We start from the raw sequence: 230,686 nt of genomic DNA on the forward strand, positions 1-230,686 counted from the left end.
CGGGCCACCGAGTACTCCGCCGATCGGGCCGCGATGCGCGACTACGGCCGCACGGTGGCCCGTCGGCTCCCGGTCCTGTGGACCCCCAACCCCGCCTACCAGGTCTCCGCCATCCGCAACGACCTACGAGGGGTCGACCAGAACCCGACGCTCTCCCTCGCACCGCAGAACTGGTACTTCGTGAGGAAGGGCGGTGCCGCCGGATGACCGCCTTCCTCATCAAGCGCCTCGGGCAGGCACTGGTCGTACTGCTGCTGGTCTCGGTCATCGTCTTCGTCCTGCTGCATCTGCTGCCCGGCGGACCGGCCCGCGCCATCCTCGGTGTGCAGGCCACCCCGGAGGCCGTCGCGCACTTCAACCACCAGCAGGGGTACGACCGTTCGCTGCCCGAGCAGTATGTGAGCTACCTCGGCCGGCTGCTCAGCGGCGACCTCGGCGAGTCCTACAAGCTCAACCAGAGCGTCGCCTCGCTGCTGGGCGAGCGGCTCCCCAAGACCGCCCTGCTGGCGGGGCTCTCGCTCGCCCTGGCCGCCGTCCTCGCCGTCCCCCTCGGCATCCTGCAGGCCGTACGGCGCGGTAGGGCCGCCGACTACGTCCTGACCGGCGCGGCCTTCCTCGCCTACGCCACCCCCGTGTTCTTCCTCGGCCTGGTGCTCATCCTCGTCTTCAGCCAGCAGCTGCAACTGCTGCCCGCCGAGGCGCCGCAGGCCGACACCGTCGGCGGCGTCCTGGCCGACGCACCGGCCCTGGTGCTCCCCGTCGTGACCACCGCGCTGGGCATCATCGCGGCCTTCAGCCGCTATATGCGCTCCGCCGTCCTGGACAACCTCGCCGAGGAGTACGTACGCACCGCACGCGCCAAGGGCCAGTCCGGCGCCCGCATCATGGCCCGGCACGTGCTGCGCAACGCGCTCATCCCGCTGGCCACCCTGCTCGGCCTATACCTCCCCACCCTCTTCAGCGGCACCCTCGTCGTCGAGTCGATGTTCAACTACCCGGGAATGGGGCTGCTGTTCTGGAGCGCCGCCCAGAGCTCGGACTTCCCCGTACTGCTCGGCGTCACCCTCGTCGTCGGTGTCGCCACCGTCCTCGGCTCGCTGCTCGCCGATATCGCCTACGCCGTCCTCGACCCGCGCATCAGGAGCGTGCCATGACGATGACCGCCCTCGACGCCCGGTCGGACGCCGACCTGGCCACCCCCGGCCTCGCCCGCCGCACGCTCGGCGTCTTCGCCCGCAACAGGCTCGCCCTCACCGGTGCCCTGATCCTCCTCGCCCTGCTCGCCTTCTGCTTCCTCGGGCCGCTGATCCACCCCACCGACCAGATCCACACCGACCTCTCCCAGGCCAACCGCGCCCCCGGCGCCGGACACCCGCTGGGCACCACCGACCTGGGCTACGACCTGCTCGGCCGGCTGATGTACGGCGGCCGCACCTCCCTCGAAGTCGGCCTGGCGGCAGGGTTGCTGGCCACCCTCTTCGGCACGGTCTACGGCGCGGTCGCCGGCTACTGCGGCGGCTGGGTGGACGCCGCGATGATGCGGATCACCGACGCCGCGCTCGCCATTCCGGCGCTCTTCCTGCTCGTCGTGGTCGCGGCGATCGTCACCCCCAGCAAGCCCGTCCTCATCGTGATCATCGCCGCCGTCGCCTGGCTCTCCCCGGCCCGCCTCATCCGCGGCGAGGCGCTGGCGCTGCGCGGCCGCGACTATGTCCACGCCATGCGGCTGATGGGCGGCGGCGGAGGCCGGGCCGTCTTCCGGCACATCCTCCCCAACGCCGTCGGCACCGTCATCGTCAACGCCACCTTCCAGGTGGCCGACGCCCTCCTCTACGTCGCCTACCTCTCCTTCCTCGGCCTGTCCATTCCACCGCCCGCCGCCGACTGGGGCTCGCTGCTCTCCGCCGGCATCACCTACACCCAGGTCGGCTACTGGTGGCTGATCTTCCCGCCGGGCATCGCGATCGTGCTGGTCGTCGCCGCCTTCAACTTCATCGGGGACGGTCTGCGCGACGCCTTCGACGTACGCCTGAAGGAGAGTTGACGTGCCGTCAGAAGGAAGGACCGCACCATGACCGAGCCGCTCCTGCGGATCGAGGACCTGCGCGTCGAGATCGCCGGCCGCGGCCGCACCGTGCACGCCCTCGACGGTGTCGACCTCGACCTCGCGCCCGGCGAATCGCTCGGCATCGTCGGCGAATCCGGCTGCGGCAAGACCATGACCGCGCTGTCCGTCCTCGGCCTGCTGCCGCCCGGCGGCCGGATCACCGGCGGGCGGATCCTGCTCGACGGCACCGACCTCGCCGCCGCCCCCGAACCCGTCCTGCGGGACCTCCGCGGCAACACCGTCGGCATGGTCTTCCAGGACCCGATGACCTCGCTCAACCCCACCCTCACCATCGGCGCTCAGGTCGCCGAACCGCTGCTGCTGCACCGGAGGCTGAGCCGGGCCGCGGCCTGGGCGAAGGCCGAGGAGATGCTGTGGCTGGTCGGGATGCCGCGGCCCGCCGAGCGGCTGAAGAGCTATCCGCACCAGCTCAGCGGCGGGATGCGGCAGCGCGTCGCGATCGCCATGGCACTGGTCTGCGAACCCCGGCTGCTGATCGCCGACGAGCCGACCACCGCCCTCGACGTCACCACCCAGCACCAGATCCTCGAACTCGTCGACGAGCTGCGCGCCCGCCTCGGCATGGCGATGATCCTGGTCACCCACGACCTGGGAGTGGTCGCCCGCCGGGTCGACCGGGTCGCGGTGATGTACGGCGGCCGGATCGCCGAACGCGCCCCGGTACGGCCGCTGTTCGCCACCCCGCGGCACCGCTACACCCAGGCCCTCCTCGCCGCGCTCCCCGAACGCGCCCTCGCCGCCGCCCGGCCGCCGGCCGGTATACCCGGCCGGCCGCCGTCCCTGCTCACCCGCCCCACCGGCTGCCGCTTCGCCCCCCGCTGCGCACACGCCACCGACCTGTGCCGCGCCGCCGAGCCGGAACTCACCGACGACCTGCACACCACCGCGCCCGCCGCCACCGCCCACGCCTTCGCCTGCTTCCACCCCGCCGCACCGGCCCCCGACACCGGCCCGGCCGCCGAGGCGCCCGCCCGCCCTCCGGCCACGGCCACCCTCCGCGCACCGGCCGCGCCCCCGGTGCGTACGGCGGAACCCCTGCTGCGGCTCGCCGACGTCAGCAAGAGCTACCCGCTGCACGGCGGCCCCTTCGCCCGCCGCGGACCGGGCACGCGGCAGGCCGCCGAGGTCAGCGCGGTGGCCGGCGTCTCGCTCACCGTCCGGCGCGGTGAGACCTTCGGCATCGTGGGGGAGTCCGGCTGCGGAAAGTCCACCCTCGGCCGGATGGCCGTCGGCCTGGAGGCGCCCAGCGGCGGCGCGGTCCACTTCGCCGGCCGCGACCTCTCCGGCCTCACCAAGCGGGAGCTGCGCGCCCACCGGCGCGATGTCCAGCTGATGTTCCAGGACTCCTCCACCTCCATGGACCCGCGGATGCGGGTGGGCGCCGTACTGCGCGAACCGCTGGTCATCCAGCGCATCGGCGACCGCGCGGAGCAGCGGCGGCGGATCGCCGGGCTGCTGGACGACGTCGGGCTGCCGCGCGGCGCGGTGGACCGCTATCCGCACGAGTTCTCCGGCGGCCAGCGCCAGCGCCTCGGCCTGGCCCGTGCCCTCGCCCTGGCCCCCTCGCTGGTGGTCGCCGACGAGCCGGTCTCCGCGCTCGACGTCTCCGTCCAGGCGCAGATCCTCCAGCTCATGCGGGAGCTGCAGCGCGAGAAGGGCCTGAGCTACCTGTTCATCTCGCACGACCTGGCGGTGGTGCGGCACCTCGCGGACTCGGTCGGCGTGATGTACCTCGGCAAACTCGTCGAGACGGGTCCCGCGGAGCGGGTCTTCACCCGTCCGCTGCATCCGTATACCCGCTCCCTGCTACTCGCCGACGAGACTCCGCTCGCCGGCGAGATCCCCTCGGCCGCCGCGCCGCCCTCCGGCTGCCGGTTCCGTACGCGCTGCCCCCTCGCGAAGGCCGTCTGCGCGACCACGGAGCCGCCCCCGGCCGAACCGGATTCGGCCGGGCATCGGGTGGCCTGTCACTTTCTGTAGTAGCTCGGCTGCGGCGCCGTGGTGGTTTCTCGCCGTTGCTCCCCCACTGCCTAAAGGGCGTGGGAGGTACCCCCAGCGGCGGGCGGTTGTTTGTCGGGTGCGGTGACAGCCCTACGGACTCCGTCCTACGGTCTGTCCCCTCCCGTCACCGGCAGCCGAACAGCCCCGCGCAGCGGCACCGCCCGCCGCAGGCGAACCCAGAGAAACCCCCACGGCGGGACAGCCGACAACGTGGGAAGCACCCCCAAGCGCAGCGGGATCGCGTTGAGGCCATACACAAGCCAAACTCGGGTACGGGGGCATATGTGCCACCAGCCGTCGTTTGGAGGCCCGCCGTGCAGCGGCACTCGCATACGCAGCCACCGACTCGCGGTGAGCGCACGCTCGACCGCGATCCGCAGCCAACGCCGCCGGACCCGGGAGGGCCGTCGCCGAGCCCCGTTCCGGAGCCCCTGCCAGGCCCGCCGGTTCCGCCTGCGCCACCTGAACCGATACCGCCGGAGCCGGAGCCGATCCCCCGTCCGCCCGGACCGGACCCCGTACCGGACCCCTCTCCGGCCCCCTCACCGCTCTCCTAGGAGGTGCTGAACATGGCGATCGCCACGGTCAACCCGGCCACCGGCGAGACCCTGAAGACCTTTGACGCGCTCAACGCGGGCGAGATCGAAGACCACCTGGTCAGGGCGGAACAGGCATTCCAGGAGCATCGCGCCACGAGCTTCGCGCGCCGGGCGGAGCTGCTGCTCAAGGCCGCCGAACTGCTCGACGCGGACCAGGACGGCATCGCCCGCACCATGACCACCGAGATGGGCAAACCGCTGGTCCAGGCCCGCGCGGAGGCCGCGAAGTGCGCCAAGACCATGCGGTGGTACGCCCACAACGCCGAGCGGCTGCTGGCCGACGAGGATCCCGACCCGGCCGACGTGCGTGATTCCGGCGCGGTGCGCGCGGTGGTCCGCTACCGCCCGCTGGGCACCGTCCTCGCGGTGATGCCCTGGAACTTCCCGCTCTGGCAGGTCGTACGGTTCGCCGCGCCGGCGCTGATGGCGGGCAACACCGGACTGCTCAAGCACGCCTCGAACGTCCCGCAGACCGCGCTGTACATCGAGGAGCTGTTCCGCCGCGCCGGCTACCCGGAGGGCTGTTTCCAGACCCTGCTGATCGGATCCGGCGCCGTCGAGGACGTACTGCGCGATCCGCGGGTCGCGGCGGCGACGCTGACCGGCAGCGAGCCCGCCGGCCGCTCGGTCGCCTCGATCGCGGGTGACGAGGTCAAGAAGACCGTCCTCGAACTCGGCGGCAGTGACCCGTTCGTCGTACTGCCCTCCGCCGACCTCGACAAGGCCGTCCGCGTCGGGGTGACCGCGCGGGTGCAGAACAACGGGCAGTCCTGTATCGCGGCCAAGCGGTTCATCGTGCACGACGAGGTCTACGACGCCTTCGCCGAGCGGTTCACCGACCGCATGGCGGCGCTGACCGTCGGCGATCCGATGGACGAGAACACCGAGGTCGGGCCGCTCTCCAGCGAGCAGGGCCGCTCCGACCTGGAGGAGCTGGTCGACGACGCGGTCCACCAGGGAGCGAGGGCGCTGTGCGGCGGCCGCCGGCCGCCCGAGCACCGCACCGGATGGTTCTACGAGCCGACCGTGCTCGCCGGTATCACCCCCACCATGCGCATCCACCGCGAGGAGGCGTTCGGCCCGGTCGCCACGCTCTACCGCGTCGCCGATCTGGAGGAGGCGGTGTCGCTCGCCAACGACGTGCCGTTCGGCCTGAGTTCCAACGCCTGGACCCGTGACCCCCGTGAACAGGAGAGGCTGGCAAGGGACTTGCAGGCGGGCGGCGTCTTCTTCAACGGTATGACCGCCTCCCACCCGGGACTTCCCTTCGGCGGGGCCAAGCGCTCCGGCTACGGCCGGGAGCTCTCCGGGCACGGCATACGGGAGTTCTGCAATATGACCACGCTGTGGTACGGGCCGGAGGACTGAGCCGGCCGGAGGACCGGTGGGCCGCGCCCGCGGTCGGGGCGCCCCGGCGGTGCGGGTCTACCGCGCCGCGTCCGGCTCCGGCGGCACGGCGAACTCGCACCACAGCGCCTTGCCCGCGCCCCGCGGCTCCGCGCCCCAGCGGTCCGCCAGGGCCTCGACCAGCATCAGCCCGCGGCCGGAGGTCGCGGTCTCGCCGGGGCTGCGGCGGCGCGGCCAGCGGCTGGAGCGGTCCTCGACCTCCAGCCGGATCCGCCGCGGGGCGCCGGGCAGCAGCTCCACGGTGACCAGGGCGCCGCTCTCGGTGTGGGTCAGGGCGTTGGCGACCAGCTCGGAGGCGGTGACCTCGACGTTGTGCAGGACGCCGGCCGCCCGCCACTGGTCCAGCGTGCGGCGCAGCGCCGAGCGGACCTCAGCGGCGCCCTGCGGGTCGGCCTGATGCACCTGCAGCCGGAGCCGCGGGGTGGCGTCGGCGCCGCCGGGGCCGGGCAGCCGGTGCAGCAGCAGGAGGGCCATATCGTCCTCGGAGCCGGGGTCGGCCCACAGGCGGTCCGAGATCCGGTCGGCGAGGGCCTCCAGGTCCGCGGGGCCGTCGCGGACCGCCGCGGCGAGCGCGTCGAGGCCCGCGCAGATGTCCTGGCCGGGCTGTTCGACCAGGCCGTCGGTGCACAGCAGCAGCGTCGACCCCGGCTCCAGGAACAGCTGGGTCTCGGGGAAGTGGTCGTGCCCGAAGGCGGTGGCCAGGCCCAGTGGCAGCCCGCCGCAGACCTCGGGCCAGTCGATGTGCCGGGAGCTGTTGCTGATCAGCGGTCCGAGATGGCCGGCCCGCGCCGCGTGCAGCGACCCGGACTGCAGGTCGGCCTGGACGTAGGTACAGGTCGCGAAGCGCTCGGTGTCCAGCTCGGCGAGGAAGCGGGAGGCCCGCACCAGCACGGTCTCCGGGGTGTGCCCCTCACCGGCGTACGCCCGCAGCGCGATCCGCAGCTGGCCCATCACCGCGGCCGCATGCGTGTCATGGCCCTGCACATCGCCGATCACCAGGCCGATCCTCCCCTGGGGCAGCGCGATCACGTCGTACCAGTCGCCGCCCACGTCCCGACCGACGCTCGCCGGGTGGTAGCGCACGGTGACCGCGCCGCCCGCGATGGCCGGCAGCCGGCGCGGCAGCATCGTCTCCTGAAGTCCGGTGGCGAACTCGCGCTCCTGGTCGAAGAGCGTGGCCCGCTGCACCGACTGCGCCACGACACCGGCCAGCGCCAGTGCCAGGTTCCTGGCCTCCTGCGACTGCACGGCGGGCTCGGCGTTGAACAGCCCCAGCGCCCCGATCACGGTGTCCTGCGCGACCAGCGGCAGGAACGCCGCGCTGCCCGTCGGCAGCAGGCCGGTGTACGGGCGCAGCCGCGGATAGCGGGCGATCAGCTCGCCGCGGCTGCTGAGGAAGGCGGGCCGCCGCGAGCACGCCGCATCGGCCAGCGGGAGGGTGTCGTCCAGCCGTGAGGTCCTCATCTCCTCGGGTACCTCGCCCTCCAGCCCGGCCGTGGCGATGACCTTGAACCGGTCGTTCTCGACGAGCCCGAGCACCAGCCCGTCGGCGCCGAACCGCCGCGCTCCGCCGGTCCCGCCGAGCACCCGTGTGACGTCCCGGACGGACAGCGCACGGGCCAGCGCGGCGGTGGTCTGCTGCACCATCACGGTCTGCCGCCGCCGGTCCTGCTGGAGCGAGCGCAGCAGCGCGGAGTCCGCCAGTTCGCTGGTCGCCTCCCGGACGATGCCGACGACCCGGTACGGCCTCCCGTCGGCGTCGTGCAGGATCCGCCCCTGGGAGTGCGTCCAGCGCCGGCTTCCGTCGCGGCAGTGGACGCGGAAGTACGCGCCGTACGACGGGTGGCCGTCCTCCAGGGCCTGGGAGAGCGCCCCGTCCAGCCGCAGGCCCTCCTCCGGCGGCACCCGCGAGATCAGGGACATCGGCGCGCCGTCGTACTCGTCCGGGCGCAGATCGAAGACCTCCATGGCGCCGGGGTCCAGGGCCATGCGCCCGCGGTCCAGATCCCAGTCGAAGGTGCCCGTCCGGTTGAGCGAGAGCCGCTCGCGCAGTCCGATGGGCTCGTGGTCCGACACCCCGGGCACGTCCTCCTCGACCGGATGCCGGTCCCGGCCGGAGCGGGGGTCGTAGCCCTGGCCGGAGGGGTCGGGGGGCGGTTCCGCGGCGGGTCGGCCGGTCACGGGGTGCCGCGCCGCGGAGTCCTGGAGCTCGGACACGGCGGGCTCACACGTGGAAGGCGGCGGCGCGTCCGGGCGCGGGCCAGCGGCGGCGCGGCGGACACCTCCCGCGCCCTCGGCCGCGGGCCGTCCTCGACCGGGGCCGATACCCACCGGAACGCGGCCATGCGAACACCTTAGGCGCGGGTCGGGGAGGCCGCATGTCGCGGTGCGCCATCGGCCGGGCGGCGGTGTACAGACGTGGAAGCCCAGGTGGGCGAGCCGTCCTGGACGTGCACCGACCAGGACGGCTCCTCTCGTCAGGCGTGCGCCCGCGCCGCGGCGACCGGGGTGGTCTGCCGCGTCCGGTGCCGCAGCGTCGCCGTGCGCGTCGCCACGTCGACGGTGTACGCGTCGATGGTCAGCCGCGCGCCGGACACCTTCAGCACCATGAACCCGTTGTCGGAGAAGTTCTGCCAGGCGGCCGGGTGCCCGAAGTGCGCCTTGCCGTCCTCCGTCTTGGCCGACGCCCCGCAGACCACCTGCCGGGTGCCGCCGGTCCGCGCCGTCGGCTCCAGGATCTGCAGGGTGTGGTCGTGGCCGGAGAGGATCAGATCGGCCCGCCCGCACACCACCTGCTCGTACATCTCCTTGAGGTGGACGCCGCTGGTGTAGTTCCCGATCTCGAACCCGTCGTACGAACCGGCGCTGCCGTGCTTGCCGTTGTTGAGGTACGGGTGGTGGCCGATGACGACCTTCCAACGGGCCCGCGACGCCTTCAGCGCACGGTCCAGCCAGCTCCGCTGCTCGCGCATGTACGGCCCGTCCCAGTGGTAGTACGGGTCGAGCTGGGCCACGTACGACGACCAGGGGATCGTGTCGATGGCGAAGAACTCCACCAGCGGGTCGGCCGCCGGCAGCGGGACGCTGTAGTAGCGGCTGGGCATGTACCAGCGCTTGGAGGTCTTGGCGTACGCCACCTCGCGGTCACCGCGCGAGGGGTCGCCGCCGCTGCCGGGTATCAGCCCCGAGCAGTCGTGGTTGCCCAGCACCATCAGCCAGGGCACGTCGATGCCGCTGTTGGGCTTTTCGAACTTGTCCTGGAACTCGGAGTCGTCGGCGGACTCCGGGCCGTTCTCGTAGATGTTGTCGCCGAGACCGACCGCGAGACCGATGCCCTCGGCCCTGCACAGGTCCCGCGCCGCGGCCGCCACCGCGTACTGCGCCTCGTCCCCCGTGCCGGCGTCACCGGTGACGAGGACGGCGAACTCCCCCTTGCCGTTGGGGTGCTCGGGGAACGGAAAGGCCCCCGGGGCCCCCGGGCGGGTCGCGGCCGAAGCGGGGGACTGCGCCTGCGAGGGCAGCACCGCCAGCGCCGCGCCGGCCATCGCGCCGCCCAGCAGCGTCCGCCGGTTCACCCACTGCGGAACGCGCCCCGTCGTGGGCATCTGGGGCGCCCCGGCCGCCGCGTCCGAGCCGGCCCGCAGCCACTCCCGCTCGGTCATGTCCGCCTGCGGCGGGATCAGTTCGTCGTCACACATGGCTGGATTTCTCTCACGGTCGCCAGGGGAGATGGTGACGAAAAGATGAAGCGCAAGTGGACGTATGGCGATCAGCGATGGCGGGGCTACGCGTCGGTAACTACGCGTCTCCGGGCGGCGTCAGGGGGTGAGAAAAGCGGACGGAGGGCTGGTCGTTCCGGCCGCCGCGGGCCGCCGATCAGCGGTTCGCCAGGCGGCGCAGAGTGCGGCCGAGACGGCGGATGTACAGCCGCTGGAAGACGGGGACCAGCGGCCCCGCGAGACGGGTGACGGCTCGGGCCGGGCGGCTGAAGGCGGTCACGGTGAACCACACCGAGCCGTCCGCGCGCAGCTCGGCCAGGAACGCCTCCTCGCCGCACTCGGGGTGCCCGTCGCGGGTCCCGTAGGCGAAGCCGATGCGGTCCTCGTCGGCCACCGTCCACACCACCCGGCAGGGGGCCAGAAGCCGCAGCGGGCCGACGCCCAAGGAGACCTCGACGGCGACCCCCGGTGCGGCCCGTGGGGCGTCGGCGCGGATGCCGGTGCCCGCGGCCCGGTGCATCCGGAAGGTGGTGATCGCCTCGCCCGCCGCGGCCAGCACCTCGCGGCCGCGGCCGATCGGCAGTTCCTCGTGGAGATGGTGGTAGCCGGCCGGCAGCGGGGTGCGCCGGGTACCGCCCGCCTCGGGGTAGGTCAGATCGCTCATGAGGCGCATGGTGTCACCCCGGGTTCACCGTGACTCTCCGGGCCCGGTACCCGCGGTACCTCCTCTGCCCGGTCCGGCTCTCCGTGCCGCCCCGCGCCCGCCGCGAAGCGCGCCGCGCCGGTCATCGCCTCGGCCAGCACCGTCTGCCCGTAACGGAGTTCCGAGGCCAGGGCGGTCGCCTCGTCCCGGCCCTCCTGGTCCAGCAGGGCGGTCCGGTCGCTGCGCAGACACGCCTGCGGGAAGCGGGCGATCTCCGCCGCCAGCAGCTCGGCCTCCGCGCGCGCCGTGCCGGTCGGCACCACCCGGTTGACCAGCCCGATGTCCAGCGCCTCCGCCGCCGGGACCGGGCGCCCCGTCAGGACCAGGTCCATCGCCCGGCTCGCGCCGATCAGCCGCGGCAGCCGCACCGTACCGCCGTCGATCAGCGGCACCCCCCACCGCCGGCAGAACACCCCGAGGACCGCGTCCTCCTCCGCGACCCGCAGATCGCACCACAGCGCCAGCTCCAGCCCGCCGGCCACCGCATGGCCGGCCAGCGCCGCGATCACCGGCTTGCCCAGCCGCATCCGGGTCGGCCCCATCGGCCCGTCGCCGTCGGGCGCCACGCGGTTGCCGCGTTCGGTGCCCATCGCCTTGAGGTCGGCGCCGGAGCAGAACGTCCCGCCCTCGCCCCACAGCACGGCCACCCTCGCCGCGTCATCCTCGTCGAACTCCCGGAAGGCATCGGTCAGTCGGCGCGCCGTCGGGCCGTCCACGGCGTTGCGGGACGCGGGCCGGGACAGCACCACCGTCGTCACCGGCCCGGCCCGCTCGATCCGTACGGACATCAGGACGCGCCCCCGGCCGTGTCCGGCGCCGGCGGCCGGACGCGCTCCAGGATCGCGGTCAGATCGACCCCGGGCGGCAGGGTGCCGTACGCGTTGCCCCACTCCCCGTCGAGCCGGGAGGCGCAGAACGCGTCGGCGAGCGCCGGGTGGCTGTACCGCACCAGCAGCGCGGCCTGCAGCACCAGCGCCATCCGCTCCGCCAGCGTCCGCGCCATCAGCTGCGCGCGCTCCGGAGAGGCCAGGCCGCCGAGCATCTTGCGGACCGCGGCCACCGCGGCGTCCAGCCGCCGATCGGCGCCCGCCGCCGTCTCCACCTCGGCGAAGAAGGCGTCGAGCGCGGCCGGCTCCTTGCCCAGGGCCCGCAGCACATCGAGCGCGGCGACATTGCCCGAGCCCTCCCAGATCGACAGCAGGGGCGCCTCCCGGTACAGCCGCGGCATGCCCGAGTCCTCGACATAGCCGTTGCCGCCCAGGCACTCCAGCGCCTCCGCCGCATGGCCGCTGCCCCGCTTGCACACCCAGTACTTGCCGGCCGCCAGGGCCAGCCGGCGCAGCGCGGACTCCCCGGCGTCCCCGGCCTGCGAGCGGTCCACCGCCGCGGCCAGCCGCATGCCCAGCAGCGTCGCCGCCTCCGACTCGACCGCCAGATCCGCCAGCACCGAGCGCATCAGCGGCTGCCGGTCCAGCTCCCGCCCGAACGCCCGCCGGTGCGCCGTGTGGTGCAGCGCCTGCCGCAGCCCCGCCCGCATCCCGGCCGCCGACCCCAGCACGCAGTCCAGCCGGGTCATGTTCACCATCTCGACGATGGTGCGCACCCCGCGGCCCGGCTCACCGACCGGCCAGGCCACCGCCTCGTGGTACTCGATCTCGGAGGACGCGTTGGAGCGGTTGCCCAGCTTGTCCTTGAGGCGCATCAGCCGCATCCCGTTGAGCGTGCCGTCCGGCAGCACCCGCGGCAGCAGGAAGCAGCTCAGCCCCTCCTCGGTCTGCGCCAGCGCCAGGAACACATCGCTCATCGGGGCGGAGGTGAACCACTTGTGGCCGGTGATGCGGTACGTGCCGTCGCCGGCCGGCACCGCACGCGTGGTGTTGGCCCGTACGTCCGAGCCGCCCTGCTTCTCCGTCATCGACATGCCCGCGATCAGCCCCGACTTGGTCAGCGGCGCCCGCAGCCCGAAGTCGTAGGAACGGGACGCCAGCAGCGGCTCGTACTGCGCGGCCAGGTCCGGTGCGGCGCGCAGCGCGGGGACGGCGGCGTAGGTCATCGAGATGGGGCAGCCGTGGCCCGGTTCGGCCTGCGACCAGACGTAGAACTTCGCGGCGCGCACCAGATGCGCCCCGGCGCGGTCGTCGGTCCACGGGGCCGCGTGCAGACCGTGCTCCACCGCGACGGTCATCAGCTGATGCCAGGCCGGATGGAACTCCACCTCGTCGACGCGGTGCCCGAACCGGTCGTGGGTGTGCAGCCGGGGCGGCTGCTGCTCCGCCCAGCGGGCCTGGTCCTGCACCGCCGCCGAACCGGCCAGCGCGCCGAGCCCGGCCACCTCCGGCACGCCCCACTCGGCGCCGTCCCGGCGCAGCGCCTCCAGCAGGGCCGGTTCGTCCGCCGTGCTGAACCCGGTCAGCGGCGGGGCCTGGTTCACGACTTCATGGGTGACGGTCATACCGTTGACGTTACAGAAACCGAACAGCCGCGGGAAGAGCGTAATGCCGCGCGCGGTCCACACCCTAGAATTCGCTGCACATATGAACGGCCCCGGCACCCAAGACGACCCCGACCGCACCGCCGCGCTCGCGCCGCGGCCCCTCACCGCGCGCTCCATCGTGCTGAGCACCCTGCTCGGCCACCATCCGCCGAAGCTGCCCGCCCGCGCCCTGGTCCGGGTCGGTGAACTCTTCGGCATCGCCGAGGGCACCGTCCGGGTCGCGCTCTCGCGCATGGTGGCCGCCGGCGACCTGCGGCAGAGCGACGGCTCCTACGAGCTGACCGCCCGCCTGCTGGCGCGCCAGACCCGCCAGGACGAGAGCCGCTCACCCAGGACCCGTCCCTGGCGCGGGGGCTGGGAGATCGCCGTCGTCACCACCCCGGAAGGCCGGCCGGCCGCCGAGCGGACCGCACTGCGCCAGGCGATGGCGGCGCTGCGGCTGGCAGAGCTCCGCGAGGGCAGCTGGCTGCGCCCCGCCAACCTCGACCGGCCCCGCCCGCCCGTCGTCACCGAGCAGTGCACCTGGCTCAGCGGCACTCCGGACGACGATCCGGTCGCGCTCGCCGCCCGCCTGTGGGACCTGGACGGCTGGGCGGCGCGGGCCGGCGACCTGATGTCCGCCCTGGACCGCGCCGAGTCGCCCGCCGGACGCTTCACGGTCGCGGCGGCCGCGCTGCGCCATCTCCTCGCCGACCCGCTCCTGCCGGACGCGCTGCTGCCGCCCGACTGGCCGGGCGACCGGCTCCGGGCCCGCTACGACGGGTTCGAGCGGGAGCTGAGCGATCTGCTGCGGCAGTACCTGGCCGGCTGAGCCGCGCCCGCGGCCTGACCGGTGCTCACCGGTCGACCCCGAGGGGCCGTTGCCGCGGCGCCTTTGCCGGCCCGGGCCCGTTCGGCTCACCGCGGCAGCACACACACCGGCATCGGCGCCGCGAACGGCTCACCCGCGCTCGTGAGCGCCCCGGTCCGCCCGTCCACCGAGAACACCGTCACCGAACCGGACTTCTGGTTCGCCGCGAACAGCCAGCGCTCGTCCGGCGAGAACGCGATCTGCCGGGGGAAGTCCCCGCCCACCGGCACGGTGTCCAGCAGCCGCAGCCGCGCCCCGCGGGCCTCCACGGCGTAGCGGGTGAGGCTGTTGTGGCCGCGGTTGGCGAGATATGCGAAGCGGCCGTTGCGGGTGACGAGCAGCTGCGCCGGATAACTGGTCCCCGGCCCGGTCCCGGTGGACTGCGGCGCACCGGGCGTCAGCCGTCCGCTCTTGCGCTCGTAGCCGCAGACCACGACCGTGTTGTCCACCTCGTTCGCCAGATACGCGAAGTTGCCGGAGGGGTGGAAGGTCAGATGGCGGGGGCCGGCGCCGGGGCGGAGCGCCGCGTACGACACCTGGGCGAGCCGCCCGGCCGATGCGTCCAGTCGGTAGGTGTAGACGGTGTCGTTGCCGAGGTCGACGGCCAGCACATACCGGCCGTCGGGGCCGGTGATGATCTGGTGGGCGTGCGGCCCGTCCTGGCCGGGGCCGGGCGGCGGGCTGGAGTGGGTGACGAGGTCGGAGCGTTCGCCCAGGGCGCCGGTGGCCCGGTCGATCGGGTGGACGGCCACGCTGCCGGAGAGGTAGTTGGCGCTGAGCAGCCAGCGTCCGCCGGGGTGCACCGACAGATGGCAGGGCCCGGCGCCGCCGGTGGACCGGGTGCCCAGCACGCGGGGCGGGCCGTCGGGAGCCAGCGCGAGGGCGGTCACCCCGCCCCGCTCCTGCTCGTCGACGGCGTAGAGGGTGCGCCCGCTGGGCGCGAGGGCGAGATAGGACGGATCGGCGACCCCGGCCACGACGCCGGCGCCGGTGATCCGCCCGGTTACGGTGTCGTAGGCGGCGAGTCCGACGCCGGTGCCGCCGCCGTCCTTCGAGGTGTAGGTCCCGAGACAGAGCGGACGGGAGCGGCGCTCGGGCGGGCCGGTGACGCGTTCGGCCCGGGCCGGTGCGGGGGCGGTGTCCGCCGCCGTCAGCAGTCCCACCCCGGCCGTCATGGTCAGTCCCGCCGCGGCGGTCCGCAGAAACCGCCGGCGGTCCGCCCCGGCCCCGGACCGCGCTCCCGTACCTGCTGCTGTCATGGCAGCAGGGTGGCCCGCCGCGTCCAACCCGGGCAAGAGCCGCAACGCGGGGTGCAGCTTGTGCAACGCGATGGCGCAGCCTGTCCGGCACCGGAACCCTGAGTCGTCCCTGAGGCCGTTCGGCGCCTTGCTGGAGCCGCTCCGGCCCGGCTTGCGGTCCTACGACCCTGATGAGGGCGTACATCCGCATGATGACCATGACCCTGCGCGTAGCACTCCAGTCGTACGGCACAACCCATACGCGGACTGATTCGCCGGACCCCTTGCCGCTCGTAGTTTCGTGATCAAGGCACGGAAATGATCGAGAGGTCACGGATTTATGTACGGCAAGGCATTCGCCCCGGAATACCAGGGCGAGCTGGGCTCGGCGCTGGGCGTGAACTCCTCCTACGAGGAGGTGCTGGCGAAGGCCAGCCGCGCACACGACCGGGCGGACACCGCGCTGGAGCGGGCGCGGGCCGCGCTCGCGGTCGCCGAGGCCAACCGGCGCCTCGGCCGGGTGACGGAGGCCGGCGCCGCCTGGCGGGAGAGCTATCGCAGCGCCCGCACCGCCGGTGACGCGGGCGCCATGGCCTGGGCGCTGTGGAGCGGCGGCACCCTGGCCCGTCAGTGCGGCGGCCTGCCGTTGGCGCGCCGGCTGCTCACCCACGCGGTCGCCCTGGCCGACGGCAGCGGCGACCGCCTCGCCCACGGCTACTCGCTCGCCGGCCTCGCCGAGACCGGCCGCATCCAGGGCGACTACGCCGCGGTCGCCGAACTCCACGAGCAGCTGCTCGAACAGGGCCGGGCGCACGGCGAGGCCCGGCACATGGTCTGGGCGATGTCCGGCATAGCCCAGATGCACCGCAACACCGGCGACTACGCCAAGGCCCTGGAGCTGTTCGAGGAGTCCGCCCGGATCGCCGAGGCCGGCGAGGACGCCCGCGGCCGCGCCTGGTCGCTGCGGGGGATAGCCGATGTGCTGTCCGTCCAGGGAGAGACGGACCGCGCGCTGGACCTGCTGTCCGAGGCGGAGGACATCTGCCGTGCGATGGACCTGGCGTCGGCGCTCGCCTACAACCACAAGATGCGCGGCAACGTCCTCTACCGCGCCGGCCGTTACGAGGCCGCACGCGATCTCTACACCCTCGCGCTGGGGGAGTTCAGCGAGATGCAGGAGCCGCGCGGGGTCGCGCTCTCCCGCCTCGGGCTGGCCAAGTCCCGCGCCCGCCTCGGCCGCGACCGGGAGGCGACACTTGGCGAACTGGCCGTGCTGGAGCGGGACTTCTCCCGCATCGGGCTGCGCCACGCCCGCGACATGGTCATCGCGTTCCGTGCAGAGCTGACCGCGCGACCGGCGGCAGAAACTCCCGCTCCTCGGTGCGATGCCACCACGCTCCGGTCTCCCGCAGTTCCCGCCAGGTCGTGAAGCGGTAGCGGAAGACCCGGGCCCTGATCCTGGCCGGCGGCAGATCGGGGAAGGGATTGGTGCGCAGCAGCCGCAGCGTGTCCCGGTCGTTCTCCAGCAGCCGCGCCACGAACGGGACGAACCACGCCCGCGCATAGGCCGGTGACAGCGCGGCGAACCACATCAGCCAGTCCAGTCGCAGATGGTACGGCGCGAACTGGCGCGGCAGCCGCCCGACATCGCCCGGCTTGCCGTGGAACTCATACGCCACCCAGGTCGTGCCGGGCCCGCTCACGGCATCCGCCGTCCCCTCCACCACGATCTCCCGGCGCACGCGAGTGATCGAGCCGAAGGCGCCGTACGAGTTGACCAGATGCAGCGACTCGTAGGACGTGTTCATCATCTGCTGCCGGGACAGCAGATTGCGTGCCGGCCGGTAGCTGAGCCACAGGACCCCGGCGGTGGCCAGGAGCACCAGGACCTCGAACCACACCGGGGGCGGGGCGAGCGGGTGGGAGGGCCGGGCCCACAGCGGGGCGGCGGCCGACATCGCCAGCGCGATGGTCACCCAGTTCAGCCAGGCGAAATTGCCGGAGAGCACCAGCCACAGCTGGGTGACGACCATCGCGGCGGCGGCCCATCCGGCGACCGGCTGGGGGGTGAACAGCAGGATCGGAAGGGCGAGTTGGGCGAAGTGGTTGGCGGCCACCTCGACCCGGTGCAGCGGTTTGGGCAGATGGTGGAAGAACCAGCTCAGCGGCCCCGGCATCGGCTGGGTCTCGTGGTGGTAGTAGAGGCAGGTCAGATCCCGCCAGCAGCGGTCGCCGCGCATCTTGATCAGTCCGGCCCCGAACTCGACCCGGAAGAGCACCCAGCGCAGCAGCCACATGATCGGCACCGGGGGAGCGGTCTCGGCGTTGCCGAGGAACACCGCGAGCGAGCCCGCCTCCAGCAGCAGCGACTCCCAGCCGAAGCCGTACCAGGTCTGCCCGACGTTCACGATCGACAGATACATCGCCCACAGGGCGGCCCACAGCACCATCGACGCCCACAGCGGCACGGCGTCCGCGGCCCCGGCCGCCACGGCCGCCGCCAGCGCCGCGCCGGACCACGACCACAGGGCGAAGAAGCGGTCCGAGTAGTGCCAGTGGAAGACCGAGGGCGCCGCGCCGAACGGCACCCGCGCCACATACGCGGGCACCGGCAGCATGCCGCGCGCGCCGATCAGTGCCCGGAACTGGCGCACCGCCGCGAGGAACGCGACCAGGTAGAGAACCGCCAGCGTCCGCTGGAAGACGAGCCGCCCGAGCCAGTAACCGGAATCCGAGAACCATGCCACTCGCCCATGGGTAGCACCGCGGCCGCGCGGGTGGGAACACTCCCTCCGCGCGGTCACCCTCCAGCGTACGGATCGGGGCAAATGCAGCAACGACGGAGCCATTCGGGTGAGTGATGTGCATCACACATCCCGCCCCATTTCCCCGTCACCACCGGGGGTGGAATTCCCGCCTTCCGGCGTGGTGACCATCTCGCCGGAAAACGTCGAGCGCGGCGGGTGCGGCATCGTTACTCTGAGGGGCGACGGACGACCTTTCTGGGAGACGCCAACACCAATTGGCCCGTCGCGGGAACGCCACAAACCTTGGCCGACCTCCCGGTTTGTGAACAAGGCGCCACCGCGTCGGACCGATACCTCGATGAAGGAGTGCGTGGTGGCAATGCACAAGGCTCAACACAAGCAGCCCCGCTTGAAGCGGGGCGAGCGACCAGGTCGTATCAGGGAAGTCCGTAACCTCGAAGTCTGGGATCGCTGCGCGCCGGTGCGCCTCGCCGGCTGCGACGACGATCCCGCCGAGCCGTACATCATCCGCGGCATCGACTGATCAGCGGATCACTCGGGCGTCGGCCCTGCCCCTGGGGTGTTTGCCTCCGGGTCAGGGCCGACGCCCGAGCAGGCACAGCAGCCGGGTGAGCTCGTCGGCGTCCTCCGGGGCGTCCACCGCGGGGGCGAACAGCCCTGACGCGTCGAGCCCCGAGGCATACGGCTCCACCTCGCGCAGCGCCGCCGACGCCAGCCGGTCGGGCAGCCGCTCATCGGCGCCGATCGCACGGGACAGATCCCAGGCGTGCACCACCGCGTCGGCCATCATCTGCGAGCAGTACGCGTCGGCCGGGCCGGAGCCGTAGGACAGCTGGACCGTACGACTCAGCGCACCGCGCTCCGCCAGCGCCGCCACGGCGGCCACCGCCGCGCGGTCCCACGCCGCGGCCGGATCGTCGCCCAGCACATCCCCGTCGAACTCGGAGCCCACCTCCGCGATCGTGGCGCCGTCCCGCACCAGGCGGGGCACCCACAGCTGCTCGGCGGTGAGGTGGTTCACCAGATCGCGCACCGACCACTCCGAGCACGGCGTCGGACCGTCCCACTGGTCGTCGCGGACCGCGTGCACCCGGCTGCCGAACAGCGCCAGGGCCTCGCCATGGGTCCGCAGGATCTCGTCGTCGCTCATGGTCCCCGAGGATAGGAGCGGGCACTGACAACCGCCCCCGCGGTGACCCGAACGGCCCAGCCGGGGCGAGGGATTTTCCGCCCGCTTCCGCCCGCCGGCCGGTACCGTCCGCGCGGCCGCGATCAGTCCGGGTAGAGCTGACTCCGCGGCACGATCTGCTGCTCCTGGCCGGGGCTGGACCACAGCAGCTTCAGATGCGCCTCGCCGGTGCGCTCGGTGTAGTCGATGCGGATGCGGTGCCGGTGCCCGGCCTTGAGGGCCACGGTCGCCTTGTCGACCCTGGCGCCGTGCGGGACCGGGTCGTCGATCACCTGCCGGCCGTCGATCCACAGCCGCACGGTGTCGTCGGAGACGGTGGTGAGGGTGTACGTCTCGTCGAAGCGCGGCTGAAGGGTGCCGGTCCAGCGGACGGCGAAGTGATCGGCGGGGATCTTCGGGTCCGGTGAGCCGTCGAAGCGGTAGGACTTGTTCACCGTCGGGTCCACGCCGACCGCCGCGGGCGGGCCGGTGAAGGAGTCGTTCGCCCAGCTCCGCGCCGTCAGCCCGGTGCCCTGGCCGGCGGGTGCCGCGGCCGGCGGCCTGATCGTGAGCCGGATGACGCCGGCGAGCGGATCGGGGGCGGCGCCGGACGGGGTGAGGTCGAAGCCGTCGCCGGCCCGGGCGACCGCCACCCGCTGGGAGCTGCCCAGCACCCGGGCCGCGGCGATCTCGAAGGGGACCTTGGCGGTGAGGTGGAGGGACCCGGCCGCCCCGGGCCAGGAGGTGACGGCGGCGTACAGCTCGTCGCCGCGCCGGGAGACCGCGCCCCAGGACGGGGCGGCGACCAGCCCGGTGTGCCCGGCCCCGTACACCGCGTCCCCCTGACCGCCGCTCCCCAGCCACCGGCCGACCTCCCGCAGCCGGTCGACGGACGGCCGCGGGATGCGCCCGAGCCTGTCGGGCCCTACGTTGAGCAGGTAGTTGCCGCCGCGGCTCGCCACGTCCAGCAGGTTGTGCACGACCGTCGCCGGCGACTTCCAGTTGGTGTCGTACTTGGCGAAGCCCCAGTGGTCGTTGAGGGTCATACAGCTCTCCCACAGCTGCCCGTCGACCGGCTCCGCGGGGATCTCCTGCTCCGGCGTGCCGAAGTCGCCGTCGACCACTTCGCGTTTGCCGACGCGGTTGTTGACGATCAGGCCCGGTTTCAGGCCGTGCAGATACGCCTGGAGGGCCGCGCCGTCCCGGCGGGACCAGCGGTTGGTGGGGTGGTCCGCGTCCCATTCGCCGTCGAACCACAAAAGTGCCGGGTCGTATCGGTCGATCAACTCCTTCAGCTGGCCGTACATCCGCTTCCTGTAGCGCGGGAAGGTCGCCGGATCGGCGAAGTCGGGGTCGTGCCAGTCCCAGATCGAATAGTAGAAACCGAGCTTGATCCCGGCGGCGTCGGCGGCCCTCTTCAGCTCGGCGAGAAGGTCGCGGTGCGGGTCGAAGGCGGAATGGTCGCGCAGATTCCAGGTGTTCTGCTTCGTCGGCCACATCGCATAGCCGTCGTGGTGCTTGGAGGTGATGACGATATAGCGCTGGCCGGCGTCCTTGGCGGCCTTGACGATCGCCTCGGCGTCGAAGGCCGACGGATTGAAGGTGGCCGCCTGCCTCTCGTACTCCGCCTTGGGGATCGCGCACTCGCGCTGGATCCACTCCGCGTTGCGGCAGACCGTGCCGTCCGGCCGGGTGTACTCGCCCTCCAGATTCGCGTACGCGCCGAAGTGGATGAACATCCCGAAGCGGTCCTGCCGCCACCACGAGGTGCGCGACGCGGTGAACGGATCGTCGGCCGCATGGTTGGTGCCGGGTCCGGCGGCGGGCCGCGGCGGGGGCTCGGCGGCGGCCACCGGGCCACCACCGGCCAGTAGCAGGGCGCCCAGTGTCGCCCCCACCACCAGCCGGCGGAACGGTCTTGTGCGGATGTGCATCGCTCGCTCCTTCGGTCGGGTGTCCACGTCCGTCGGTCCTGCGCATGCCTCCTGGGCCCTCCCGCATGGTGCAGTCCGCGCACCCGGACCGGAAGACCCTGGACACCACAAACATCGGAGCATCTCGCGGAAATGGCCCGAGAGTTACCGGAGTTGACGGACGGGATGCGGCGATACCTCGGACCTTCTGTCGGTCTCAGGCGCAGGTGGCCGAATGCGCGCGGTCGAGGCCCGGCACGCCCCGGCATCCCCGCGGCACTCTGGCGACGATCCGCGATTGCCGGTTCAATGAGCGGCCCGGGCCGCACTCATGGGAGGCACCATGGAAGCCGTCGCCCCACCCGCCGTCGGCGCTCCGGCCATCCGCTGCGCGGGCGCGGAACGCGACTACCCGGCCTTCCTCGAACGGGCGGCAAGGATCGCCACCGGCCTGCGCGCGGCCGGCGTCGAGCCGGGCGACCGGATCGCCGTCGTCCTGCGCAACGAGCCCGCCCATCTGGAGATCACCGCCGGAGCGGCCCTGCTCGGCGCCTGTGCCGTCCCCGTCAACTGGCACTTCCGCCAGGACGAGTTGCGGCATGTGCTCACCGACAGCGGCAGCAAGGTGGTGTTCGCGCACAGCGACCTGCTGGCCGGGGTGACCGCGGTGCTCCCGGAGGGCGTACGGGTCATCGAGGCCGCCGTTCCCGCCGGTGTCGCGGCCGCCTGCGGTCTCGCCGCCCCGCCGCCCACCGGGGCGCACCCGCTGCTGGACTCCTGGCTCGCCGGCCACCCGCCCCTGGAGGCCGCCGCCGCCGAGCGCCCGCCCACGGTCATCTACAGCTCCGGAACGACCGGCCGCCCCAAGGGAGTTCTGCGCGAACCGGTCGCCCCGGAGCGGCTGGAGGAGGCGGTGCGGCTGTTCCTGGAGTACTTCGCCGTCGCCCCCGGCGGCCGTACGCTCATCCCGGCGCCGCTCTACCACGCGTCGCCCAGCCAGCACGCCGTCCTCGCGCTCGCGGCCGGTCTGGACATCACGCTGATGCCGCACTTCGACGCCGAGGAGTTCCTGCGGCTGATCGCACACCACCGCATCGAGCAGGTCCAGGTCGTCCCCACGATGTTCGTACGGCTGCTCAGGCTGCCCAAGGACGTCCGCGAGCGCTACGACCTGTCCTCGCTCACCTCCGTCGTGCACGCCGCGGCCCCCTGTCCGCCGCATATCAAACACGCCATGATCGACTGGCTGGGGCCGGTGCTGCGGGAGTACTACGGCGGCAGCGAGACCGGCGCCGTGACCTGGTGCGACAGCGCGGAGTGGCTGGCCCACCCCGGCACCGTCGGACGGCCCAGGGGGTCCGGCGCCGTCGCGGTCCTCGGCCCGGACGGGCAGCCGCTGCCGGCCGGCGCCGCCGGCGACATCTACCTCAAACCCGCCGACGCCTGGCCGCAGTTCACCTACCTCGGCGACCCGGACAAGCGCGCCGCCATGGAGGCGCCGGGCCTGCCCGGGTACGTCACCATCGGAGACATCGGCCATCTCGACGAGGACGGCTACCTTTACCTCAGCGACCGCCGCAACGACCTGGTCATCTCCGGCGGCGTCAACATCTACCCCGCGGAGATCGAGGGCTGTCTGCTGTCCCTCGACGGGGTGCGCGACGCGGCCGTGTTCGGCATCCCCGACGAGGAGTTCGGCGAGGTCCTCGCCGCGCATGTGGAGACCGAACGCGGTGTGACGCTCGGCGGCGGGGAGGTACGCGCCCATGTCGCCGAGCGTCTCGCCGGGTACAAGGTCCCCCGGGCGGTGGTCTTCGAGGAGCGGCTACCGCGTGACGAGTCGGGCAAGCTCTTCAAGCGGCAGCTGCGCGACCCGTACTGGGCGGGCCACGACGGCGCGATCTGAGCCGCCCGCCCGCCTGCCCCGGTTCGCCGGTCGCCCGGCTCAGCGGCCGGCTCCGTCGATCACCGGGATCAACTGCTCCTCCTCATAGGCCAGATGGGCCTCCACCTCGTCGATGAGGCGGTCGACCTCGGCGCGGACGACTGCGGGATCCGCGTCGTCGGCGGAGACGGCCTTCTGCAGTGCTTCGAGGAGGACCGCGAGCTTCTCGTGCTCCTCGCGCATCCGCTCCAGCGCCGGGCCGAGTTCGGGATGGTGCCGGTCGAGCATCGGGAACATCCCGGCGTCCTCGCCGGTGTGGTGGTTGTGCAGGCCCTGGCAGAGCGTCAGGCAGTTGATCCGGAGCTGGACGCCGAGCCCCGGGCCCGACGCCGCTGTCTCCGCGCGGATCAGGGCGAGTTCCCGCCGGAATCCGTCGTGCACCGCCTTGAGGGCCGCGCCCGGCGAGGCCGCGCGGACGTTCGGCGGACCGCTGGGGATCTCCTGGAGCGCGACGACGGGGAGCACCCGGCCCGCCCGGTCCTGGTAGTCGGACCAGCCGGGGTCGGTGGCGGCCGCGCGGGCGAAGGCCCGGTCGCGCTCGGCGCCCTCCAGGACGATGGCCTCGGCCTCGTAGGTGAAGACCCCGGCCTCGACGGTGACGCGGGGATGGGCGACCAGGTTGTGGTACCAGGCCGGGTGCTTCGGCGCGCCACCGGCCGAGGCGATGACCAGGACCCGTCCGCCGCCGTCGGGGAGGTAGCCGAGCGGGGTGGTGTGCGGGGCGCCGGACCGGGCGCCGGTGGTGGTCAGCAGGAGCAGTCGGCCGCCTTCGAAGGGCCCGCCGACGCGGCCGCCGTTGGCACGGAATTCCTCGATGATCTGCTGGTTGAAATTCAGGGGCATGTGCGGTGTTTTCTCCAGGGTCGATGAATGCGGAAGGGCATGCGGAAGGGCATACGCAGGTGAATGTGGAGGCGCCCGCGGTCGTTGTGCGGGCATGCCGAAGAGGCCCGATGGCGCGACGGTGAACCGCGCGCCGAGCACGGCGAATCGACCACGGCGCCGCGAAGGCGGGCGTGGTGCGAAATGCGGCGGAAGGTGATGCGCATGCAGGCAGCGAAGGCGTGCAGGCGAAATGCGGCGCGGAACGCGCTTACTGTGGAGGAGCGGAGGGGCGGGGCTCTGGTCACCCGCCGCCTGGTCACGTGGTGACCGGGAACCTCACTCGCTCATGGCCCATGGCCGACCCGGTAGTCACAGCGCCAAAGGTAATACCGCAAAGGCGATAGGGCAACGTCGAATTGTCCGGGCGAGGGATCCGGACGGCTCCCGCTCGCGCGTGGTCCGGCCGCCACCCATCGGACCGGCCCCGGACCTCGGCCGGAATCTCGTCCTCCCACCGGCTGTCGGCTCGCCGCCCCCGCTAAAGTCGGGTCAACAGCGCAGGTGAAGCCGCTTCCACAGGGTTCCGGGGGCAGCAGCCGCCCCGGGGGGAGGACACAGTTCGACATGAGCCGCCGTTCCCATGGGTTAATGGCCGTCTGGGCCGAGGCGCAGCGTCAGCAGCAGCGCCGGGAGGAAGCCCAGCGCCGCGCGTACGCACAGCACAGGCGCGACCAGGAACGGCAGGCCAGGGACGCCGAGCGGGCGATGGCGCGGATGCACCGGGAGCGGCAGGCGGCCTACCGCCAGCAGCGCGAGGCCGATGCCCGCCGGCGGACCGAGGAGCTGGACGCCCGGGTCGCCGCGCTGACCGGTCTGCTCGCCGAGGGCTGCCGCGCCCCCGCCTTCACCGCCGCCGCGCTGCTGCGCTCCGAGCGGATCGAGGAGTTCGCGCCCGGCGCCCTGGCCACCCCGGTGCCGATGCCCGACCCGGCCCGCTATCAGGCGCCGCCCGGCGGCTGGCACGCCGGCGCCGCCCGCCGCGACCGCGCCCAGGGGGAGGCCCGTGCCCGCTACGAGCAGGACTGGTACGCCGCACAGGCCGCCGAGAGCCGGCGCCAGGCCCAGCTCGCCGCCTACCGCCAGCAGTACGACCAGTGGGCCGCCACCACACTGGACGGGGTCCGGCAGCACAACGCCGGTATCGAGGAGCTGCTCTCCGGTCTGCGCGGCGGCGACGCGGAATCCGCCGTCGAGTACTTCTCCGCCGCGCTGTACGCCTCCACGGCCTGGCCGGAGGGCTTTCCCCGGCAGGTCGCCGCCGCCTACGACCCGACGGCCCGTCAGCTCGTCCTGGACTGGGAACTGCCGGGCTACGCCGTCGTCCCCGAGAACAAGTCCGTCCGGTACATGCCCACCGCCGACCAGGAGAAGGAGACCGCACGGCCCGCCGCGCAGCGCCGGGCGCTCTACCGCGAGGTACTGGCCCAGAGCATGCTGCTGGTCCTGCGCGACCTCTTCGCCGCCGACACCTACGGCGCGCTGGAATCGGTGGCCCTCAACGGCTTCGTCGACGCGGTGGACCCGGCCACCGGCCGTCCCGCCCAGGTCTACCTCGCGACCGTCATGGCACCCCGCCGGGCCTTCGACTCCTTCCGTCTGGAGCAGGTCGGCGCCGTGGAGTGTCTGACCGACGGGCTGCGCGGGCAGCTCTCCGCGCGCCCCGACCAGCGGACCGCGGTCCGGCCCGGCCGGCTGCCGGGCGACGTCGGCGGCGCAACCGCGGTCGTCTCGCACGGCACCGACGGCGAGCCGGACCTGTACGAGATGGACCCGATCGTCTTCGAGAACCTGATCGCCGAGCTGTTCCGCGCCATGGGCATGCAGGCGGTGACCACCCAGCGCTCCGGCGACGGCGGGGTCGACGTGGACGCCCTGGACCCGGACCCGATCCGCGGCGGCAAGATCGTCGTGCAGGTCAAGCGCTACCGCAACACCGTCCCGCCGACCGCCGTCCGCGACCTCTACGGCACCGTCCAGTCCGAAGGCGCCAACAAGGGCGTACTGGTGACGACTTCCCGCTTCGGCCCCGGCGCGCACACCTTCGCCAACGGCAAGCCGCTCAGTCTCATCGCCGGCCCCGAACTCGTCGACCTCCTCGGCCGCTACGGGCTGCGCGGCCGCCTGGGCACGGCCGACGAGCCGGGCACCACCGCCACCGAAGACACTCCGGACCACAACATCCTCGGCATGAACTGGTCCGGCCAGGTCGGTCTCGACGTCTGCGCGCTGGTGTGCAAGGGCACCACGGTCCTCAGTGACGATCACTTCGTCTTCTACAACAACCCCCGCACCCCGGACGGCTCGGTGCGGATGCTGCCCGGCTTCGCTCCCGACCGCGCCGCGATGCAGGTGCACTTCGAGGCGCTGCCGGCGGACGCCGACCGGCTGGTCCTGGTCGCGGCCATCGACCCCCAGGCCGACCCCGACGCCGATCTCGCCGGCTTCACCGACGCCCGCATCCGGCTGATGGACGCCGCGGGGGAGGAGCTGGGGCAGCTGGAGGTCTCGGACGGGCGGCGCGGCGAGACCGCGCTGGTGCTCGGCTCGTTCCGCCAACGGGCGGGCGGAGACTGGGACTTCGTGATCGGCGGCAAGGGCTACCCCGGCGGCCTGGAGGCGCTGGTCCAGGAGTACGGCATCGAGGTCGCCTGAGCACGGCGGGCGGTAGCAGTCGTTCGGCGCCGGCCGCGCGGGCGGCCGCCCGGTGGCCGGGGCCTCAGCTCTGCCACAGCCGGGCGAGGACGGCGTTCACCTCGTCCGGGCGGTCGCGGTGCGGGAAGTGGTCCGCGCCGGGCACCTGGACGTGGCGGGCGCCGATCGCCTCGGCGAGGTACTCCCCGCAGGCCATCAGCGCCCTGCCGGTGAACTCCCGGTAGTCGGGGTGCGCGGTCTCCCAGGTGCCGTTGACGACGGACTTGGGCATGGTGGCCTTGGCCAGCGGCCCGAGCGGCAGCTCCGCGTCCCACACGGGGCGCTCTTGCAGCGCCGAGCGCACCGCGCGCAGCATCCTCGGAGTCGGCTCCGGCATCGCCAGCCCGTACGGTTCGGTGGACCGCCGCAGATGCTCCTGCGCGCTCACCTCCTGGCCCGACTCCCCGAACGCCGCCCGGATCCGCTCCAGCGTCGCCGCGACGGTGGGGTGCGCGGCCGCGGTGCGCAGCGCGGACGGCTCGATGAGGGTGAGCGACTGCACCGCCTCCGGGCGGGCCGAGGCGGCCAGCATCACGGCGGCCGCGCCATAGGAGTGGCCGACCAAGTGCGCGCCGTTTCCCAGCAGTTCGACGATGTCCTCGGCGTCGGTCGCATAGTCGCTGCGCTCGATGTCCGGGCTGTCGCCGAAGCCCCGCCGGTCGACGACTTCGAGGCGGAACATCCCGGCCAGCGGCCGCTGTCCCGCGAAGCACTCCGTGCCCCAGCTCATCGTCCCGTGCACCAGCACCACCCGCGGCGCACCGGGCAACGCCTCGTCCCACACCGTCACATGGACCGGTTCACCCTGCCCGCGCGGTTCGCCATTCATGGGTACCCAGCGTAGGCCGTGTCCGACGAGTCCGTGACCGGGCCGCGCAAGCCCATGGACCAGTGCGCGCAAGCCCACGACGGGGTCACAGCCCGGCCAGCTCCGCCAGTACCCGAACCTCCGCCAACTCCTCGGCGCCGCCCTCGACATCGCCGTGGTCGGCGCTCCACAGCGCGCTCTCCACACCGCGCGCCACCGACCAGGCGAGCAGTCGTGACGGGTCCTCGCCCAGTGCCTCGGCGACCAGGGCGTAGCGGTCGCGGAGCACCGGCCGGGGATCGGGGTGCTCGAAGGGGTCGTCGATCTGCGCCAGCAGCGGCCAGGGGTCGTACGCCGGGTCGCCGACCATCGGCTTGGCGTCGATGGCCAGCCACGGCCGGCGCCGCGCCGCCAGTACGTTGCCCGGGTTGAAGTCACCGTGCACGACGACCTCGCGGGCGGCCGTCGCCGGAAGCCCGCGCAGCAGATCGGCGCCGAGCGCCACCAGCCCCGCGTCGTAGCCGGGCCGCAGCCGCCGCATCCGCTCCTCCACGAGGCCGGCCCACTCGGCGCACACCGCGTCCAGCCGCTCCAGCCGACCGTCGGGCGGCACGGGTGCGTCCCCCAGCTCCCGCAGCAGGCGGGCCGCGAGGGCGAGCCGCTCGGCGGGCGGCAGCGCGGCCCGGCCCAGCTCGGTGCCGGGCGTGCAGCGCTCGATCAGCAGCGCGCTCTGCTCGCGGGACCGGCGCAGCAGCCGTACCGCGCCGTTGCCGCCCCAGGCGTCCAGCGCCGGGCCCTCGCCGTCGGCCTCGCGGTGCGGCCAGGCCACCTTGAGCACGGCGGGGGTACCGTCCGACTGCTCGGCCGGTGCGACCCAGGAGCAGCTGCCGCCGTGGAACGGGGCGCCGAGCCGCAGCTCCCAGCGCTCTTCGAGGTCCCGGACGAGCCCCGGCAGCCGCGCCAGCCAGGCCCGCCCGGACGCGGTCCGTCCCATCTGGGCGACCACCGGCAGCCCGGCGGGGAATCGGTCGTCGTGGTCGAGGGTGCGCGCCATCCTGGAAGCGTAACCGGGAGCTTCCCGGGGCCGTGCGAGCGCCCGCCGAGGCGCCGTGGAAGGGGCGTCCCGGCCTGAGGCGGACGACCCCGGCCACCTCCACGGCCGGGGCGCCTTCCGGCCATCCGGTGACAGCGGGGCCGTCGCCGGGTGATCGTGGACCCGTCCCGGCCGCCCCGCCAACTCCCGCTACCACAAGCCGATTCCACGGAGCCTTCTGCCATGAAGATCACCCTTGACGCCGAACAGTGCCGCGCCGCCCGGCCGATCGCCGTCGTCGGCGCCTCGGCGGCCGGCCTCGCCGCGGCCGAGGCGCTGCGCCGCTCCGGCTGGCACGGACCGCTCACCCTCATCGGCGACGAGCCCCATCTGCCGTACGACCGGCCGCCGTTGTCCAAACAGCTGCTGCACGGCACCTGGGAGCCGGAGAAGCTGCAGCTGCGCACCAAGGACCAGCTCGACGCGCTCGACCTGGACCTGCGGCTTCGCACCCGGGCCACCGGGCTCGACGTGGCCGGCCGCACCCTCACCCTCGACGGGGAGGAACGGCTCGACTGCGCCGGCGTGATCATCGCGACCGGCGTCGCGGCCCGTACGCTGCCCGGCGCCGACCGCGTCGCCGGTGTGCACACCCTGCGCACCCTGGACGACGCGCTGGCGCTGCGCGAGGCGCTGACCGGCGGCCACCGCCGCCTGGTCGTGGTCGGCAACGGCGTCCTGGGCTGCGAGGCCGCCGCGGTGGCCCGGGAGCTGGGGCATGAGGTCACCCTCGTCGGCCGGGAACCGGTGCCGATGGCCGCCGCCGTCGGCGCGGGCATCGGGGAGCTGCTCGCCGAGGAGCACCGGGCCCGCGGCGTCCGCCTGTCGACCGGGGAGGTGGCCGCGTTCGAGACCACCGGAGACGGGACGGCCGCGCGGGTCGGCGGTGTCCGGCTGGCCGACGGCGGCCGGCTCCCCGCCGACCTGGTGCTGCTCGCCATCGGCTCCGAGCCCGCCGTGGGCTGGCTGGCCGACCCGGACCTGGACACCACCGACGGGCTCGGCTGCGACGCCTACTGCGCCGCCGCACCCGGGATCTACGCCGCGGGCGACGTGGCCCGCTGGGAGCACCCCGTGCACGGCCATCCGCTCCGCTTCGAGCACCGGATGAACGCCACCGAACAGGCCATGGCCGCCGCCCGCAACCTCGTCGCCGAACTGACCGCCGAGGGCGCCGTCACCGCCGCGGAGGGCGCGGAGCCGCGGGAGCGCCGGCCGTTCGCCCCCGTGCCCTACTTCTGGTCCGACCAGTACGGCCTCAAGCTCCAGGCGTACGGCCTGACCGCCGGTGCCGACGAGGTGGCGACCACCGTCCTGGACCGCGACGCCCGCCGCGCCGTCGCGCTCTACGGCCGCGCCGGCCGGGCCGTCGGCGTGCTGGCCTGCGCCCTGCCACCGCGTCAGATACGCGCGCTGCGTGCGGTGGTCGCCGCGCCCGTCCCCTGGGAGGAGGCACGCGACCGGGTCCGGGCCGCCACCGCCGCCGGCTGAGGCACCCGCCGGACACACCCCGGACACACCCCGGGCACCGTCCGACCACGGCGGACGGTGCCCGATCATGGAGCGATGACCGACTCGTACGTCCGGGTGCGCGGCGCCCGTGAGCACAACCTCCGCAGCGTCGATGTGGACATCCCGAGGGACGCCCTGGTCGCGTTCACCGGGGTGTCCGGATCGGGCAAGTCCTCCCTCGCCTTCGGCACCCTCTACGCCGAGGCGCAGCGCCGCTACTTCGAGTCGGTGGCCCCCTACGCCCGGCGGCTGATCCACCAGGTCGGCGCGCCCAAGGTCGAGGACATCACCGGACTGCCGCCGGCCGTCGCGCTGGAGCAGCGGCGCTCCGCGCCCACCTCCCGCTCCTCGGTCGGCACCGTCACCACTCTCTCCAACACCCTGCGGATGCTGTTCTCCCGCGCCGGCGACTACCCGGCCGGCAGCACCGAGCGCCTCGACTCCGACGCCTTCTCGCCCAACACCGCGGCGGGTGCCTGCCCGGAGTGCCACGGGCTGGGCACCGTCCACCGGGTCACGGAGGACTCGCTCGTCCCCGACCCGGCGCTCTCCATCCGTGACGGCGCCATCGCCGCCTGGCCCGGCGCCTGGCAGGGCAAGAACCTCCGCGACATCCTCGCCGCCCTCGGCCACGACATCGACCGGCCCTGGCGGGAGTTGCCGCCGGCCGACCGCGACTGGATCCTGTTCACCGACGAGCAGCCCGTCGTCACCGTCCACCCGGTCCGTGAGGCGGGCCGTATCCAACGCCCCTACAAGGGCCAGTACATGAGCGCCCGACGCTATGTCCTGCACACCTTCGGCGACTCCAAGAGCGAGACCCTGCGCAAGCGCGTCCAGGGCTTCATGGTCGCCGAGCCCTGCCCGGTGTGCGCGGGGCGGCGGCTGCGCGCCGAGGCGCTGGCCGTCACCTTCGGGGGCCAGGACATCGCCGCCCTCGCGGGGCTGCCGCTGAGCGCCCTCGCCGCGCTGCTGCGCCCCACCGCCGCGGGGCCGGACGAGGAGGTGGCCCCGGCGCTCGCCCGCGACCTGGTGGCCCGCATCGACGTGCTCACCGAACTCGGCCTCGGCTATCTGAGCATGGACCGGCCCGCACCCACCCTGTCCGCGGGCGAGCTGCAGCGGTTGCGGCTGGCCACCCAGCTGCGCTCCGGCCTCTTCGGCGTCGTCTACGTCCTGGACGAACCGTCCGCCGGGCTCCACCCCGCCGACACCGAGTCCCTGCTCACCGTGCTCGGCCGGCTCAAGGAGGCCGGCAACTCGCTCTTCGTCGTCGAGCACGACATGGACGTGGTGCGGCGCGCCGACTGGATCGTGGACGTCGGCCCGCACGCCGGTGAGCACGGCGGGCGGATCCTGCACAGCGGCCCGGTCGCCGCGCTCGCCGACGTCGAGCCGTCCGCCACCCGCCGCTTCCTGTTCGCCACCGAACCGCCCCCCGAGCGCACCGCGCGCATCCCCTCGGGCACCCTGACGCTGCGCGGTGTCACCCTGCACAACCTGCGCGGCGTGGACGCCGCCTTCCCGCTCGGCGTCTTCACCGCCGTCACCGGCGTCTCCGGATCGGGCAAGTCGACGCTGGTCACCCGGGTCCTCGCGGACGCCGTACGCGACCACCTCGGCACCGGCGACGAGCAGCCCGGCGACGGCGGGGCCGACGGCGGCGACATCGGGCCGACGGCCCGCGCGCAGCTCGCCGGCGCCGACGGCCTGGACGCGGTGCACCGGCTGGTCCGCGTCGACCAGAAGCCCATCGGCCGCACCCCGCGCTCCAACCTCGCCACCTACACCGGGCTGTTCGACGCGGTACGCAAGGTCTTCGCCGCCACCGACGAGGCCCGCGCCCGTGGCTACACCGCGGGGCGGTTCTCCTTCAACGTCGCCTCCGGCCGCTGCGAGACCTGCCAGGGCGAGGGCTTCGTCGCCGTGGAGCTGCTCTTCCTGCCCGGTACCTACGCGCCCTGCACCACCTGCCACGGCGCGCGCTACCACCCCGAGACGCTGGAGATCACCTACCGGGACCGCACCATCGCCGACGTCCTGGGCATGACGGTGGACGCCGCCGCCGACTTCCTCGCCGACATCCCGGCCGCCGCCCGCAGCCTGCGCACCCTCAAGGACGTCGGCCTGGGCTATCTGCGACTGGGCCAGCCCGCGACCGAGCTGTCCGGCGGCGAGGCCCAGCGCATCAAGCTCGCCACCGAACTCCAGCGCACCCGCCGGGGCCACACCCTCTACCTCCTCGACGAGCCCACCACCGGCCTGCACCCCGCCGACACCGAGGTGCTGCTGCGCCAGCTGCACGGCCTGGTCGACGCCGGGCACACCGTCGTGGTCGTCGAGCACGACATGGGGGTGGTCGCCGGCGCCGACCACGTCATCGACCTCGGGCCCGGCGGCGGCGCGGACGGCGGCCGGATCGTGGCCACCGGAACGCCCGCCGAGGTCGCGGCGGCCCCCGGCAGCCGTACCGGCCCGTATCTGGCCCGGCGGAGGGGGCAGCCGGACGCGCGTTGACGGTCCGCTAATGTACGCAGGTCAGATCACGGGCACCAGCACTGCGCAGCGCTGCGCAGGACCACGAAGGGGGCACCTCTCATGGCAGACATCAACGAGGCCAGGGCGACGTTCGACCGGTACGACGCGGACGGCGACGGGCAGGTCACGCCGGACGAGTTCAAGCGCGCGATGGCCGAGATGGGCGACGGGTTCGTCACCGGCCCGGTCGCCGAGGCCGTCATCAAGGCCAAGGACGCCGACCACGACGGCAAGATGTCCTTCGACGAGTTCTGGCAGGCCCTGCAGGACTGACGCCGCTCCGCAGCGCGCCACACCCCCTTCGCCGCCCGTGCGGCCGCGGGCCCGCCGAGTGCGACGGGCCCGCGACGCATACGGCGCCGTCGCCGGCCGCTACGGCCTGCCGGCCCCGACCGCGGTGCCCACCGGCGGCGGCGCAGAGCATGTACCTTCACCGCGGTCAGCCTCTGGCTGATCCCGGAACGGCTGACTCTCCACGCGTCGCCATCGAGGTGATCACTCTGCTGGTGCGCGGGGCGTGCGCTACGGCTCGATCACGGAGAAGCAGCGTGATCACTTGATCGCTCACATCCGGGTGGGATTGACCGCAGCCGATGAGTTCGGCGCACGATAAGCGGGTGCCTGGGTGTGCACGGCAGCAGCCCATGCGGCGAGCAGCTGCTCGTACTCGTCTTGTTCCTCGGCCCACAGCGGCCGACCAGCCCGGGCGGCCATGAACGCGCGTATCGCGTGGTTGGCCTCGGCGGTGGCGTCGGGGACGCAGGTGGTCGCCATGATGCGGATGGTACGGCGCTAGGAGCCACGCCGGGCGCCTCGCGGCCAGACGACGTCCACCGGAACGCCAGCGCTGCGCGCTTGCTCAACGGTGTCCGCCGTCCCCCCGCCTTTCCCCGAAGGCAGCACGCCATCCCAGACGGCGACGAGCCGATCGGCGCGCTTGAGCAGCTCACCATTCGCTGCCTCATACGCCTCACGGTTCGCTGTGTCGTGCGGCATCGTTACCACCTCGGCCGCAGCCGCGAGGCGGTCGAAAGCGGGGGCATGATCGGGCTTGACCTTGGCCTGCCGGTAGTCCCGCGAGGGCAGGATGACGACCAACCGGCCTCCGGCCTCAACCACCGCTTCGGCGAACAGTGTGTCCGAGCCACGCGCCAGGCAGGTGACGCCGACCAAATCGCCTTGGTGGTCGCGCAGCAGGTCTCTGAGTTCCTCCTGCACGAGCGGCACAGTGCTGTCCGCGAGGTCCATGTGGCCGGTCACGGCGATGGTGGTCATTCCCTCGTGTCTCCCTACGTCGCCAGAAGATCGCGGATCTTGTCCCGGGCCTCACGCAGTGGTCCGGAGACGTCCCTGCCGACCGTATACGGGTAGAGCTGCGTGAGCTGCTGCCGGACCCTCCCCGACTGGGTGCGCGCAGCAGCGTTCACTGCATGGTGCGTAGTCTCCGCGGCGCCGGTGACGTCACCCAGCAGGAAGCTGCACTCGGCCAGTCCGATCCAGTCGAGGGCGTGACTCCTGCTGGCCTCCGGTCCGCGTTGGTCGAGCGCCGCGCGGATCTCTTGCGATGCGGCCGCGGCGTGCTCGTGAGGATCGGTGCGGGCAAGGTCCAGGAGTCGTCCGCCGGTCACACCGGCCAATTCGGCGGTGTCGAAGTAGTGGATCCAGTAGGGCTCTTCGGCTCCAGCAGCGGACGACAGAGCGTCTTCGGCGTGCCTGGTCGCTCGCTGGAAGGCGGCATGCCGCCCCATCGCCGCGTAGGCCCACGCCTCGCGGGTGTGGAGCATCGCGCGCAGCCGGGGGCCTGCCGAGGTGCGAACGCCGTCCTGGGCGAGCCGGACCAGTTCGAGGGCGTCTTGAGGACGGTTGACGTAGAGCATCTGCCGGGCCATTCCGGCCAACACGTTGGCCCCGAAGTGGGTATCGCCGGCTGCGTGCGCGGCTCGTAGCGCCACTCGGTAGTAGTCCTGCGCCCGGCGCTGCTGTCCGGCGTCCCATGCCATGGTGGCGGCGCTTCCCGCGAGCTGAGCCATAACCCCGTAGAGGCGACGCTCGATGGGAGCCAGTTGGTGTTCTTCAAGTGCGGCGGCCACCTCGCTCAGCTGCCCGAGGATCGCTTTCCGACGGAGACCTCCGCCGTATTGGTGGTCCCACGTGCGGAATGCGCGCGCGGTGGCTTCCAGCGCATCGAGGTCCCGTTCGCCGAGGCGACCGCGGCGTCGCGGTTTTGCCTTCAGCGCTGGCCGGCTGAAGCCATCCTTCGAGCGCGTCGAGCAGCGCTGTGCCGGTGAGGGCGGCGGCAGACAGGGCGCGGGTGGCTGCGCGGCGGTTGATCACGAGATCACTCCTCGTCAGGTGGTCGGCAAGGCCGACAGTGGCGTCAGGACGCCACGGCACCTCCTCGGAGGGTGGGCGTTCCTCGGTGGGGAAGGACGGGTGTTGGGTCTGGTTCTCCCATGGGCGAGGGGCGAGGCCAAGCAGGGTGCCGGGGATCCCGAGGCCGTCGGCGATGCGGCGGATTACGGTCATGGAGGTGACGTGGTGTCGCCCCGAGATGATGTTGGACACCTTGCCGGGGGTGAGGTCGCACGCCGTTGCGATCTTGTTTTGACTGAGACCGGCCCACTTTTTGATCAGCGCGAATGCAGCTGCGAAATCGTGCTCGTCCAGCGCGCGGCGTAGGTCATCACGCTCTAACACGTCGGGGCCGAGCGGGCTTACGGGGGTGTCCATAGGGCCCTCTTTCAGAGCGATCCTAGGCACGATCGATCGTCGCGCCGGCACCGACAACGAGTCTATTACCGTCTCGGTAACCCTTGTTGGTCATTCCCACTCTGTCGCGGCGAGAGCACGCTCTGTGCATCGCCATCAGATCGGAGCAGGGAATGGACAGGCCGCCGGACGCCACAATTGATGTACCGATCGATGAGGACACCATCACCGCGACGCTTCACCAGGCGCTGCGTACGGGGTCGGGCCGTCCGGACCTCGACGAGCTGGGCACGCTGGAGGAAGCGCTGCGCGGACACATCGCGCTCCTCCTCCCCGAGGCGCGGGATGCGGCCCGGCGCCTGTGGCGTGGCAGCATCGAGGCGCACCGGCTGACTGCCCGGCTCGACGGCATCGAGCGGCAGGCACGCCAGGGCCTCGGGCCCGGACCGCTCTCCGCCCACGTCCAGGTGCAGCAGCTCGCCCGAGACTGTGAATGGCTTCTGGCCCGGCACACAGCGGGGGCGGGCAGATGACCGCCACCATGGACCCGGTGGTGTTCATCTACGACCGGTGCGCCAGCCGCGATCAACGCACCCGCCGTCGGCTGGACATGAGGCTGACGGCCTGCCACGACTACGCGGACCGCATGCGTTGGGTGCTCGCCGGACCGGGCTGGATCGACCGCGGCCCCGACGCACTGAGCACCACCCGGCCGGAGCTGACCGCCATGCAGGCCGCGGCTGGGCAGCGCAAGGCACTGTGCCTGCTGCACGACTGGGGCCGTCTGGCAACCGACACGACACACCGCCTGGTCTTTCAGCAGCGCATCGTGGAGGCCGGCGGCTGGACGGCCACCACCTTCGGCGAGTCCGACCGGTGGGCCCGCGCCGTCCTGGTGGGGAGGCACCCATGAGCCCACGGTGCGAAGTCTGCGGCAGCGAGGACGCCAAGCCCAGGTACCCGGGCCCCGACGCCACCCCGAAACCCGGCTGCGCGATCTGGCACTGCGCACTGTGCCGGCAGCTCCCGCCTGAACCGGACCTCAGCACCGACCTGTTGGACCAGATCGAAGCCCAGCTCCGGGGCGTCTGGAAACCCGGCGATCCCTGGCCGCCCCGGCCGCGCCGGACCCCTTGAACTCCCGCGGTGCTGCGACCCCCGAGGCGCCGCGGGAAGCCGGCCGCCGTCGGTATCTGTGACGGCGGCGGCCGGCTCTGCACACTCCACCGACCAGCGGAGTACCCCATGGGCTTTCGCCAAGACGAAGGCGGATGGATCGAGACAACCCCCGCCCCCATCCAGACGCCTCCGTCCGCGCCCACTCCACCGGCGGACGACGCCGAGGAATCGAGCACGAAGTAGCGGCGGCCAGCCCGACATCCAGGCCCCCGTCCCGGCCGGATTCCCTGGCCGGACAGCCGGCCGGGGACGGGTTCGGGCCTCCACCGCGAGGCATCGCACCTCACCCAAGGAGAACCATGGGCAAGTCTGCCCGATCGTTACTGACCCAGAAGCAGTTCGACGCCGCCGGCTCCACCGTCCAGACCGACAACCCCGACGTCTCGGACGACGACGCCGCGGTGATCGTCGCCGAGGCGCTGGCGTCGAAGAGGCCGGGTACAGCGTGGACGTGGATCTGTGGGGCCCGCCGGACGGCGATCTGGTGGCGGTGGCCGCCCCCCGCACTCACTCCGAGCTGCTGGGCAGAACGAAAGTCCCCGAGGGAGACGAGGAGATCGTGACCGTACCTATGACGGACGGCGGCAAGCACGGCGGAGCCCCGTCGGACAGGCCGTGACCGCCGCCCACGCCGCCGTCCCCCGACGGCGACCGGCCCAAGGCGGCCTGATGATCGACCCCCAACGGGGGCATGCCGCGCTCGTCCAGCAACTGGACGAGCGCGGCATGTTGAGCCCCGAATGGCGCGCCGTGTGGGAGCGCACCCCGCGCGAGGCATACCTCCCCGAGCAGGTGTGGCGGCAGGACCCCGACCGGTGCCGCCCCGTCACGGCTGACGAACGCGCCGCCCTGGTGTCCTCCGACGAGCCCGTGGTCACGCAGATCGACGACGGTGCCGAGGGCGGTCCAGGGGTCGCCACCTCGTCCAACAGCATGCCGTCCATGGTCGCGCGGATGCTCGGACTGCTCGATGTGCGCGACGGCCAGAGCGTGCTGGAGATCGGCACCGCCACCGGCCAGGTGGCCGGGCTCCTGTCAGGACGGGTGGGCGACCAGCTCGTGACGAGCGTCGAGATCGACGCTTCCCTTTCGGCGCAGGCCGAGCGGTACCTGTCTGCCGCTGGACACCGGCCGCGGTTGGTCGTCGCCGATGGGGAGCACGGCTGGCCGGCGGGCGCACCGTACGACCGGATCATTGCGACCTGCGCGCTGCGGCACGTTCCGTACGGGCTGGTCGAGCAACTGCGGTCGGGTGGGCTGCTGGTGGCGCCGCGGGTGGGCGACTTCTGGTGTGGGGCGCTGGTCCGTCTCGTCGCAGACGACGACGGCACGGCCTCCGGCCCGTTCGCCGGCACGGCCACCTACATGCCGATGCGCTCGCACCGCGGCACCGCGAGCCGCACCCCGGATACCTCTTCGCCACGCTCCAGGGATACAGAGGTGCCTCCGCAGGAGACGCTGACGCCCGGGTTCGCGTTGTACGCGGGTGCCCGTCTGCCCGGCGTCGCGCTCACTGAGGGGCGGGAGGGCGCAGACCTCCGCGTCTGGGTGAGCGACGGCCGAGGGTCGGGCGCTGTCGCGGACGCCGACGGCACAGTTACCGAGTTCGGTGACCGCAGCCTGTGGGCCGACGTGGAAGCCGCCTGGCGTGAGTGGGACACGCTGGATCGTCCGGCTGACAGCGACATGGGGCTGACAGTCGCCAAGACCGGCGAGCGCGTTTGGGTGCGGACACCCGCCGAGGTGGTGGAACCGGCAAAGCATCCGGCGGTGTCCCAGCCCCCTCGGCTCCAGAGCGCCGCAGGGTCCGAGCGCTCCGCGTGATTCCGCGCGGGGCGCTCAGTCATGTTCACCGCTTCGTAGCGCTACTTGCCTCGCCGGTAACTCTTCTCGGAATCCAGGTGGCATATGCCCGACGGGGCGCCTTACGTGGCCGGCTCCACGTATTCGCGGACGGCGGCGCCCGGATAGGTGTTGCCGTCGTTCTGGCTGCCGATGAACGGGTTGCCCAGGTCGGTGAGCGCGCCGCCGGGCGGTTCGGCCCGCGTGGCGGGCCTCCCCCCGACTGTTTGGCGCTGACACGTCAAAAATCATGAGGTGTCTGTCTTGCCGTCTTCGGTGGTACATGCCTCAATGGGCAGCGATTCAGGTGCGCTGACCCCCCATCAGATCTGTCTTGGGCAGACCTGGAGCGGCCGGTCGGCGCGGGCTCCATCCGGGCCCCGCGTGACCGCCTGCCATCCCCTCACACACCCCTCGACGGCCGGCGTCACGGACCTGCCACCCCCCTCACGAAGGCGGTACCCCATGAGGCACGTCAGATCCGGCAAGCTCGGCATCGGTACGGCGTTAGGCGTCGCCGTCGCCGCCGCGGGCACGCTCGCGATGGCACCGGCCGCGACCGCGGTGACCCCCGACACCGCCACCCTCTCGTTCGACTGCGGCTCCTACGGTTCCGGTACGGCGACGCTGACCGCCACTCAGGACGGCACGGCCGCCACCATCAGCCTGTCCACCTCGGCCATCACATCGCCCATAGACATCGCGGCGAACTCGGTCAAGTCCACGCTGACGCTCACCAGGAACGGCTCGGAGACGACGGAGTTCAGCGGTAGCTCCAACCCGGCCATCCCGGCCGGCAGCGAGGTCTCCACCGGACCGCTCAGCGGCACCGTCGCCGCGGGCGACAGCCTGGAGGGCAAGTCCCTCAAGGTCGTGGTGCTGGGCATCACGGCCACCTGCAACGCCACCTCGGCGCAGTCTCCGGGACCGTTCGTCTTCTGATCCCGCCCGGCTCGCACGCTGACCGGCGGGGCCTGGCGCCCCGCCGGTCAGCTGCCTCACCGGATCCGGGCCACCGTCACCGCCGGCTCAGGCCGGCCCGCCGGCGGCCTCGCCGCCGGAGTTCTCGCCGCTCTCCCGGGCCAGGTTCGAGCGCCGGTAGGAGTACAGGAAGTAGACGACCAGGCCGATCAGGAACCAGACCGCGAAGCGCACCCAGGTCTGCCACGCCAGGAACGTGATCAGCCAGATCGAGAAGCACACGCCGATCGCGGGTACCACCGGCATCCCGGGTGTACGGAAGGTGCGCGGCAGGTCGGGGCGCCGGTAGCGGAGCACGATCACCGCGACGCAGACCACCACGAACGCGAGCAGGATGCCGATGTTCGTCAGTTCGGCGGCCTCGCCGATCGGCAGGAAGCCCGCGATGAGGGCGGAGGCGAAGCCGACGATCCAGGTCACCCTGGTGGGCACATGGTGCTTGGGGCTGGTCTTGGCGAACCACTTCGGCAGCAGGCCGTCCCGGCTCATCGAGAACCAGACCCGGGTCACCCCCAGCATGAAGGTGAACATGACGGTCAGGATGCCGATGATCGCGCCGACCGCGATGACGTCCGCCAGGCCGGTCAGCCCCACCGCCTTGAACGCCGACGAGAAGCCGCTCTCGGGGTCGATGGACTTGTAGTCCTGCATGCCCGTCAGCACCAGGCAGGCCAGCACGTACAGCACCATCGAGATCGCCAGCGAGTACATGATGGCCTTGGGCATATGGCGCTGGGCGTCCTTGGACTCCTCGGCCGCGGTGCTCATGGCGTCGTAGCCGAAGACCGCGAAGAAGACGGTGGCCGCTCCGGTGAACGCGCCGCTCACGCCGAAGGGGAAGAAGGGGTGGTAGTTCGCGGTGTCGATATGGAAGAAGCCGACGGCGATGACCACCACGACCACCGTGACCTTCAGGCCCACCACGATCGTCTCGAAGCGTGCGGCGTTCTTGATGCCCAGGGTCAGCAGATAGGCGATCAGAAGGCAGAGCACCGCCGCGAAGAGGTCGACGCGGTGGCCCGGCCCCGTCCCGGGCGCGCCCAGCATCCAGGCGGGCAGGTCCAGGCCCAGTTCCCCGAGCAGGAAGCCGAAGTAGCCCGAGATGCCGATGGCGACCACCGCCACGATCGCGGTGTATTCGAGCAGCAGGTCCCAGCCGATGAACCAGCCGGCCAGCTCCCCCAGGACGGCGTAGCCGTAGGTGTAGGCCGAGCCCGCCTTCGGGATCAGCCCGGCGAATTCGGCATAGGAGAAGGCGGCGGCGGCGCTCGCGATGCCCGCGATGAGAAAGGAGATCAGGACCGCGGGCCCGGCCTTTTCGTTCGCGACGGTACCGGCCAGGGTGAAGATACCCGCGCCGATGATGCCGCCTACGCCGATGGCGGTCAGCTGCCACAGGCCGAGCGCCCGGGTGAGCTGCTGGCTCGCGGTGCCTTCCTGCTCTTCGATGTGTTCGATCGGTTTGCGGCGCCAAACGCCCTGTCCCGCGCGCAGCCCCATGCGTCAACCCTCCGTAGGATCGCTCCGTCGTGGTCCGACGGCGGATCATCATGGACCCTCGCGGGCGCCTACGGAAGGCGACTCCCTAGTACTGATGGGGACTCGCCGTGATCCATACACGTGAGGGGTGTCCATAGGGCGGCACGTCGGGGCGCGGGCCGGGCGTCGTGCCTGCGGGTATGCCGAGTGCGGCTCGGCGTTCGATCCGGGCGGCCGGTTCTGCCCGCCGCCCGGGGTTCACTCCGCGTCCTCCAGTCGGAACCCGACCTTCAGGCCGACCTGGTAGTGGTCGATCTCGCCGTCGACGAGATGGCCGCGGACCTGGGTGATCTCGAACCAGTCGAGGTTGCGCAGGGTCTGCGAGGCGCGCTTGACGCCGTTGCGGATCGCGGCGTCCACGCTCTGCTGGGACGTTCCCACGATCTCGGTCACGCGATACGTGCGGTCGGTCACGGTGGTCTCCCTCGGCCGGGGCGGCGCTCCGCCCGTCCACTTCCCACCGTGCCTCAGCGCGGCCCGCCCCACCAGCGGAGCGGCCGGGCCACCGCGCCGGGCCTACGGGACGACGGTGACCGGCCAGCGTCCGGCCTTGACCAGGCGGACCGCGACCGAGCCCATGATGCGGTGCCCGGCCGACTCCGAGGCGCCGACCACCACCGCGTCGGCCTTGAGGTCGTCGGCCATCTGCACCATGCCGTTGTACGGGTCGCCACGCAGGGTGTGGAACTCCCAGCGCACGTCGTATATCCCCTGCAGCCGCTCGGTCGCCTGGCGGATCTCCGCCATCAGCTCCTCGGCCACCTCGTTCGTCGCGTCGACCACCGGCGCGCCCATCGCCGCCCCGGCCGGCAGCACCGGCTGGACATAGACCAGGACGAGCTTGGAGCCCTGGCGCCGGGCCAGTCCGGCCGCATACGCGGCGGCGCGCCACGACGAGTCGGAACCGTCGATACCGACGACGATCACCTTCGGGCCGTCCGTTCCGCGCTCGAAGCGCGCGGCTGCGTTGTCCTCCACACCTGCGAGGTTATCCGCACATGCGTACCAGCGGGGCCCTGGCCCCCGGGGACCGCGGTTCGCGGGGGCCAGGGTTCGTGCGCCGGGCCCTGCGCCCGACGGGTCAGGCGGGCGCGGGGGGCCAGCTGTCCGCCGCCAGCACGCCCAGCACATACGCCCTGGCGACCAGCGCGGTACGGCCCTGGACGCGCCAGCGCCGGGACAGCCGGGCGAGGTGGTAGTTCACCCCGTCGACCGTCAGCCCCAGCGCGGTGCCGATCGACGCCGTGGTCGCGCCGCCGGCGGCCAGCGCCAGGATCCGGGCCTCCACCGGGCTCGCCGTACCGCGCGGTGCCGGAGGCGGGGCCGTCTCACGGACCCGTAGCAGGGCCAGCAGCGCGGGCGGCTTCTCGGAGGGGTCGCCGACCGGATCCACCGTCAGCTCCCCTTCCCGCTCGGCCCCGTCGGCCCCGGCCCGCCAGTGCACCTCGACCGGGTAGCGCGAGCGGTGGCCCAGCCGTACGGCCTCCTCGATCCGCCGCAGCTGTTCCGCCGCCCGGGGCTTGAACAGATCCAGCAGGTTGCGGCCCCGCAGCTGCCCGGGCGCCACTCCCCATTGCGCGGCCATCGCCGGATTCGCGATCAGCACCTCGCCGTCCGCCCGGCACACCGCGGTCGGCGTGGGGATACGGTCCAGCAGGATCAGGAAGTAGTTGCGCCAGGGGCCGCCCGTGTACGGCTCGGTGTGGTCGGCGGCGGGGCCGCGCGCACAGGGCGGTTTGTGCCCGGCGGGCGGCTGCGTCCCCGGCATGTCGTCGGCAGTCCCCTCGTCCATTGCCCCTTCTCGGATCCGCGCGCAAGAGCGAGCGACGAAAAACCACTGCACAATCATGCAGTTGCCGAGGCGCGAGCGGCACTCCGGGGCCCTCACGCTGGAGGTATGACCGACACCATCGCGCTCCACAGTGACGAACGCGTCGCAGACGACGGCATTCCGGTCGCCGACATCACGGCGGCCGGCATCACCAAGACGCCCATCCAGCAGGCCATGGACCTGGCCCGGATCCACGGCCCCGTCTTCCGGCGCAAGCTCGGCGACCGCGAGACGCTCTTCGTGACCTCGCTCGACCTGGTCACCGAGCTCGCCGACGAGACCCGCTTCGCCAAGGGCGTGTCCGTCGTCCTGGAGAACGTCCGGGAGTTCGCCGGTGACGGTCTGTTCACCGCCTACAACGACGAGCCCAACTGGGCCAGGGCCCACGAGGTCCTGATGCCCGCCTTCGCGCTCGGCTCCATGCGGACCTACCACCCGGCCATGCTCAGGGTCGCCCGCCGGGTCATGGCCGCCTGGGACCGGCGGGTGGCCGACGGCACACCCGTCGAGGTCGCCGAGGACATGACCCGGATGACGCTGGACACCATCGGACTGGCCGGATTCGGCTTCGACTTCGAGTCGTTCACCCGCGGCGAGGGCGCCCATCCGTTCGTCGAGGCGATGGTGCGCTGCCTGGAGTGGAGCGGAAGGAAGTTCGCCCGCGACCCGGACGCCGACCACTCGGCCGAGGACGCGGCGTTCCGGGCCGACGCGGACTACCTCGCCTCCGTCGTCGACGAGGTCATCGCCGCCCGTACGGCGAGCGGCGAGAGCGGTGACGAGGACCTGCTGGGCCTGATGCTGGGCTCCCGGGACCAGGGCGAAGCGGCGGAGCCGGGCGGCCCCGGCCTCGACCTCGCCAACATCCGCAACCAGGTCATCACCTTCCTGATCGCCGGTCACGAGACCACCTCGGGGGCGCTCTCCTTCGCCCTCTACCACCTGCTGAAGGACCCGCTCGCGCTGCGCATGGTCCAGCGCGAGGCCGACGAGCTCTTCGGCGACCGGGCCGACCCCGACCCCTCCTTCGAGGACATCGGCCGACTGCCGTTCACCCGGCAGGTCCTCAACGAGGCGCTGCGGCTGTGGCCGACCGCCGCCGCCTTCACCCGCCAGGCCGCCGAGGACACCCTGCTCGGCGGGCGCCACCCGCTCAAGGCCGGCGACCTGGTCACCGTGCTCACCCCGATGCTGCACCGCGATCCGGCCTGGGGCGACAACCCCGAGCTGTTCGACCCCTTCCGCTTCAACCCGGAGGCCGAGGCGGGCCGTTCGCCGCACGCCTACAAGCCGTTCGGGACCGGTGAACGCGCCTGCATCGGGCGGCAGTTCGCGCTGCACGAGGCGACCATGCTGCTCGCCCTGCTCGCGCACCGCTACCGGCTGATCGACCACCGCGACTACCGGCTGCGCGTCAAGGAGACGCTGACGCTCAAGCCGGAGGGGTTCACCCTCACCCTGGCCGCCCGCACCCCCGCCGACCGCGCCGCGCTGCGCACCGCACTGGACGGGCTCCCCGGGCTCTCCGGCGCCGCCGGCGGCGCGGGCGACCCGGCGGCCGACGAGGGGCTGCCGACCCGGGTCCCCCAGGGCACCGGGCTGCTGCTGTTGCACGGCAGCAACTACGGAACCTGCCGCGAGTTCGCCGAGCGGCTCGGCGACGAGGCCACCGGCCTGGGCTTCGCCGCCGAGGTGGCGCCGCTGGACGCGCATGCCGGCGGGCTGCCCACCGACCGGCCCGTCGTCATCGTGGCCGCCTCCTACAACGGCCAGCCCACCGACGACGCGGCCGCCTTCGTCCGCTGGCTGAACACCGCACCCGACGGCGCGGCCGCGGACGTCCCGTTCGCCGTCCTCGGCGTGGGCGACCGCAACTGGGCCGCCACCTACCAGCACATACCGACCCTGATCGACGACCGGCTCGACGCGCTCGGCGGCCACCGGCTGCTGCCGCGCGCCGAGGCCGACGCCTCCGGCGATCTCCACAGCACCGTCCAGGAGTTCACCAAGGCGCTGCGGAGCCGGCTCCTGGCCCGGTACGGCGACCCGGACAGCGTCGGCGCGAGCACCCCGGCCGCCGAGGACACCGGCTACACGGTCGCCGAGGTCACCGGCGGTCCGCTCGACGCGCTCGCCGCCCGGCACGACCTCACCCCGATGACCGTCACCGAGGCCCACGACCTGACCGCGCAGGACTGGCCGCGTCCCAAGCGCTTCCTGCGGCTCGCGCTGCCGGACGGTGTGGAGTACCGCACCGCCGACCACCTCGCGGTGCTGCCGGCCAATGCCCCCGAGGCCGTCGAGCGGGCGGCCCGGGCCCTCGGCGTCGACCTCGACACCGTCCTCGCGCTGCACGCCGGCAACCGCCCCGGACGCGACACCCTGCCCCTGGACCGGCCGGTCTCCGTACGTCAACTCCTCACCCATCACCTGGAGTTGGGGATGCGACCGACGCCCGGTCAGGTCGCGGTGCTCGCCGCGCACAACCCCTGTCCGCCCGAGCGGCACGCGCTGGAGGCCCTCGCGGAGGACGATCCGCGGACCCTGATCGAGCTGGTCGAGGCGCACCCGGCGCTGCGCGGCGCACTGCCCTGGCCGACGCTCCTGGAGCTGCTGCCGCCGCTGCGCATCCGGCACTACTCCGTGTCGTCCTCGCCCGCCACCGACCCCCGGCACGCCGATCTGATGGTCTCGCTGCTGCCCGGCGGCACCGGCTCGTCCTATCTGCACACCCTGCGGCCCGGCGACACCGTCCTGGCCCGTGTCCAGCCCTGCCGGGAGGCATTCCGCCTCGACCCGGCCGATGACACCCCGGTCATCCTGGTCGCCGCCGGCACCGGTCTGGCGCCGTTCCGCGGCGCCGTCGCCGACCGCGTCGCCGCGGGCCGGCAGGGGCCCGCCCGGCTCTACTTCGGTTGCGACGACCCCACCGCGGACTTCCTGCACGCCGCGGAGTTCGCCGCCGCCGAGGCCGCCGGGGCGGTCTCCGTACGCCCGGTCTTCAGCGCCCGCCCCGAGCACGGCCACCGCTTCGTACAGCACCGCATCGCCGCCGAGGGCACCGAGGTGTGGGAGCTGCTGCGGGCCGGTGCGCGGGTGTACGTCTGCGGCGACGGCAGCCGGATGGCGCCCGGTGTACGGGCTGCCTTCCGCGAGCTGCACGGCGCCCACACCGGCGCCTCCCCGCAGGAGTCCGCGGCCTGGCTGCGCGAACTGACCGCCTCCGGACGCTACATCGAGGATGTGTACGCGGCCGGCTGACGCCCGGTCCGCCGCCTGTGCTCCCCCCGCCCCTCTCCTTCTTCCGGGGAGGGGCGGGGGCGGACAGGCGGACTGGATCTTCCGGCCCGCTGGGGTCAAGGTGGGAGGGTGCGGCCAACGGGGGCCGCACCGTTCGTCGGCCACGACCCGGCCGGCGGCCCGAGTGGGGGGACACCGGCATGACCAAAGCCCTGATCATCGGAGGCGGCATCGCGGGGGCGGTGACCGCGATGGCCCTGCACAAGGCGGGCATCGAGGCGGAGATATTCGAGGCGTACCCGACCGGCGCCGACGATGTCGGCGCCTTTCTCGTGGTCTTCGCCAACGGCCTGGAGGCGCTGCGGGTGATCGACGCCCACGGCCCGGTCGTCGAGAACTCCTTCCCGGCGCAGCGGGTGGAGTTCGTCGGCAACGACGGCGCACGGCTGGGGGAGCGCCCCATCGCGGGCACCGAGCAGGGCGCCGATCTCGGCCCGCGCACCCTTCGGCGGGCCACCCTCTACAAGGTGCTGCACGCCGAGGCGGCGCGCCGCGGGATCGCCGTACGGCACGGGAAGCGGCTGGTCGGCGCCGAGACCGTGGACGGCGCGGACGGCCGGCGGGTGGTCGCGTCGTTCGCCGACGGCAGCCGCGCCGAGGGTGATCTGCTGATCGGCGCGGACGGACTGCACTCCGTCACCCGCACCCTGATCGACCCGAACGCGCCGCAGCCGCGCCACACCGGTCAGAACACCGTCTGCGGCTACACCCGCGACGCCGAGGTCCGGCTCGCACCGGACACCTACACCATGATCTTCGGCAAGCGGGCCTTCTTCGGCTGCACCCGCGCCCCGGACGGCGAGGTCTGGTGGTTCGCCAATGTGCCGGGCACCGAACTGGACCGCACCCAGGCGCCGAACACCGCCCCCGAGACCTGGCGCGCCAGGGTCGCCGGGCTGTTCTCCGACGACGACACCCCGGCCGCCGCCATCGTCCGCGCCACCGGCGACGGCATCATCGCCTCCAGCGCCTACGACATCGCCACCACCCCGACCTGGTACACCGACACCATGGTCGTCCTCGGCGACGCCGCACACGCCGCCGCTCCCAACGCCGCCCAGGGCGCGTCCATGGCCATCGAGGACAGCGTGGTCCTCGCCAAGTGCCTGCGGGACCATCCCGATCCGCGCAGCGCGTTCGCCGCGTACGAGGAGCTGCGCCGGGAGCGGGTGGAGAAGGTCGTCGCCGCCAGTGCCGGGATGGCCACACTCACCGCGTCGGGCGCCACCGGCCGCCCCTCGCGCCCGCAAGGCGCCCCCGAGCGCGGCAGCGCGGGCGCCGACAACTGGCTGACGGGGTACCGGATCACGTGGTGAGCCGGGCGGCGCGGCCGGCTGCGGAGGGCCGCGCCGAGCCCGGCCCGGGGCCGGGCTCCGGCGGTCGGCCGCCGAGGAGGGCTACTCGCCGCCCCCCTGGCGTCCGCTTCGGCCAGGGAGGTGGACGACCACGAGCGCGATCCCGGCGACGGTGATGTTGCGGGCCGCCGCCTCCAGACCGTTCCAGGTCTCCGACTGCCACATGGCGAACCACTCGCCGCCGATCGCCATGAAGCCCGCGCCGAACAGCAGCAGGAGCATCAGCAGGCCGAGGGTGCTGGTCCGCTGGGCGCGGGCGAGGTCGTCGCCGCCGCGCCGCAGGGCGGCGGTCCACAGGGCGGTGGCGGCGATCAGCACCAGCGCGGCGAGCGACTCCCAGACGATGATCGCCACGTATGCGGCGTCCTGAAGGGAGTGCGAGGTGATGGCCCGCCACATCAGGTCCGGATCCTTGAACGTGGTGTCCATGGCCAGGACATGGCGGACGAACTGCTGGTTGGTGCCGAAGTCGGTGATGTTGCCGAAGGCGACCAGCGCGATGTAGAGCGCGACCGTCGCGGTCAGGACGGCCGCCGCGAGCGGCAGACCGGTGCGCGGGGCCCTTCCGGTCGTGGTCGGGCCGACGTCCGTTCCCCCTTCCGTTGCCGTGTCCGGCTGTGTGTTGGTGTGTGCGTCGGTCATGGGTCCTCCTGTGCTGGCTGGTCTCGGCCGGTGCCGTACGCCGTGGGTGTCCGCCGCGCCCACCCTGTGATCCCCGCTTCCCGCAACTCCCGTACGCTGGCGCCCGATCGACCGGGCGACCGACCGGTCGAGGACCTAGGGGAAGCGGGGCTCATGAACGGGAAGCGGTGTGTGGGGACGGTTGCCGCCGCGGCGGCGGCGATGCTGGCGGTGACCGGAACGGCGGGTGCCGAGCCGGCCCCCATGACGTACGGCACCAGCACGTCCGTGGGCGTCCACAATGCCTACGACAAGGAGAAGTATCCCTACTTCGCGGACGCGCTGGACTCCGGCGCCGCGCTGCTCGAACTCGACCTCTGGTCCAACGGGCTGGGCCGGTCCTGGCGGGTCTCGCACAGCAACCCGCTCGGGAACAACAACAACTGCGAGGGCGCGGCGAACGCCTCGGAGCTGCGGACCAAGGACCGCAACCAGGACTTCGGCGGCTGCCTGGCCGATATGAGGGCCTGGCACGACGCGCACCCCGGCCACCGCCCCATCCTGGTCAAGGTCGAGATGAAGGACGGGTTCAACGCCAAGGGCGGGCGCGGACCGGCCGAGTTCGACGCGTTGATACGGCAGAAGCTCGGCGACGCGGTGTACGGGCCGGGCGACCTGACCGGCGGGCACGCCACGCCCGACGAGGCGGTGCGGGCCGGCGGCTGGCCCGCGCGCGCGGACCTGGCCGGAAAGTTTCTGTTCGAGCTGATACCCGGCACGCTGGAGGAGAACAACCCGCTCGACAAGCTGTGGACGGATGTCGAGTACGCCCGGCATCTGAAGGACCTCGCGGGGCAGGGGAAGCTGGCGCAGTCCACGGCCTTCCCCGCGGTGCACGGGGCGGCTCCCGGCGACCCGCGCGAGCGCTACCAGGATCCGGCGCTGCGCCCCTGGTTCGTGGTCTTCGACGGCGACGCCGCGACCTACCTCAACGGCTCGATCGACACCGCCTGGTACGACACCCGGCACTATCTGCTGATCATGACCGACGCGCACAATGTCCCCCCGGCGATCGACGGCACCCGCCCGACCGAGACCGAGGCGCTGGCCCGGGTGAACCAGCTCGCCGCGGCACACGCCAGTTTCGCCACCGCCGACTGGTACCCGCTGCCGTCGGTCCTCAGGACCGTGGTGCCGCGCGGGGCCTGACCGGCGGGGTCGGGGCCGGTCCGGCGGTCGCCCGGCGGTAGAGGGCGGCGGCGTCCGCGCCGAGCCGGCTGCTGTACGACACGAGGTCGTCGCCGCCCTCGTCGAGACCGCCGACCACCCCGATGAGCGAGCCGGTGCCGGTGGCCGGGTCGAGGTCGGTGAGCATCGGCCCGCCGCTCGTCCCGTTCGGGAACCCCGGGCAGCGAAAGCGCAGTTGCCCCGGGCCCTGGGCGTCCGCCGTGTGCCGGCAGCCGATCGGGGTGTCCCGGTCGGAGGGGTAGCCGGTCAGCAGCGCCGGGCGCCCGGCCGGCGCGTCGAAGCGGATCCGCTCGGCGCCCGTCAGGTCCTCTATCCGGCCGCCGGACCGCCCGGCCCTGCGCACCCGCAGGAACGCCACATCGTGGTCGGGGTCCCGGTCGGTGATCCAGCGCGGATCGACATGGATCCGGGTGGGCACCCACAGGCCGTACGGCGCGATCCCGTCGTGGAGGCCGGGCGCGAAGACGAGCCGGGTACGGAAGCCGCCGTCGTGCACGCAGTGCGCGGCGGTGACGACCAGATCGCCGGCGGGGGCGTGCACCACGCTCGCCGTGCAGTGGTGCGCCGGGTCGCCGTCGTCGCCGGGGGAGAAGAGCGCACCGATCGCCGGGGTGGGCGCCGTCCGGGCCGCCTGAAGCGGCCGGGACACCGGCAGCGGAGCGGCCATCCCGCCGCCGCGCCGGAGCGTCACGCGCGGACCCGGCCGCTCCACGTACGGCCCGGCGAGCACGGACGCGGCGGCCTGGTCGCCGTCGGCGCGGGTGGCGAGGTACGAGCCGGTGGTGCTGTCCCCGGCGGCCAGGAACGGATCGCGCGGGGGCATGCTCAGCGCCAGCGCCGTGCTGCCCACCACGACGGTGAGGAGCCCGAGCGCCAGGGTCGCGCGCAGCGGAACGCCGGCCCGGCCCCGACCCGTGCAGGTCGGCCCGCCGGGGCCCGGGCAGGCCCCGGCCGCGCCGTACGCCGGCGCGGTCGCGCGCTCGCTCGTCTCCACCAACAGCCGCCTCGCCGCATCAGCCGGGGCGTCCGCAGGACACCGGACCACCACCGGAACCAGACATTTCACTCAGTCTGATGCAGGGGGGACCGGGTTGGTTGATCACCCGGGGCGGATCACCGCGCGCGGTGGACGGGAACCGGCCGGACGCGGCCCGCAGGACGACCCTCGCGACGCCCACGGCTACCGGCCCGGCGGTCATGGCACGGCCGACGGGGCCGCCGCGCCGCCCCCGGACGCCGGAGCGCGGCCCACTCGCCCATCCGGGTGACCCCGCGCGGCGGGCCGGCGCTCACCGCGTCAGCCGTGCGCCCCGAACCGCCGGGTTGTGCCGGATCAGCGTCTCCGCCAGGCCGAATTCGTTGGGGAAGTCCATCGGGACGATGCCAAGACCCGTCCAGGAGCCGCCCTCCGAGCCCTCCAGGAGGTTCTTGACCTGCGGATTGAGGCGGTCTGCGTTGGAACGGGGCGGGAGCAGGGCGGCGGTGCTGACGTAGTTGACGAAGAGCTTGCCGGGCTGGGTGGCCGCCTTGCGGAACTGGGCCTCGATCTTCGGGTACTTCCCGAACGGCTCGGCCATGTAGTCGTCCTGGATGTCGAACACCGAGGGGTCGGCGTAGCGGATGCCGCCGAGGCCGTCGGAGTCCGCCAGCAGTACGACCCGGCCGCGGGCCCCGCCCAGCGTCGGCAGGTCGCCCTCCAGGCGGAAGAGCGAGCGGTAGCCCTTGTCGTCCAGGTAGATGCCGAAGATCCGGCGGAACTCCTCGGCGGCGACCTCGGAGTACTCCTGCTTGAGGCGCATCAGCACCGTTTCGGACGGATGCGCCCGCAGGAACGCCCGGCAGGCGTTGAGGACGTCGCCGAACATCAGCTCCTGGTAGAAGGCGCCGTGATGGATGGCGAAGACGTTGTCGATGGCCCGGCAGCGGACGTCGAGGAAGCGGATGCCGCCGGCGAGCTGGGCGTCGACGGCGGTGTTCTGGCAGGCGACCCAGGGGCCGCCGATCCGGGCACCGGAGTCATGGGTGCCGGGGATCGTCAGACGCGGCAGCGGGGTGTCGTCGGCGAGCGCCGACATCCAGTCCTGGACGGAGAGCGTGGCGCGCGCGGACGGCCGGCGGCCCGCCGCCCCGGCCGTGAACCATCCGCTGCCCGCCCCCGCCAGTACGCCGGCGGCCGACACCCCGGCCGCGCCCCTGAGGAAACTCCGCCGATCCAGCCCCTGCCCCATGCCGCGTCCCTGCCCCTCGACTCCGCGCACGGCGCACCCGCCCCGTGCGAACGTGTGATCGGGGCATCGAACCACACCGGCGCCGGACAGGGGACCCGGCCGGCGCGCCCGGGGGCACACCGGCCGGGAATCGACGTGCGGTCAGGCCCGGAAGGACAGCGACAGCGCGAAGCGGTCCGCGCTGTCGGTCCACCAGTTGGTCAACTCCAGCCCGGCGGCGGCGAGTTCGGCCCGCACTCCGTCCTGGCGGAACTTCGCCGAGATCTCGGTGCGGACGTCCTCCCCGGCCGCGAAGGTCACCGCGAGGTCCACTCCGGGGATCTTGACGGTCAGGTCCTTGCGGGCCCGCAGCCGCATCTCGATCCACTCCCGCTCGGCGTTCCAGAGCGCGACATGGTCGAAGTCCGCCGGGTCGAAGTCGCCGTCCAGTTCGCGGTTGACGACCTGAAGGACGTTCTTGTTGAAGTCGGCCGTCACGCCCTGCGGATCGTCGTACGCGGCGACCAGCGTGGCCTCGTCCTTGACCAGGTCGGTACCGAGCAGCAGGGCGTCGCCCGGGGACAGCATGGCGTGGACGGAGCGCAGGAACGCGGCGCGCTCCTCGGGGAGCAGATTGCCGATGGTGCCGCCGAGGAAGGCGAGCAGCCGCGGCGCGGGCGTGTCGGGGAGTTCGACGCCCTGCTGGAAGTCGGCGACCAGCGCGTGCACGGTCAGGCCGGGGTGTTCGGCCAGCAGCGCCTCGCCCGCCGCGGCCAGCGCGGACTCGCTGACGTCGATGGGGAGGTAGGTGTGCAGCCCGGTCAGCGCGCCGATCAGATGGCGGGTCTTGTCGGAGGAGCCGGAGCCCAGCTCGATCAGCGTGCGGGCGTTGGTGGCCGCGGCGATGTGGTCGGCGCGGGTGAGCAGGATCTCCCGCTCGGCGCGGGTCGGGTAGTAGTCGGGCAGCCGGGTGATCTCTTCGAACAGCTCGCTGCCGCGGGCGTCGTAGAACCACTTGGGCGGCAGCTGCTTGGGGGAGTCGGACAGGCCCTGCGAGACGTCGGCGCGCAGTGCGGCCGCGGTGGCGTCGGCAGGGAGGGTGCGGGTGATGCTGAGCGGGCTCACGTGGTGGGCTCCTTGAGCGGGGTGAGGTGGACTCCGGTGCGGGTGGCGCGCAGCAGGGTGCGGTCGGGGACCTCGGTCCAGTGGGGGGAATCGTCGTACGGCTCGGCGGCGACGACCCGGCCGCCGCCGGGAATCGCCAGGTGGAAGAGGGTGTCGCCCCAGGTCGTGGCGGCGATGGCGGTCCCGTCGGTCAGCAGCAGATTGAGCCGGGAGCCGGGCGCGGCCGCGGCGACGGCGGTGACGGTGTCGGCCAGCGCCTCGCCCAGTTCGTCACCGCGCGCCAGCCGGTGCTGCACCAGCGCCCATACGAACGCCGCGTCGCAGCGGGCCTGCAGCCGCAGCAGCTCGGCCGGCGGCAGCTCGGCCGCCAGCGGGGCGAGGGAGTCCGGCCAGCCGGTCACCGCGCCGTTGTGGCTGAAGAGGAAGCGGTCGCCGGCGAACGGCGCGGCCGCCGCCTCGGCGTCCGCACCGGCGGTGGTGGCGTCCCGTACGGCGGCCAGCAGCGCACCGGTGCGCACCACCCGCGCCAGGTCGGGCAGCTGCTCGTCGGCCCAGATCGGCCCGGCCCGGCGGTAGCGGGCGGGCACCGGGTCGCCGGGCGCGTACCAGCCGACGCCGAACCCGTCCGCGTTGACCGTGCCGTGCCGCTGGCGGCGCGGCGCCCACGACTGCCGGTACAGGCCGTGCGGCGGTTCCAGCACGACCTGCCCGAAGGGTATCGGCGGTCCCACATAGGCGATATGACGGCACATCAGCGCTCGCCCTCCCGAGTCGCGGGGCTCATGCGTCCGCCGCCGGGCCGGCGTCCCTGGCGGTCCGGAAACCGGAGAAGATCTGCCGCCGGACCGGCAGGTCCCAGTTGCGGAAGGTGCCCCGGCAGGCGACCGGGTCGACGGCGAACGACCCGCCGCGCAGCACCTTGTACTGGTCGCCGAAGAACACCTCGGAGTACTCGCGGTAGGGGAAGGCGGCGAAGCCCGGATACGGCAGGAAGTCGCTCGCCGTCCACTCCCACACATCGCCGATCAGCTGCCGTACGCCCAGCGGCGACTGGCCCTCCGGGTAGCTGCCGACGGGGGCGGGCCGCAGATGCCGCTGGCCGAGGTTGGCGTGTGCCGGTGTGGGGTCCTCGTCCCCCCAGGGGTAGCGCATCGACCGGCCGGTCTCCGGGTCGTACCGGGCGGCCTTCTCCCATTCGGCCTCGGTGGGCAGCCGCCGGCCGGCCCAGCGGGCATAGGCGTCCGCCTCGTACCAGCTGACGTGCAGCACCGGCTCGTCCGGCGGCACGGGCTCGGTGACCCCGAACCTCCGGCGCAGCCACTGGCCGCCGTCACGCTTCCAGAACAGCGGGGCGCGCAGCTTGTGCTCCTGCACCTGCGCCCAGCCCGCCGCGGCCCACCAGCGCGGCTCGCGGTAGCCGCCGTCCTCGATGAACCGCTGGTAGGCACCGTTGCTGACCGGTGTGGTGTCGATCAGGAAGGGCGGCACCAGCCGGTGGTGCGCGGGCCGCTCGTTGTCCAGCGCCCAGGGCTCGGTGGACGTCCCCATGGCGAACGGCCCACCGGGCACCAGGACTTCGTCGGTCAGCGTCTCGCCGACCGCAACCGGCAACGGCGCCGCCTCGCTGAGCACCGGCGCACCCGCCCGGAGCTGGTGTGTGATGAGCATGGTCTCGTCGTGCTGCTGCTCATGCTGGGCGATCATGCCGAAGGCGAAGCCCGCGTCCAGCAGCGGATCGCCGTGCAGCGGGGCGGTCTGAAGGATGTCCAGCACCCGGCCGCGGACCTCGGCCACATAGCTGTGCGCCTCGTCCGGCGCCAGCAGCGGCAGTGCGGGGCGCTCGGCGCGGGGATGCTCGAAGGCGTCGTAGACGGAGTCGATGTCCGGCCGCAGGGCGTCGCGGCCACCGACGGTGCGCAGCAGCCACTGCTCTTCCTGGTTGCCTATGTGCGCCAGGTCCCACACCAGCGGGGACATCAGCGGGGAGTGCTGGGCGACGAGATCGGGGGGCTCGACGCAGGTGGTCAGCAGGCGGGTGCGGTCGCGGGCGGTGCGCAGCGCCGAGGCCGCCCGTTCGCGAAGGAGCTCGGGGTCGTGGGTCACTGGCTGTCCTTCCCAAGGAGGAGGGCGCCCTCCGCGGCGTACAGGGCGTCGAGATGGTCGTCCGCGGGACAGCGTCCGCGCGCCACATAGCGGTCGGTGAACTCCGCGACCGCGGCGCACACCTCCGGGGAGGCGCCGAGTCGTGGCAGGGCCTCCTGCGCGGCGGCGAAGCAGGCCACCGCCGCGCTGTGCAGCTCCGGGTCGGTCAGCGCGCCGCGGGCCGCGCGCCGCCACAGCGGATTGCGCGGTGCGGGCCGGGAACCGGCCGTGTCGGCGAGGGGTTTGACGATCCGGTAGGCGCGTTCCGTGGCCTCCGCGTCGTCGAACAGGGCGGCGGTCACGGCCAGCGGCACGACCCATCCGGCGTCACCGGACTGCGCGTCGATCATGCGCAGCTCCAGATGGCCGCGCGGCCGCACGGGTGGGAAGAGCGTGGTGACGTGGTAGTCCAGATCCTCCCGGGTCGGCGGTCTGGGGACGCCCGTACGGACCCACTCGCGAAAGGTGAGCCCCTCCGGCGCGTCCCAGGGGCCGTCCTCGCTGCGGATGCACATCACGGGCGCGTCCAGGACGTAGCGCACCCAGGCCGTGCGGGGGTCCGGTTCCTGGGGCGGGGCGAGCGTACGGCCCGGGTCGAGCTGGGACCAGACGACCTGGCGGGTGGTGCGGTAGCCCGTGGGGCACCCCTCGCTGGTCGGCGAGTTGGCGAACGCCGCAGTCAGCACCGCGCCCAGCAGATGCGCCAGCCGCCACCGCCGGCCGAGCCCGAACAGCCCCGGCTCCTCGTGGCCCGCGTCCACGCAGACCTGCACGGACGCGGTGGCGCACATCATGGCCCGCCCGGCGGAGCCCCAGCGGTCGAAGTACGCCTCCATCGCGTCGTACCGCGGATCGGTCAGTACCCGGCGCGGGGCGTGCCATGGATTGTGGCCGTGGCCGGCCATTCCCAGGCCCATCGCCAGCATGGCGGGGCGGACCAGCGCGAGATCGGCCGTCACGGTCTCGATGCACTCGGTCAGGGAGGTGGCGGGCAGCGAGCTGAGCTCCAGCTGGCCGCCGGGTTCGAAGGTCAGGAGGGAGGTGAGGGGCAGGGCGCGCAGTGCGCCGGCCGCATGGCGCAGCCGGTCCGGTTCGACCGGACATCGGGGGTTGCGCGCGTCGTGGACCAGCCACTCGATCTCGACGCCGATCCGGCGCGGCGGACCGGTCTTGAAGCATATGCCGTGCAGGTGAGCCTCTAGTTCCGCTTCTGATTCTGCAGGCCGTACGGGCATGGAATCCCCTCCCTTGTGGGGTCGCGGCAGGAACGCCGCCCTCCACCTAATCCCTTGCGGGCGATGCGCTCAAGGGCGCGTTCGCCCGGCGGACGGCCGCGGGCCGCCGCGGACGGCCCGCCGCCGGGCGATCGCGCCCTCTGGGGTGGGGGGCTTCCCCGCGGTGCCGGGTCGCCCCCGCGCCGCTCGGAAGCCCTTCCCGCCTGCGGACGGGTCGCTGGTGCGCACCGGGGAGCGGCGGGTGGGCGGGCGGCGGAGGTGCGGCCGTTCGGGTGAGGCGGGAGGGGAAGGGAGGGGAGGGGAGGGGGAGTGTGGCGGGAAAGCGGGGTGGGGACGGCCGGGGCGCCCCGGCGTCACTGGCGGTAGCCCGCCAGGAAGCGGCCGATCCGGCTGATCGCCGCGTCGAGGTCGTCGGCGTGCGGGAGGGTGAGGATGCGGAAGTGGTCCGGGCGCGGCCAGTTGAAGCCGGTGCCCTGGACGACCTGGATCTTCTCCCGCAGCAGCAGGTCCAGGACGAACTTCTCATCGTCGTGGATCTGGTGCACGGCGGGGTCGAGGCGGGGGAAGGCGTAGAGCGCGCCCTTGGGCTTGACGCAGGAGACGCCGGGGATCTCGTTGAGCCGCTCCCAGGCCACATCGCGCTGATCGTGCAGCCGCCCGCCCGGCAGGACCAGGTCCTGGATGCTCTGCCGGCCGCCGAGGGCCGCCTGGATGGCGTACTGCGCGGGCGCGTTCGGGCACAGCCGCATGGAGGCGAGGGTGCCCAGGCCCTCCAGATAGTCGGCGGCGTGCTCCTTGGGGCCGGAGACGACCAGCCAGCCGGAGCGGAAACCGGCGACGCGATACGCCTTGGACAGTCCGCTGAAGGTCAGGCACACCAGGTCGGGGGCGAGGACGGCGGCGTGGTGGTGGACCTCGCCGTCGTACAGGATCCGGTCGTAGACCTCGTCGGCGAAGACCATCAGCTGATGGCGGCGGGCGAGGTCGAGCATGCCCTCCAGCAGCTCGCGCGGATAGACCGCGCCGGTCGGGTTGTTGGGGTTGATGATGACCAGTGCCCGGGTCCGGTCGGTGATCTTCGAGGCGAGGTCGTCGAGGTCCGGCAGCCAGTCCGCGGACTCGTCGCACAGGTAGTGCACGGCCTTGCCGCCGGCCAGGGTGGTGACCGCCGTCCACAGGGGGAAGTCGGGTGCCGGGATGAGGACCTCGTCGCCGTCGTCGAGCAGCGCCGTCACCGCCATCGTGACCAGCTCGGAGACGCCGTTGCCGAGGTAGATGTCGTCGACGCCGACGTCCGGCAGCCCGACCTGCTGGTAGTGCTGGGCCACCGCGCGGCGGGCGGAGAGGATGCCGCGGGACTCCGTGTAGCCGTGCGCGCGGGACAGATTGCGCATCACGTCCTGGAGGATCTCCTCGGGGCACTCGAAGCCGAACAGCGCCGGATTGCCGGTGTTCAGCCGCAGCACGCTGTGGCCGGCCTCCTCCAGCGCGTCGGCGTGCTCGATCACCGGTCCGCGGATCTCGTAGCAGACGTCGGCCATCTTGCTGGACTGCTTGAACTGCATGCGGTGGCCTCCCGGTCCCTCGCTCACCGCGCGGTGCGGCAGCACTCGTAACACCGTACTTGGTTTTACCAAGTGGGCACTTGGAAAGTCCAACTTCTGTCTATGCTGGTGTCATGCCGCGCCGAAGCTATGACCAGTACTGCGCCGTCGCCCGAGCCCTGGACGCCGTCGGCGACCGCTGGACGCTGCTGATCGTCCGGGAACTGCTGGGCGGCTCCCGGCGCTACACCGATCTGCACGCCGACCTGCCCGGCGTCAGCACCGACATGCTCGCCTCCCGGCTCAAGGACATGGAGCGGGACGGCCTGGTCACCCGCCGCCGGCTCGCCCCGCCCGGAGCCGCCTACGTCTACGAGCTCACCGCCCGCGGCCGCGCGCTGCTGCCCGCGCTCAGCGCGCTGGCCGACTGGGGCGCGCCCGCCCTCGACGAGCGGCGCCCGACGGACGCGGTGCGGGCCCACTGGTTCGCGGTCCCGCTCATCGCGCGGCTCGCCGACCACTTCACCGACGGCGTCCAGGTCGTCGACATCGCCCTCGACGAGGGGGAGTTCCATGTCCTCCTCGGCGCCGACGGCGGCCCCGGCTACGCCGACGGACCCGCCGAGCGCCCCGACGCCCGGCTGCGGACGGACACCGCGACCTGCGCCGACCTCGTCCACGACCGCCTGACCCTGGAGGCGGCGATCGCCTCCGGCCGGATCGCGGTCACCCTGTCCCAGGGCGTCTCCGGCGGCTGACCGGCGCCCCGCCCGGCGCGTCGCGGCCGCCGCTCCGGCCGCGACCACCCACCGCCCCGTTCGGTGGAACTGACGATGCGTCATGAACGGCGCCGGGTGACGCTTTGGGCATGGACCAACCACCAGGACCCCGCTCGCGCATCGGACTCTCCGTTCTGCTGGCCGTGGCGGTGCTCGCCGGGCCGCTCGCCCCGGCGGCCGAGGCGGCGAAGGCGCCCGAGGGGCGGCAGGGCCGCGGGCGCACCGCCTCGGCCTGGCTGCCCTATTGGGGCGACACCGACGCCGCCTACCGCGACGCGCTGCGACACGCCTCCCAGCTGCGCACCGTCAGCCCCTTCTGGTACCAGGCGTCTTCCGACACCACCATCACCGGACACCCCGGCGCCGGGCGGCGCGGCATCATCGACGGGCTGCACGAGGCCGGGATCGATGTCGTGCCCACCGTGACCGAGACCCTCGGCGCCGACGCGATGGGCGATCTGATGCACGATCCCGAGCGGCGCGGGGCGCATGTCGACCGGCTGCTGGACGTGGTGGAGAGCCGCGACTACGACGGGATCGACCTGGACTACGAGTCGATGGCGGTCACCGGCGACAAGGAGGCCCGCGAGTGGGTGCGGACCGGGTACAACGCGCTCGTCCGGCAGCTGTGCACGCGGCTGCACCGCCTCGGCAAGCAGTGTGTGGTCACGGTGCTGGCCCGGGTCCGCGGGAGCGGCACGGCGTACGACTACGAGGAGCTCGGCAGGTACGCCGACCGGGTCCGGATCATGGGGTACGACCTGCACTGGTCGGGCGGCGAGGCGGGTCCGCTGTCCTCCTGGGACTGGTACGAGGAGTTTCTGCGCTACGCCACCGACACCATCCCGCGGCACAAGATCGAGGTGGCCTTCCCGGGCTACGGCTGGGACTGGGTCACCGGCGTCAAGGGCCATGCGGCCCATCTGACCTGGAGGGAGGCCGAGGCGCTGCGTGAGCGGGCGGACGCCGAGTACCTCTTCGACCGGCAGTCCGGCACCCCGTACTTCCGCTACTACAAGGACGGCGTGGAGCACGAGGTGTGGTACCAGGACGCGCGCGGCGTCCGGGCCCAGCTGCCGCTGTTGAGGAAGTACGGGGTGCGGGGCACCGGCCTATGGGCGCTCGGGTTCGAGGACCCGGAGTTCTGGAGCGCGCTCCGCGGCCAGTAGTCGCAGCGCCGCCTCGGACGGCGAGCCCTCCGCGGCGGTGTACATCAGCACGCCCTGCCCGGAGCCGTCCGGCGTCTGCATCATCTCGAAGTCCAGCTCCAGATCGCCCACCAGCGGATGGTGGAACCGCTTGGTGCCGAAGGTGCAGTTGCCGACGGCGTGCCGCGACCACAGGCCGCTGAACTCGGTGGACTTCATCGACAACTCGCCGATCAGCTCGGTGAGCTGGGGGTCGTCGGGGTACTGCCCCGCGGCCACCCGCAGCGCGGAGACGGCCCGCCGGACCTCCTCGTCGCGGTTCCGGTAGAGCTCCCTGGTGTGCGGATCGAGGAAGAGCAACCGCTGGGTGTTGGGCCGGTCCAGCGGGCGGCCGGGACTGTCGAAGTCGAGGTGCCCGGCCATCAGGGCGTGCCCGAGGCGGTTCCACGCCAGGATCTCGAAGCGCGGCCCCAGCGCGACGGCCGGTACGTCCGCCACGGCGGTGAGCAGCCGCCGCACGCCGGGCCGCACCCTGTCGTGGCGGACCGCGGGGCGGCGGCGCGCCCGGGTGGGGCGGGCCAGTGCGGACAGATGGGCCCGCTCGTCGGCGGTCAGCCGCAGCGCGCGGGCCAGCGCCTCCAGCACCCCTTCGGAGGCGTTGTGGCTCTGGCCCTGTTCGAGTCGGGTGTAGTACGCGACGCTGACGCCGGCCAGCTGCGCCAGCTCCTCGCGGCGCAGGCCGGGGACCCGGCGGCGCGCCCCGTAGGAGACCAGTCCGACCTCCTCCGGCTGGAGCCGGGCGCGGCGGGAGCGCAGAAAGTTCCCCAACTCGGCGGGGGTGTCCATGGCGGGTGAGTCCATACCGACCAGTCTCGGCCATCGGGCGGGGCGGTGCCTGACCCTGTCGGTATCAGGTTCCCGGGGCGGCCGGGGGCGGCCGGGGGCGGGCGCCGGGATGTGGCGCGGAGTCGTCGACGACGGTTCCCTCGTCGATACCGACCGCTTAGTATGTCGCTGGCGAGGGGCCGCTGCGCCCTCCGCCCCACCCGCGTATCCAAGGTCTCTGGAGGCACCAGGTGAAGGCATGGCGCGTACACGCGAACGGCGAGCCGCGTGAAGTGATGCGGCTGGAAGAGGTGCCGGACCCGCAGCCGGGGCCGGGGCAGCTGCTGCTGCGGGTGCGGGCCGCCAATGTCAACTTCCCCGACGCGCTGCTGTGCCGGGGCCAGTACCAGGTGCGCCCGCCGCTGCCGTTCACGCCGGGCGTGGAGATCTGCGGCGAGGTGCTCGCCGCGGGCGAGGGCGCGGCCGGTGAGATCGGGAGCCGGGTCCTGGCCCAGCCGCCGCTGCCCGCCGGCGGCTTCGCCGAGCTGGCGCTCGTCGACGCGGCGACCGTCCGCCCCGCCCCCGAGGCCCTGGACGACGCGGAGGCCGCCGCACTGCACGTCGGCTACCAGACCGGCTGGTTCGGACTGCACCGCCGGGCCCGGCTGCAGGCGGGCGAGACGCTGCTGGTGCACGCCGCGGCCGGCGGCGTCGGCAGCGCCGCCGTCCAGCTCGGCAAGGCCGCGGGCGCACGGGTGATCGGGGTGGCCGGCGGCGCGGACAAGGTCCGCATCGCCCGCGAACTGGGCTGCGACCTCGTCCTGGACCGGCGCACCGACGACATCGTCGCCGCGGTCAAGGACGCCACCGACGGCCGGGGCGCCGATGTCGTCTACGACCCGGTGGGCGGCGACGCGTACGCCAAGTCCGTCAAGTGCATCGCCTTCGAGGGCCGCATCCTCGTCGTCGGCTTCGCGGGCGGCGCCGTCCCCACCCCCGCCCTCAACCACGCGCTGGTGAAGAACTACTCGATCCTGGGCCTGCATTGGGGCCTGTACAACACCAAGGACCCGGCGGCCGTCGACGCCTGCCACGAGGAGCTGACCAAGCTCGCCGCGCAGGGCGTGGTCAAGCCGCTGATCGGCGGGCGGGTCCCGCTGGAGTCGGCCGCCGACGCCGTACAGCGGGTCGCCGACGGCACCTCCGTCGGCCGGCTCGTGGTGGTCCCCGGAGCGGGGGAGGTCCGATGACCGACGCCGCCGACCTGCGCCGGCGCACCGCCGAGCTGCTCGCCGCCCACCCGCCCGCCACGACGGACCGCCTGGAGTTCCTGCGCGCCCGCTTCGACGCGGGGCTGGCCTGGGTCCACTTCCCCGAGGGGCTCGGCGGACTCGACGCGCCGCGGTCCCTCCAGGCGGTCGTCGACGCCGAGCTGGAGGCGGCCGGCGCCCCCGGCAACGACCCGGGCCGGATCGGCATCGGCCTGGGCATGGCCGCGCCCACCATCCTGCGGTACGGCACCGACGAGCAGAAGCAGCGCTTTCTGCGGCCGCTGTGGACCGGCGAGGAGGTGTGGTGCCAGCTGTTCAGCGAGCCCGGTGCCGGCTCCGACCTGGCGGCGCTGGCGACCCGGGCGGTGCGGGACGACGACGGCGACGGCGGCGACGGGGGAGGCTGGATCGTCGACGGGCAGAAGGTCTGGACCTCCAGCGCACATCTGGCCCGCTGGGCGATCCTGATCGCCCGCACCGACCCCGATGTGCCCAAGCACCGCGGCATCAGCTACTTCGTCTGCGATATGACCGACCCCGGCGTCGAGGTGCGCCCGCTGCGGCAGATCACCGGCGAGGCCGAGTTCAACGAGGTCTTCCTCACCGGCGTCCGGATCCCCGACGCGCACCGCCTCGGTGCGGTCGGCGAGGGCTGGCAGGTCGCCCAGACCACCCTGATGAACGAGCGGGTCGCCATCGGCGGCGTCCGCACCCCCCGCGAGGGCGGCATGATCGGCGTCGCCGCCGCAGACTGGCGCGCCCGCCCCGAACTGCGCACCCACGATCTGCACCAGCGGCTGCTGAAGCTGTGGGTGGAGGCCGAGGTCGCCCGGCTGACCGGCGAGCGGCTGCGCCAGCAGCTGACCAAGGGCCAGCCGGGGCCCGAGGGCAGCGGTATGAAGCTCGCCTTCGCCCGCCTCGCCCAGGAGATCAGCGGCTGGGAGGTGGAGTTCCTCGCCGAGGACGGACTGACCTACGACGACTGGACGATGCGCCGCCCCGACGGCGTCGACTTCACCGGGCGCGAGGCCGGCTACCGCTATCTGCGCGCCAAGGGGAACTCCATCGAAGGAGGCACCTCCGAAGTGCTGCTCAACATCGTCGCCGAACGTGTGCTGGGGCTGCCGCCCGAGCCGCGCACCGACAAGGACGTCGCGTGGAAGGACCTCCCCCGATGACCGACCCGCAGACCACCGCGCCAGTGGGCCCGGACCCCGATCTCCTGTACTCGCAGGACGAGGACGCGCTGCGCGCCGCCGTACGGTCGCTGCTCGCCGACCGCAGCGATCCGGCCACCGTGCTCGCCGGCCTGGAGTCGGACCGCGCCTATGACACCCGGCTGTGGCGCGCGCTCGCCACGGAGATCGGCACCGCGGGGCTGCTGGTCCCCGAGCGGCTCGGCGGAGCCGGCGCGAGCGCCCGCGAGGCCGCCGTCGTACTGGAGGAACTGGGCCGCTCCGTCGCGGCCGTGCCCTATCTGACCAGCGCGGTCGTCGCGGTGACCGCCCTGCTCGGCTGCCCGTGCGACCGGCCCGAGGTCGCCGCGCCGCTCACCGCGCTCGCCGAGGGGAGCACCGTCGGCGTGCTCGCCCTCCCGCTGCCCACCGCACCCGGAGGACTGCCGGAACCGGCCGTACGGGCCGACCCGGACGGTGTCCTCACCGGCCGGGTGACCTCGGTCGCCGACGCCGCGGCCGCCGCGCTGCTGCTGGTCTGGGCCCAGGCGCCCGACGGCCCGGCGCTCTACGCGGTCGACGCCGCGGCCGAGGGCGTGCGCACCGACACCGTCACCCCGCTCGACCTCACCCGCCCCCTGGGGCACCTCGCCTTCGACGGCGCCCGCGGCACCCTGCTGGCCACCGGCGACCGCGCCCGCGCCGCGGTCGAGCGCGCCCTGCTCACCGGGGCCGGGCTGCTCGCCTCCGAACAGCTCGGCGTCGCCGAATGGTGCCTGACCGAAACCGTGCGCTACACCGCCGAGCGCACCCAGTTCGCCCGCCCGGTCGGCTCGTTCCAGGCGCTCAAGCACCGGATGGCCGCGCTGTGGCTGGAGGTCGCCTCGGCTCGCGCCGCCGCCCGCAACGCCGCCGACGCGCTGGCCACCGACAGCCCGGACGCGGCCGTGGCGGTGGCCGTCGCCCAGGCGTACTGCGCGCCGGTGGCGGTGCGCGCCGCCGAGGAGTGCGTCCAGCTGCACGGCGGCATCGGGATGACCTGGGAGCACCCGGCCCATCTGTTCCTCAAGCGGGCCAAGAGCGACGAGCTCGCGCTGGGGTCGCCGGGCAGGCACCGGCAGGCCCTGGCGGGGCTGGTCGGTCTCGACGCGCCGTAGGGCCTGTCGTCACACTCCTGTCGATCGCCCGCGAGGCAGGCGGGAGTGTGACGACGGGGCCTGGGCCCGGCCGGTCAGCCGGTGACGGTGAAGGTCCGGCTCAGGGCGCGGACCTCGGCGTCACCGGCGGTGGCCACCTCCAGGAAGTAGCGGGGGCCCGGCGGCACCCGCGGCAGCGTCACGATCACCTCACCGGCCGGTCTGGCGCCCGCATGGGTCGCGACCAGCCCCAGCCGCTGCGAGCGGCCGTGGCCGGTATCGGTGCGCAGCCAGACGTCCACCTGCTCGCCCGTGGTGTTCTTCCAGGTCACGGCGAAGCTGCCGTTCGGCTGGAAGTCGACACCGCCCTGCGGCGCGGTCACCTCGATCCGCCCCGTCACGGGTGCGGTCCGAAGGCCGGCGTCGGGCGGCACGGCGTCGGCGCCGAGCGCGGAGGTGGCGGCCCGTGCGGCCGAGCCGCCGTGCCCGGCCGTGGCGGTGTAGGCACCGGCGGGCGACGGCCGGTCCGGCCCGGTACCGGGGCGCTCGGGTGCCAGCGTGACCACCAGCATGCAGCCGACGGCGGTGGCGGCGACGGCGACGGCCAGATTCGTGGCTATCCAAGTGGCCCTGGACATCGTCTTCTCGTTTCCTCGGGGGAGGGACGAGCCGGAGCATCCCCGGCACGTCGATGGCCAAAAACGACGCGCTGAGCGACCACCTGGATGGCCATTCCCGGCGCGACAGACCCCACGGGGCAAGAGACAATCCCCGCGGCCGGACGGGATCGATCACCCGTCCGGTGATGTCTGGAAAGTGCCGTTCGGGTAGCGTCGAACCCATGGACACCGCAACTCGTCGTGCGCTGATCGGACCGGTTCTCCTCCTGGTGGCCGCGCTGGTGGCGGTGACCGCGCTGCTGGCGCCCGGCGCCCGTGCCGCGGGCGGGCTGGACGAGGCCGCGGCGGCCCTGAAGAAGGGCCCGGTCTATGTCGATCCGCGCGCCGCGGATCAGCTCTCCGCAGGTCAGGCGGCTGCGCTGACCAAGAAGATCAAGGACGCGGACAAGCCGATCTTCGTCGCGGTACTGCCGAGAGCCGCCGAGTACCAGCCCGGCACGCTGCTGGCGGACCTGCGGACCAAGGTCGGCATCAGCGGCGTCTACGCCGTCGAACTCGGCGACGGCTTCAACGCCGGCGCCGACCCGCGCGTGATGTCCCGCGACTCCGTCAGGAACCTCGTCGGCTCGGTCAAGCGCTCCGACTACACCGTCGCCGAGCGGCTGAACAGCTTCGTCGACACCGCGGAGCAGTCGGCGCGGGGCCACGCCCCCAGCTCATGGGGCGACACCGGAGGGGCCGGCGGGTTCGACACCGGCACGGCGATCGGCCTCGGCGTCCTGGTGGTCGTCGGCGGCGGCGGCGCGTACGCCATCGCCCGCCGCAACCGCAGGCGGCGGGCCGAGGAGGAGCGGGCCGCGCTGGAGGACCTGCGGGTCGTCGTCGACGAGGACATCACCGCCTTCGGCGAGGAGTTGGACCGGCTGGACTTCCACCCCGGCGAGCCCGGCGCCGACGACGCGATGCGCGCGGACTACAGCCATGCGCTGGACGCGTACGAGACGGCCAAGTCGGCGATGGCGGCGGCCGAGCACCCCGGCGAGGTGCGGGCCGTGACCCAGGCGCTGGAGGACGGCCGGTTCTCGCTGGCCACCCTCGCCGCGCGCCGCACCGGCACGTCGCTGCCCGAGCGCCGGCCGCCCTGCTTCTTCGATCCGCGGCACGGCCCGTCCGTCGTCGATGTCGCCTGGGCCCCGGCCGGCGGCGCGGAGCGCACCGTACCGGTCTGCGCGGCGGACAAGAGCCGGCTGGACGACGGCCGCGAGCCGCTGGCCCGTACGGTCCGCACCGAGCGCGGCGACCGCCCCTACTGGGAGGCCGGCCCGGCCTACGGCCCCTGGGCCGGCGGCTACTTCGGCGGCGGTCTGCTGCCCGGCCTCCTGGTCGGCACGCTGCTCGGCAACGTGCTGATGTCGTCGCCCGCCTACGGCGCGGACTTCGGCGGCCCCGGCGGCGCCGAGGGCGGAGACTACTCCGGCTCCGACTTCAGCCCCGACGACTTCGGCGGCGGCTTCGGTGACGGCGGCGGCTTCGACGGCGGTGGCGGCTTCGGCGGTGACGGCGGCTTCTGAGCGTTCCGGGCCGGTCGGCCACGGCGGGTTCTGAGCCCTCCCGGCCGGCCGGTGCCCGGGGCCGCTGAGCGCTCCCGGACGTTCGCCGTGCGGAAGGCCGCCGACCGCGGTGGCGGGCACGTCCGGCCCGGATGACGGGCATTCAGGTGTCCCCGCTCCCGGATGGCGGGCGCCCGAGCAGGTCACCTTGCACCACTCCGCGGGCAGCTGCCCGAGCGCTATCGGGCCGGAGCGGGCGGGGATTTGGGAGCAGGTCCCGCGAGTCGTCCGGCCACCATGCAAAGGATCTCCCTCATGCCGCGTGTCGCGGTGTCGCGCACGCTCGACACGTCGGATCCGACGTGCACTCGACACCGCGAGGAGATCCCCGATGCAACGCTTTCGCAAGGCCGCCCTGTGGGGCGCGACCGTCGCGGCCATGGCGGCCGTCGGCTCGCTCGGCCCGGCGCACGCCGTACCGGTGCCCGATCCGACGCCCCAGCCGCGCGGCATGTTCGACGCGATGAGCCGGGACCTGGGACTGACCAGGGAGCAGGTGCGCGTCCGGCTCGCGCAGGAGACCGACGCCCACCGTGCCGCGGCCGCCGTGCGCCGGGCGCTGAGCACCCCGCCCGCCGGGATGTGGTTCGACAAGGCGAGCGGCAAGCTCATCGTCGCGGTCACCGGCGCCGCCGACGCCCAGCGCGTACGGGCGGTGGGCGCGGTGCCCAGGACGGTGTCGCACAGCCATGCCGCGCTGATCGGCCTGGTGCGGCAGATCGACGGCCGGGCCGGCAAGGGCGTACCGGGCGTCATCGGCTGGGGCGTGGACGAGCGGACCAACGGCGTGGTGATCCGGGTCGACCGCACCAAGCGCACCGCGCAGACCGGCGAGTTCGAAAAGGCCGTCCGCGGCTTCGGGACCCGCGCGAAGATCCCGGTCACCGTCGAGCAGACCGACCAGTCGCCGCGCCAGCAGGGCGGCCGGGTCATCGGCGGTGAGCGCTGGATGCCCGGCAACGAGGGGATCTGCTCCATCGGCTTCTCGGTGACCGGCCCGCACGACCTGCGGGGTTTTGTGACGGCCGGTCACTGCACCCTGACCCCGGAGCAGGCCGCGTACGGCAAGGACGGCAGCCGGTTGGGCACGTCCAACCTGGACGGCAAGCACAGCGTCAACGGGCGCGAGGGCGACTTCGGGCTGGTCGAGGTCGACCAGCCGGAGTGGACGCTCAGCCCGACCGTGGCGGGCCAGGGCGGCCGCCCGGTGACCGTCGCCGGCTCGCAGGAGGGCCTCGTCGGCATGTCGATCTGCCGCTCCGGTCAGTCCAGCGGCTGGCACTGCGGCGAGATCACCCGGGTGGACCAGACCGTGGACTACGGCAATGTGACGATCGACGGGCTCTCGTACACCAACGCCTGCTCCGCGGCCGGTGATTCGGGCGGTTCGTACGTCACCCAGCCCAACAACCCGATGGCCGTCGGGGTGCACTCCGGCGGCGGGTCCTCCGGCTGCGACGGCGACGGCGGCAGCACCCTCACCATCTTCCAGCCGGTCGGCGAGCCGCTGGCGAAGTGGAACCTGACGCTGAAGACCGGCACCTCCTGACGCGTACAGCAGGAGGCCGGTTCAGGGCTGCCCCTTTACATACTGTTTAATGAGATCGATTAATTGCGAGCTACTCGCAACAACTCTGACTCGCAATAACAGTCGATCTTCATTAGGGGTGTGGGCATGACGGCCCGGTCGATACGCACAGGGGCCGCCGCGGCGCTGGCAGGCGCGCTGGCGCTGGTGACGGCGGCCTGTTCGGCGCCGGACGACGGTCGGGGGCGGGCCGCCGACGCGAAGGACTCCGCGGTCGTCGGCATCGCCTACGAACCCGAGACGCTCAGCCCGCTGCTGGGCTACGGCAAGGACGGCAACTCCAAGATCTTCGACGGGCTGCTCACCCACGACGCCGGCATGAAGCTCAGGCCCGCGCTGGCGTCCGCACTGCCCGAGGTCTCGGACGGCGGCCGGACCTACACCTACTCCCTGCGCCCGGGAGTGACCTTCTCCGACGGCAGGCCCTTCACCGCCGACGACGTGGTCTTCACCTACGAGACCATCCTCGACGAGAAGACCAACAACGCCTCCAAGGCCGAACTGGACGCCCTCGACACGGTGGAGAAGAAGAACGACCGGACCGTCGTCTTCCATCTCAAGTACCCCTACGCGCCGTTCGCCGAGCGCACCGTACTGCCCATCGCCCCGCGCCATATCGCCGGCAAGCAGGACGTCAACAACGGCCCCTTCACCACCAAACCGATCGGCACCGGTCCCTACGTCCTCACCCACTGGTCCAAGGGCGAGAAGCTCACCTTCAAGGCCAACCCCACCTACTGGGGCGGCGCGCCGAAGGTGAAGAACTTCACCATGGCGATCATCAAGGACGACGACATCCGCGCCACCCGGCTGCGCGCCGGCGATCTCGATGGCGCCGTCCTGCCCCCGGACCTCGCCGCCACCTTCGCCTCCGACAAGGGCAGGAAGACCCTCACGGCCACCACCTTCGACTACCGCAACGTCACCCTGCCCAGCGCCCACCCCGTCACCGGCGACCGCGCCGTACGCCGGGCGCTGGACGTCGCCGTGGACCGCCCGGCCATGGTCAAGGGCATCCTCAGCGGCGCCGGCAAGCCCGCCTACGGGCCGGTGCCCACCGACAGCCCGTGGTTCGCCGAGGGCACCGAGCGCCCGCACGACCTGAAGAAGGCCGCGCGGATCCTCGACGCGGCCGGCTGGAAGCAGGGCGACGACGGCATCCGGCACAAGGGCGGGCAGCGGGCCTCCTTCACGCTCTGGTACCTCTCCGGCGACAAGCTCCGCCAGGAGCACGCGCTCGCCTTCGCCTCCGACGCCAAGAAGGCCGGTGTCGAGGTGAAGACCGAGTCCGGCACCTGGGAGGCCATCGAGCCGAACATGAAGCGGGACGCGGTGCTCGCCGGCGGCGGCAGCCCGGCCGACCCCGACTTCGACCAGTACCTGCTGCTGCACTCCTCGCTCGCCGGCGAGGGCTTCAACAACATGTCGCGCTACGCCGACAAGACCGTGGACGCCAAGCTCGTCGAGGCCCGCCGCACCGACGACCACACGACGCGCAAGGCCGCCTACGACACCGTCCAGCGACGGCTCGCCGACGACCCCGCCTACATCTTCCTCACCCATATCGACCACCTCTACGTGGTCGGTGACCGCTGGCCGGGCCTGACCACCCAGGTCGAGCCGCACGACCACGGGCTGGCCTCCGGCCCCTGGTGGAACGTAGAGGACTGGCAGACCGGCAAGTGAGCGCGACCACCCCGCTTCCCTGGGGGCCGATGGCGCGGATGACGGCACGGCGGGCGCTGCTCGCCGTGCCCGTCCTGCTCGCCGTCACCCTCGGCGTGTTCGCGCTCGCCGCGGCCTCGCCCTTCGACCCCGTCAAGGCGTACGCGGGCACCGCCGGGCTGACCGCCTCCCAGGAGAACCTCGACCAGATCCGGCACAACCTCGGTGCCGACCGGCCACTGCTCGCCCGCTGGTGGGACTGGCTGACCCGCGCCCTCAGCGGCGACCTCGGCGACTCCTCGACGCTGCGCGCACCGGTCTCCCAGGTCATCGGCGAACGCATCGGCTGGTCGGTGCTGCTGTGCGCCCTCGCCTTCGCGCTCGCCGTCGTCCTCGGCACGCTGCTGGGCGTGCTCGCGGCCCGGCGGCGCGGCTCACTGCTCGACCGCGCCGTCGGCTGCGCCGCCTACGTCCTGGAGGCCGCGCCGCCGTTCTGGCTCGGCCTGCTCGCGGTCTGGCTGTTCGCGCTCCGGCTCGGGGTGCTGCCGGCCGGCGGCCTCACCGACACCGGCAGCGAGGTGGCCACCGCCGGCCAGATCGCGCGCCACATCGTGCTGCCCGCCGTGGTGCTCGCCCTCTCCCAACTGCCCTGGTTCGTGCTGTACGTGCGCCAGGGGGTCGGCGACGCACTGGAGGAGGACCCGGTGCGCGGCGCGCGGGCCCGCGGACTGCGGGAGCGGACCGTGCTGCTGCGGCACGCGCTGCGCTCCGGACTGCTGCCCGTCCTCACCCTGATCGGCTCCCGGGTGCCGGAGCTGATCACCGGCGCCCTGCTGGTCGAGACCGTCTTCAGCTGGCCGGGCATCGCCGCCGCCACCGTCCAGGCCGCCACCGGCGTGGACTTCCCGCTGCTGGCCGCGCTCACGGTGCTGGCCACCGCGGCCGTCCTCGCCGGCAACCTGCTGTCCGACCTGCTCTACGGACTCGCCGACCCCCGGGTGGCCTTCGATGGCTGACACCACCTGGCACCCGTCCCCACGCGCGCGCCGATCGAACGGGGCGGCCCCCGATCCCGGACGGAGCCGCGGCCCGGCCCTGCGCGCGCTGCGGATACGGGCGGGGGCCGCGCTGGTGGGACTCACCGTCCTCGCGGTCGCGCTCGTCCCGCTCCTGTTCCCCCTCGACACCCAGGCCGTCGACCTGGCCGCCAAGCTCCGAGCGCCCTCCTGGGCCCACCCGTTCGGCACCGACGAGGTCGGCCGCGACCTGCTGCTGCGCTGTGTCCACGGGCTGCGGGTCTCCCTGCTCGTCGGCGTGGTCGCGGCGCTGGCCGCCACCGTCGTCGGCACGGCGGTGGGCGCGCTGGCCGGTGCCCTCGGCGGCTGGGCGGACCGGGCGGTCATGCGGATCGTCGACCTGTTCTCGTCGGTGCCGCACCTGCTGCTGGGCATCTTCGTCGTGGCGCTGTTCCGGCCCGGGATCTGGCCGGTGATCGTGTCGGTGGCGCTGACGCACTGGCTGTCGACCGCACGGATCGTGCGCGCCGAGGTGCTCTCGCTGCGCTCCCGCCCGTACGTCGACGCCGCCCTCGCCGGCGGCGCCTCGCGCGCCCGGGTGGCGGTGCGTCATCTGCTGCCGGGTGTGCTGCCGCAGGCCGGGCTCGCCGCCGTGCTGATGATCCCGCACGCCATCTGGCACGAGTCCGCGCTGTCGTTCCTGGGCCTGGGGCTGCCCGCCCACGAGGCGAGCCTGGGCAGCATGGTCAACACCGCCCGCGGCTCCCTGCTGGCCGGGGACTGGTGGCCGACCCTCTTCCCCGGCCTGTTCATCATCGTCCCCACCCTCGCCATCGCGGTCCTGGCCGGCGTCTGGCGGGAGCGGATCGACCCCCGGCGCCGATCGGAGCTGACGCTATGAGCGCGCCCTCGCCGGCCGTTCGCCCCGTGCTGTCCGTACGGGGGTTGTCCGTACGCTTCCGGATGCCCGGCGGCCGGCACCTCCACGCCGTCACCGATGCCGCCTTCGACCTGGCCGCGGGGGAGTGCCTGGCGCTCGTCGGCGAGAGCGGCTGCGGCAAGTCCGTGCTGGCCTCGGCCCTGCTCGGGCTGCTGCCCGGCAACGCGCAGACGGCCGGTTCGGCGCGGCTGGGCGACACCGAGCTGCTGACCGCGTCCGAGCGGGAACTCGCCGGTGCGATCCGCGGGCGGCGGATCGGGCTCGTACCGCAGAGCCCGGCCGCGCATCTGACGCCCGTACGGAGCGTGCGCGCCCAACTGGAGGAGACCGTACGGGAGTTGACGGGAACGGCCAGGCGCGACCTGAGGGCGGCGGCGGAGCGGGCCGCCGCGCGCGCCGCCTTCCCCCTCGACCACCTCGACCGCTTCCCGCACCAGCTCTCCGGCGGGCTGGCGCAGCGCGCGGCCACCGCGCTCGCGCTGGTCGGCGACGCACCGCTGCTGCTCGCCGACGAGCCGACGACCGGGCTGGACCGGGACCTGGTGGACCGCACCGTCGACGAACTGCGCAAGCAGGCTCGCGCGGGCCGCGCGCTGCTGATGATCACTCACGACCTGGCGGCGGCCGAGCGGATCGCCGACCGGGTCGCCGTGATGTACGCCGGCCGGATCGTCGAACTCGCCGACGCACCAGGGTTCTTCGGCCCCCCGGGCCCCCGGCACCCCTACGCCCGCGGACTGCTCGACGCGCTGCCCGGCCGGGCCTTCGTCCCCATCCCCGGTATGCCGCCGGAGCTGGGCGATCTGCCGCCGGGCTGCGCCTTCGCCGCCCGCTGCGGGCGGGCCACCGCGGCCTGCGAGACGGTGCCCGCACCGCACGACGGCGTCGCCTGCCACCACCCGGTGACGGCGGAGAAGGAGGCCGACGATGCTCGAACTGCGTGACATCACCGCCGGATACGACCGACGGGCGCCCGTCGTGCGCGGTGTCTCGCTGACCATCGCCCCCGGTGAGGCGGTGGGGCTTCTCGGCCCCAGCGGCTGCGGCAAGTCCACCCTCGCACGGGTCGCCGCACTGCTGCACCGGCCCGACTCCGGAACCGTCGTCCTGGACGGCGCACCCGCCGCGGGCTGGCGCCATCGCGCACCCCGCGCCCAGCGCACCGCCTACGGCGTGCTCTTCCAGCAGCCCCGGCTCTCCGCCGACCCGCGCCTGAGCCTGGCCGACCTGATCGCCGAACCGCTGCGGGCCACCGGGCGGCGCGCCCGGGTCCCGGACCGGATCGCCGAGCTGGCACCGGCCGTGGGCCTGAGCCGGGAGCTGCTCGCACGCCGTCCGCACCAGGTCAGCGACGGGCAGTTGCAGCGGGCCTGCCTGGCCCGCGCGCTGGTGCTGCGGCCCCGCTGGCTGATCTGCGACGAGATGACCGCGATGCTGGACGCCTCGACAACCGCCGCACTGGTGGCCGTCGTCGAGGACTACCGCCGGGAGAGCGGCGCCGGTCTGCTCGCGGTCGGCCACGACCGTACGCTCCTGGAGCGCTGGTGCGACCGCACCGTCGGCTGGCGGGAGCTGAGCCGCACACCCGCGGCGCCTACGATGTGAAACAAGTGGCCCATGGGCCTCACGGGGAACGGGGAGAGATCGTGGCAGAGGCAAGGGATGCGGAGCGGACCACGGCCGGTGAGGACCCGGCGGGCGGACCGGAGCGTACGGCCGGGACGGAGCAGGCGCAGCCGTTCGCGGCCTTCGCCGTCCCCGTCACCGTCCGCGGCTATGAGACGGACTCTCAGGGCCATCTCAACCAGAGCGTCTATCTGCAGTACGCCGAGCACGCCCGCTGGTCGCTGCTCCAGGCGAGCGGCATCCGGCAGAGCGACCTGGTGGACCGGCGCATCGGCCCGGTGACCATCGAGACCACCATCCGCTATCGGCGGGAGCTGCGCGCGGGCGACGAGGTCGAGGTGAGCTGCGCGTTCGTGTGGGGTGCGGGCCGGACGTTCCGGGTGGAGCAGACCGTCCGCACGGCGGACGGGACGGTGGCCGCCGAGCTGAGCGCCGTGGGCGGGCTGCTGGACCTCACCGAGCGCACCCTGCTCCAGGACCCGCGGGCGGTCTTCCGCGAGCTGGCACAGGACCCCGCGGCGCTCGGCCTCGCCAAGGACTGACGGGTAGTGTGGCCCGTGTGGACATGCTGCACCTGCGCTACTTCGTGGCGGTTGCCGAAGAGCTGAATTTCTCCCAGGCGGCACGCAAGTTGCACATGGCGGCCTCTCCGCTCAGCCAGCGGGTCAAGGACCTCGAACGCGAGCTGGGCCAGCCGCTCTTCGAGCGCAGCACCCACCACGTCGCGTTGACGCCGGCCGGTGCCGCGCTGCTGCCGCTGGCCCGCGATGTGCTGGAACGCGTCAATGCCATTCCGTGGCGGCTGCGGGAGGCCGTCCGTCCGCAGCGGGCCACCCTGCTCATCGGGATGCCGTCGGGAATCCACCCCGCGCTGCGGGCCCGGGTGCGGGAGCTTGAGGCGGCCTGCCGTACGGCGTACGAGCTCAAGCGCTGGCCCGGCCGTTCCAACGGCCTCGCCGAAGCGGTCCACGACGGCCGGCTGGCGCTGGCACTGGTCCGGCTGCCGGTCTCCGATCCCGCGCTCGGCATCATCGAGGTCATGCGGGAACGGCTGGGCGCGGCGGTGCCCGCCGACCGGTTCGCCGGCCGGGAGTCGGTCACCCTGGACGATCTGCGGGAGCTGCCGTATGTGGCGACCGCGCCCGAGGCGATGCCCGCGTACTTCGACGAGATCGACGCCCGGCTGAATTCCGCGGGTGTGAAGAAGCGGATCCGTATCAACAGCTCGGATTATGCGGGCACCTCCGAGCTGGTCTCCGGCGGTATCGCCTTCTCCCTGACGATGCTCTCCTCGGAAAGCCCGATGCATCTCTACCGGCTGGAGAACGTGACCGTGCTGCCGGTGGTGGACTTCCCGGCCGAACTGGCCACCGGACTGCTCTTCCGCAAGGACCGGGCGGAGCCCGGCGGCGACCTGGAAGAGCTGGTCACCGCGGCGCGGGGAATTTTCGCCGAGCGGCTTTCCGCCTGATATCACCGACCGCTTCCCGCTGCTTTCCCACTGAATTCATCGCGCCTTTCTCGCACGCCTTCCCCGGGTGACACGGAAGGCTCCCGATAGGGTCGTGACCTGCGGTATGACCGCTGCGGTCATACCCTTCTTCGCTTCTTGATCGTTCTCATTCTGCGGCGTCGCGCCTAATGTCGAAGGCAGAAACATTCGTAGTACAACTACTTCAGTCGCCTTCGCAGGAGTGACCATGGACGCCACGAACGAGAGTGCCGCCGGCCCGCTGGACGGCATACGGGTGATCGATCTGTCCACCGTGGTGATGGGGCCCTACGCCGCCCAGATCATGGGCGACCTCGGCGCCGACGTCATCAAGATCGAGTCGCCGTCCGACACCGTACGGGCGGGCCGCTACCGCACCACCCCCGGGATGACGCCGCTCAACCTCAACGTCAACCGCAACAAGCGCAGCGTCTCGCTGAACCTCAAGGACGACACCGACCGCGAGCGCGCACTCGCGCTCATCGGCACCGCCGACGTGCTGATCACCAATATGCGGCCCGGCGCCCTGGCCCGGCTCGGCCTGACCTACGCCGACCTCGCCGAGCGCAGCCCCGGCCTGGTCTACGCCCACGCCCAGGGCTTCCGCAGCGACTCCGAGCGCGCGGGCCACGCCGCGTACGACGAGACCGTGCAGGCATCCTCCGGGCTGGTGGACGTGGCCCGGCGGGCGCTCGGCCGGCCGGTCTACCTGCCGACGATCATCGGCGACAAGGTCGCCGGGCTGACCATCGTCTACTCGGTGCTCGCCGCGCTGGTGCACCGCGACCGCACGGGCCGGGGCCAGCACATCGAGATCCCCATGACGGACACGCTGATCGCCTTCAACCTCGTGGAGCATCTCGCGGGCCATGTCTACGAGCCGCCGGTCGGCTCCACCGGCTTCCCGCTGTCGATGAAGCAGGGCCACCGGGCCGTGCCCACCGCCGACGGGCTGGCCTGCATCGTGCCCTACCACGCCCAGAACTTCCGCGACTTCTTCGCGGCCGCCGGCCGCGGCGATCTCGCCGGGGACCCGCGGGTGGCCGGCACCGTCATCGACGACGCCGACGTCGACCCGCTCATGGAGCTGGTGGCCCAGTGCGCGCCGGCGCTGACCACCCAGGAGTGGGAGGAGGTCTGCGCCAAGCACAGCATCCCCATGGCGCCGGTGCTCGAACTGGACCGCGCCGCCGACGACCCGTACGTACGCGACGGCCACCTCCTCGATCTGGTCGAGCACCCCAGTGAGGGCCCGATCCGGTCCGTCGGCATCCCCGTTCGCTTCTCGGCCACCCCGGGCTCGGTCCGGCGGTTCGCTCCGCTGCCCGGCCAGCACACCGACGAGGTCCTCGACGAGCTGGCGGCCGCGCCCCGGCGCCGCTGACGGTCCCCCTCCCTCAACACCCCTCGTTCCGCGCGGATTTCGGCCCTCGGCCACCGCCGTGCCGTACCGCACCCCGATCGCAAAGGACCCGGGCCATGCCCAGCACCCCCGACGCCACCACCCCCGACGCCCCCGCAGCCGGCGCCGCCCCCGTCGTACGCACCGAGCGGATCGGTACCGCTCTGCTCATCACGCTCGACCGGCCGCGCGCCCGGAACGCGGTCAACGCCGCGGTCGCCGCGCAACTCGCCGCCGCGATCGACGAGCTGGAGGGCGACCCGGTGCTGCGGGCCGGGGTTCTCACCGGCGCGCAGGGCACCTTCAGCGCCGGAATGGACCTCAAGGCCGCGCTGGCGGGCGAGTCGCCCGAGATCCCGGGCCGCGGATTCGGCGGGCTGACCGAGGCCGCGACGAGCAAGCCGCTGATCGCCGCCGTCGAGGGCTGGGCCATGGGCGGGGGCTTCGAACTGGCCCTGGCCTGCGACCTCATCGTGGCCGCTGAAGACGCCCGGTTCGGGCTGCCGGAGGTCAAGCGAGGGCTGCTCGCGGCCGGCGGCGGAGCCGTCCGGCTGCCGCGGCGGATTCCCTACCACCTGGCCATGGAGCTGCTGCTGACCGGCGAGCCGGTCTCCGGTGAGCGGGCCGGCCGGCTCGGCATCGCCAACCGGGTCGTACCGGCCGGGCGGGCCGCGGCGGTGGCACTGGAGTGGGCCGGGCGGCTCGCGGACAACGCCCCGCTCGCCCTCACCGCCGTCAAGCGGATCGCCCGCACCGCCGACGGCACACCCGAACCGGCCGCCTTCGCCGCCCAGCGCCGGGAGATGGCCGCGCTCGCCGCATCGGCCGACGTACGCGAGGGCATGGCCGCCTTCGCCGAGCGCCGGGCCCCCGTGTGGCAGGGCAAGTAGGCGCACACGACGGACAAGCAGGAGAAGAGGCCCTCCGCCATGCAGCAGCACCACATCGCCCGGCATCTCGCCACGCCCCTGATGAACCCGGCGTTCCCGCCGGTCGTCCCGCGCTTCACCGACCGCGAGTACCTCAACATCGTCTACCGCACCGACCGCGACGCACTGCGCGCGGTGGTGCCCGAACCGCTGGAGATCGACGAGCCGCTGGTCCGCTTCGAGGTGATGCGGATGGGCGACGTCACCGGGTACGGGCCGTACACCGAGGCCGGTCAGGCGATCCCGGTCCGCCACGACGGCGAGCGCGGCGAGTATCTGCACGCCATGTACCTGGACAACTTCCCGGCCACCGCGTCCGGACGGGAGGCCAGCGCCTACCCGAAGGTCGCCGGATCGCCCGCCCTGTATGTGGACCACGGCGCGCTCGTCGGCGTCCTGGACTACGGCACCGTCCGGGTGGCGACCGCCACGATGGGCTACAAGCACCACGAACTGGACCCCGAAGAGGCGGCCGCGCAGATCAGCGTGCCGACCTTCATGCTCAAGCTGGTGCCGGGGTTCGACGGCACCGCGCAGACGGCCCAGCTGGTCCGCACCGAGATCAGCGACGTGGTGGTGAAGGGCGCCTGGCGCGGGCCCGCCCGGCTGCAGCTCTTCGCGCACGTCCTCGCCCCGATGGCCGATCTGCCGGTGCGCGAGATCGTCTCGGCCAGCCACATCCTGACCGACCTCACGCTGGCCCCGGTCCGGCCCGTACACGACTACCTCGCGCGCTGATCCCGCACGGGCGACAAGAGCGCCCGAACGGCAGCGGCCGTATCGGCATCGCCCTGCCGGCCATGAAGTCGCCACGACCACACCGAAGGAAGCATCCGTCATGAGCAAGACACCTCCTACCGCGGCGGTGATCGGAGCCGGGACCATCGGGCTCTCCTGGACCGCCCTGTTCGCCGCCCACGGCATGCCGGTACGGGTCAGTGATCCGCGCCCCGACCTGGCCGAAGCCGTGGACACCGCGCTGGCGCAGGCCGCCCCGCAGCTGGCCCGGCAGGGCCTCGACGTCCGGGGCCTCGCCGACCGGGTCCGGCTGGCCGACGGCGTCACCGACGCGGTACGCCACGCCGATGTCGTCCAGGAGAACGGCCCGGAGGACGCCGGCTTCAAGCGTGAGCTGTTCGCCACCCTGGTCCGCGAGGCCCCGCCGCACGCACTCCTGCTCAGCTCCTCGTCCGCCATCCCGTCGAGCGCCTTCACCGGCGGGCTCGACGACGCCGGGCGGATCCTGATCGGCCATCCGTTCAACCCGCCGCACCTCGTGCCGCTGGTGGAGGTGGTGCCCGGCGAGCGCACGTCCGAGGACGCCGTGGCCCGGGCGGTCGCCTTCTACCGCTCGGTCGGCCGGGTCCCGGTCGTGGAGCGCAAGGAGATCCCCGGCTTCGTCGGCAACCGGCTGCAGAACGCGCTCAGCCGCGAGGCGATCCACCTGGTGGAGCAGGGCGTGGTCAGCCCGTCCGAGCTCGACACCATCATGGTCAACTCGCTCGGTCTGCGCTGGTCGACGGTGGGCCCCTTCCTCGGCGCCCACCTGGGCGGCGGCCCCGGCGGCTACCGGCACATGGCCGAGCACATCGGCCCCTCCATGCGGCGGATGTGGGACTCCCTCGGCCGCCCCGAGCAGAGCCCCGCCCAGACCGAACGGCTCATCGCCGCCGTGGAGGACGCCTACGGCTCGCGCCCGTACGGCGAACTCGCCCAGGAGCGCGACGAGAAGCAGCTCGCCGTCCTCGCCGCCCTGAACACCGACACCACCACCGCACCGAACGAGGAGACCCGGTCATGACCGACCAGCTCGCCGCCGACTTCTACGGCTACGAGAACCTGCTGCCCGACCACGAGCGCGAACTGCTGTGCAAGGCCCGCGACTTCATGCGCAACGAGGTCAAGCCGCTGGTCAACGACGCCTGGGCGAAGGGCGAGTTCCCCCGTGAACTGATCGACAGGTTCCGTGGACTCGGGCTCGCCGGCGTGGCGTACGAGGGGTACGGCGACCCGCTGCCCGCCGCGAGCAATCTGCTGGTCGGGATGCTCGCGATGGAGTACACCCGCACCGACGCCTCGTCCGCGACCTTCTTCGGCGTCCACAACGGCCTGGCCATGTACAGCGTCTACCGCGGCGGCGACGAGGAGCAGCGGCGCCGCTGGCTGCCCGCGATGGCCGCCCTGGACACGATCGGCGCCTTCGCCATGACCGAACCGCTCGGCGGGTCCGACGTGGCGGGCGGGATGCGCACCACCGTACGGCGCGAGGGCGACCACTGGGTCCTGAACGGCGCCAAGCGGTGGATCGGCAACGGCACCTTCGCCGACCTGGTCGTCGTCTGGGCCCGCGACGAGGCCGACGACCACGTCAAGGGCTTCGTGGTGGAGAAGGGCGCACCCGGCTTCACGGCCACCAAGATCGAGAACAAGACCGCGTTCCGCATCGTCGAGAACGCCGACATCACCCTCACCGACGTGCGCGTCCCGGAGGCCGACCGGCTCCAGCGGGTCGACTCCTTCCGGGACGTCGCGGAGATCCTGCGGGCCACCCGCAGCGGTGTCGCCTGGCAGGCGCTCGGCGTGATGATCGGCGCCTATGAGCTGGCGCTCGACTACGCGCGCGAGCGCCGGCAGTTCGGCCGGCCGATCGCCCGCTTCCAGATGGTGCAGGACCTCCTCGTCAAGAGCCTGGGAAACATCACCGCCTCCTGGGGCATGCTCGTCCAGCTGGCCCGCCTCCAGGACGCCGGCGTCTTCCGCGACGAACACTCCTCGCTGGCCAAGGCGTTCGTCACCAGCCGGATGCGCGAGGTCGTGGCCTGGAGCCGGGAGATATTCGGCGGCAACGGCATCGTGCTCGACTACGACGTCGCCCGCTTCTTCGCCGACGCCGAGGCCATCTACTCCTTCGAGGGCACGCGCGAGATGAACACCCTCATCGTGGGCAAGGCGATCACGGGGCAGAGCGCTTTCGTCTGACGGCCCCCGGCGTCACGGCCTGGCCGGCACCACCATCACCTCGGTGCCGGCCGCCCGTACGGCGCGGATCTGCTCGGCCGGCAGGCCGTCGTCGACGATCAGCAGCTCGAAGTCGGTCAGCGGGGCCAGCGCGTACAGACCGCCCTTGGTGAACTTGGTGTGGTCCGCGACCAGGATGCGGCGCCCCGCGCTCTCCATCATGGCCCGCTTGACCTGCACGGTCTCCGGCGAGGTGTGGTAGCAGCGGCCGTTGGTGACGGCCGTGGTGGACATGAACAGCACATCGGCGCGGAAGGCCCGTACGGCGTCCGCGGTGTGCGGGCCCATGAACGCGTCGTACGCCGGGAAGTACGCCCCACCCAGCGTGATCAGCGAGATACCGGGCTCCTTGGCGAGCGTGGTGATGGCCGGCAGCGAGTTGGTGATCACGGTCAGCGGGGTGTGCTCGGCGGCCTGGTGGGCCAGCAGCAGACAGGTCGTGCTGTCGTCGAGCAGCACGGTCTGCCCGGAGACCAGCAGCGTCGCGGCGGCCCGCGCCAGCTGCTGCTTGGTCTGCGCCATGGTGGCCATCCGCTCCGCGACACTGCCGTGGAACTGCGCCGAGGGCAGCCCGGTCGCCCCGCCGCGCACCTTGCGCAGCCAGCCCTGCGCCTGAAGGGCGTCCAGATCGCGGTGCGCGGTCATCAGGCTGACGTCGAACTCCGCCGCGAGGTCCGCGGTGCGCACGAAGCCGCGGGAGATGACGGTCTCGCGCATGCGGCGGCGCCGCTCCTCCTGGGCCTCGACCCGGTCCATCGCGCTGCTCTCCCCTCGGCTCCGCGTGAATTCGCCGCGTTATGTTCGCACGGATTTAACACTGCACCGGCCCCGGCGGCGGTGTCCACATGCGGTTCCGGTACGACGCAACACGGCTGGTCGCGGCCCTGATGCGAAGATTTCACGGGCCATTGACGCCCGATTCTGCGCGGCTGTTCCATCGCTCCGTCCACCCCCCTTGCCCCCTGCCACGCCGCCGCAGAAAGGGAGATTCGATGACGAACTCTCCGCCGCGTTCGCTGATCACCCGCCTGGGCATTCCGCCGACCCTCGCCTGGGGCTACCTCGGGCTCCTCCTGTTCATGATCGGGGACGGGGTCGAGTCCGGCTATCTCTCGCCGTACCTCATCGACCAGCACCTCTCGGAGTCCCGGGTCGCGCTGCTCTTCACCGTCTACGGGATCGCCGCCGGCATCGCCGCCTGGCTCTCCGGAGTGCTGTCCGACCTGTGGGGCCCGCGCCGTGTGATGTGGGCCGGGCTGGGCATCTGGGGTGTCTTCCAGGTCCTGTTCCTCACCGCCGCGATACCCCTGACCAGCTATCCGCTGATGATGGCCGCCTACGGGCTGCGCGGGCTGGGCTATCCGCTGTTCGCCTACGGATTCCTGGTCTGGATCGCCGGAGTGGCGCCGCGGGCCCGGCTCGGTACGGCCATGGGCTGGTTCTGGTTCGCCTTCACCGGCGGGCTGCCCACCCTCGGCTCGCTGGTCGCCAGCGGGCTGATCCCGCAGATCGGCGCCTACGCCACGCTGTGGGCCGCACTGGTGCTGGTGGCCGCCGGCGGACTGATCGCCCTGCTGCTGGTCCGCGACGAGCACGGCGGCCGGCGGCCGCGCGCCGAGGGCGAGGGGCCGGTGGCCACGCTGGTCGGCAGCGTCACGATCCTGTGGCGCAACCCCAGGGTCGGGGTCGGCTCCCTGGTCCGGGTCATCAACACCGCCTCGCAGTTCGGCTTCTTCGTGATCATGCCGATCCACTTCACCAAGACGGTCGGCTTCACCCTCACCGAGTGGCTACATCTGCTCAGCGCGATGTTCGCCACCAACATCTTCGCCAACCTGCTGTTCGGCGTGCTCGGCGACCGCTTCGGCTGGCGCCGCACCATCGCCTGGTTCGGCGGCGCCGGCTGCACGATCAGCACCCTGCTGCTCTTCTACGTCCCGCACGCCGCCGGTGCGAACTTCCCGCTCGCCCTCCTGGTCGCCGCGTTCTACGGCGCTACGCTGGCAGGTTATGTACCGCTTTCGGCGCTGGTGCCCACTTTGGAGCCCAAGCACCAGGGGCAGGCGCTGGCCGCGCTCAACCTGGGCGCCGGGGCCAGCACCTTCGTCGGCCCCGCCGTCGTCGCGGCGTTCGTCGGGACGCTCGGCGTCGAAGGGGTGGTCTGGATCTTCGCCGGGATGTACGCGGTGAGCACCGTACTCGCCCACTTCCTGACGCTGCCGGAGCCGGGTGCCAAGGACACGGCCGGTGCCGCGGACACCGCGCCCACCGCCGCCCCGGCGCCGGCGTGAAAGGACCCCACTGATGTCCGTACTCACCATCGACGTGGGCACCACGGTGATCAAGTCCGTCGTCTTCGACGACCAGGGCACCGAGATCGCCGTCGCCCGCCGGGCCACCGAGGTCCTGCGCCCGCACCCCGGCTGGGCGGAACAGGACATGGCGGCCGTCTGGGACGCCGTCGTCCACACCGTCCGCACGGTGCTGGACGGCCTGACCGACCCGGTCTGGCTGGTGTCCTTCACCGCTCAGGGCGACGGCGCCTGGCTCGTCGACGACCGCGGCCGCCCCACCGGACCCGCCATCCTGTGGTCCGACGGCCGCGCCGGGGAGCAGCTCGGGGCCTGGCAGCGCGACGGCGTCCTGGAGGCGGCCTTCCGTCGCAACGGCTCGCTGACCTGCGCCGGGATGCCCAACGCCCTGTTCAGCTGGCTCGCCGCCCACGACCCGGACCGGCTCGCCCGCTCCGCCACCTCGCTCACCGCCGCCGGCTGGCTCTTCCTGCGCTTCACCGGCGTGCGCGCCACCGACGAGTCCGACGCCTCTGCCCCGTTCCTCGACCACGCCACCGGCGCATACGACCCCTACATCCTCGACCTGTTCGGCCTCGGCGCATACGAACGGCTGCTGCCCACCGTCCTGGGCGAGTCGCAGCGGATCGCCGAGATCACCACCGCGGCCGCGGCCGAACTGGGGCTGCCCGCCGGGCTCCCGGTCGTGATGGCCCCCTACGACATCGCCTCCACCGCCCGCGGCGTCGGCGTCGTCAACCCCGGCCAGGCGTGCAGCATCCTCGGCACCACACTGTGCACCGAGATCGTCCGAACCGAGATCGACACCAGCGGGGAGCCGTCCGGCATCCACATCGCCTACCGCGGCCGCGAACGGGTGCTGCGCGCCTTCCCCACGCTCAACGGCGCCGAGGTGCTCGGCTGGGCCGCGCGGCTGCTGCACCTGCCGGGCCCGCCGGAGCTGGCGCAGCTGGCCTTCGAGTCCGAGCCCGGCGCCCGGGGGCTGATGTTCCTGCCCTATCTCTCCCCGGCCGGCGAGCGCGCCCCGTTCCTCGACCCGGGGGCCCGCGGCTCCTTCTGGGGCCTGTCCCTGGAGCACCGGCCCGCCGACCTGGCGCGCGCCGTCTTCGACGGACTCTCGCTGGTGCTGCGCGACTCACTGGCCGCCGCCCGCACGGACGTCGACGAGCTGCGGCTGTGCGGCGGCGGCGCCAACAGCGACGCCTGGTGCGCGCTGATCGCCGATGCGACCGGCGTGCCCACCGCGCGCTCCGGAGACACCGAACTCGGCGCCAAGGGCGCCTTCCTCACCGGCCTGGTCCGCACCGGCGCCGAGACCAGCATGCACAGCGCCGCCGCCAGATACGTCCGGATGCAGCGGAGCTGGGAGCCGGAGCCGCAGCGCGCGGAGTTCTACGCCGCGCTGTACGAGGACTTCCTCGGTTGGCGCGGGCTCGCCCGGGAGGCGGGCTGGCGCGGCCGGGCGACCTGGCACGGCGGCCCGGCGGCGCCCGGCCGCCCGGCCGAAGCCACCGGCCACCCCGTCGACACCACCGGTACCGCCCCTGGAGGCCCCCTTGTCTGACCCGCACCACCCCGGTGGCCCGCCTGCTGCCCTCGACGGCATCTGGCTCGGCCTCGACCTCGGCACCCAGAGCGCACGCTGCGTCGCCGTCGACGGCACCGGACAGGTCCTCGCCACCGCCGCCCGTCCGCTGACCAGCCGGCGCCACGGCAACCGCCATGAGCAGGACCCCGAGGAGTGGTGGCGCGCGCTGGCCGCCGCCTGCCGGGAGGCCCTGGCGGGCATCGACACCCGGCGGATCCGCGGGCTGGCGCTCGACGGCACCTCCGGCACGATCCTGCTCGCCGACTCCCGGGGCACCCCGCTCACCCCGGGCCTGATGTACGACGACGGGCGCGCCGCCGAGCAGGCCGCGGCCGTCAACGCGGCCGGCGCGGAGGTCTGGCAGGAGCTGGGCTACCGCAGCATGCAGCCGTCCTGGGCGCTGCCCAAACTCGTCGCACTACTGGAGAGCGCCCCCGCCCCGCGGACCGGGACCCGGCTGCTGCACCAGGTCGACCTGGTCACCTGGCGGCTGGCCGGGCGCCAGGTGCCGAGCGACGCCAGCCACGCCCTCAAGACCGGCTACCACCTCGTCGAGGAGCGCTGGCCGCGGGAGGTGATGGACGGACTCGGCGTCCCCGAAGGGCTGCTGCCCGAAGTGGTGCGCCCCGGAAGCGTGCTCGGCACCGTATGCGCCGACGCCGCCGCGGCCACCGGCATCCCCGAGGGGACCACCGTCGTCGCCGGGATGACCGACGGCTGCGCCGCGCAGATCGGCGCCGGAGCGCTCGCCCCGGGTGCCTGGAACTCGGTGCTCGGCACCACCCTGGTCCTCAAGGGCACCAGCCCGCACCTGGTCCGCGACCCGGCGGGCGTCGTCTACTGCCACCGCGGACCGGGCGGCACCTGGCTGCCGGGCGGCGCCTCCAGCAGCGGCGCCGGAGTCCTCTCCCGGCACTTCCACGGCGCGGACCTCGCCGCGCTCACCGCGCAGGCCGCGGCCCTGGACCCGGACGCGGTCGGCTACCCGCTGGTCTCCACCGGCGGCGAGCGCTTCCCCTTCCGCGCCCCCGACGCCGCACCGTTCATCCTGGGCGAAGTCCCCACCCGCGCCGCCGAGTTCCACGCCTGGCTCCTCGGCGTCGCCTGCCTCGAACGGCTCTGCTTCGACTACCTCGACCACCTCGGCGCGCCCATCGACGGGCCGCTCACCCTCACCGGCGGCGGCGCCCGCAACACCTACTGGTGCCAGCTGCGCGCCGATGTCCTCGGCCGCCCCGTGCGGCTGCCGCAGCAGGCCGAGGGCGCCCTGGGCATGGCCGTCCTCGCCGCCACCTCCTCGGGAGCGGGCCTTGAGGAGGCGGCCGCCGCCATGGTCCGCATCGACCGGGAGATCGCGCCCAGGCCCGCCCGCACCGCCCGCTACACCCCCGTCCACCTCCGCTTCCTGGACGAACTCACCCGCCGCGGCTGGCTCGGCCAGGACGTGGCCGACCACGCCCGCAGGAGGGCAGCGCAGTGACCGACCTGATCCTCGTACGCCATGGCGAGACCGTCTGGCATGCGGAGAACCGCTACGCCGGCCGCACCGACGTGCCGCTGACCGACCACGGCCGTGCCCAGGCCGCCGCCCTCGCCACCTGGGCCGCCACCGCCCGGCTCACCGCCGTCTGGAGCTCCCCGCTCTCCCGGGCCCGGCTCACCGCCGCACCCGCCGCCGACGCCTGCGGGCTGACCGCGCGCGTCGACGAGCGGCTCTACGAGGTCGACTTCGGCCGCGGCGAGGGCCTGACCAGGGACGAGATGAGCCGGCGCTTCCCGGAGCGGCTGGCGGCCTTCCTCACCGACCCCGTCGAGCACCACCTGCCCGACGGCGAGGACCCCCGGCACGCCGCCGAGCGCGCCGCCGACTGCCTCGCCGACATCGCCCGCGAACAACCCGACGGCCGGGTCCTGGTGGTCGCGCACTCCACCCTCGTACGGGTCCTGCTCTGCCATCTGCTGGGCATCCCGCTCGCCCACTACCGCCGGGTCTTCCCCCGGCTGGACAACGGCGCGCTCACCGAACTCCGCGTCGACCAAGGGCGGACCGCGCTGCTGAGCTTCAACGCACCGGCACTCACCCAGGCCCCCGCGCTCCACTGACCGCCCGTCACGCGCCCACCCGGCCCCGTACCGCCCCTCAGGAGAAGCAGACCCATGAGCACCACCGTCCTCGTCGCCGGCAACCACTTCATCCGCCCGAGCCTGTTCACCGAGGCCGTGCGCGCGGCCGCCGGGGACACACCGCTGGACGTCCGCGAGATCCGGTTCGACTGGCCGCACACCCCCTTCGGGCCGGTCGCCGAGGTCATCGAGGCATCCGGCAGCGAGGACGAGATGATCGAGGCCCTGCGGGGAGCCGAGATCTGCGTGACCGAGCACGGACCGCTCACCGAGCGGATCCTCGCCGCATGCCCCGACCTGAAGCTCTTCTGCACCAGCCGCGGCGGCCCGGTCAACGCCAACCTCGAAGCCGCCACCCGCCACGGCGTCGCCGTCTGCAACGCCCCCGGCCGCAACGCCACCGCCACCGCCGAGCACACCCTGACCCTGCTGCTGGCCGCCGCCCGCGGCGTCGGCGACACCCACACCGACCTGCGCCGGGGGGTTTGGCGCGGCGACTACTACGACTACGACAACTGCGGCATCGAGATCGACGGCGCCACCGTCGGCCTGATCGGCTTCGGCGCCATCGGCAGCCGGGTCGCCAAGGTGCTCGCCGCCATGGGCGCCCAGGTCCTCGTCCACGACCCGTACGTCCGCCCCGAGGCGCTGGCCGGCATCGCCGAGCAGGTCCCGCTCGGCGAACTGCTCGGCCGCTCCCGCATCGTCTCGCTGCACGCCCGGGTCACCGAGGAGACCAAGGGCATGATCGGCCGCGCCCAGATCGCCGCGATGCCCCGCGGCTCGATCCTGGTCAACTGCGCCCGCGGCGCGCTGCTCGACTACGACGCGGTCTGCGACGCCCTGGACTCCGGGCAGCTGGCCGGTGCCGGTTTCGACGTCTTCCCCGAGGAACCGCTGCCCGCCGGCTCCCGTCTGCTGACCGCCCCCGGTGCGGTCCTCACCCCGCATATCGCCGGCGGCAGCCAGCAGGTCGCGCACAAGGCCGCACGGATCGTCGCCGAGGAGGTGGGCCGCCACCTGCGCCGCGAGCCGCTGCTGCACTGCGCCAACCCCGAGGTGCTGAAGGGGAACTGACGGGTCTTCAGCAGCCCGGCGTCGCCTCGGGCGGCAGCGGTACCCGCCAGATCCGGCGATCGTTCTCCGAGCCCACGAGCAGGGTCGCGCAGTCGGCGTAGGCCACCGCCTCGCCCTGCGGCTGGGCGGGCAGCGCGACCTCGGCGAGCCGGTTGCCGGCCGGGTCCCGGACATAGCCGGTGTTCGGGCCGAACGGTCCGCCGCTGCGCACCACATACGACCGGCCGCTCGGCGCGTACGCGCCGTCGGTCGCCCAGGACGGGCCGTCGCGCAGCGGGGTGAGGGTGTTGACCTGGCCGGGCAGCGGCGGCAGCGGCGCCTTGTAGAGCGTGCCCTTGGCGCCCAGCACCTTGCTGACCACATACAGCCGACGGGACGCCGGGTCGATCAGCAGGGACTCGGCGTCGTGTCTGCCGTCGGCGTAGGCGAAGCGGAAGGTGGCCGGTGCCACCGTCGCGTCCGCCAGCGTGTCGGGCTCGGCGAAGCGGTGCACCGCGATCTCGGGGCGGCCGGCGAAGTTGTCGCCGATGTCGCCGACGTGGATCGAGGGGACGCCGTTGTCGTCGGGGCCGACGGCCAGCGCCTCCCAGTCGGTGTTGGCCGTACCGCCCAGCGTGAACGTGGCCCTGAGCCGCCCCGTCGCGCCGGAGCAGTCGACGGCGAACACCTGGGGGGTGTTGCCGCTGTCGTTGACGGCGTACAGGACGCCCGGGTGCTTGACGCTCATGCCCAGACCGCTGAGCTCCTGGAGCCCGGCGGGGAGCGTGCAGGCACGCGCGGGCGCGGCGGTGGACGCGGGGTGCGCGACGAGCGGCGCGGTGAGCGCGGCGGTCGCGAGGAGCACGGAGGGGAGCGAGGAGAGGGGGGACATGGGTTCAAGGTGGCGGTGGCCGGTCCGGACGCCAAGGCCGCCCGGCCACCCGTTGGGCATGGGAGCGATAACGGGCCGGTATGCCATCCGGCGGCCGGTCCCTCAGCGCGACGGTTCGCGGACCGGGGCCGTGCGCTGGGCGTGGGCGAGGAAGGCGCGGGCCGGTCGGCTCAACGAGCTGCGCGCATGCACGATGCCGACCGGGCGCAGCAGCGCGGGACGGAACGAACGGACCTCGGCGCGCGAACCGAAGGTGCGGGACGCCATATCGCGGTACCAGACCAGCGAGCCGTGCCCGCCGAGCACACTCGCCACCCACGCCAGCCGCTCGTCCACCTCCAGCGCCGCCACCGGGCGCACCCCCAGGTGGCTGAACATCGACTCCAACTCGGTCCGCCTGCCGGTGCCCCGGGTCGGCAGTACCATCCGCAGGCCGTCCAGCCGCCGGAGCGGAAGCGGGTCGGGCAGCCCGGAGCCGGACGGCGACACCAGCACCACCTCGCGCTCCTGGAGATGGTGCGAGGACAGCCCCTGGTCCACCGGAAGGTCCACCAGGCCCAGTTCCGCCGCTCCACCGGTCAGGCACTCGACCAGCGCCTCGCGGCTGCTGCGCTGGACCAGCTGGACATCGACCCCCGGGTGGCGCGCGGTGAACGCCGGCAGCAGATCGGCCGCGAGATCGATCGCCAGGGTCGGGGTGGCGACGACGCACAGCTTCTCCCGGGAACCCCCGCCCTGTGCCGCGCCGATGTCCTCGATCGCGTCCACGGCGGCCAGGACCGTACGGGCCAGCCGCACCACCCGGGCACCCTCGCACGTCAACTCCACGCCCCGGCCCTTACGGGTCACCAGCGCCACGTCCAGATCGCGCTCCAGAGCCTGGACGGCGCGGGAGAGCGCAGGCTGGGCCACATAGACGGCGGCGGCCGCGGCGGTGATGGACCGGCAGTCCGCGACCGCGACCAGATAACGCAGTTGCTGGAGGGTGAGGGCCATGCGCGGACGGTAGCCGGGTCAGGGTGAACCCGTAAGACGAAGCGGGCGTCGGTGCGATGGCGCGGCGATGTCCGCCCGGGGGCGGGGCGAGACCCGCTCGGCACCGAACCATGCCGGGCGGGCATGGGACGGGACGGCGCGGACCGGTGCGCCGGCGTGCGGATACCGGTCGGCGCGCGGCGCACAAGCGCAGGTCGGGACCGGGGGAGCGGGCCGAAACGAGGCGCCCGGCCACCGCGAAGGTGACCTTGGCGGAATCAACCACCGCCTGACGCAAGGTCGTTGACAGTGCAAGGGGGTGGCTACACGATGCATCGGCATCAGCGGGATACCGCTGGTTACCGCAGGTGGCAGTGGTCAGCGTGTCCGTCCCCCACGCAGTACAAGGAGCGCCCGTGGTCCCCCGGCCCCCTCACTCCGACACCTCACCCCGTCCGCGATCCGCGCGGCCGGCCCCGACCGGCCGCGACCTCGTCGTCGCGCTGACGCCCTTCGAGCTGCCGGACGAACGGATCGTCGCGGCCGCCGAACGCGCCGGCGCACTCGGCCTGTTGGACCTCGGCCGGCACGCCGGCCCGGCCCGCGACGCGCTCGCCGGGCTCGCCCGCCGGCTGCGGCGCCCGCACGGCGTACGCGTCCCGGTCGGCTGCCCGCTCACCCCCGGCGAACTGCCGGCCGCGGTCGACACCGTGCTGCTCGCCGACCCGGAGGAGTTCACCGCCGCCGCACGGCACCGGGCCGACGGCCGCCACGACTGGTCCGACGGCGGCCGGCGCCGGGTATGGGCCGAGGTCACCAGCCCCCAGGAAGCCGCGGCCGCCCGCGCCGCCGGAGCCGAAGCGCTGGTCGTCCGCGGCCATGAGTCCGGCGGCCGGGTCGGCGAACTCACCACCTGCGTACTGCTCCAGCGGGTCCTCGCCGACCCGGACACCACCGTCCCCGTCCTCGCGGCCGGCGGCATCGGCCCGCACACCGCCGCCGCGGCCCTCGCCGGCGGCGCGGCCGGTGTGCTGCTCGACTCCCAGCTGGCGCTGACCACCGAGGGCGAGCAGCGGCTGCCGCGCGCGCTCGCCGCCGCCCTGCGGGCCATGGACGGCAGCGAGCCGGCCCTCGTCGACGGCCGCCGGGTCCTGACCCGCCCGGATCTGCGCAGCGAGCCGCTCCCGGTCGGCCAGGACGGCGCGTTCGCCGCCCGGCTCGCCGCCCGGCACCGCACCACCGGCGGCATCCTGACGGCCGTACGCGCCGCCCTCACCGGTCACCTCGCGGCGGCCGCCCGCAGCCGGCCGCTCGCGCCCCGCCCCGCCGCCCGCCATCTCCCGGTGGCCCAAGGGCCGATGACCCGGGTCAGCGACGAGGCCGGGTTCGCCGCCGCGGTGGCCGCCGAGGGCGGGCTGCCCTTTCTCGCCCTCGCGGTCATGGACGGCGACCAGGTGCGCCGGTTGCTGGCCGAGACCGCCGAGCGGCTGGGCGACCGGCCGTGGGGCGTGGGCCTGCTCGGCTTCGCACCGCCCGAACTCCGCCGCGCACAGCTCGCCGCGGTCGCCGAGTTCGCCCCCGCGTACGCGCTGATCGCCGGCGGCCGCCCCGCCCAGTCCGCGCCGCTCGAAGCCGCCGGGACCCGCACCTACCTCCATGTCCCCTCGCCCGGTCTGCTGGAGCGCTACCTGGCCGAGGGCGCCCGCAGATTCGTCTTCGAAGGGCAGGAGTGCGGCGGCCACACCGGACCCCGGGCCAGCTTCCCGCTGTGGGAGGAGCAGATCGAGCGGCTGCTCGCCCACGACCGGGAGCACTCCGGCGCCGCCGAGGAGTTCGATGTGCTCTTCGCGGGCGGCATCCACGACGCCCGCTCCGCCGCCATGGCCGCGGCCGCCGCCGCCCCGCTCGCCGAGCGCGGCGCCCGGATCGGCGTCCTGATGGGCACCGCCTACCTCTTCACCGAAGAGGCCGTGGCCACCGGCGCCGTCCAGCCGGCCTTCCAGGACACCGCGCTGGCCTGCGAGCGGACCGTACTGCTGCGCACCGCACCGGGGCACGCCACGCGCTGCGCCGAGACCGCCTACGCCGCGGAGTTCGCCGCGGCCGAGCGGCGGCTCGCGGCGGACGGCGTGGACCCGCGCACCCGGTGGGAGGAGCTGGAGCGGCGCAACCTCGGACGGCTGCGGATCGCCAGCAAGGGCCTGCGCCACACCGACGGCGGACCGCCCGCACCGGTGGGGGAGCCGGACCAGCTGCGCGAGGGCCTGTACATGCTGGGCCAGGCCGCGACCGCCCGCAGCGCCACCACCTCCATCGCCGCGCTGCACACGGACGTCACCGAGGGGGCGAGCGCACTGCTCGACGCCCGGGCCGAGCAGCTGCAGCCCTCCACCGGGCACCCGGACCAGCAGGCGGCGCCGCTGGACATCGCCATCGTCGGCATGGCCTGCTGCTATCCGGGCGCGCCCGACACCGCCCGCTACTGGTCGAACATCGTCACCGGTGTCGACTCCGTCACCGAGGTGCCCGCCGAGCGCTGGGACGCCGCCACCTACCACGACCCGGATCCCGCGCGGGCGGGCGAGCGCACCCCCTCGCGGTGGGGCGGATTCCTGCCCGCCGTCCCCTTCGACGCCCTCGCCCACGGCATCCCGCCGGCCTCCCTCACCGGCATCGAACCCGTGCAGCTGCTCGCCCTGGACGCGGCCGCCAAGGCCCTGGCCGACGCCGGATACGCCGACCGCGACTTCGACCGTGCCCGCACCGGCGTCGTCTTCGGCGCCGAGGCCGGAACCGAACTCGCCGGCGCCTACGGCCTGCGCGCCCTGCACCCCGCCTACCTGGGCGACCTGCCGCCCGCCCTGGACGCCGAACTGCCCCGGCTGACCGAGGACTCCTTCCCCGGAGTGCTCGCCAACGTCATCGCCGGGCGGATCGCCGGCCGCCTGGACCTCGGCGGCGCCAACTGCACCGTGGACGCCGCCTGCGCCTCCTCGCTCGCCGCACTGGACCTGGCCTGCCGCCAACTGCGCGACCGGGACGCCGACATGGTCCTGTGCGGCGGCGCCGATGTGCACAACGGCATCAACGACTACCTGATGTTCGCGTCCGTGCGCGCCCTGTCGCCCACCGGCCGGTGCCGCCCCTTCGACGCCGCCGCCGACGGCATCGCGCTCGGCGAGGGCGTCGGCGCCCTGGTCCTCAAGCGCGTCGAGGACGCCGAGCGGGACGGCGACCGGATCTACGCGGTGGTCAAGGCGGTCGGCAGCGCCAGCGACGGGCGGTCGCTCGGCCTGACCGCACCACGGCCCGAAGGGCAGCGGCGCGCCCTGGAACGCGCCTACCGCCGCGCCGGCGTCAGCCCGGCCCAGGTGGGCCTCCTCGAAGCCCACGGCACCGGCACCGTCGTCGGCGACGCCACCGAACTCGCCGTCCTCACCGACCTGTTCCAGGCAGCGGGGGCCGCACCGGGCGGCTGCACGCTGGGCTCGGTCAAATCGCAGATCGGGCACACCAAATGCGCCGCCGGACTGGCCGGACTCATCAAGGCCGCCCGCGCCGTGCACGCGGGGGTGCGGCCGCCGACCCTGCACCTGACCCGGCCGGGGGCCGACACCGGGCCGTTCCGCTTCGAGGCCGGCGGCGCCCGGCCCTGGACGGCCCCCGTCGAACGGCGCGTCGCCGGGGTGAGCGCCTTCGGCTTCGGCGGCACCAACTACCACGCGGTGCTCGCCGGTTATGCGGGCGCCGACGAGCCCGTCCACACCCTTCAGGAGTGGCCCGCCGAGCTGTTCTGCTTCCGCGGGGCCGACCGCGCCGCGGCCGTGGCGGCCATCGACCGCCTCGCCGCGCGGCTGGCGGACAACGACGCGGCCGGGCGGCCCTGGCCGCTGCGCGATCTGGCCGCCGAGACCGCCGCGACCGCGGCCGACGCACCGATACAGGTCTGCGTCGTCGCCGAGGACCTCGATCAGCTCGCCGCCCGGCTGGAGCCGGCGCGGCGCCACACGGCCACCGACGGCGTCCACCCGCGCCAGGAGGACGCCGACCCCGGCCAGGTGGCCTTCCTCTTCCCCGGCCAGGGCAGCCAGCGCACCGGGATGCTGGGCGAGCTGTTCGTCGCCTTCCCCGCGCTGCGCGGCCTCCTGGACGACGCCGACCCGGACTGCGTCGCGGCCATGTTCCCGCCCACCGCCTTCACCGCCGAGCAGCGAAGGGCCCAGTCCGCCGCCCTGACCGACACCCGCGTCGCCCAGCCGGCCCTGGGCCTGGCCTCCATGGCCGCGCACCGGCTGCTGACCACGCTCGGGGTGCGCCCGGACTGCGCGGCGGGCCACTCCTACGGCGAGCTGACCGCGCTGTGGGCGGCCGGCGCCTACGACACCGAGGCGCTGCTCAGGCTCAGCGACCGGCGCGCCGCGGCGATCGTCCGCGCCGCCGGGGACGACCCCGGGGCGATGGCCGCCGTGGCCGCCGCCCCCGCCCGCGTACGGGAGCTGACCCGCGCCACGCCCGAGGTCGTGGTCGCCAACCACAACGCGCCCGAACAGAGCGTGATCTCCGGGCCCGCCGACGCCGTGGAGCGGGCCGTGGCGGCGCTGTGCGCGGCCGGCGCCGAGGCGCGGCGCATCCAGGTCGGCTGCGCCTTCCACAGCCCCCGGCTGGAACCGGCGGGCGAGGAACTGGCCGAGGAACTGCGCGCCACACGGCTGTCCGGGACCGCGTTCCCCGTCTGGTCGGGCGCCACCGCCCGCCCCTACGGCCGCGAGGCCACCGCGATCCGCGACACCCTGGCCGGGCAGATCGCCGCGCCGGTGCGCTTCGTGGACCAGATCGAGGACATGTACGCCGCCGGGGTGCGCACCTTCGTGGAGGCCGGACCCGGCCGGGTGCTCACCGGCCTCGTCGGCCGCATTCTGGGCGAACGCCCGCACACCGCGGTGGCGTTGGACGTGCCGGGCGAGCCCGGCCTGGCCCGGCTGCCGCAGGTGCTGGCCCGGCTCGCCGCCGCCGGTGTCCCCGTCGACCCGGAGGCGCTGTTCCGCGGGCGCACCCGCGCACTGCCCGAGGACCCGCCGCGCCGCCCCGGGTGGCTGGTGGACGGACACCTGGTGCGCACCGCCGACGGCGCCTGCCTGCCGGGCGGACTGCGTCCGGCGCGGCGGGTGGCGGCGGCACCGGACGACGGCCCCGCCGCCCCGGGGGAAGCGGCGCGGCAGCACGCGGTGCTGGAGTATCTGCGCGGAGCGCGCGAGCTGGTGGTGGCGCAACGGGACGTGGTGCTGCGGTACTTGGGCGAGACGGCGCCCGCGACCCCGCGCACCGCGCCCGCATCGGAGCGGCCGCTCCCGCCGTACGACGGAGCCGGCCTGGCCGGGGCCGCGCATCCCGGAACCGGCCCGTCCGGAGCCGACGCGGCGGCCGACGCCGAGCCCGCCCCGCCCGCCCGTCCGGCGCGCCTGACCCCCGACCAACTCCTCGACGCCGTACGGGAGATCATCCACGCCCGCACCGGCTACCCCCGCGAGATGCTCGACGCCGGACTCGACCTGGAGGCCGATCTCTCGGTGGACTCCATCAAGCGGGTGGAGATCATCGGGGCGCTGGCCGACCGGATCGGGCTGCCGCAGGACGCGGACGGGGCCATGGAGTCGGTGGTGGAGGAGCTGTCCCGGGTCAAGACCATCAGCGGCATCGTCGACCGGATCGCCGCCGCCACCCCCGCACTCGCGCCGGAGCCGCCCGCCACGCCCGAACCCGCGCCGGGACCGCCCGACCTCCCCGCGCCCGCCCCCGCCGCCGGGCGGCCCCCCACCCGCTACCTCGTCGAGGTCGCCCCGCTGGGCCCGCCCGCGAGCCGCCCGCCCGCCGAGGTGGTGGCGGGAACCGAATTCGCCGTGGTGGAGGACGGACAAGGCGTGGCGCTCGCGCTCACCGCCCTGCTGGAGAGCCACGGGGCGCGGGTGCGCACCGTCCCCGCCGAGCGGCCGACCCGGACCACCGCGCAGGGCGTGGTCGACCTCAGCGCACTGCGGGCGGGCCGCACCGCCGTACTGCCGGGACAGTACGCGGGGTGGCGCACCGCCCTGACCGGCGGCGTCCGCCTGCTGCTGCTGGCCACCGCGGCCGGCGGCACCTTCGGGCACGACGCCGCCGCATCCGACCCCGACCCGCTGCCGGGCGCCGGACTGCGCGGCTTCGCCCGCACCGCCGCGCTGGAACACCCCGACGCCCTGATCCGCGCCGTGGACATCGACCCCAAGGACCGCCCGGAGCGCATCGCCGCCCACCTCCTGGCCGAACTCTGCGCCCCCGGGGAGCCGGTCGTCGTGGGCCGCACCAACGGCACCCGCACCACCCTGCGCACCGTACCCACCCCGTTGCCGGACGTCCGGACCGCCGCCGACCGCACCCCGCTGGGCCCCGGCTCCGTGGTGCTGCTGACCGGCGGCGCCCGCGGCATCACCGCCCGCACGGCCCTCGCGCTGGCCCGCGCCCACGGCTGCCATATCGAACTCCTGGGGCGTACGCCGCTGGCCGAGGCCCCCGAGGACCCGGCGCTCGCCCACGCCCCCGACCGCATCACCCTGCGCGCCGCGCTGATCTCCCAAGGGCTGCGCAGACCTGCCGAGATCGAGGCGGCGGCCACCGCGGTCCTCGCCCGGCGCGAGATCACCGCGACGCTCGCCGCCCTGGAGCCGCACGCCGCCTCCGTGCGCTACCACGCCGCCGACGTCACCGACGCCGCCGCGGTGCGCGCCGTGGCAGCGGACATCCGGGCCCGGCACGGCCGGCTCGACGGGATCGTGCACGGTGCGGGCACGCTGGAGGACAAGCTGCTGCGGGACAAGGAACCGGACTCCTTCGCCCGGGTCTTCGCCACCAAGGTCGAGGGCGCCCGCCATCTGCTCGCGGCCGCCGGCGAGGACACCGGCTTCCTCGTCCTCTTCGGCAGCGTCGCCGGGGTCTTCGGCAACCGGGGCCAGGTCGACTACGCCGCCGCCAACGACGCCCTGGACACCCTCGCACGGGCCTGGTCGGCCCGTACGGCGCACCGCGTGCTCGCCGTCGACTGGGGCCCGTGGGCGGCCACCGGCGGCGGCATGGTCACACCGGAGCTGGCCCGCGCCTACGAGCGCCGCGGCATCCCGCTGCTGGACCCCGACGCCGCGGTCGCCGCCCTCCTGGACGAACTGGCCCATGGCACGGCCCCCCAGGTCGTACTGGCGGCGGAGGCGACCGGGGAGGCGGCGGGCGATGCGTGAGTACAGCGGGCGGCGGGCCGGCCCCCGGCCCACGGACGCCGCGATCGTCGGGATGGGGGCGATCCTCCCCGGCGCCGACGACCTCGCCGCGTACTGGCGCAACCTGGTGGCCGGTACGGACTGCGTCACCGACATACCGCCCGGCCGCTGGGACCCGGAGGTCTACTACGACCCGGCGGGCGCCGAAGGGCCCGCCCGCAGCGACCGCTTCTACTGCCGGCGCGGCGGCTTCCTGGCCGAGCCGACCGCCTTCGACCCGACCCGCTTCGGCATTATGCCCGCCGCCGTCGCCGGTGCCGAGCCCGACCAACTCCTGGCCCTGCGCGCCATCGCCGCCGCCGTCGCCGACGCGGGCGGCCAGGAGCGACTGCCCGCCGACCGCTCCCGGATCGGCGTGATCCTCGGCCGCGGCGGCTTCATGGGAGCGGCCACCGCCCGGCTCGACCAGCGCGTGCGAACGGCCCACCAGCTCGCCGCCACCCTGCGCGAACTCGCCCCGGAACTGGGCGAGTCGAGAATCCGCGAGGTCCGCGCGGCCTTCCAGGCGAGCCTGGGTCCCGAACGGCCGGAGGCGTCCATCGGCCTGGTCCCCAGCTTCACCGCCGCCCGGACCGCCAACCGGCTGGACTTCCGCGGCCCCGCCTACACCCTCGACGCGGCCTGCGCCTCCTCGCTGCTGGCGGTGGAACAGGCCGCCGGTCTACTGGCCGCCGGCCGCTGCGACCTGATGGTCGCCGGCGCCGTACACCACTGCCACAGCGCCACCCTGTGGAGCGTCTTCACCCAGCTGCGGGCGCTCAGCCCCACCCAGCGCATCCGCCCCTTCGACCGGCGGGCCGACGGCACCCTGCTGTCCGAAGGCACCGGCGTCGTCCTCCTCAAGCGGCTGGCCGACGCCGAGCGCGACGGCGACCGGATCTACGCGGTCGTCCGGGCCGTGGGCGTGGCCGGCGACGGGCGCACCGCGAGCCTGATGAGCCCTCAGGTGGACGGCCAGGTCGCCGCGTTGGCGCAGTCCTGGCGCGCCGCCGGGCTCGACCCGCGGGACCCGGCGGCACTCGGGCTGCTGGAGGCGCACGGCACCGGGACGCCGGTCGGTGACGCGGCGGAACTCGACACCCTGGCCCGGGTGTTCGGGCCCGCCGGGAGGGGGCGCACACCGGTCGGTCTGGGGTCGGTGAAGTCGATGCTGGGCCACACCATGCAGGCCGCCGGCATCGCCGGGCTGATCAAGGCCGCCCTCGCCGTGCACCACCGGACCCTGCCGCCCACCCTGCACCTGGACGAACCGCACGAGGGCCTGGCCCGCACCCGTATGCGCCCGGTCACCGAGGCGGAACCCTGGGACGCCGGGCCGCACCACCCCCTGAGGGCGGGCGTCAACGCCTTCGGATTCGGCGGGATCAACGCCCATGCGGTCCTCGAAGAGGCGCCGGGACACCGGAACCCCGCCGCCCCGCCGCCCGCACCACCGAGCCCCCCGCCGCGCGCGGCGGCGCTGCGGGTGGCGGAGCCGGAACGCACCGTCCTGCTCGCCGCCCGCACCCCGGACGAACTGGCGCAGGCCCTACGCGACGACGACAGCGGCCCTCGTGGCGACGACAGCGGCCGACCCGACGAAGACAGGAGCGCCCCGACCCCGCCCCGCGACGCCCGCTGCCGCCTCGCGCTCATCGACCCCACCCCGCAGCGCCGCGCCCTGGCCGCCCGGGTCCTGGCGCGCGCACTGCCCTGGCGCGGCCGCGGCGACCTCTGGTTCACCCCCAGCCCGTACTTCGGGCCGTACACCCAGGAGCCGGGAGCGCGGCTGGCCCTGCTCTTCCCGGGGCTGGAGGCGGAGCCGCCGCCCCGCGTCGACGACACCGCCGACCAACTGGGGCTGCCCCGCCCACGGCTGTCCGGCGGCGACGGCCTGATCGAACGGGCCGTCGACAGCATCGCCGTCGGCCGGCTGCTCGCCCGCGCGCTGGACGAACTGGGCATCGCCCCCGACCTGCTGACCGGACACAGCCTCGGCGAATGGACCGCCATGGTGTGCGCCGGCATGTATCCGGCGCAGGCCGTGGACACCTTCCTCGACTCGCTGCGGCCGACCTCCCTCGCCGTCCCCGACCTGGTCTACGCGGCCCTGGGCTGCGGAGCGCCGCAGGCCGCCGCGGCGCTGGAGGGCCTGGCACGGGTCGCGGTCAGCCACGACAACTGCCCGCACCAGTCGGTGATCTGCGGAGCCCCGCCGCAGCTGGCCGAGGCCGTACGCCGGCTCGCCGCCCAGGGCGTGCCGGCCCAGGAGATGCCCTTCCGCTCCGGCTTCCACACGCCGATGTGGGCGCCCTACCTCGACCAGGCCCGCGCCGCCTTCGACGCCCTGCCGCTCCGGGACCCGCGGCTGCCCGTGTGGTCGGCGACCACCGCCGCCCCCTTCCCGTCCGACGCCTCCGCCGTACGCCGACTGGTGCTTCGGCACCTCCTGGAACCGGTCCGCTTCCAGGAACTGACCCGGCGGCTGTACGACAGCGGCGTACGGGTCTTCGTCCAGGCCGGAGCCGGCAGCCTCACCGGCTTCGTGGCCGACACCCTGCACGGCCGGGACCACCTCGCCGTGGCGGCCGCCGACCCCCGCCACACCGGGAGGGGGCAACTGCGCCGCCTGGCCGCCGCACTGTGGACCGAGGGGCTCAGCCCGCGCTGGGACCGGCTCGCGCCCTCCGCCGCCACAGGCGCAGGCGCGGTCCGCCTCGACCTCGGCACCCCGCTCGTCCGCCTCGGCGGCGCGGCTCCGCACACCCCGCTCCTCGCGCCCGCCGACGCACCGCCCCCCGCACCGTCGTCCCCATCCCTGTCGGCCCCGCCGCTGTCGTCCCCCGCCGCGGACCCCGTCCGGCGGGCCCTGGACGAGGTCCTGGCCGAAACGGCCGCCGCGACCCGCGCGCTGGCCGCCGCGGCAGCCCCGGCGGCGCCGCCCCCCGGCCCCCGGCGCACCGTCCGCCACCTCTCCCTCGACACCCTCCCCTACGTCCGCGACCACTGCGTCTACCTCCAGCCCGACGGCTGGCCCGAGCCCGCCGACCGCTTCCCCGTCGTGCCCATGACCACCCTGCTGGAGCTGGCCGCCGAGGCGGCCCGCGAAGCCGGCCCCGGGCACACCGTCACCGGCTACTCCGACGTACGGGCGCTGCGCTGGCTCCCCGTCGCCCCACCCGTCGACCTGACGGTCACCGCCACCCCCGCCGGGCCCGGCCGCGTCCGGGTGGACCTCGGCGAGTACGCCGCCGTCACCGTCCACCTCGCCGCACACCACCCGGCACCGCCGCCCCCCGACCCCGCGCCGCTGACGTCCGCCGGCCCCGCGCCGGTCAGCGCCGAGGCGCTCTACCGCGACCGATGGATGTTCCACGGCCCGGAGTTCGCCGGGGTCCACGAGGTCACCGCGCTCGCCGCCGACGGCATCCGGGGAACGCTGCGCGCACTGCCCGCACCAGGCGCCCTGCTGGACGCCGCCGGGCAGCTCCTCGGCCACTGGATGCAGCTGCGGCTGAGCGGCGACCGGCTCGTCTTCCCCGCGACCCTGGAGCGGGTACGGCTCCACGGGCCGCCGCCCCGCGAGGGCGCCCTGCTGACGGCCACCGCCCGGATCCGCGAGGTACGGCCCGGCTCGGTGCGCGGCGACGTCGAGCTGTGCGGCGCCGACGGCCGGGTGTGGGCGCGCCTGGAGGGCTGGACGTACCGGCGCTTCGCCGCCGACGAGCGGGTGTGGCCGATGAAGTTCACCCCGGAGGTGTGCGGCATCGGCGAACCCCGCCCGGGCGGCTGGACGCTGGTCCGGCGCAGCTGGCCGGACCCGGCCTCGCAGGAACTGGTCATGCGCCGCTATCTGGGCGCCGCCGAACGCGCGCGCTATGACCGCTGCGCGCCCCCGGACCGCGCGGCATGGCTGCTGGGCCGGATCGCGGCCAAGGACGCGGTGCGCGGGCTGCTGTGGGAATCGGGAGCGGGGCCCGTCTTCCCGGTCGAGGTCACCGTCGGCGAGGACGAGGGCGGCCGCCCTCGCCCGGAGGGCCCGCTCGCCGACGGCATCCCACTCTCCGTCGCCTGCCGGGAGAGGTTCGCCGTCGCCCTCGCCCGCCGGTCGGGCCCCACCGGCATCGCCGTCGAAACCGTCACCGACGATCCGCGGGACCTGGAACGGCTGCCCCTCACCCCGGACGAACACCGCCTGGCCGACGCCCTCCTCGCCCGCGAGGCGCCGCCAGGCGGGGACCGCGCCCACTGGCTCACCGCGCTGTGGTGCGCCAAGCGGGCGGCGGCCCAGGCGACGACCGGCGGCCCCGGAGGCCGGGCGGAGGACTGGGCCGTCACCGGCGCACCGGGCGGCGCGCTCCTGCTGGCCGCACCCGACGGCCGGAACCACACCGTCCGCCTCGTCGTCCACCTCGACTCCGTCGACGACCGGTCCGCGCGCCATGTCGTCGCCTGGACCGGCCCGCGTCCCGAGGAGCCTGCGGGCACCGACACCCTCATCCCCACGGAGGCCACCCATGCCAGCTGACGCCCACCCCGAGCGCATCCGTCCGATCCTGGACGAGATCACCGACATGCTGGTGCGCGTCGCCGGCGAGGAACTGCTGGTCGTCGGGCCGATCACGGCCGCGACCACCTTCAACGACGATCTGGCCCTGGAGAGCATCGAGTTCGTCGCCCTGGCCGAGCTGCTCCAGCAGCGCTACGGCACGGCGGTGGACCTCCTCGGCCTCCTCGCCGAGAAGGACATCGAGCAGATCCTGGCCATGACGGTCGGCGAACTCGCCGTCCACATCGACCGGGTCACCACCGCCGACCGGGCCTGCGCGGGCTGAGCGCGCCATGGCCCACACCGACGCGGGCGGACTGCGCCTGCACACCCAGCGGCTGCCGGCCCGGGGCGCCGGCGCCCGGCCCGGCGGCCCCACCGTCGTCTGCCTCCACGGGCTCGTGATGGACAACCTGTCGAGCTTCTACTGCACCCTCGCCGGCCCGCTCTGCCGCGCCGGGCACGAGGTGCTCCTCTACGACCAGCGCGGGCACGGCCTCAGCGAACGCCCGCCCACCGGCTACGACCGGGACACCGCGGCGGCCGACCTCCTCGCGCTGCTCGCCGCCCTCGGGCCCGATCCCGGCCCGGTCCATCTGATCGGCAACAGCCATGGCGGCGCCGTGGCTCTGCACACCGCGCTCCTGCGGCCCGACCTCGTCGCCTCGCTCGTGCTGATCGACGCCCAACTGACCGGCGACTGGGTCGAGGAGATGACCGACACCCTCACCGCCGCCGCCCTCGGCCTCGAAGACGGCCGGATGACCGTGCAGCTCGCCGCGCTCGGACGGCGCAAGGAGGCCCGGCTGACCGCCGGTGCCGACGCCCTGCTCAACCACACCACGCTGATCGAGGACATCGCGGCGGCCGGCGCCTTCACCGCCGCCGACTTCGCCCGGCTGAGCTGCCCGGTTCTCGCCGTCTACGGGGAGAAGTCCCCACTCCTGCCGGGTGCAAGGGAGTTGGCGGCCATCGCACCCGACTGTGAGCTGTGTGTGCTGCCGGATGTGGGGCACACGGTGCTCACGGAGGCCACCGAGGGGCTGTGCGGCGCCGTACTGGGGCGGCTGCGCGTACGGGCCGGGGCGGTGGCCGGATGAGAGTCCTCTTCGTCGTCCCGCCGCTGGCCGGGCACGTCAACCCCACGCTCGCCGTCGCCGCCGAACTCACCGCACGCGGACACCAGGTCGCCTGGACCGGCCCCGCCGCGTCCCTGGCGACCCTGCTCCCCGCCGGCGCCCGGCTGTACTCGGCGGGAGACCGCGGCGCGGCCGACGGCTATGACGTACTGCACCGGCGGTGGCGCGATCTGCGCGGCGTCGCGGCCCTGCGCTTCCTGTGGGAGGAGGCCCTGATCCCGCTCGCGCACGCGATGCTGCCCGGCGTGCACGCCGCCGTCGAGTCCTTCACGCCCGATGTGCTGGTGGCCGACCAACAGGCGCTCGCCGGGCCCCTGGTGGCGCGCCGGTGCGGCCTGCCCTGGGTGACCTCGGCGACCACTTCGGCGGAGTTCACCAGGCCGTTCGAGGGTTTCCCGAAGGTGGGGGAGTGGGTGGCGCGGCGCATCGCCGACCTACTCGCCGACTGCGGCGCACCCACCGACTGGGACCCGCGCTTCTCACCGCATCTGGTGCTGGTGTTCTCGACGGTCGAGCTGGTGGGGGAGGGAGGGTGCCGGGGGGTGGGGGCGGGGGCCGAAAAGTGGGGCTCGCACTACGCCTTCGTAGGCCCCGCCTTCGGCCCCCGCCCGCCCGCCGCCGACTTCCCCTGGCGCAGCCTGGATCCCGGGCGTGCCCGCGTACTGGTCTCCCTGGGCACGCTCAACCGCGAGGCCGGGGCCCGCTTCTACCCCGCGGTGCTGCGCGCCGCGGCCGCCCTGGCCGACCGCGCGCAGCTGATCCTGGCCGCCCCGGGCGACTTCGCCCGGGACCTCCCCCCGAACGTGCTGCACCAGGAGTACGTCCCCCAGCTGCAACTGCTCCCGCACCTCGACGCCGTGCTCTGCCACGGCGGCCACAACACCGTCTGCGAGGCGCTCGCGTACGGGCTGCCGCTGGTCGTGGCGCCGGTCCGCGACGACCAGCCGATCGTGGCCCGCCAGGTGACCGAGGCCGGTGCGGGAGTCCGGGTGCGCTTCGGCCGGGCCCGTACCGACGAGCTGCAACAGGCCCTGGCGGCCGTGCTCGACGACCCGGCCCACCGCCGCGCGGCCCGCCGCATCCAGGCGTCCTTCGCCGCGGCGGGCGGCGCCACCGCCGCGGCCGACCGCCTGGAGAAGCTGCCGCCCGGCCCCGGCGCCGACCCTACCGGCACCGACCCCCGCACCCCGTCCGAGAAGGGATCGTGAGGCAGATGGCACCAGCACACCGTTCCCGCGCCGGTACCCGCGCAGTGGCGGTCGCCGCCGCGCTGGCCCTGGCCGCGGGCACCGTCCGCGCCCGCCGCCGGCTCGCCGCGCTGCCCCTGCTCGACCCGGCCGGACCGTACGGCAGCGCGCGGCCGGCGCTCGCGGGCTGGCATCTGATCACCGCACCCGGCGTCACGGCCGACGACGCGACCCTGCGCGCCGCCGTTGCCCACGCCGCGCACGAAGGGCTGCGCGTGGTGGACCTGATCCCGGCGCGGCTCGACGCCGAGAGCGCCCTCGGCCTGCTCCGGCTGCTCGACCCCGCGGCGCACCGCGCGGACCGGGGCGCGCCCGGACACGGCGCGGGCCACGCCGTACTGGTGGCCGACGAGGTCCACCGCCGCGCCCAGCTCCCCGGACGGCTCGCCGAGGCCCCGCCGCGCTGTGCCGCCGACCTCCTGCGCCTGCTCGCCGAGCTCAAGGAGTACGCCCCCGAGGCCACCGGCTGGGCCATCGCCCCCGGTCTGGCGGCGCCGCCCCCCGACCCCGCCCGGCACGCCGAGGAGCTGCGCGCCCGCGGCCTGCCACCCGTCCTGCTGTCCGCCGGCCAGCTGGCCGGACTCGCCCTGCTGCTCAAGTGCCTCTACTCCGCGCCGCGTTGGGGAGCCGCGGCGATCGCGCTCTACTGGCTCCAGCCCGCCCTGGTCGCCGCCCCCGCCCGGCGGCTGCGGCCCGCCGGCCTGGCCCGCGCCACCGCGGCACGTCCGCTGCGGGCGGTGTCCACCGCGCTGCACACCCTGCGGACACCGCCCGCGAAGACGCCCGGCGCGGCCGACGCCCCGGCGCGCCGCGCCGCGTACGCGGCCGAACTCGCCGCCGGCACCGACCACTTCTTCGAACCGCGGCGCACCGACTGCCCCTGGTGCTCGGCACCGGATCCGGTCGTCCGGGTCCGCATGCCCGACCTGCTCCAGGGCAAGCCCGGCCGCTTCACCCTCGAAGAGTGCCGGCGCTGCGGCCACGTCTTCCAGAACCCCCGGCTCACCCCCGACGGGCTCGACTTCTACTACCGCGACTTCTACGAGGGGCTCGGCGGCGAGGGCGCCGCCCTGATCCTCGGCCGGATGAACGCCACGTACCGGGCCCGCGCCGAACTGCTCAGGCCCTTCACCACCCCCAGGGCCTGGCTCGACGTCGGCACGGCCGCGGGGCACTTCTGCAACGCCGCCCGCGCCGTATGGCCCACCACCCGCTTCGACGGGCTGGACATGGGCGCCGGAGTGCACGAGGCCGAGCGCCGGGGCTGGATCACCGCCGCGTACCAGGGCCAGTTCCCCGACCTCGCCGACCGGCTCACCGGCCGCTACGACACCGTGAGCATGCACCACTACCTCGAACACACCCGGGACCCCTTCGCCGAACTCGACGCGGCCGGCAAGGTCCTGGCCCCCGGAGGGCATCTGCTCATCGAGCTGCCCGACCCCGAGGCCCGTATAGCCCGGCTGCTCGGCCCCCACTGGCTGCCCTGGTTCCAGCCCCAGCACCAGCACCTGATGCCGGTCGGCAACCTCAAACAGGCCCTGGCAGAACGGGGGTTCACCGTCCTCGCCGAGCAGCACGGCGCCGCCCACCAGGCCAACGCCGACTTCATCGGCGCCGTCGCCCTCACCGCGAACCGGCTCGCCCCCGATCCGCACGCCCCCTGGGCCACCACCCCCGCCACCCCGGGCCGCCGCGCCGCCCGAAGCGCCGTACAGGCCCTGGCCCTGCCCTGCTACGGCGCCGCGGCCGCCCTCGACGCGCTGCGCACCGCCGTCGCGCGGGCCACCGACGGCGGCAACGCCTACCGGCTGCTCGCCCGCAAGGAACTGGGGTGAGAGCCGTGGACCTGGCCCGGCTCCCGGCGGCCGACCCGGTGATGCGGCTGCTCGCCCACGGCTTCACCACGGCCCACGGGCGCCTGCCCGAGGTGGTCTGGCGGGCCCCGTACGCCTTCCACCTCAGCGGCCACGCCGTCCGGCCCGGCCCGGTACGCGCCGCCGCCGCGCCGCCGTCGGACTGGGTCGCGGCGGCCAACTGGCACCTCGCGGTGGCCGTCGCGCCGCGCGCTGACGGGATGCTGCACTGCGGCTCGCTCAACCACCCCGCCGAGAGCGCCGTACTCCCGCTCACCGGCCCGGCCGCCCCCGCCCCCCGCTGGGCGGCCCGCCCGTACGCGGCGCTGCGTGCGCTCGCCGCCGCCGGCATCGGCCGCGGCGGCGCCGATCTGCAGCTCAACGCCACCCTCCCCGACTCCGCGGGGCTGCCCGTCGCCGAACCGCTGGAGTGCGCCCTCGCCCTGGCCGTCGCGGACGCCTGCGCCGGTCCGGGCGAGCAACCGCCCACCCGGGCACAGCTCGCGGAGCTGTTGGGCTCCGCCGTGCCCGGTGACGACGCGCTGCGCCGGGCCGTGCTCTTCGCGCGGGCCGGGCACCTCCTGGCGGCCGACGGCAGCACCCACCGGCCGCTCGGGTCGCCGGGCGGCGGCCCGGACCCCTGCCTGCTGCTGGTGGCCGTCCGTACGGCCGGTGCCGAGGACCGGCGCCAGGACGGTGCGGCCACCGCCACCGCCCTGGCGATCCGCGAGGCGCTGCGCGCCGGCGCCCGGTCCGCCTGGTGGCCCGGGCGGCGGCCGGGCCGCAGCGTGCTGCTGCTGATGCCCCCGGACCGGCGCGCGGCGGTCCGGGCGGAGGTGGCCGGCGCCTTCGGCCGCTGCGGGCTGCCCGTGCCGCGCTTCCTGCGGATCGCGGTCGCGGACGCGGCCCGCCGCGAGGACCGACGACCCCCACCCCCCACACCCCCCGACCAGGAGAGTGAGACCCGATGAAACCCCGACCCCGCCGCCTGCGCAGAGCGCTCGCCGCGGCCCTCGGCGCACTCGGTCTGATCGCGGTCGCCACGACCGCCGAGGCCCGTGTCGGCACCGGCGCCGCGCTGCCGTCCTACGACCACGTCGTGGTCGTCGTCTTCGAGAACAAGCAGTACGGCGAGATCATCGGCAGCGCCAACGCCCCCTACATCAACCAACTCGCCCAGGGCGGCGCCAGCCTGACCGGCATGAAGGCGCTCACCCACCCCAGCCAGCCGAACTACTTCAACCTCTTCTCCGGCGCCACCCAGGGCATCACCGGCGACGGCTGCTACACCGCCCAGTCGATGGACGCCCCCAACCTCGGCCAGGAACTCATCGCCGCCGGCAAGACCTTCGCCAGCTACAACGAGGGGCTGCCCGGCGAGGGTTCCACGACCTGCACCAGCGGCCGCTACGCGCAGAAGCACAACCCGTGGTTCGCCTTCAAGAACGTTCCGGTCGGCACCGGCAAGACCTTCGCGCAGTTCCCCAAGGACGACTTCACCCAGCTGCCGACGCTGTCCTTCGTCGTCCCCGACATGTGCAACGACATGCACGACTGCGCCGTCGGCAGCGGCGACACCTGGATCAAGAACAACCTCGCCTCGTACGCCGAGTGGGCCAAGGCCCACAACAGCCTGCTCGTGCTCACCTGGGACGAGGACAACTACCTGGGCTCCAACCAGATCGCGACCGTCTTCCACGGCGCCCATGTCAAACCGGGCGGCGTCGGCGGCGCCTACAACCACTTCAACCTGCTGCGGACCTTCGAGGACATGTACGGCACCGGGCACGCCGGCAACGCCGCCACCGCCACGCCCGTCACCGAGGTGTTCGACACCGGCGGCACCCAGCCGCCCGACGGCGACCTCAAGCTCGCCACCCCCGGCCCGCAGACCTGCCGCTTCAACCAGCAGTGCACCCTCCAACTGACCGCCACCGGCGGCAGGGCCCCGATCGGCTACCGCACCACCGGACTGCCGCTCGGCCTGACCGCGGACGCGGCCGGCGGCCGTATCACCGGCAAGCCCTGGCAGACCGGCACCTTCCAGATCACCGCCACCGCCACCGACGCCGCGAGCGCCACCGCCACGGCCCAGTTCCCCCTCACCGTCAACTGGTTCTGACCCACGGCACGAGGAGACGTCCGTGTACCTCTCGTCCAGCCGCGCCGCCGACGCCTCGGCGGGTGTCGCCCGCCACCGGCCGGCCTTCCTGCGGGGCGCCGTCGCCGGCAACGTCGTCGCCCTCGGACTGGTCAGCATGGTCACGGACGTCTCCTCGGAGATGGTCACCGCCGTCCTGCCGCTGTACCTGGTCGTCGGCCTGGGCATGTCCCCGCTCGCCTTCGGCCTGCTCGACGGCGTCTACCAGGGCGTCACCGCACTGGTACGGCTCGCCGGCTCCTACGCGGCCGACCGCACCCGCCGCCGCAAGCTCGTCGCGGCCACCGGCTACGCCCTCTCCGCGGTCTGCAAGCTCGGCCTGCTCGCCGTCACCACCCCCTGGGCGGTCGGCGCCGTCCTGGCCGCCGACCGCACCGGCAAGGGCCTGCGCAGCGCCCCGCGCGATGCGCTGATCTCGCTGTCCACCACCCCCGAGCAGCAGGGCCGCGCCTTCGGCGTGCACCGCGCCCTGGACACCGCCGGCGCGCTGCTCGGCCCGCTCGCCGCCTTCGCCGTGCTGTGGGCCGCCCGGGACGGCTATGACGCGGTCTTCCAGGTCAGCTTCTGCTGCGCCGCGTTCGGCGTACTGCTGCTCGCCCTGTACGTCCGCGAACCGCACCCGGACGCGACCGAACGACGTGCGCGGGCACCACGCCCCGGTGCCCTGCGGGTGCTGCGCACACTGGCCGGTACCCCCGGCCTGCCCCGGCTGAGCCTGGCCGCGGTCCTGCTCGGCGCCACCACCATCAGCGACGCCTTCCTCTACCTGGTGCTCCAGGAGCGCCGGCACCTCGACGCCCAGTGGTTCCCGCTGCTGCCGGTCGGCACCGCGGCCGCCTTCCTGCTGCTGGCGCTCCCGGTCGGCCGCCTGGCGGACCGCGCGGGACCCCTGCGGGTCTTCCTTGCCGGCCATGGCTCCCTGCTCGCCGCCTACCTCCTGCTGCTCACCCCGCCCGTCGCCCAACTCCCCTCCACCGTCCTGATGTTCGCCCTGCTGGGGGCCTTCTACGCGGCGACCGACGGGGTGCTGATGGCGGCCGCCGCCCCGCTGCTGCCACCGGACCTGCGGGCGAGCGGACTGGCCCTGGTCCAGACCGGCCAGGCCGTGGGCCGCTTCGCCGCCGCGGTCCTCTTCGGCGCGGCCTGGACCGCCGCCGGCCCCGTCACCGCCCTGGCCGCGGCGGCCGGCTGCCTGGCCGCCGCCGTCGCGCTCGGCGCCCTGCTCCTCGTCAGAAAGGGCTCCCCATGACGCCGGTCCTCGCCCGCCCCGCACCTCGGCGGACCCTGGCGCTCCTCGCGGTCACCGTCCTGCTCGCCACGGCCGCCGCCGTCGCGGTCGGCCGGGCCGCCGGCCGGGCCACCGAGCGCGACCACGACCGGGTGGGCCAACCCGCCGTACGGCAGGGGAAGTTCGGCCTCGGCGCCCCCGGCCGCCTGATCTTCCGGAACCTGGCGTGGGGGCCGCGGCGCGACCACCTCGCGGCCGTACCGCTGAACGACCCCGGCGCCGTCCGCACGGCCGGCCCCACGGACTGTCTGCGCTTCCACGCCGCCGCCGGCACCGGTATCTGCCTGCGGGCCACCGGGGGAGTGGTGCCCGGCCACGAGGCCGTGGTCCTGGACGCGCGGATGAAGGCCGTCCGGCACTTCCCGGTGCCCGGCATCCCCACCCGCGCCCGGGTCTCGCCCAGCGGCCGGCTCGTCGCCTGGACGGTGTTCGTCAGCGGCGACTCCTACGCGGGCGGCGCCTTCTCCACCCGTACCGCCCTCTACGACACCCGGACCGGCGCCCTCCACGACAGCCTGGAGGACTTCACCGTCCTGATCGGCGGGCGCCGCCACGAGGCGGTCGACCACAACTTCTGGGGCGTGACCTTCGCCGCCGACGACACCGCCTTCTACGCCACCCTCGGCACCGGCGGCCGCACCTACCTGGTCCGCGGCGACCTGACCCGCCGCACCCTGACCGCCGTGCGCGAGAACGCCGAATGCCCCTCGCTCTCCCCGGACGGCACCCGGATCGCCTTCAAGAAGCGGGTGCGGCCCAAGGGCGCCGACGCACCCTGGCGGCTGTACGTCCTGGATCTGCGCAGCGGACGCGAATGGCCGCTGGCCGAGCGGGCGAGCGTCGACGACCAGGCGCTGTGGCGGGACGGCCGCACCGTGCTGTACGCCCTTCCCGGGGACTACGGCGCCGACCTGTGGCAGGTGCCGGCGAACGGCGAAGGCCACCCCCGAAAGGTGGTGGCCTCCGCCGTCTCGCCCGCTGTGACCGGGCCGTGAACGTGCTCCTGGACTGCCCGCCTCAGCGCCGCCGCACCAGCGGGAACGGCAGCGTCTCGCGGATCGACAGACCGGTCAGGAACATCACCAGCCGGTCCACGCCGATGCCCAGACCACCGGTCGGCGGCATCGCGTACTCAAGGGCCTGGAGGAAGTCCTCGTCCAGCTCCATCGCCTCCGGGTCCCCGCCGGCCGCCAGCAGCGACTGGGCGGTGAGCCGCCGGCGCTGCTCGACCGGGTCGGTCAGCTCCGAGTAGGCGGTGCCCAGTTCGGTGCCGAACGCGACCAGGTCCCAGCGCTCGGCGAGCCGCGGGTCCTTGCGGTGCTGCCGGGTCAGCGGCGAGACGTCGGTGGGGAAGTCCTTGTAGAACGTCGGGAGCTGGGTCTTCTCCTCCACCAGCCGCTCGTACATCTCCAGCACGATGTCGCCGCGGCCCATCTCCGGCTTCACCGGTACCGAAGCGGCGGCGCACAGCCGGCGCAGCCGGTCCGGTTCGGTGTCCGCGTCGACCTCCTCGCCGAGCGCCTCGGAGATCGCGCCGTAGACGGTCTTGACCGGCCAGATCCCCGAGATGTCGTGCTCGACCAGCCGGCCTTGGGCATCGGCCTTGCGGGCCGTGGCGCTGCCGAACGCGGCGATCGCCGCGCCCTGGATCAGCTCCCGGGTCAGGTCGAGCATCACGTCGTAGTCGGCGAAGGCCTGGTATGCCTCCAGCATCGTGAACTCGGGGTTGTGCTTGTAGGAGATGCCCTCGTTGCGGAAGGTCCGCCCCATCTCGAAGACCTTCTCCATACCGCCCACGCACAGCCGCTTGAGGTACAGCTCCGGCGCGATCCGCAGGTACAGGTCGAGGTCGTAGGCGTTGATGTGGGTGTGGAACGGGCGGGCGTTGGCGCCGCCGTGGATCTGCTGGAGCATCGGGGTCTCGACCTCCAGGTACCCGCGGTCGATCAGGCCCTGGCGCAGCGCCTGCACGGCCGTGCTGCGGGCCCGTACGTTCTCCCGCGCGTCCGTCGAGACGACCAGGTCCACATAGCGCTGGCGGACCTTGGCCTCCGGGTCGGACAGCCCGCGCCGCTTGTCCGGCAGCGGACGCAGGCACTTGGCCGTCAGCCGCCACTGGGTCACGAACACGGTCAGCTCACCGCGGTCGCTGCTGCCGACCTCGCCCTCGGCCTCGACATGGTCACCGAGGTCGATGTCCGAGCCGAAGCGGTCCAGCAGCTCCTTGCCGCTGACGTCCCGGGTCAGCGCGATCTGCAGATCGCCCGACCAGTCGCGCAGCACCGCGAAGAGCACACCGCCGTGGTCACGGGTGAGCAGCACCCGCCCGGCGATGCTGACGGACTTGCCGGTGTGCGTCCCCGGCGCGAGGTCGGGGTACTCCTCGCGGACCTGGCCCAGGGTGTGCGTACGCTCCACGCCCACCGGATAGGGGTCGGTGCCGCTCTCCCGCAGCCGCTCCAGCTTGCGGTGGCGCACCCGCACCTGCTCGGGCAGCGCGGCCAGCTCCTGCGCGCGCCGCTCCTCCTCGGTGGCCGGCGCGGCCCGCACCAGACCCAGCTCGTCCAGCGACGGCAGACCGGCCGTGCTCGCCGGGGCCAGCACCCGCTTCTTGTGGCCCTTGCCCCACAGCTTGCCCAGGCTCGGTACGGCCACGAAGCCCTCGGCGATACCGGAGGCCAGACCGATCCGGGCCAGCGCGCCGGCGTCCGCATAGCACAGGAACCGCGGGTACCACTCGGGGTTGTACTTGGCGTTGGAGCGGTAGAGCGCCTCCAGCTGCCACCACTTGGAGAAGAACAGCAGCAGCCGGCGCCAGAACTTCAGCACCGGTCCGGCGCCGATCCGCGCGCCCTCTTCGAAGGCGGAGCGGAACACCGCGAAGTTCAGCGAGATCCGGTGCACGCCCATCGCCCCGGCCTGGGCGCACAGCTGGGCGACCATGAACTCCATCACGCCGTTGGGCGCGGTGCGGTCGCGGCGCATCACGTCCAGCGAGATGCCGTCGGTGCCCCACGGCACGAAGGACAGCAGGGCGATCATGTTGCCGTCGCCGTCGAACGCCTCGGCCAGCAGGCAGTCCCCGTCGGCGGGGTCGCCCAGCCGGTCCAGCGCCATCGAGAAGCCGCGTTCGGTCTCGGTGTCGCGCCAGGCGTCCGCCCGGTGGATGACCTCCTGCATCTCCTCGTCGGTCAGCGCGGAGTGGCGCCGCACCCGGAAGGTCGCGCCGGCCCGCTCGACGCGGTTGACGGCCTGGCGGGTGACCCGCATCTCGCGGCCGTCCAGGTCGAAGTCCTTCACATGGAGGATCGCCTCGTCGCCCAGCTGCAGCGCACCGAGCCCGCAGCGGGCGAACGCCTTGGCGCCGCTCTCGCTGGCGCCCATGACGGCCGGCTGCCAGCCGTAGCGCCCGGCGACCTCCAGCCACGCCTCGATCGCCTGGGTCCATGCCTCGCGGTCGCCGACCGGGTCACCGCTGGCCAGGCAGACACCGGCCTCGACGCGGTAGGTGACGGCGGCCTTGCCGCTGGGGGAGAAGACCACGGCCTTGTCGCGGCGGGTGGCGAAGTAGCCCAGCGAGTCCTGGCTGCCGTAGCGGTCCAGCAGCGCCCGGATGCGGGCCTCCTCGTCACCGTGCAGCGCGGCCTCCATCCGCTGCGAACGGAAGAGCGTGGCCGCAGCGTTCAGCAGCGCCAGCGCGCCGAGCAGTTCGAGGACGGTGCTGATCCAGTGCGGCGGATGGCCCTCGACCAGATGGCCGCCGACGAGCCCGCCGCAGACGCGGTTGGCGACCCACAGCAGGCGGTTGCCGCCGCCGGCCTCCAGCGTGCCCGGAGCCAGCGTCACCAGCCCCCAGCCGATCAGCACCGCGACCGCGAGTCCGGCGACCAGCACCCCGATGGCGCGCAGGAACGCGCCCCGCCGGGTGATCGCGTAGAACTCGCGGTGCGAGACGAGCAGCAGCACCAGCGCGCCGGTGCACAGCACCAGCGAGATGGCGAACTCCTCGTACCCGGCGGCCAGGAACAGCGCGTCGGCCAGGGTGACCAGCACCATGTAGGCCACGACGAACCACAGCGCCACGCGTTTGCGCGCGGTCATCGCCGCGCCCAACAGGAAGAGGAACACCGCGTAGGCGAAGTTGGGCGCCACTGGGATGGTGAGCGTGTCCAGCCAGTAGATCACCGGGTGGAGCGCGCGCCGCAGGGGCCCGATCAGCGCCGTCAGGGCGCAGAAGAGCCCCAGCACGCTGAAGATGATGGCGAAGCCATTGGGGACGCGGCGCCGGAAGCGCCGCCACCCCGTGAGTTGATCCTGGTCCTGCACGGTGCTCATTCCGTCACACTAGGCTCTGAAAGGGGTCTACTGCTCGACGCGAGGGGCGCTGTTTCGCCGCCGGCGGGAACACCGGCATTCCAGTCTCCGATCCCGATGGTCCTCTCGTCTTTCCCTCGCACGGAGGATGCGGTGACCACGACGGGGTCACCCACGTGGACCTTGCCACAAACCCGCGCCGCGGCCGAGTCGGCGCAAGTCCGGCCGATCGTGAAGTTCAGGTCATAGTCCGTCGCGAAGTAGCGTCCGCCGCCGGAGTCCACACCGCTCAGCTCCGCCCGCAGCGTGATTCGGGTGCCCGGTTTCGAGGGCCGCTCGGGCCGCCAGGTCACCTGGTCCTTGCCGCTGTCGTCCTTGCCCCAGTCCCAGGAGCCCGAGGCGCGGTCGTCGGCGGTGACGCTCAGGCCCCGCAGCACCGCTTCCCGGTCGGTCACCGGGAAGTCGAAGGTGACCGTGATCGGCCGGCCGGCGCCGACCACGGAGCCCTGCCGGCCGGGATCGACCACCAGCTTGTTGAGCTTGGCGGCCTGCGCCGTGGTGAGCGACTCCTTGGTCGTGCCGACGCCGCCCTGCGCGTTGCGCGTCCTGGCGACGAGGGAGTACTTGGTCTCCGGCGCCGCCTTCTCGCTCGACGTCCAGACGGACCCGCCGTCCCCGAGCGCTCCGGGCAGCCGCCGGCCCCCGGGATCGGTGACCGTCACCTCGGTCAGCACCCCGCCCTCGGCGCTCACCTGCAGGGTGTCGCCGGCCTGCACCGTTCTGGTGCCGCTCGCCGCGCCCAGTACCACCTTCACCGGGTCGCCCTTGGACGCCGACGCCGCGATGCCCCCGCACCAGGTGAACACGCCGACGCCGATCACCGGGATCAACAGGAGCGCGACACACAGCGGCCAGGGCGGCCGGTGGCGGGGGGAGGGGGTCTGGCTCATGCGGGCTTTCCGTCTGCGGTGCGGGTGGGGCGGCGATGTCGGCCGCTAAGACGGCCGATCCGCATACTCCGTTGCGGGGAGTGACGTGATCCACGTCACATCAGGCGGCACCGCTTCCCGTCGTGACCCACGGTGATCACCCTAATGGAGCATCGGGCCTCGAACCGGACATACCTCTGAATACGCCAAACTGGCCACCCCTGCCGTCCGTTCGGGCGGCGGTCGAGGAGGTGTGCGTCCCGTGGCTGTTTCCATCTCGGTCGTGCTGCTGCTGGTGATCCTCACGGTGATCTTCCTGCGCAGCGGAAAACTCAAGTTCTCGCACGCCCTGGTGTGCGCACTGCTGGGCTTCTATCTGGCGAGCAGCAGTCTGGCCCCGGACATCCACCAGGGGCTCGCCGGTGCCGCCGACATGGTGAGCAGCGTCCGCCCGTGATCACGGCGGCCGCCGCCTTCGGGGATGCGGCCGACGCCCAGTGGCTGTCAGGGGGGACACCGGATGCCGATCGGTTCCGCAGGCTGAGCGACCTGTGGAATCAACTGAGTCCTGCCGAGACGATCGTCTCGGCAGGACTCAGTTCTTGCTGGGCGCGTTGGTGTCCGTCGCTGAACGCCGGCCTACGGTCGTGTGGTAGATGAGGCTGCCACGGCCGCAGCCAGTGGGTCGCGGGCGGGGCGGCCAAGGAGGTCTGCGAGGTCGGGGGCGGCGCCGTCCAGGAAGCCGTGCCGGATGCCCGTGGCGATCGAGGCGAGCATGGGCGGCTGGAACGGCAGCAGCCCCGGCGTCTCGTCGAGGAGCCTGCGCCGGTACTCGCCCAGGCTGATGGTGCGGTGTGTGACCCCGAGTCGATCGGCCACCTGCCCGGCCGTGATCGGCGTGCCGACGAGGTCGTAAACGCGCCCGCTGTGCCGTGCCGGATTCGCCGCGACGATCGCCGCAGCATCGGCGAGATCGTCTCGCGCGACCGCGGCGAGGGCGCCGCCGCCGAACGGGGACTCCACACCATCGACGGTCCACATCAGGAGACTGCCGAAGAGTTCGGCGTAGAGGCCGTTGCGCAGGATCGTCCACGGCAATCCGCTCGCCCGCACAAGGCGTTCGGTCGCACGGTGCGCGAGCGCGAAACCGAGATGGTCACCTGCACCGGTCAGGCTCGTGTAGACAACGTGGTGCACGCCATCCCGGACGGCGGCGTCCAGGACCGCCGCGTGCCGCCCGACGACCTCGTCGTCCTCGGCGTATCCGGCGGAGATCAGCACCAGGGTCGACACACCGGCGAGGTCAAGGCTCGCGTGGTCGTCGAAGTCGAGACGCCGCATCCCCTCGTCAGGGGTGCGGCTGCCGCCCGTCACAGCGGCGCCGCGGGCACGCAGCGCCACAAGTGTGGCCGCGCCGAGGTTCCCGTTCGCTCCGGTCACCAAGATCATGTCAATCGTCGTCTTCCGTCGTGGTTCTCATCAGTAACTACGCTTGATCCTCAACCGCACGCCCACCGGCCACAAGAAGGCAGTTTGATGTCACTCACGCACACCGGGGTAACCGCCACCCCCGCCGCCCTCGACCCCTGCGGACGCGAGGACCACCCCGACTGCGGCATCCGCGACGTCTTGGACCGCATCGGCGACAAGTGGTCGGTACTCGTGATCGTCGAGCTTGCGGGCGGGCCGCGCCGGTTCCGCGAGCTGCAGCGCGCCATCGACGGCATCTCCCAGCGCATGCTCACCCTCACCGTGCGCAGGCTCGAACGTGACGGCCTCGTGCTGCGGACGGTGTACCCGACCGTCCCGGCCCAGGTCGACTACCGCCTGACCGAGACCGGGAGCGGCCTGACCCACTTGGTCAAGGCACTCGCCGACTGGTCCCTTGCCCACCGTGCCGTCATCGCCGAGGCACGGCACACGTACGACCAGACCCACCCTGACCACGACATCCGCTGACGAGAAGCGGCATCGCCGCATACCGGACACCCATCAAGGACGTGCTGTCACCAACGTCATGACCCGCAACAGCTAGGCGGCCACCCGCCGCTCACCCGAAGGAGAAGACCCCGACGGCGTTCGGCACCGGCCGCTCCGCGCCGCCCGACGGATGGTTGCGCACCACGACCTGCCCGGCGCCGTCGCCGGTCACCAGCGTCGACGAGCCGCCGCCGTCCAGGTTCATCGCGTCGCGGGCGCCCAGCTGCTCCATCAGCTCGGCCAGCTCCCGTACCGTCAGGCCGGTCTGCCCCTGCCCCGGCGCCCCGTCCAGCGCCATCAGATACAGCAGTCGGCCACCGGGCCCGATCCCCGCGGACGTACGCACCGCCACCGTCACCGCGTCCAGCCCGGCCAGCGGCTCGGCGTCCCGCACGATCGGGAAGCCGCCCACCGCGAACCGCAGCGGGACCGGATGCCGCCCGACGAGGCGGTAGCCGACCGCCACCGGCTCGCCGACACGCAGCGCGCGCAGCTGCCGCGCCCCCGCCTCGCGGCCCACCAGCACCACGCTCCCCGCCGCCACCCCGCCGGTGCCCGGCCGGGCGTCCAGCGCCCACACCCTGCCGTACCGGACGGTCGCCTCGGCGGTCTCCGTGCTGCACGGAGCGGTCCGGTCGGTGTCCGTACCGCAGGTGGCCCGCACCCGGGACGCCGGGCCCCACTGCGCGGTGTACGCGCCGATGCCGTCCACCGGCAGCGCGTACTGGTTCAGCCCGCGCAGCGGCAGCGCCCCTCCGGGAGTGAGCACCGCGCCGCGCAGTGTGAGCCGGTCCAGCCGCGCCCGGCGGTCATAGCCGACACCGATGACGTCCTCGGTGGTCGCGCCGGGCGGCAGGACCGGACCGAACCGCTGCCCGTCGGGCACCGCGGCCTTGAGCTGCCGCCCCGACGTCACCGCCGGGCCCACCGGGGCGCCGGTCGCCTCCACGCCCGGATGCTGGGTCTCGGTGATGTGGAAGAAGTCGCCGTTGACGGCCGCCACCGCACCGCGCGCCGCGGCCAGTTGGGACACCGGTGCCCGGGCGCCGACCACCCCCGGATACAGCAGATCGACCGTGACCCGCGGATCGGCCAGATCGACCGTCAGCAGATGCCCGTGCACGATCCCGCGCGGCACCGTCATCCGGAATTCGCCGTACTCCACACCGGGCGCCACCGCCACGGCATCGAAGCGCTGCACGGTGGTGGTGGCAGCAGCGGTGGCCGCAGGCCCGCCCGCCAGCCCGCCGCCCGCGAGCACACCCCACACGACCAGCACCGTCAGCATCGCCCGAACCCGGCTGAATCGCTGCTTCACGAGCCCCCCTGACATCGCGCCAACTGTCCCAGGTGCCGAAGACGTTCACTTCGCGCCGCTCATCGCGTCCGATCGTCGAAAAATTACTATCGCCTGGAGATGTCATGAATCTGTACACCCGTAGAACGGCCGTCGTGTCGTTGGGCGCGGCCCTGGCCGCCGGCCTCACCGCCCCCGCCGAGGCCCGGATCGCCGCCGTACGCCGCCCCACCGGCTCCGCGCCCCTGCGCCAGGCGCACGCGCACAACGACTACGCGCACCCCCGGCCGCTCCTGGACGCCCTCGACCACGGCTTCGGCAGCGTGGAGGCGGACATCTGGCTCGTCGACGGCCGGCTGCTGGTGGCCCATGAGGAGAGCGGTCTGGACCCCGCCCGCACCCTGGAAGCGCTGTACCTCGACCCTCTGCGCCGACGCGTTCGCGCCAACGGCGGCACGGTCTACCGGGGCCACCCCCTCTCCCTCCAGCTGCTGATCGACGTCAAGTCCGCGGGCGTGCCCACCTACCGGGAGCTGTCGCGGGTGCTGCACCGCTACCGGGACATGCTGAGCGTGTGCCGCGCGGGCCGGGTCCGCCGCGGGCCGGTCACCGCCGTGGTCTCCGGCGACCGCGCGGCCCGCGCGCCCATGGAGGGCGAGCGGGTGCGCCACGCCTTCTACGACGGCCGGATCGAGGACCTGGGCACCGCCGCCCCGGCCTCGTTCGCCCCGCTGGTCTCGGCCTCGTGGACCGAGACCTTCCGCTGGCAGGGCGTGGGCCCGATGCCGGGCGACGAGCGCGAGCGGCTGCGGCGGTTGGTGGCCGCCGCGCATGCCGAGCGGCGCCGGCTGCGCTTCTGGGCGACGCCGGACACGGCCGGCCCGGCGCGCGAGGCGGTCTGGACGGCGCTGCTCGACGCCGGCGTCGACCATCTGAACTCGGACGACCTGCCGGGCCTGGAAGGCTTTCTGCGCGCGGCGCGCTGAGGGCGTCGTCACCCGGTGTGCTGCCAGGATGCCTCGACGACCAGTTCCAGGTAGCGCGCCCAGTCCCAGTACTCGCCCGGGTCGTGGTGGTCGGTGCCGGGCACCTCCACATGGCCGATGATGTGCGCGCGGTCCACGGGGATCCGGTAGCGGGCGCAGACGGCGGCGGTGAGCTGCGCGGACCGCTCGTACAGCACGTCGGTGAACCAGGTCGGGTCGTCGATCCAGCCCTCGTGCTCGATGCCGATGCTGCGGGTGTTGAAGCCCCAGTTGCCGGCGTGCCAGGCGACATCGCGTTCCTTGACGCACTGGGCGAGATGGCCGTCGGCGGACCGTACGACATAGTGGGCGGCCGCCTTGTGCCCGGGGTCCTGGAAGAGCCTGAGGGTGTCCTTGTAGGTCTCCTGCGTCACATGCACCACGACCATATTGATCGGATACTGCGTGGGGCGGTTGGCGGCGGTGAGGTTGGACCGGCTGGCCGGGACCCACTGGACGGGGGGATAGCCGCCACCGCCACCGTGCGGCGCCCGCTCGCGCGAAGCGGCCGCGGCCGCGGTGAGGGGGGTGAGAGCGGCGGAGGCGGTGAGCGCGGCGGCACCGGTGATCAGGCGCCTGCGGGCCGGGCGGGAGGAATCGTGCGCCATGTGAACTCCTGACGAGGACCGAGGGGAAAGGTCGCGTACATGTCACGCACATCTGTACGTTCATCATGCGCAAGAGGGCATTCCCTGCCAAGGGCGTGGCCGTTTCGCCAATGGCTCGGCCAAAGGCGAAACGGCGAGGTCAGGAGCCAGGCATATGACCTGATCAGTCGTCACCCGAGTGCCGCGCCCGCAGCCCTGACGGCTGATCACCGGCGCGGCACCGGACCGCAGTCGTCGCCGTCAGTGACCGATCTCCACATCCTCCAGGATGCCCAGGGCGTCCGGCACCAGCACCGCCGCCGAATAGTAGGCGCTGACCAGGTAATTGATGACGGCCTGGTCGTTGATGCCCATGAAGCGCACCGAGAGGCTGGGCTGGTACTCGTCGGGGATACCGGTCTGATGCAGCCCGATCACCCCCTGGTTCTCCTCGCCGACCCGCAGCGCCAGAATCGAGCTGGTCTGATCCGGGTTGACCGGGATCTTGTTGCAGGGCAGCAGCGGAATGCCCCGCCAGGAACGCACCGCCGCGCCCTCGAACTCGACGGTGCTGGGGTAGATGCCCCGTGCGTTCCACTCCCGGCCGATCGCGGCGATGGTGCGCGGATGCGCCAGCAGGAACTGCGTCTTACGGCGCCGCGAGATCAGCTCGTCCAGGTCGTCGGGGGTGGGCGGGCCGCTGCGGGTGTGGATGCGCTGCTTGAGGTCGGCGTTGTGCAGCAGCCCGAACTCGCGATTGTTGACCATCTCGTGCTCCTGGCGCTCCCGCAGCGCCTCCACGGTCAGCCGCAGCTGCTGGTCCAGCTGGTTCATCGGGCCGTTGTAGAGGTCGGCGACACGCGAGTGCACCTTCAACACGGTCTGCGCGACGCTGAGTTCGTACTCGCGCGGCGCCGTGTCGTAATCGGCGAAGGTGCCCGGCAGAAGCGGTTCGCCGACATGGCCCGCGGCCAGCTCGATGGCCGCCTCACCGTGCTTGTTCTGCGCCGGCACCAGCGCCGCCCGGAACTCCTCGACATGTGCGCGCAGCGACTCCGACTCCGCCAGCACCGCCTCGAAGTCGCTGCGGTACAGGGTCAGTGCGGTCACCCGGGTCACCGCCCGCACCGAGTGCTCCCACTCCGCGTCCGGCGACACCAGCGCGGCCGCGCCGAGGGCGTCGCCGTCGGCCACCGTGCCCAGGACGGTGTCCTCGCCGTACTTGCCGGTGCCCGTCCGGTCGAGCTTGCCGTGCGCGATCAGGATCACCCGGTCGGTCGGCCCGCCCTTGCGGACCAGCACATCGCCGGGGGCGAACTCCCGCTGGACGAACCGGCCGGCCAGCGCCTCCAGCGTCGCACCGTCGTCGTAGCCGCGCAGCGGCGCCAGCTCCCGCAACTCCGCGGGGACCACCCGGACTTCGGTGCCGGTCGAGACGAACTCGATCCGGCCGTCACCGAGGGTGTGCGTAAGCCGGCGGTTGACGCGGTACGTACCGCCGGAGACCTGGGTCCAGGGCAGGATGCGCAGCAGCCAGCGGGAGGAGATCCCCTGCATCTGCGGCGGCGTCTTGGTCGTGGTCGCCAGCTTGCGGGCTGCCGAGGTGTCCAGGCTGGAACGGCTCTGCTCGACCCCGGAAGGCTGCGGGCCGGACGTCGGGTCCACCGATGTGGTCATGGAGAAGGCTCACCTGTTCTGTGGGGTGCTGTGCGTACGTGACGTGCTGCCGTGGCGCCGGGGCGGGGATGCGGGCCGCCCAGGGCGCTGTGGTCTCTTTCCGCGCGTCTGCTCAGTGGCCGATTTGCACGTCTTCGAGAACGCCCACCGCGTCGGGCACGAGAATTGCCGCGGAATAGTAGGCGCTGACGAGGTACTTGATGACTGCCCGGTCGTCGAGACCCATGAAACGCACCGAAAGGCTCGGCTCGTACTCATCGGGAATTCCGGTCTGGTGCAGACCGACCACGCCCCGATTCTCTTCGCCGGTGCGCAGCAGCAGAATGGAACTGGTCCGGTCCTTTGTCACCGGAATCTTGTTGCACGGGAAGATCGGCACCCCGCGCCAGGACGGCAGTGAATGCCCCATGAAATCCACCGCGGTCGGATACAGTCCACGAGCACTGCACTCCCGGCCGATCGCGGCGATCGTCTGCGGATGGGCGAGCAGAAAGCCCGGGTCCTTCCAGACCGTCGCGAGCAGGTCGTCGAGATCGTCGGGGGTGGGCGGGCCGTTGCGGGTGTGGATGCGCTGCTTGAGGTCGGCGTTGTGCAGCAGCCCGAACTCGGGATTGTTGACCAGCTCGCTCTCCTGGCGCTCGCGCAGCGCCTGGATCGTGAGCTTCAGCTGCTCCTCGACCTGGTTCATCGGGTCGCTGTAGAGGTCGCCGACCCGGCTGTGGGCACGCAGCACCGTCTGGGCGACGCTGAGTTCGTACTCCCGCGGCTTCAGGTCGTAGTCGACGAACGTGCCGGGCAGCGAGGGTTCGCCGTGGTGCCCGGAGGCGACCGAGACCGCGGACTCGCCGCTGTCGTTCGTCGGGTGCGCCGGGTCCGCCACGCCCGCGGCCAGATGGTCGCGCAGCTCGGGGGAGCGGTCGACGACCTCCTGCGCGGCCTGCCGCGACAGCGACAGGACCGTCACCCGGGTCACCGCGCGATAGCTGAACCGCCAGGTCCCCTCGGAGGTGGTCAGCGGCCCGTCACCGAGGTGGTCGCCACCGGCCAGCGCCTCCAGCGCGGACTCCTCGCCGTATTTGCCGCTGCCGATGCGGTCCACCCGGCCGTGCACGATCAGCACCAGCCGGTCGTCCGGCGTGCCGGCCTCGGCGATCAACTCGCCGGGTGCATAGGCGTGCTGGGTGAACCGCTCGCTGAGGGCCGTGAGGACCTCGGTATCGGTGAATTGCCGCAGCGCGGGCAGCTCGCGCAGTTCATCGGGGATCACCGAGACCTCGGAGCCGCTGATGGCGAATTCGATGCGCCCGTCGCCGAGGGTGTAGGTCAGTCGGCGGTTGACGCGGTAGGTGCCGCCGGAGACCTGCACCCAGGGCAGCAGTCGCAGCAGCCATCGGGACGTGATGCCCTGCATCTGCGGCGGGGTTTTGGTGGTGGTTGCCAAATTCCGTGCGGCGGAGGTGCTCAGGCTGGAATTCGGGGCGTTTTCCGCAGTGCCGGGCAGTGATTCGTCGGCAATCGTCACAACGTGACCTATCTCCTCGGAGGGTGCGATGCGGCCGCCCCGAAACCCTCCGTCACGACAGTTCCGTGGCAGTCCGCCGAACCGACCGTAGTCGGGCGCTTTTTATCAGCACAATCGCTCGATGGAGTGGCATGGAAATCCCCTTCCATGGAAAGGTTTAGGCGATTTCAGCCCCGGGGAGAGTGTGCCGGGGCGCGGAAGTCGAGCGGATCGTCGAGCACGGCCTGGAGGGCGGCGTGCGCCGCACCGAGCAGGGGGCCGTCCGCGCCCAGCCGCGACACCGCCACCCGCGGTCCGCCGCCGCGCGACGGATCCGCGGCGACCGCCGTCCGCAGCGCCAACTCCCGCTCCAGGGACGGCAGAACCCAGGGCGCCGGCTCGGCCAGCGCACCACCCAGGACCACCGCCTGGGGATCGAGCAGGTTCACCACCCCCGCAAGCGCGATCCCCAGCGCCGTCCCCGCCTCGCCCAGCGCCCGTACGGTGGCCGCGTCCCCGTCGGCGGCCCGGTGCGCGAGCAGCGCCATCCGGGCCCCCGGTCCCGGATGCGCGGCCGCCGCGCCCTCGGGTGTGATCCCGCCCGCGCGCAGTACGGCCCGTTCGCCCGCGTACAGCTCCAGGCAGCCGCGGCCGCCGCAGTCGCAGCGGCGGCCGTCCGGATACACCGGGACGTGCCCCAGCTCACCCGCGAACCCCCGTGCCCCCCGCAGCAGTCGACCCTCCACCACCACCGCGGCGCCGATCCCGACCTCCGCCGAGACATGCACGAAATCCGGCGGCGGGCCCGGAAGTTCGGCGCCGTCGCCGCCCAGCCGCAGCTCGGCCAGCGCACCCAGGTTGGCCTCGTTCTCCACGGTCAGCCCGATGCCGTCGACGCCGTGACCCGGTGCCGTCGCCGAGGCCAGTCCCGGCGCCAGATCCACCGCCCGCCAGCCGAGGTTGGGCGCGTGCACCACGGTCGTCGAGCCGCGGGCCACCAGACCGGGCACCGCGACCGCCAGCCCGGCCGGCCGCAGCCCCTCCGCCGCGATCCCCGCGGTCACCTCCGCCACCAGCGCGGACAGCCGCCGCAGTACGGGCCCGGGCTCGCTCTGCCGGTTCGCCGCCTCGGCCGCCACCCGCGCCCGTACCCGGCCGCGCAGATCGACCGCGCACACCGCCAGATGGTCGACGCCTATCTCGGCCCCCAGCCCGGCCGGGCCACGGGCGCTCACCGCCAGTTCGCTGCCGGGCCGGCCCCGCCCGCTGGGTACCGCCCGCCCGGTCTCCACCAGCAGCCCGGCCCGCAGCAGCTCCTCCACGAGCGGGGCCACGCCCGCCCGGGTGAGCCCGATCCGCCCCGCGACCGCCGCCCGGGACAGCGGCCCCTGCGCGGCCACGGTGCCCAGGACCCGGGCGAGATTGCGGCGGCGGATGGCGTGTTGGGTGTCGGGGGTGGGGGTGGAGGGGTGGGGTATGGCGGGCATGGCGAGCTCCTCGATGTTCGGCCCCCGCCCCCACCCCCCGGCACCCTCCCTCCCCCCTACGGGGGGAGGGAGGGTGGGGGCGGGGGAGGGCGTGTGGGTGGGGTGAGGGGGGTGGCAAAACGCCCGAACCCGGCTGATTCGCCAGTCCGGTGACTCACCAGTCCGGTGAGACTCACCAGCCCAGTGATGCGTCAGTCAGCCGATCCAGCCGGCCCGGCGATGCATCGGCCCGGTGATCCGGCCGGTCCGGCGATGACCGTTCCGTCGATTCACCGCCCCGGCCGAATCGCCTCACCCCGCAGCAGCGCCTCGCCGTGTGCCAGCGTCGCCCGGATCCGCTCCCAGGCCGCCGTGTCGCGCTCCTGCGCCTCGTACTCCGCGCCGCGGGCCGTACCCCAGCGGCGCGCCACCGCCGCCGGGTCCTCGCCCAGCAGCAGCCCCGCCGCCTGCGCCGCGGCACCGAGCGCGACCAGCTCCTGCGCCTCGGGCACCACCACCGGCCGCCCGGACAGCCGCCGCACGGTCTCCCGCCAGGCCCGGCCCTTCGCCCCGCCGCCGATCAGCAGCAGCGGCACGTCCGCCGCGATATCCCCGTCGAGCACCCGGTCCAGCGCCTCCAGCAGCGCGAACACCGCGCCGTCGTAGGCGGCCTGCAGCAGCTGGCCGGCCGTGGTCTCGTGCCGCAGCCCGTGCACCAGGCCCGACGCGCCGGGCAGGTTCGGGGTCCGCTCACCGTCGAGGAACGGCAGCATCACCACCTCGCCGCCCGCCTCCACCGCCTCCCGGTCGCGGCCCAGCAGCGCCGCCACCCGGTCCACGGCGAGCGTGCAGTTCAGGGTGCAGGCCAACGGCAGCCAGTCGCCCCGGGCATCGGCGAAGCCCGCGACGACCCCGGTCGGATCGGTGGGCCGCCGGGTCGAGACCGCATAGACCGTCCCCGAGGTGCCCAGGCTCAGCACCGGCTGGCCCGGGCGCAGCCCCAGACCGAGCGCCGCCGCCATGTTGTCGCCGGTCCCGGCGGCCACCAGCGCGCCGTGCGGCAGCGGAAGGTCGTCGGCGTGCACGGTCCCGGCGGCCTCACCCGGCAGCGCCACCCGCGGCAGCGCCTTCGGGTCCAGCCCGACGTGCGCGAGGATGTCCGCGTCGTAGGACCCGGTCGACGACGCCCACCAGCCGGTGCCCGACGCATCGCCGCGATCGGTGACGGCCTGGCCGGTCAGCCGCTCGACGAGGTAGTCGTGCGGCAGCCGCACCGCCGCGGTGCCGGCCGCCGCCGAAGGCTCGTTGGCCCGCAGCCAGGCCCACTTGGCCACCGTGAACGCCGGCGTCGGCACGCTCCCGACCCGGTCCGCCCAGGACTTCGCGCCGCCCCGCTCCGCGATCAGCTGCTCGCTCTGCGCCGCCGGGCGTACGTCGTTCCACAAGATGGCCGGGCGCACCGGCTCACCGGCCGCGTCCAGCGTCACCAGTCCGTGCTGCTGCCCGCCGACGGACACCGCCGTGGCCTGCCGTGCCGCGTCGCCGCACTGCGTCAGCGCCTCGCCCAGCGCCCGCCACCACTGCCGCGGGTCGCTCTGCCGGCCCTCGCCGGCGCTGACCGTGTGCGGCGCCTGGCCCCGGGCGATGACCGCACCGGTCTCCGCGTCCACGACCAGCGCCTTGGTGGACTGCGTCGAGCTGTCCACCCCGACGACGAGCGGTCCCGCTGCCTGTGCGCCCATCGTGCACTCTCCCTTGGCGGCCCGTATCCATGGTCTGTGTCCAGGGGGTTCCCCGGTGTGCTGCCGCATATTAGTTTGACCGCGGCGCAATTTGTAAAGCGTGTTGACGAAATGACCGAGGGAGTCGCGATGAGCCATCAGCCCGTGCCCGAGGACAAGTTCACCTTCGGCCTCTGGACGGTCGGCTGGCAGGGCCGCGACCCCTTCGGCGACCCCACCCGGCGCGCCCTGGACCCCGTCGAGTCCGTCCACCGCCTCGCCGCTCTCGGCGCGTACGGCGTCACCTTCCACGACGACGATCTGATCCCCTCCGGCGCAGGCGACATCGAGCGCGCGGCCGCCGTCACCCGCTTCCGGCAGGCGCTGGACGCCACCGGACTCGTCGTCCCGATGGCGACCACCAACCTCTTCACCCACCCCGTCTTCAAGGACGGCGCCTTCACCGCCAACGACCGCGACGTCCGCCGTTACGCCCTGCGCAAGACGCTGCGCAACATCGATCTCGCCGCCGAGCTGGGGGCCCGTACGTACGTCGCGTGGGGCGGGCGCGAAGGTGCGGAGTCCGGCGCCGCCAAGGACGTACGGGCCGCCCTGGACCGGATGAAGGAGGCATTCGACCTCCTCGGCCAGTACGTCGTCGAGCAGGGCTACGACCTGCGGTTCGCCATCGAGCCCAAGCCGAACGAACCGCGCGGCGACATCCTGCTGCCCACCGTCGGCCACGCCCTGGCCTTCATCGAACGGCTGGAGCGCCCCGAGCTCTACGGCGTCAACCCGGAGGTCGGGCACGAGCAGATGGCCGGGCTGAACTTCCCGCACGGCATCGCCCAGGCGCTGTGGGCGGACAAGCTCTTCCATATCGACCTCAACGGCCAGAGCGGGGTCAAGTACGACCAGGACCTCCGCTTCGGCGCGGGCGATCTGCGGTCCGCCTTCTGGCTGGTCGACCTCCTGGAGACGGCCGGCTACGACGGTCCGCGGCACTTCGACTTCAAACCGCCGCGCACCGAGGACCTGGACGGCGTCTGGGCCTCGGCGGCCGGCTGTATGCGCAACTACCTGATCCTCAAGGAGCGCGCGGCGGCCTTCCGCGCCGCCCCGGCCGTCCAGGAGGCGCTGCGCGCCGCCCGCCTCGACCAGCTGACCCGGCCCACGGCCGAGGACGGCCTGGCCGGGCTGCTGGCCGACGCGACCGCCTACGAGACCTTCGATCCCGCGGCGGCCGCGGCCCGGGGCATGGCCTTCGAGCAGCTGGACCAGCTGGCGCTGGAGCATCTGCTGGGCACGGCCTGAGGCGGCGGCCGCGGGGATCGTCCCGCTGCGGCCCCCACCAGGCGGCCGGTCCCCGTCAGTCGAGCAGCTTGTGCGCGTAGGCGAGCTCCGCGGCCCGGTGTTCGCCGCCGCCGCCCTCATGGGCGTTGAACCGCCACACCTTCAGTTCCTTCTCGCCCGCGTAGTGGTGGAACGTGGCGAAGCCGGTGGACGGCGGGACCACCGCGTCGCGCAGCGCCGTGCCGAAGAGCGCGGGGGCGGTGGCGCGGGCCGCGAAGTTCAGGCCGTCGAAGTGGTCCAGGGTGTGCAGTGCGGTGTCGATATGGCCGCGGGCGCCCGCGAAGTAGCGGGTGAGCTCGCCGTACGGGCCCTCGTCGGTGAGGTCGATCGCGCGCCGGATGTTCGTCAGGATCGGCACATCGATCAGCGCGCCGGCCAGCCCGGGGACCAGCGCGGTCATCGCCAGGGCGAGGGCGCCGCCCTGGCTGCGGCCGGCGACCACGATCCGGTCGGCGTCCACGTCGTCGTGGCCGCGGGCCGCCTCCACCGCCCGTACGGCGTCGGTGAACACCCGCCGGTAGTAGTAGTCGTCCGGATCGAGCAGGCCCTGGGTCATCTTGCCGGGCACTCCCGGATTGCCGTAGCCGGCCGGGTCGGGGGTGTCGCCGGGGCGGTCGGGGCCGCTCTGTCCCCGGGTGTCCATGACCAGGGTGGCGAACCCCGCGGACGGCCACAGCAGCCAGTCGTGCGGCAGCAGCCGGCCGCCGCCGTAGCCCAGGTACTGCACCACGCACGGCAGCGGCCCGGCACAGCTGCCCGGCGTCAGGAACCAGCCGCGGATGCGGTGCCCGCCGAAGCCGGAGAACGCGGCGTCGTAGCAGCGCAGGAGGGGCAGTCCGGGGTCGATCTCGGTGAAGCGCGCGTCGAGGTCATGGGTACGGGCCTCGTCCAGGGTGCGCTGCCAGAACGCGTCGAATCCGGCCGGTTCGGGAAGCGGTGGGCGGTAGTTGCGCAGCTCGTCCAGGGGCAGGTCGGTGAACACGCGAAACCTCCGGGCCGTAGGGTGGCTTGCTGCCTGTCGCAACGGTGCCCACGGGACGGACATTTCAGACCCGGAATGTTCCAGGTTGGTCACCGAGTCCCTTGAAACCCAGTAAAGAAGCGATCATTTCCGCCATGAGCTTTCCTCCGCCTCCGCCGTCGAACCAGCCGCAACCGCCGAACCAGCCGCCCCACAACAACCCCGGTGGATTCGGCCCGCCGGCCGGCGGCTACGGCCCCGGCGGTCAGGCCCAGGGCGGATACGGCCCCGGTGGCTACCCCCCGCCCCCGGGCGGCAACCAGGCCCCCGGCGGCTACGGCTCGCCGGCCGGCGGTTACGGCCCTCCGGGACCGGGCGGACCGGCCGGGCCCGGAGGCTTCCAGCAGCCGCCCGGCCCGCCCGGAGGCGGCGGCAACGGCAAGGTCATCGCGGCGATCATCGGGGGCGGCGTGCTCGCGCTGGCCGCCGTCATCACCGTCGTCGTGATCGCCAACGACGACGGCGACAACAACCGTGCCCGGCCGACCAGTTCGAGCGCCGGCGCCACGCCCTCCGAGAGCACCTCCCCCTCCGCGTACCCCTCGCCCTCCGAGTCCTCCGGCGGTACGGACTCCAGCGGCACGCCCTCGCCCTCCAGCAGCCAGATCCCCTTCTACCTGCTGAAGGTCGGCGACTGCTACGACCTCCCGAAGGACGACGCCGGCGGCAACAACGACGCGGCCTCCTGCGACGGCCCGCACGACGCCGAGGTCGTCACCACCCACCGCCTCGGCACCGGCCTGACCACCGAATCCGAGATCAAGGACAAGGCGGCCTCGCTGTGCCGCAACGAACTGGAGCGCAAGGCGGCCCGGCAGCCCGCCGGCACCGCCGAGGGCACCTACGTCCAGTACCCCTCGCTCAAGGGCTACAAGTTCGGCATCAAGTCCGTCAGCTGCAGCCTGATGGGCAACCGGTCCGGCACCAAGAAGCTCACCAAGCCGCTGTCCTGAGCCGGACGGTCACCACCGTCGTCGGCACCCCGCTGTCCACGAGGCGGCCCTGATCGTCGAACGCGTCGGGGCCGTCGGTCGCACCGAAGCCGTTGCCGTCGAAGGGGGTCAGGGTGCGGCGGCCGCCGACCGGTACACCGGCGGCCCACCACCGGTCACACGGGTTTGACCGCCGCCTCCCCGCCCGCGTCCGCGATCTCGCCCACCTCGGCGGCCGCCGGATCCAGCACCCGCGCCAGGAACGTCCGGGTCCGCTCGTGCCGGGGAGCGCCCACCACCTGCTCCGGAGTGCCCTCCTCGACGATCACCCCGCCGTCCATGAACACCACCCGGTCGGCGACCTCCCGGGCGAAGCTCATCTCATGGGTGACGACCAACATCGTCATCCCGTCCCGGGCCAGCCCGCGCATCACCGCCAGTACGTCGCCGACCAGTTCGGGGTCGAGGGCAGAGGTCGGCTCGTCGAAGAGCATCAGCTCCGGTTCCATGGACAGCGCACGGGCGATCGCCACCCGCTGCTGCTGGCCGCCCGACAGCTGCGCCGGATAGGCCGCCGCCTTGTCGCTCAGCCCGACCCGCTCCAGGTTGGCGCGGGCGATCCGCTCCGCGTCGGCGCGGTCGCGGCGCAGCACCCGCCGCTGAGCGATCGTCAGATTCTCCAGCGCGGTCAGATGCGGAAAGAGGTTGAATGCCTGGAAGACCATCCCGATCCGCCGCCGGACCAGATCGATGTCCACGTCCGGGTCGGTGACGTCGGTCCCGGCCACCATGACCCGTCCCGCGCTGGGCTCCTCCAGCAGGTTCACACAGCGCAGCAGCGTCGACTTCCCGGACCCGGAGGGCCCGATGACGCACACCACCTCTCCGCGCGCCACGGAGAAGTCGACCCCGCGCAGCACCTCCAGCTCGCCGAACGCCTTGCGCAGGCCCTGTACGTCGATGGCCTTCGCGTCCTCGGCGGCATCAGCCGCCCGATCCGTCGTCATTGCGCTCACCTGGCCTTCGCCGTACGGGCTTCCAGCCGCCGGACCAGCTGGCCGAGCGGAAGGGTGATCACGAGGTAGAGCAGTCCGGCGATCAGGATCGGGGTCAGGCTCTTGTGCTCATTGAGCGCGTCCCGGCCGAAGTTGGCCAGCTCGAACTGACCGAGCGCCAGCCCCAGCAGATAGACCAGCGAGGAGTCCTTCGTCAGCAGGATCAGTTCGTTGGTCAGCGGCGGCAGGACGATACGGAACGCCTGCGGAATGACGATCGACACCATCGCCCGCCCGTGCGACATCCCCAGCGAACGCGCCGCCTCCGTCTGGCCCTTGGGCACCGCCTGAATTCCGGCCCGGATGGTCTCCGCCATATACGCGGCGCCCACCAGGCCGAGCGACAGCATCACCGTCACCTTCATATCGAGCGCGACCTCGAAGGCCAGCGGAACGCCGAACCCCAGCGCGATGAACACCAGCAGTGCCGGGATTCCGCGGAAGAACTCGATATAGGCGATGGCGATCCAGCGGTACGGCGGCACCGACGACAGCCGCATCAGCGCCAGCACCAGGCCGAGCGCGAGACCGAACCCGAATCCCAGCAGGGTGTAGATGAGCGTGTTGACCAGCGCCGTGGTGATGATGTCGGGGAACAGCGCCTTGGCGACCTCGACGTCGAAGAACGCCGTCCGCAGCTGGTGCCAGTCGGCGACCAGCGCGATGACCACCACGGCGACCGCCAGGACGCCGTACTGCACGCCGCGGATCAGCCGCGCGCGCCGTCTTTTGGACAGGGGCATCAGGACCGGCCTCAGCTCTGCGGTGTGGTGCCGAACCACTTCTTGTAGATCCGGTCGTAACTGCCGTCGGACTTGGCCTTCTTGATGGCCGCGTTGATCTTCTTGCGCAGGGCGTCGTTGCCGGTGCGTACGCCGATGCCGTAATGCTCACCGGTGTTGAACTCCGCGGTGACCTCGGTGTCCGCGTTCTGCTTCACATAGTCGAAGAGCACACCGTTGTCGTTGATACCGGCATCGACCTGGCCGGACTTCACCGCGGTCAGCAGCAGCCCCAGATCCTCGAACTCCACCAGCTCCACGCCCTTGCCGTGGTCCTTGGCGTAGATCCCGCCGGTGGTGGCCTTCTGATATCCGAGCTTCTTGCCCTTGAGGTCCTCGACCTTCTTGAAGGGCTTGCCCTTTTTGGTCAACAGCGCCTGAGTGGCATTGAAATAGGGGTCGGAGAAATCCATCACCTTGTCGCGGGCCGGCGTGATCGTCATGCCGGCCGCGGCCAGATCGCACTTGCGGACGGTGAAGTCCTGGCCGGTCTCGATGCCTTCGAACGGCGTGTTGACGATCTCCTGCTTGACGCCCAGGTCCTTGGCGACCAGATCGACCAGGTCCACATCGAACCCGACGACCTTGCCGTCCTTCTTCACCTGGAACGGCGCGTAGGGAAGGTGGGTGCAGGTCTTGAGAGTGCCGGCGGAGACCAGCTGCAGGCCGCCGGAACCCTTCTTCCCGTCGGACTTGGTGCTGGTGCACCCCGCCAGGACGGCGACGGCCGCGGCAACGGCTATGACAGGCAACGCGGAGCGAGCGGACACCGGTCCTCCAGTACAGGACGAAGATCAACCATGTCGTAGGTGCTGCGATGTGGCCTGCATCCTGCCACCGACCAGGAGAGCTGTCGCCGCCGCTTCGGTTGCGTCTGTGTAACGCCTTCGACCCGCTCACCCGTCCGAACCGACCGCCGGTCCCGCTTTTCCGGCCGCCCGGTCAGCGGTCCAGACCGGCCGCCAGCGAGGCGATCACGTCCGGTCCCACCCGGCAGCAGCCGCCGATGAGCCGGGCGCCGTCCGCCGCCCAGCCGGCGACCCGGTCCGCACCGAACGCCGGGTCGCCGTACCACGCCCGCGCCTGGGCGTCCCAGCTCTCCCCGCTGTTGGGGTAGACCACCACCGGCTTGCCGGTGACCCGCGCGGCCGTGCGCACCGCCCGGTCCGCGTCGTCGGGCGCGCAGCAGTTCACCCCCACCGCGATGATTTCGTCGGCGTCGGCCGCGAGCGCGAACGCCTCGGTCAGCGGCTGCCCGGCCCGGGTGCGGTCACCCGCGACGCTGTACGACAGATAGGCCGGCACCCCGAGCCCGCGGACCGCCCGCAGCAGCGCCCGGGCCTCGTCGGCGTCCGGCACGGTCTCCAGCGCCAGCACGTCGGGCCGCGCCGAAGCCAGCACCTCCAGCCGCGGCCGGTGGAACCGCTCCAGCTCCGCCACCGACAGGCCGTAGCGGCCGCGGTATTCGGAACCGTCCGCCAGCATCGCCCCGTACGGCCCCGCCGACGCGGCCACATACAGCGGCCCGGCGACCCCGCCCGCCCGCGCCAGCCCGGCCGCCTCGCGGGCCAGCGCCACGCTCCGGCGCAGCAGCTCCGCGGCCTGCTCCTCGGCGATCCCGCGGCGCGCGAAGCCCTCGAACGTCGCCTGATAGCTGGAGGTGATCGCGACCTGCGCCCCGGCCTCGTAGTACGCCTGATGCGCCCGCACGACGGCCTGCGGCTCCTCGGCCAGCAGCCGGGCCGACCACAGCGCGTCACTGAGGTCGGCCCCGGCGGCCTCCAGCTGATTGGACAGCCCGCCGTCGAGGACGACCGGCCCGGCGGCGAGGGCGTCGGCGAGCGAAGGGGAGGTGCTGACCATGGTGCGAAGCCTCTCGATGCGTGGTGCCGGCCGGGCGCTCTCCCGCCCGGCCGACCGGATTCCCGGCCCGGTGCGCCGGTCGTCCGATCTCCCTTCGGATCGTAGCGCCGGCCACTGACACCGCCGGCCGGCGCCTGGGCCCGGCGCCCCGCGACGCTCAGCGCAGCGAGGAGAACACGAACGAGAACCGCGCGGGCGCCACCTCCAGCCGGTGCTGCGGCAGCACCCCCGGCCCGCACGACTGGCTGCCGATGCCGTGCTGCGCGTGGTCGAGATGGAGCCAGAGGTCCTCGCCCGGCCGCAGGTCCGTGGTGTGCCGGGCCGCGGTCAGCTCCTCGTCGGTCCACCGGCGGGCGGAGAAGGAGAAGTCCGGGTCGCCCTCGACGCGCAGTCCCGAGCCGTCCGTCCGGGTCAGCCGCACCCAGCGCACATCGGGCCGCGCGCCGTTCTCCTGCGGCCGGACGTACGGCGTCTGGAGCGCGTCCACCGGCATCGCCCAGCGGCCGATCTGCGCGGCCTGCCGGGTGTCCGGATAGCCCTCGCCGGGCCCGCCGCCGAACCACTCCGCGAACCCCAGGCTGCCGCTCACCGACATCCGCACCCCCAGCCGCGGCAGCGGAACCGGCCAGTCGCCCTCGGGGTCGACGGTCAACTCCAGCCGCAGCGCGTCGTGGTGGGCGCTCCACCGGTAGACCGTGCGCAGCGCCAGGGGCGACCCGGCCGGCGCGACCCGGGTACGGACCACCAGGGCCTGCGGGGCGGTTTCGACGGTGTCGACGCGGTGCCGCATCCGGTGCAGACCGAGCCGCCGCCACTCGGTGGCCGGCCGCGGCCCCGGCTGCCAGGGCGCGGCCTCGTCGTTGTCGGTCGGCGCCCGCCAGACGTCCAGCCGGGGGCCGCGGAGCTGTACGCCGTCCAGATAGCCGAGCGCCCCCGTGGTGGCGTCGAAGGTGCCCGGGCCGAGGAGGATCACATTGCCCTCACCGCGGCGCGGCCTGGCGGTGGCCGCCGGGGGAGCGGCGACCGGGCGCCGGCCGTCCGGCACCTGGCCCCAGGCGACCTCGTGCCCGGCCGGCGCCCAGGCGGCGTCCGCGTCCAGCACCGCCCGCACCGTCCAGATCGCCTCGCCCTCGTCCCGCTCCTCGGCCGGCGCCTCCGGCAGCGCCACCACCGCCGACTCACCCGGGGCCAGCTCCGGCACCTCCAGCCATCCGTGTCCGCGCACCTCGCCTTCCACCTCGTACCGCCAGAGGAACTCCAGGTGCCCCAGGTCGGCGAAGTCGTGCAGATTGGTGATCCGGACCGCGTCCGCACCGCCGTCGCCCGCGGACTCGCGCTCGATCCGCACCGGCTCGATGACCTTCTTGAACGCGATCAGGCCCGGTGAGGGCACCCGGTCGGGGAAGACCAGCCCGTCGCAGACGAAGTTCCCGTCGTGCAGCTCCTCGCCGAAGTCGCCGCCGTAGGCGTGGAAGACCGCACCGTCCGGTGTCTGCTGCCGCAGCCCGTGATCGATCCACTCCCACACGAACCCGCCCTGGCAGCGCGGGTAGGTCTCGAACAGCCGCTGGTACTCGCTCAGCCCGCCCGGCCCGTTGCCCATCGCATGCGCGTACTCGCAGAGCAGGAAGGGCAGTCCACGCCGCCGGGCGTCGAGGTCCGGATCGGCCAGCGGCTCCTCGGCGCGCCGCCCGATGCGCTCCACCTCGGCATGGTCGGCGTACATCCGGGAGTACACATCGGTGTCGGCGCAGCTGCGGTCGCCCTCGTAGTGCAGCGGGCGGGACGGATCGCGCTCGCGCATCCAGGAGGCCATCGCGGAGAGCCCGCGGCCCGTCCCGCACTCGTTGCCCAGCGACCACAGCACGACGCTGGGGTGGTTCTTGTCCCGCTCGACCATCCGGCGGGCCCGGTCGAGCAGGGCCGGCTCCCAGCGCTCGTCGTCGACCGGGTTGTCCCGCCAGCCCTGCTGGGCGAAGCCGTGCGTCTCCAGATCGCACTCGTCGACGACCCACATCCCCAGCTCGTCGCAGAGATCGAGGAACGCCGGGTGCGGCGGATAGTGGCTGGTGCGCACCGCGTTGATGTTGTGCCGCTTCATCAGCAGCAGATCGCGGCGCATCGTCTCCGGGCCGACCGTGCGCCCGTAGAGCGGATGGAACTCATGGCGGTTGACGCCGCGCAGCAGGATCCGGCGGCCGTTGACCTTCAGCAGCCCGTCCTCGACCCGGACGGTCCGGAACCCGATCCGCAGCGGGACCCGTTCCCCGGCGGTGACCAGCTCCCCGTCGTAGAGGTGCGGCCGCTCGGCCGTCCAGGGGCGCACCGCGACCGTCGCGCTCTGCCCGGTGGCCAGATCGAGCCCCAGTTCCGGTACGGTCACCCGCCCGCCGGGTTCGCACTCCACGCGCAGCGTGCCCCGCCCCGTGACGTGGTCGTACCCGGCGTGCACGAAGTGGTCGACGACCGAGCCCTCGGGACGGCGGTGGACCGACACGTTCCGGAAGATGCCCGGCAGCCACCACTGGTCCTGGTCCTCCAGATAGCTGCCCGACGACCACTGGTGGACGCGCACCGCCAGCACATTGCCGCACGGCCGCAGCAGATGCCCGACCTCGAACTCGTGCGGCAGCCGGCTGCCCTTGAAGTGCCCCAGCTCCCGCCCGTTGAGCCACACCCGGGCGCAGGACTCCACCCCGCCGAAGTGCAGCACCGCGGGGCCCTCGCCCCAGCCCTCGGGCAGATCGAAGACATGCCGGTGGTCGCCGGTGGGGTTCTCGTCCGGCGGTCTCGGCGGATCGACCGGAAAGGGGTAGGCGGTGTTGGTGTACGCGGGCGCGCCGAAGCCCTTGAGCGCCCAGGTGCCGGGCACCCGCAGCTGCCGCCACTGGGCGTCGTCGAAGTCCGGGCGGGCGAAGGCGTCGTCCTCGGCGTCGGCGCGCGGCGACAGCCGGAAGCGCCAGGTGCCGTGCAGCGAGAGCCGGGCGGCGTCCGATCTCTCGTACCAGGCCCGCGGCGGCAGCGCTCCGCTGCCCGGCGAGCGGTCCTCGTAGTAACGGGGGCGGGGGTGCGGGTGGCCGGAGTGGTGCGGTGCGCGGTGCGGGTCGTCGGCGGTCCGTGGCGGCTGTCCGTGAGTCGGCTGCTGCGGCGCGTGCTGCGAAGTACCGGTCACTGGTCCTCCTGCTGCGGGCGACTTGCCTGGCGGGGGGTGGAATCAGCGAATCACGACCGGGGGCGCGGCGCAGCCGGATGGGGCGGATCGGGCCAGCCCGAGGCGGCGACCGCCCCGAAGGCGGCCCGCCGCCCCGGATCCCTCACTCCGGCGCCGACAGCCCCGCCAGCGCGCCCGCCGGATCGTCCGCGGCCGGGCCCGCGGGCACCCACCGCCCGCCCTCCCGGCGGTACGGCCACCAGCGGCCGTCCCGCCCGTAGCGCAGCTGGGCATCGCCGCCGACGGTCCAGCGGTTGCCGTCGGCCCGCAGCCGCGGCCGGGCCTCGCCGTCCTCCCAGGCGGCCGCGATCCGGCCGGCCGCCCGGGCCAGCACCGCCGGCTCCGGCGTCCACTCCTCCTCCAGGACCGCGAGCCCGGCGGCGCCACCCAGCTCCCAGGCCCGTACGGCCAGCGCCAGCCCCCGAGGATCGCGCCCCGAACCGGCCGCCAACCGCGCCGATATCTCCTCCCCGGGATCCGTCGCCGCCAGCCGCACCGCGTCCTGAGCGGGCGTCAGCGCGGGCGGCGGCACACTGTCCGGGTGCCCGGCGGAGAGGGCGTCGGCGAGCAGCCGCTGGGCGCGCGCCGCCGCGTCCTCGATCAGCAACTCCAGTGCGGGCACCGTCACTCCGGGCGCGGGCGGGGTGCCGCCGCCGAGCGCCGGTGCGGCCCCCGGAGCGGCGACCGGCGGCGGTGGCGGGGGCAGCGGCGGCAGAATGTCGCGCGCCGCGTACGCCTCGGCGGCCGGCACCCCCGCATCCGGCTCCGCGCCCGGCGCGTCCTCGTCCGCGGGCACCGCCGCCCGCGCCGCGCTGCGCTCCTGAAGCTCGTCGAGCAGCTCCCGCTCGCCCCGGCCGCGCAACAGCAGCAGCACGAACGGGTCCTCGTCCAGCAACCGCGCCACCTGGTAGCACAGCGCCGCCGAATGCGCACAGTGGTCCCACGCCCCGCAGCCGCACTCCGACTCCAGGTCGCCGATGCCCGGCAGGAGTTCGATCCCGGCGGCGGCCGCGTCCTCGACCAGGACCGGCGGCATGTCCCGGTCCAGCAGCGCCGCGATATGCCCGGCCCGGTCCGCGACCAGGTCCAGGAAGCGGTCCCAGTCCGCCGCGCTCAACTGCTGCAGCAGGACGTCGGACCGGTTCCGCGTGTGGTCACGGTCCTGGACGAGCGCGGTGAGCCGCCCGGGACGTACGGACACCGCGCCGACCGCACCGGCCCGCGCATGCTGCCGGCCCAGTTTGACCTGCGCGCCGTCGAGCGCGGAGTCCTCCAGCGCCTTGAGCCACGCCTGCCCCCACCAACTCCGCGCGAAGGCCCGGCCGCGGGCCGCCGGAAGCGCGTCGAAGATCCGCTCGGCCCCGGCCGCCGCCCCGTCGGCGCGACCCGCCATGTCGTTCCCGGGTGTGCTCATCGCTCGCTCCCTCGCAGTGCGACCAGATCCGCCAGCTCGGCGTCGGTGAGTTCGGTCAGCGCGGCCTCGCCGGACCCCAGGACGGCATCCGCCAACCGCTGCTTACGGGAGAGCATTTCGGCGATCCGGTCCTCGATCGTGCCCTCGGTGATGAACCGGTGCACCTGCACCGGCTGGGTCTGACCGATGCGGTACGCACGGTCGGTGGCCTGCGCCTCGACGGCCGGGTTCCACCAGCGGTCGAAGTGCACGACATGCGAGGCGCGGGTGAGGTTCAGCCCGGTGCCGGCCGCCTTCAGCGACAGCAGGAACACCGGCGCCGCACCGTCCTGGAACCGCCGCACCATCTCCTCGCGCCGGGCCACCGGCGTCCCGCCGTGCAGCAGTTGGGTGGGCACCCCACGAGCCGCCAGATGCGCCTGGAGCAGCCGCGCCATCTGCACGTACTGCGTGAACACCAGCACGCTCGCGCCCTCGGACAGGAGGGTGTCGAGCAGCTCGTCCAGCAGCTCGACCTTCCCCGAACGCCCGGAGACGGTGACGTCCGCGGCGGCCGGTGCGCCGTCCCCGGGGCCGAACTCCTTCAGATACTGCGCCGGGTGGTTGCAGATCTGCTTGAGCGAGGTGAGCAGCTTGACGACCAGCCCGCGACGGGCGAACCCGTCCGTCCCGGAGATCTCGTCGAGCCCCTCGCGCACCACCGCCTCGTACAGCCCGGCCTGCTCCCTGGTCAGCGCCACCGCACGGTCGGTCTCCGTCTTGGGCGGCAGCTCCGGCGCGATCCCCGGATCGGACTTGCGGCGGCGCAGCAGGAAGGGCCGCACCAGCCGGGCCAGCCGCTCGGCCGCCGCGCCCGCCTCCGCCGAGGCCGCCACACCGCCCTCGACGGCCTGCGCATAGCGCGTACGGAACCGGCCGAGCGGCCCCAGGAGACCAGGCGTCGTCCAGTCGAGGATCGCCCACAGCTCCGACAGGTTGTTCTCCACCGGGGTGCCGGTCAGCGCCACCCGGGCCTTGGCGGGGAGGGTCCGCAGCGCCTTGGCGGTCGCGGAGAAGGGATTCTTGACGTGCTGCGCCTCGTCGGCGACGACCAGCCCCCAGCCCACCTCCGCGAGCTTGGCGGCATCCAGCCGCATCGTCCCGTAGGTGGTCAGGACGAACTCGCCGTCCCCCAGGGACGCCAGGCTGCGCCGCCCGGCGTGGAAGCGGCGCACCGGTGTGCCCGGCGCGAACTTCTCGATCTCCCGCTGCCAGTTGCCCATGAGGGAGGTGGGGCAGACCACCAGCGTCGGACCGGCGGACGCGCGCTCCTGCTGCCGGTGCAGATGCAGCGCGATCAACGTGATCGTCTTGCCGAGGCCCATATCGTCGGCGAGGCAGGCGCCCAGCCCCAGCGACGTCATCCGGTGCAGCCAGCCGAGACCGCGCAGCTGGTAGTCGCGCAGGGTCGCGGTGAGCGCCGCCGGCTGCCGGACCGGGGTGCCGTCGGCGCCTTCGGGGTCGGCGACCCGGTCGCGCAACCGGGCGAGCCAGCCCGAGGCCCGCACCTCCACACGGCCGCCGGCCGGGTCCTCGGCACTGCCGGTGAGCGCGGCGCCGAGCGCGTCGAGCGGTGTGACCTTGCGGTCCCGGCGCTCCCGGGCGGCCCGTACGGCCTCCGGGTCGATCAGCACCCACTGACCGCGCAGCCGGACCAGCGGCCGCCCGGCCTCGGCGAGCCGCTCCAGCTCCGCCCGGCCGATCTCCTGATCGCCCACCGCGAACCGCCAGCTGAACGACAGCAGCGCGTCCGCCGACAGCAACGACGGCAGCCCCGACTCCGGCCCGTCCGGCCCGTCGCCGTCCGCGGCGTCCGGCGGCCCCACCACGGCCCGGCTGGTCAGCGTGCGCGCCAGCGCCTTCGGCCAGTGGACCTGCACCCCGGCGGCGGCCAGCGCACGGGAGGCCGGCCCGAGCAGTTCGGCGACCTCCTCGTCGGCGAGTTGCAGCGCGTCGGGTACCGCCGCGGACAGCAGCGGGGTGAGCGGAGCCCAGGCGTCGGCCGCGCGGCGCAGCGTCAGCAGCGTGTCCATCCGCGCCCGCGGCCCGAACGCCCGCCCCGCCGCAGAGGCCCCCACCCACACCTCGGCGGCATCCGCGACCAGCGCCGGGTCGGTGAGGCTGTGCAACTGCAGCACGGCGGTGAAGGCCACGGGCGAGTCGGTGTCGCCGGGGTCGGGCAAGGCGTCCTGGCCATCGGGGCCGTCCGCCCCCTGGACCTCCACCCGCAGGGAGATCCGTACGCCCGCGTCATGGCCGGCGGCCACGTCCGCGGCCCAGGCGCGCTGTTCGGGGACGTGACTCGGGGCGGCCGCCGCGAAGGCCGGCGCGCCGGTGACCAGCGCCGCGGCGGGGGAGCGCGGCAGCCCGTCCGCCACCGCGTCGAGGAAGGCCCGTAGTTGCCGCTCCGGGTCGGGCAGCGCCACCGGGTCGCTGTCCGCGAGGGGGACGGCGTGCGCGTACGGCGGCATCGCGGCCGCGAGGTCACGCAGCCGCTCGACGTCCCCCGGATCGAGCGGACCCGCCCGCCAGGCGTCGAACCCCTCGGGGCTCACCCCTGGCAGCAGCCGTCCGCGCGCCGCCAACTGGAGCGCCAGCACGGCCGCGGCACCCCAGAAGGCCGCCGCCGGATGGGTGCCCCGGGCGGCCCGGGCGCGCGTGAGCACGGGCAGCGCTTCGGCGACGGGCAGGACCAGGGCGGGGACCTCGCACACCTCGACCGCACCGTCCTCGCCGGGCAGGGCGACGCACAGCCCGTCGTGCGGTGTGTCGGCGACGGGCTCGCCGTCCGGGCGCCAGAAGGCGACCCGCCCGGCTCGTGGCGGATCCGACGGCAGAAAGACCGCCGCACAGCGGGCGAGCTCGGCGAGCCGAGCCGGGGTGACCGTGGGGAGGAAGGGCACTGGGTCCAGGACTCCTCAAGTTTGACTAATGGCGCCTGAAGCGCCCGAGGGTACAGCACGGCGGCGCCGTTCAGGGAACCCGCGGCACGGAAACGGCGTTCAATGGAGTACACAGACTGCGGCGGGCGCCGCGGAAGGGGCGTGAAGGATGTCCACACAGGCAAAGGTCGCGATCGGCGGCGTTGCGGTGGGAGTGATCCTGCTGTGGCTGCTGCCCTTCTGGGCGGCCGTATTGGTCATGGTCGGCGTCCCGGCCCTCGCGTATCTGACCCTCGACTCCTCCCAGCGCCGCCGCCTGCGCCGGGCAGGCCGCAAGCAGCTCGGCCGCTGAGCCGACGGGCCCCCGCCGGGCCGACCGCGGGGGCCCGGGCGGCGGTGCTCAGACCGGCCGCGCCGCCAGCTCGTCGAGCGACGCCAGCAGACCGGGCAGTTCGGGCCCCCGGCCCACGGGGTGCACCTCGCCCGGCTCCTCGTCCAGCAGCACGAACGCGATGTCGTCGGTGCGCGCGACCAGGCTCCAGCCGGGCCCGTCGACCCGCAGCGTACGGGCCTCCCCGGCCGCGAACGACGACCGCACCCGGCCCGGCGGCGGCGGATCGGTCACATAGCCACGGGCCTCCTTCAGCACCCGCCGCACGCCCTGGTGGGCCTCGTCCCCCGGTTCGGCGAAGCTGACATCGCCGTCCACCTGCTCGCGCCAGGCCGCCCACTGCATCGCGATCTCGTCCGCGCCGAGCCGCCGTTGGGCGGGTCCCCACTCCGCGGCGTCCGGCGGCGCGAGCGGCGCGGGATCACCCTCCTGCGGCTCGGGATCGTGCGGCTGCGGCACACCCGGCGCCGCCACGGCCAGGGCCAGCGGCCAACCGGGAAGCGCCGCGACGATGCTGTTCTCCCCGGGCGAGAGGTCGTACTCCATACCGCAGTCCCAGGCCGCGATCGCACAGGCCACCAGCGACACGTCCTCCGTCGCCACCGTCCAGCGCGCCCCGGAGCCGTCCTGGCCGAGGACCAGCCCATAGCCCTCCGCGTACGGTTCGAGGCCGAGGCCCGCGCACACCTCCGGGTAGTCGTCACCGAGCACGCTCGGGAACTGCGCGGGCGTCAGCAGCACCGCCGTCAGCACGAACAACTGGTCGTTGTCGGCGCTCTCGGTCGTGGGCACGCGGCCTCCCCATCACGGTCCGTTCTCGGTACGTCGGCGCACACTAATGGGGTTGGTAGCGCCTTGTCACCAGCCCTACGCTGCGCCTATGTGTTTCTACAGCCGCCGGATGCACTTCGTGTGCCTGAGCTGCCGGACCGCGTGGAAGAAGACGCCGACCGGGCCCGGCCCCGGACCCTGCCCGCAGTGCCGCGGCGAGCTGATCGACGCGGGCGCCGACCTGGCGGTCCCCAAGCGGCGGGACGCGGCGGGCTGGCGCGCGCTGGAGGCGGTGCTGCGCGCGGGCCTGACGTTCCACGGCGGCTGCTGCGGTACGGGCCCCGGCTACCGCCCGCGCACCCCGCGCGAGGTCCGCGAGCGGCTGGCACTGGCCGGGCGTACGGGTATGCCGGTGCGGCGGGCGCTGGCCGTGGCGGACCCTGCGACGATCTCCTGAGACGACGGAATCCGGCCATGCGCGGCCCGATCTGGCGGCCGCGGCCATCCTTCAACCCCCCTGCCCACCCCTAAAATTGCCCTTTCGACGATCGAAGGGACAGGTGCCAGGTGCGGCGCTACGACTGGCTCAAGGAGATCCGGCGGCTCGACCCGGAGCGCGACTTCCTGCGGATCTACCGCATCATCGCGACGCATGAATTTCCCTGGGACATCACCAGAGCCCTGGAACTCGCGCTGTACCGCACCTACGCCGTGCCCAGCATCGGCCGGTTGCTGTCGGAGACGGCGGAGCTGACCGACCGCACCCAGAAGCGCTATGACGACACCGCGCTCCTCCTGGACGCCGTCCTGGAACACGGCTTCGACGGCGAGGACGGCCGGACGGCGATCCGCCGTATCAACCAGATGCACCGCCGCTACGACATCACCAACGACGACATGCGCTACGTCCTGTGCACCTTCGTGGTGATGCCCAAGCGCTGGCTCGACGCCTACGGCTGGCGGCGCCTGACCCGGCACGAACAGCGCGCCGTCGCCGCCTACTACCGCACCCTCGGCAGCCATATGGGCATCGCCGAAGTCCCGCAGACCTACGAGGACTTCGAGCGGTACCTCGACGCCTACGAGGCGGCGCACTTCGGCTGGGACGAGGGCGCACGACGGGTGTCGGACGCCACCTTGGACCTGATGGCGGGCTGGTACGGCCCGCTCGCCCCGGTGGTGCGCGGCGCGAGCAAGGCCCTCCTGGACGACTCGCTGCTGGAAGCCTTCCGCTACGACCGGCCCAAACCGGCGGTCCAAAAGGCCGTACGCGGCGCCCTGAGGCTGCGGGCCAGGACCGTACGGCTGCTGCCGCCCCGCCGCACCCCGCACTACGCCCGCCAGAACCCCGAGATCAAGGGCTATCCGAACGGCTTCCGGGTGGCCGAACTGGGCACCTTCCCCGCCTCCCGCAGCACCGGCGGCTGCCCGGTCCCCCACGGACAGGGCCCGGCGGCGTCCTGAACCACGTGCCCGATGGCGGGCTCAGCCCCGGCGGACCGCCAGCGCCAGATAGCGGTCGTCCTTGTCCTCGTACCGGGTCAGGTCCCAGTCGCTCCCGGCCAGGAGGGGACGCAGATTCGGCTCGGCCCGCAGGTCGTCGGGGGTGAGCGGGCGGCCCTTGCGCGCGGCGAGGGCGGCCCGCCCGATGGGGTGGAAGAGGGCGAGCCGGCCACCGGGGCGCACGACCCTGGCCAGCTCACCGAGCCCGCCGGCCGAGTCCGGCAGATGGGAGATCAGCCCGGCGGCGAAGACCGCGTCCAGCGCGGCGTCGGGCAGCGGCAGCCGGGCCGCGTCGGCGAGCAGCAGCGCCGCGTACCGGCCGCGCCCGGCCCGTACGGCGGCCCGCAGCATCTCGGGCGTGACGTCCGCGCCCAGCACCGCGCCGCGCGGTCCCACGGCCTCCCGCAGCGCGGGCAGCGCACGCCCGGTGCCGCAGCCGGCGTCCAGTACCCGGTCGCCCTCCTGGAGGCCCAGGGCCGCGACGCCCGCCGCATAGGCGGGACCGTCGTCGGGGAACCTGGCGTCCCAGCCGGCGGCGCGGGCCGCGAAGAACGCCCGGACCTCGTGCGGCCGGTCGGCGTGGTGCTCGGTCATCGTGTTCCTTCGGGCGGGGTGCGCCGGGCGGCGAGGGGGGCGGTGACGGCGTACAGGACGCCGGCGACGGCCAGCGCCACCACGACGCCGAGGTTCATGGCGCCCAGCGTGCCCTTCGCGGCGCTGTCGGTCAGCAGAAAGCCTACGGCCCGGGCGATGTGCGGGTCCGCCGAGGTGATCAGGCCCAGCCCGACGACGGTGGCGACGACGAGCGAGAGCACCGCCGGCCAGCCCAGGGACCGTACGTTTCGCAGGTCGAAGCCGGTGTGGCGGCGACGCCACTGCTCCACCAGGAAGACCGCCGTCCAGGCGGCCATCGCCACCCCGATGATCGACAGGAATGCCTGGAACGTGGCGAAGAAGCTGGGCGAGACGAACAGGACATACCAGCCGCCGACGGCCATCAGCGCACCGTCCACCAGGACCGCGAGGTGCCGGCGGACGGGGATGCCCAGCGCCAGCATCGACATGCCCGAGCTGTAGATGTCCATGATCGCTCCCGAGGCGAAGCCCCCGATGGCGGTGAGCAGATACGGCACCAGGAACCAGGTCGGCAGCTCCGCCGCGAGGGCGCTCACCGGGTCGGCGGTCGCGGCCTCGGCGAGCTTGGGATCACCGGCGTTCAGCAGCACACCGAAGACCAGCAGCACCAGCGGGGGCAGCACCCCGCCCAGAGTGGTCCACCCGGTGATCGCCCGCCCACTGCTGTGACGCGGCAGATAACGGCTGTAGTCCGCACCGCAGTTGACCCAGCCCAGCCCCAGGAGCGTCATCGCGAACACCACACCGCCGACGAACGTGCCGAGGTCGCCCGAACGGCCGTCCCCGAGCGCCGACCAGTCGACGCGGTCGGCCATCAGCACCATGTACACCACGGTCAGTACGGTGATCGCCCAGGTCAGGTACTTCTGCACCTTCATGATCAGCGCGTGCCCGTAGATGCCGACGACCACCACCGCGACCGCGGTCACCGCGAAGCAGACCGCCTGCGCCGCCGTGGTTGGCGTCCGCCCGTCGGCCTGGGCGAAGGTGCCCGGCGCGACCCGTGCCAGGATCACCGCGCCGCCCAGGGAGGAGAGCGCGACGAGTACGGTCTCCCAGCCGACGTTGGAGACGTAACTGAAGAGCGTGGGAAGCTTGTTGCCCTGCCGCCCGAAGGACGCCCGGCCGATCGCCATGGTGGGCGCGCCCGTACGGGCACCGGCGACCGAGACCAGCCCCACCAGCAGGAACGAGAGCACATAGCCGAGCGCCCCGGTGGCGATCGCCTGCCAGGGGCTGAGGCCGAGGCCCATCAGGTAGATCCCGTAGGCGATGCCCAGCAGCGACAGCCCGGATGCGGCCCAGGGCCAGAACAGGGACCGGGGTGTGCCGTGCCGCTCGGCGTCCGGCACGGGATCGATGCCGTTGCGTTCCACGGAGCCGGCCGAGGTGTTCGCGGCGGCGGACGGTCCGAGTTCCTCGTGTTCCTGTTGTTGCGTCATGGCGACATGATCTCGCATGGACCACCGTCGCGGGGAACGAACGTACGACCCAACTACCATGGAAATCAGGGCCGGTGGGATTCTTGATCGAAGAAGACGACGGCTTTGGTGAACCGGCGGAAATCCCGCTCCGCGCCGGGTACGGTCCTCGCCATGGATTCGCGCGGCGCTCTGCCGCCGAAGGCTCCCCTCGTCGAGCCATGCATCCGTATACCCCGTGACGCGCAGGACCTGCATCCTGGAGGAGACGGCCGATGAACGCCGCACTAGGGGCCCCGGACGGCGCAGCCCCGGTCCCCGGCCCCGAGTTGACCCTGAAGATCTTAGTCGCGGGCGGCTTCGGCGCGGGCAAGACCACCCTGGTGGGGGCGGTGAGCGAGATCCGCCCGCTGCGCACCGAGGAGGGGCTCACCGTGGCCGGCGAGGCGGTCGACGACACCGGGCCGGTGGGGCGGAAGGCCACCACCACGGTGGCGATGGACTTCGGCCGCATCACCATCAGGCAGGGGCTCTCCCTCTACCTCTTCGGCACCCCGGGGCAGGACCGCTTCTGGTTCCTGTGGGACGACCTGTCCGAGGGCGCCCTGGGCGCCGTGGTGCTGGCCGACACCCGCCGGCTCCAGGACTGCTTCCCCGCGGTCGACTACTTCGAGCGCCGGTCGATCCCCTTCCTGGTGGCCGTCAACTGCTTCGCGGAGTCGCGGTCCTACGGCGCCGACGAGGTCGCCCGCGCGCTGGACCTGGACCGCGGCACCCCCGTCGTGCTCTGCGACGCGAGGGATCGCGACTCGGGCAAGGAAGTCCTGGTCCGGCTCGTCGAGCACGCCGGGCGCCGGCACTCCGCCAGGGTGCCGACGCCGGTGGGGTGAGCCGCGGCCGATCGGGCGCGGACACCGGAATGCCCGTGCCGCGCGGCGCCCTCAGTCCGCGAGCGCCGCGACGGCGACGACCTTGTCGATCTTGACGCGCACCACCACCTCACCCGGCACCCCGTTGCGGGCGCCGTACTCCTCCGCACGGTCCTCGCCCACGTAACGGGCGGCGATCCGGGTCGCCCAGTCGCGTACCTCCGGCAGATCGTCGCTGATCTCCGCGGACCCCTGCACGACCGCGAAGGAGAACGGCGGCCGCTCGTCGTCGACGCACAGCGCCACCCGGCCGTCGCGGGCCAGGTTGCGGCCCTTGACGGTCTCCGCGCCGGTGTTGAACACCAGGTCGTCGCCGTCCAGGAGAAACCACACGGGGGCGACGTGCGGCCCGCCGTCGGGCCGTACGGTCGCCAGCTTGCCGGTGCGCGTGCCCTCGGAGAGGAACCGCCGCCACTCGTCCTTGCTCATCTTGTGTCCCATACCGGCATCCTCCCGGTGCCGCACGAACCTGCGCCGCGTGGCGCGCCGGACCGCAGGGCCGCTTGCCGAGACGGCGGAGGTGGGACAGGCTGGCACGGCAGGCCGCGAACGGACCGCGGGCCTGCCGTCCGGCCAGGCGCGCGGACGGGGATACGGGGAGGAAGCGGCACATGGCATTGAGCAGCGGACTCGACTGGCTGCTGGACGACCTGACCAAACGGGTGGAGAAGGTACGGCACGCGTTGGTGCTCTCCAACGACGGGCTGGTCACCGGCGCGAGCGAGGAACTGGGGCGGGAGAACTCCGAGCACCTCGCGGCCGTCGCCTCGGGACTGCACAGCCTGGCCAAGGGCTCGTCGCTCCACTTCGGCGTCGGGCGGGTACGCCAGACCATGATCGAGTTTGACGACGGAGTGTTGTTCGTGACGGCGGCGGGGGACGGCAGCTGCCTGTGCGTGCTGGCCGGCGCCGACGCCGATCTGGGCCAGATCGCCTACGAGATGACCCTGTTGGTCCATCGCGTGGGGGAGCATCTGGGCGTCGCGGTCCGCCGGCCGGAGAGTTATCCACAGGCTGGCGGACGAGGTTGACGCACTGTCATTGACTGCGGCTATGGTCGTCACTGTCAGTGATCGACCGAGTTGCGGGGGAACCGACATGACAGTGATGTGCGACGGGCGCCAGGCGCTCGCGATGGGCCGAGCGGCCCGCGAACTGGAGCTGAGGACCGGCGAGTTCGAGCTCGCCACCCAGCTCGGAGAAGTGCGAACGACCCCGGCCGTCGCCAGTGACGGCCGACCGGGCGGCGCCGGCGCACCAGGCCGGCGCCGCGTCCCGGCGGAGGAGGTCGCCCGACTGCAGGCCGAGCCGGGTTTCCCCGACGCCCTCCGCGAGCGCGTCCGCACGGTCAGTACGACCGAGGCCGCGGCCCTGATGGGCATCGGCCCCGGCCGCGCCCTGCGCCTGACCCGAGCGGGCTGCCTCGACCCCGTCCGGTTCTATGTGAACCGCTACGGCGCGGTGGTCTGGCTCTATCTCGCCTCCGAGGTAACCGACTTCGCCGACCGAGAACCGGATCTGTTGCGCGGCAATACCCCCACCGCGATGCGGGTGATGCTCGAAAACGGACAGGACCGGCGGGCACGCCAGTGGCGCAGCCGAAGGGTCGGCCAGCTCATGGGTCAGACCGACGACCCCTGGGAGTCCGCAGCCGTAATCGCCGCCGTACTCCCTCCGGAGGAACTGGCCTCGGTCGCCGAGAACCCCCTGGAGCGCGCCCTCCTCCGCCGACTCAGGCCCACCCTCGCCTCGACCATCACCGCAACCCCAGCCGCCCGGGAAGCCTACGACCGCGTACTGACGGCAGACGACTTCGACGAGGTGATGTGGTACCGAATCCACCTCACCCGATCCCTGGAACAGGCCCGCAACGAAAAACCGGCCCGCACCAGGTCGGCCACCACCGCGCCCGCCCCCACCGGCCCCGGGCTCGCCTCGCTCCCACGCGGCGCCGGCGGCGCCCGCTGATCGGGGAAACGCTCAACGCGCCGTTCCCGGGCCAGAGATGCTGCCCCGATACGCTTCTTCCCCGCATGCACATAAGGAGAGAAGAGGCGGGGGCAGTTCTTCCCCGCTACCCCAGAACCCCATCGACCCCGTCCACCCCGTCCTCCATCCCAAGGTCCAGGCGGAGTCCTTCCCTCTTCCGCTACGACTACGACGCCATTGCGTTGGTGCCCTGATCGCAAAGTTCGACCAACCAGGCGGCCCTGCAAGCGAGATGACCTGCCTCAAGGGCACGGCGGACTCCCGGGAGTAGTGGGCGTGGGCCGTCGCTCCATCCTGGCCAATTGGCCCCGTCAGGTGCCGAAGCGGCTATGCGGGCTCCAGCTGCACGCTGGTGTGCGCGCACGATTGTGAAGTCCACCGAGACCTCCCAGTACAGGGCGTCCTCGTCCGCAGAAGTGCGCCCACGGCTCGACATCGACCTGTTCCAGGCCGAGAGGATTCCCCATGACATCGGGCTATCAGGCAGGGGAAACAACATGGCCGCACGCCAGACCGCGCCACCGACACCGCCGCACACCGGCGATCAGCCGGGTGGGTCGACCGCACGGCCCCACTGTCCATACAGCCGTCTTACACATACGTCTTGTACAAACGTATAGATGCCGTCTACGGTGACCCCATGAACACCGACAACGCCCAGCGTTCCGCGCTCACCATCGACGGCCGCACCCTGTCCTACGTGGACTTCGGTGGACCGGGCCGCCCGCTGCTCGCTCTGCACGGACACATGTCCGAGGGCATGTCGTACGCCGATCTCGCCGCCCGCCTCGCCCCGGACTGGCGGGTCGTAGCGCCCGACCAGCGCGGCCACGGCGACTCCGACCGGGCGGCCGACTACAGCCGGGAGGGCTACCTCGCCGACCTGGAAGCCCTCATGGACCACCTGGGACTGGACCGCGCGGCTCTTCTGGGCCACTCGCTCGGCGCGATCAACGCCTACCAGTTCGCCGCCCGCCACCCCGAGCGCGTGATCGCGCTGGTCAACGGCGAGGGCTGTGCCGAACTCGGCCTGGACGGCGGCAACCCGCTGGCGTTCGTGCTGAACCTCCCGGAGGGCAGTCACCCCAGCCGGGAGGCGTTCGTGGCGCAGCTGGGCCCGTTCGCCCCTTTCCTGGAATCCGCCGTTCGCGAGCGGCCGGACGGAACGTGGGGCCTGCACTTCCACCCCAAGGACATCTACGAATCCGAGGACCAGGTCCACGGCGACCACTGGGCCGACTGGACCGGCTCCGCCTGCCCAGCGTTGCTGATACGCGGTGCCAAGGGCGGTGTGCTGTCGGCGGAGCAGGCAGCACAGATGGCCGCTCGGCGGCCCGGCACCCGTCTCGTCGAACTGGGCACGGACCACTTCTTGTACGCCAACGACCTGGTCGGCTTCGCGGACGCGGTCCGGGACTTCCTCGCCTCGGCATAGCCATGGCCCGCAGCCTCTCCAGCCCCCACCGATGGATCACGATGCGGCCTTCTTGAGGCACCGCTTCACCAGCAAGCTGCGGTGCAGCCCAGCCGAAGACGGCTGACCGTGTCGAATTCCCCTTCCTGGACTTGAACTTGGACTTGGACTTGGAGTTCGGCTTCGGCTGTGGCGTCGTCGAAGCGAAGGGTGAAGCAGGGGTCCGTTTCGATGAGCTGTTGCAGGATTTCGTGGGCGGCGTGGTCGAGGGGAGGTGAGAGCACGGCCTCCCACTCGTCCGCGGTGGCGGTAGCCGTCGCTCTGACGGGGATGCGGGCCAAGCAGGTGGCCTGGTTGGCCCACCACTCCAGATGCGCCGTCCTCTCGTCACGATCCATACCTTGAGCGTATGCGCTGGTACCGCCCCGACGCGCAGCTCATTCCTCTGGGTTCTGGGTCGGGTAGTGGAGTGGCGTGCTGCGTGACCTGTCTGAACGGTTCGGGCTGTGGAACATGGTCAGAGGCTGGTGAGCAGGCCGTCGAGTGGGGCGGGGATACGGTCGGGGGCTAGGGCCTCGACGAGGACGCGGCCGTAGTGGATCTTGCGGCCTTTCTTCGTGCCGAGGAAACGTCGCATCTGCTGCTGTGGCGTGCGGTCCTGCTGTGCGGGCTGGCGCAGGAAGGTCTGCAGGGGGCGGAGGTCGCCCTCCGTTCGGACGAGTTCCTGCACCCGTGTCACGCCCAGCGCGCGGATGAGTTCGTCCTCCAGGTCCGCCGCGCAGACGAAGATCTGTTGCTCTGCCGCACCGGCCCGCTCCAAGCCGCGGGCGTAGTAGGGACGCTCCGCCTCGTCGCACAGTCCCGTGAGCCGGAGACCCAGGCCGGGTGGCCCGAGGAGGCGGGCGAAGCGCCCGACGTTCATCGCACCGCCCATCGACAGGACGCAGACGCCTTCGGCCGCCAGGTCCCGGCCGCGGTTCGCGGCCAGCGCGGTGACCGCTGCGGCGTCGCTCGGCCCTTCGAGCAGGACGACTGCCCGGACGGGCAGCCGCGTGGCCAGCTCGCGCGCGGGGGCGCCGGGGCCACCGGCCGCCCACGCGGTAACCGCCTCCTGGAACGCCCCCATGTCAGCCATGAGACGAGTCTCTGCCCTTTCCGGCCGCGACGGTAGGGAATTTCCGCCAGCGCGCCGATCGTCAGCCCGGCCAAGTGACCGCCCGGCTCAACGATGCCGGTTCCACCGCCGGGGCTCAGACTCTCTGCTCGGCTGAGAGCTCGCTCGGGGGAACAGCCCGCAGCGCCCAATCCCGCAGCCCCCAATCCCGCAGTGCCCGAAGCCGCAGCGCCCGTTAGGTCGCCGTTGTTCGGTAGAAGCAACCGTTCCGGGTGTGCGGTGGTCCTACCGGGCGTCGTGCGCAGAGGGCCGACCTCTGGCGACTCGTACTCGTAGCGGTAAGCCGACGGGAAGGGCGTAGTCCATGGAGATCGATCCCGGTTACTGTCTGGACGTTCCGGAGGGTTTCGACGATGAGGATGCCGACAGTCAGGTGCACCCCATGGCAAGGAAGCTCTTCCCTGCCACCACTGCCGCGGACGCTTTCAGGAAGGCCCATGAGTGGGTGAGGGAGCAGAAGGTCTTCCTGGTGGATGTGTCATGGGACTTCACACATGACGAGGACGAGCCCTACACGCTGAGCATCTATTTCACGTTCGAGCTGGACCCCGAAGAGATCTGATCAAGGGCACAGGCTTCACCGGCACAGCAGAGCGGAAGGGCGGCTGACGATGCGTGTGTTGACATGGAACCTGTGGTGGAAGTTCGGCCCGTGGCAACAGGGACGACGCGTCAGATGGGGCGGGGGCGGCGGCGTCGGGTGACGGCCAGGATGGCCATGTCGTCCTCGCGGTCGCCCTCGGTCCAGCGGCCGACATCCTTGATGAGGGCATCCACCAGCGCCTCCGGATCCTTGAACGATCTGTGCAGGCGCTCCGAGCGGACCGGGTCGTAGAATGCGCCCTGCTTGTCGCGCGCCTCGGTGACACCGTCGGTGACCAGCAGCAACGAGGCGCCGGGGGGCAGCCGTACCCGGTCGACGGGTGTGGGGCCGGGGGGAGTGAGATCGCCGAGCCCCACGCCGAGCGGCAGCTGGGGGGTGGTCGGGTCGAGCCGTACGAGTTGCCCGCCGTGTATGAGGTACGGGGGCGGATGCCCGTGGTTCACCAGGCTCAGCACCTCGCCGTCGCCGGAAGCCTCGGCCAGTACGGCGGTGGCGAAACCCTCTGTGGAGACCACCGGGTCGCCGCGGGCCGCTGCCCTGGCCATTGCTTCGTCCATCCGCTCTCCCAGCGCGGCCAAGGTGGGGGCGTACTCGGCCTCCTGGCGGAACGCGCCGATCGCGACCGACACGGCGGCGACCGCCGTGATCCCCTTGCCCCGTACATCCCCGATGATCATCCGCACCCCGAACGGTGTCTCCTGCACCGCGTAGAAGTCCCCGCCGATCCGTGCCTCGGCGTGTGCCGCCGTATACCCCGCGGCCACGTCCAGCGGCCCGACCTCCCGCGGCGGGGTCGGCAGCACCGCCCGCTGGACCGCCGCCGCGACATCCCTGGCCAGGGCCAGATCGCGCCCCTGCCGCACAATGAGCCGGTTGACCGCGAGAGCCAGCACGCCGATCAAACCGACGACGGCCAGATCGACGAGCAACGGCGTCGCCGGGCGCTGCCGTTCGATGTCCACCGCCACCGAGACCACGCAGGTGACGCAGACGACGGCGAGTGCGGCGCGGAAGGAGAGCGTGGCACCCGCGACGAGCGGCGCGGCGGCCAGCAGCGGAAGCCCGGTGTACGGCTCGGGCGCGGCGAGGTCCAGCAGCACGCCCACCACGAGGGCCAGCGCCGCGAGTATCCACGGCACCTTCGCCAGGGTGGGTTGCAGGACTCTCACCGGGCGGCTCCCGGCGGATGCGTGGGCGCCCGCTGTCCCGACCACGGTCGCTGTCCCCACCACGCCCGCCACGCCGGCTGTTCCCGCCGCCCCCACTGCCCCCACTGCCCTCGCTGTCCCCACTGCCCTCGCTGTCCCCGCCGTCGCGCCGGAGGCCCGTAGGACCGCCGCCCGGGCCGGGGCCGAACCCGGCCGCGCGGCAGTGGCAGTGGCAGGCGCACTGTGGTGCGGCACAGTGCGCCTGCCCCGGGATCACCTATCACGCATCGAACGAAGCGCACATTCAGGTGTCATTCGGATGTCAGAAGGCGACGGTCCAGCCCTCGCGCTGGGCCTGCTCCTCCGTGTACGAGACGCCGTCGACCTTGAGCCCGGCAGGGTCGAGGAGCGTGATCGACCCGCCGTGGTTGCCGAGTTGGAACTCGTTGCCACCCGAGACGGCGAGTGTGGCGCCGGCGGCGAGCGGCTGCGCGGGCAGCGGCAGCAGATGGTCCTTTTGGTCGGCCAGGCGCCAGCCGTCGAGGTCGATGGCGACGGGCGAGGCGTTGAGGAGCGTGACCGTCTCGCGCTCGGGTGCCGGCCCGGTGGGATTGACCAGTGCCGCCAGGATGCGTACCGATGCGTCACGCGTTGCGGGCCGTGGCGGTGCGGCGGTGAGGGGGTGGCCGGTCGTCTCGTCGGTGTGCCATGCCTGGGACTGGAATGCCAGGAAGACGGCGACCCAGCGTGATTCGGCGGGGAAGTGCAGCAGCAGCCCGCCGTCCTGCCAGACACCGTTGCTCGGGCGGAACTGTCCGGTGCTGCCTTGGTTCATATGGATTTCGTGGACACCGTTGCCGGGTCGGAAGCCGAACACCTTGTCAGGTTCGTCGGGTTCGGGCCCGTACCGCTCTCCGAAGAGATAGACCTCCGAATTCGCGTCGGCGATGGCACGTTCCACGTGATGGTCCAGCATGTCCTCCAAGTCGTTGTCCATGCCGGGAAGATCGGGCGGTAGCGGCCGTACCGCATCCGGCGGGAAGAGATTGCCGCGGATGAAGTCCAGGCTGGCCGTCCCCGGCTTCGACGGCAGAACCTGCCATCCGCTACCGGCCGCGGGCAGTAGTCCGGTCAGCGGATGACGGAAGTTGTCATCGGCCACGAAGAGCAGATCGGGCGGACGCTGCTGGGATTTGACGTTGATCGCGGCCCGGTAGTGGGTGCCGGCGTTGTCGGTGAGGTGGAGCTGGTAGTGCGGGGTCTCGTCGGGGGCGCCCTCGCGGCGCCGCTCGACGGCCCGGCACGCCAGAACTCCGTAGTTCTTCAGTGGCATTGGTCATCACTCCGAAGCGAGAAAGGCGGCTGGCAGCGGCTAGAAATCGAGAACCACCCAGGCGGGGTCGTGATCGGACCCGTCGCCGCCGTGCCGGGTGCGCCGATCGATATGCGAGCTCTTGTGCTGCGAGGTGAGGCTCGGGCTCAGCCAGATCTGGTCGAACAGCTCGTACTGGGCGTTCTGTCCGGCCGCCTTGAACCGATGGGTCCAGGACCCCGAAGCGGGTGGCGGCGGATTGTCGGCCTTGGGTTCGCGGGTCTGCTGCGGATGTGCGAGTGCCTCGGTCAGGCTCAGCTGCGAAGAGGTGGCCAGTGGGGCGAGCGTCGGCGCGTCCGGGCTGTCGTTCATGTCGCCCAGCACGATGAAACGCCCGTCGGGGCGGGTGCGGGCGGCGACTATGCGGGCGATCGACTCCGCCTGCCGGTGCCGGCGGGCATCGGCCGCGGCCTTGCCCTCCTCAGGATCCACTCCGTGCTCGACGAACTTGCTCTTGAGGTGGTTGTTGAAGAGCGTCAGCAGACGGCGATCGGAGTCGCGCGGATCCAGGATGTCCACTTCCAGCAGGTCCCGGCTGAATACTCGCTCGTCGGGTGCCGCGGGGTGGACGGCGTGCTGCCAGGAGGTGATCGCGCCCAACGGGAATTTGGAGAGCAGGGCCAGATCGATCAGCCGGGGGTCGTTGCCTTCGATCAGCGACAGAAACTTATACGCATTACCAAGATGTTGAGCGGCGAAATATCGCAGGGTGTCGATGTCCTCGACCTCCTGAACCGCCAGCACATCAAGGTCCATCGCCCGGATCCGCTGGGCGACCAGATCCTGGTCCTCGGCGTCCTTGCCCTTGACGAGCTTGCCCTTGTAGGTGCGGACCCGCACCTTCTCGGGGTCGTCAAACACATACCGGGAAGTCAGCTCACCATCGGGTCCGACCGGCTGGATTTGTTGAATCTCGGCCTGGAAGTTGAACCGTGAAAAGAGATTGTTGAGGTTGAAGGTTCCTATCGTGACATCCATGCCGACCTCCACGATCAGCCGTGTCGGCCCTCATACTCTGAGCGTAACTCGCCTGGTCCGGCACGGAAAACGGAAGGCGGCGCGGTCCGGTCGGTCTCAAGATCGCCAGCGGTGCGGCCGCCGGGCCGGTGTGCACGATCAAGCCCGGCGACGCAGGGCCGGAGCGGCTGACACGATGAGTTGTGCGCTGCGCCGGCAGATCGGTTCATCGTGTCAGCCGCGGTAAGGCCGGGGTGCCCCTTGTCGTCACTTACTGGATTCGAGGGCGGCGTTCGCGGCGTGTTCGGTGACGCTGGCCGGCGCGGCAAGGCCCCACACGTGGCCGATGAGGGCGAAAGCCTGGTCGGTGACAGGTCCGGTAGTTGCCTGGGCCGGGGCGGCGAGGCACCCGAAGAGTGCGAGGGTTCCGAGAATGACAGTGGCGACTCGGCGCATTAACTATCCCTTTGTGTAAGGCGGTTGGTGTTTCCGGCGACAACTTGCCCCGCCTGTGCACCGATACGCCGACAGTCCTCCTTGTGGGTGGCGAGGAAACGGTTTACCGGCTCGACACGGCCGCCCGGGCGATCGTGGACAGCGTCAGCCCCCGCTCCTCGCCGACGACCAGCCAGCCCTTCTCAAGGAGGGACTGAAGAAGGGGCCGGACCTCGTCGCCCATCTCGTCCGCCAGCTCGTCGTCGGTGGGGGAGCGGTCGGCGCGGGCGAGGGCGGCGACATGGAGTACCAGCGCTTCTTCCGCCGCGGTGATGTGGAAGTCCATGGGCCGAGCGTAAGAGACAACTCGGCAGAGAGAACCTGCGAGAAGGACCCCGTCAGAGAAGACCCGTCAGAGCAGAACCGACAGAGAAGACCTCTCAAAGAGGGCGAAAGAGCCCTTCCCGGGGCGATCGGACACTTCCTCCAGCGCCCTGAACAATCCCTCCTGGGGTGGTCGGACACGTCCTACAGTGCCCTGAACAATCCCTCCTGCACCACCGAGACCAAAAGCCTGCCCTCCTGGTCGTAGATCCGGCCGCGGGCCAGGCCCCGGCCGCCCGTCGCGATCGGTGACTCCTGGTCGTAGAGGAACCACTCGTCGGCGCGGAACGGGCGGTGGAACCACATCGCGTGGTCGAGTGAGGCCATGTCGAAGCCGCGCGGTCCCCAGAGCGGTTCGACCGGGATGCGGACGGCGTCCAGCAGTGTCATATCGCTGGCATAGGTGAGTGCGCAGGTGTGGACGAGCGGATCGTCGCCCAAGGGGCCGACCGCGCGCATCCACACCGCGCTGCGCGGCTCCGCACCCTCGATCTCGTCCGGTGTCCAGCGCAGCCGGTCGACATAGCGGATGTCGAAGGGCTGCCGCCGGGCCATCCGCTCGAACGCCTCGGGCAGGCTGCCCAGGTGCTCGCGGACCTCGTCCGCGACCGTCGGCAGGGACTCCGGTCCGGGCACCTCACGGCGCATCGGCAGCTGATGCTCGAAGCCGGGCTCGGGCTTGTGGAAGGAGGCGGTCAGATGGAAGATCGTGCGTCCTTCCTGGACGGCCACGACCCGGCGGGTGGTGAAGGAGCGCCCGTCGCGTACCCGCTCGACCTGGTACACGATCGGCACCCCCGGCCGGCCCGGCCGCAGGAAGTAGGCATGGAGCGAGTGGACCGGGCGGTCACCGTCCGTGGTCCGCCCGGCGGCCACCAGCGCCTGGCCCGCGACCTGGCCGCCGAAGACCCGTTGGAGGCTCTCCTGCGGGCTGCGGCCCCGGAAGATGTTCACCTCGATCTGTTCGAGATCCAGCAGATCGACCAGCCTCTCGGCGGGATTGGTCATGACCGGTGGCCCTCCGTCGCGTCCTCGGCGGCCTCGGGTGAGGCCGTCGCCCTACAACTGACCCACATCCGTGACCCGCACCACCGCGCGCCCCTCCTCGTCGGAGGCGGCCAGATCCACCTCCGCCGAGATGCCCCAGTCGTGATCGCCGTTCGGGTCGGCGAAGGTCTGCCGCACCTTCCACAGCCCGTGCTCGGCATCCTCCTGAATCTGCAGCAGCTTCGGGCCGCGGGCGTCCGGACCCGTGCCCAGCTCCTCGTACTCGTCCCAGTAGGCGTCCATCGCGTCGCCCCAGGCGTCCGCGTCCCAGCCGGACTCGGCATCCATCTCGCCGAGCTCCTCGACCTTGTCCAGCGCCGCCAGCTCCACCCGCCGGAACATCGCGTTGCGCACCAGCACCCGGAACGCCCGGGCGTTGGCCGTGACCGGCCGGACCTGGTCGGCGCGCTCCTGCGCCTGGTCCGCGGTCTCCTCCTCGGGGTTGGCGAGCTGCTCCCACTCGTCCAGCAGGCTGGAGTCGACCTGCCGCACCATCTCGCCGAGCCAGGCGATGATGTCCTCGAAGTCCTCGGACTTCAGATCGTCCGGCACGGTGTGGTCCAGCGCCTTGAACGCGCTCGCCAGGTAGCGCAGCACGATGCCCTCGGTGCGGGCCAGCTCGTAGAAGGACGTGAACTCCGTGAAGGTCATGGCGCGTTCGTACATATCGCGGATGACCGACTTCGGCGACAGCGGGTGGTCGCCGACCCAGGGGTGGCTCTTGCGGTACAGCCCGTAGGCGTGGAAGAGCAGCTCCTCCAGTGGCTTGGGGTACTCGACGTCCATGAGCCGTTCCATGCGCTCTTCGTACTCGACGCCGTCGGCCTTCATCTGGGCCACGGCCTCGCCCTTGGCCTTGTTCTGCTGGGCGGCCAGGATCTGCCGGGGGTCGTCCAGCGTGGACTCCACGACCGAGACCATGTCCAGTGCGTACGACGGCGACTCGGGGTCGAGCAGGTCGAAGGCGGCCAGCGCGAAGGTCGACAGCGGCTGGTTGAGCGCGAAGTCCTGCTGGAGGTCGACGGTCAGCCGTACGATCCGGCCCTCCGCGTCCGGCTCGGCGAGCGGCTCGACGATCCCGCCGTCCACCAGCGACCGGTAGATCGCGATGGCCCGCCGGATGTGCCTGAGCTGGTTCCTGCGCGGCTCGTGGTTGTCCTCCAGGAGCTTGCGCATCGCATCGAAGGCGTTGCCCGGCCGGGCGATGACCGACAGCAGCATCGCGTGCGTCACCCTGAAGCGGGAGGTCAGCGGCTCGGGGTCGGAGGCGATGAGCTTCTCGAAGGTGTTCTCACCCCAGTTGACGAAGCCCTCCGGCGCCTTCTTGCGTACGACCTTGCGGCGCTTCTTGGGGTCGTCGCCCGCCTTCGCCAGCGCCTTCTCGTTCTCCACGACATGCTCGGGGGCCTGCGCGACCACGAAGCCCGCGGTGTCGAAACCGGCCCGTCCGGCGCGGCCCGCGATCTGGTGGAACTCCCGCGCCCGCAGCGTCCGCACCCGCGAGCCGTCGTACTTCGTCAGCGCGGTGAACAGCACCGTGCGGATCGGGACGTTGACGCCCACGCCGAGGGTGTCCGTACCGCAGATCACCTTCAACAGGCCCGCCTGTGCGAGCTTTTCGACGAGCCGGCGGTACTTCGGCAGCATGCCGGCGTGGTGCACGCCGATGCCGTGGCGGACGTAGCGCGAGAGGTTGCGGCCGAACTTGGTGGTGAACCGGAAGTTGCCGATGAGCTGGGCGATCTCGTCCTTCTCGGCGCGCGTGCACATGTTGATGCTCATCAGCGCCTGGGCCCGCTCCACGGCGGCGGCCTGGGTGAAGTGCACGATGTAGACGGGGGACTGGCGGGTCTCCAGCAGCTCGGTCAGCGTCTCGGTCATCGGCGTGGCCCGGTACTCGTACGACAGCGGCACCGGCCGCGTCGCGGAGCGCACCACCGTGGTCGGCTTCCCCGTGCGCCGGGTCAGGTCCTCCTCGAAGCGCGACATGTCGCCGAGTGTCGCCGACATCAGGATGAACTGCGCCTGCGGCAGCTCCAGCAGGGGGATCTGCCAGGCCCAGCCGCGGTCCGGCTCGGCGTAGAAGTGGAACTCGTCCATCACGACCTGGCCGATGTCCGCGTCCTTGCCGTCCCGCAGCGCTATCGAGGCGAGGACCTCGGCGGTGCAGCAGATGACCGGCGCGTCGGCGTTGACCGATGCGTCGCCGGTGAGCATGCCGACGTTCTCGGTGCCGAACAGCTTGCACAGATCGAAGAACTTCTCCGACACCAGCGCCTTGATGGGAGCGGTGTAGAAGGTGACCTGGTCGTTGGCGAGAGCGGTGAAGTGCGCGCCGGCCGCCACCAGGCTCTTGCCGGAGCCGGTGGGGGTGGACAGGATGACGTTCGCTCCCGAGACCACCTCGATCAGCGCCTCCTCCTGGGCAGGGTAGAGCGAGATGCCCTGCTGCTCGGCCCAGCCCGAAAAGGCTTCGAAGAGGGCATCGGGGTCGGCGTCGTTCGGGAGATGATCGATGAGGGTCACGCCCCCATACTGCCTGCCTCGGGCCCGGATCAGGGAACCGGCGACCGGACGAGGGGGCTGCCGAAGATCGCCGAGGCGGAGCCGCGCCCGTTTCGGTGGCCGTGCTCGCCCGTCCCGGCCACCCGGCCGGATCGCCCGAGAAGGCCACTTCTTCCGGCCTGACCTGCGCAAACGTGGGGGTACGGGGCTGTGGGCGGGCGCCTGGCCGCCGAGGTGGGCGGTGCCTTGGTGCGGGGGAGTCGGTCCTTTGCGGGGCGCGGTGGCCGCCGGCGGCGAGGGCACTCACGAAGGCATCCGCGCAATCCCTTCACATTCCGTACACGACCGCGGACGGGGTGTCGTTGCCGCTGGTCCCCGCGGTGCGGGGTGGGGGCCGGGACGTGGTGGAGATCACGCGGTGCGGGTCGGAGGGGGAGTGCGGGGGAGAGCGCGACCGGGTGGGGACGCCGGGATGCGGCGGGCGGGCAAGGGCACCCGAACGGGGGTGGGAGGTCGGGTCACCCGGTCCTGGTACGGAGATCATCTGACGCTACGCTGAGTCGCCGACCGGGCGTCAGAGGCGCGGTCACCGAGGGCGCGACGCACACGGACACGCGGCGCGGCAGAACAAGGGGTGGGAACGACCATGATGGGACCGGCGCACTCGCTGTCCGGGGCTGCGGCCTGGCTGGGGGTGGGCGCGGTGGCCGCGGCCACCGATCATCCGATGCCCTGGCCGGTGCTCGTCTGCGGAGCGCTGATCTGTGCCGGAGCGGCGCTCGCACCGGACCTCGACCACAAGTCCGCGACCATCTCGCGGGCGTTCGGGCCGCTGTCGCGGATTCTGTGCGAGGTGGTCGACGCCCTCTCGCACGCGGTCTACAAGGCGACCAAGATGCGCGGTGACTCCCACCGCAACGGGGGGCACCGCACACTCACCCACACCTGGGTGTGGGCCGTGCTCGTCGGCGGCGGGATGTCGCTGCTGGCGATGCAGGGCGGCCGCTGGGCCGTGCTCGGCATCCTCTTCGTCCATATGGTGCTGGCCATCGAGGGGCTGCTGTGGCGGGCCGCCCGGGTCTCCAGCGATGTGCTGGTGTGGCTGCTGGGCGCGGCCTCGGCCTGGATCCTGGCCGGGGTGCTCGACCAGCCGGGCAACGGCGCGAGCTGGCTGTTCACCGAACCGGGGCAGCAGTACCTGTGGCTGGGCCTGCCGATCGTGCTCGGCGCGCTGGTCCATGACATCGGCGACGCGCTGACCGTCTCGGGGTGCCCCGTGCTGTGGCCCATCCCGATAGGCCGCAAGCGCTGGTACCCGGTCGGGCCGCCGAAGGCCATGCGCTTCAAGGCCGGCAGCTGGGTGGAACTGAAGGTGCTGATGCCGGTGTTCATGGTGCTGGGCGGGATCGGCGCCCTGGGCGCACTCGGCTACCTCTGACGGACGCGGCGCGGCCGGTCCCGCCCCGGCCGGGTCGCACCCCGGCCCTGGTGGGCCCGGCCCGCCGCATCATCCGTGCCAGGACCGCCACAGCGCCGCGTACGCCCCCTCGGCCGCGACCAGTTCCTCGTGGCTGCCCAGTTCGCTGATGCGGCCGTCCTCGACGACGGCGATCACATCGGCGTCGTGGGCGGTGTGCAGACGGTGGGCGATGGCCACCACCGTGCGGCCGTCCAGCACCCTGCCCAGGGAGCGTTCGAGGTGGCGGGCCGCCCGTGGGTCGAGGAGCGAGGTCGCCTCGTCGAGGACCAGCGTGTGCGGATCGGCGAGCACCAGGCGGGCCAGGGCGATCTGCTGGGCCTGGGCGGGGGTCAGGGTGTGGCCGCCCGAACCGACCTCCGTGTCGAGGCCGTCGTCCAGGGCCCGGGCCCAGGCGTCCGCATCCACCGCGCCCAGCGCCGCCCAGAGTTCGGCATCGGCCGCTCCCGTGCGCGCCAGCTGGAGGTTGTCGCGCAGTGAGCCCACGAAGACATGGTGCTCCTGATTGACCAGGGCCACCTGCTCGCGGACCCGCTCGGCCGGCATCGCGGAGAGCTCCGCCCCGCCCAGTGTGACGCTGCCCCGGCGGGGGCCGTAGATCCCGGCCAGCAGCCGGCCCAGGGTCGATTTGCCGGCGCCGGACGGTCCGACCAGCGCCAGCCGGCTGCCCGGACGGATCCGCAGCGACACCTCGCGCAGTACGTCGACACCGGCGCGGTAGCCGAAGGTCACGTCCTCGGCATGGACGTCGCGGCCCTCGGGGGACCGCCCGGTGTCCGCCGCATCCGGTTCGATCTCGCGGACGCCGACGAGCCGGGCGATGGACACCTGGGCCACCTGCAGCTCGTCGTACCAGCGCAGGATCATGCCGACCGGCTCGCTCATCATCTGCGCGAGCAGCGCCCCCGTCGTCAGCTGCCCCGGGGTCATCCAGCCCTGGATGACGAAGGCCCCGCCGAGCAGCAGCACCGCGCCCAGGAGCAGCACATGCGTCAGGTCGATGACGGGGAAGAGCACCGAGCGCAGGTAGAGCGTGTAGCGCTCCCATTGGGTCCAGGAGCGGATGCGGTCCTCCGAGAGGGCGATACGGCGCTCGCCCAGGCGGTGGGCCTCGATGGTGCGGCCGGCGTCGACGGACTCGGTGAGCACGGCGGAGACCGCGGCGTATCCGGCGGCCTCCGAACGGTAGGCGCTCGGCGCCCGCTTGAAGTACCAGCGGCAGCCCAGGACCAGCGGCGGCAGCGCGATCACCACGGACAGCGCGAGCGGCGGCGCGGTGACCGTGAGCCCGCCGAGCAGCAGCCCCACCCACACCACGCCGATGGACAGCTGCGGTACGGCCTCGCGCATCGCGCTGGAGAGCCGGTCGATGTCCGTGGTGATCCGCGACAGCAGATCGCCGGTCCCGGCCCGCTCCAGGACGCCCGGCGGCAGCGCCACGGACCGTACGAGGAAGTCCTCGCGCAGATCGGCCAGCATCCGTTCGCCCAGCATCGCGCCGCGGAGGCGCACCATGCGGACGAAGGCCGTCTGGACGGCCAGGGCGAGCGCGAACAGGGCCAGGGTGCGCCCGAGTGGGAGGTCCCGGCTGCCCGCGGCCAGCTTCTCGACGACGCCGCCGAGCAGATACGGGCCGACCATGGAGGCGATGACCGCGGCGGCGTTCACGGCCACCAGCACCGTGAACTCACGGCGGTGGCGCCGGATCAGGCCGCGCACATAGCCGCGTACGGTCGCCGGTGAGCCGACGGGCAGGGTGGTGAGCGTCTGCGGGGCGTCCGGATCGTGCTCCGGCGGCGCCAGGCCGATCATGCGGTCTCCTCGATCTGGTCGATCTGGTCGATCTGGTCGATCCGGTGGGTGCGGTGGGGCGGGTCGATCCGGTCGACTCGGCCGGTCCGCGGCGCCGGTGCGGTGTCGGTGTCGGTCTCGCGGGTGACGACGGCGCGGTAGGCGGGGTGGCCGTGCAGCAGTTCGCGGTGCGGGGCCTCGGCGACGACCTTGCCGTCGTGGAGGAAGGCGACCCGGTCGGCCCGGTCGAGCAGGAGCGGGCTGGAGGTGAGGACCACTGTCGTGCGGCCCGTTCTGATCTCCCGCAGGCCGTCGGCGATCCGTGCCTCGGTGTGCGCGTCGACCGCGCTGGTCGGCTCGTCGAGCACCAGCACCTCGGGGTCGGCGACCAGCGATCTGGCCAGTGCCAGCCGCTGCCGCTGGCCGCCGGACAGCGATCTGCCGCGTTCGGTGATGTGGGTGCGCATGGGGTCGCCGGAGTCGTCGACGGACGCCTGCGCCAGCGCGGTCAGTACGTCGGCGCACTGGGCCGCGTCGAGCGCCTCGGCGGCGGGCACCTGCCCGGAGGACGGTACGTCGAGCAGCTCGCCGAGGGTGCCGGAGAGCAGCATCGGGTCCTTGTCCTGGACGAGTACGGCCCGGCGGGCGGCGTCGCGCGGCAGATCGTCCAGCGGGGCGCCGCCGAGGACGACGGACGGCGGGACGGTGCCGTCCACCCGGTCGGCGCCGTTCTCGTCCTCCTGCGGGGGATGGCCGCCGAGGCGTTCGGCGAGCCGGCCCGCGGCGTCGGGGTCGCCGCAGACGACCGCGGTCAGCCGGCCGGCCGGGGCGGTCAGGCCGCTGACCGGGTCGTGCAGATCGCCGGTGGGCGCCGCCCCGGGCCCGGAGGTCCGTCCCTCGGCCGGCCGGCTCTGTGCCAGTACGCGGGCCGTGCGCTTCGCCGACGGCCGGGCGAAGGAGAGGGCCTGGGCGATCTCCTCGAAGTGCCGCAGCGGGAAGAGCAGGAAGGTGACCGCGCTGTAGATCGTGACGAGTTCGCCCACGGCGACCGTGCCGTCGAGGGCGAGCCGGGCGCCGTACCAGACCACCGCGATCAGCAGCAGCCCCGGCAGCACCACCTGGACGGCCGAGATCAGCGCCCACATCCGGGCGCTGCGCACGGCGGCCTCGCGCACCTCCTGGGAGGCGCTGCGGTAGCGGCCGAGGAACAGCTCCTCGCCGCCGATGCCGCGCAGTACGCGCAGTCCGGCGACGGTGTCGGAGGCCAGCTCGGTGGCCCGGCCGGCCTTCTCGCGCTGTGCGTCGGCGCGCCGGGTGGCGGGCGGCAGCAGTGGCAGTACGGCCAGCGCGAGTACGGGTACGCCGAGCGCCACCAGCACGCCGAGCTGCGGCTGGCGGACGACCAGGGCCAGCGAGACGCCGACGGCGGTCACCGCCGCCGCGCCGAACCGGGAGATCGCCTCGACGAACCAGCCGATCTTCTCCAGATCGCCGGTGCTGACGGCGACGATCTCGCCGGCCGCCACCCGCCGGGTCATGGCCGATCCCAGCTCCGTGGTCTTGCGGGCGAGCAACTGCTGCATCCGGGCGACGGTGGTGATCCAGTTGGTGACGGCGGCGCGGTGCAGCATCGTGCCGCCGAGGGCGATCAGCGCGCCCAGCACGAGAACCAGGCCGCCGGCCAGGGCGAGCCGGCCGCCGTCGCGGTCCACCACGGCCTGCACGGCCAGGCCCACCGGCAGCGGGAACGAGGCGATGGCGCCGAAGTTCACCAGCCCCCACAAGAGGGCCTTGAGCTGCCCGCCGAGCTGCTGTTTGTAGAGCCACAGGAGGAAGGCGCCGCCCGTACGGACGTCCGGGACGCCGGGGTCGGGGTGCGGAAGATCGCGAATATGCATGAGGTCCCAGGCGAAGTCGTGGTGGGGGGAGTGGTGGGGCGGCAGAGCGCCGTCCCGGCAGGCGGAATGCCCCTCTCGCCCGTCTCGTCTGTCGGCGGAGGTTCTGGAAGATTGGCCCGCGGCGTGGGTCGTTTTCAAACGGTTTTTCCGCTGCGGTCATATGATTCGGACAATCGTGTGGGAAGCCGTGCGCGGCGGACGGGCGCTGAACGGTCGTCAGGCTCGCGGTGCGACCATGGGGCCATGCGGACTTCGGGCGGTGCGGTGCGGAGCGCGGCGGTGGCCGCGGCGGGGTTGGTCCTTCTGGTGGGCTGCGGCGGGCCGGGCGGCCGGCACTCGGGAGGCACGGACGACGCGGGGAAGGGGCAGCGTCCGGGCGGCCCGGCGCGCGGGGCGTCCGCCACCACCCATCTCAAGGAGGTTCCCGGGATCGGCACCGCCCTGCGGTCGCGGATCCCCGCCGCCTCGCGCCAGGTCGTCGCGGTCTACGGCGTGGGCGCCGACTCCGCGGACTCCACCGTCGTCCTGTACGAGAAGGACGCCAGGGGATGGGACCGCAAGGCGAGTTGGGCGGCGCACAACGGGCGGCGCGGCTGGACCGTGGACCACCACGAAGGCGACAAGCGCAGCCCCGTCGGCGTGTTCACGCTGACCGACGCGGGCGGAGTGCTCGCCGATCCCGGCGCCAAGCTGCCCTATACGCACTCGTCGGCGTTCACCCCGCCGCCGTACTGGGACAAGAGCACCCGGCACGACTTCGACTATGTCGTCGCGATCAACTACAACCGCGTCAAGGGCACCTCCCCCCTGGACCCGACCCGGCCCCAGGGGCAGTCCAAGGGCGGCGGGATCTGGCTGCACGGGGACCACGGCGGCGGGACCTCCGCCTGTGTCAGCGTGCCGAAGGCCGCGATGCAGACGCTGCTGCGCACCCTCGACCCGGCGCGGCATCCCGTCGTCGTCATGGGCGACAAGGTGCGGCTCGCCGGCTGAGGGGGCGCGGTGGAGGCCCGGCGCGGCGGGCGGATTGCGTGCGTCAGGGCCGGTGCCGGGCAAAAGCCCACGGGCCGCGCGAATCGCCTTGGGTCAAGCTCCAAGATTCTTCCGGAAGTTGCCTCGGACCTTTCGTGGTGAACGACCGGCGGCCATAGTGGCGGATCGCGGAAGTCAACTTCCGCATAACAGAATTCGTCCTTGGAGGAGTGCCCGTGCCGCACGCCACCGCAACCGTCGCCCGCCGCGCAGGCCGCCTCCTGCGCACCAGCCTGTTCGCCCAGGTGCTCATCGCCCTGGCCCTTGGTGTCCTCGTCGGACGCCTGTGGCCGCAGGCGGGCCCCTCGCTCCAGCCGCTCGGCGACGGCTTCGTCCGTCTGATCAAGGCGATGATCGCCCCGCTCGTCTTCTGCGTCGTCGTCACCGGTATCACCAAGGCGGGTGACCTCAGGGCCTTCGGGCGCATCGGGGTCAAGGCCCTGATCTGGTTCGAGGTGGCGACCACCCTCGCGCTCGGCGTCGGGTTGGTCGCCGCCAATGTCTTCGCGCCCGGCGCCGGGATGCACATCGATCCGGCGTCCCTGGACAAGGGCGCGGTGGATGCCAAGACGGGCGGTGGACAGCTGCCCTCCACCAGCCAGTTCGTGCTGGAGTCGCTGCCGAACAGCGCGGTCGGCGCGTTCGCGGAGAACTCGCTGCTGCAGGTCCTGGTGCTGGCCTGCCTGGTCGGTGCGGCGCTGCTGCACCTCGGGCAGCAGAAGGTGCCGCAGCTCCTGCCGCTGATCGAGCAGGCCCAGGATGTCGTGTTCACCATCGTCGGCTACGTCATGAGGCTCGCCCCGCTCGCGGTCTTCGGCGCCACCGCCCACCTCGTCGGGGAGTACGGCCTGGGGGCGATGTCGACGTACGGCAAGCTGATCGCGGTCTGCTACGGCGTGGCGCTGGCCTTCCTGGTGCTGCTCGGCCTGGCGCTCAAGGCCGTCACCGGGCTGAGCCTGTGGAGGTTCGTCCGCTACACCCGTGAGGAACTGCTGCTGGCGCTCGGCACCGGCTCCAGCGAGACCGTGATGCCGCGGATGATGCAGAAGCTTCGGGCCGCCGGCTGCCGGGACGACGCGGTGGGGCTGGTGCTGCCGACCGGGTACTCGTTCAACCTGGACGGCGCCTCGATCTACCTCTCCGTCGGCACGCTCTTCATCGCGCAGGCCGTCGGCGTCGATCTCTCGCTCGGCCAGCAGATCACGGTCGTCCTGGTGCTGATGCTGACCAGCAAGGGCATGGCGGGGGTGCCGGGTTCGGCCTTCCTGGCGCTGTCGGCGACCGCCTCGGCGCTGGGCGTCATCCCGGCCGCCGCGGTCGCCCTGCTGCTCGGCGTCGACCGGATCATGGACTCGATGCGGGTGGCCACCAACCTGCTCGGCAACTGCGTCGCGGTGTTCGCGGTGTCCCGCTGGGAGGGCGCGCTGGACCGGGTGACGGCGAGGCGGGTCCTCGGCGGGGAGTCGGGGCCGGCGGCAGCGGAGTCCTCGGAGCAGCGGCCCCCGCAGCCGGCCGAGGAGCCGGGCGCGGCGCCCGTCACGGCCTGCGACGGCTGACGCCGAGGGCCGCCGGCCGCAGGAGGCGGGTCCGCGGCCGGCGGCCCTTCGCACCGCCTCTACTCCTCCGGCTTCTGCGAGTCCATCCCCGGCCGGGACTTCTTCCACAGCCCGCGGGTGAAGTCGGGGATCTCCTGCGGGGCGCCGTTGGCCTTGATGGACGCGTCGCTCAGCGGCACCGGCGCCGTCCACGTCGCCCCGTCATAGACGTCGAAGTCCGGTACGAGACCCAGCCGCATGCACTGCATCAGCCGGAAGACCAGCATGTAGTCCATGCCGCCGTGCCCCCCGGGCGGGTTCGCGTGCTCCTTCCAGAGCCAGTGGTCCCACTCCGCGTACCGCGCGAAGTCGCCCCACTCGTCGTTGCTCTGGTCCGGCTCCAGGTAGATCCGCTCGGGGTAGTCCTCGAAGACGCCCTTGGTGCCGCCGAGGCTGTTGATGCGGCTGTAGGGGTGCGGGGTGGAGACATCGTGCTCCAGGCGGATCACCCGCCCCTTGGCGGTCTGGACGAGGCTGATCGTCCGGTCGCTCTCGATGTAGGACTCCTTCCAGCTCGGGTCGTTCGCCGGCATGTGCTCCTTGCGGTACGCGGCGAGGCCGAGGGCGGGGGTGCCGAAGCTGGAGATGCGCACGGCGCGGTCGCCGCGGTTGATGTCCATGTAGTTGGCGACCGGGCCGAACCCGTGGTTGGGGTAGAGGTCGCCGCGCAGCCGGGTGTGCCACAGCCGACGCCACGGTCCCTCGTAGTACTTCGGGTCGAACATCAGGCCGCGCAGATCGTGGATGTAGGCGCCCGCCCCGTGCAGCAGCTCGCCGAAGAGGCCCGCGTGGGCCATCCGCAGCACCCGCATCTCGTTTCTGCCGTAGCAGCAGTTCTCCAGCTGCATGCAGTGTCTGCGGGTCCGCTCGGAGAGGTCGACCAGGGCCCAGAGCTGGTCCAGGCGCAGGGAGAGGGGGCACTCGACGCCGACGTGCTTGCCGTTGAGCATCGCCGTCTTGGCCATCTCGAAGTGCCAGTCCCAGGGCGTGGCCACGTAGACGAAGTCGATGTCGCCGCGCTTGCAGAGGTTTTCGAAGTCGTGGTCGCCGTTGGTGTAGACGGCGGGCGCGGGCTGCCCCGCGGCGGTGACCTTCTTGGCGGCCTTGGCGGTCTTCTCCTTCACCGGGTCGCACAGGGCGACGACCCGTACGCCCGGCACCGCGAGGAAGAGGCCGATCATGCCGTCGCCGCGGTTGCCGAGGCCGATGATGCCGACGCGTACGGTGGACCGTCGTTCGAACGGGACCCCGATCATGGTCTTGCCCTTGGCCGCGGGGGCCGTGCCGGCCGCCGATGCGGGATCGGCCGCCGTGGGCGTGGCCGCCGCGGCGGAGCCGGCCGTCAGTCCGCCGAGGCCCAGCCCGGCGCCCGCGGCACCGGCGGTCCACAGGACCGAACGGCGGCTGGGGCCCGCCTCGTTGTGGTCGTGGTGCTGCGCTTGTGCCTCGTTCATCGTTCCTCCAAGGAGCGGTGGTGCGCCGGGGCAGGTGAACCTCGGTCAGGACCATGTCGGCCGGGAGGCGGTGGCACAAGAGGGCCAATTGGACTCTTGATACGACACACTTGGACTCTTTTCGCGATGCCGGGCAGGCGTCCGGGCGCTGCCGCGGTCGCGTCGGGGCACCAGGCGGGACCTCTTGCTGCAACACCGCCCGGCGCTCCGTCAGCATCTTTCGCAAGCCACTGAAAAGCCTTGCGGAAAGGGTTGACGTGTTCACGAGGTAAACGGCAGGCTCCGATGCGGAAACCCCCCATGGCGGCCTGGCGCGTGGCTGCTCTCGTGGGCGCGGTGCGGCGTGCCGTGCCCCATGACGAAGGAGCCGCAAGATGCAGCAACGTTCCCGTGTGGTGGGCGGGGCGCTGGCCGGAGTACTGGCCGCCGCCGGCCTCGCCACCTTCGCGCCGTGGTCCTCCCAGGCCACCCCGCCCGGCGAGAAGACCGTCACCGCCACGCTGTTCGAGCGGAAGTACGCGGACGTCGCCAGGGCCTGCACCGACGAGCTGGGCCCGGCCGGCTACGGCTATGTCGAGGTCTCGCCCGCGACCGAGCACATCCAGGGCGACCAGTGGTGGACCTCCTACCAGCCCGTCAGCTACAAGATCGCCGGACGGCTCGGCGACCGGGACGCGTTCGCCTCGATGGTCAGGGCCTGCCACGGCGCCGGCGTCAAGGTCATCGCCGACGCCGTCGTCAACCACATGGCGGCCGGGTCCGGCACCGGCACCGGCGGCACCCAGTACACCAAGTACAACTACCCCGGCTACTACCAGGACCAGGACTTCCACGGCTGCCGCAAGAGCATCTCCGACTACACCAACCGCGACGACGTCCAGAACTGCGAACTGGTCGGGCTCGCCGACCTCGACACCGGCAGCGACTACGTCCGCACCACCATCGCCAAGTACCTCGACGGCCTGCGGTCGCTGGGCGTGGACGGCTTCCGGATCGACGCCGCCAAGCACATCTCCGCCACCGACGTCGCCGCCATCAAGGGCAAGATGAGCGACCCCGGTTACTGGGTGCAGGAGGTCATCCACGGCGCCGGCGAGGCGGTCCAGCCCGACGAGTACACCGGCATCGGCGACGTCGACGAGTTCCGCTACGGCAGCCACCTCAAGAGCGCGTTCCAGGGCGGCGACCTCGCCCAGCTCAAGTCCGTCGCGGACGGCAAACTCGGCAGCGACAAGGCCCGTACGTTCGTCGACAACTGGGACACCGAGCGCAACGGCTCGACGCTCACGTACAAGGACGGCGCGGCCTACACCCTCGCCAACGTCTTCATGCTCGCCTCGCCCTACGGCTCGCCGAACGTCTACTCCGGCTACGAGTGGTCCGACAAGGACGCGGGACCGCCCAGCGGGAGCGGCGGCTGGACCGGGCAGCACGCCAAGCGGGAGATCACCGGGATGGTGGGGTTCCGCAACGCGGTGGGATCCGCCGAGCTGACCGACTGGTGGGACAACGGCAGGAGCGCGATCGCCTTCGCACGCCGGGGCAAGGGGTTCGTCGCCCTCAACAACGGCGACGGCGAACTGACGCAGACCTTCGCCACGTCGCTGCCCGGCGGGACGTACTGCAACGTGGTCAAGGCCGCACCGGACGACTGCTCCGGCAACACCGTCACGGTCGGCGACGACGGCAAGGCCCGGGTGACCGTGCCCGCCAGGAGCGCGGTGGCGCTGCACCTCGCGAACTGACCCGCGCGCCTCCTCATCCGCCGGACGGGCCGGACCGGGTGGCCCACTCCAGCGCCAGGAGGGCCGAGCGATAGCCTCGGCCCTCCGTCGCATGGTCCATGCCGATCTCGCACATCCGGTTCGCCGACAGATGCGCGTCGAAGCGCCGCGCGGTCACCTCCGCCGCCTCCTTGGCGGTCGCCGACTCCGTCAGCTCCGGATGCAGCATCCCGCGGTCGCCGGCGAAGGCGCAGCAGCCCGCGTCGTGCGGCACCACCACCTCCCTCGCGCACGCCTCGGCGACCCGTCGCAGCTGCGGCTCGTCCCCCAAGTGCTCCATGGCGCAGGTGGGGTGGAGCACCGCGGAGCCGACGCGGCGCTCGATCCGCAGCCGCGGCAGCAGCTCGTCGGCGGCCCAGACGACGGAGTCGAGGACGGTCAGCTCGGCGTGCAGCGCACGGTTGAACGGGGTCAGATACGGCACGACCTCACGGGCGAGGCCCAGGGTGCACGAGGACGCGTCCACGACCAGCGGCAGTCGGCCGCCGGCCGTCCAGCCCCAGGCCGCCTCGACGATGCGGTTGGCCATCACCTCGGTGCCCCGCTCATAGCCCTTGGAGTGCCAGATCGTGGCGCAGCAGGTCCCGGTCACGTCCGAGGGGATCCACACCGGCCGGCCCGCCCGCCGCGACACCGCAACGACGGCCTCGGGCAGCGAAGGCCCCCGGTGCCCGGGGCGCTCGCCGAAGATCCGGTTGACGCACGCCGGGTAGTAGACCGCGGCCGCGCCCGTCCGTGGCGTCAGGGGGAGCCGGCGGGGCGCCGCGCCGGGAATATGGGGCAGCCACTGGGGCACCAGGTCGGGGCGTACGACCCGGCGGGCGGTGCCGGTCAGCGACGTCGGCAGCCGGTCGCCGATCCGGTCCGCGGCGGCCACCGCCAGCCGCGCTGACCGCTCGACGGCGCCGAACCGCCGGGCGGAGCGCTCCGCCAGCCACTCCTCGCGCGCCGAGTGCCGCCGATGCCGGAAGTCCCGCATCAGCGCACCGGTGTCGATGCCCACCGGGCAGGCCAGTTTGCAGGTCGAGTCGCCGGCGCAGGTGTCCACCGCGGCATAGCCGTACGCGTCCAGCAGCTCGGTGGTCACGGGGGAGCCGGGGGGCTGGCGGAGCATCTCGCGGCGCAGCGCGATCCGCTGGCGGGGCGTGGTGGTCAGATCCTCGCTGGGGCAGGTCGGTTCGCAGAAGCCGCACTCGATGCAGGGGTCGGCGATCGCCTCGATCTCGGGCAGCGTCTTCAGGCCGCGCAGGTGGGCCCGGGGGTCGCGGTCGAGGAGGACGCGGGGCGCCAGGATGCCGTGCGGGTCCACCAGCTCCTTGAGCCGCCACATCAACTCCGTCGCCCGCGGGCCCCATTCGAGCTCCAGGAACGGGGCGATGTTCCGCCCGGTGGCGTGCTCCGCCTTGAGCGAGCCGTCGAAGCGGTGCACGGTCAGCCGGCAGAACGCGTCCATGAAGGCGGCGTAGCGCGCCACATCGTCCGCCTTCGCCGCGTCGAAGGCCAGCAGGAAGTGCAGATTGCCGTGCCCGGCGTGCCCGGCGACCGCCGCGTCGAAGCCGTGCCGGGACTGGAGTTCCAGCAGGGCGGTACAGGCCTCGGCGAGCCGCTCCGGCGGCACCGCGAAGTCCTCGGTGATCAGCGTGGTCCCGGACGGCCGGGAGCCGCCGACCGCCGTGACGAACGCCTTTCGGGCCTTCCAGTAGCCGCCGAGCACGGCCGCGTCCCGGGTGAAGGCGTTGCTGACGGAGGCGACCGGGGCGATGAGCTCCAGTTCGTCCAGTACCCGCGCCGCGGCCCGCTCGTACGCCTCCTGGGCGGCCTCGTCGGGCGCCCGGAACTCCACCAGCAGTGCGGCGGTCTCCTTGGGCAGCGCCGCCCAGTCCGCGGGCACCCCGGGCACGCTCACCGAGGCGCGCAGCGTGTTGCCGTCCATCAACTCCACGGCCCGCGCGCCCGCTTCGGTGAACCGCGCCACCGCGGCCGCCGCGGCGCTCAGATCCGGGAAGAACAGCAGCGCACCGGAGGCGCGGCGGTCCAGCGGCAGGGTGTCGAAGACGGTCTCGGCGAGGAAGCCCAGGGTGCCCTGGGAGCCGACCATCAGCCCGCGCAGGATCTCCACCGGTGTCGCACCGTCCAGGAAGGCGTCGAGCCGGTAGCCGTTGGTGTTCTTCAGGGCGTACTTGGCGCGGATCCTGGCCACCAGTTCCGGGTCCGCCTCGATCTCGGCCTTCAGCGCCAGCAGGCCCGCGCACAGCGCCGGTTCGGCGTGCGCCAGCTCCTCGTCGGCGGCCGGGTCGGCGGTGTCGACGACGGTGCCGGACGGCAGGACGACGGTGGCGGAGGCCAGCGTCCGGTAGGAGTTGCGGGTGGTGCCGGCCGTCATCCCGGAGGCGTTGTTGGCGACCACCCCGCCCAGCGTGCAGGCGACGGCGCTGGCCGGGTCGGGGCCCAGCACCCGGCCGTGGCGGGCGAGGGCGGCGTTGGCGCGCAGCACGGTGGTCCCCGGCCGGATCCGGGCCCGGGCGCCGCCGTCGAGCACCTGGATCCCGGTCCAGTGCCGGCGGACGTCGACGAGGATGTCCTCGCCCTGCGCCTGGCCGTTGAGCGAGGTCCCGGCGGCCCGGAAGACGATGTTGCGGCCCTTGCCGTGGGCGTAGGAGAAGACCGCCGAGACATCGTCGAGGTCCTCGGCCAGCACCACGACCTGGGGGACGAAGCGGTACGGGCTGGCGTCGCAGGAGTAGCGGACCAGGTCGGAGAGGGTGTGCAGCACCTTGTCCGCGCCGAGCAGCGCGATCAGATCGCCGCGCAGCGGCTCGGGGGTGCCCGATGCCCGCCGGTCGGCCACCCGGTCGTGCGCGGGGCCGTGGTGGGCGGTGGGCCGCAGGGACTCGGGCTTCGGCTCCAGCAGGGGCATGGCGGGCACTCCTCCGGTCGACTCCGCGTCCGGGCCCGCCCGATGGATCGGGGTCGGACGGGCCCGGGCCGTTCGGCTTTGCAGGGCGCGCCTCTTCGGTCTCCGTGGGCCACGAAGATCGAAGAGGCACGCCCTTGCTGCGTACGGTCTACCCGGTCCGGCTCAGTGCGGTGTGCCCGGTCCGTCGACCAGGGTGGACAGCAGACCGCCCAGCACCTGGCGCTGCTCGGCGGTCAGTGGAGCCAGGATCTCCTCCGCCGCGGCCCGTCGGGCGCTGCGCAACGCGCGGAGTGTGGAGCGGCCGGTGTCGGTGAGCTCGATCCGCACCACCCGGCGATTGGCCGGATCGGGCACCCGGCGCACCGCGCCGTGCGCCTCCAGCCCGTCCACCAGCGTCGTCACCGCGCGCGGTACGACCTCCAGCCGCTCGGCCAGGTCGGCCATCCGGGGCGGGGCGTCGCGGTAGTGGTCGACGATCCGCAGCAGCCGGGACTGCGCGGGGGTGAAGGCGATGTCCAGGTGCTCCAGATGGTGCTTCTGGGCGCGGTACATCCGCCGTGTCAGCCGTACCAGCTGCTCGGCGACGTTGGCGGTGCTGACCGTCGGCTCGGGGGAGGGCATACCGCGAGGATAGCCGATATCAGGACCTGGTTCATTGTGAGTATAGGTAACAATGAGCTAAGCTCCATGATGCTCGCCCCCCGCCTGTCCCCGCCCGCATCCCGCACACCTCGAAGGAGCTCATGCGCAGCGACGAACCCCAGTGGACCCCACCGCCCAAGGACCCCGAAGCGCCGGTCCAGTTGCGGCGGATCCTCGCCCTCTTCCGCCCCTACCGCGCCCGCCTCGCCCTCGTCGGCCTGCTCGTCGGCGCCTCCTCGCTGGTCTCGGTGGCCGCGCCCTTCCTGCTCCGCGCGATCCTGGACGTGGCGATCCCCGAACGGCGCACCGGACTGCTCACCCTGCTCGCCCTCGGCATGATCGCCACCGCCGTCACCACCAGCGTCTTCGGCGTCCTGCAGACCCTGGTGTCCACCACCGTCGGCCAGCGCGTCATGCACGACCTGCGCACCGCCGTCTACGCCAAGCTCCAGCAGATGCCGCTGGCGTTCTTCACCCGCACCCGCACCGGCGAGGTCCAGTCGCGGATCGCCAACGACATCGGCGGTATGCAGGCCACGGTCACCTCGACCGCCACCTCCCTGGTCTCCAACCTGACCTCGGTCGTCGCCACCGTCTGCGCCATGCTCGCGCTCGACTGGCGGCTGACCGCCGTCTCGCTGCTGCTGCTTCCGCTCTTCGTCTGGATCAGCCGGCGGGTCGGCAACGAACGCAAGAAGATCACCACCCAGCGGCAGAAGCAGATGGCCGCGATGTCCGCGATGGTCACCGAATCCCTCTCGGTCAGCGGCATCCTGCTCGGCCGCACGATGGGCCGGGCCGGCTCCCTCACCCGGTCCTTCGCCGACGAGTCCGAGCGCCTGGTCGGTCTGGAGGTCCGTGCCAACATGGCCGGCCGCTGGCGGATGGCCACCATCGGCATCGTCATGGCGGCCATGCCCGCGCTGATCTACTGGGCGGCGGGACTGGTCCTCCAGTTCGGCGGTCCGGTCTTCTCGATCGGCACCCTGGTCGCCTTCGTCTCGCTCCAGCAGGGCCTGCTGCGGCCGACCGTCTCGCTGCTGTCCACCGGCGTGCAGATGCAGACCTCGCTCGCGCTCTTCCAGCGGATCTTCGAATACCTCGATCTGCCGGTCGCCATCACCGAGCCCGCCGACCCGGTCCGCCTCGCCGCCCCGCGCGGCGAGGTCCGCTTCGAGAACGTGCGGTTCTGCTACGACCCCGACGCGGCACCCACCCTCGACGGCATCGACCTGACCGTCCCCGCCGGCGGCAGCCTCGCCGTCGTCGGCCCGACCGGCAGCGGCAAGAGCACCCTGAGCTACCTCGTGCCGCGGCTCTACGACGTGACCGAGGGCCGGGTCACCCTCGACGGCACGGACGTCCGCGACCTCGACTTCGACACCCTGGCACGGGCGGTCGGCGTGGTCTCCCAGGAGACCTACCTCTTCCACGCCTCCGTCGCCGACAACCTCCGCTTCGCCAAGCCGGACGCCACCGGCGACGAGATCGAACGCGCCGCCAAGGCCGCCCAGATACACGACCACATCGCCGCCCTCCCCGACGGCTACGACACCCTCGTCGGCGAGCGCGGCTACCGCTTCTCCGGCGGCGAGAAGCAGCGCCTGGCGATCGCCCGCACCATCCTGCGCGATCCGCCCGTACTCGTCCTGGACGAGGCGACCAGCGCCCTGGACACCCGCACCGAGCACGCCGTGCAGCAGGCCATCGACGCGCTGTCCGAGGGGCGCACCACCGTGACCATCGCGCACCGGCTGTCCACGGTCCGCGACGCGGACCAGATCGTCGTCCTGGACGCCGGCCGGATCGCCGAGCGCGGCACCCACGACGAACTGCTCGCCGCCGACGGCCGCTATGCGGCGCTGGTACGGCGTGACGCACACCTCACCCCGGCCGGCGATCAAGTGGTGACCGGTAAGTGACCCGCGGGTAAGGTCGAGGGCGCGGCGGCCAGTTCCATTGGTCGGGGTGGCCGCCGCACTCTCTCTCCGGCATACCGGGCTCCATGGCGATCGGCCCCGGGGCCCGCTACAGGGCGGCGAGATCGATCACGGCGGCCATCGCGCGGTAGCCCTCGTCGCCCGGGTGCTTGCGGTCGCCGCTGTCGTAGGCCGGCGCGAGCGCGTCCGGGTCGTCCGGGTCCGCCAGCGCCGCGGCGAAGTCGGCGACCGCGTCGAACTCGCCCGAGGTGCGCATCCAGTCGTTGACCTCCCGGCGCTTCGCCTCGGCCTTCGGCGTGTGGTACTCCGACCCCTTGAAGGGCAGGATCGTCGCCCCGGTGATCCGCACCCCCGCGGCATGCGCCATGGCGATCAGCGTCCGGTATCCGGCGATCAGTTCCGCCGCGGAGTTGTCCGGGTTCGGCTGGTACGTGGGCAGATCGACCTCGCTGAAGCCGATGTCGTTGAGCCCCACCAGGACGACCACGGAGCGCACTCCGGGCTGGTCGAGCACATCGCGCCGGAAGCGGTCGACCGCCCGCTCGCCGAACCACGCCGAGTCGTTCAGCAGCAGGTTCCCGCCGATGCCTTGGTTGAGCACCGGGCGCGGGGTGCCCCGCTCGGCCAGCCGCTCGGCGAGCGCGTCCGAGTAGCGGTGGTTGCCGTCGACGGTCGAGGCGAAGCCGTCGGTGATCGAGTCGCCGAAGACCACCACCGTGTCGCGCCGCGCCGGGCCGCCGTCCGCCAGCTCCACGGCGGCCAAGTGGTACCAGGACACCGACGTCTCGCTGAACACCGCCGGATCGGACGCCGCGAGCCGGTCGCCCTCGGCGCGGTAGGCCGTGGCGTAGGCCTGGGCGTGGAAGGTCGTCGGCCCGGTCGGACGCGCGAAGTACAGCGAGACGGTCAGCGAGTCGAACGGCGCCGCCGTCACCTCGGCGGCGTCGCTGTAGAGCTCGCCCCCCGGCGGGATCAGGACGGACGGTGCGCCGCCGAAGGTGAGCCGGCGCTCCGTGCCGTCCTGCACGGACGGCCCCTTGTCCGTGCGGGCCAGGGTGGCACCGGTGATCTCCAGCGGGGCGGTCCCGTACCGGTTGGAGAGCCTGACCCGGGCCGAGGTGCCGGCGCCGGTGACCCGTACGACCTGCCGCACCGTCTGGTCCGCGAACCCCTCCAGCGCCCAGTTCTTGTGGAACCCCTCGCTGGGGCGCTGTACGGCCGCCGCCCAACCGGCATTCCATACAAGGGAGTTGCTCTCGCCGCTCATGATGTGGCGCTGCCTTCCTGTCGTTCCGCCGCCGTCGTTCGGCGGCGATGACACGGAGTCTGCCGAGGGGCGTGCGGGCTACCCAGACCTCTGGGCTGCGTACGCATCGGATGCCTACCAACGCCAGGGTCACCCTCGGCGGCCGGGGCGTTCGGCGGCCCCGAGCGCAGGCCGGCACCCCCTCAGCACGCGCGAACGCGGTGTGCGCCCAATGCGAGCCCTCCGCACGCCAGTTCACCGTCCGCCGGGCGTCGTCACCGGTCCGCCGTGAAGTCATCGCCGGTACGGTGGTCCTCCGCCACGGGCCTGCCGCCCGTCCCCTCGGATTGCGAGATGTCCGATGAATCAATCCGCAGCCCACACCCATCTGGCCGCGGCGGTGGTGGTGCACAACGGTCGCGTGCTGATCGTGCGCCGCAGCTACCGCGAGCGCTTTCTGCCCGGCACCTGGGGCGTGCCGTGCGGCAAGCTCGACCGCGGGGAGTCCGCCGAGAGCGGCGCCCTGCGGGAGCTCAAGGAGGAGACCGGACTCCTCGGGGTCATCGTCGCGCGCACCGGCGCCTCCAGCTTCCTGAGCGACTATCAGGGCCGCCGCGTCCGCAACCATCAGGACAACTTCATCGTCCGTCCGCTGACGCTGGACGTCGTGCTGCCCAGCGCCGACCAGGACTACCGCTGGGCCCGGCCGGCCGAGCTGGTCGAGGCCGGCGTGGACGCCTACAACCTCGGCGTGATCCGCCAGGCGCTCGGCGGCCGGCTGGACGCGGCGGGGTTGCGCGCGATGACGGCCCGCTACGGCTACGCGGGGCTCGGGCCGCTGCCGTTCAGTAGCCCAAAGAGCCTGCCAGCGCGTCGAGTTCGGCAAGATAGACAGCCGGCGACAGCGGAGTCTTGGGCGGCGCGGCCGGGCGCTCGACGCCGCCGTCCCTGACCGCGCCGCCGCTGCGGACGTAGACGTCGGTCGCCGCCCGCTGCGCGGCGGTCTCCAGGAACAGCGTCACCGTCGGCTGCTCGCTCACGACCCGGTGCAGCGTACGGGCGTCCAGACCGTAGCTCCGCCCGGCGCCGAACCGCTCCGAGCGCAGCAGCCGCAGCCGCGCGTCCCCGACCCGCCGCAGTCGCCACGCCCCGCCGGGGCCGTCGATCGTCTCCCGATAGGCGACCGCGGGCACACCGTCCGGGGCCGGTTCATAGCACTCCATCCGGACGCGGCCGCGGACCACGGCCGAGGCGATGGCGCACCGGTGGTTGTGGATGTCCTCGGGGACCGCGCCCGTGCGGCCGTGCCAGAAATGGACCCGCAGCATGAACAGGGGCGCGCCGTGCAGCAGCAACAGCTTGTCGAAGCCCAGCACATGGCGGTACGACAGCCGGGCGCACTCCGCGAAGTCCCGGTCGCCGACGGATAATCGGCGCACCAGCGGACCGAGCGTGTCGGGCCGCGCCAGCAGGGCGACCGCCGCCCGCGCCCACTCGGGCGACGGGGGCCGCGGCCCGCCGCCGAGCCGCTCCGCCAGCAGCCGCCGCGCTTCCTCGACCTGCATGTCCGCCTCCCGTTCACCGGGGCCGCCGACCACCGGCGGCCCCCGCCGCCCCGAACCCGGCCGACCTCACGGCCGGTAGACCAGCAGCGCATGCCGCCGCAGCACCGACAGGCCCTGATACGCCATCCACACCGGATGGCCCATCGCGCCGTCGTCCCACCGCCACACCCCGCCCTGCTGCATCCCCCGGACCCGCGCCACGGCCGCGGCCAGCCGCTCCTCCCACACCTCCGGCCCCGCCCCCTCCGCGGCGACCTTCCGTGCCCCGTCCGTCATCAGGGCCCGGGCCACCCAGGCGGCCGAGAAGTGCCGTACCGACAGCAGCTCCTGATGCAGCGGGTCTTCCCGGCCCGGGCGCCGCACCTCCTCCTGGCAGTTGTCCAGATCGGCTGCGCCGTCCGGCGCCGACGCGCCCGCCAGCAGCCAGCGCAGGCCCTCCTCGCGCACCGCCCGCTGCCGGGAGTCCTCGCCCAGGACCCGGGCGGCCCGGTCCAGCGTCACCACCGCCCGCGCGGTGTGCGCCGCGGACGGCGCCGGATTGCCGAGTCCGCCGGCCAGCGCCGCACCCCAGCAGCGGTGGTGGCCGCGCGCCGGGTCGGCCGTGGCGCCGTTGACCAGGACCTCGCGCAGTCCGTGCAGTGAGGGGGAGCCGGGCGCCGCCCGCAGCAGACCGCGCAGCACATTCGTCACCACATAGGTGTTGCCCAGCCCCCAGGCATCGCGATCCGGGTCCAACAGCGCCTCGCAGGAGTCTATTTCGGCCTCCAGCAGCCGCGGATCGGCGCCCGCCCGGGCCAGCGCGCCCAGCACGATCGCGGTCACCTCGGGGCGCGCCCCGCTGCCCTGCGAGCGGGCCGCCCACCCGCCGCCGGGAAGCCGCAGCCGCCAGAGCGTCTCGGCCACCTCACCGGCCCGTATGCGCCCGTCGAACGGTGCGATGTCGAGCAGCAGATGCAGCCCGTACGCCGTGCCGAACGCCGTCGGATGCACGGGCGGACGGCTCTCGGCGAGGGAGTGCGGCCAGCCCGTGAGCGGACCGTGGCCGGGCACCTCGATCACCGACAGACCGCGCCGCAGCGCCTCATACGTGCCGTCCATCAGCTCGGGCAGCGAACCGGCCGCCGGCACCGCGGGACCGGGCGGCGGCGCCGGCACGGCGGCCGTGGCGCGGGCCTGAAGCAGGGCCGCCGCCAGCCACACCACGGCGCCCACCCCGGCACCGGCCGTCGCCGCCAGGCCGTACCGCGCCGCCTCGCCCGCCAGGCTCTCCGGCAGGAGCCCCATCAGCGACTGGAACGCGCCGAACGCCGCGGCCGGCGCACCCAGCCGCCCCAGCCAGGTCAGCAGCCGGGCCGGCGCGGGGGCCGGTACGGCGGGGGCCGACGTCCCGGGACCTGTCGCGGGCGGGCCGCCGGCCGCTCCGGAACGCCGAGGTGGTAACTCCTGCCGCAGCATCGCCTGCTCCCTCCCCCCGGGGCGCGCCCGCGCACCGCGTGCGCGAGAGACATCCCGATCAGTGTAGGAATCCCCACTGACAACGGGGTCGCACACCTGTCCCGTTCGGGCTGGCCATGACCCATCGGGCAGGCGCTGGTCCGCAGGCTCGGGTGCGCGGGGCCGGCCCCGGACGGCTCATGACGGGCAGTCGGCAAAGAGCACAGGCAGTCGACGAAGAGCGTTGTCCGCGCAAGGGTCCAACGGGGTGATCTTTGAGCGCTCACCACATCGCGCAGACGGTGACGGGAAGTACAGAGGCTGATCACTGTCTTGGCTCTGAGGAGGATTCATGCGTATCCGCACCACGCTCTTCGCAGTAACCCTGGCCGCCGCCGCTCTGCTCGGCGGCGCGGGCACCGCCGCCGCCGACCACGCCCCGGACTCCTCCCACCCCCGTTCGACCTCCGGGGCGGACGTCTCCGACGCCCCCATGGGCAAGGACGTGGTCGCGCGCGAGGGCCGCGACGCGGGCGACGAGTCCCCCGGCGGGCTGGTCGGCCGCCTCATGGGCGAGGTGTGACGCCAAGGGCCTGTCCGGCGGGTCGCCCGCGCCGCCGCGGCCGGATCGCGGCGCGGGAGACCGCTCCCCGCAATGCCGGCCGTTGACGGACCGCGGCGGACTCAGGCGCCCTGCGGGTACCAGCGGAGCTCGACGATGTTGCCGTCCGGGTCGCTGACGTACAGGGATTCGCCCTCGCCACGGGCGCCGAAGCGCGGCCCGGGGCCGTCGACCACCGTGAACTCGCCCGAGTCGACGACCTCCTGCCAGTCGAGGGGCTCGACGACCAGGCAGAGGTGGTCGACATTGGAGCCCTCGCGGGGCCCCTCGACGAGGTCGAAGATGGTCGTCGGGCTCACGCGCACGGAGGGGAAGGGCGCCTCGCCCGCCCGCCAGTCGTCCACGCGGACCGGCTCCAGACCGAGCTGACCGCAGTAGAAGGCCAGCGATCGTTCGACGTCGGTGACGTTCAGAACGAGGTGGTCGAAGGCGATGACGCGCATGGGTTCTCCTGTGGGGACGCCGGGTCCCTGGAGGGCCCGTCGGATGGTCGCGAAAGGGAAGGTACAGGCAGGTCGGCGGGGGCGCGATCGGCCGTTGGTCCTGGTCCGCAGGTCCTGGTCCGCCCGACGGAGGGGGCAGAGGGGCTCAGTCGACCGCCCCCGGCCCCGTCAGCAGGATCACCTCCAGCGTCCGCGGCCCGTGCACCCCCTCCACCCGGTCCAGTTCGATGTCGCTGGTGGCCGACGGGCCGGAGATCCAGGTCTGCGGACGCTCCGGTGCCAGCCGCCCCAGCGCCTCCGGAACCGAGCCGACGACCTGGTCCGGGACGCGGACGACACAGAGGTGATGGTCGGGCACCAGCGTGATCCGCCGTCTTCCCTGGTCCGGACCGGCGTCCAGGACGAGGGTGCCGGTCTCCGCGATGGCCACCGCACACCCGGTCACCACGCTGTCCACGGCGTCGAGTTCGCGCGGGGTGTGTGCCACCCGGTCCTCGACGAGGGTGACGCCGGAGTCGGCCGCCGCCGCCAGCCATGCCGCCTCCAGCCCCGGCGGCGCCAGCACCGTCCGCGCCCCCCGCTCGGCCAGCAGCCGGTGGAGCAGCGCCGGCAGCCCGCCGGGGCCGCTGCGGTGCACGATCGCGCGGTAGTCGGCGAGGTTCTCCGCGAGCAGATCGACGGTCTGCGCGGTCGTACGGGACCCGTGCACCCGGTGGTAGTCGCGGACGACCGGCGGATCGCCGGGCCCGCCCGGCCGCTGCCCGCGCGGCGCCTGCGCCAGTGCCCGGCGCACCCGCCCCAACACCACGTCCCGGCTGCTCACTTGGACTCACCTCGCTCGGCGGACCCGTTCGGCGACGCCTCCCGGGTGCGCTGCCACCAGTCGCGGAAGGACTCGGCCGGCACCGTCGGCAGCTCGCGGGTCCGGGTCCAGGCGCGCCCCGGTCCCGGCAGCCGCCGTGGATGGAGCCGCCGGGTGCGGGCCGCCAGCCGCATCCCGCCCCGCAGCGCGCCCGGATGGTCCAGCGCCCAGGCCGCCGCGCGCATCGCGGCCCGCTCCGCGGCATGCCCCTTTGCCGGTTTGAGCACGGCCCGTGAGCCGCCCCGGGTGACCGGCCCGCCCTCGACCACCCGCTCGCGCAGATGCACCAGCACCTCGGGGATGTCGATGGCGACCGGGCACACCTCGTAGCAGGCCCCGCACAGCGAGGAGGCGTACGGTAGCGAAGCCTCCAACGGGCCCTGGATGCCGCGTAGTTGGGGGATGAGGATGGCGCCGATCGGGCCCGGGTAGGGCGAACCGTACGCATGCCCGCCGGCCCGCTCGTACACCGGGCAGACGTTCAGGCAGGCCGAGCAGCGGATACACCGCAGCGCCTGCCGTCCGACGGCGTCGGCCAGGGTGTCGCTGCGCCCGTTGTCGAGCAGGACGAGGTGGAAGGTCCGCGGCCCGTCGCCGTCCGTGGTGCCGGTCCACGTGGAGGTGTAGGGGTTCATCCGCTCCGCGGTGGACGAGCGCGGCAGCAGCTGGAGGAAGATCTCCAGGTCCTGCCAGGTCGGTACCACCTTCTCGATGCCGACCACGGAGATCAGGGTCTCGGGCAGGGTCAGGCACATCCGCCCGTTGCCCTCGGACTCCACGACCACCAGCGTGCCGGTCTCGGCGACCATGAAGTTGGCGCCGGAGATCCCGACCTTGGCGGACAGGAACTTCTCCCGCAGATGCAGCCGCGCCGCCTCCGCCAGCTCGGCGGGGGAGTCGGACAGCCCCTCGGGCGCCGGACGCCCCCAACTCCCCATCTCCCGGCGGAAGATGTCGCGGATCTCGGCGCGGTTGCGGTGGATCGCCGGGACCAGGATGTGCGACGGCAGATCGTCGCCCAGCTGCACGATCAGCTCGGCCAGATCCGTCTCGTACGCCCGGATGCCGGCCTTCGCCAGCGCCTCGTTCAGCCCGATCTCCTGCGTGGCCATCGACTTGACCTTGACCACCTCGTGCTCGCCGGTCTCCCGCACCAGCTCGGTGACGATCCGGTTGGCCTCCTCGGCGTCCGCCGCCCAGTGCACCCGGCCGCCCGCGGCGGTGACCGCGGTCTCCAGCTGCTCCAGATAGTGGTCGAGCCGGCGCAGCGTACGGTCCTTCACCGCGGCGCCCGCGGCCCGCAACTGAGGCCAGTCGTCCAGCTCGGCCACCGCCTTGGCCCGCTTGTCGCGGATGGTGTGGGTGGCATGGGTGAGGTTGGCGCGCAGCCGGGTGTCGCGGGTGGAGTCCTCCGCGGCACGGGGGAACGCCGGCATGCCCAGGTACGTGCCGCTCACCACACGCTCCCTTCCGTACTGGCCAGGATCTCGGCGATATGGACCGGGCGGACCGTCGAGCCCTGCCGGGCGAGGGTCCCGCCGATGTGCAGCAGACAGGAGTTGTCGACGGTGCAGACCGCCTCGGCGCCGGTGCCGAGGACATGGCGGACCTTGTCCGCGCCCATCGCCGCCGACACCGCCGGATTCTTCACCGCGAAGGTGCCGCCGAAGCCGCAGCACTCCTCGGCGCCCGGCAGCTCCCGCAACCGGAGCCCGCCGACCCGCGCGAGCAGCCGCCGCGGCCGGTCGCCCAGCCCCAGCATCCGCAGACCGTGGCAGGTGGGGTGGTAGGTGACCGTATGCGGGTAATAGGCGCCGACGTCCTCCACCTTGAGCACATCCACCAGGAACTCGGTCAGCTCGTACGTCTTGGGCACGGCCAGCGCCGCCGCCTCGGCCAGCTCCCGGCCGCGTCCCTCGGCGGCGGCCTTCGCCCCGATCCGCGGGTAGTTGTCCCGCACCATCGCCGCGCACGAACCGGACGGGGTGACGACATAGTCGTACTCCCGGAACGCCCGGTCGAAGCGGCGCACCAGCGGCTCGGTCGCGTGGCGGTACCCGGTGTTGAACTGCGGCTGGCCGCAGCAGCTCTGCTCGGCGGGGAAGTCGACGTCCACCCCCAGCCGTTCCAGCAGGGTCACCACCGCCTGGCCGGTCCGGGGATGGAGCAGGTCGTTGACGCAGGTGACGAACAGTGCTACCCGCACGTTGCCATCTCCTTTCGGTCTCCTTTCGGCCGCCATGGACTCTGGCGGACACCCGCCTCATCGGTACATGATCACCTGACGGCTCATCCTGCCCCAGCAGCAGGCCCAGGAGAAGAACCGGGAGCGGAGGACCATGCCGAGCGCCGAGCAGTTGACCGAGGGACGGACACCCGATGACGGCGCCCGCCCGCCGTCGCGGCTGCGGCAGCTGGCCGCGGCCTCCGTAGGCAACGCCGTCGAGTGGTACGACTGGTACGCCTACTCCTTCCTGGCGGTCTACTTCGCCGAGCAGGTCTTCCCCGCGGACACCGGAAACTCCCTGGTGCCGCTGCTCTCGACCTTCGCCGTCTTCGCGGTCGGCTTCTTCATGCGGCCGGTCGGCGGGCTGCTGATGGGCGCGGTCGCCGACCGGCGCGGCCGGCGGACCGCGCTGACCGTCACCATCCTGCTGATGGGCGCCGGCAGCCTGCTGGTCGCCCTCACACCCACCTACGCGGCCACCGGGGTCCTGGCACCCCTGGTGCTGGTCGTCGCGCGCCTGGTGCAGGGGCTGTCGGTGGGCGGTGAGTTCGCGGCGTCCACGACCTTCCTCGTCGAATCGGCGGGGCCGGGGCGGCGCGGACTGTTCTCCAGCTTCCAGTACGTCTCCACGACCCTCGGCCAGCTGCTGGCCTCCGGGACCGCGGCGCTGCTGGCGGCGGTGCTCACCGAGCGGGAGATGGGCCAGTGGGGCTGGCGGGTGGCGTTCCTGATCGGTGCGCTGCTGAGCCTGCTGGGACTGTGGATCCGGCGCGGTGCCCAGGAGACCCGCAGCGCCGAGCAGCGGGCCGCCGAACGGCCCGGCCTCTTCGAGGCGCTGCGCCGCCACCCCCGCCAGTCCCTGCTGATCTGCGGCATCACCGCGGGCGGCACCATCGCCTACTACACCTGGACCACCTACCTCCCCACCTACGCGCAGGTCAACGCCGGCTTCGACAAGGGCGATTCGCTCATCGTGGGCACCGTCTCGCTCGCCTTCTTCGCGCTGCTCCAGCCGCTCGGCGGGCTGCTGTCGGACCGCATCGGCCGCAAACCGCTGCTGCTCGGCTTCTCCCTGGGCTTCGCGGTCCTGGCGGTGCCGCTGCTGCACCTGGTCACCGATGCGTTCCTGTCGCTGCTGCTGGTGCAGTGCGCGGGCATGGTGCTGCTGACCGGATACACCTCGATCGCCGCGGCCGTGAACGCCGAGGTGTTCCCCGCGCGGGTGCGGGCCGCCGGTATCGGCTTCCCGTACTCCCTGACCGTGGCCCTCTTCGGCGGTACCGCCCCTTACGTCGGCACGTGGTTCAAGCAGGCCGGCCACGCCGACCTCTTCCCCTGGTACGTGGCGGCGCTGTGCCTGGTGTCCTTCGTGGTGTACCTGACGCTGCCCGAGACCTCCCGGCAGAAGCTGGAGACCTGAAGCACGGCGGACAACGCGGAGCGCCGCCCCTCCCGGGACAGGGAGGGGCGGCGCTCCTGCTTGCGAAGTCCGTCAGACCAGCCAGCCGACGATGTGGACGATGCCGGCGATCACGCTGGTGAGGATGTCGTTCATCTGGGGTGTTCTCCTTGAGAAAGTCATGCGTTGTGGGACCAACTCTCCGGCCCAGCAAGGGATATCGACCGGAGGCGCGGTGACGGTCTGCAGCTCGTCGCTTGCGCCCCGTAAGCATCACCCGTCGCGGTGTGCCCACGGAACCCTCTCCGGTATCGATCATGCTTTCCAGTGAACACTCGTTCTCATGTTCGTTTTCGATCATGTAAACGTGTGAGGTCCGAACTGGTGGCGGAATCCTGAACCGTTCCGTCTGGTGTCGATATCCCGTTTGCGGTAACTGCCGGACGTATGACGGCATAGCGGGTGCGATATGCGTGACCTTTCTCATTGCCGAGGTCATTTCCCATTCCCGGAGCGGTTCCGTACTCCGGAATTGACGGGGAATCAGAGGTACCGGTGCCGGGTGATGGCGGACAGTGGCCGGAGGGTTCGGGGTCGGCAAGACGACGCTGGTCGGCTCGGTCAGCGAGATCCGTCCGCTCAGCACGGAGGAACGGCTCACCGAGGCCGGCCGCCCGGTCGACCGGCTCGACGGGGTGGAGGGCAAGACCACCACGACCGTGGCGATGGACTTCGGCCGGATCACCCTCCACGACGACCTGGCGCTGTATCTGTTCGGCACCCCGGGACAGCACCGCTTCTGGTTCCTGTGGGACGAGCTGGCGCAGGGCGCACTGGGCGCCGTGGTGCTTGCCGACACCCGCCGACTGGCCGACAGCTTCTCGGCCATCGACTACTTCGAGCACCGCGGCATCCCGTTCGTGGTGGCCGTCAACTGCTTCGACGGCGCCCGCGCGCACCGGGCCGAGGAGGTGGCACGGGCCCTGGACCTCGATCCCGGGACCCCCGTGGTGCTGTGCGACGCCCGCGACCGCACGTCCTGCAAGGAGGTGCTGATCGGCCTCGTGGAGCACGCCGCGTCGTCGTACGAGGCGCGGCTCCAAGGCGTGTGAGGGCATAGGTGGGCGGGTGGGTCCGGTGCACGAGGCGTACCGGGCCCACCCGCCCATCGGGCCTGCTCACCCGGCAGCCACCGCCGGCTCGCGCCCCGGCAGTCGGCGGATGTCCCGTACCGCGGCCCGGCCCGCCCGGTTGGCGCCGATGGTGCTCGCCGACGGCCCGTAACCCACCAGGTGCACCCGCGGGTCGCGCACCGCACGGGTGCCCGCCATCTGTATGCCGCCGCCGGGCTCGCGCAGCTTCAGCGGCGCGAGATGGTCGATGGCGGCGCGGAACCCGGTCCCGTACAAGATCGTGTCGGCCTCGACCGTGCGCCCGTCCGGCCAGCTCACCCCGGTGGGCGTGATCCGCTCGAAGAGCGGCAGCCGCTCCAGCACACCGCTCTCGCGGGCCCGCCGGATCGCGTCCGTCATCGGCAATCCGGTCACGCTCACCACGCTCCGCGGCGGCAAACCCTGCCTGACCCGCTCCTCGACCAGGGCCACCGCGGCCCGGCCCTCGGCCTCGCCGAACGGGCCGTCGCGGAAGACCGGCGGCCGACGCGTCACCCACGTCGTGGCCGCCGCCACCGGAGCGATCTCCAGCAACTGCTGTACGGCCGAGGTCCCGCCGCCCACCACCACGACCCGCGCCCCGCGGAACGCCTCCGGCCCGGAGTACTGGGAACTGTGCAACTGCCGCCCGCCGAACGTCTCCTGCCCGGGGAACCGCGGCCAGAACGGCCGGTCCCACGTACCGGTGGCATTGATCAGCGCCCGCGTCGCATACCGCCCCTGCGAGGTCTCGACGAGCAGCCGCCCGCCCTCGCCCTCGCGCACCGCCAGTACGCTCACCGGCCGGTGCACCCGCAGCCCGAAGGTCTGCTCGTAGCTGTCGAAGTACGCGCCGATCACCTCGGACGACGGCCGCCGCGGATCGGCGCCGGTCAGCTCCATCCCCGGCAGCGCGTGCATCCCGTGCACCTTGTCGTACGTCAGCGTCGGCCACCGGAACTGCCAGGCACCGCCGGGCCGCGGAGAGTGATCGAGCACCACGAAGTCCCGGTCCGGTTCATACCCCGCCCGCCGCAGATGGAAGGCCGCGGCCAGCCCCGCCTGCCCGGCCCCGACCACCACGACCTCGACCGTACGCACCCCGGTGTAGTTCATGCTTCTACCAACTGGGGGAGGGGGCGATCTCTTCCCGGGCCTCCTGGGAGAGATCGCCCCGCCTCAGCGCCCTCCGGCGATCAGCAGCGGCGCGCCGCCAGGTGCGGACGCCGGCCGTCCGTTGGCGGCCGGTACGCCCGCCGCCGGTGGCGGCCCGGCGTCCAGCAGACCACGGGCGGCGAGCTCCGGCCGTACCCCCTCACCGAACCAGTACGCCTCCTCCAGGTGCGGATAGCCCGACAGCACGAAGTGCTCGACGCCCAGCGAGTGGTACTCCTCGATCCGGTCGGCCACCTCGGCATGGCTGCCGACCAGCGCCGTGCCCGCGCCACCGCGCACCAGCCCCACCCCCGCCCACAGATTGGGCGAGATCTCCAGCCGGTCGCGCGAGCCGCCGTGCAGCGCCAGCATCCGCTGCTGACCCACCGACTCGCTCCTGCCCAGCGCCTGCTGGGCGGCCGCGACCGTCTGCGGATCCAGATCGTCCAGCAGCCGCCCGGCGGTCGCCCAGGCATCCTTCGACGTATCCCGCGAGATGGTGTGCAGCCGGATCCCGAACCGGACCGTACGCCCCTCCTTCTCCGCCAGCCCCCGGATCCAGTCGGTCTTCTCCTTCACCTGCTCGGGAGGCTCGCCCCAGGTCAGATACACATCCACGTTCCGGGCGGCGACCGGCCCCGCGGCCGCCGACGACCCACCGAAGAAGATCTGCGGCAGCGGGTCCGGCGGCAGCGCCGTCAACCCGCCCTCCACCTGATAGTGCTCGCCGCGGAAGTCGAACGGCTCACCCCTCCACACACCCCGTACGACCTGGAGAAACTCATCCGTACGGGCATAGCGGCGATCGTGGTCGAGATGATCGCCGAACCGTTTCTGCTCGGTGGAGTCACCGCCGGTGACCACATTCAGCAGCAGCCGCCCGCGCGAGATCCGCTGATAGGTCGCGGCCATCTGCGCGGCCAGCACCGGCGAGATCACCCCCGGCCGGAACGCGACCAGGAACTTCAGCCGCTCGGTGACCTGGGTGAGCGCGACCGTCGTCAGCCAGGCGTCCTCGCACCACGTCCCGGTCGGCGTGAGCACCGCCTCGAAGCCCAACTGCTCGGCGGCCTTGGCGATCTGCGCCAGATACTCGACGTCCGGGGCCCGTACGCCGCTCACCGGGGTGATGCGGTCCCGCCGGATGCCGCCATCGGTGTAGGCGTGCCGGTCGACGAGCGTCCGCCCGTCGCCGCCGGTCGGCAGAAACCAGTGCAGGTGTACGGACATCTCACTCGGCCTTTCCGTAGGTCCGCGGCGCCGTGGTCGACGGCGGCAGATCACCGTTGAAGCGGGGGTCGACGAACGCCCCGAAGTGGTAGGAGCGGGGGATCAGCTTCAGCGCCGCGAACGTGTCGACGATGTGCTGCTCGGAGTCGATCGCCGCCTTGTCCACGGCGACCGTGACCGCCGTTCCCCGGGTGCGCTTGACCGCGTCCAGCGCCACCTCCTCCGGCAGCCCGGTCTCCTTGGCCCAGGCCCTCGCCCAGACCGCGGGGTGCTTGAACACCCAGTTCTGCGCCCGCCGCAGCCGGTCGGTGTAGTCCTTGAGCGCCGCGGCCTTCTTCCTGTCGTCCAGCGCGGACGGCGCGGCGACCTGGAAGCTCAGACCGTTGACGACGCCCTGCCCCGTGGTCAGCACCCGCGCATCGGCCTGGTCCAGCGCCTGCGAGGTATACGGGTCCCAGACCGCCCAGGCGTCCACCTTCCCCCGGGTGAACGCGGCCAGCGCATCGGCGGGCTGAAGGTAGTTGAGCCGGACGTCCTGGGGGGACAGCCCCGCCTTCTTCAGCGAGGCGACGAGCTGGTAGTTCGCCGAGCTGCCCTGCGTCACCGCGATCGACTTGCCCTTGAGCTGCGCCGGCCGCCTGAGCGGGGAGTCCTTCTTCACCAGGATCGCCTCGCCGTCGGACCGGCTGTGCGCCCCGGCGATCACCTTGATCTTCGACTTCGCCGCGGCGGCGAACACGGGCGGGGTGTTGCCGACCGCACCCACGTCGACGGCCCCCGCGTTGATCGCCTCCAGCAGCGGCGGCCCCGAGGTGAACGTCGACCAGTTGATCTTGTACGGCAGATCGTCCAGCTCCCCGGCGGCCCGCAGCAGCGCCTCCGAACCCCCCTTCTGGTCACCGACGTCGAGCGTCAGCGGCCCCTTCCCGTCGCTACCGCTGCCGGTTCCCCCGCCGGCCCCGGCGGCGCGCGACGCACCACCGCAGCCGGCCAGCAGAAGGGCGAACGGGAGCAGTAGAGCGGCTGGGGTGATATAGCGCGTTCTCATGACAGATGTCCGTTTCGAGGGTGGGGCGATGGTCCCGGCCGGATGGCCGAGTGGGGGGGGTGGGGGTGGGGTACGAACGCCGCCTAAGGGCTGTCCCGCCAGGGATAACGGGACAGCCCTTACGCACCGTTCACTCCCAGCCGGTCGAGCAGTCGGGCGCGCAGTGCGCCGAAGCGCGGATCGGAGATATCGCGTGGCCGCGGCAGATCCACCGTCGTCTCGTACGCGATCCGGCCGCCCTCCATCACCAGCGCCCGGTCCGCGAGCAGCAGCGCCTCCTCCACGTCATGGGTGACCAGCAGCACCGCACAGCCGCGCTCCTGCCACAGGTCGGCGACCAGCCGCTGCGCCCTGATCCGGGTCAGCGCGTCTAGCGCCCCGAACGGCTCGTCGAGCAGCAGCAGATCGGGTTCGCGCACCAGCGCACGGGCCAGCGAAGCGCGCTGGGCCTCACCACCCGACAGCGTCTTGGGCCAGGCATCCGCACGGTGGCCGAGGCCGACCTCGTCCAACGCCCTTGTCGCAACGTCGCGTTGAGCCCGTCCGGGAAGCCCCAGCAGCACATTGCGCCAGACCCGCTTCCAGGGCATCAGCCGCGGCGCCTGGAACGCCACGGCCTTCCGCCGCGGCACCAGCACCTCACCCTCGATCTCCCGGTCGAGCCCGGCCAGCACCCGCAGCAGCGTCGACTTGCCGCAGCCGCTCCGGCCCAGCAGCGCCACGAACTCGCCCGGTCGAACGGTCAGTTGCAGACCGTCGATCACGGCGCGCCCGCCGAAGGACCGCACCAGCCCGCCCACCGAAACGGCGTTCCCGGAATCCGCGGCCTGCGGTGCCGATATCCGCTCCTTCCCGCGGTGAGTCACTGCCCCGTGAATGTCGGTCGCCATTGCAGCAACAGCCTTTCGAGAGAACGGACGATGAAGTCGGCGATGAGCCCGAGAACCGCGTAGACCACCAGGCACACCACGATCACATCGGTACGGAAGAACTCCCTGGCCTGGTTCATCAGAAAGCCCAGGCCGTCGTCGGCGTTGATCTGCTCACCGAAGACCAGCGCCAGCCACGCCGTGGCCAGCGAATAGCGCAACCCGGTCATGGCCCCCGGCAACGCACCCGGCAGCACCACATGCCGGATCAGCCCCCATCGGCTCAGCCCCAGCGACGTCCCCGCCTCGACCAGCTGCGCATCCACACCACGGATTCCGGCGTGGACATTCAGATACAGGTGAAAGGCCACACCCAGCGAAATCAGCGCGATCTTCGGCGCCTCGCCGATACCCAGCCAGATGATGAAGAGTGGAATCACGCCCACCCACGGAACCGAGCGCAGCATCTGCACCGTCGCGTCCACCAGGTCCTCGCCGAGCCGCGAAAGGCCCGAGACGAGCGCCAGCACCACGCCCGCCACTCCGCCCAACAGCAGTCCGACGACGACCCGTTGGAGCGATACCAGCATCGCCGACGGCAGTGTTCCGTCCGAGACCAGGTCCCCGGCCGTGGCGGCGATGGTTCCCGGCGACGCCAGAATGTCGCCCGCCAGCGCCCCGGTCGCGCTGAGCACCTGCCACCCCGCCACCAGCGCGACGGGACCCACCGCACGCCGCAACCACCGCGGCACCGCCACCCGCCGCCCGGACGTCGGAACTACCCGCACCAGCTCAGGCCCGCCGTCCCCGGACCCGCGTTCCGGCACATCGGCCGGCGCATGCCCGAGGACAGCCTGATCAACACTCATGAGCACTCCACAGGGCTCCGCAGAACTCCGCACAGGGAGAAAGGAAAAGAACAGCAAACAGAAGAAGAGAGCCGGCCGATCCGCAGCACAAGTCCGGCAGAAGGCCGGCACAAACTCGGCGCAAGGCCGGCACAAGCCCAGCGCTCACCCGACGCAAAGCCAGCACAAGGCCGGCGCCAAGCCAGCACGAGGCCGAAGCGAAGCCGGCACGACGCCAGGCACATCCGGCCCGGCGCACTTCAGCGCATCAGAAAACCCCTGCGCCAACTCGACAGCGCGCAAAGGGGAGCAGGCCAAACGGAGCAGGCCCGCAGCCGCGGCATCAGCGCCGGAGCATCAGCACGCGCCGCGGCGACACGCGGCGGACGCCACCCGCACCAGGTCGATATGACCGCGCGTGGTGAGCAGGGCTGAAGTAGACATGTCGCCGAACGTAGCGGTGCCATCCGAGACGGGTCAAACGTCGTCTCGACAGCTGGACCTTTGTTGCCGGAGCATGGCTGCGGTATTGCGGGAAAGGCCAGCCGCGTCGGGGTTTCCCGGTATCCAGGTACTGCTCTGCCCTCGAATATCCCGTATGCGCTCGAATACCCCGCCGGCGCGCGATCCCGCTCAGCTCTTGAGATAGGCCAGAACGGCCAGCACCCTGCGATGGTCGTCCGTCGACGGGCTGATCCGCAGCTTGGTGAAGATACCGGCGGTGTGCTTGGCGACGGTGCTCTCGCTGATGTGCAGAGCACTCGCGATCGCGGCGTTCGACCTGCCCTCCGCCATCAGTTCCAGGACATCGCGCTCACGTGGCGTCAGGCTCCCGATCGTGCCGCGGGCGTCGCCGCGCGCCAGCAGACGGGAGATGACCTGCGGGTCCATCACCGTGCCGCCGGCGGCGACGGACCGGACCGCGTCGACGAACTGCTCGGTGCGGGTGACCCGGTCCTTGAGCAGGTATCCGACGGCTCCCTCGCCCCCGGCCAGCAACTCGTTGGCGTAGAGCTGCTCGACGTACTGGGAGAGGACGAGGACGGGCAGACCGGGGCGCCGGCGGCGGGCCTCCAGGGCCACCTGCAGACCCTCGTCGGTGAAGGTCGGCGGCAGCCGCACGTCCACCACCGCGATATCCGGCGCCGGGACCTCCTCGTCGAGCAGCGCGCGCAGCAGGGACGGGCCGTTGTCCACCGCCACGACCTCGCAGCCGTGCTCCTGGAGCGTGCGGGTCAGCCCGTCCCTCAGCAGGAAGAGGTCTTCGGCGAGGACAACGCGCACGGGATCTCCATCGTCACGGTGGTCGGTCCGCCCTGCGGGCTGTGCAGGGCGAGAGTGCCATCGAAGGTATCCAACCGCTGCCGCACACCGGCCAGCCCGGTGCCCCGGGAGAGGTCGGCGCCGCCGTGGCCGTCGTCGGTGACGATGACGCGCAGCAGGTCGTCCTCGTGCGTCAGGGCGATATGGACCTCGCGGGCTCCGGAGTGCTTCGCCGCGTTCGCCAGTGCCTCGCTGACCGCGAAGTAGGCCGCGGACTCCACGGGAGCCGGGTGCCGCCCCGGCAGTCGCGCCGCGACATGGACGTCGAGGAAGCTGTCGAGCGCCAGCGACCGGACCGCGTCGCCCAGGCCCCGGTCGGCGAGGACCGGGGGGTGGATGCCGTGGACCAGGTCGCGCAGGTCCTGCAGGGCCCGCTCGGATGTGCCGCGGACCTCCAGCAGGAGTTCGCGGGCCGCCGCCGGGTCCTTCTCCAGCAGGCGGGCGGCCCGGTCCAGGGTCATCCCCAGGGTGACCAGCCGGGCCTGCGCGCCGTCGTGCAGATCCCGTTCGACGCGTCGCAGTTCGGCGGCCAGGGTGTCCAGGGCCCGGCCGCGGGTGTCGGTGAGCCGCTCGATCCGCCGGGTGAGCTGTGTGCTGCGCGGCGCCGACAGCAGCGGCCGGCTCACCCGGGCGTGCAGACGGAGCACGGCGGGGGCGGTGAGCAGGCCGCCGGCCATGAAGGCCAACCCCAGGAGCAGCGCGGCGAGCATGGTCGCGGTGGTGTGCACCGGGACGAACGCATACCAGTTGCCGTCGTCGATCAGCCGCCAGACGAAGGGCTGCACCAGCGCGCCGAACGCCCCGTACTCGACCAGGGCGAGGGGCACGGCCACCAGCAGCCCGCCGGCCACCGGCTCCAGCCACGCCCACCGGAGATCGCGCCAGAACCCCTCATCGGCGAGGATCGCCCCCGACCTCTTGCGGGCATTCGCACCAGGATCGGCGGGCAACGGCTCGGGTGCGTCGACACGGACGTCCGTCCAGCGGGCGATGCGCGAACGGGACCGGTCGGACAGCGCGCGCAGGGCCCGCGCGGCAGGAGGCAGCAGCCGGAATCCGACACCCACCGGCAACACCAACAACGCCAGCACCACCAACGCCCCGGCCGCCGACGCCGCGAGGGCATGCAGACTCGCCAACTGGCACCGGCCGACGGCGGCACAGGTGCGGGTGACGCCCTCGCGCGGTTTATCGAACATCTTCCATGATCGCGGTGAGCTTAGCCGGTGCCGCAGTCCTCGCCCACCCCCGCCCTGCGCTCAGCCACGTCCACACGACGGCTGCCATCAGACACGAGACGCCGAACAGCACCATGGGGAGCACCGCGCCGGACTCCTCGTCCATGAACAGCAGCATGCCGAGGTTGACCAGGGCGTGGAAGCCCCCCGCGAACAGCAGCCGGGAAGCCCGCGCTCCTTCGAGGGCCCACCCCATCACCACCGACATGGACACCGCCGCCACCAGGAACGCCCCCGCGTACACGGGGTGTTGCGCGAAGACCTGGACATGCCAGACGCCCCACACCACGCCGACCACGACCGAGGCCGCCAGGGGCCGAAAGCGCCTGCGCAGCAGCGGCTGCAGGAAGCAGCGCCACCCGATCTCCTCCCCGCACGCGCCGATCAGCTGTGCCGAGGCGATCAGCGCGAACGGAGCATCCGGACGCGTTAACCGCACCTCCCCGCTGAAGGCCGCGTACGCACCGGCACTCGCCACGATGATCAGCGGCGCCGTCACGATCAGCAGCACCCCACGGCCGCGGCGGCCCGGCAGACCGCCCGTGAGCAGGGCCCGTACGCGCCCCGGCCACAGCACCGCGGCGACCCCCACCCCGAGGGCGGGACCGAACTGCGTCAGCTGGATCACCTCGACGGGTATCCCCGTCGAGGGCTGGACCGCACCCAGCACGCCGGCGGCCAGAAACGTCACGGCGAGGAACGAGACCATCGCCCTGATGTCCACAGGTGTCATTCGCATGCCACCGACGATCCCGCACCACGGGGCCATCGCCATTGGACCTGCCTACCGACCAGGGGTGTACCTGGGTACACCCCCGACTGCGGTCCCCGGCCCCCATCAGGTCCCACCCGGCCGAGCCGCCGCTCGAAAACCGCGCCCCCTCTGAGAAGGTCCCTCCATGGCTGAGACCTTCACGACACGAGAGATCGACGTCCGGACCGGCTCCCGCGAGACCGTCCACGACCTGACCCGCGAGTGCGCGACCTTCCTCCGGGACGTGGCCCAGGGCCGCGACGGCCTGCTGAACGTCTTCACCCCCCACGCCACAACGGGTGTCGCCCTGGTGGAAACCGGCGCCGGCAGCGACGAGGACCTGCTGGCCGCCCTCCGCGACCTCCTCCCGGCAGACGACCGCTGGCACCACGAACACGGAACCCCCGGCCACGGCCGCGACCACGTCCTCCCCGCCCTCGTACCCCCGCACGCCACCCTGCCCGTCATCGGTGGAGAACTGGCCCTCGGGACCTGGCAGTCGGTCTGCCTGGTCGATACGAACGTGGACAATCCGGATCGGCGGGTGCGGTTGAGCTTCTTCGCGTGACGGTGATTGATGTCGTGGTAGGTCCAGTCAGTGCCTGCGGCGGGGCGCCGGCCCGGTGCGGCCTGCGAGGGGAGTGGAAAGCGAACCCCGTGGTGCCGCCGGCTCGGCGCCACAGGGCCTGCGACCACGTACACAAGGTTTTGACTCCTCGCCAGTTGTGCGGAGACCGCGGCGTCGGCGGCGGCGGAGGTCGCGGCGTTGGACGCCGCGTGGTCGGCGTCGGCCTCGGCCTTGCGGGCGGTCTTCGGGGACTCGGCGGCCCGCGCCGCGGCCCGTCGACCAACCGGGCAAGCCGGGGGTCGGCAGGGCGTAGTGCCGCACCAGGGGCGCATCGGTATACCTCGGGCTCGGCGACGGGGTGGGGTGGGCCGGATATCGCCGCGCCAGTAGGGTGCCGCCATCTGGGGGCAGGGGCGGCGACCTGAGGAAACGGACAACCGCATGGACTACTGCGTGGGATGCGGGAGCTATCTCGATGGGGTGGAGGCGTGCCCTACGTGTGGCTGTGCCCGCGGTGGCGTGTCCACCGGGCACCCCCCGTCACGGCCGCACCCCCTCTACCGGAGCGGCGTCCCGCTGGTGCCCGAGCCGCCGGTCTACGAGCACACGGGAGCGCCCGGATACGACGCGGGCGTTGAGGCCCCGTACGCCTACGAGCAGACGCAGGCATACGCGCCCCTGGAGTCGTACGGGACAGGGCCCCGTCCCGAAAAGGGCGGCGGGCCCAACGGAACCGAACGGGGCGGCGAGCGCAACGGAACCGGCCTGGCCGGCGGCGTTGGTGCGGGTGTGGATGCGGGTGCGGGTCCCGGTGACGGCGACGAGGCGTATGCCTCCCACCGGATGTCGGCGACGCGCCGCCGTGGCAAGGGGCCGCGCCGGGCGCGACGCCGCAAGGGCGGCAAGACCAAGCTGGCCCTCGGCGTGGCGGGTGGGGTCGTACTGGTCGGCGTCGTCGCGACAGGTCTGTCGGTGGAACTGCTGCCCACTGGCCCGACACACGGAGAGCACAAGGAGTCGCAGGCGTCGCCCACGCCCGTCGACGCGTCCGCCACCGCGCAGCCCGCACCGAGCCGGACCGCGGGAGAGCAGGCTCGTCCGTCGCACGCCGCGAAGCCGTCGGCATCGGCATCGGACGTCGCGGGCTCCCACTCTGCGGTTCCCGCATCCGCGACCACGGCACCGCCCGCCGCCACCCGCCCCCCTGCCAAGGAGCCGTCTCGGCCCAAGCCGTCACCCACGGACGCGGGGACGAAACCGACGCCCGCACCACGCCCGACACGGTCGCGGACCTGCTTCCTCTTCTGGTGCTCCTAGGCAGGGGACAGGGACAGGGACAGGCGCAGGGGACGGGGGCGCGGTCAGCCGCGCTGCCGCCTGGGCCGCGGGGCAAACGGTCAGCCCTTCACCGGGGCGAGGTCGGCGGCGCCGAAGGAGACCGAGAACCGCTCGCACCAGATCACGGCGCTGCGGAACTTGGACAGATCGGTACCGGCCGGGACGGCGTAGTTCTGGTCGCCCAGGTTGCCCTTGAGCTTCCCGAGCTGGACGGCTCCGTCCCCGAGCCCGGCCTTCACCGCGCCGGCGTCCCTGGGCGAAAGGTAGACCCGGACATCCGGCCCTTCGCTGGTCATGAGGTTCTCCAAGCGCAGCACCTTGCCGCCGTCCGCGAGCCGGACGGTACGGGCCGTGCCGCTGGTGTCGTGCTCATGGGTGACGAAGCTGCCCTTGGCGAGGTCCTTCGCCCTTGTGTCCTTCATCGCCGGGCCGTTCGCGGGCGCGGAGGCGGCCGGCAGGGCCTCGTTCACTGCGGTGTCGGTGAACGCCTTCCAGGGTTGGAAGAGATAGAGGCCGATGCCGGCGGCGACCACCAGCACCAGAAGAACGGGCACGACCGTACGGCGGGACATGCGGGACACCAAGACCTCCTGAAAAGGGAACGGGCGGGTGGCTGCGAACGGCCGCCCCGTCATGCAACCAGCCAACACGCGCGCCGCCCGCTCGGGTATCCGCACGGCGCCCCTGTAAGACACCGGTAATCAGCCCCCTACTGGGGCCCGTGCGGTCGGTCGGATGGGCGAGGCACGGCAGGCAAGGCAAGTGCATCCGGGGGCCTGGGCCGGGCTGGTCCGGCGGTCGGGTGCGGAAGCGACCGCCGCGGCGGTGGAAATGGTGCGCCCAATGAACCGGGCTCCGGGGATTCCCGTCTTATGGCGCGAAGGCAGGAGCGTCACCCGGCCTGGTGGATCCGTGGATCCACGTCCGTACACGCGCTATGGGCAGCTCGTCGGCCGACGTCTCTGATCGCCCGCCGCCGGACGACGTCTTGGAGCTCGGTGCGACGCGAGGACACGGTGCCCGCGAAAACGTCGGAGCGGCAGCAGCGACAGCGGCCAAGCGGCTACAGCGGCGGCAGCGGCGGCCCGCGCCCTCCGATGGGCCGTAGCCGCCCGGCGTGTGCCCGGGGGCATGCGACCGGCCGCCCTGCCCCCTCCGGTCGCGAAGGCCCGGCGGTGCCGGAGCCGCCCTGGGTGCCCGGACGCGGAGTGAGGTCGCCCCGCAACGCTCTGGGAACCGCAGCTCTCGTCCTCGCTGTTCTTGGCGTCCTCGGCCTGATCGCCGGGTCCGTCATCCCGGCATTGTTCTGGGCGGCGGGGGCTCTCACCGTCATCGCGGTGGTCCTGGGTGCCCTTGGCGCCCGTAGGGCGAAGCGGGCCGGCACCGACAACCGGGCCGCGGCCGTGACCGGGGCGGTTCTGGGTGCCTTGGCCACCGCATGGTTCCTCAACGGCGCGATGGTCACCACCAACGCCTTCCACCAGGTCTCCTGTGCCGCCCCGCAGCAATTACCCGCCTCACCAGGGGCAAAGACCGGCACGTCGGCCTCCGCGGCGGCCGGTAGCGGACCGTTGGGATACGACACCACGCGGTGCTTCGGGGACGGGGTACAGGTGACGGCCTCGGCCCCCAGGCCGTACCCCCTCGGCAAGGAGCAACAGCGACGGCAGGACGCCGACACGCAGGGCAAGCGGATCGTGTCCGTGCAGATCACGATCCGCAATGGATCCACCAGTGTGCTGGATCTGGACGAGTTCTACGGCATCGGGGCGAAGGACGCCGACGGACGCCAGGCCCGAGCCCTCTTCGAGGGCGACGAGCACTCCGGCGGACTGGGCCGCACCCTGCTGCTTCCCGGCATGAAGAAGGTCATCACCCAGCGCTTCGCCCTCCCCCCGAACGCGGCCACCCGGCTCGATACGGAGGTGGAGTTCGCCCGGGCCGCAGACCGACGCACATGGCTGACCGCACAGGACGACGAAAGCGTCGGGTGGAGCGGCCCGGTGCGGTGAGCCCTCCGGGGCGGCATCGCCGTGTACGAGACCGAGGCGCGGGGGCGGGCGCTCCCTTCGGCGCTGAGCCGGCCCTCCGGGCGTCCGTCGTTTCTCACTGCTTACGGGTGAACCACGCAGCCACGCCGCCACGGCGACCGAAACTGGCAGATTTACACCGTTATTGTCAGCTCTTGTGGTGTTGAGCTGTGCATTTGTGAACCTCAAACCCGGCGTCGGGAAGACGACGAGTGCCGTGTGGCTGGCCCATGCCCTTCATGAGTCGGGCCTGTCGCCGCTGCTCGTCGACGGCGACCCGGCCGCTTCCGCGCTGCGCTGGAGCGAGCTGGCCGGTGGCTTTCCGTTTCCGGTGATCGCGCTGCCGGTGGGGGACGTCCACCGTCGTGTGAACGACTTCCTCGGCAACCGGCAGGCCGTCGTGCTCGATGCGCCTCAGCTGGAGGATCATCCCCGCATCGCCCGCAGCATCATGAGGTACGCGGGCGAGTGGATCGTGCCCGTGACCCCCGCCCCCATCGAACTGGACCGGATGGCACCCATCCTCGGTGAGATGGCGGACGTGCAGTCCCTGCGTGCCGAGCCGGCCCGCACGGCGGTCCTGCTCAATCGCACCAACCGCCCCGACGCCACGCGCACCGGGCCCGATGCCGACGCTCGCGAGGCACTCACCGAGCGGGGTTTCGAAGTGCTGGACACCCAGATCGCGCGGCTCGACCTGTACGCCCAGTCCTTCGGGAACGCCGTCCAGGCCAAGGGGGCGGCGTACATGGACTTCGCGGAGGAACTGATCAAGCGTCAGGATGAGGTATGAGCCAGCGCAAGGACAACTACCGCGCGGCATTGCAGCGCGGGGAGGACGTCTCCGCACCCCGGTCCTCCGCCAAGGTCACCACGGTGCAGAACAGATACTTCCGGGTGACCCTTGAGGTCGAGCCCGACCTCCAAGGCGATCTGACGCGATGGGTGGGACGGCCGGTCACCTCGGTCGTGCTCGCCGGCACGGCCGTCCTGCGCACCCTGGTCGCCACCGTGGGCAGGGTGTCCCGGCCCGGAGGCTGAGGGCCCGAGGCGAGCGAGGGCCTTGCTGACATGCTGGGCGGCATGGCGACACTCGATGGAAAGCCCGTATCCGCCGACGACCTGCTTCCCCTGGCCCTGATCAACCTGGGTCACTTCACCTCGATGCGCGTCGACGCCGACGGCACCGTCCGCGGACTGTCACTCCATATGGAACGCCTCGCCCGGGACTGCAAGACGCTCTTCGGCGCCGATCTGGACACCGAGCGCGTCCGCGCGTTCGTCCGCCAGGGCCTGGACGGGCGGGACCTGCCCTGCGTCGTCCGGGTCACGGTCTACGACCCGAGCGTGGACCTGGGACACCTGGCGGACGCCGACGATCCGCACGTTCTGGTGTCGGTGCGCGCGGCCGGCGCGATGCCCCCCGCGCCGCTGCGCGCCATGAGCGTCACCTACGAACGCGACCTTCCGCACGTCAAACACGTCGGGCTCCTCGGCGCCCTGCACGCCCGCCGCACGGCGCAGCTCGCCGGATACGGAGACGTGCTGTTCGTCGGCCGCGACGGGTGCGTGAGCGAGGGCAGCACCTGGAACGTGGGCTTCGTCGACCGGGACGGCGCGGTGGTGTGGCCGCGGGCCGACGTGCTGCCCGGCGTCACCATGGCGCTGCTCCGGGAGCGCGCCGAGCACCGGGTCGCCACTCTCACCTTGGAGCAGGCCAAGGGCATGGCGGCCGCGTTCGCGACGAATACGAGCTTCGGCGTCCGCGCCCTGGCGGCGATCGACGAGACCGGACTCGCCGCCGGGCACCCGGTGTTGCACCGTCTCGGCGAGACGTATCTGTCGATTCCCGGCGAGACGCTGTAGGGCGAGACCGAGGGAGCGGGCCCGCGCCCTGCGGAGAGGGAAGCGGGCCGCGCCCTCGGGAGGGGGCAGGCGGGCCGCGCGGGAGAGGCCGGTCCGTCCGCCCGCCCTATGCGGCCGTGGTCAGGTCCCCAAGTTCCCCATGAGTAGGGGGATATGAACAGGTGCGGCCTCACTCGGCTGACCGGGCCTTCACTTCCGCGACGGCGCCCCTGGCGGTCGACGGTCGGCAGCCCCGCAACCGTCGGTTCGCCCTGCCGCCGCGGCCCCCGAGCCGGCACGTCGGGCCGGTGTGCGTACGAGGGTGCGCCGCGGGCTGCGCGCGGGCTCCACGAGGACGGTCGACGCAGGTCACAAGGCTCTCGTTAGCAAGTCCATGCCAAAGCTTTACGTTTTATCACAGGCGATATAGAGTGTGATCAAGTCGCCGATCCGAGACGGCTCTAGGGGGAATTTCGCCGATGGGTGTCTAGGTATGCGCGCAGGTACTTGAGTTTTCACCGGGTATCGCCACGCGAGTGGTGAAGGGGGTGCGTGAGGATGCAGTCTGTCCCGCCGAAAAGCGAAATCAGAATGTACCGACCACAAGTGGATCCGTCCTCGCTGGAACGTCTCCGGGAGGTTCTGGAATCCGGCTGGATCGGGCTCGGGCCCGTAACGAAGCAGTTCGAACAAGAGTTAGCACGCTCAGATTTAGTTGGCAAGCACCCGGTCGCCGTGAACTCCGGCACCGCGGCCCTTCATCTTGCGCTGGTAGTGGCAGACGTACCCAAGGGCAGCGCCGTGATCGTGCCCGCCAATACCTTCGTGTCGACGGCGGCGGTGGCCCTCCAGCATCAGTGCCGGGTGATTCTCGCCGACATCGAACGCGCGACGGGCAACATCGACCTGGATTCGGTGCGGGAAATCCTGGACGCCGAGTCGGATGTCAGCGCCGTCATCGCCGTGCACTACTCGGGGATCCCGTGTGACATAGCGGGCCTGAACGAGATATCCAAGAAACATGGAGTGACGGTCATCGAGGACTGCGCCCACGCCATCGGTGCGATGTGGCAGGGGCGTCCGATGAGCGAGTCACCACATATTCAAGCCTATTCCTTCCACGCGACGAAAGCCCTCGCCATCGGCGAAGGCGGATGCGTCACCTTCCCTGATGCGGCCTCCGCCGAGCGGGCCAAGCGGCTGCGCAGACTCGGGATCGACATGGGCGCCCGCTCCTGGTCGAACCCTTACGACATCCCCGAACTCGGCTTCAAGTACAACATGGGCGATATCGCGGCGGCGGTCGGCCTCGCCCAGCTGGAGGGCCTGCCGGAGAAGCTGCAGAAGCGCAGGTCGATCGTGCGCCGCTACCGCGAACGGCTGGCCGGCGCACCGGTGGAGCTCGTGCGCGAACCCCACGACTCCGACCGTTCCGGGGGCTTCGCCGTGCCGGTCCTGGTCCGGGACCGGGAACGTGTGCGGAAGGAACTCGACGCCGCCGGAATCGAGTCCGAGATCTACTTCAGACCGCTCGGCGAATTTCCGCTCGATGCGACCCGACCCACACCGGTGGCGGAACGCTTCGCCCGCGACATCATCTGCCTTCCCATCCATCCGCTGATCAGCCTCGACGAAGTCGACTACGTCTGCGACCGGTTATGCGGATGCGTGACATGAACGCGTATGCAACGGGGGTCACACATGACATCAGTAGATCCAGCATGCAGGTGATCGACAGCGTTCGGGAGCTGCGCTCGGAGTGTCTTCGCCGGCGTCATTCGCTCACCGCACGCGTGCTCCCCGTGCCGCTGGCCGACTTACGCTCCTGGTCCCTGAACGAGGACGGGGAATTGACCCACGAGACGGGTCGCTTCTTCCGGATTGTCGGTGCAAGAGATCTGTCGGATCCGAATCAACCCCTGGAACAGCCGCTCATCGAGCAGCGCGAAGTCGGAATGCTGTGCCTGTTCGTCACGCGATTCGACGGTGAGTTCCACGGCCTGATCACCTTCAAATTCGAGCCGGGCACTCCTGACGGCATCGAAGTCGCGCCGACCGTGCAGGCCACCCGTAGCAACTACGAGGCCGCGCACGGTGGAACGCGGGTGCCCGCAGCCGAGATCGCACTGTCGGAGGAGGCGTGCACGATTGCCGATGCCGTGCAGCGCGAACAGGAGTCATGGTTTCTCGGAAAGGTCAACCGCAACCGCATCATCCTGCTCGACACAGCTGAAGCCGTCGATATCGCGCGGACCGTCCCGGAAAGCCGTTGGGTGCCGATACCGGTTCTCCTGGCGGCGGCACTGGAAAGTCGTCTGCTCAATATGGATCTGCGGTCGGTCCTGTCGATGTGGCCGCTGGAAGGCGCCACATCGCCGGACGTCCTCGGCCTCGGTCAGGCAAGGTGCGGACCGCGCCAGGACGGGGAAGGCGGTCCGGAACCGGCGGGCTCGAACCCCGAACTCGTGCCTCTGGACCAGCTGTCGCACTGGCAAATGGCGGAAAGCATCGAGCACCGACAGCGTCGCTTCTTCTCCGTCGTGGGCTGCCGCGTCGAAGGGCAGGGCCGTGAGGTCGCGTCCTGGGACCAGCCGCTGCTGGCACCGGCCGGCATGGGCCAGTGCACGCTGCTGATCCGGCCGGGCCCCGACGGACCGGAGCTGCTTGTCGCGGAACGGGTCCGGATCGGATCCGTCCGCGGACCCAGTCTTGAGGCGCGGTTCCAGCGGGGCGATATCGCCGACCACACAACGGAGTCCCGGCGCAGATCGATGATCGAGGAGTCGTCGGCTCTGGTCCGCTGCCGTGAGATCCATTCCGCGGTGCACACCGAGGAAGGCGGCCGGTTCCGCGGCGCCATCGCCACCTACCAGTTGGGACTGCTCGCCGATGCCGTCGAGGAGCAGCCGGCCGGCCGATGGATGGCGCTGAACGAGGTGGAAGCGCTCGATCAACGCGGTGACCGGCTCAGCGTCGAACTGCGCACCTGTCTGACGATGATCAAAGGTCTCCTCACGATCGGGGCCCTGGAACCATGATCGCGGCGATGGGAAACTCCGAGTACCTGAGCCGACGGACCGCGCCACTGCTCCGGGAGCTCAACCGCACCGACGATCCCCTCCTCGTGGGCACCGACCATCCCCGCGGGGCGCGCACCGCCGTACCACCCGAAGGCATCGAGGTCACCGATCGCGAGGCGGTGCTGGCCGACCGACACATCGACATCGTCTACATCTCCAGTGCGACCGGCCGTCACTTCGCCGACTGCCGGGCGGCGTTGGCCGCCGGGAAGCACGTGCTGGTGGAGAAGCCGGTCTGTCTGACGGCCGCGGAGGCCCGCGAGCTGGACACGATGGCCCGTGCCTGCGACCGCACGGTCTTCGAGTGCCTCTCCTACCCGTACCACCCCGCCTGGGCCGACTTCCTCGCACGGGTACGTGCCGAGGACTGGGCGGGCCCGGTGTCCGTCTCCGCGGTCTTCCGCATCCCGGGGCGAGAACCGACGGACTTCCGTCGGCGCCCCCGCCACGGAGGGGCGGCCGCGGACCTGGGGACGTACTGCGTCGATGCGCTGGTGAGGCTCGGCGCCGTCGCCGAAGACCTCGACATCGGCGCGGTGTTGCTCGGTGGCTCGGAGAGCGACGGCGGCGCTGCGCTCACGAGTCGGCCGATCGACGGGCGCACCTTCACCTACACCGGATCGTGGGCCATCGGCGACTCCTACGCCAACAGCGTCGTCTTCGCGGACCCCCGCCGGCGTCTGGAACTGCTCCGCGTGTTCTCACCGCCCGTGGACACTCCGGTTCAGGTCGTCGAAAGAAGGCCGGGCGAACCCGAGCCGGCCGTCGTCGCGACCACCGAGCCGACCAATGCGACACGCGCGTGCCTGACCGCAGGAACAAGGCACTTGCGCGACACGAAGACGGCGGGCCTGGTCGACTGTCCGGGCATTCTGCGCCGCATCGCCGTGCTGGAAAAAGCAACGGCGACCTTTTCCGCGTAACCCACACCTCTCGACCGTAGATCGACCACGGCCCCGCTGCGGGCCAGAAGGCGGTAGGCAATGGGAGAAATCAACCCTGTCAAAGAACGAGTCGCCGGAATCGTGCTGGTAGGAGGCACCGGATCACGACTGTTTCCGACGACCCGCGTGGTCAACAAACATCTGCTTCCGGTTTACGACAAGCCGGCCATCGCATTCTCCATGGATGTGATGGCAGAATGCGGAGTCGACACCCTGGTCCTCGTCTGCAATGCGGAGGACGAGGAGATATATCAGAGCATCCCGGCCTGGCTCGGCTACTCGGGCATCGAGATCCGGACGGTCGTCCAGGAAGAGCCGAACGGTATCGCCGGCGCCATCGCCTGCGCCCGGGAGCATCTGGAGCCCGAAGGGTACGAGCGCATCGTCGTCGCGCTCGGGGACACGCTCTACGTGTACAGCTCGACCTGGGCCGGAGGCATCCTCAAGGAGACCGAGGCCACCGGGTGCAGCGCCGCGGTCGCGGTCATCGAACACCCCGATCCGAAGGACTTCGGGGTAGTCGAGAGCACCGCGAACGGAACGGTCGTCCGTGTCCGGGAAAAGGCCGATGTGCGGCACAGCAGCCAGGTGTGCACGGGTCTCTATTCTTTCGACGGCTCGATGTGGAAGCGGCTGGAGTCCATTGCTCCGTCCGGCCGCGGTGAACTGGAAATCACCTCACTGCTGGAGTCCTACATCGATGACGGCGGCCTCGCCGCCGTGGCCGTACCCGAAGAGGCCGGGTGGTTCGACGTGGGCACGCCCGATCGTCTGGTCGACGCCGCGGTCGCCCGCCGCAGCCTGCTCGCCTGATTTCCGCCATACCTCAATGGAGTTGAAATTGACTGTTCAGCAGGACACCAACGACATGTCGTCCGACGCGGTCGACGAGATCGTCATCAGGGACGCCACGGAAGCGGACCGCGCCGTCATCCAAGGGCTTCTGCACGGTTCCCTCAGGAGGAACTACGACGGTGACCACGTCGCCCAGGCCGACCGCATCATCGATGCGCACCTCGGCGGCGGCAAGGACCCCGTGGGCCATTTCTCGAAGACACAGCATGTGTACGTCGCCGAGGCCGGTGGCGAGGTGGTGGGCGTCATGAACATCGCCGAGAAGCGCCAGGGCACGATGAAGATCAGCCCGCTCATCGTCAACCCCGACTTCCGCGGCTCCAACGGCGCCGGATCCGCGCTGCTCGCGAAGTCCGTCGAGGTGGCGAAGGCCCGCGGGGTCCGGCAGCTCTACGGCACCGTCGCCGAGCCGAGTTCCTGGATCGAGACCTTCTACCTCAACCGCGGCTGGACGTGCGGGTCGCAGTCGAACAGCCAGTACCGCCCCGGCGTCGTCGAGCACGCGATCTACTACAACGTCGACAGCGACGAGTCCGAGCCCGTGGGGGAGCCGCTGAAATTCGAGGAGTACTCCCCGTCGAAGTACGAGGAACTCGAACAGTTCCTGATCTCCCGCATGGACGTCTTCGTCGACGGGATAGACGAGGAGTTCGTCCGCGCCTTGGTGGCGGGGCACGAGCGGCGGAGCTCGGGCGAGGTGGAGTCCAAGTACAAGGAGATCTACCTCGGTTACGACGCCGACGTCCTCAGCTCGGTCATCGCGTTCGGACCGAAGAAGGGCGGCGCGGTCAAGCTGATGCCGCTGAGCGCGATATCGCAGCGCGCACTTCAGGAAACCCTCAGGTTCGCGCAGTCCTGGGCGGCGGGGCGGACACACAAGCTGTACACGCACCAGCATGTGGATCCGGCGGTGGTGACGGCGTTCCAGAGCGAGATGTGGACGCTCGAAGGACTGCTCCCGGAGGCGTATTCCGGGAAGAAGGTAGCCGCCCAGTGGGGCTGGCTCCCCGGCGAGACCACGCACCTGGGACGCAATTCCGACCGTTTGAAGGCATACACCGAGCGCTTTTTGACGTTCGTCCAGAAGCGGGGCTGGGACCAGCTGGAGGAGGCGCGCAGCCTGGCGATGGCGGTCGGCGGCGAGGCCGGCGAGCTGCTGGCCGAACTCCAGTGGCTCAGCGAGTCCGAGGTCGTCGAACTGCTCGGGAACGACCGGGAGTTCAAGACCAAGCTGTCGTTCGAGGCGGCGGACATCCTCAACTACCTGATCCGCTTCGCGCGCTACTGCGACTTCGATCTGATCGAGGCGGCGGACAAGAAGCTGGCCGTCAACATCGACCGATTCCCCGTGGAGGAAGTGCACGGCTTGAAGGGGAAGCGCTACAAGGCCAACCGCTGAGCGGAAGGGCCGCCGGCCGGTCGGACGAGGAGGCGAAGCCAGTGAATATTCTATTCGTATGCAGCGTGTACTACCCGGTCACCGGTGGTGCACAGGATCCCATCGACCAACTCGGATCCGAGCTGGTCGCACTCGGACACCACGTGGACGTGCTCACCAGGCATGTTCCCGACACCACACCGAAGGAGGAGAGGCGCAATGGGGTGCACATACACCGGGTCCCCAATGCGGTGCTGCCCTCCGACTTCAGGGCGCTGACGGCCGAACTGCAGGAATTCGTCCGGAGCGTCCGGAAGCCGGATGTCATTCATGTCGTCGGCCTGCGCCGGCCGCTTCCGATGATCGCGGAGCTGCTGGCCTGTCTGTGGCACGTGCCGGTCATCCAGACCGTCGGCGGCTACGACATCCCCGATGTGGTCGATCCCGATCCGCGGCTCGTCTGGCTGACCGGCCGGGACTTCGTCCTGCCGGCCATGCGGCGGGCGGACCTGCTGAACGCGGCGTCGGACGACCTCGCCCGGCAGACCGAGCTGCTGGTCGGCGAGCAGGCCCCGGTGCCCACCCTCTACGTGGGGATCGACCACGACCTGTTCAGCACCGCCGAGCCCCATGAGAAGGCGGCCGCTTGGGGGCCCTACGTACTCTCGCTGCGCCGACTCGAACCCGCCAAGTCCGTGGACAGGACGATCGAGGCGATCGGTCTCCTCAAGGACGAGATCCCGGAGCTCCACCTGGTCGTGGCCGGGGACGGCAGCGAGCGGGCCGCCCTTGGGGAGCACGCCGACCGGCTGGGCCTGGCCTCCCGCGTCCACTTCATCGGGGAGGTGCCGATCGAGGAGGCCGCCTCCCTGTTGAAGGGGGCCTTCGCCACCGTCGTGGCCTCGAAGTCGGAGGGCGGCGGCCTGGTGAACGTCGAGGCCCAGGCGGCCGGCTGTCCGGTGATCGCGACTCGGGCAGGGGGCATCAGCGAATACCTGGGGGGCGAGTCGGGCGCGCTGTATGTGGACGCGCCGGACGGCGGACTGATCGCGCAGGCACTGCGCACCCTGTGGCGCGACCCGGAGGCCAGGGAGCGGCTCGTCGAGGCCGCCCGCCCCCTGTCCGAGCGGCTGTCGACCCGCTCGCTGGCCGCGGAGTACACGGCGGTCTACGCGGAACTGGCCAAGGCCCACCAGACGCGGGAGTTCGTCCCCTGGGACGCGATCACCGCGGCCCTGTGGGAGGACCTCTCCGTCCCCGCGGGGCGCAACCCCACCCTGGACGCCCCGTGGCGGGCACCGCAGGCCGTCGAGGACCTGGTGCTGTCGACGGCGGATGAGGAGTTCCGCGCGCTCGGGCACGGTGCGGATGCCTTCTACTACCTGGCCTGGTCCAGCGGCGTGCCGGTCGAGCAGCTGCGAAAGGTGTGCGAGTTCGTACTGCGGGCCACCGAAGGGCTGCCGAAGGACGCCGTCGCCGCCGGCCTGGAGCACGCCGCGGACTGGGGGCGCTTCGACACCCAGAGCTGCCTCGGATACATCCGGAATGAGGAGACGCATGTCGAAGGGATCCACACCGCAGACCACCTCGGTGACGTCGAAGCGGTTCTATGACGCCTATTCACGCGGCTACGCCACGTACTTGGAGCGACATAGCGGGTATTTCCGCGCCGTGGAGAAGGAGATAGCCCGAGCGGCCGGGAACCGGCCGGGCCTGGCGTTACTCGACGTGGGCACCGGTACTGGCGAACGCCTGCAACGCGTGGTCGCGGAGATCCGCCCCGATCACGTCGCCGCCATCGACGAGAGCCCCGAAATGGCGGCCCTCGCCCAGCGCAACTGCCCCGGCGCCCAGGTGCTGGCGATACCGCTCGCGGCGCCGGAGCTGCCGGCCGCTCTTGCGGTGAAGTTCGACCTGGTGACCTGTCTGTCGAACGTCCTGGGCCATATTCCGCGGGCGCAGCTGGTGCCGGGGCTGCGGCAGGTCAGAGACCTGCTGAAGCCCGGCGGTGCATTCGTGTTCGACGTCAACAACCGGTACAACGCCGTCACGTACGGTCCGCTCAGCGTGATCCGCAATGTGGCGCGGGACCGTGTGCGGCCCGGTGGTGGTGATTTCACGGCGTCCTACCGGAACGGCGACGAGGTGTTGCACACCCCGGTTCATCTGTTCAGTCCGTCCGAAGTGGCCCGGCTGCTCCGGGAGTCCGGGTTCAAGGTGGCGAGCCTCGGCTTCCGGGACTACGCCACGGGGCAGGAACGCGGCCGATTCGGCGGGAGCATCGTAGTGAAGGCGGTCAGCGCATGAGCGGTTCCCCCATCCACGGTCCGAAGGTGTTCCTTGCGGCGACTTTCGGAAACCATGTACGCGATGGTGTGTTTCTGCCGGAGAAGAAGGCGGAAATCCTCAGCTATCACACACGGCTCTCCGAACTGGGTGCCGCGGTCTTCAGCTCCCATATGAACGAGGAGTGGGGTGCCGCGGGGCTGCCGCCGGAGGACTGCATGCGCGACGACCTGCGTGCCCTGCACGCGTCGGACAGCCTGTGCGCACTCGTCGGTGACGAGCCCTCTGCCGGCGTCGCCTTCGAGCTCGGCTACGCGGCCTCGGTCCGTCGGCCCACGGTCCTGGTCACCTCGTCCTTCCACTCGCTCTCCTCCATGATCCGCGGTATGGGAACCCTGCTCGAACTGGAGGTGGTCGAGGGAGACCTGGGCAGCCGGGCGGTCGTCGAGAAGGCCAGTTCCCTGGCGTTCGACCTCGGCTCGAAGTACCGGCGGTCGGACCGCTTCTGGGAGAGCCCGGACGTCGACCGCGCACTGAAGTTCCGCTCGCGGGGAGGAACGCGGTGAACGCACCGAGCACGGCTCCCGACCGGGTCCGGATCGGCATCCTGGGCGTGAACTTCGGCTGGGGGCCGCACGCCGCGTTGGAGACCATCATCGGCGAGATCCGGCGGGCGGTGCCGGGCGACTGCCAGGTCGTCGCCTTCGGGAGCGAGTACGGGCGTTCCCTCATGGAGAACGTCGTCGACGAGTGGTGCGAGTTCGACGGGTCGGACTACGCCGCGCTGACGCGGGCCGCCGCCGCGAAGAACCTCGATGTGGCGCTCGTGACGCTGGAGGGTTTCGCCGCCCGCGCCTTCGAGGCGGCGGGTGTGCGCACCGTCTTCGTCGACCTCATGCCGTTCCTGTGGCACGGTGCGGACCTCGCCGTGCCGCCGCTGGAGGTGAGCCACTACCTCGCCCTGAGGCTTCCCGGGCTGTCCCAGGAGACCCTCGGCTGGATGCGGGAGATCCGCAACCTGCGGTGGATCGGCGCGGTGGTCCCCTGGCAGCCGCGCGCAGCCACGCGACACTCGTACGGCTACGCCGACGGCAACCGACGAGCGATCGTCACGCTCGGCGGGATGCTCGGCCTGACCACGCAGGACACCACGACCTACCCGTCCCTGGTGCTCCCGGGGGCCGTCGAGGCCCTGATCGAAGCCGGATTCGACAGCGTCCTCATCGCCGGCAACACCCCTCAGGCGGATCTGGACGCCATCGTCGCGCCGTACCGGGGGCGCGCGGAGTTCCGTTTCGGTCCGCTGACCCGTGCCGAGTACCGCACCCGCATCGCGGAGAGCGCGCTGTGCCTGAGCCAGCCGGGACTCATGAGCCTCCTGGAGGCGAGTTCCTGCGGGACGCCGCTGATCCGGCTGCCACCGCAGAACGTCTCCGGGTTCCAGCAGGCGGAGATCCACCGGATCGCGACCGGGGCCCGCACCGGAGTGCGGTGGCCCACCGACGTCGTCGACGAGGCGGTGGTCACGCGGAAGGCCGCAAAGACCGAGGCGGCCGGGAACGACTACGTCTACGGGGCGATCGCGGACGGTCTCCGCCGGCGCCTGGACCCGACACGGCGGTCCGTCCGGGCGCAGCTCCAACGGTTGATCCCGGAGTGCCTGGCGCTGCCCGCCGACACCTGGACCGGCCTGGTGGAGAAGGTGGGGACGGACGGCGCGAAGGTGGCCGCGGAGGTCGTGGTCGACACGGCCCGTACGGGCGCCAGGAATTGACGGGACATCAGAATGGCAAGGACCGTGGTCGTCTTCGGCGCCAAGGGGTTCATCGGAAGGTGCGTGACCGCGGCGCTCACGGCGGACGGATGGCGCTGTGTAGGGGTGGACCGGTACGGGCGGGCGACGGGCGGCCCCGGGGACGTCGGCGGTCCCTACTACTCGGGGAGCGACTGGTCGTCCGCCGCGCTGTCCGGCTTCCTGCGGGCCTGCGGACCCGCCGTGATCGTCAACGCCGTGGGTGCGTCCTGGTCCACCGACCCCTCGGTGGTACGCCGGGACAACGTCGTGTGGCCGTGCCGCCTCGCGGAAGCGTGCGAACTGTCCGGGACGGCGGAGTCGATCCTGCACCTCGGGTCGTCGCACGAATACGGGGACAGCGCTCCGGGCGTCCCGGTGAGCGAATCGAGCGTCCTGGCGCCCATGACGGAGTACGGGAAGTCCAAGGTCATGGGCGCCTCCTACCTGGTACGCGCGGCCTACCGGATGAACCGGCCGGTGACACTGATCCGTGCCTTCAACGTGATCGGACCGGGTCACGGCACGCAGGGGATCTGGGCCGCCGCGGCCGGGCTGTACCGGGCCGCGGCGGAGGCGGGCTCGGACCAGGTCGTGGCCAACGTGCCGCTCCCGGAGACGGCGCGGGACCTGATCGACGTCCGGGACGTGGCCGGTCTGGTGAGCCTGGCCGCCCGCCGTCCGGGAGCAGGAGTGGCCGCCTACAACGCGGCATCCGGGACCGCGACGAGCATCCGACAGCTCTTCGATGCCTTCGCCGAGCGGACCGGCATTCCCTATCGGCTCGCGCGGAATCCCGACGGTCTGCGCACGGGATCGACGTGGCAGTGCGCCGACATCTCACGCGCGGCATCGCACCTCGGCTGGATGCGGCAGTTCACCCTGACCGACTCCATAGGCGCGGTCCTCGCGCTCGACGCGGCGACGCCGGCCGCGCTCGGCTGATCAGGCCCTTACCAGGGCATATCCATGGAACCGGGGAGATCCATGCACAGCGATACATCCATTCTGGCCGCACGCCTTGCGGACGGGGGCGGCTGGAGCGACACGGCCGCCGTCATAGACGAACAGACGGGTGACATCCATCGGCACCGGGACGTGCACGCTCGTGCCCGGAGCCTCGCCGGCGAATTCCTCGACCGTGGGATCGGCGCGGGTGATCACGTGGGGTTCCTGGTGGGCGACCGGCCCGCATGGATGCCCGCCTTCCTCGCCCTGCATGCCATCGGTGCCGTTCCGCTGGTCGTCAATCCGGACCTGGACGAGCGCGTGCAGTCCAGGATGCTGGGAATTCTGCCCACCACGTTCGTGCTCTCGTATCGAGAGGGCGGGCTGCACATCGAGCGCCGCGAACCGCGACTCCCGGTCGATCGAGACGAGGGCGAGGACGGGCCGGCGGCTTCGCGCTACTACCTGTACAGCTCGGGCACGACCGGGATTCCCAAGGCCGTGGCCCATACGAGTGCCGACCTGCCTTTCTTCCACGCGGCGGTCGGCGGTGCGAACGGCTTGGACATACGGGCCACCGACACCATCGTCTCGCTCTCGCAATACTATTTCACCTTCGGATTCAACAATCAGTTCGTCTACCCGTTGTTCAGCGGTGCCTCGGTCGTGCTGAGCCCGCAGCGCAGGAGCGAAGAGAAATTCGCCGACGCCTTGCATCGGCATGGCGCCACCCTGGCGTTCTCCGTTCCGTCGGCGCTCGCCAAACTCGCCGATCACATCGAGAGCGCGGCGGTCGAACGTCCGGCGGGGCTGCGGGCGATCGTCTCGGCCGGCGAACCCCTTCCCGACGCCGTCGCCGCCCGCCTGGAGGACCGCTGGCAGGTCCAGGTGCTGAATCAGATCGGCTCCACGGAAGTGGGCAACGCCTTCTGCGCGAACGGAGTGACGCGCCGGGCCGCGGGCACCGCCGGTTTCGTCTGCCCCGGTTACGACGTGGAACTGCGCGGCGACCCCGATCTCCCGCTTCCGGCGGGCGGATCGGAACACAAGGTCGGCGAGGTGTGGGTGTCGGGACCGACCATCCCACGCCATGCGGTGACCGCGGACGGGACGAAAGAGCTGCTGGTCGACGGCTGGCTGGAGACGAAGGACTACGGCTACTGGGCCGACGACGGCGGACTCGTGGTCGTCGGCCGCACCGATGACTTCCTGCATGTCGGCGGGATCTCCATGTCGGCGGTGGAGATCGAAGCGGCCATCAGAAGCTGCGCGGGCGTCGAGGACTGCGCCGTTCTCGCACCCCTGGTCGACGGTGTGTCCACGCTCTCGGCGCTCGTGGTCCTCGCCCCGTCGGCCGGCGATCCGGAGGAATCCTTCGCCGCGCTCCGGACGCACCTTCGCCGACAACTGGAACCTTTTCGCGTACCGAAGCGATGGGTGCCGGTGGCGGAGATCCCGCGAACCGGCAGCGGCAAGATCATGAGGCACCGGCTGAGTTCTGCGCCGGGCGGCGGAATATCTGGAATGGTTCGATGACCCGTATCCTTCTCGTCGATAACTACGATTCCTTCACCTACAACATCTGGATGTATCTGAGCGAGCTCCCGGATGTCGAATGCGTCGTCGTCAAGAACGACGACCCGCTGTCCTCGATATCCCTGGAGGAGTTCGACGGCATAGTGATATCGCCCGGCCCGGGCAGCCCCGATGTACCGGCCGATGTGGGTATCTCCCGCACGCTCGTGACATCGGTGGACCTGCCGGTTCTCGGAGTCTGCCTCGGGCATCAGCTCATCGGCAGCGTCCACGGAGCGAAGGTCGGGCCGGCACCGAAGATCATGCACGGGAGGACGTCCCGGGTCCGCCACCGCGGTGACCGTCTGTTCCGCGGTATGGCCGAGGAGTTCACCGCGGTCCGGTACCACTCCCTGGCCCTGTCGGGCATCGAGGAGCCGCTGCAGGTCATCGCCGAGGACGAGGACGGTGTCGCCATGGCGATCCGCCACGGCGATCGGCCGGTATGGGGTGTTCAGTTCCATCCGGAGTCGATTCTCAGCGATGACGGAAGGGTTCTTCTGCGCAACTTCGCCGAGATCGTGGCGGAGCGTCGGAGCGCATCGCGCGATCACCTCTTCCGGAACGGTGCGATCGACTGCAGTTGGGTGTGCGTGGACGCAGAGGTCGAGAGCCGGGCGCTGTTCGAAGCGTTCTGCGGCGCGTCGACGGAGAGCTTCTGGCTCGACAGTTCCGCCACCGGCCGGGCGCGGTTCTCCATCATCGGCGGGCTGCCGGACGCCCGGTCGACGACGGCGAGTTACCGCGTTGCCGACGGACGCACCACGGTGACGGAGCCCGACGGTTCGGTGCGGTACGTCGACACCGACATCTTCACCTTTCTGAAGGACCAGCAGCGCACCGTCGACATCGACGGGGAAGAGCTGCTGCCCTTCGAGTTCCGCCCCGGCTTCGTCGGCTACTTCGGATACGAGCTGCGGGCGGACACCGAGAAGATGACCGTTTCCCGGCATTCGCGGCTGCCCGATGCCCGCTTCCTGCTCACCGATCGCTATGTGGTCGTCGACCATCACGAGAACAGGGTCTATCTGCTGTTCGCCTCCGGCCCCGGTCTCGGGGAACGCGGTGATGCGCGGGAGTGGTTCGAGACCGCGTCGCGCACGGTGGCACAGGTGAGGACGGCGCCTTCGCGCGACCGGGAAGCGACGCCCCGTGCGAAGCCGGGCGAGGTCGTCTTCCGGGACAGCAAAGAGGAGTACCTGGCGAAGATCCTCAAGTGCCAGGACTATCTGAGCGTCGGCGAATCCTATGAACTCTGCCTCACCAACTCCGCCTCGATTTCCGGTGAGTTCGACGCCATCGAGACCTACACCCGGCTGCGCGCCACCAGCCCGGTGCCCTACGGCGCGTTCCTGCGGACACCCGAGTTCTCCGTGCTGTCCGCCTCGCCCGAGAGGTTCATGACCATCGACGGTGACCGGTTCGTGCGGGTGAGTCCCATCAAGGGCACGCGCCGGCGCGGCGCCACCGAGAACGAGGACACGGCGCTGAAGCAGGAGCTCGCGGGCGACGAGAAGGAGATCGCCGAGAATCTCATGATCGTCGACCTGATGCGCAATGACCTCAGCCGCGTCTCCGAGATCGGATCCGTGCGTCCCGTGGAGTTGTTCGGGGTCCACACCTTCGCGTCGGTCCACCAGATGGTGAGCACCATCGAGTCCAGGCTCCGGCCGGACGTCGCGGCGGTCGACTGCATCCGCAGGGCGTTTCCGCCCGGCTCGATGACCGGTGCGCCGAAGCTGCGCAGCATGGAGATCCTGGCCGCACTGGAAGAGGAACCGAGAGGCATCTACTCGGGCGTGCTCGGATGGGTCTCCCTCGACGGGCGTGCCGACCTGAGCGTGGTGATCAGGACCCTCGTCCTGGAAAAGGACTCCGCGTCGTTCGGAGTCGGGGGCGCCATCACCCTGCTGTCGGACCCGGAGGCGGAGTACGCCGAAACGCTGGTGAAGGCGAACGCCCCGAAGTCGGCCTTCGGTGACCTCGATTGATCGAGCACGTCCGTGACAGCACAGGTGAACAATCAGGAGGCAGTGTGTCCACCGGCAGCGACAAAGACCAGATTCTGGAGCTCACCCGCACCTACCATCAAGCCGGTGCCGCGGAGGAATTCGTTCCCGGCACCACGCCGATCTGGCCTTCCGGCGCGGCCCTCGACGAGGACGACCGCGTCGCCCTGGTGGCCGCGGCGCTGGACATGCGCATCGCCGCCGGTGTCACCGCGAGGAAGTTCGAGCGGGGCCTGGCGCAGTACTTCGGGCTGCGGAAGGCGCATCTGACGAACTCCGGATCGTCCGCCAACCTCCTGGCCGTGTCGGCGCTGTCCTCACGGCAGCTCGGCGAGCGGCGGCTGCGTCCCGGGGACGAGGTCATCACGGTGGCCGCGGGTTTTCCGACCACGGTGAACCCGATCGTGCAGAACGGCCTGGTCCCCGTGTTCGTCGACGTCGAACTCGGGACGTACAACACCACGGTCGAGCGGGTGGCGGCGGCCATCTCGCCCCGTACCCGGGCGATCGCGATGGCCCATACGCTGGGCAATCCGTACCAGGTCGCGGAGATCGCCGCACTCGCCGAGGAGCACGGCCTCTATCTGATCGAGGACAACTGCGACGCCCTCGGCTCGACGTATCAGGGCCGGCTCACCGGTACCTTCGGCCACTTCGCCACGGTCAGCTTCTACCCCGCCCACCACATCACCACGGGGGAGGGCGGCTGTGTGCTCACCAATGATCTCAAGCTGGCACGGCTCGTGGAGCAGCTGCGCGACTGGGGCCGGGACTGCTGGTGCGAGCCCGGCCAGGACAACACCTGTTTCAAGCGTTTCGACTACCAGCTCGGAACCCTCCCGCACGGCTACGACCACAAATACATTTTCTCCGAAATCGGCTACAACCTGAAGACGACCGATCTGCAGGCCGCGCTCGGCCTCAGCCAGCTCGGCAAGGTGTCGGAATTCGGCGAGGCCCGGCGCCGTAACTGGAGTCACCTGCGAAAGGCGCTGGACGGGCTGCCCGGCCTGCTGCTGCCCGAGGCGACCCCGGGGAGCGATCCCAGCTGGTTCGGCTTCGTGCTGACCGTGCTGCCGGACGCGCCGTTCACCAGGCGGGAGTTGGTGGCCTTCCTGGAGGAGCGGCACATCGGGACCCGGCGGCTGTTCGGCGGCAACCTCACCCGCCATCCCGCGTACATCGGACGCGACTATCGGATTTCCGGTGAGTTGACCAACACCGACGTCATTACCGAGCACACCTTCTGGGTGGGGGTCTATCCGGGTCTGAGCGTCGAGAAGATCGATTATGTGGCGGAGAGCATCGCCGAGTTCGTGCGGGGCCGCAGCGGCGAGGTGGCGTGAAACCCGAGCGTCTACTATCACACCCGTGATAAGATCACGTCCGTGGGATATATCGACGTCAACTCTGTTTCTTACGGACTGCCGGACGGCCGGGTGTTGCTGGACGAGATCTCGTTGCGGGTCGGTGAGGGGGCGAAAGCCGCACTGATCGGCGCCAACGGGTCCGGCAAGACCACGCTGCTGCGCATGATCGCCGGCGATCTGGCACCTCACGGCGGAGCGGTGAACCGGAGCGGAAGCCTCGGTGTCATGCGACAGTTCACCGCCCGCCCGGGTGACCAAGTACGCGATCTGCTCTTATCGGTGGCGGACCCGCGCATCCGCCGAGCGGCGGCGACCGTGGACAAGGCCGAAGCGGCCATGCAGGCGAGCGGGGACACCGCGGCGCAGATGGCGTATGCGAACGCGTTGGCCGAGTGGGGCGATGCCGGCGGCTACGACGCCGAGGTGCTGTGGGACGTGTGCACCACGGAGGCCCTCGGCATGCCCTTCGACCGCTGCCAACGACGGGCCGTGGACACGCTGTCGGGCGGCGAGCAGAAGCGGCTGGTGCTGGAGGCACTGCTGCGTGGCACCGATCAGGTGCTGCTGCTCGACGAGCCGGACAACTACCTCGACGTTCCCGGCAAGCGGTGGCTGGAGAACCGCCTGATCGACACTCCGAAGACCGTTCTGTACATCAGTCACGACCGCGAGCTGCTCGCCCGCACGGCACAGAGCATCGTCACGATCGAGCTCGGTGCGGCGGGCAACACCGCCTGGGTGCACCCCGGCGGTTTCGACACCTACCACCAGGCCCGGGTCGAGCGGTTCGAGCGCTTCGACGAAATGCGCAACCGCTGGGACGAAGAGCGCGCCAAGCTGAAGGCCCTGTTGCAGATGTACAAGCAGAAGGCCTCCTACAACTCGGACATGGCCTCGCGGTACCGCGCCGCCCAGACCCGGCTCGACCGGTTCGAGAAGGCCGGGCCGCCCCCCGCGCAGCCACGCGAGCAGCATCTGTCGATGCGGCTGCGCGGCGGCCGTACCGGCAAGCGGGCCGTGGTCTGCGAAAGCCTCGAACTCACCGGTCTGATGAAGCCGTTCGACCTGGAGGTCTGGTTCGACGACCGGGTCGCCGTGCTGGGTTCCAACGGCTCGGGCAAGTCGCACTTCCTGCGGCTGCTCGCCGCCGGCGGCAGCGCCCCCGAGCCCGAACACGAGCCGGTGGGTGACCTTCCGGTGGAGCCCGTGTCGCACGCGGGGGTGGCCCGCCTGGGCGCGAGGGTGCGCCCGGGGTGGTTCGCGCAGGTGCACGGACGGCCCGACCTCGCCGGCCGCACGCTCGTGTCGATCCTGCACCGCGGCGACGAGCGCCGGGAGGGGCTGCCGCGCGAGGAGGCGTCCCGGGTGCTGGCGCGCTACGAGTTGGCGGGTGCGGCGGAGCAGACCTTCGACTCCCTCTCCGGCGGGCAGCAGGCGCGATTCCAGATCCTCCTGCTCGAACTCGGCGGTACGACACTGCTGTTGCTGGACGAGCCCACTGACAACCTCGACCTGGTCTCCGCCGAGGCGCTGCAGCACGCCCTCCGCGGCTTCGAGGGGACCGTGCTCGCGGTCACCCACGACCGGTGGTTCGCCCGGGACTTCGACCGGTTCCTGGTCTTCGGTTCCGACGGCACCGTCTACGAGTCGCCCGAGCCGGTGTGGGACGAGAAGCGCGTGGCCCGGCGCCGGGGGTGAGCCCTCGTCCGGCGGGGTCCGCCCGCTTCCCTGGCGGGTCGTGCGGGGACAGTGGGCGGCAACTCCCGTACAGTACCCAGTTGTTCGACCGGTGGTCGGTGCGCCGGCTGCGGCTCGACCACTCGGGCCGTACACCGCTGCCTGCCCGCTCCCGAGGTCTCGACGCACTCCCGATCGGGCCGGGAAACGGTGCGCGATCCGGGTCGGGCTCAAGATTCGCCCGTAGTTCCTGTCATCCCGTATCGAGTTCCGTGATTCCGCATCAGCGCTCATTTGGGGCCCGATCAGGGGTTATACGAGGACCGACCGAATTGACGGAACGCGCTCGCTCCCCGTCGTTGTCACACCTGTGATACTGTTTGGCAATGCCATCTCGGATTGACCTCGAACAGCGTCGCAAGGATGTTATCGAGGCGGCTTTTCGCCTCTTGGTCACCGAAGGACTCAGCGGCTTGTCGCTGCGGAAGGTCGCCGCCGAATCGGGATTGAACATCGGTTCGGTGCGCCACTACTTCGACGATCACCGGAATCTTCTCGTGGCGGCCGTGACCGAGGTCGGCAATCGCATGGGGAAAAGGCTCACCCGGTATCCGACCGACGCATTGGTCGGACTCACGGGCGAAGGCGCCGTGGATGCCCTGCAGTCGCGGCTGGAGGAGCTGTTGCCGATCGACGAGGAACGCCGCGTCGAGTCGATCGTGCTGACGGAATTCATCGTCGCCGCCCGAGTGAATCCGATTTTCCGCCCGGTGACCGAGCAAATGGCCGCCGACATGCGCCAGGTCATCACGGACGCCCTGCACGTCCTCGACGTGCACGATCCGGCCGAGGAGGCCGAACGGCTCATCGCGGTCCTGGGCGGTCTGGTCCTGGACTCGGTGACCCCGCACGGATCGCTCACCGTCGAACGCCTTCGGGCGACGCTGCGGGCGCACCTGCGATCGGTCCTGGCGGCCGCCCCCGGTGCCGACGCCGCACCGACCGACGACTGACCTGATATCTGCGCATCAGGCACGGTCGACGTACCTAAGGAGATCAGTTGTGCCCGCGTGGCTGTTTGCGCTGCTCGCTGCGGCTTTTGTCCTGTATACCGATGACTATGTGATCGCCGGAGTCCTGCCGGAGATCGCGCGAGATCTGCACGTCAGTGAGGCGCACGCCGGCCAGCTGGTGACCGTCTTCTCCCTCACCGTCGCCGTGGCCGCGCCGATCGCCGGCGTCGCTCTGGCGCGGGTGTCCCGGCGGTACCTGTTCACCGCCGCGTTCGCGATCTTCATCGCGGCGAACCTGGTGGCGGCCTCGACGACCAGCTTCGGGCTCCTGGTGGCCCTGCGGATCGTGGCGGCGCTCGCGGCGGCGGCCTCGACTCCGGCGGTGTTCGCCTTCGCCGCCGAGCGCGCTCCACAAGGCCATATCGGACGGTACGTCGCCGTTGTGGCCCTCGGTGTCACGGGCTCGATCGCGGCCGGAGTTCCGATCGGCACCTGGATCGGCGGCCACTACGGCTGGCGGGCGACCTTCGTCTCGATGGCGGTGAGCGGGGTGCTGGCACTGGTCTTCCTGCTCGCGACCCTGCCCCGCGAGGGCGACAAGGCCGGCGAAGTGCCGGGCATCCGGGAGCAGTTGCGCACTCTGGCCAGTGCGCCGGTATCGCTCGGGCTCCTGGCGAACTGTGCGCTCATGACCGGCTCGATGATGATGCTGACGTACATGGCGCCCTATCTCGCCGCGGTGAGCGAGGCCAGCGTGGATCAGCGTGCGCTCGCGTTCAGCCTGTCGGGGTTCGCCGGCATCGTCTGTATCTGGGCCGGCGGGAAGGTCACCGACCGATGGGGTCCGGACCGCGCCCTGGTCACCGGCATCGGCATCTTCACCGGAATCATGGCGGTCCTCGGGCTGCTCTGGTTCGTCCGCCCGGTGCCCTTCGTCGTCCTCGTCGTGGTGGGCACGATCTGGGGCGGCATGGCCTTCTGGAATTCCCCGGCCATTCAGGCACGCCTGTACCTGCTCGCCGGACCGGTCGCCGCTCAGGCACTGGCACTCAACACGTCGAGCACCTATCTCGGGGTCTCGCTGGGCGGGGCCATCGGCGGCCTGACCCTCGGCAGCCTGGGTGCCGGACTGCTGCCGGCGGTCGCGGCCGTACTCGGCATCAGCGCACTGGCGTTGCTGGCCCTCGCCATCGGTGCCTCGAAGAAGACGCCGAGCGGTGCGGAAGCGATGGCGGAGCACTGAATTCCCGCAAGGCCGAAGATTCCCGCAAGTGCGAAGGATTCCCGCAAGTGCGAAGAATGGAGTGGCAATGACGACGTTCCTCTTGTTCGGACCCGCCGACGCCGCGGTAGATTTTCGCGGATACGAACCGATGCTGCGGAGTTCGGCGGTCGCGCAGTCGGTCTATCGGGAGTTCGCCGAAGCGGTCGACGTTCCGGTGGACCACCTGATCGACGGAGAGGTGCGGCAGGTCCATCCGGTACTGCTGCGCTGGATCCGGCAGATGGCAGCCATGGTCAGCGTGGGTCGGATCCTGGAGCAGCAGCACGGTGCGGTTTCCGTGTACGGCGGTATCTCCTTGGGTGAACTCGCCGCCCTGCGTGCCTCCGGAGCGGCCTCGACCGAAATGGTGGTCCGCTTCCTTCGGGAGAGGCACCTTCAGGACACCGAGCGGGACGAGGCCATAGGTTTTGCGTTCGTGCCCGCGCCGGTCGACTGGCGCTATTACGAGCAGCCGGAGCGGATGACCATCTCCTGCGACTTCGGTTCGGTCCTCGGCGGCGCCGGTCGCATGATCATGGTGTCCGGCCTGCGTTCGGCGCTCGAATCGGCGCGGAACGAGGGCCCCGCGGATCTTCAGGTCGTGGAGCGGTCCCTTGCTCACCAGGCATATCACTCGCCGTTCCGTGAGCCCAGCCGTCAGCGGCTTGAAGCCCTGCTGAAGCAGAACGCGCTCGACCACCCGGAAGTACCGGTGGTCACCGCGATTCCGGGCATGTACACCCTCTCCTCCGCCGCGGAGGCCGCGCAGGCCCTCGTGGCGAGTGAGACCCAATCCCTCGATGTTCCGGGCCTGGTGACGGCGCTGCGGCAGTTCGCACCCGACAAGGTCTATGTGATCAGTTCCTTCCTGCGCCAATTGGAGATTGATTTCCATGCGGCGACCGAATATGTTGACGATTCCTGGCTGAAGCAGAACTTCAGCTAGTTCCACCGGCGTGAACGGCCGCACCCGCACTGTGGCGACCTGCGGCAACCACCGGTACAGCCCGCAGCGGGCTTCGCTCGGAACCCCTTTGTGGCCGAGCTGATCCCAGTAATGGATTCCAGTCCTTATTCGGCGCGACCTGCACCGCGCGATCGCACTTAAGGAATCTCCCGTGCTTGAATCTGGGCAAATAACAAACCCTACGACCAGGTCCATCGCCGCGCTGGGCTGGGACGCGCTGACGAGAAACGATCCGGATCTCGGAGCGCTCCTCGACGCCGAGGCGGCTTACCAGACCGCGAGCCTGTCGATGGTCGCCTCGGCCAGCATGGCTCCGCCGTCCGTGCTCTGCGCCAACGGCACGGTCCTGTCGAACCTCACCGCCGAGGGCTATCCGGGCGCGCGCTACCACCCGGGCGCCGTGCACTTCGACGAAATCGAGACGCTGGCCGTCGAACGTGCCAAGCGCGTCTTCGGCGCCCGGTACGCGAACGTCCAGCCGCACTCCTGCTCATCGGCCAATCTGGCGGTCATGGGGGCGCTGCTTCCCCGTGGCGGCAGAATTCTCGCGCTGGATCTCGATTCCGGCGGACATCTGACGCACGGCGCCGGCGCTTCGGTCAGCGGCAAGTACTACGACGTAGCCCACTACGGCGTCGAACGCGACGGAAACCTCGACTACGGCACGATCCTCGACCGCGCGCTCGCACACCGCCCGGACATCATCATCGCCGGAGCGAGCGCCTACCCCCGGTGGATCGACTTCCCCCGATTCAGGGCCATTGCGGATCGTGTCGGCGCCTATCTGCTCGCCGATATCTCCCATATCGCCGGCCTCGTCGCCGCGGGGCTGCATCCGAGCCCGATCGACTACGCCCACATCACCACGACCAGCACCTACAAACAGCTCGCCGGCCCCAGAGGCGGCCTGATCCTGCTCGGCAAGGACCATCGCCGGACCGCGCCGGACGGCCGCACCGAACTGTGGAGGCTGATGCAGCGCGCGGTGTTCCCCGGATTCCAGGGAACACCGGACCCGTCCTCGATCGCGGCCAAGGCGCGCGCCCTGGCCATCGCGTCGAGCGGCGCCTTCCAGACCACGATGAAACGCGTCGTGGACAACGCGAAGGCGCTGTCGGACGAACTCCTGGCCCTCGGGTACGACGTCCTGACCGGCGGCACGGACAACCACATGGTCCTGGTCGACGTCCGGTCCGCCGGGCTCACCGGGATCGTTGCGGAACGGGCCCTGGAGGAATGCGGAATCCTGGTCAACCGAAACAAGATCCCAGGAGATCCCCATCCGCCTACGGTGGGCGGCGGTCTGCGCTTCGGCACCAATATCCTCGCGCAGCGTGGAATGGGGCCCTTCGAGGTTCGTGCCTGCGCGGGAATCGTCCATGACGTGCTCTCCGGAATCAGCGTGCGGGACGCCGGTCATTACGAACTGGACGGCGCGCTGCGCGCTGCGGCGCGCGACCGGGTGAACGCTCTCTGCGTACGCTTCCCGCTCCAGTTCGATGACGAATAGACGGCCCGGCCCGATCGGAAGGCTTCCCAGGGCATGACTTTCACCGAATCCATGACTCAGCCGGCCTCCCACTCCTTTCCTTCGGGGCTGGGATTCCCTTCGACACGGAACCGGGGGAGGCCGGGCGAGCGCCGGGAACGATCCCTTGATGTCGTGTTGCCGCCGGAGGGCGGTGAGCTCTCCCGCGCCTCGATCCTGACGGTGGCGCTGGCCGTCCTCGTCCATCGGTACACCGCCCTCGACCGGGTCCCCATCGACGTACTCGATGGCCGGGACACTCTCTTTGTCGCCCTCGCCGACGAGTCGAGCACCCTCGATCTCGTAGCAGGGCTGCGCACCGCACCGCGATCGGATCGCGCACCCGGCCCCTTCGCCCTCTCGTTCACCGGCGATTGCGGCAGTGCGGACACCTCGGCCGTACCCGACCCGGCCCCCTCGGCCGTACATGAACTGGTCCTCCACGCGGACCCGGAGGCGTCGAAGGCGACGCTCAGTTTCGATGCCGCGCGATTCGACGACGCCTACGCCGACCGGATCGCCGGTCACTACCAGGTCCTCCTGGACCACATGGTGCGCGCGCCGCACGCTCCTGTCGCCCGACTGAACATCCTGACGGCCCAGGAAACCGACACCATGCTCCGCGCATGGAACGACACGGACACCCGGCTCACCGAGGACATCTGCCTCCACCAGGCGTTCGAGGCCCGGGCCGCGGAGGCTCCCGACGCGGTGGCCGCCGTCTTCGGAACCGCATCGTGGTCCTTCGGCACGGTGAACCGACGGGCCAACGAAATGGCCCACCGCCTGATCGCACTCGGAGTCGGACCGGATGTCAGGGTGGGGATCCACCTCGAAAAGACCCCCGATCTCCTGATAGCGATCCTGGGCGTACTGAAGGCCGGAGGGGCGTATGTGCCCCTGGACCCGAAATACCCGCGGGACCGACTGGAGACGATGGTCCTCGGCACCGGCTGCACAGTGATGATCAGCAGCCGGGAACTCGACCGGACGCTTTCCGCACAGGTGCGCCACCAATTGCTGGTGGACGACCCCGGAAACCGGACCGACGCGCCCGCAGAGAATCCCGTCACCGAGGTACGCCCGGACAGCCTCTGCTATGTCATCCACACATCGGGTTCCACCGGAAAGCCCAAGCCGATCGCCTTGTGCCACCGCGGCGTGCTCAACAACCTCGCGGATCTCAACGCCAGATACGGGGTGGGACCCGACGACGCGGCCCTCGCGCTGTCCTCGCCGAGTTTCGACATGTCGGTGTACGAGTTCCTCGGCATCACCATCGCCGGCGGCACGGTCGTCATCCCGGAGGCCGAGGCCGGATACCACCCGGCTTCGTGGTGGGAGCTCGTCGAGCGGCACCACGTCACGGTGTGGAACACCGCGCCGCCGCTGATCGAGCTGTTCCTGGACTTCGTCGAGACCGGCGGCGACACCCGTCCGCTTCCGCTGAAACTCTGCATGACCGGCGGGGACTGGGTGCCGGCGACGATGCCGGCACGCTTTCGGAGGGTCGCCCCCCGCCTGCGGTTCGTGGCGCTGGGCGGCGCGACGGAAGCCTCCATCCATTCGACCGCCTACGAGTGGGACGCGTCCGAGGAGTGGAGCGGCGGCCACCTCCCTTACGGCCGGCCCCTGGCCAACCAGCGGACGTACATCCTCGACGAGCGGATGATGCCGGTGCCGGTCGGTGTCCCCGGAGAGCTCTATCTCGCCGGGGTCGGCCTGGCCCGCGGATACCTCGACCGCCCGCAGGAGACGAGTGAGCGGTTCGTCCAGTGGTCGGGTGGTGGCCACCTCGCGGAACGCCTGTACCGCACGGGGGATATGGCGAGGTTCTGGCCCGACGGACTGATCGAGATCCTCGGGCGGCAGGACTTCCAGGTCAAGATCAACGGGATCAGGGTGGAACTGGGGGAGATCGAATCCGTGCTGGCCGCGCACCCCGGGGTCAGGCGTGCGGTGGTCGTCTCCCGGACGGCCCCGGACGGGCATGTGACGCTGGTCGCGTATGTGACCGCCGAACGCGGTGGAACGCTGGACTACGCGTCACTGTTCGACGCGCTGCACGCACGGCTCCCGAAGCATATGGTCCCTTCGTCGATCGAGATCGTGGACTCGCTGCCCCTGAACAAGAACGGCAAGGTGGACCGGCGCGCGCTGAGTTCACCGACGCACCAGAGCGCCCCGGCCCCGCCCGCGCCGCAGGGGGCCCCGGAGCGGGCCCGGGACTGGTATCGCACCGTGCTCGATGCGTGGCGGGACGTCCTGGGCGTCGACCATCTGGACGGCCAGGACAACTTCTTCGCGCTCGGCGGCGATTCCATGAAGGCCATCAGAAGCATGGTGCGCATCGACCGACGACTGCGCGTCTCCGATATCTACGAGCATCCGACCGTGACCGCCCTGGCGGATCACCTGACCGACCGTTACGGCGAGCAACCGGGCGCCTAAGGGCTGTCCCGCCAGGGACTGCGGGACAGCCCTTAGCCCGAAAGCCGCCCGACTTCCGGAGTGACCATGCCCGTTTATCTCGTGACCGGCGCCGCGGGTTTCATCGGCGCGAACTATGTGCAGCACCTGCTGAAGTGGGAGTCATCGGATGCCGAAGTGATCGCGGTGGACTATCTGGGATTCGCCGGCAATCAGGCGAACTTGGACCCCGTGTCCGACCGCGTGGTGTTCGAGAAGGCCGATATCGCCGACCTCGACACCATGGTGGAGATCTACCGCCGGTACCGGCCGGACTACGTCGTGAACTTCGCGGCGGAGTCGCACAACGACCGCGCGATCCTTGGGCCGAGCGCGTTCATGCGATCCAACGCGCTCGGGGCGCAGGTGATGGCCGAGTGCAGCCGGCTGGTGCCGGTCCGGTCCCATGTCCATGTCTCGACGATCGAGGTGTACGGCGAACTGCCGCCCGGGGAGGCGTGCTTCACCGAGCGCTCCCCGCTGAACGCGAAGACGCCGTACAGCGCGGCCAAGGCCGCCGGGGACCAGATCGTACGCGCCTACATGCAGACCTATCCGGAGCTGAACATCCGGATGACGCACTGCGCCAACAACTACGGCCCCTACCAGTTGCCGGAGAAGCTGATTCCGCTGGCGGTGACGAACCTCCTGCGCGGCCGGAAGGTGCCCGTCTACGGAGACGGCCTGCAGAGCCGCGACTGGCTCCATGTGGCAGACCACTGCGCCGCGGTGCACCGGGTGCTGCATGCCGATCTGGGACCGGTCCCGCCGCAGGCGGCCACGGAACCGGAACTGCTGCCGATCTTCGACATATCCGCCCGCTGTGAGGTCACCAACCTGGACATCGCCCGCCGGGTCGTCACGGCGCTCGGCCTGGACCCGGCGGAGCGGATCGAGCACATCCCGGACCGGCCCAACCACGACCGCCGGTACCTGATCGACCCGCAGAAGATCGAAACGCAACTGGACTGGCGGCCGGAGCATGACTTCGACGCCGGCATGGCCGAGACGGTCGACTGGTACGTGGAGCACCGCGCCTGGTGGGAGCGGATCCTCGAAGAAAAGGGTGAACTCGGCTTCGACTGGGGTGTGGTGGGCCCGGGTACCACCGCATCCCGGTAGCGGGAGTCGCCGCAGGGGGAAGCCGAAAGGGCTTGCCTCGCTCCCTGGCCGTAATGCGTTTGACCGGGCCACGGGGCAAACGCTGGACTGTGGTCGAACACCCTGGATCGTGATGCCCGTATCCCCGAGGAGGCCGCGGCAGCAATGGAGATCCGTCCGACGACCGACAAGGATCTCGACGTCTTCGTCGACACACTTCATGCCGCGTTCGGGCGCTTCCCGGAAACCCCGGCCGAGGGTGGCGGCGGGGTCTGGTGGGCGGCGCTCGAAATGGACCGCAGCCTGCTCGCCCTGACCGCGGACGGGCGGCCCGTCGGCACCGCCGGCGCGTACTCCTTCGAGCTCACCCTGCCCGGCGAGATCCTCGTCCCGGCCGCAGGGGTCACCGCCGTCGGTGTCCTGCCCTCGCACCGACGCCGGGGCGTGCTCGGCGCGATGATGCGGCATCAGCTCGCCGAGCTGCGGGTTCGAGGAGAGTTCCTCTCCGTACTGCTGGCCTCCGAGGCTCCGATCTACGGCAGGTTCGGCTACGGACCGGCGACCTACACGCAGCGGCTGACCGTGCCGCGCCACCAGGCCGCCTTCGCCCTGCCCCGGTCCCACGGCGCGTCCGGCGCCCCGGCGACCGGATCGGAAGCGGGCTCGGTCGAGCTGCTGCGGCGTGCCGAGTGCGGCGAGATCCTGGAAGAGGTCTACGACCGGTACCGCCGCGCACAGCCCGGCGCGCTGTCCCGGCCGCACCGCTGGTGGGCCTCGGGCGCGGGGCAGCCCCCGGTCTCTCCGGCGCCGCGCTACGTCGCCGTCCACCGTGACGCCGACGGCGTCCCGGACGGCTACGCCGGCTACTCGGTCGAGTCCGGCACCCTGACCGTCGACGAGACCATCGCCACCGACGACGCCGTCTTCACGGCCCTGGCCCGGTTCGTGCTCGGACACGACCTGGTCACCCAGGTCGTGTTCAAGCACGTCCCGCCCGACCACCCGCTGCGCTGGCAGCTTGCGGACTTCCGCGCCGGCCAGGTGACCGAGGACACCGACTGGCTCTGGGTGCGACTGCTGGACGTCCCGCGTGCGCTGACCGCCCGCGGCTGGTCCACGGACGGCGAACTCGTCCTCGACGTCGACGACCTGTTCCTCGGCGAACACGGCCGCTACCTCCTGGCCGTCCGGGACGGCAAGGCCGACTGCGTCCCCACGGACCGGGAGCCCGACCTGTCCCTGGACATAAGCGACCTGGGCTCCGTCTACCTGGGCGGCACCACCCCGAGGACGCTCATCCGCGCCGGCCACATCCGAGCCCACCACCCGGCCGCGGTCCCCCTCGCCGACGCCCTCTTCCGCGCCGACCGCACCCCGCACTGCCTGCACTGGTTCTGATTGCGCGTCGACAAGGGCCACGACTGCGCCCGCCTGCGCCGAAGGCTCGGAGGCATTCGAGCGGGCCCGATCGGCATGCGCACCGAGGAGCTCCGCCGCCATTTCCGACGGTGAGGTCGGCGGACTTGGCCGCGTCGGCGGCGGACTCCTGATCCCGCCACATCGCACACCCCCTCCCCAGGACCCGACACCCCCGCGCCGCGCCCCCTGTGGCCGCTCAGGGCCACCGCGTATCGCGCGCCGGGCCGGGCGGGCGGACCCGCGGAAACAGAGGTTTCTGGTCAGGTTTGCCTTGCATGTGTCCGGGTGTGTCTCTCATGTGCGATATCTTCTACGGCGTTCCCTCGTGACGGGACGTCGGATGCGACGACGGCACGACGCCGGGAGGGCGGTCCACACGCTCCCCGCGGAACGCACCACGAGAACCGGTACGTGACGCCCGGGCGCGGCTCTGCGCCCTCGTCACAGCTTCGGCGTGCCGGCAGACCCGTACAGCCACCGTCCGCATCACCTAGGCAAAGGCCGCATGTCCGTTCATCCGCTATCGAACCTCGTACGTCATGCCCGCCGGCACTCGCCCTTCTACTCCGAGCTCTACGCGGCGCTCCCGCCGGCCGTGAGCGAGCTCACCGCGCTGCCCGTCGTGGACCAGGACTCCTTCTGGGCGGCCAACACCGTCCAGGACAACCGCGTGCTGACCGGCCCGCTGGCGGAGGCGGTCGTCTACAAGACCGGCGGGACCACCGGCGCTCCGAAGTTCTCGTACTACAGCCGTGAGGAGTGGCGGGAGTTCGTCACCGCCTTCGGCCAGGGCCTCGTGGACGCCGGGCTGCGTCCGGGCCACCGCGTGGCGGACCTGTTCTACGCCGGCGATCTGTACGCCAGCTTTCTCTTCGTCCTGGACTCCCTGGCCCACGCCCCGGTCGCCAACGTCCGCCTCCCCATCGGCGGGGCCGCTCCCCTGGAGACCACCGCCCCCGCGCTGGCGGACTTCCGGGCGCAGGTGGTGGCGGGCACGCCGACCACGCTGTGCCGGCTCGCCGCGCATCTGCTGGCCACGGGGCGCCGGCTGCCCGCGGTGGAGCTGCTGTTCTTCGGCGGCGAGCCGCTCTTCGCCGACCAGCGGCCGCTGCTGGCCGCCGCGTTCCCCAACGCCGAACCGCGGTCGCTGGGGTATGCGAGCGTCGACGCCGGCCTCCTCGGCCGTCCGGTCCCCGGGCCGGACCCGCGCGTGCATCGCACCTTCACGCCGTACACCGTCGTGGAGATCCTCGACGAGACGACCGGGGAGCCCATCAGGGAGGCGGGGAGGGCCGGGCGCGTCGTGGTGACGCAGCTCTACCGCCGTCTCATGCCCGTCCTGCGTTACCCCGCCGGCGACCGCGCCGAGTGGACGGACCCCGAGGCCGGCTGCTTCCGCATCCTGGGCCGGGCCGACGAGGGGGTGCGCGTGGGACCCGTGTCGCTGTCCGCGCAGGACGCGCAGGACGCCGTCGCCACGGCGGACTCCGGCGGGCGCATCGTGGGCACCCAGCTCGTGGTGCGGCGCTGGGAGGGCCGCGACGGGCTCGTGCTGCGCCTGGTCACGGCGCCCGGCGACGACGGCCGCGGACTGGCGGCCCTGGGCCGTACGGTCGTCGACGGGCTGAACCGGGCCCGGCCGCTGTACCCGGAGAGCGTGGCCGCCGAGCATGTCCACCCGCTCACCGTCGAGTGGGCGCACCACACCGACCTGGTGGTCAATCCCCGCTCGGGCAAGCTGGTCCGCGTGGTCGACGAGAGGCCGACCGCGTGACCGCCACCACCGTGCGGCGGCGCAGGCTGCCGCTCGTCCTGCGCAACCGTGCCTTCGGCGCGGTCTGGCTGAGCCAGGTGCTGACCCAGGCCGCGGTACGCATGTTCCAGGTCGGCGTGTCCTGGTGGCTGGTGGCGTACGCGGTCGGCGCCGGACGAGGGCTGGCGTCGGGCCTGTTCATGGCCGTCAGCACACTGCCGGCCGTGGCGCTGGCGCCCGTGGTCGCCCGGGCCGTGTCCCGTCTCGCGTACCGGTCGGTGCTCCGCACGGCCGCGGCGACGGCCGGTGCCGCCGTCCTGCTCCTGGCGCTGGTGGCGTACGGCAGCGCGCCGCCGACCGTGGCCGCCTACGCGGCGACGCTGGTGCTGGCCTCGTGCCAGGCGTTCTTCGACCCCTGCCTCACCACCTCCGTTCCCGAACTCGTCGACGACGAGGACATCGAGGCCGCCACCGGTTTCGAGCTGTCGACGCAGTCGCTGGCGAGCCTGGGCGGTGCGCTGCTGGGCGCGCTGGTCGTGGACGCGGCCGGCGTGGCCGGATTGGCCGCCGGCTGTGCGGCCGCCTACCTGGCCGCCGCGCTCCTCGTCACCACCGTCCGCTTCCGCCCGGCCGTCGCGCTGGAGCCGCAGGACGGCGCGGAGCCCGGGGCCGGTACGGCGCGCGGACTGCGCGAGGTGCTGGCCGGGCTGCCGGCCATCCGGAAGATCCTGGTCTGCTTCACCGCGGCCAACCTGTTCACCACGGCGGTCTTCGTGGTCATCCCGCTCTACACCAAGTCGGAGCTGGGGGGCGGCGGTTCGACCGTGGCGTTGCTGGAGGCGGGGCTGGGTACGGGTACGCTGCTCGGCTCGATCTCCGGAGCCCGGGTGCCCGGCCGGCCCACGCGCCTGGGGGCCGGTCTGCTGGCTGTGATGGCCGCGGCGTTCACCGTGGCGTACCTGGTGGCCGGGCGGTTGGTCCTGGCGGGCTGCCTGGTGGTGGCCGGCTGGTGCGTGGGCGTCATCGGCGTGCGCTTCGTGGCACTGTTCCAGCGGCTCGTCCCGCCCGCGGACAAGCCCGGCTTCTTCGCCGTCATGCAGGCCGTGCTCGGCGCGTCCTTCCCCGTCGCCTCACTGCTGTTCGGCCTGCTCGGCGACCACCTTCCGGCGCGGACGCTGTGCCTGGTCCAGGCCGCGGGGCTGGTGCCCGCGGCGATCGCGCTGGCACTGCTGCGCGGACCGAGCGCGGACGACCGGGAGCGCGGGCAGGACGGCGCGAACCGGCAGCCCCGTCCGTCCGATCCGTCACCCGAGTTCGTGGCCACCGGAGGAGAACGATGACCGGCACGATCGACCCGGCATCGCCGGCCGACATCGCCGAGCTGCGCCAGCTCTACTACGCCGTCTACGGGCCGCACTACCCCAGTGCGCTGGGCACCGACCCTGCCGAGATGTCGCGGCTCATCGGCGACCCGGACACGCTCTGGCTGGTCGCGCGCTGCCCGGACACCGGCGCCCTCATCGCGTCGGCCGCGATCCACGGCGAGCCGGGCGGCCGCGTGGGCCGCTTGGAGGGCCTGGCCGTGCACCCCGGCCACCGGGCCGGCGGGCTGGCCTCGGCGCTCACCGACGAGCTGTGCCGGCGCACGCTGGGGATCGGCCGCCTGGACTCGGTATACGCCACCGTCCGTACCGTCAGCGCCGGTCCGCAGCGTGTCGTCGCCCGCAACGGCTTCCGGCCGCTGGGCCTGCTGGCCAACGCCGTGGACCTCAGCAC

192 protein-coding genes (2 of these 192 running past the window's edge) are annotated in these 230,686 nt (G+C 72.3%); 108 read left to right on the forward strand and 84 right to left on the reverse strand.

Going from position 1 to position 230,686, the window contains the following annotated elements; all coding sequences use genetic code 11:
- From ACZ4NB_RS14510 to ACZ4NB_RS14530, 5 genes are all read left to right on the forward strand, one after another.
- Positions 1–207, forward strand: partial view of a peptide ABC transporter substrate-binding protein gene (locus ACZ4NB_RS14510; protein ID WP_467661361.1) — the 3' end only. It extends 1,548 nt beyond the left edge of the window; only the last 207 of its 1,755 coding nucleotides appear in the window; its start codon lies beyond the left edge, outside the window; it ends in the stop codon at positions 205–207.
- Positions 204–1,154: an ABC transporter permease gene (locus ACZ4NB_RS14515; RefSeq protein WP_467661363.1), complete on the forward strand. Its 951-nt coding sequence runs from the start codon at positions 204–206 to the stop codon at positions 1,152–1,154. The genes ACZ4NB_RS14510 and ACZ4NB_RS14515 overlap by 4 nt, the downstream gene beginning before the upstream one ends.
- Positions 1,151–2,044 (forward strand): ABC transporter permease, encoded by an 894-nt coding sequence (locus ACZ4NB_RS14520; protein WP_467661365.1) that lies wholly within the window; start codon positions 1,151–1,153, stop codon positions 2,042–2,044. Before ACZ4NB_RS14515 ends, ACZ4NB_RS14520 begins: the two co-directional genes overlap by 4 nt.
- A 27-nt stretch (positions 2,045–2,071) precedes the next feature.
- A complete protein-coding gene (locus tag ACZ4NB_RS14525; protein ID WP_467661367.1) occupies positions 2,072–4,108 on the forward strand; it encodes an ABC transporter ATP-binding protein in 2,037 nt (678 codons plus the stop codon).
- Between the two features lie 590 nt (positions 4,109–4,698).
- Positions 4,699–6,096 carry an NADP-dependent succinic semialdehyde dehydrogenase gene (locus tag ACZ4NB_RS14530; protein WP_467661369.1) on the forward strand — a complete coding sequence of 466 codons (1,398 nt, stop codon included), beginning with the start codon at positions 4,699–4,701 and terminating at the stop codon, positions 6,094–6,096.
- Positions 6,097–6,153: 57 nt separating this feature from the next.
- Here the strand turns inward: ACZ4NB_RS14530 and ACZ4NB_RS14535 are convergent, their stop codons facing one another.
- The 5 genes from ACZ4NB_RS14535 to ACZ4NB_RS14555 all read right to left on the reverse strand — a co-directional run bounded on the left by ACZ4NB_RS14535 (position 6,154) and on the right by ACZ4NB_RS14555 (position 13,009).
- Positions 6,154–8,352 carry a SpoIIE family protein phosphatase gene (locus ACZ4NB_RS14535; protein ID WP_467661371.1) on the reverse strand — a complete coding sequence of 733 codons (2,199 nt, stop codon included), beginning with the start codon at positions 8,350–8,352 and terminating at the stop codon, positions 6,154–6,156.
- 260 nt (positions 8,353–8,612) lie between these two features.
- Positions 8,613–9,833 (reverse strand): metallophosphoesterase, encoded by a 1,221-nt coding sequence (locus ACZ4NB_RS14540; RefSeq protein WP_467661372.1) that lies wholly within the window; start codon positions 9,831–9,833, stop codon positions 8,613–8,615.
- A gap of 178 nt (positions 9,834–10,011) precedes the next feature.
- The gene (locus ACZ4NB_RS14545; protein WP_467661374.1) at positions 10,012–10,518 is read right to left on the reverse strand and encodes a DUF1990 family protein; all 507 of its coding nucleotides are present in this window, start codon (positions 10,516–10,518) and stop codon (positions 10,012–10,014) included.
- On the reverse strand, positions 10,515–11,345 hold the full coding sequence (locus ACZ4NB_RS14550; protein WP_467661376.1) for a crotonase/enoyl-CoA hydratase family protein: 831 nt from the start codon (positions 11,343–11,345) through the stop codon (positions 10,515–10,517). Before ACZ4NB_RS14550 ends, ACZ4NB_RS14545 begins: the two co-directional genes overlap by 4 nt.
- Positions 11,345–13,009 (reverse strand): acyl-CoA dehydrogenase family protein, encoded by a 1,665-nt coding sequence (locus tag ACZ4NB_RS14555; protein WP_467661378.1) that lies wholly within the window; start codon positions 13,007–13,009, stop codon positions 11,345–11,347. The genes ACZ4NB_RS14550 and ACZ4NB_RS14555 overlap by 1 nt, the downstream gene beginning before the upstream one ends.
- An 82-nt stretch (positions 13,010–13,091) precedes the next feature.
- On the opposite strand from ACZ4NB_RS14555, the gene ACZ4NB_RS14560 reads away from it, so the two are divergent.
- Complete coding sequence (locus ACZ4NB_RS14560) at positions 13,092–13,862, forward strand: PaaX family transcriptional regulator C-terminal domain-containing protein (protein ID WP_467661380.1); 771 nt, start codon at positions 13,092–13,094, stop codon at positions 13,860–13,862.
- Between the two features lie 86 nt (positions 13,863–13,948).
- Here ACZ4NB_RS14560 and ACZ4NB_RS14565 read toward each other — a convergent pair whose 3' ends face one another.
- The gene (locus ACZ4NB_RS14565) at positions 13,949–15,160 is read right to left on the reverse strand and encodes a lactonase family protein (protein WP_467661382.1); all 1,212 of its coding nucleotides are present in this window, start codon (positions 15,158–15,160) and stop codon (positions 13,949–13,951) included.
- Between the two features lie 319 nt (positions 15,161–15,479).
- Here ACZ4NB_RS14565 and ACZ4NB_RS14570 point away from each other — a divergent pair, with 319 nt between their 5' ends.
- Entirely contained in the window at positions 15,480–16,568 is a 1,089-nt protein-coding gene (locus ACZ4NB_RS14570) for a tetratricopeptide repeat protein (protein WP_467661384.1), read from the forward strand.
- Here the strand turns inward: ACZ4NB_RS14570 and ACZ4NB_RS14575 are convergent.
- Positions 16,462–17,886: a lipase maturation factor family protein gene (locus tag ACZ4NB_RS14575; RefSeq protein WP_467661386.1), complete on the reverse strand. Its 1,425-nt coding sequence runs from the start codon at positions 17,884–17,886 to the stop codon at positions 16,462–16,464. The genes ACZ4NB_RS14570 and ACZ4NB_RS14575 overlap by 107 nt on opposite strands.
- Positions 17,887–18,259: 373 nt before the next feature.
- On the opposite strand from ACZ4NB_RS14575, the gene ACZ4NB_RS14580 reads away from it, so the two are divergent.
- A complete protein-coding gene (locus ACZ4NB_RS14580; RefSeq protein ID WP_384429709.1) occupies positions 18,260–18,430 on the forward strand; it encodes a hypothetical protein in 171 nt (56 codons plus the stop codon).
- A gap of 51 nt (positions 18,431–18,481) precedes the next feature.
- On the opposite strand, the gene ACZ4NB_RS14585 is transcribed toward ACZ4NB_RS14580, so the two are convergent.
- Both ACZ4NB_RS14585 and ACZ4NB_RS14590 read right to left on the reverse strand, forming a co-directional pair.
- Positions 18,482–19,057, reverse strand: coding sequence for a TIGR03086 family metal-binding protein (locus ACZ4NB_RS14585; RefSeq protein ID WP_467661388.1), 576 nt, complete (start codon positions 19,055–19,057; stop codon positions 18,482–18,484).
- A gap of 122 nt (positions 19,058–19,179) precedes the next feature.
- The gene (locus ACZ4NB_RS14590; RefSeq protein WP_467661390.1) at positions 19,180–21,009 is read right to left on the reverse strand and encodes an alpha-L-fucosidase; all 1,830 of its coding nucleotides are present in this window, start codon (positions 21,007–21,009) and stop codon (positions 19,180–19,182) included.
- A 322-nt stretch (positions 21,010–21,331) separates the two neighbouring features.
- Between ACZ4NB_RS14590 and ACZ4NB_RS14595 the strand changes: the two genes are divergently transcribed.
- On the forward strand, positions 21,332–22,894 hold the full coding sequence (locus tag ACZ4NB_RS14595; protein WP_467661392.1) for an AMP-binding protein: 1,563 nt from the start codon (positions 21,332–21,334) through the stop codon (positions 22,892–22,894).
- A 39-nt stretch (positions 22,895–22,933) separates the two neighbouring features.
- Here the strand turns inward: ACZ4NB_RS14595 and ACZ4NB_RS14600 are convergent, their stop codons facing one another.
- Positions 22,934–23,776, reverse strand: a complete 843-nt coding sequence (locus ACZ4NB_RS14600; protein ID WP_467661394.1) for a nitroreductase/quinone reductase family protein — start codon at positions 23,774–23,776, stop codon at positions 22,934–22,936.
- A 606-nt stretch (positions 23,777–24,382) separates the two neighbouring features.
- On the opposite strand from ACZ4NB_RS14600, the gene ACZ4NB_RS14605 reads away from it, so the two are divergent.
- Positions 24,383–26,470 carry a restriction endonuclease gene (locus ACZ4NB_RS14605; protein ID WP_467661396.1) on the forward strand — a complete coding sequence of 696 codons (2,088 nt, stop codon included), beginning with the start codon at positions 24,383–24,385 and terminating at the stop codon, positions 26,468–26,470.
- 64 nt (positions 26,471–26,534) lie between these two features.
- Here the strand turns inward: ACZ4NB_RS14605 and ACZ4NB_RS14610 are convergent, their stop codons facing one another.
- Together ACZ4NB_RS14610 and ACZ4NB_RS14615 are read right to left on the reverse strand one after the other, a co-directional pair.
- Positions 26,535–27,338 (reverse strand): alpha/beta fold hydrolase, encoded by an 804-nt coding sequence (locus ACZ4NB_RS14610; RefSeq protein WP_467661398.1) that lies wholly within the window; start codon positions 27,336–27,338, stop codon positions 26,535–26,537.
- Between the two features lie 85 nt (positions 27,339–27,423).
- The gene (locus ACZ4NB_RS14615) at positions 27,424–28,371 is read right to left on the reverse strand and encodes an aminoglycoside phosphotransferase family protein (protein ID WP_467661400.1); all 948 of its coding nucleotides are present in this window, start codon (positions 28,369–28,371) and stop codon (positions 27,424–27,426) included.
- Positions 28,372–28,593: 222 nt separating this feature from the next.
- Between ACZ4NB_RS14615 and ACZ4NB_RS14620 the strand changes: the two genes are divergently transcribed.
- The 3 genes from ACZ4NB_RS14620 to ACZ4NB_RS14630 all read left to right on the forward strand — a co-directional run bounded on the left by ACZ4NB_RS14620 (position 28,594) and on the right by ACZ4NB_RS14630 (position 32,733).
- On the forward strand, positions 28,594–29,901 hold the full coding sequence (locus tag ACZ4NB_RS14620; protein ID WP_467661402.1) for an NAD(P)/FAD-dependent oxidoreductase: 1,308 nt from the start codon (positions 28,594–28,596) through the stop codon (positions 29,899–29,901).
- Between the two features lie 75 nt (positions 29,902–29,976).
- Positions 29,977–32,439: an excinuclease ABC subunit UvrA gene (uvrA, locus tag ACZ4NB_RS14625; RefSeq protein ID WP_467661403.1), complete on the forward strand. Its 2,463-nt coding sequence runs from the start codon at positions 29,977–29,979 to the stop codon at positions 32,437–32,439.
- An 81-nt stretch (positions 32,440–32,520) separates the two neighbouring features.
- The gene (locus ACZ4NB_RS14630; protein ID WP_467661404.1) at positions 32,521–32,733 is read left to right on the forward strand and encodes an EF-hand domain-containing protein; all 213 of its coding nucleotides are present in this window, start codon (positions 32,521–32,523) and stop codon (positions 32,731–32,733) included.
- A gap of 291 nt (positions 32,734–33,024) precedes the next feature.
- On the opposite strand, the gene ACZ4NB_RS14635 is transcribed toward ACZ4NB_RS14630, so the two are convergent.
- The 4 genes from ACZ4NB_RS14635 to ACZ4NB_RS14650 all read right to left on the reverse strand — a co-directional run bounded on the left by ACZ4NB_RS14635 (position 33,025) and on the right by ACZ4NB_RS14650 (position 35,190).
- Entirely contained in the window at positions 33,025–33,234 is a 210-nt protein-coding gene (locus tag ACZ4NB_RS14635) for a hypothetical protein (RefSeq protein ID WP_467661405.1), read from the reverse strand.
- 18 nt (positions 33,235–33,252) lie between these two features.
- A complete protein-coding gene (locus tag ACZ4NB_RS14640) occupies positions 33,253–33,735 on the reverse strand; it encodes a hypothetical protein (protein ID WP_467661406.1) in 483 nt (160 codons plus the stop codon).
- Between the two features lie 14 nt (positions 33,736–33,749).
- The gene (locus ACZ4NB_RS14645) at positions 33,750–34,460 is read right to left on the reverse strand and encodes a hypothetical protein (RefSeq protein ID WP_467661408.1); all 711 of its coding nucleotides are present in this window, start codon (positions 34,458–34,460) and stop codon (positions 33,750–33,752) included.
- A 73-nt stretch (positions 34,461–34,533) separates the two neighbouring features.
- A complete protein-coding gene (locus ACZ4NB_RS14650; protein ID WP_467661409.1) occupies positions 34,534–35,190 on the reverse strand; it encodes a helix-turn-helix domain-containing protein in 657 nt (218 codons plus the stop codon).
- Positions 35,191–35,342: 152 nt separating this feature from the next.
- On the opposite strand from ACZ4NB_RS14650, the gene ACZ4NB_RS14655 reads away from it, so the two are divergent.
- From ACZ4NB_RS14655 to ACZ4NB_RS14680, 6 genes are all read left to right on the forward strand, one after another.
- Positions 35,343–35,702, forward strand: a complete 360-nt coding sequence (locus tag ACZ4NB_RS14655) for a DUF6415 family natural product biosynthesis protein (RefSeq protein ID WP_467661411.1) — start codon at positions 35,343–35,345, stop codon at positions 35,700–35,702.
- Positions 35,699–36,082 (forward strand): recombinase family protein, encoded by a 384-nt coding sequence (locus ACZ4NB_RS14660; RefSeq protein WP_467661412.1) that lies wholly within the window; start codon positions 35,699–35,701, stop codon positions 36,080–36,082. The genes ACZ4NB_RS14655 and ACZ4NB_RS14660 overlap by 4 nt, the downstream gene beginning before the upstream one ends.
- On the forward strand, positions 36,079–36,306 hold the full coding sequence (locus ACZ4NB_RS14665) for a hypothetical protein (protein WP_467661414.1): 228 nt from the start codon (positions 36,079–36,081) through the stop codon (positions 36,304–36,306). The genes ACZ4NB_RS14660 and ACZ4NB_RS14665 overlap by 4 nt, the downstream gene beginning before the upstream one ends.
- 487 nt (positions 36,307–36,793) lie before the next feature.
- The gene (locus ACZ4NB_RS14670; RefSeq protein WP_467661416.1) at positions 36,794–36,967 is read left to right on the forward strand and encodes a hypothetical protein; all 174 of its coding nucleotides are present in this window, start codon (positions 36,794–36,796) and stop codon (positions 36,965–36,967) included.
- Positions 36,968–37,017: 50 nt separating this feature from the next.
- Positions 37,018–38,172, forward strand: coding sequence for a methyltransferase domain-containing protein (locus ACZ4NB_RS14675; protein ID WP_467661417.1), 1,155 nt, complete (start codon positions 37,018–37,020; stop codon positions 38,170–38,172).
- Positions 38,173–38,655: 483 nt separating this feature from the next.
- The gene (locus ACZ4NB_RS14680) at positions 38,656–39,132 is read left to right on the forward strand and encodes a hypothetical protein (RefSeq protein WP_467661418.1); all 477 of its coding nucleotides are present in this window, start codon (positions 38,656–38,658) and stop codon (positions 39,130–39,132) included.
- 87 nt (positions 39,133–39,219) lie between these two features.
- On the opposite strand, the gene ACZ4NB_RS14685 is transcribed toward ACZ4NB_RS14680, so the two are convergent.
- The 4 genes from ACZ4NB_RS14685 to ACZ4NB_RS14700 all read right to left on the reverse strand — a co-directional run bounded on the left by ACZ4NB_RS14685 (position 39,220) and on the right by ACZ4NB_RS14700 (position 42,502).
- Entirely contained in the window at positions 39,220–40,671 is a 1,452-nt protein-coding gene (locus tag ACZ4NB_RS14685; RefSeq protein ID WP_467661420.1) for an amino acid permease, read from the reverse strand.
- A gap of 237 nt (positions 40,672–40,908) precedes the next feature.
- Entirely contained in the window at positions 40,909–41,124 is a 216-nt protein-coding gene (locus ACZ4NB_RS14690; protein WP_393491382.1) for a dodecin, read from the reverse strand.
- 102 nt (positions 41,125–41,226) lie between these two features.
- Positions 41,227–41,688, reverse strand: a complete 462-nt coding sequence (locus tag ACZ4NB_RS14695; RefSeq protein WP_467661422.1) for a universal stress protein — start codon at positions 41,686–41,688, stop codon at positions 41,227–41,229.
- Between the two features lie 103 nt (positions 41,689–41,791).
- Positions 41,792–42,502 (reverse strand): PAS domain-containing protein, encoded by a 711-nt coding sequence (locus ACZ4NB_RS14700; RefSeq protein ID WP_467661424.1) that lies wholly within the window; start codon positions 42,500–42,502, stop codon positions 41,792–41,794.
- A gap of 105 nt (positions 42,503–42,607) precedes the next feature.
- Here ACZ4NB_RS14700 and ACZ4NB_RS14705 point away from each other — a divergent pair, with 105 nt between their 5' ends.
- Positions 42,608–45,802: a cytochrome P450 gene (locus ACZ4NB_RS14705; protein ID WP_467661426.1), complete on the forward strand. Its 3,195-nt coding sequence runs from the start codon at positions 42,608–42,610 to the stop codon at positions 45,800–45,802.
- Positions 45,803–45,981: 179 nt separating this feature from the next.
- Positions 45,982–47,157 (forward strand): FAD-dependent monooxygenase, encoded by a 1,176-nt coding sequence (locus tag ACZ4NB_RS14710; RefSeq protein WP_467661428.1) that lies wholly within the window; start codon positions 45,982–45,984, stop codon positions 47,155–47,157.
- Between the two features lie 81 nt (positions 47,158–47,238).
- Here the strand turns inward: ACZ4NB_RS14710 and ACZ4NB_RS14715 are convergent, their stop codons facing one another.
- Entirely contained in the window at positions 47,239–47,838 is a 600-nt protein-coding gene (locus ACZ4NB_RS14715; protein WP_467661430.1) for a DUF2165 domain-containing protein, read from the reverse strand.
- Between the two features lie 153 nt (positions 47,839–47,991).
- Between ACZ4NB_RS14715 and ACZ4NB_RS14720 the strand changes: the two genes are divergently transcribed.
- Positions 47,992–49,026, forward strand: coding sequence for a phosphatidylinositol-specific phospholipase C domain-containing protein (locus ACZ4NB_RS14720; protein ID WP_467661431.1), 1,035 nt, complete (start codon positions 47,992–47,994; stop codon positions 49,024–49,026).
- Here ACZ4NB_RS14720 and ACZ4NB_RS14725 read toward each other — a convergent pair.
- The 7 genes from ACZ4NB_RS14725 to ACZ4NB_RS14755 all read right to left on the reverse strand — a co-directional run bounded on the left by ACZ4NB_RS14725 (position 48,998) and on the right by ACZ4NB_RS14755 (position 57,339).
- On the reverse strand, positions 48,998–50,059 hold the full coding sequence (locus tag ACZ4NB_RS14725) for a trypsin-like serine peptidase (protein ID WP_467661433.1): 1,062 nt from the start codon (positions 50,057–50,059) through the stop codon (positions 48,998–49,000). The genes ACZ4NB_RS14720 and ACZ4NB_RS14725 overlap by 29 nt on opposite strands.
- 295 nt (positions 50,060–50,354) lie before the next feature.
- Entirely contained in the window at positions 50,355–51,293 is a 939-nt protein-coding gene (locus tag ACZ4NB_RS14730) for a phosphatidylinositol-specific phospholipase C domain-containing protein (protein WP_467661435.1), read from the reverse strand.
- A gap of 141 nt (positions 51,294–51,434) precedes the next feature.
- Positions 51,435–52,397, reverse strand: a complete 963-nt coding sequence (gene egtD, locus ACZ4NB_RS14735) for an L-histidine N(alpha)-methyltransferase (RefSeq protein WP_467661437.1) — start codon at positions 52,395–52,397, stop codon at positions 51,435–51,437.
- Positions 52,394–53,149, reverse strand: a complete 756-nt coding sequence (gene egtC / locus ACZ4NB_RS14740; RefSeq protein ID WP_467661439.1) for an ergothioneine biosynthesis protein EgtC — start codon at positions 53,147–53,149, stop codon at positions 52,394–52,396. Before egtC ends, egtD begins: the two co-directional genes overlap by 4 nt.
- 28 nt (positions 53,150–53,177) lie before the next feature.
- Entirely contained in the window at positions 53,178–54,500 is a 1,323-nt protein-coding gene (gene egtB / locus ACZ4NB_RS14745; protein WP_467661441.1) for an ergothioneine biosynthesis protein EgtB, read from the reverse strand.
- The gene (gene egtA / locus ACZ4NB_RS14750) at positions 54,497–55,774 is read right to left on the reverse strand and encodes an ergothioneine biosynthesis glutamate--cysteine ligase EgtA (protein WP_467661443.1); all 1,278 of its coding nucleotides are present in this window, start codon (positions 55,772–55,774) and stop codon (positions 54,497–54,499) included. The genes egtB and egtA overlap by 4 nt, the downstream gene beginning before the upstream one ends.
- 353 nt (positions 55,775–56,127) lie before the next feature.
- Positions 56,128–57,339: a pyridoxal phosphate-dependent aminotransferase gene (locus ACZ4NB_RS14755; RefSeq protein ID WP_467661445.1), complete on the reverse strand. Its 1,212-nt coding sequence runs from the start codon at positions 57,337–57,339 to the stop codon at positions 56,128–56,130.
- A gap of 113 nt (positions 57,340–57,452) precedes the next feature.
- On the opposite strand from ACZ4NB_RS14755, the gene ACZ4NB_RS14760 reads away from it, so the two are divergent.
- Positions 57,453–58,076, forward strand: a complete 624-nt coding sequence (locus tag ACZ4NB_RS14760; RefSeq protein ID WP_467661446.1) for a winged helix-turn-helix transcriptional regulator — start codon at positions 57,453–57,455, stop codon at positions 58,074–58,076.
- A gap of 110 nt (positions 58,077–58,186) precedes the next feature.
- Positions 58,187–59,266, forward strand: a complete 1,080-nt coding sequence (locus tag ACZ4NB_RS14765; RefSeq protein ID WP_467661448.1) for a glycosyl hydrolase family 18 protein — start codon at positions 58,187–58,189, stop codon at positions 59,264–59,266.
- Here ACZ4NB_RS14765 and ACZ4NB_RS14770 read toward each other — a convergent pair.
- The gene (locus tag ACZ4NB_RS14770; protein ID WP_467661450.1) at positions 59,210–60,106 is read right to left on the reverse strand and encodes a helix-turn-helix transcriptional regulator; all 897 of its coding nucleotides are present in this window, start codon (positions 60,104–60,106) and stop codon (positions 59,210–59,212) included. The genes ACZ4NB_RS14765 and ACZ4NB_RS14770 overlap by 57 nt on opposite strands.
- Before the next feature lie 215 nt (positions 60,107–60,321).
- Here ACZ4NB_RS14770 and ACZ4NB_RS14775 point away from each other — a divergent pair, with 215 nt between their 5' ends.
- From ACZ4NB_RS14775 to ACZ4NB_RS14785, 3 genes are read left to right on the forward strand one after another with little or no spacing between them, the layout of a single operon-like run.
- Positions 60,322–61,320: an NADPH:quinone oxidoreductase family protein gene (locus tag ACZ4NB_RS14775; RefSeq protein ID WP_467661452.1), complete on the forward strand. Its 999-nt coding sequence runs from the start codon at positions 60,322–60,324 to the stop codon at positions 61,318–61,320.
- Positions 61,317–62,519, forward strand: a complete 1,203-nt coding sequence (locus tag ACZ4NB_RS14780) for an acyl-CoA dehydrogenase family protein (protein ID WP_467661454.1) — start codon at positions 61,317–61,319, stop codon at positions 62,517–62,519. Before ACZ4NB_RS14775 ends, ACZ4NB_RS14780 begins: the two co-directional genes overlap by 4 nt.
- Entirely contained in the window at positions 62,516–63,673 is a 1,158-nt protein-coding gene (locus ACZ4NB_RS14785) for an acyl-CoA dehydrogenase family protein (RefSeq protein WP_467661456.1), read from the forward strand. The genes ACZ4NB_RS14780 and ACZ4NB_RS14785 overlap by 4 nt, the downstream gene beginning before the upstream one ends.
- 74 nt (positions 63,674–63,747) lie before the next feature.
- Here ACZ4NB_RS14785 and ACZ4NB_RS14790 read toward each other — a convergent pair whose 3' ends face one another.
- On the reverse strand, positions 63,748–64,290 hold the full coding sequence (locus tag ACZ4NB_RS14790) for a Ser-Thr-rich GPI-anchored membrane family protein (RefSeq protein ID WP_467661458.1): 543 nt from the start codon (positions 64,288–64,290) through the stop codon (positions 63,748–63,750).
- A 203-nt stretch (positions 64,291–64,493) separates the two neighbouring features.
- On the opposite strand from ACZ4NB_RS14790, the gene ACZ4NB_RS14795 reads away from it, so the two are divergent.
- The 14 genes from ACZ4NB_RS14795 (at position 64,494) to ACZ4NB_RS14860 (ending at position 79,519) form a co-directional block, all read left to right on the forward strand.
- A complete protein-coding gene (locus ACZ4NB_RS14795; protein WP_467661460.1) occupies positions 64,494–65,843 on the forward strand; it encodes a hypothetical protein in 1,350 nt (449 codons plus the stop codon).
- Between the two features lie 370 nt (positions 65,844–66,213).
- Entirely contained in the window at positions 66,214–67,431 is a 1,218-nt protein-coding gene (locus tag ACZ4NB_RS14800; protein ID WP_467661462.1) for a S1 family peptidase, read from the forward strand.
- A 126-nt stretch (positions 67,432–67,557) separates the two neighbouring features.
- Entirely contained in the window at positions 67,558–69,156 is a 1,599-nt protein-coding gene (locus tag ACZ4NB_RS14805) for an ABC transporter substrate-binding protein (RefSeq protein WP_467661464.1), read from the forward strand.
- Between the two features lie 29 nt (positions 69,157–69,185).
- A complete protein-coding gene (locus ACZ4NB_RS14810; protein ID WP_467661720.1) occupies positions 69,186–70,151 on the forward strand; it encodes an ABC transporter permease in 966 nt (321 codons plus the stop codon).
- Positions 70,144–71,052, forward strand: coding sequence for an ABC transporter permease (locus ACZ4NB_RS14815; protein WP_467661466.1), 909 nt, complete (start codon positions 70,144–70,146; stop codon positions 71,050–71,052). Before ACZ4NB_RS14810 ends, ACZ4NB_RS14815 begins: the two co-directional genes overlap by 8 nt.
- Positions 71,049–72,035: an ABC transporter ATP-binding protein gene (locus tag ACZ4NB_RS14820; RefSeq protein WP_467661468.1), complete on the forward strand. Its 987-nt coding sequence runs from the start codon at positions 71,049–71,051 to the stop codon at positions 72,033–72,035. The genes ACZ4NB_RS14815 and ACZ4NB_RS14820 overlap by 4 nt, the downstream gene beginning before the upstream one ends.
- Complete coding sequence (locus ACZ4NB_RS14825; RefSeq protein WP_467661470.1) at positions 72,019–72,696, forward strand: ABC transporter ATP-binding protein; 678 nt, start codon at positions 72,019–72,021, stop codon at positions 72,694–72,696. Before ACZ4NB_RS14820 ends, ACZ4NB_RS14825 begins: the two co-directional genes overlap by 17 nt.
- 41 nt (positions 72,697–72,737) lie before the next feature.
- Positions 72,738–73,259, forward strand: coding sequence for an acyl-CoA thioesterase (locus ACZ4NB_RS14830; protein WP_467661472.1), 522 nt, complete (start codon positions 72,738–72,740; stop codon positions 73,257–73,259).
- 23 nt (positions 73,260–73,282) lie between these two features.
- Entirely contained in the window at positions 73,283–74,188 is a 906-nt protein-coding gene (locus tag ACZ4NB_RS14835) for a LysR family transcriptional regulator (protein WP_467661722.1), read from the forward strand.
- Positions 74,189–74,417: 229 nt separating this feature from the next.
- Positions 74,418–75,593, forward strand: a complete 1,176-nt coding sequence (locus ACZ4NB_RS14840; protein WP_467661474.1) for a CaiB/BaiF CoA transferase family protein — start codon at positions 74,418–74,420, stop codon at positions 75,591–75,593.
- Between the two features lie 95 nt (positions 75,594–75,688).
- Positions 75,689–76,501 carry a crotonase/enoyl-CoA hydratase family protein gene (locus ACZ4NB_RS14845; RefSeq protein ID WP_467661475.1) on the forward strand — a complete coding sequence of 271 codons (813 nt, stop codon included), beginning with the start codon at positions 75,689–75,691 and terminating at the stop codon, positions 76,499–76,501.
- A gap of 39 nt (positions 76,502–76,540) precedes the next feature.
- Positions 76,541–77,278: an acetoacetate decarboxylase gene (locus ACZ4NB_RS14850; protein WP_467661477.1), complete on the forward strand. Its 738-nt coding sequence runs from the start codon at positions 76,541–76,543 to the stop codon at positions 77,276–77,278.
- A gap of 100 nt (positions 77,279–77,378) precedes the next feature.
- On the forward strand, positions 77,379–78,341 hold the full coding sequence (locus tag ACZ4NB_RS14855; RefSeq protein WP_467661478.1) for a 3-hydroxyacyl-CoA dehydrogenase NAD-binding domain-containing protein: 963 nt from the start codon (positions 77,379–77,381) through the stop codon (positions 78,339–78,341).
- Complete coding sequence (locus ACZ4NB_RS14860) at positions 78,338–79,519, forward strand: acyl-CoA dehydrogenase family protein (RefSeq protein ID WP_467661480.1); 1,182 nt, start codon at positions 78,338–78,340, stop codon at positions 79,517–79,519. The genes ACZ4NB_RS14855 and ACZ4NB_RS14860 overlap by 4 nt, the downstream gene beginning before the upstream one ends.
- Positions 79,520–79,531: 12 nt before the next feature.
- On the opposite strand, the gene ACZ4NB_RS14865 is transcribed toward ACZ4NB_RS14860, so the two are convergent.
- Positions 79,532–80,314, reverse strand: a complete 783-nt coding sequence (locus ACZ4NB_RS14865; protein WP_393491453.1) for a DeoR/GlpR family DNA-binding transcription regulator — start codon at positions 80,312–80,314, stop codon at positions 79,532–79,534.
- A gap of 236 nt (positions 80,315–80,550) precedes the next feature.
- Between ACZ4NB_RS14865 and ACZ4NB_RS14870 the strand changes: the two genes are divergently transcribed.
- From ACZ4NB_RS14870 to ACZ4NB_RS14890, 5 genes are read left to right on the forward strand one after another with little or no spacing between them, the layout of a single operon-like run.
- Complete coding sequence (locus ACZ4NB_RS14870; RefSeq protein ID WP_467661482.1) at positions 80,551–81,849, forward strand: MFS transporter; 1,299 nt, start codon at positions 80,551–80,553, stop codon at positions 81,847–81,849.
- Positions 81,850–81,862: 13 nt separating this feature from the next.
- The gene (locus ACZ4NB_RS14875; protein ID WP_467661484.1) at positions 81,863–83,434 is read left to right on the forward strand and encodes an FGGY family carbohydrate kinase; all 1,572 of its coding nucleotides are present in this window, start codon (positions 81,863–81,865) and stop codon (positions 83,432–83,434) included.
- Positions 83,427–84,938: an FGGY-family carbohydrate kinase gene (locus ACZ4NB_RS14880; RefSeq protein ID WP_467661486.1), complete on the forward strand. Its 1,512-nt coding sequence runs from the start codon at positions 83,427–83,429 to the stop codon at positions 84,936–84,938. Before ACZ4NB_RS14875 ends, ACZ4NB_RS14880 begins: the two co-directional genes overlap by 8 nt.
- On the forward strand, positions 84,935–85,561 hold the full coding sequence (locus tag ACZ4NB_RS14885; protein WP_467661488.1) for a histidine phosphatase family protein: 627 nt from the start codon (positions 84,935–84,937) through the stop codon (positions 85,559–85,561). Before ACZ4NB_RS14880 ends, ACZ4NB_RS14885 begins: the two co-directional genes overlap by 4 nt.
- A 54-nt stretch (positions 85,562–85,615) precedes the next feature.
- Positions 85,616–86,659, forward strand: a complete 1,044-nt coding sequence (locus ACZ4NB_RS14890; protein ID WP_467661490.1) for a 2-hydroxyacid dehydrogenase — start codon at positions 85,616–85,618, stop codon at positions 86,657–86,659.
- 7 nt (positions 86,660–86,666) lie between these two features.
- On the opposite strand, the gene ACZ4NB_RS14895 is transcribed toward ACZ4NB_RS14890, so the two are convergent.
- Both ACZ4NB_RS14895 and ACZ4NB_RS14900 read right to left on the reverse strand, forming a co-directional pair.
- Positions 86,667–87,530, reverse strand: coding sequence for a hypothetical protein (locus tag ACZ4NB_RS14895; RefSeq protein ID WP_467661491.1), 864 nt, complete (start codon positions 87,528–87,530; stop codon positions 86,667–86,669).
- 102 nt (positions 87,531–87,632) lie between these two features.
- Positions 87,633–88,526 (reverse strand): LysR family transcriptional regulator, encoded by an 894-nt coding sequence (locus tag ACZ4NB_RS14900; protein WP_467661493.1) that lies wholly within the window; start codon positions 88,524–88,526, stop codon positions 87,633–87,635.
- Between the two features lie 395 nt (positions 88,527–88,921).
- On the opposite strand from ACZ4NB_RS14900, the gene ACZ4NB_RS14905 reads away from it, so the two are divergent.
- The 10 genes from ACZ4NB_RS14905 to ACZ4NB_RS14950 are packed head-to-tail and all read left to right on the forward strand — an operon-like array spanning position 88,922 to position 109,023.
- Positions 88,922–95,770 carry an SDR family NAD(P)-dependent oxidoreductase gene (locus ACZ4NB_RS14905; RefSeq protein ID WP_467661494.1) on the forward strand — a complete coding sequence of 2,283 codons (6,849 nt, stop codon included), beginning with the start codon at positions 88,922–88,924 and terminating at the stop codon, positions 95,768–95,770.
- Positions 95,763–100,316 (forward strand): beta-ketoacyl synthase N-terminal-like domain-containing protein, encoded by a 4,554-nt coding sequence (locus tag ACZ4NB_RS14910; RefSeq protein WP_467661495.1) that lies wholly within the window; start codon positions 95,763–95,765, stop codon positions 100,314–100,316. The genes ACZ4NB_RS14905 and ACZ4NB_RS14910 overlap by 8 nt, the downstream gene beginning before the upstream one ends.
- Positions 100,306–100,623: a phosphopantetheine-binding protein gene (locus ACZ4NB_RS14915; RefSeq protein WP_407288631.1), complete on the forward strand. Its 318-nt coding sequence runs from the start codon at positions 100,306–100,308 to the stop codon at positions 100,621–100,623. The genes ACZ4NB_RS14910 and ACZ4NB_RS14915 overlap by 11 nt, the downstream gene beginning before the upstream one ends.
- A gap of 7 nt (positions 100,624–100,630) precedes the next feature.
- Positions 100,631–101,437: an alpha/beta fold hydrolase gene (locus ACZ4NB_RS14920; protein WP_467661497.1), complete on the forward strand. Its 807-nt coding sequence runs from the start codon at positions 100,631–100,633 to the stop codon at positions 101,435–101,437.
- Complete coding sequence (locus ACZ4NB_RS14925) at positions 101,434–102,684, forward strand: glycosyltransferase (protein ID WP_467661499.1); 1,251 nt, start codon at positions 101,434–101,436, stop codon at positions 102,682–102,684. Before ACZ4NB_RS14920 ends, ACZ4NB_RS14925 begins: the two co-directional genes overlap by 4 nt.
- A 5-nt stretch (positions 102,685–102,689) precedes the next feature.
- The gene (locus tag ACZ4NB_RS14930) at positions 102,690–104,561 is read left to right on the forward strand and encodes a methyltransferase domain-containing protein (RefSeq protein ID WP_467661500.1); all 1,872 of its coding nucleotides are present in this window, start codon (positions 102,690–102,692) and stop codon (positions 104,559–104,561) included.
- Entirely contained in the window at positions 104,558–105,550 is a 993-nt protein-coding gene (locus ACZ4NB_RS14935; RefSeq protein WP_467661502.1) for a galactokinase, read from the forward strand. Before ACZ4NB_RS14930 ends, ACZ4NB_RS14935 begins: the two co-directional genes overlap by 4 nt.
- On the forward strand, positions 105,547–106,701 hold the full coding sequence (locus tag ACZ4NB_RS14940; protein WP_467661504.1) for an alkaline phosphatase family protein: 1,155 nt from the start codon (positions 105,547–105,549) through the stop codon (positions 106,699–106,701). The genes ACZ4NB_RS14935 and ACZ4NB_RS14940 overlap by 4 nt, the downstream gene beginning before the upstream one ends.
- Before the next feature lie 22 nt (positions 106,702–106,723).
- A complete protein-coding gene (locus ACZ4NB_RS14945; protein ID WP_467661506.1) occupies positions 106,724–107,989 on the forward strand; it encodes an MFS transporter in 1,266 nt (421 codons plus the stop codon).
- Positions 107,986–109,023: a TolB family protein gene (locus ACZ4NB_RS14950; RefSeq protein ID WP_467661508.1), complete on the forward strand. Its 1,038-nt coding sequence runs from the start codon at positions 107,986–107,988 to the stop codon at positions 109,021–109,023. The genes ACZ4NB_RS14945 and ACZ4NB_RS14950 overlap by 4 nt, the downstream gene beginning before the upstream one ends.
- A gap of 22 nt (positions 109,024–109,045) precedes the next feature.
- Here the strand turns inward: ACZ4NB_RS14950 and lysX are convergent, their stop codons facing one another.
- Together lysX and ACZ4NB_RS14960 are read right to left on the reverse strand one after the other, a co-directional pair.
- Positions 109,046–112,363, reverse strand: coding sequence for a bifunctional lysylphosphatidylglycerol synthetase/lysine--tRNA ligase LysX (gene lysX, locus ACZ4NB_RS14955; RefSeq protein ID WP_467661509.1), 3,318 nt, complete (start codon positions 112,361–112,363; stop codon positions 109,046–109,048).
- A complete protein-coding gene (locus ACZ4NB_RS14960; protein WP_467661510.1) occupies positions 112,360–113,292 on the reverse strand; it encodes an Ig-like domain-containing protein in 933 nt (310 codons plus the stop codon). The genes lysX and ACZ4NB_RS14960 overlap by 4 nt, the downstream gene beginning before the upstream one ends.
- Positions 113,293–113,533: 241 nt before the next feature.
- Between ACZ4NB_RS14960 and ACZ4NB_RS14965 the strand changes: the two genes are divergently transcribed.
- Positions 113,534–113,728 (forward strand): hypothetical protein, encoded by a 195-nt coding sequence (locus tag ACZ4NB_RS14965; RefSeq protein ID WP_362924940.1) that lies wholly within the window; start codon positions 113,534–113,536, stop codon positions 113,726–113,728.
- A gap of 182 nt (positions 113,729–113,910) precedes the next feature.
- Here ACZ4NB_RS14965 and ACZ4NB_RS14970 read toward each other — a convergent pair whose 3' ends face one another.
- On the reverse strand, positions 113,911–114,720 hold the full coding sequence (locus ACZ4NB_RS14970) for an NAD(P)H-binding protein (RefSeq protein ID WP_467661512.1): 810 nt from the start codon (positions 114,718–114,720) through the stop codon (positions 113,911–113,913).
- 87 nt (positions 114,721–114,807) lie between these two features.
- Between ACZ4NB_RS14970 and ACZ4NB_RS14975 the strand changes: the two genes are divergently transcribed.
- On the forward strand, positions 114,808–115,230 hold the full coding sequence (locus tag ACZ4NB_RS14975; RefSeq protein WP_467661514.1) for a winged helix-turn-helix transcriptional regulator: 423 nt from the start codon (positions 114,808–114,810) through the stop codon (positions 115,228–115,230).
- Positions 115,231–115,321: 91 nt separating this feature from the next.
- On the opposite strand, the gene ACZ4NB_RS14980 is transcribed toward ACZ4NB_RS14975, so the two are convergent.
- A complete protein-coding gene (locus ACZ4NB_RS14980; RefSeq protein WP_467661724.1) occupies positions 115,322–116,539 on the reverse strand; it encodes a phosphodiester glycosidase family protein in 1,218 nt (405 codons plus the stop codon).
- A gap of 134 nt (positions 116,540–116,673) precedes the next feature.
- Between ACZ4NB_RS14980 and ACZ4NB_RS14985 the strand changes: the two genes are divergently transcribed.
- The gene (locus ACZ4NB_RS14985) at positions 116,674–117,534 is read left to right on the forward strand and encodes a phosphatidylinositol-specific phospholipase C/glycerophosphodiester phosphodiesterase family protein (RefSeq protein ID WP_467661516.1); all 861 of its coding nucleotides are present in this window, start codon (positions 116,674–116,676) and stop codon (positions 117,532–117,534) included.
- 8 nt (positions 117,535–117,542) lie between these two features.
- On the opposite strand, the gene ACZ4NB_RS14990 is transcribed toward ACZ4NB_RS14985, so the two are convergent.
- The 5 genes from ACZ4NB_RS14990 to xylB form a co-directional block, all read right to left on the reverse strand.
- Positions 117,543–118,181 carry an N-acetylmuramoyl-L-alanine amidase gene (locus tag ACZ4NB_RS14990; protein WP_467661518.1) on the reverse strand — a complete coding sequence of 213 codons (639 nt, stop codon included), beginning with the start codon at positions 118,179–118,181 and terminating at the stop codon, positions 117,543–117,545.
- Positions 118,182–118,421: 240 nt separating this feature from the next.
- Positions 118,422–119,837 (reverse strand): family 2B encapsulin nanocompartment shell protein, encoded by a 1,416-nt coding sequence (locus tag ACZ4NB_RS14995; protein WP_467661520.1) that lies wholly within the window; start codon positions 119,835–119,837, stop codon positions 118,422–118,424.
- A gap of 112 nt (positions 119,838–119,949) precedes the next feature.
- Entirely contained in the window at positions 119,950–121,359 is a 1,410-nt protein-coding gene (locus ACZ4NB_RS15000; protein WP_467661522.1) for a family 2B encapsulin nanocompartment shell protein, read from the reverse strand.
- 167 nt (positions 121,360–121,526) lie between these two features.
- Positions 121,527–122,825: an ROK family protein gene (locus tag ACZ4NB_RS15005; RefSeq protein WP_467661524.1), complete on the reverse strand. Its 1,299-nt coding sequence runs from the start codon at positions 122,823–122,825 to the stop codon at positions 121,527–121,529.
- Positions 122,826–123,094: 269 nt separating this feature from the next.
- Positions 123,095–124,546, reverse strand: a complete 1,452-nt coding sequence (gene xylB, locus ACZ4NB_RS15010) for a xylulokinase (RefSeq protein WP_467661526.1) — start codon at positions 124,544–124,546, stop codon at positions 123,095–123,097.
- A gap of 129 nt (positions 124,547–124,675) precedes the next feature.
- Here xylB and xylA point away from each other — a divergent pair, with 129 nt between their 5' ends.
- A complete protein-coding gene (gene xylA, locus ACZ4NB_RS15015; RefSeq protein ID WP_467661528.1) occupies positions 124,676–125,839 on the forward strand; it encodes a xylose isomerase in 1,164 nt (387 codons plus the stop codon).
- Between the two features lie 55 nt (positions 125,840–125,894).
- Here the strand turns inward: xylA and ACZ4NB_RS15020 are convergent, their stop codons facing one another.
- Complete coding sequence (locus tag ACZ4NB_RS15020) at positions 125,895–126,860, reverse strand: acetylxylan esterase (protein WP_467661530.1); 966 nt, start codon at positions 126,858–126,860, stop codon at positions 125,895–125,897.
- 134 nt (positions 126,861–126,994) lie between these two features.
- Here ACZ4NB_RS15020 and ACZ4NB_RS15025 point away from each other — a divergent pair, with 134 nt between their 5' ends.
- The gene (locus ACZ4NB_RS15025) at positions 126,995–127,852 is read left to right on the forward strand and encodes a septum formation family protein (protein WP_467661532.1); all 858 of its coding nucleotides are present in this window, start codon (positions 126,995–126,997) and stop codon (positions 127,850–127,852) included.
- Positions 127,853–128,007: 155 nt separating this feature from the next.
- Here the strand turns inward: ACZ4NB_RS15025 and ACZ4NB_RS15030 are convergent, their stop codons facing one another.
- The 7 genes from ACZ4NB_RS15030 to ACZ4NB_RS15060 form a co-directional block, all read right to left on the reverse strand.
- Positions 128,008–128,838, reverse strand: coding sequence for an amino acid ABC transporter ATP-binding protein (locus tag ACZ4NB_RS15030; protein WP_467661534.1), 831 nt, complete (start codon positions 128,836–128,838; stop codon positions 128,008–128,010).
- Positions 128,839–128,843: 5 nt separating this feature from the next.
- The gene (locus ACZ4NB_RS15035; RefSeq protein WP_467661535.1) at positions 128,844–129,629 is read right to left on the reverse strand and encodes an amino acid ABC transporter permease; all 786 of its coding nucleotides are present in this window, start codon (positions 129,627–129,629) and stop codon (positions 128,844–128,846) included.
- Positions 129,630–129,640: 11 nt separating this feature from the next.
- A complete protein-coding gene (locus ACZ4NB_RS15040; RefSeq protein WP_467661537.1) occupies positions 129,641–130,438 on the reverse strand; it encodes a basic amino acid ABC transporter substrate-binding protein in 798 nt (265 codons plus the stop codon).
- A gap of 172 nt (positions 130,439–130,610) precedes the next feature.
- The gene (gene mmuM, locus ACZ4NB_RS15045) at positions 130,611–131,531 is read right to left on the reverse strand and encodes a homocysteine S-methyltransferase (RefSeq protein WP_467661539.1); all 921 of its coding nucleotides are present in this window, start codon (positions 131,529–131,531) and stop codon (positions 130,611–130,613) included.
- 157 nt (positions 131,532–131,688) lie between these two features.
- Positions 131,689–134,703: a glycoside hydrolase family 2 TIM barrel-domain containing protein gene (locus ACZ4NB_RS15050; RefSeq protein WP_467661541.1), complete on the reverse strand. Its 3,015-nt coding sequence runs from the start codon at positions 134,701–134,703 to the stop codon at positions 131,689–131,691.
- A gap of 142 nt (positions 134,704–134,845) precedes the next feature.
- Positions 134,846–136,156 carry an SWIM zinc finger family protein gene (locus ACZ4NB_RS15055; RefSeq protein WP_467661543.1) on the reverse strand — a complete coding sequence of 437 codons (1,311 nt, stop codon included), beginning with the start codon at positions 136,154–136,156 and terminating at the stop codon, positions 134,846–134,848.
- Positions 136,153–139,098, reverse strand: coding sequence for a DEAD/DEAH box helicase (locus ACZ4NB_RS15060; RefSeq protein ID WP_467661545.1), 2,946 nt, complete (start codon positions 139,096–139,098; stop codon positions 136,153–136,155). The genes ACZ4NB_RS15055 and ACZ4NB_RS15060 overlap by 4 nt, the downstream gene beginning before the upstream one ends.
- A 148-nt stretch (positions 139,099–139,246) precedes the next feature.
- On the opposite strand from ACZ4NB_RS15060, the gene ACZ4NB_RS15065 reads away from it, so the two are divergent.
- Positions 139,247–139,429, forward strand: a complete 183-nt coding sequence (locus ACZ4NB_RS15065; RefSeq protein ID WP_467661547.1) for a hypothetical protein — start codon at positions 139,247–139,249, stop codon at positions 139,427–139,429.
- 48 nt (positions 139,430–139,477) lie between these two features.
- Here ACZ4NB_RS15065 and ACZ4NB_RS15070 read toward each other — a convergent pair whose 3' ends face one another.
- The gene (locus ACZ4NB_RS15070) at positions 139,478–140,260 is read right to left on the reverse strand and encodes a hypothetical protein (protein WP_467661548.1); all 783 of its coding nucleotides are present in this window, start codon (positions 140,258–140,260) and stop codon (positions 139,478–139,480) included.
- An 88-nt stretch (positions 140,261–140,348) separates the two neighbouring features.
- On the opposite strand from ACZ4NB_RS15070, the gene ACZ4NB_RS15075 reads away from it, so the two are divergent.
- Positions 140,349–140,696, forward strand: a complete 348-nt coding sequence (locus ACZ4NB_RS15075) for a hypothetical protein (RefSeq protein WP_467661550.1) — start codon at positions 140,349–140,351, stop codon at positions 140,694–140,696.
- Positions 140,697–140,806: 110 nt separating this feature from the next.
- The gene (locus tag ACZ4NB_RS15080; protein WP_467661551.1) at positions 140,807–141,703 is read left to right on the forward strand and encodes an oxygenase MpaB family protein; all 897 of its coding nucleotides are present in this window, start codon (positions 140,807–140,809) and stop codon (positions 141,701–141,703) included.
- Between the two features lie 21 nt (positions 141,704–141,724).
- On the opposite strand, the gene ACZ4NB_RS15085 is transcribed toward ACZ4NB_RS15080, so the two are convergent.
- Positions 141,725–142,336 carry a class I SAM-dependent methyltransferase gene (locus ACZ4NB_RS15085; RefSeq protein ID WP_467661552.1) on the reverse strand — a complete coding sequence of 204 codons (612 nt, stop codon included), beginning with the start codon at positions 142,334–142,336 and terminating at the stop codon, positions 141,725–141,727.
- A complete protein-coding gene (locus ACZ4NB_RS15090) occupies positions 142,333–143,820 on the reverse strand; it encodes a purine-cytosine permease family protein (protein WP_467661554.1) in 1,488 nt (495 codons plus the stop codon). The genes ACZ4NB_RS15085 and ACZ4NB_RS15090 overlap by 4 nt, the downstream gene beginning before the upstream one ends.
- A 254-nt stretch (positions 143,821–144,074) precedes the next feature.
- Here ACZ4NB_RS15090 and ACZ4NB_RS15095 point away from each other — a divergent pair, with 254 nt between their 5' ends.
- Positions 144,075–144,689, forward strand: coding sequence for a GTP-binding protein (locus ACZ4NB_RS15095; RefSeq protein ID WP_467661556.1), 615 nt, complete (start codon positions 144,075–144,077; stop codon positions 144,687–144,689).
- 51 nt (positions 144,690–144,740) lie between these two features.
- Here ACZ4NB_RS15095 and ACZ4NB_RS15100 read toward each other — a convergent pair whose 3' ends face one another.
- On the reverse strand, positions 144,741–145,169 hold the full coding sequence (locus tag ACZ4NB_RS15100) for a PPOX class F420-dependent oxidoreductase (protein ID WP_467661558.1): 429 nt from the start codon (positions 145,167–145,169) through the stop codon (positions 144,741–144,743).
- Between the two features lie 170 nt (positions 145,170–145,339).
- Between ACZ4NB_RS15100 and ACZ4NB_RS15105 the strand changes: the two genes are divergently transcribed.
- The 3 genes from ACZ4NB_RS15105 to ACZ4NB_RS15115 all read left to right on the forward strand — a co-directional run bounded on the left by ACZ4NB_RS15105 (position 145,340) and on the right by ACZ4NB_RS15115 (position 148,152).
- Positions 145,340–145,759 (forward strand): roadblock/LC7 domain-containing protein, encoded by a 420-nt coding sequence (locus ACZ4NB_RS15105; RefSeq protein ID WP_467661559.1) that lies wholly within the window; start codon positions 145,340–145,342, stop codon positions 145,757–145,759.
- A gap of 67 nt (positions 145,760–145,826) precedes the next feature.
- Positions 145,827–146,696, forward strand: coding sequence for a DUF6397 family protein (locus ACZ4NB_RS15110; protein WP_467661561.1), 870 nt, complete (start codon positions 145,827–145,829; stop codon positions 146,694–146,696).
- A gap of 661 nt (positions 146,697–147,357) precedes the next feature.
- Positions 147,358–148,152, forward strand: a complete 795-nt coding sequence (locus ACZ4NB_RS15115) for an alpha/beta fold hydrolase (RefSeq protein ID WP_467661563.1) — start codon at positions 147,358–147,360, stop codon at positions 148,150–148,152.
- Between the two features lie 65 nt (positions 148,153–148,217).
- On the opposite strand, the gene ACZ4NB_RS15120 is transcribed toward ACZ4NB_RS15115, so the two are convergent.
- Together ACZ4NB_RS15120 and ACZ4NB_RS15125 are read right to left on the reverse strand one after the other, a co-directional pair.
- A complete protein-coding gene (locus ACZ4NB_RS15120) occupies positions 148,218–148,529 on the reverse strand; it encodes a hypothetical protein (RefSeq protein WP_467661564.1) in 312 nt (103 codons plus the stop codon).
- Between the two features lie 119 nt (positions 148,530–148,648).
- A complete protein-coding gene (locus ACZ4NB_RS15125; protein ID WP_467661565.1) occupies positions 148,649–149,266 on the reverse strand; it encodes a TOPRIM nucleotidyl transferase/hydrolase domain-containing protein in 618 nt (205 codons plus the stop codon).
- Between the two features lie 343 nt (positions 149,267–149,609).
- Between ACZ4NB_RS15125 and ACZ4NB_RS15130 the strand changes: the two genes are divergently transcribed.
- Positions 149,610–149,867, forward strand: coding sequence for a hypothetical protein (locus tag ACZ4NB_RS15130; protein WP_467661567.1), 258 nt, complete (start codon positions 149,610–149,612; stop codon positions 149,865–149,867).
- A gap of 110 nt (positions 149,868–149,977) precedes the next feature.
- Here ACZ4NB_RS15130 and ACZ4NB_RS15135 read toward each other — a convergent pair whose 3' ends face one another.
- The 6 genes from ACZ4NB_RS15135 to ACZ4NB_RS15160 form a co-directional block, all read right to left on the reverse strand.
- Positions 149,978–151,078, reverse strand: a complete 1,101-nt coding sequence (locus ACZ4NB_RS15135) for a PP2C family protein-serine/threonine phosphatase (protein ID WP_467661569.1) — start codon at positions 151,076–151,078, stop codon at positions 149,978–149,980.
- A gap of 301 nt (positions 151,079–151,379) precedes the next feature.
- Positions 151,380–152,390: a DUF2278 family protein gene (locus ACZ4NB_RS15140; protein WP_467661570.1), complete on the reverse strand. Its 1,011-nt coding sequence runs from the start codon at positions 152,388–152,390 to the stop codon at positions 151,380–151,382.
- Positions 152,391–152,429: 39 nt separating this feature from the next.
- Entirely contained in the window at positions 152,430–153,407 is a 978-nt protein-coding gene (locus tag ACZ4NB_RS15145) for an endonuclease/exonuclease/phosphatase family protein (protein ID WP_467661572.1), read from the reverse strand.
- A 538-nt stretch (positions 153,408–153,945) separates the two neighbouring features.
- The gene (locus ACZ4NB_RS15150) at positions 153,946–154,167 is read right to left on the reverse strand and encodes a hypothetical protein (protein WP_467661574.1); all 222 of its coding nucleotides are present in this window, start codon (positions 154,165–154,167) and stop codon (positions 153,946–153,948) included.
- 182 nt (positions 154,168–154,349) lie between these two features.
- On the reverse strand, positions 154,350–155,213 hold the full coding sequence (locus ACZ4NB_RS15155; RefSeq protein ID WP_467661576.1) for an acyl-CoA thioesterase: 864 nt from the start codon (positions 155,211–155,213) through the stop codon (positions 154,350–154,352).
- A 51-nt stretch (positions 155,214–155,264) separates the two neighbouring features.
- The gene (locus ACZ4NB_RS15160) at positions 155,265–157,778 is read right to left on the reverse strand and encodes a DEAD/DEAH box helicase (RefSeq protein WP_467661578.1); all 2,514 of its coding nucleotides are present in this window, start codon (positions 157,776–157,778) and stop codon (positions 155,265–155,267) included.
- A 625-nt stretch (positions 157,779–158,403) separates the two neighbouring features.
- Between ACZ4NB_RS15160 and ACZ4NB_RS15165 the strand changes: the two genes are divergently transcribed.
- Positions 158,404–159,195, forward strand: a complete 792-nt coding sequence (locus ACZ4NB_RS15165) for a metal-dependent hydrolase (protein WP_467661579.1) — start codon at positions 158,404–158,406, stop codon at positions 159,193–159,195.
- A gap of 69 nt (positions 159,196–159,264) precedes the next feature.
- Here ACZ4NB_RS15165 and ACZ4NB_RS15170 read toward each other — a convergent pair whose 3' ends face one another.
- Positions 159,265–161,046 (reverse strand): ABC transporter ATP-binding protein, encoded by a 1,782-nt coding sequence (locus ACZ4NB_RS15170; protein WP_467661580.1) that lies wholly within the window; start codon positions 161,044–161,046, stop codon positions 159,265–159,267.
- Positions 161,043–162,923 (reverse strand): ABC transporter transmembrane domain-containing protein, encoded by a 1,881-nt coding sequence (locus ACZ4NB_RS15175; protein WP_467661582.1) that lies wholly within the window; start codon positions 162,921–162,923, stop codon positions 161,043–161,045. The genes ACZ4NB_RS15170 and ACZ4NB_RS15175 overlap by 4 nt, the downstream gene beginning before the upstream one ends.
- Positions 162,924–163,166: 243 nt before the next feature.
- Here ACZ4NB_RS15175 and ACZ4NB_RS15180 point away from each other — a divergent pair, with 243 nt between their 5' ends.
- Both ACZ4NB_RS15180 and ACZ4NB_RS15185 read left to right on the forward strand, forming a co-directional pair.
- Positions 163,167–163,916 carry a L,D-transpeptidase family protein gene (locus ACZ4NB_RS15180; protein ID WP_467661584.1) on the forward strand — a complete coding sequence of 250 codons (750 nt, stop codon included), beginning with the start codon at positions 163,167–163,169 and terminating at the stop codon, positions 163,914–163,916.
- Between the two features lie 215 nt (positions 163,917–164,131).
- Positions 164,132–165,511: a cation:dicarboxylate symporter family transporter gene (locus ACZ4NB_RS15185; RefSeq protein WP_467661586.1), complete on the forward strand. Its 1,380-nt coding sequence runs from the start codon at positions 164,132–164,134 to the stop codon at positions 165,509–165,511.
- A gap of 59 nt (positions 165,512–165,570) precedes the next feature.
- Here the strand turns inward: ACZ4NB_RS15185 and ACZ4NB_RS15190 are convergent, their stop codons facing one another.
- Entirely contained in the window at positions 165,571–167,004 is a 1,434-nt protein-coding gene (locus ACZ4NB_RS15190) for a Gfo/Idh/MocA family protein (protein ID WP_467661588.1), read from the reverse strand.
- Positions 167,005–167,378: 374 nt separating this feature from the next.
- Here ACZ4NB_RS15190 and ACZ4NB_RS15195 point away from each other — a divergent pair, with 374 nt between their 5' ends.
- Positions 167,379–168,749 (forward strand): alpha-amylase, encoded by a 1,371-nt coding sequence (locus ACZ4NB_RS15195; protein WP_467661590.1) that lies wholly within the window; start codon positions 167,379–167,381, stop codon positions 168,747–168,749.
- 13 nt (positions 168,750–168,762) lie between these two features.
- Here ACZ4NB_RS15195 and ACZ4NB_RS15200 read toward each other — a convergent pair whose 3' ends face one another.
- Positions 168,763–171,705, reverse strand: a complete 2,943-nt coding sequence (locus ACZ4NB_RS15200) for an FAD-binding and (Fe-S)-binding domain-containing protein (protein ID WP_467661592.1) — start codon at positions 171,703–171,705, stop codon at positions 168,763–168,765.
- A 162-nt stretch (positions 171,706–171,867) separates the two neighbouring features.
- Complete coding sequence (locus ACZ4NB_RS15205; protein ID WP_467661594.1) at positions 171,868–172,326, reverse strand: MarR family winged helix-turn-helix transcriptional regulator; 459 nt, start codon at positions 172,324–172,326, stop codon at positions 171,868–171,870.
- A 122-nt stretch (positions 172,327–172,448) separates the two neighbouring features.
- Between ACZ4NB_RS15205 and ACZ4NB_RS15210 the strand changes: the two genes are divergently transcribed.
- Positions 172,449–174,269, forward strand: a complete 1,821-nt coding sequence (locus ACZ4NB_RS15210) for an ABC transporter ATP-binding protein (RefSeq protein ID WP_467661596.1) — start codon at positions 172,449–172,451, stop codon at positions 174,267–174,269.
- Positions 174,270–174,375: 106 nt separating this feature from the next.
- On the opposite strand, the gene ACZ4NB_RS15215 is transcribed toward ACZ4NB_RS15210, so the two are convergent.
- Positions 174,376–175,554, reverse strand: a complete 1,179-nt coding sequence (locus ACZ4NB_RS15215; protein WP_467661598.1) for an SGNH/GDSL hydrolase family protein — start codon at positions 175,552–175,554, stop codon at positions 174,376–174,378.
- A 340-nt stretch (positions 175,555–175,894) separates the two neighbouring features.
- On the opposite strand from ACZ4NB_RS15215, the gene ACZ4NB_RS15220 reads away from it, so the two are divergent.
- On the forward strand, positions 175,895–176,485 hold the full coding sequence (locus ACZ4NB_RS15220; protein ID WP_467661600.1) for an NUDIX domain-containing protein: 591 nt from the start codon (positions 175,895–175,897) through the stop codon (positions 176,483–176,485).
- Here ACZ4NB_RS15220 and ACZ4NB_RS15225 read toward each other — a convergent pair.
- Positions 176,379–177,098: a hypothetical protein gene (locus ACZ4NB_RS15225; RefSeq protein ID WP_467661602.1), complete on the reverse strand. Its 720-nt coding sequence runs from the start codon at positions 177,096–177,098 to the stop codon at positions 176,379–176,381. The two genes, ACZ4NB_RS15220 and ACZ4NB_RS15225, sit on opposite strands and share 107 nt — an antisense overlap.
- 66 nt (positions 177,099–177,164) lie before the next feature.
- Positions 177,165–178,553 (reverse strand): hypothetical protein, encoded by a 1,389-nt coding sequence (locus ACZ4NB_RS15230; protein ID WP_467661604.1) that lies wholly within the window; start codon positions 178,551–178,553, stop codon positions 177,165–177,167.
- Between the two features lie 331 nt (positions 178,554–178,884).
- Here ACZ4NB_RS15230 and ACZ4NB_RS15235 point away from each other — a divergent pair, with 331 nt between their 5' ends.
- On the forward strand, positions 178,885–179,115 hold the full coding sequence (locus ACZ4NB_RS15235) for a hypothetical protein (protein ID WP_467661606.1): 231 nt from the start codon (positions 178,885–178,887) through the stop codon (positions 179,113–179,115).
- A 101-nt stretch (positions 179,116–179,216) separates the two neighbouring features.
- On the opposite strand, the gene ACZ4NB_RS15240 is transcribed toward ACZ4NB_RS15235, so the two are convergent.
- The 4 genes from ACZ4NB_RS15240 to ACZ4NB_RS15255 form a co-directional block, all read right to left on the reverse strand.
- Complete coding sequence (locus ACZ4NB_RS15240) at positions 179,217–179,597, reverse strand: VOC family protein (protein ID WP_467661608.1); 381 nt, start codon at positions 179,595–179,597, stop codon at positions 179,217–179,219.
- 145 nt (positions 179,598–179,742) lie between these two features.
- Positions 179,743–180,420 (reverse strand): LutC/YkgG family protein, encoded by a 678-nt coding sequence (locus tag ACZ4NB_RS15245; RefSeq protein ID WP_467661610.1) that lies wholly within the window; start codon positions 180,418–180,420, stop codon positions 179,743–179,745.
- Positions 180,417–181,916 (reverse strand): lactate utilization protein B, encoded by a 1,500-nt coding sequence (locus tag ACZ4NB_RS15250; protein WP_467661612.1) that lies wholly within the window; start codon positions 181,914–181,916, stop codon positions 180,417–180,419. Before ACZ4NB_RS15250 ends, ACZ4NB_RS15245 begins: the two co-directional genes overlap by 4 nt.
- Positions 181,913–182,665: a (Fe-S)-binding protein gene (locus ACZ4NB_RS15255; RefSeq protein ID WP_467661614.1), complete on the reverse strand. Its 753-nt coding sequence runs from the start codon at positions 182,663–182,665 to the stop codon at positions 181,913–181,915. The genes ACZ4NB_RS15250 and ACZ4NB_RS15255 overlap by 4 nt, the downstream gene beginning before the upstream one ends.
- Positions 182,666–182,798: 133 nt before the next feature.
- On the opposite strand from ACZ4NB_RS15255, the gene ACZ4NB_RS15260 reads away from it, so the two are divergent.
- Complete coding sequence (locus ACZ4NB_RS15260) at positions 182,799–184,106, forward strand: MFS transporter (protein WP_467661616.1); 1,308 nt, start codon at positions 182,799–182,801, stop codon at positions 184,104–184,106.
- A 554-nt stretch (positions 184,107–184,660) separates the two neighbouring features.
- Positions 184,661–185,197 (forward strand): GTP-binding protein, encoded by a 537-nt coding sequence (locus ACZ4NB_RS15265; protein ID WP_467661618.1) that lies wholly within the window; start codon positions 184,661–184,663, stop codon positions 185,195–185,197.
- 66 nt (positions 185,198–185,263) lie between these two features.
- On the opposite strand, the gene ACZ4NB_RS15270 is transcribed toward ACZ4NB_RS15265, so the two are convergent.
- From ACZ4NB_RS15270 to ACZ4NB_RS15310, 9 genes are all read right to left on the reverse strand, one after another.
- Positions 185,264–186,352 (reverse strand): NAD(P)-binding domain-containing protein, encoded by a 1,089-nt coding sequence (locus ACZ4NB_RS15270; RefSeq protein WP_467661620.1) that lies wholly within the window; start codon positions 186,350–186,352, stop codon positions 185,264–185,266.
- A gap of 63 nt (positions 186,353–186,415) precedes the next feature.
- Positions 186,416–187,621: an LLM class flavin-dependent oxidoreductase gene (locus ACZ4NB_RS15275; RefSeq protein ID WP_467661622.1), complete on the reverse strand. Its 1,206-nt coding sequence runs from the start codon at positions 187,619–187,621 to the stop codon at positions 186,416–186,418.
- Position 187,622: 1 nt separating this feature from the next.
- On the reverse strand, positions 187,623–188,669 hold the full coding sequence (locus tag ACZ4NB_RS15280) for an ABC transporter substrate-binding protein (protein ID WP_467661624.1): 1,047 nt from the start codon (positions 188,667–188,669) through the stop codon (positions 187,623–187,625).
- 119 nt (positions 188,670–188,788) lie between these two features.
- The gene (locus ACZ4NB_RS15285; RefSeq protein WP_467661626.1) at positions 188,789–189,559 is read right to left on the reverse strand and encodes an ABC transporter ATP-binding protein; all 771 of its coding nucleotides are present in this window, start codon (positions 189,557–189,559) and stop codon (positions 188,789–188,791) included.
- Positions 189,532–190,407: an ABC transporter permease gene (locus tag ACZ4NB_RS15290; RefSeq protein ID WP_467661628.1), complete on the reverse strand. Its 876-nt coding sequence runs from the start codon at positions 190,405–190,407 to the stop codon at positions 189,532–189,534. Before ACZ4NB_RS15290 ends, ACZ4NB_RS15285 begins: the two co-directional genes overlap by 28 nt.
- A 336-nt stretch (positions 190,408–190,743) precedes the next feature.
- A complete protein-coding gene (locus ACZ4NB_RS15295; protein WP_362912427.1) occupies positions 190,744–190,830 on the reverse strand; it encodes a putative leader peptide in 87 nt (28 codons plus the stop codon).
- A gap of 189 nt (positions 190,831–191,019) precedes the next feature.
- A complete protein-coding gene (locus tag ACZ4NB_RS15300; protein ID WP_467661630.1) occupies positions 191,020–191,670 on the reverse strand; it encodes a LuxR C-terminal-related transcriptional regulator in 651 nt (216 codons plus the stop codon).
- A complete protein-coding gene (locus tag ACZ4NB_RS15305) occupies positions 191,634–192,908 on the reverse strand; it encodes a sensor histidine kinase (RefSeq protein WP_467661633.1) in 1,275 nt (424 codons plus the stop codon). The genes ACZ4NB_RS15300 and ACZ4NB_RS15305 overlap by 37 nt, the downstream gene beginning before the upstream one ends.
- On the reverse strand, positions 192,898–193,686 hold the full coding sequence (locus ACZ4NB_RS15310; protein WP_467661636.1) for a CPBP family glutamic-type intramembrane protease: 789 nt from the start codon (positions 193,684–193,686) through the stop codon (positions 192,898–192,900). The genes ACZ4NB_RS15305 and ACZ4NB_RS15310 overlap by 11 nt, the downstream gene beginning before the upstream one ends.
- 160 nt (positions 193,687–193,846) lie before the next feature.
- Between ACZ4NB_RS15310 and ACZ4NB_RS15315 the strand changes: the two genes are divergently transcribed.
- Together ACZ4NB_RS15315 and ACZ4NB_RS15320 are read left to right on the forward strand one after the other, a co-directional pair.
- Complete coding sequence (locus tag ACZ4NB_RS15315) at positions 193,847–194,269, forward strand: secondary thiamine-phosphate synthase enzyme YjbQ (protein ID WP_467661638.1); 423 nt, start codon at positions 193,847–193,849, stop codon at positions 194,267–194,269.
- 519 nt (positions 194,270–194,788) lie between these two features.
- On the forward strand, positions 194,789–195,586 hold the full coding sequence (locus tag ACZ4NB_RS15320; RefSeq protein WP_467661640.1) for a hypothetical protein: 798 nt from the start codon (positions 194,789–194,791) through the stop codon (positions 195,584–195,586).
- Positions 195,587–195,666: 80 nt separating this feature from the next.
- Here ACZ4NB_RS15320 and ACZ4NB_RS15325 read toward each other — a convergent pair whose 3' ends face one another.
- On the reverse strand, positions 195,667–196,179 hold the full coding sequence (locus tag ACZ4NB_RS15325) for a DM13 domain-containing protein (RefSeq protein ID WP_467661726.1): 513 nt from the start codon (positions 196,177–196,179) through the stop codon (positions 195,667–195,669).
- A gap of 636 nt (positions 196,180–196,815) precedes the next feature.
- Between ACZ4NB_RS15325 and ACZ4NB_RS15330 the strand changes: the two genes are divergently transcribed.
- The 28 genes from ACZ4NB_RS15330 to ACZ4NB_RS15465 form a co-directional block, all read left to right on the forward strand.
- A complete protein-coding gene (locus ACZ4NB_RS15330; RefSeq protein ID WP_467661642.1) occupies positions 196,816–197,619 on the forward strand; it encodes a DUF4190 domain-containing protein in 804 nt (267 codons plus the stop codon).
- A gap of 196 nt (positions 197,620–197,815) precedes the next feature.
- The gene (locus ACZ4NB_RS15335; protein ID WP_467661644.1) at positions 197,816–198,430 is read left to right on the forward strand and encodes a nucleotide-binding protein; all 615 of its coding nucleotides are present in this window, start codon (positions 197,816–197,818) and stop codon (positions 198,428–198,430) included.
- Complete coding sequence (locus tag ACZ4NB_RS15340; RefSeq protein ID WP_467661646.1) at positions 198,427–198,678, forward strand: hypothetical protein; 252 nt, start codon at positions 198,427–198,429, stop codon at positions 198,676–198,678. The genes ACZ4NB_RS15335 and ACZ4NB_RS15340 overlap by 4 nt, the downstream gene beginning before the upstream one ends.
- Before the next feature lie 42 nt (positions 198,679–198,720).
- A complete protein-coding gene (locus ACZ4NB_RS15345) occupies positions 198,721–199,503 on the forward strand; it encodes an aminotransferase class IV family protein (RefSeq protein ID WP_467661648.1) in 783 nt (260 codons plus the stop codon).
- 585 nt (positions 199,504–200,088) lie between these two features.
- Positions 200,089–201,159 carry a DegT/DnrJ/EryC1/StrS family aminotransferase gene (locus ACZ4NB_RS15350; protein ID WP_467661650.1) on the forward strand — a complete coding sequence of 357 codons (1,071 nt, stop codon included), beginning with the start codon at positions 200,089–200,091 and terminating at the stop codon, positions 201,157–201,159.
- Positions 201,160–201,203: 44 nt separating this feature from the next.
- Positions 201,204–202,520: an NDP-hexose 2,3-dehydratase family protein gene (locus tag ACZ4NB_RS15355; protein WP_467661652.1), complete on the forward strand. Its 1,317-nt coding sequence runs from the start codon at positions 201,204–201,206 to the stop codon at positions 202,518–202,520.
- A gap of 8 nt (positions 202,521–202,528) precedes the next feature.
- On the forward strand, positions 202,529–203,485 hold the full coding sequence (locus ACZ4NB_RS15360) for a Gfo/Idh/MocA family protein (protein WP_467661654.1): 957 nt from the start codon (positions 202,529–202,531) through the stop codon (positions 203,483–203,485).
- Between the two features lie 60 nt (positions 203,486–203,545).
- The gene (locus tag ACZ4NB_RS15365) at positions 203,546–204,319 is read left to right on the forward strand and encodes a sugar phosphate nucleotidyltransferase (RefSeq protein ID WP_467661656.1); all 774 of its coding nucleotides are present in this window, start codon (positions 203,546–203,548) and stop codon (positions 204,317–204,319) included.
- A 28-nt stretch (positions 204,320–204,347) separates the two neighbouring features.
- The gene (locus ACZ4NB_RS15370) at positions 204,348–205,760 is read left to right on the forward strand and encodes a GNAT family N-acetyltransferase (protein WP_467661658.1); all 1,413 of its coding nucleotides are present in this window, start codon (positions 204,348–204,350) and stop codon (positions 205,758–205,760) included.
- Between the two features lie 41 nt (positions 205,761–205,801).
- Positions 205,802–207,352, forward strand: a complete 1,551-nt coding sequence (locus ACZ4NB_RS15375) for a glycosyltransferase family 4 protein (protein ID WP_467661660.1) — start codon at positions 205,802–205,804, stop codon at positions 207,350–207,352.
- Positions 207,297–208,046, forward strand: a complete 750-nt coding sequence (locus ACZ4NB_RS15380) for a methyltransferase domain-containing protein (protein WP_467661662.1) — start codon at positions 207,297–207,299, stop codon at positions 208,044–208,046. The genes ACZ4NB_RS15375 and ACZ4NB_RS15380 overlap by 56 nt, the downstream gene beginning before the upstream one ends.
- On the forward strand, positions 208,043–208,591 hold the full coding sequence (locus ACZ4NB_RS15385) for a nucleoside 2-deoxyribosyltransferase (RefSeq protein WP_467661664.1): 549 nt from the start codon (positions 208,043–208,045) through the stop codon (positions 208,589–208,591). The genes ACZ4NB_RS15380 and ACZ4NB_RS15385 overlap by 4 nt, the downstream gene beginning before the upstream one ends.
- Complete coding sequence (locus ACZ4NB_RS15390; protein WP_467661666.1) at positions 208,588–209,799, forward strand: hypothetical protein; 1,212 nt, start codon at positions 208,588–208,590, stop codon at positions 209,797–209,799. The genes ACZ4NB_RS15385 and ACZ4NB_RS15390 overlap by 4 nt, the downstream gene beginning before the upstream one ends.
- Positions 209,800–209,811: 12 nt before the next feature.
- Entirely contained in the window at positions 209,812–210,762 is a 951-nt protein-coding gene (locus tag ACZ4NB_RS15395; RefSeq protein WP_467661668.1) for an NAD-dependent epimerase/dehydratase family protein, read from the forward strand.
- 42 nt (positions 210,763–210,804) lie between these two features.
- On the forward strand, positions 210,805–212,301 hold the full coding sequence (locus ACZ4NB_RS15400) for a class I adenylate-forming enzyme family protein (RefSeq protein ID WP_467661670.1): 1,497 nt from the start codon (positions 210,805–210,807) through the stop codon (positions 212,299–212,301).
- Entirely contained in the window at positions 212,298–214,331 is a 2,034-nt protein-coding gene (gene pabB / locus ACZ4NB_RS15405) for an aminodeoxychorismate synthase component I (protein ID WP_467661672.1), read from the forward strand. The genes ACZ4NB_RS15400 and pabB overlap by 4 nt, the downstream gene beginning before the upstream one ends.
- Positions 214,332–214,375: 44 nt before the next feature.
- A complete protein-coding gene (gene rfbH / locus ACZ4NB_RS15410; RefSeq protein WP_467661674.1) occupies positions 214,376–215,695 on the forward strand; it encodes a lipopolysaccharide biosynthesis protein RfbH in 1,320 nt (439 codons plus the stop codon).
- A 42-nt stretch (positions 215,696–215,737) separates the two neighbouring features.
- Entirely contained in the window at positions 215,738–217,417 is a 1,680-nt protein-coding gene (locus ACZ4NB_RS15415) for an ABC-F family ATP-binding cassette domain-containing protein (RefSeq protein ID WP_467661676.1), read from the forward strand.
- A gap of 365 nt (positions 217,418–217,782) precedes the next feature.
- A complete protein-coding gene (locus ACZ4NB_RS15420; RefSeq protein ID WP_467661678.1) occupies positions 217,783–218,409 on the forward strand; it encodes a TetR/AcrR family transcriptional regulator in 627 nt (208 codons plus the stop codon).
- A 49-nt stretch (positions 218,410–218,458) separates the two neighbouring features.
- Positions 218,459–219,652: an MFS transporter gene (locus ACZ4NB_RS15425; RefSeq protein ID WP_467661679.1), complete on the forward strand. Its 1,194-nt coding sequence runs from the start codon at positions 218,459–218,461 to the stop codon at positions 219,650–219,652.
- Between the two features lie 67 nt (positions 219,653–219,719).
- Positions 219,720–220,619: a hypothetical protein gene (locus tag ACZ4NB_RS15430; protein WP_467661681.1), complete on the forward strand. Its 900-nt coding sequence runs from the start codon at positions 219,720–219,722 to the stop codon at positions 220,617–220,619.
- 172 nt (positions 220,620–220,791) lie between these two features.
- Positions 220,792–222,150 (forward strand): serine hydroxymethyltransferase, encoded by a 1,359-nt coding sequence (locus tag ACZ4NB_RS15435; RefSeq protein ID WP_467661683.1) that lies wholly within the window; start codon positions 220,792–220,794, stop codon positions 222,148–222,150.
- A gap of 153 nt (positions 222,151–222,303) precedes the next feature.
- The gene (locus ACZ4NB_RS15440) at positions 222,304–224,619 is read left to right on the forward strand and encodes a non-ribosomal peptide synthetase (RefSeq protein ID WP_467661685.1); all 2,316 of its coding nucleotides are present in this window, start codon (positions 222,304–222,306) and stop codon (positions 224,617–224,619) included.
- 66 nt (positions 224,620–224,685) lie between these two features.
- Positions 224,686–225,759 carry a dTDP-glucose 4,6-dehydratase gene (locus ACZ4NB_RS15445; protein ID WP_467661687.1) on the forward strand — a complete coding sequence of 358 codons (1,074 nt, stop codon included), beginning with the start codon at positions 224,686–224,688 and terminating at the stop codon, positions 225,757–225,759.
- A 144-nt stretch (positions 225,760–225,903) separates the two neighbouring features.
- On the forward strand, positions 225,904–227,136 hold the full coding sequence (locus tag ACZ4NB_RS15450) for a GNAT family N-acetyltransferase (RefSeq protein ID WP_467661689.1): 1,233 nt from the start codon (positions 225,904–225,906) through the stop codon (positions 227,134–227,136).
- Between the two features lie 526 nt (positions 227,137–227,662).
- Positions 227,663–228,931, forward strand: coding sequence for a phenylacetate--CoA ligase family protein (locus tag ACZ4NB_RS15455; RefSeq protein ID WP_467661691.1), 1,269 nt, complete (start codon positions 227,663–227,665; stop codon positions 228,929–228,931).
- Positions 228,928–230,250 (forward strand): MFS transporter, encoded by a 1,323-nt coding sequence (locus ACZ4NB_RS15460; RefSeq protein ID WP_467661693.1) that lies wholly within the window; start codon positions 228,928–228,930, stop codon positions 230,248–230,250. Before ACZ4NB_RS15455 ends, ACZ4NB_RS15460 begins: the two co-directional genes overlap by 4 nt.
- Positions 230,247–230,686, forward strand: partial view of a GNAT family N-acetyltransferase gene (locus ACZ4NB_RS15465; protein ID WP_467661695.1) — the start only. 709 nt of this gene lie beyond the right edge of the window; only the first 440 of its 1,149 coding nucleotides appear in the window; the start codon lies at positions 230,247–230,249; the stop codon falls past the right edge of the window. The genes ACZ4NB_RS15460 and ACZ4NB_RS15465 overlap by 4 nt, the downstream gene beginning before the upstream one ends.

The organism is Streptomyces sp. NPDC026575, assembly GCF_055567415.1.

Bases quoted from the DNA above. Each gene is read 5' to 3' on its own strand.
- ACZ4NB_RS14515 (WP_467661363.1), top strand. From the start codon at position 204: ATGACCGCCTTCCTCATCAAGCGCCTCGGGCAGGCACTGGTCGTACTG.
- ACZ4NB_RS14520 (WP_467661365.1), top strand. From the start codon at position 1,151: ATGACGATGACCGCCCTCGACGCCCGGTCGGACGCCGACCTGGCCACC.
- ACZ4NB_RS14525 (WP_467661367.1), top strand. From the start codon at position 2,072: ATGACCGAGCCGCTCCTGCGGATCGAGGACCTGCGCGTCGAGATCGCC.
- ACZ4NB_RS14530 (WP_467661369.1), top strand. From the start codon at position 4,699: ATGGCGATCGCCACGGTCAACCCGGCCACCGGCGAGACCCTGAAGACC.
- ACZ4NB_RS14540 (WP_467661372.1), bottom strand. From the start codon at position 9,833: ATGTGTGACGACGAACTGATCCCGCCGCAGGCGGACATGACCGAGCGG.
- ACZ4NB_RS14545 (WP_467661374.1), bottom strand. From the start codon at position 10,518: ATGAGCGATCTGACCTACCCCGAGGCGGGCGGTACCCGGCGCACCCCG.
- ACZ4NB_RS14550 (WP_467661376.1), bottom strand. From the start codon at position 11,345: ATGTCCGTACGGATCGAGCGGGCCGGGCCGGTGACGACGGTGGTGCTG.
- ACZ4NB_RS14555 (WP_467661378.1), bottom strand. From the start codon at position 13,009: ATGACCGTCACCCATGAAGTCGTGAACCAGGCCCCGCCGCTGACCGGG.
- ACZ4NB_RS14560 (WP_467661380.1), top strand. From the start codon at position 13,092: ATGAACGGCCCCGGCACCCAAGACGACCCCGACCGCACCGCCGCGCTC.
- ACZ4NB_RS14565 (WP_467661382.1), bottom strand. From the start codon at position 15,160: ATGACAGCAGCAGGTACGGGAGCGCGGTCCGGGGCCGGGGCGGACCGC.
- ACZ4NB_RS14570 (WP_467661384.1), top strand. From the start codon at position 15,480: ATGTACGGCAAGGCATTCGCCCCGGAATACCAGGGCGAGCTGGGCTCG.
- ACZ4NB_RS14585 (WP_467661388.1), bottom strand. From the start codon at position 19,057: ATGAGCGACGACGAGATCCTGCGGACCCATGGCGAGGCCCTGGCGCTG.
- ACZ4NB_RS14590 (WP_467661390.1), bottom strand. From the start codon at position 21,009: ATGCACATCCGCACAAGACCGTTCCGCCGGCTGGTGGTGGGGGCGACA.
- ACZ4NB_RS14595 (WP_467661392.1), top strand. From the start codon at position 21,332: ATGGAAGCCGTCGCCCCACCCGCCGTCGGCGCTCCGGCCATCCGCTGC.
- ACZ4NB_RS14600 (WP_467661394.1), bottom strand. From the start codon at position 23,776: ATGCCCCTGAATTTCAACCAGCAGATCATCGAGGAATTCCGTGCCAAC.
- ACZ4NB_RS14605 (WP_467661396.1), top strand. From the start codon at position 24,383: ATGAGCCGCCGTTCCCATGGGTTAATGGCCGTCTGGGCCGAGGCGCAG.
- ACZ4NB_RS14610 (WP_467661398.1), bottom strand. From the start codon at position 27,338: ATGAATGGCGAACCGCGCGGGCAGGGTGAACCGGTCCATGTGACGGTG.
- ACZ4NB_RS14615 (WP_467661400.1), bottom strand. From the start codon at position 28,371: ATGGCGCGCACCCTCGACCACGACGACCGATTCCCCGCCGGGCTGCCG.
- ACZ4NB_RS14620 (WP_467661402.1), top strand. From the start codon at position 28,594: ATGAAGATCACCCTTGACGCCGAACAGTGCCGCGCCGCCCGGCCGATC.
- uvrA (WP_467661403.1), top strand. From the start codon at position 29,977: ATGACCGACTCGTACGTCCGGGTGCGCGGCGCCCGTGAGCACAACCTC.
- ACZ4NB_RS14630 (WP_467661404.1), top strand. From the start codon at position 32,521: ATGGCAGACATCAACGAGGCCAGGGCGACGTTCGACCGGTACGACGCG.
- ACZ4NB_RS14635 (WP_467661405.1), bottom strand. From the start codon at position 33,234: ATGGCGACCACCTGCGTCCCCGACGCCACCGCCGAGGCCAACCACGCG.
- ACZ4NB_RS14640 (WP_467661406.1), bottom strand. From the start codon at position 33,735: ATGACCACCATCGCCGTGACCGGCCACATGGACCTCGCGGACAGCACT.
- ACZ4NB_RS14645 (WP_467661408.1), bottom strand. From the start codon at position 34,460: ATGGCATGGGACGCCGGACAGCAGCGCCGGGCGCAGGACTACTACCGA.
- ACZ4NB_RS14650 (WP_467661409.1), bottom strand. From the start codon at position 35,190: ATGGACACCCCCGTAAGCCCGCTCGGCCCCGACGTGTTAGAGCGTGAT.
- ACZ4NB_RS14655 (WP_467661411.1), top strand. From the start codon at position 35,343: ATGGACAGGCCGCCGGACGCCACAATTGATGTACCGATCGATGAGGAC.
- ACZ4NB_RS14660 (WP_467661412.1), top strand. From the start codon at position 35,699: ATGACCGCCACCATGGACCCGGTGGTGTTCATCTACGACCGGTGCGCC.
- ACZ4NB_RS14665 (WP_467661414.1), top strand. From the start codon at position 36,079: ATGAGCCCACGGTGCGAAGTCTGCGGCAGCGAGGACGCCAAGCCCAGG.
- ACZ4NB_RS14675 (WP_467661417.1), top strand. From the start codon at position 37,018: ATGATCGACCCCCAACGGGGGCATGCCGCGCTCGTCCAGCAACTGGAC.
- ACZ4NB_RS14680 (WP_467661418.1), top strand. From the start codon at position 38,656: ATGAGGCACGTCAGATCCGGCAAGCTCGGCATCGGTACGGCGTTAGGC.
- ACZ4NB_RS14685 (WP_467661420.1), bottom strand. From the start codon at position 40,671: ATGGGGCTGCGCGCGGGACAGGGCGTTTGGCGCCGCAAACCGATCGAA.
- ACZ4NB_RS14700 (WP_467661424.1), bottom strand. From the start codon at position 42,502: ATGGACGAGGGGACTGCCGACGACATGCCGGGGACGCAGCCGCCCGCC.
- ACZ4NB_RS14705 (WP_467661426.1), top strand. From the start codon at position 42,608: ATGACCGACACCATCGCGCTCCACAGTGACGAACGCGTCGCAGACGAC.
- ACZ4NB_RS14710 (WP_467661428.1), top strand. From the start codon at position 45,982: ATGACCAAAGCCCTGATCATCGGAGGCGGCATCGCGGGGGCGGTGACC.
- ACZ4NB_RS14715 (WP_467661430.1), bottom strand. From the start codon at position 47,838: ATGACCGACGCACACACCAACACACAGCCGGACACGGCAACGGAAGGG.
- ACZ4NB_RS14720 (WP_467661431.1), top strand. From the start codon at position 47,992: ATGAACGGGAAGCGGTGTGTGGGGACGGTTGCCGCCGCGGCGGCGGCG.
- ACZ4NB_RS14730 (WP_467661435.1), bottom strand. From the start codon at position 51,293: ATGGGGCAGGGGCTGGATCGGCGGAGTTTCCTCAGGGGCGCGGCCGGG.
- egtC (WP_467661439.1), bottom strand. From the start codon at position 53,149: ATGTGCCGTCATATCGCCTATGTGGGACCGCCGATACCCTTCGGGCAG.
- egtA (WP_467661443.1), bottom strand. From the start codon at position 55,774: ATGCCCGTACGGCCTGCAGAATCAGAAGCGGAACTAGAGGCTCACCTG.
- ACZ4NB_RS14755 (WP_467661445.1), bottom strand. From the start codon at position 57,339: ATGCAGTTCAAGCAGTCCAGCAAGATGGCCGACGTCTGCTACGAGATC.
- ACZ4NB_RS14760 (WP_467661446.1), top strand. From the start codon at position 57,453: ATGCCGCGCCGAAGCTATGACCAGTACTGCGCCGTCGCCCGAGCCCTG.
- ACZ4NB_RS14765 (WP_467661448.1), top strand. From the start codon at position 58,187: ATGGACCAACCACCAGGACCCCGCTCGCGCATCGGACTCTCCGTTCTG.
- ACZ4NB_RS14770 (WP_467661450.1), bottom strand. From the start codon at position 60,106: ATGGACTCACCCGCCATGGACACCCCCGCCGAGTTGGGGAACTTTCTG.
- ACZ4NB_RS14780 (WP_467661454.1), top strand. From the start codon at position 61,317: ATGACCGACGCCGCCGACCTGCGCCGGCGCACCGCCGAGCTGCTCGCC.
- ACZ4NB_RS14785 (WP_467661456.1), top strand. From the start codon at position 62,516: ATGACCGACCCGCAGACCACCGCGCCAGTGGGCCCGGACCCCGATCTC.
- ACZ4NB_RS14790 (WP_467661458.1), bottom strand. From the start codon at position 64,290: ATGTCCAGGGCCACTTGGATAGCCACGAATCTGGCCGTCGCCGTCGCC.
- ACZ4NB_RS14795 (WP_467661460.1), top strand. From the start codon at position 64,494: ATGGACACCGCAACTCGTCGTGCGCTGATCGGACCGGTTCTCCTCCTG.
- ACZ4NB_RS14800 (WP_467661462.1), top strand. From the start codon at position 66,214: ATGCAACGCTTTCGCAAGGCCGCCCTGTGGGGCGCGACCGTCGCGGCC.
- ACZ4NB_RS14805 (WP_467661464.1), top strand. From the start codon at position 67,558: ATGACGGCCCGGTCGATACGCACAGGGGCCGCCGCGGCGCTGGCAGGC.
- ACZ4NB_RS14810 (WP_467661720.1), top strand. From the start codon at position 69,186: ATGGCGCGGATGACGGCACGGCGGGCGCTGCTCGCCGTGCCCGTCCTG.
- ACZ4NB_RS14815 (WP_467661466.1), top strand. From the start codon at position 70,144: ATGGCTGACACCACCTGGCACCCGTCCCCACGCGCGCGCCGATCGAAC.
- ACZ4NB_RS14820 (WP_467661468.1), top strand. From the start codon at position 71,049: ATGAGCGCGCCCTCGCCGGCCGTTCGCCCCGTGCTGTCCGTACGGGGG.
- ACZ4NB_RS14825 (WP_467661470.1), top strand. From the start codon at position 72,019: ATGCTCGAACTGCGTGACATCACCGCCGGATACGACCGACGGGCGCCC.
- ACZ4NB_RS14835 (WP_467661722.1), top strand. From the start codon at position 73,283: ATGCTGCACCTGCGCTACTTCGTGGCGGTTGCCGAAGAGCTGAATTTC.
- ACZ4NB_RS14840 (WP_467661474.1), top strand. From the start codon at position 74,418: ATGGACGCCACGAACGAGAGTGCCGCCGGCCCGCTGGACGGCATACGG.
- ACZ4NB_RS14845 (WP_467661475.1), top strand. From the start codon at position 75,689: ATGCCCAGCACCCCCGACGCCACCACCCCCGACGCCCCCGCAGCCGGC.
- ACZ4NB_RS14850 (WP_467661477.1), top strand. From the start codon at position 76,541: ATGCAGCAGCACCACATCGCCCGGCATCTCGCCACGCCCCTGATGAAC.
- ACZ4NB_RS14855 (WP_467661478.1), top strand. From the start codon at position 77,379: ATGAGCAAGACACCTCCTACCGCGGCGGTGATCGGAGCCGGGACCATC.
- ACZ4NB_RS14860 (WP_467661480.1), top strand. From the start codon at position 78,338: ATGACCGACCAGCTCGCCGCCGACTTCTACGGCTACGAGAACCTGCTG.
- ACZ4NB_RS14865 (WP_393491453.1), bottom strand. From the start codon at position 80,314: ATGGACCGGGTCGAGGCCCAGGAGGAGCGGCGCCGCCGCATGCGCGAG.
- ACZ4NB_RS14870 (WP_467661482.1), top strand. From the start codon at position 80,551: ATGACGAACTCTCCGCCGCGTTCGCTGATCACCCGCCTGGGCATTCCG.
- ACZ4NB_RS14875 (WP_467661484.1), top strand. From the start codon at position 81,863: ATGTCCGTACTCACCATCGACGTGGGCACCACGGTGATCAAGTCCGTC.
- ACZ4NB_RS14890 (WP_467661490.1), top strand. From the start codon at position 85,616: ATGAGCACCACCGTCCTCGTCGCCGGCAACCACTTCATCCGCCCGAGC.
- ACZ4NB_RS14895 (WP_467661491.1), bottom strand. From the start codon at position 87,530: ATGTCCCCCCTCTCCTCGCTCCCCTCCGTGCTCCTCGCGACCGCCGCG.
- ACZ4NB_RS14900 (WP_467661493.1), bottom strand. From the start codon at position 88,526: ATGGCCCTCACCCTCCAGCAACTGCGTTATCTGGTCGCGGTCGCGGAC.
- ACZ4NB_RS14910 (WP_467661495.1), top strand. From the start codon at position 95,763: ATGCGTGAGTACAGCGGGCGGCGGGCCGGCCCCCGGCCCACGGACGCC.
- ACZ4NB_RS14915 (WP_407288631.1), top strand. From the start codon at position 100,306: ATGCCAGCTGACGCCCACCCCGAGCGCATCCGTCCGATCCTGGACGAG.
- ACZ4NB_RS14920 (WP_467661497.1), top strand. From the start codon at position 100,631: ATGGCCCACACCGACGCGGGCGGACTGCGCCTGCACACCCAGCGGCTG.
- ACZ4NB_RS14925 (WP_467661499.1), top strand. From the start codon at position 101,434: ATGAGAGTCCTCTTCGTCGTCCCGCCGCTGGCCGGGCACGTCAACCCC.
- ACZ4NB_RS14930 (WP_467661500.1), top strand. From the start codon at position 102,690: ATGGCACCAGCACACCGTTCCCGCGCCGGTACCCGCGCAGTGGCGGTC.
- ACZ4NB_RS14940 (WP_467661504.1), top strand. From the start codon at position 105,547: ATGAAACCCCGACCCCGCCGCCTGCGCAGAGCGCTCGCCGCGGCCCTC.
- ACZ4NB_RS14950 (WP_467661508.1), top strand. From the start codon at position 107,986: ATGACGCCGGTCCTCGCCCGCCCCGCACCTCGGCGGACCCTGGCGCTC.
- lysX (WP_467661509.1), bottom strand. From the start codon at position 112,363: ATGAGCACCGTGCAGGACCAGGATCAACTCACGGGGTGGCGGCGCTTC.
- ACZ4NB_RS14960 (WP_467661510.1), bottom strand. From the start codon at position 113,292: ATGAGCCAGACCCCCTCCCCCCGCCACCGGCCGCCCTGGCCGCTGTGT.
- ACZ4NB_RS14970 (WP_467661512.1), bottom strand. From the start codon at position 114,720: ATGATCTTGGTGACCGGAGCGAACGGGAACCTCGGCGCGGCCACACTT.
- ACZ4NB_RS14975 (WP_467661514.1), top strand. From the start codon at position 114,808: ATGTCACTCACGCACACCGGGGTAACCGCCACCCCCGCCGCCCTCGAC.
- ACZ4NB_RS14980 (WP_467661724.1), bottom strand. From the start codon at position 116,539: ATGCTGACGGTGCTGGTCGTGTGGGGTGTGCTCGCGGGCGGCGGGCTG.
- ACZ4NB_RS14985 (WP_467661516.1), top strand. From the start codon at position 116,674: ATGAATCTGTACACCCGTAGAACGGCCGTCGTGTCGTTGGGCGCGGCC.
- ACZ4NB_RS14990 (WP_467661518.1), bottom strand. From the start codon at position 118,181: ATGGCGCACGATTCCTCCCGCCCGGCCCGCAGGCGCCTGATCACCGGT.
- ACZ4NB_RS14995 (WP_467661520.1), bottom strand. From the start codon at position 119,837: ATGACCACATCGGTGGACCCGACGTCCGGCCCGCAGCCTTCCGGGGTC.
- ACZ4NB_RS15005 (WP_467661524.1), bottom strand. From the start codon at position 122,825: ATGCCCGCCATACCCCACCCCTCCACCCCCACCCCCGACACCCAACAC.
- xylB (WP_467661526.1), bottom strand. From the start codon at position 124,546: ATGGGCGCACAGGCAGCGGGACCGCTCGTCGTCGGGGTGGACAGCTCG.
- xylA (WP_467661528.1), top strand. From the start codon at position 124,676: ATGAGCCATCAGCCCGTGCCCGAGGACAAGTTCACCTTCGGCCTCTGG.
- ACZ4NB_RS15025 (WP_467661532.1), top strand. From the start codon at position 126,995: ATGAGCTTTCCTCCGCCTCCGCCGTCGAACCAGCCGCAACCGCCGAAC.
- ACZ4NB_RS15030 (WP_467661534.1), bottom strand. From the start codon at position 128,838: ATGACGACGGATCGGGCGGCTGATGCCGCCGAGGACGCGAAGGCCATC.
- ACZ4NB_RS15035 (WP_467661535.1), bottom strand. From the start codon at position 129,629: ATGCCCCTGTCCAAAAGACGGCGCGCGCGGCTGATCCGCGGCGTGCAG.
- mmuM (WP_467661539.1), bottom strand. From the start codon at position 131,531: ATGGTCAGCACCTCCCCTTCGCTCGCCGACGCCCTCGCCGCCGGGCCG.
- ACZ4NB_RS15055 (WP_467661543.1), bottom strand. From the start codon at position 136,156: ATGAGCACACCCGGGAACGACATGGCGGGTCGCGCCGACGGGGCGGCG.
- ACZ4NB_RS15065 (WP_467661547.1), top strand. From the start codon at position 139,247: ATGTCCACACAGGCAAAGGTCGCGATCGGCGGCGTTGCGGTGGGAGTG.
- ACZ4NB_RS15075 (WP_467661550.1), top strand. From the start codon at position 140,349: ATGTGTTTCTACAGCCGCCGGATGCACTTCGTGTGCCTGAGCTGCCGG.
- ACZ4NB_RS15085 (WP_467661552.1), bottom strand. From the start codon at position 142,336: ATGACCGAGCACCACGCCGACCGGCCGCACGAGGTCCGGGCGTTCTTC.
- ACZ4NB_RS15090 (WP_467661554.1), bottom strand. From the start codon at position 143,820: ATGACGCAACAACAGGAACACGAGGAACTCGGACCGTCCGCCGCCGCG.
- ACZ4NB_RS15095 (WP_467661556.1), top strand. From the start codon at position 144,075: ATGAACGCCGCACTAGGGGCCCCGGACGGCGCAGCCCCGGTCCCCGGC.
- ACZ4NB_RS15100 (WP_467661558.1), bottom strand. From the start codon at position 145,169: ATGGGACACAAGATGAGCAAGGACGAGTGGCGGCGGTTCCTCTCCGAG.
- ACZ4NB_RS15105 (WP_467661559.1), top strand. From the start codon at position 145,340: ATGGCATTGAGCAGCGGACTCGACTGGCTGCTGGACGACCTGACCAAA.
- ACZ4NB_RS15110 (WP_467661561.1), top strand. From the start codon at position 145,827: ATGACAGTGATGTGCGACGGGCGCCAGGCGCTCGCGATGGGCCGAGCG.
- ACZ4NB_RS15115 (WP_467661563.1), top strand. From the start codon at position 147,358: ATGAACACCGACAACGCCCAGCGTTCCGCGCTCACCATCGACGGCCGC.
- ACZ4NB_RS15120 (WP_467661564.1), bottom strand. From the start codon at position 148,529: ATGGATCGTGACGAGAGGACGGCGCATCTGGAGTGGTGGGCCAACCAG.
- ACZ4NB_RS15125 (WP_467661565.1), bottom strand. From the start codon at position 149,266: ATGGCTGACATGGGGGCGTTCCAGGAGGCGGTTACCGCGTGGGCGGCC.
- ACZ4NB_RS15130 (WP_467661567.1), top strand. From the start codon at position 149,610: ATGGAGATCGATCCCGGTTACTGTCTGGACGTTCCGGAGGGTTTCGAC.
- ACZ4NB_RS15140 (WP_467661570.1), bottom strand. From the start codon at position 152,390: ATGCCACTGAAGAACTACGGAGTTCTGGCGTGCCGGGCCGTCGAGCGG.
- ACZ4NB_RS15145 (WP_467661572.1), bottom strand. From the start codon at position 153,407: ATGGATGTCACGATAGGAACCTTCAACCTCAACAATCTCTTTTCACGG.
- ACZ4NB_RS15150 (WP_467661574.1), bottom strand. From the start codon at position 154,167: ATGGACTTCCACATCACCGCGGCGGAAGAAGCGCTGGTACTCCATGTC.
- ACZ4NB_RS15155 (WP_467661576.1), bottom strand. From the start codon at position 155,213: ATGACCAATCCCGCCGAGAGGCTGGTCGATCTGCTGGATCTCGAACAG.
- ACZ4NB_RS15165 (WP_467661579.1), top strand. From the start codon at position 158,404: ATGATGGGACCGGCGCACTCGCTGTCCGGGGCTGCGGCCTGGCTGGGG.
- ACZ4NB_RS15170 (WP_467661580.1), bottom strand. From the start codon at position 161,046: ATGATCGGCCTGGCGCCGCCGGAGCACGATCCGGACGCCCCGCAGACG.
- ACZ4NB_RS15175 (WP_467661582.1), bottom strand. From the start codon at position 162,923: ATGCATATTCGCGATCTTCCGCACCCCGACCCCGGCGTCCCGGACGTC.
- ACZ4NB_RS15180 (WP_467661584.1), top strand. From the start codon at position 163,167: ATGCGGACTTCGGGCGGTGCGGTGCGGAGCGCGGCGGTGGCCGCGGCG.
- ACZ4NB_RS15190 (WP_467661588.1), bottom strand. From the start codon at position 167,004: ATGAACGAGGCACAAGCGCAGCACCACGACCACAACGAGGCGGGCCCC.
- ACZ4NB_RS15195 (WP_467661590.1), top strand. From the start codon at position 167,379: ATGCAGCAACGTTCCCGTGTGGTGGGCGGGGCGCTGGCCGGAGTACTG.
- ACZ4NB_RS15200 (WP_467661592.1), bottom strand. From the start codon at position 171,705: ATGCCCCTGCTGGAGCCGAAGCCCGAGTCCCTGCGGCCCACCGCCCAC.
- ACZ4NB_RS15205 (WP_467661594.1), bottom strand. From the start codon at position 172,326: ATGCCCTCCCCCGAGCCGACGGTCAGCACCGCCAACGTCGCCGAGCAG.
- ACZ4NB_RS15210 (WP_467661596.1), top strand. From the start codon at position 172,449: ATGCGCAGCGACGAACCCCAGTGGACCCCACCGCCCAAGGACCCCGAA.
- ACZ4NB_RS15215 (WP_467661598.1), bottom strand. From the start codon at position 175,554: ATGAGCGGCGAGAGCAACTCCCTTGTATGGAATGCCGGTTGGGCGGCG.
- ACZ4NB_RS15220 (WP_467661600.1), top strand. From the start codon at position 175,895: ATGAATCAATCCGCAGCCCACACCCATCTGGCCGCGGCGGTGGTGGTG.
- ACZ4NB_RS15225 (WP_467661602.1), bottom strand. From the start codon at position 177,098: ATGCAGGTCGAGGAAGCGCGGCGGCTGCTGGCGGAGCGGCTCGGCGGC.
- ACZ4NB_RS15230 (WP_467661604.1), bottom strand. From the start codon at position 178,553: ATGCTGCGGCAGGAGTTACCACCTCGGCGTTCCGGAGCGGCCGGCGGC.
- ACZ4NB_RS15235 (WP_467661606.1), top strand. From the start codon at position 178,885: ATGCGTATCCGCACCACGCTCTTCGCAGTAACCCTGGCCGCCGCCGCT.
- ACZ4NB_RS15240 (WP_467661608.1), bottom strand. From the start codon at position 179,597: ATGCGCGTCATCGCCTTCGACCACCTCGTTCTGAACGTCACCGACGTC.
- ACZ4NB_RS15260 (WP_467661616.1), top strand. From the start codon at position 182,799: ATGCCGAGCGCCGAGCAGTTGACCGAGGGACGGACACCCGATGACGGC.
- ACZ4NB_RS15270 (WP_467661620.1), bottom strand. From the start codon at position 186,352: ATGAACTACACCGGGGTGCGTACGGTCGAGGTCGTGGTGGTCGGGGCC.
- ACZ4NB_RS15275 (WP_467661622.1), bottom strand. From the start codon at position 187,621: ATGTCCGTACACCTGCACTGGTTTCTGCCGACCGGCGGCGACGGGCGG.
- ACZ4NB_RS15280 (WP_467661624.1), bottom strand. From the start codon at position 188,669: ATGAGAACGCGCTATATCACCCCAGCCGCTCTACTGCTCCCGTTCGCC.
- ACZ4NB_RS15285 (WP_467661626.1), bottom strand. From the start codon at position 189,559: ATGGCGACCGACATTCACGGGGCAGTGACTCACCGCGGGAAGGAGCGG.
- ACZ4NB_RS15290 (WP_467661628.1), bottom strand. From the start codon at position 190,407: ATGAGTGTTGATCAGGCTGTCCTCGGGCATGCGCCGGCCGATGTGCCG.
- ACZ4NB_RS15295 (WP_362912427.1), bottom strand. From the start codon at position 190,830: ATGTCTACTTCAGCCCTGCTCACCACGCGCGGTCATATCGACCTGGTG.
- ACZ4NB_RS15305 (WP_467661633.1), bottom strand. From the start codon at position 192,908: ATGTTCGATAAACCGCGCGAGGGCGTCACCCGCACCTGTGCCGCCGTC.
- ACZ4NB_RS15310 (WP_467661636.1), bottom strand. From the start codon at position 193,686: ATGCGAATGACACCTGTGGACATCAGGGCGATGGTCTCGTTCCTCGCC.
- ACZ4NB_RS15315 (WP_467661638.1), top strand. From the start codon at position 193,847: ATGGCTGAGACCTTCACGACACGAGAGATCGACGTCCGGACCGGCTCC.
- ACZ4NB_RS15325 (WP_467661726.1), bottom strand. From the start codon at position 196,179: ATGTCCCGCCGTACGGTCGTGCCCGTTCTTCTGGTGCTGGTGGTCGCC.
- ACZ4NB_RS15340 (WP_467661646.1), top strand. From the start codon at position 198,427: ATGAGCCAGCGCAAGGACAACTACCGCGCGGCATTGCAGCGCGGGGAG.
- ACZ4NB_RS15345 (WP_467661648.1), top strand. From the start codon at position 198,721: ATGGCGACACTCGATGGAAAGCCCGTATCCGCCGACGACCTGCTTCCC.
- ACZ4NB_RS15355 (WP_467661652.1), top strand. From the start codon at position 201,204: ATGCAGGTGATCGACAGCGTTCGGGAGCTGCGCTCGGAGTGTCTTCGC.
- ACZ4NB_RS15360 (WP_467661654.1), top strand. From the start codon at position 202,529: ATGGGAAACTCCGAGTACCTGAGCCGACGGACCGCGCCACTGCTCCGG.
- ACZ4NB_RS15365 (WP_467661656.1), top strand. From the start codon at position 203,546: ATGGGAGAAATCAACCCTGTCAAAGAACGAGTCGCCGGAATCGTGCTG.
- ACZ4NB_RS15380 (WP_467661662.1), top strand. From the start codon at position 207,297: ATGTCGAAGGGATCCACACCGCAGACCACCTCGGTGACGTCGAAGCGG.
- ACZ4NB_RS15385 (WP_467661664.1), top strand. From the start codon at position 208,043: ATGAGCGGTTCCCCCATCCACGGTCCGAAGGTGTTCCTTGCGGCGACT.
- ACZ4NB_RS15395 (WP_467661668.1), top strand. From the start codon at position 209,812: ATGGCAAGGACCGTGGTCGTCTTCGGCGCCAAGGGGTTCATCGGAAGG.
- ACZ4NB_RS15400 (WP_467661670.1), top strand. From the start codon at position 210,805: ATGCACAGCGATACATCCATTCTGGCCGCACGCCTTGCGGACGGGGGC.
- pabB (WP_467661672.1), top strand. From the start codon at position 212,298: ATGACCCGTATCCTTCTCGTCGATAACTACGATTCCTTCACCTACAAC.
- ACZ4NB_RS15420 (WP_467661678.1), top strand. From the start codon at position 217,783: ATGCCATCTCGGATTGACCTCGAACAGCGTCGCAAGGATGTTATCGAG.
- ACZ4NB_RS15430 (WP_467661681.1), top strand. From the start codon at position 219,720: ATGACGACGTTCCTCTTGTTCGGACCCGCCGACGCCGCGGTAGATTTT.
- ACZ4NB_RS15445 (WP_467661687.1), top strand. From the start codon at position 224,686: ATGCCCGTTTATCTCGTGACCGGCGCCGCGGGTTTCATCGGCGCGAAC.
- ACZ4NB_RS15450 (WP_467661689.1), top strand. From the start codon at position 225,904: ATGGAGATCCGTCCGACGACCGACAAGGATCTCGACGTCTTCGTCGAC.
- ACZ4NB_RS15455 (WP_467661691.1), top strand. From the start codon at position 227,663: ATGTCCGTTCATCCGCTATCGAACCTCGTACGTCATGCCCGCCGGCAC.